Raw genomic sequence first — 225316 nt, 5'->3', positions numbered from 1 at the left:
ACACGTCCTGTTCGTAGACGGCGAGCCCGACCAGGTGGAAGAAGGCACGGATCCGATCCTCGTGCGCAGGGTCCGAGTAGAAGCTCCAGATCGTCCTGCACAGGGCTTCGAACCCGAGCTCGTTCCCGGCCGCGGCAATGACGAGGTTGTCGCGGCGGCGAGCCTCCGACAGCACGGCGCGCAGCAGACCCGGCCGCGAACCGAAGTGATAGGTGAGCAGCGTGTGATGCACGCCGAGCCGTTCGGCGACCTGGCGCATCGACAGGTTCGCGCTCGGGCCGTTCTCACCGAACTCGTCGAACAGGGCCTCCAGCAGGCGCTCCCGACCTTCTCCGACCGGCGCTCTCACGGTACCTCCCGTTGACGAACTCAACACTGTTGAGTAGCGTACCCGACATCGAATTCACCACTGTTTAGGAGACCTGCCCGGCGGGGACAGGGCCGCCCTGGTGGTAAGCACGGTGGCACCATGAAAGGAGAAGCTGGATGGGCGAGATGCTGCACGGCTGCCTGCCGGACACCGAGTACTTCGAGGTCACCGCACGGTCGGGACACAGCTACGGCGTCTGGGTGACCACACCGCCTGGCTATGCGGACTCCACCGATCCCCTCCCGCTGATCTACGTGGTGGACGGCAACTGGACCGTTGGTCTCACCGCACCCCTGATCGTCACCCAGGCAGACCCCTTCCTGACGATCGGCCCCTACATCCAGGTCAGCGTCGGCTACGCCGGCGAGGAGGCCGCGGCCTGGGAGCACCTGCGCAACCGCGACCTGGTCCCGCCGGGGGAACCCGTCAGCGCGGAGATGGTGGCCACCGTCGAGTGGGCGCGCGACACCGGGAAGATGACCCAGGAGCAGATGGAGGCCTATCTCGCGGAGCTGTCGGACACGCACGCGGATGTCTTCCTCGACTTCCTCACCGCCGAGCTCCACCCCCAGCTGCAGCAGAAGCTGCGTGTCAGCGAGTCCGGGCACGGCCTCTTCGGCTACTCCTACGGGGGTCTCTTCGCCCTCTACGCCTGGCTGCGCGAGGCCGCACCGTTCACGACCTTCGGCGCAGGCAGCCCCGGTGTGGTGAGTACGGACAGCCAGGTCTTCGGACTGGTCGGGGCCCTGTCCGAACCGGACGAGGACTCCGCTCCCCCGCGCCTGCACGTCACGCTGAACGAAGCCGAAGTGCTCGGAGACATCCCGATCTACCGAGGGATGGCGCGCAACGTCCTCGCGGTCATGGATCAGCTGCACATCAAGGGCCGGTCGGAACAGGTCTCGAACGCGATGTTGCACGAGACACATGTCACGGGGCTTCAGGCATCGTTCCTCAGCTACCTGAAGGCGTGCCACGCGCGGTAACCGGCCGCCGAAGTTCAACCCTGGGGTGGCATCGCCGGCCACCGGCCTCTTCGTAGCGTCGACCCACGTCGTTCGCAGACCGGAGGTCGCTGATGGGTATTCAGGTGCAGTCGCTGGGCAAGCAGTACGGGAAGACATGGGCGGTGCGCGATCTGTCGTTCGAGGTGCAACCGGGAAAGGTGACCGGGTTCCTCGGACCGAACGGGGCGGGCAAGTCGACGACGATGCGTTCGATCGTCGGGCTCGACCGCCCCACCACGGGTCAGGCGCTGATCGACGGCGTGCGGTACGCCCGGCTGCGCGCGCCGCTGCGAGAGGTCGGCACGGTGCTGGACGCGAGGTCCGCGCACCGGTCCCGGCGCGCCGTCGACCATCTGCGCACCGTCGCGGCGACGCACGGGTTCCGGGCGGCGCGGATCGACGAGGTGATCGGGCTGACGGGTCTGGAGAGCGCGGCCCGTCTCAGGGCGGGGAAGTTCTCCCTCGGGATGAGCCAGCGGCTGGGTATCGCCGTCGCGCTGCTGGGTGACCCGCACACGCTGATCCTGGACGAGCCGGTCAACGGGCTGGACCCGGACGGCGTGGCGTGGATCCGCTCTCTGCTGGGCGCGCTCGCCGCCGAGGGGCGCACGGTGTTCCTGTCGTCGCACCTGCTGAGCGAGCTGGCGCTCGTCGCGGACCACGTGGTGGTGATCGGGCGGGGCGAGCTGATCGCGGACGCCCCGATCGCGGAACTGACCTCCGACGCCGGCCGGACGCTCGAGGAGGCGTACCTCACGCTGACCCGGGACGCCGTCGAGTACCGCGGCGGTCACGCCGGTGGGTCCCGGGCCGGCATCGGGGACGAGGCGTGACCGCCGTGGCCCGGGCAATGCACGCCGAGTGGCTGAAGTTCTGCTCGCTTCCGTCGAACACGGTCGCCGCGAGCGCCGCGTTCGCCCTGATCGTCGGTTTCGCCGCGCTGCTGCTGTCGGCCCAGGACGGCGACGGCCCCGTCCCTGCGCCGACGGCGACCGAGCTGCTGGCCGGGGTCGCGTGGGCGCAGTTCGTGCCGGCGGTGCTCGCCGTCGTGCTGATCTGCTCGGAGTGGGCGTCGGGCACCATCAGGGTCACGTTCCTGGCCGTGCCGGACCGGTGGCCGGTCGTGGCCGGGAAGGTCGCGGTCGTGGGCGCCGTCGGGCTCGCCGCCGGCGCCGCCGGGGGTGGAACGGCCTTCGCCCTGGCCTCCGCCACAGGAACCGACCTGGGCACGGAACCGGCCCTCGTGGTCCGGCTGGTGGCCGGCGCGGGGCTGTACCTGGGCACGATCGCGGTGCTGGCGCTCGGGATCGGGGCGATCGTGCGCGACCTCGCGGGCTCGATCCTCACGGTGGTCGTGGTCCTGTGGGTCACGCCGCTCGCCGCCACGATCGTCCCGGTGGCCGAGGTGCGGGAGCTCGCGCTCTACCTGCCGACGTCAGCGGGCCTGCTGCTCCTCGCACCCGACGGCGCCGCTACCGAGCTCGGGCCCTGGGGCGGATACGCCGTCCTGCTCGCCTGGACGGCTGCCGCGCTCGCGGGTGCCGTCGTCACGCTCCGGGCTCGAGATGTCTGACGGCCGGGAGCGCACCCCCTCGCCCAACAGCGCCAACACCGTGGAGGTAACCCGATGACCCGCCGCATCACCCTGACCCCGGCCCGTCCCTTGCTCGTCGGCGCGGTCGCCGCGGAAGCCGTGAAGCTGTGGACGCTGCTCTCCCACCGCGTGCTCGCCGCCGGCGCGCTGCTCACGATCATCGGCACGGGCGCGCTGCTCTCGGTCAGCCTGCGGTCCCGGCTCGCCGATCCCCGGTTCGCCGGGCAGACGATCACCGCCGAGCCGATGCAGTTCATGGACAGCGTGCTGTGGGCGCAGATCGTCGTCGCCGTGCTGGCCGTCCTCGCGACCACCGGCGAGTACACGTCGGGGCAGGCCCGGCTGTCGCTGCTGGCGCTGCCGGCACGATCACCCTGGCTGGCGGCGAAAGCCCTCGTGCTGGCCACGCTCGGATTCCTGATCGGTGCCGTCGGTGCGGTGTGCGGCCTCGGCCTGTCGGTGCTGATCCTGGCGGGGTCCGACGTCGTGTACGCGCCACGGCTCGGGGAGTCCGTCGGGCTCGCGCTCGGTTCGGGGGTGTACCTCGCGGCGATCGCGGTCCTCGCCACGGGCCTGGCGGCCGCTCTGCGCCACGTCGCCGGCGCGCTCACCGCTGTGCTCGGTCTCCTGGTCGTGGCGCCGCCGCTGGTGTCGTCGATCCCTGGCATCGGGGAAGCCGCCGACTACACCCCGACCTACGCGGGGCGCCGGCTCATCTCCGACTTCCACTCGGTCGCGCAGCTAGATCCGTGGACGGGTTTCAGCGTCCTCGCGCTGTGGGCGGTCGTCGCACTGCTCGTGGCGGGCGTGCTGCTCCACCTGCGTGACGCCTGACATGCGGCCCGACAGCCCGCACCACGCAGAATGGACCCGGACACCCACCGCGAGAAGGGGACCGATGACGACGGAGTACCTGCGGGTCGAGGCAGCGGACCTGACACGTCCGCCGTCGCGCCTCGCCCTCTGGGTACGTGGGCACCCGGGCACCGTGGACGTCGCCGTCGTGGTCGCCGCGGGGCTCCCCCACCTGCTCGCGCTGAGCCTCCGCGCCGAGGGCACCGCGTGGTGGGGCTACCTCCTGCTCGCCGCCTCGGCCGGGATCCTGCTGGCTCGCCGTCGGTGGCCGGTCCCGGTGCTGATCGTGGCCGCCCTGGCGGGCGCGCTCGGCGCGCTCACGCAGCCGGGCTTCGGTCTTCCGATGCTGCCGTTCGCTGCCGCGCTGTACACGGTCGCCTCCCGCCGGACGACGGCCCGCACGATGATCGGCTACGGCGCTGCGGTGGCGGTGGCCATGCTCGCCACCGTCCCGTACTCGCTGAGCGGGGTCCGCCCGCAGCTCGGCTCCCTGATGGACCCCGTCACGCTGATCGCCCTCGCCGCCGGGGTCCTGGTCAGGAGCCGGCGGGACCACACCCGCTGGCTCACCGAGACCATGAACCAGCGGATCGAGAACGCGGCCCTGACCGAGCGCACCCGCATCGCCGCCGAGATGCACGACGTCGTCGCCCACTCACTCACCGTCATCGTCGCCCTCGCCAACGGCGCGACCAGCGCCGCGCAGAAGCATCCCGAACGGTCGCGCAAGGCCGTGGAGCAGATCGCCGCGGTCGGCCGCGACGCGCTCGGCGACATGCACCGCACCCTGGCCCTGCTCCGCGACGCCGACGCCGGGCTCGACGCCAACCTCCATCACTCCGGTGACAACCTCCCCGACCTGGAGGAGCTGGCCGAGGGCTTCCGGGTCGCGGGGCTGCCCGTCACGCTCACCAGTACCGGGCCCGAGCTACCGGCGGACGCCGCTCTCCGGCAGGCCGTCTACCGCATCACGCAGGAGTCCCTGACGAACACGCTCCGGCACGCGCACGCTCCCACGGGGGCGACCGTGACGATCGACCACCGCGACGGCGTCGTCGTCCTCACCATCACCGACGACGGCGGGCCGGTCACCCGGCAGGGCCCGCCGGGGCACGGGCTGGTCGGCATCCGGCAGCGTGCAGCGGCCCACGGCGGTGCGGCCGAGTCCGGGCCGGTGCCGGACGGCGGCTGGCGCACCCGCGCCGTCCTGGCCGCCGCTGGTACGCGCGCTGTCCCGGACCCCGGAGAAACGAGCACCAGGCGGAACGGCGTCGCGAATGACTGAGCCCCGCCCGCCGGTCCGCGTGCTCCTCGTCGACGACCACGCCCTCATCCGCACCGGCAACTCGCTGGTGCTGGACGCGACCGACGACATCGCCGTCGTCGGCGAGGCAGGCACCGGCGAGGAAGCCGTCGCCCTGGCCCGCACCCTCCGGCCGGACGTGGTGCTCATGGACGTGCGGATGCCCGGGATCGGCGGCATCGAGGCCACCCGCCGCATCACCGGGGCCGATCCCGGCGCGAGGGTCGTCGTGCTCACCACGTTCGACCTCGACACCTACGCCTTCGAGAGCCTGCGGGCCGGCGCCAGCGCCTTCCTCCTGAAGAGCGCCACACCCGCCGAGCTCACCGACGCGATCCGGACCGTCGCGGCCGGGGACGCCGTCCTCGGACCCCGTGTCACCGGTCGGCTCATCGAGGCCCACGTGGCGACCCTCGACCGCGCCGACGCCGACCCTCGGGCCGTGCTCTCGCCGCGCGAGCACGACGTCTTCCTCGGTATCGCACGAGGTCTGTCCAACCCCGAGATCGCCGCCGAGCTCACGCTCGCCCTGCCGACGATCAAGACCCACGTCAACCGCATCCTCGCCAAGCTCGGCGCCCGCGACCGGGTGCACCTCGTGATCCTCGCCTACCAGCACGGCATCACCGGGACCGGCTGAGCACCTACCCGTTTCGGCTCCGTTCCGCCGAATTCACCCTGCCATCCGCGAGACCCGCACCACGGGCGCGGCGTAGCGTGGCGAGCTGTGGACGATGACGAGCTCGTGGCGGCCATGATGCAACCTCTGGAGATCGACTTTCAGGTCACCGACCACTTCGACGAGTGGGACACGGAGGGCATCGCGCAGTTCCGCCGGTGCGGACGCCGGGCGATCCGGAAGCTCGGCTACAAGGCACACACGTTCCAGACCGACCCGGCGAAGCGTGACGACCGCCGCGTGATCGTGTACGCCATGATCACGAACCGCAGTGAGGACGACGAGGCGCGCCTCGCCGAACGCAGCTGGTTCCTGATCCAGAACATGCCGTCCCCGTTCGAGGAACGGACGGACCCGTAGCCTCCCGGGCCACGCTCACGACGCCGGAGCGTACGACGGCGTCGTGAGCGCGACCGAGTCAGCCGTCTAGCCGACCGTCCATCGCTGGTTGGCCTGTCCGCTGCCGCAGGCCCAGAGCTGGACCTTCGTGCCGTTGCCGGTACCGAAGCCCGCGGCGTCCAGGCACAGGCCGGACCCCACGCCGGTGATGGTGCCGTTCGCGTTGACGTTCCACTGCTGGTTGGCCTGTCCGTTGCAGTCCCAGACGACCACCCGGGTGCCGTTGCTGGTCCCGTGCCCGTAGGCGTCCAGGCACTTGTTGCCGTACACCTTGAGCTCCTTGCCGGCGGTGCGGGTCCACCGCTGGTTGGAGCCGCCCCCGCAGTCCCACAGCTGCGCGTCGGTGCCGTTGGCGGTACTGCCCCCGGTGACGTCGAGACAGCGGCCGGACTGGGCCCCCACGATCTGGGCGCTGCTGCTCGCGCTGCCGATGCTGCCCGGTACCGATCGCAGCGCGTCGTACCAGACCGCGGCCATCTTGTCGTAGCCGCCGGGCGTCGGGTGGACCCCGTCGTCCAGGTCGGAGGCGGTCAGGGCGCTGTACATGTCGACCAGGTGCACGCTCTTGCCGGCGTTCACCTTGCTCTGCACGATGCCGGGGATCGCCGCGTTGAAGGTGTTGACCGCCGCGTTCCCCTCGCTCCAGCCGATCGGGATGATCTTGGCGACGAAGACCTTGGTGTTCGGCGCCGCGGCGGTGATGCGGTCGATCAGCGCGGACAGCCGGTTCGGGGCGGTGGAGACGTTGTAGTTCTGCAGGATGTCGTTGGTGCCGATGTGCAGCAGCACGGTCTGCGGCTGATAGGTGTTCAGCCAGCCGACGACGTTCGCGTCGATCTGGTCGATACGCCACCCGGGGTGGCCCTCGTGATCGTGGTCGCCGAGACTCGCCGGCCCGTTGAACTGCGAACCGACGAAGTCCACGGTGTACCCGCCGTTGGCCAGGCGCTGCCACAGGCCGATCCGCGACCCGCCCGGTGTCTCGGTGCCCTCGGTGATCGAGTCACCCAGCGGCATGACCCGCACCCCGCCGTTGGACTCCGCGCTGGCGGGTCCGATCGGTATCGTCACCGTGGCCAGGACAACGCCCAGCGCCACGGCTGCTCCGAGCCACCTTGCTCTTGTTCGCATCATCTACTCCTCACGCGGTAGGTCCGTGTGGTCCCGCCCGTCAGGGCGGGACCACACGGGTTGATCGAGCCGAACGTCTTTGTCGCTCAGTCGCGCCGCAGGGTCAGCAGACCCGGCCGGTACGGCAGGATGCCGTAGTCCATGCCGTCGGTGCCGGGGTCGCGGCCCTGGTAGAGGAACTGCAGGTTGCAGGGGTCGACGGTCTTGGTCTGGTCGGGGTTGGTGCGCACCAGGTCGCCGTGGCTGATGTCCCGGGTCCAGGTCGCGCCGCTGTTGACGCTCCCGGCGAAGGGGCTGTTCACGGTCTCGGCCCCGGCCTGCGGGGTCCACGTGCCGCCGAGGCTGGTCGCCGTGAACGAGCGGAAGAAGCGACCGAGCCCCGTGTAGTTCTGGGCCTCGACGATCATGAGGTACTGGTTCTGCCCCTGGACCTTGTAGACCTCGACCGCTTCGAACAGGTTCTGCGGCGTGTCGCTCATGATCTTCGTGAACGAGCCGAAGGTGCCCGGGAAGCCGCCGATGGGCATGCTGGCGCGGTAGATACCGCCGTGGTCGTCGGCGAAGAACATGTACATGTTCGTGTCGTCGCCGATGAGGGTCACGTCGAGGGGGCCTCGTTGTTGCCCGTCGTCCGTGGGGGGAAGGCTCGTGGTGAACAGGTCCTGCTGCGCGGACCAGCCGTTGGGGTTGGTGGGGTCGCTCGAGGTGCGGTAGGAGAAGCTGTACGGCCAGCCCCCGTTGTAGGCGAGCACCCAGACGTTCTTCGGCGCGAAGTAGAACAGCGTCGGTGCGATGGCGTCGAAGGGCAGTGCGTTCTGGCCGGCCGTGGCCATGTCGGACCAGTTCGTGAAGGGGCTGAAGGTCATCAGTCCCCAGTTGCCGTCGGGATACGGCAGCGCGCCGTGCGTCGTGGCGTAGACGATCTTCTGGCCGTTGTGCTCGACGGCGGTGAAGTCCTTGAGCGATGCCCACCCCGCCTTCGGCTGTGCCAGAGGGGCGGTCGAGTTCCAGCGGTACGTCGACGGCAGCGTGCACGGGCTCCCCCCGCCGTCGACCCGGACGAGCTGCCACTGCTGGTTGCTGCCGCCCCAGTCGCCGTACTGCACGACGCCGGCGCCGTCGTTGGTCGCCGCGTTCTGGACCTCGACCGCCTTGTTGCTGTTGCGGTTGATCAGCCGCACGTACCCGCCGTCGGAGTCAGCCAGCCGGAACTGCTGGTTGGTGCCGCCATGGTCCGCCCACTGGTGGATCGCCGCGCCGTCCGCCGTCGACCAGCTGGACACGTCGAGCACCTTGCCCGAGTGCCGCGCCTTGATCTTGTAGTAACCACCGCCCGCGTCCACGAACTGGAACTGCTGGTTGGTGGCGTTCGTACGGGACCACTGGTGCAGCAGGGCACCATCGGCGGTCGACACGCCGCTGACGTCCAGGGCCTTGCCGCTGGTGCGGTTCAGCAGCACGTACCAGGCGGTGGGGTCGACGGTGGCGGCGGCAGCCGTCTCGGTGACCGCGAAGATGCCGCCTCCGGCCACCACTGCCGCCACGGTGGCGGCGAGGAGCCGCTTCAACCACCGACGCGGCCGCGACAGCGGCGCGATGGATCGAGTACTGGAAAGAGCAGACATGGTCCTCCTTGACCAAAGAGCCGGAATGTTTCACCTGGGAGGGGATCCGGGCGGGCGCGGCCTTGCGCCGAGCCCGCCCGGATCACCGTGTCTCGCTCAGTCGCGCTGCAGGGTCAGCACACCGGGCCGGTAGGGCAGGATGCCGTAGTCCATGCCGTCAGAGCTGGGGTCGCGGCCCTGGTAGAGGAACTGCAGGTTGCAGGGGTCGATCGTCTTGGTCTGGTCGGGATTGGTGCGCACCAGGTCGCCGTGGCTGATGTCGTCGGTCCAGGTGACACCGGTGTTGGCCTTGCCGGCGAACGGGCTGCTCTCGGTGGCGGCCTGCGGCGTCCACGCGCCGTCGAGGCTGGTGGCCGTGAACGAGCGGAAGTAGCGACCGTTGCTCCCCATGGCCTCGACGATCATGAGGTACTGGTTCTGGCCCTGGACCTTGTAGACCTCGACCGCCTCGAACAGGTTCTCCTTGGTGTCGGTCATGACCTTGGTGTAGTTCGAGCCGAAGCTGCCCGGGAAGTCCTCGATGGGCATGCCGGCCCGGTAGATGCTGCCGTTGTCATCGGCGAAGAACAGGTACATGTTCTCGTCGTCGGCGATGAGGGTCTGGTCGAGCGGAGCCCCCTCTTCCCCGACGGGAAGGGTTCCGGTGAAGAGCTCCTGGTGCGGGCCCCAGCTGTTGGGGTCGCTGGGGTTGCTCGACGTACGGTAGGAGAAGGTGTACGGCCAGCCCCACTGGTAGGCGAGCACCCAGGTGTTTTTCGGGGCGAAGTAGAGCAGCGTCGGCGCGATGGCAGAGAAGCTCGTCATCTGGGTCTGGCCGGCCGAGGCCATGTCGGACCAGTTGGTGAACGGGCTGAAGACCATCGAGCCCCACTTGCCTTCCGGGCCCGCCACCGCGTCGTGCGTCGACCCGTAGACGAGGTACTGACCGTTGTGCCGGACGGCGGTGAAGTCCTTGAGCGCGACCGACCCGTTCTTCGGCTGTGCCAGGGGGCCCGTCGAGGTCCAGCGGTACGTCGACGGCAGCGTGCACTGGCCGCTGCCGCCGTCGACCCGGACGAGCTGCCACTGCTGGTTGCTGCCGCCCCAGTCGCTGTACTGCACGACGGCGCCGCCGTCGTTCGTGGCCGCACCCTGCACCTCGACCGCCTTGTTGCTGTTGCGGTTGATCAGCCGGACGTACCCGTCGGTGGAGTCGGCCAGCCGGAACTGCTGGTTGGTGCCGCCGTGGTCGGTCCACTGGTGGATGGCGGCGCCGTCGGCCGTCGACCAGCTGGAGACGTCGAGCATCTTGCCGGAGTGCCGCGCCTTGATCTTGTAGTAGCCGCCACCGGCATCCACGAACTGGAACTGCTGGTTGTTCGCGTTGGTACGGGTCCACTGGTGGAGCAGGGCTCCGTCGGCGGTCGACACGCCACTGACGTCCAGGGCCTTGCCGCTGGTGCGGTTCAGCAGCACGTACCAGGCGGTGGGGTCGACAGTGGCGGCAGCGGCCGGGCCGGTGACGGCGACGACGCCGGCGCCTGCCAGCACCGCCGCCACACCGGCGGCGACGGCCCGCACCAACCAGCGACGCAGCCGCGACGGCGGCGCGACCGTTCGAGAACTGGAAACAGCAGACATGATCCTCCTTGACCAAGACCTGACGGCTCACCGGGGAGGAGAACCGCGACGCATGCCAGGGCACATGCGGTGGAATGTTAGCGCTCACAACTGAGATGACACGGCCGTGTGTGATCCAAGCACCGACGAAGGGGGCCACCCAGAAAGCCCAATTTCGTCCGCTTGGACCAAATGTGAGCGATAACACGTCATACGTCAAGTGTCAGATCTCCTTCGCGGCCGAGAGACGGCGGTCCCGCCCGTCCACGACCCGACCCGTCCCCTTCACGTGGTCCGGATGCGAGCCACGGAGTACGCGAGCACCGCAGCGCAGACCGCTGCCGCGAGCGCGACGGCCGACGCGGTGGCGCCCGCGCCGCCGTCCACCCCTGCGATCGAGCCCATGACGGCCACTCCCACCGTGGCGGCGATCATGCGGGTCGCGTTGAAGAAGCCGCCCGCGGCGCCGGCCGTGCCTGCCGGGGCGGCCCCGGTCACGAGGGCGATGAGGGCGGGGATCGCGAACGTGACGCCGACGCCGAGGCAGGCCGACGCGACGAGCGTGAGCGCCAGCGGGGCTGCGGTCGCGGTCGTCGCGGCCAGGCCGGTCGCACCTGTCGCGAGGAGCGCCAGGCCGATGAGGATCGGGCGGCGCGGGCCGGTCCTCGCGACGATCTTGCCCGTGAGGACCGGCAGGAAGCCGAAGGCGGCGGTCATCGGGACGAACGCGAGGCCGGTCCGGAGCGCGTCCAGGTCGAGGGTGCGCTGGAAGTACAGCGGGAGGACGAACAGGGTGCCCGAGAGCGCGAAGTTGACGGCGCCGCCCGCGAGCAGGGCGGGGCCGACGCTGCCGGCGCGGAGCACGGCGGGGTTGAGGACGGGAGACTTGGAGCGCCGTTCCAGGCGGGCGAAGAGGGTGGCGGCGAGCGCGGCGGCGACGGCCGATACAGCGGCGTGGCCGGCGGCTCCGGATCCGAGCGCGATGAGGGCGTCGATGCCCAGGCCGAGCGCGGCGCAGGCCGACAGCTGGGAGGCCCAGTCGATCGGGCGGTCGGTGCGGGAGCCGTGCAGTGCCGGGGAGGCCGTGAGCGCGAGGGTCGCGGCGGCGAGGGGGACGTTGATCCAGAAGATCCCCTGCCAGCCCGCGACGGCGACGACGGCGCCGCCGACCAGGGGTCCGGCGGCCATCGCACCGCCGCTGATCGCCGCCCACGCCCCGATGGCTCCGGCGCGGCGGCGCGGGTCGGTGTAGAGCTGGGTGATCAGGGACATCGAGGCGGGCATGCAGGCGGCGGCCGCGAGGCCCATGAGTGCCCGTACCCCGGTGAGGGCCGCAAGGTTCGGGGCGAGCGCCCCGGCCAGAGAGAGCAGGCCGAACGCGAGCACGCCCGCACGGAAGACCCGGTGCGCGCCGAACCGGTCGACGGCGGCCCCGGCGGTGAGCAGGAACGCCCCGAGCACCACCGTGTAAGCCGCCACCGTCCACTGCAGGGACGAGGTGCTGGCGCCGAGCGTGTCGGTGAGGTCGGCTTCGGCCGCGGCCATGATGGTGCTGTCCAGGATGGTGAGTCCGTAGCCGATCGAGATGCCGAGCAGGATGAGCGGGCGGGTCCTCGGGGGTGCGAGCGTGGCGGTCATGGCCGTAACCCTCGCCCGCACCGGGCGCGGCGCTCGACCGGCCGCCCCGAAGGCGGCGTTCGGAAGATCCGAACGCTGCTGGTGGTTGCCGCCCGTATGGAACTACGCCAGCTGCGCGTCTTCGCGGCAGTCGCCGAGCACCGCACCGTGACCGCCGCCGCCATCGCCCTGGACCTGGCGCCGTCCTCGGTGTCCGAGCAGGTCCGGGTCCTGGAGGCCTCGCTCGGCACCGCCCTGTTCGACCGGAGCCCCCGGGGGATGCGGCCGACCGCTGCCGGGGAGCGGCTGCGCCCCTGGGCCGCGAGCCTCCTCGAGGGCGCCGAGCGGGCCCGGCGCGAGGTGGCCGACACGCAGCCCGAGCTCCGGCTGGGGGCCCTGGAGACCATCGTCGCCACCCATGTCCCCGCGATCCTCGGCAGGCTCGCCGGACGCCGCCCGGGCCTGCGCGTCGAGGTGCGGCCCGAGACCGCCCGGGACCGGCTGCTCGCCCTCGTCGCGGACGGGGACCTCGAGGCGGCCCTGCTGCTCGACACCGGCGGCAGCCTCGGCGACCTCGGCTTCGCCGCCCCCGACGCGCCGCTGCAGTTCTGCGACGTCGACACCGTCCCGCTCGTCCTGATCGCCGCTCCCGGCCACCGGCTCGCCGGGGCCACGCGGGTGGTCCGGGCCGACCTCCGCGGCGAGAAGGTCCTCACCAACTCGCCGGCCTGCACGTTCTGGCTCCGCGGGCAGCAGCTCCTCGGCTCCGACGTGGAGCGGGTGCGGGTCGGCGGCGTCCACGTCATCAAGGCCTGGGTCCAGCAGGGCATGGGCATCTCGCTGGTGCCCGAGTTCGCCGTCACCGAGGAGCTCGCCTCCGGCAGGCTCACCCGGCTCGCCTTCGCCACCGGCGACCTCAGTCTGCGGCTGGTCTGGCACCCCGACCGGGAGGCCCTACCGGACCTGAGGGAGCTCCTGTACGCGGCCAGTGCGGTGACCGGTCAGGCACCGGCGCAGGTGTAGCCCGGGTGTGGCAAGACCTCCGGGCAGCAGCCCGGGGCCAGGTCACGACTCGCGGGCGAACCGCACCGGCTGGACGCTCTCGGCGCTGTGCCGCACGGCCCAGTTCTCCAGCGAGCTGCGGCAGGCATGATCGAGATGATGCAGGCCGGAGAGATCCACCTCGACGGGCCGGTCCTGAGGCAGGGCCTCCAGCTGGTCGAGCAGCTTGGGGAGGCGCAGGAACGTCGCGCTGCCGCTCAGCCGCGCGACGAGCGGGCCGTGGCCGTCGTCGCTCACCTCCATGTGTACGCGGGACGTGTCCCAGGCGGTCTTGACGACCGAGAGGGCGAGCCCGACGAGCACCCCTTCGAACATGCCCACCGAGACGATCGCGAGCGCCGTCGCCACGAGGACGATCGCCTCGCCCCGGTGCGTGCGCCACAGCCGGCGGGTCTCCGCCAGCGGGATCAGCTTGAACCCGGCGTGCACCAGCACCCCGGCCAGGGCCGCGACCGGGATGAGGCCGAGAGCCGCGGGCACCAGGGCGGCGAAGAGCAGCAGCCAGGCTCCGTGCAGCACCCGGGACGCCTTGGTCCGCGCGCCCGCGTGGACGTTGGCGGCGCTGCGGACGATGACCGCCGTGAGCGGCAGGGCACCGAGCAGACCACACACGGCGTTGCCGGCTCCCTGCGCCATGAGCTCCTGGTTGTACCGCGTCCGTGGCCCGTCGTGCAGGCGGTCCACGGCGGCGGCGCTGAACAGGCTCTCGGCCGAGGCGATCAGCGTGAAGGCGAGGACCGTGCCGAGCACTCCGAGCTCGAGGAGCCGGCTGAGGTCGCCGATCCCGGGCGGCTGGATCGAGTCCAGCAGACCGTGCACCTCTATCTTGTCCACCGACGGCCCGAGCAGCGCGCCGGCGACGACCGCGAGCCCCACCGCGGCCAGGGGCCCGGGCACGACCCGCAGCCGCCGTGGCATCTTGTTCCACAGGACGAGCACGACGATCGTGCCCAGGCCGAGCGTGAACGACGTCAGTGCGGTCCCGGAGCCCCAGATGTCGACGAGCATGGCGGGAAGTCCGGCGATCTTCGCCAGGCTCTGGCTGGGCGCGCCGAACCCCGCCATCGAGTAGAGCTGACCGGCGATGAGCACCAGCCCGATCCCCGCGAGCATCCCCTCGACGACCGAGACCGAGATGGCCCGGAACCACCGGCCCAGGCGGAGCGCGCCCATCAGGAGCTGGAGCAACCCGGTGGCGAGCACCAGGATCCCCAGCACCGAGAGGCCGAACTCCTGCACCGCCTGGTAGACGAGCACCGTCAGCCCGGCGGCCGGGCCGCTGACCTGCAGGCTGCTCCCCGGAAGGAAGCCGGTGACCAGGCCGCCGACGATGCCGGTGATCAGGCCCAGCTCGGCCGGCACGCCGGAGGCGACGGCCACCCCCACGCAGAGCGGCACCGCGACCAGGAAGACCACGAACGACGCGGTCAGGTCAGCAAAGAACGTACCGCGTGCCGACGACGGTGTGTGCGCGGCCGCGCTCCGAACGGCGAGAAAATGCTGCATCAGATACCCCCTGTGCGCCGGCTGAGCGCATCGGTCGTCAACGGTGGTGCAGAACGCTGGGTAGGTGAGGTGCACGACGACCCGCGGCGGATCGTCACCGGGAACCGACAAGTCCTGGCTGAGATCAAGTCTCAGGACCGTTTCTCAGAGCAACCTCAGAGCGCGGGTGAGACGATCTGCGCATGGACCTCGACGCCCGCCGCGTGCTGCTGGTCGAGGACGACAGGCGCCTGTCGGAGCTGCTCGTCCGCCTGCTCACCGCGGAGAGCTACGAGGTGGTGGCCGTCTTCGACGGCCAGGCCGGGCTGCACCACGGGCTGACCGGCCGGTGGGACGCGCTGGTCATCGACCGCACGCTTCCCGCGATGGAGGGGGTCGACCTGGTCCGCCGCCTCCGCAGCCGTGGGATCACGACGCCGATCATGCTGCTCACCGCGCGAGGCACCACCGAGGACCGGGTGGAGGGCCTCGACGCCGGTGCCGAGGACTACGTCGTCAAGCCCTTCGACAGCGACGAGCTGCTGGCGCGTCTGCGTGCCCTCCTGCGCCGGCATGCCGACACGTCGAGCATGATCGACCTGGGCGGGCGCCGCCTCGACGTCGCGACACGCCGGGTGCTGTCCCCCGACGCCGAGCCCGTCGAGCTGTCCGCCCAGGAGTGCGCGCTGCTGCGCATCATCGCGGCGAACCCGGGCCGCGTCCGCAGCCGTGAGGAGCTCCATCGGCGGGTCTTCCAGAACGCCGACAGCCCGAACGCCGTCGACACCTACGTCTACTACCTGAGACGCAAGCTCGGCCACGGCATGATCCGCACGGTGCGCGGCCTCGGCTACCGGCTCGGGCCGTCGTGAGCGCCGCGATCAGCGACCGCCGGCTGCTGCGCAGGGCTTCGCTGGCCGTCGCGGTCCAGACCGGCGCGGCGGTCGGGATCGTGCTGTCCGCGGTGATCGCCCTGGTGTACGTGGTCGGCCTCGAGGCCCGGCGCGATGCGTCCGAGGACAAGCTGCAGGCCAAGGTCGCCGAGGCGGGGAGCCACCACGTCACCCTGGACGGCACCGACACCGTGGTCCTGGACGGCATGCCGACGAACTGCCCGGAGCGCCACGTGCGCGAGACCGCGGCGCGTCTGCCCGACGGCCAGTCACGCGTCGATGTCTGCGGCACCCCTTTCCTCGCCTACGTCGGAGAGGCGGCCGACGGCACCCGCGTCACCGCGATCATGAACTTCGTCGAGCAGCAGGAGGAGACCGAGCGGCTCGCCCGGCTCTCCCTCGCGGCCGGCGCCCTCGGTGTCCTGGCGTCCGCGGTGCTCGGCTGGGCATTCGGCCGCCGTGCCGTCCGCTCGCTGGGTGAGGCCCTGGCGTCGCAGCGGCACTTCGTCTCCGACGTCAGCCACGAGCTCCGGACCCCGCTCGCCATCGTGCTGACCCGCGCCCAGCTCCTGCTCCGCGGACCGTCGGTCGACCAGGCGCAGCGGCTGGAGCTCGAACAGCTGGCCCAGGACGCCAAGGTCGCCGCGGAGGTGGTCGACGACCTCCTGCTCACCGCCGAGATCCAGCACCGGCCGCTCCCCCAGGTGCCCGTCGACCTGAACGTTCTCGCGCAGGAGGTGCGGGCCTCGTTCGCCGCCCGGGCCGAGCTCGCGGGCGTGGACCTGGTTGTCGACGCCCGCCCCGGCACCGGCTACGTCGTCAAGGGCACCACCGGCGCCCTGCGCCGCGCGGTGTCGTCCCTCGTCGACAACGCGCTGGCGCACGTCGGCCCCGGCGGTCGGATCGTGATCGCCCTGCAGTCACGCAGCACCGGGACGAGCCTCACCGTGATCGACGACGGCGAGGGCCTCGACCCGGCTCGAGCGCGTGAGCTGATCAAGCGGTTCCGCCGCGGGTCGAAGACCGAGGCGGGCAGGGTGCGCCTCGGACTCGGTCTCGCCCTGGTCAACGAGATCATCAGCGCCCACGGCGGCACGCTGACGATCGACGGCGCTCCCGGGTTCGGCGCGAGCTTCGAGCTGTTGTTCCCGGCATCGGGTGCCCAGGGACGCCGTCGAACCACCATGGCGCCGGAGCCCAAACCTGCGCCGGAGTCAGCGAGGCGCTGAGGCGCGCGAGGCCGGGCGGCCCCGCCGGTGATCGGCGTCACCCCATCCGGGAGCGGGTCGGCGCCGAACCCTCTGTGCAGGACGAGGCACGTGCTGCACGAGACCAGGTGCGCGATGGTCAGGAGGGTGACGAGAACCAGATGACCATCGCACTGTGCGAACCGCCCCCGGCGCTGCCGGCGAGCCTCAGCGTGTTCTTGGGGCAGACTGGGGCGGTGGCCTCACCACCAGTCCGTACATCGTCGCGCGATGCCGTCGACGCGCTGCTCGCGGCGTGCGCCGGAGGAGATCCCGCGGCGTTCACGCCCGTGTACGACGCGCTCGGGCCGGTAGCCTACGGCGCGTCGCTCGGCGTCCTGCGCGACCCCGACCATGCGGCAGAAGTGACCCAGGAGGTGATGGTGGAGGTGTGGCAGACAGCAGCACGTTTCGACGCGACCCGCGGCTCCGCCCGCACCTGGGTCGCGACGCTCGCGCGCCGTCGGGCCGTCGACCGCGTGCGGTCGGAGCAGGCACGCCGCGACCGCGACCAGCGCGACACGGACCTGGACACCGGGCGGGTGGCGCGGGACGTCGTGGTGGAGGACGTCGAGCGGAGCCTGGAGGGCTCCGCCGTGCGGCGCTGCATCGAGGGCCTGACCCCTACCCAGCGTGAGGCGGTCGTCGTCGCGTACTACGGCGGCCTGACCTACCGCGAGGTGGCCGAGCAGCTGAACGCCGCGCTGCCCACCGTCAAGAGCAGGATCCGCGACGGGCTGAACCGGCTCCGTGACTGCCTGGGGGTTCGGCATGGCTGACGAGACGAGCACCGGTGCGCGGAGCTCACGCTCCGAGGTGTGGGACCTGCTGCCCGGCTACGCCCTGGACGCTCTCGACGACTCCGACCGGCACGCCGTGGAGCGTCTGCTGGAGTCGGACGCCGACGCGCGCCGCTCCCTGGACGAGTACCGCGACGTCGTCGCGGCCTTCGCCGTCGAGACCGAGCCCCCGGCCGCCCTGCGTGCGAACGTGCTCGATCTCGTGCGGAACACGCCGCAGCTCCCGGCAGCCCCGGACGTCGCCGCCGAGCCCGGCGCTGCGTCCCCGGGCACTTCGTTCGCGGGCACCGCGGCACCGGAGGCGGGGGACGGCGTCGTCGTCGACCTCGCGTCCCGCCGTCGCCGACGCTGGGGTGCCGCGATCGTGGCCGTCGCCGCGGCGGCAGCGATCGCCGTCCCGACGACGATCGCCGTCCAGGCGACCGCCGAGCGGGACCGGCTGCGCGAGCAGTCCCAGGTGGTCGCCGAGATGCTCGCCGACCCCGAGGCCGCGATCCTGCGCGGGGCCGTCGAGGGCGGTGGCCAGGCATCGGTCCTGGTGGCCGACGACGACATGTTCTTCCGGGCCGAGGACCTGCCCGACCTCGCCGCCGACCGGGCCTACCAGCTCTGGGTGGTCGCGGAGGACGGCAGCGTCTCGTCCGCGGGCGTGCTGTCCGTGCGGGACGGCGAGTCGACGTCGCTCGTCCAGGGTTCCGAGGGCATCGGCATGGCCGTGACGGTCGAACCCGAGGCGGGCTCCGAGCAGCCGACCAGCGACCCGGTCGTCGTCCTTGGTGCGTGACCGCCGGCACGAGGAGCCGTGTGTATCCCGTCCCTGACCAGACCGGCCGCACCGTCGTCGTCACCGGCGCCAACAGCGGGACGGGCCGCGAGGCCGCCAAGCGCCTGACGGCGGCCGGCGCCCACGTGATCCTCGCCGTGCGCAATCCCGAGAAGGGCGCGGAGGCCCTCGTGGAGGTCCTCGGGACACGGCCGGACGCGCGGGCCGAGGTACGCGTCGTCGACCTCGCCGACCTGGCGTCGGTGCGCGCGTTCGCCGCCGGCCTGTGCCGCGACCTCGATCGGCTCGACACGCTCGTCAACAACGCGGGCGTGATGGTGCCGCCGCGACGTCACGAGACCGCCGACGGCCACGAGCTGCAGTGGGGAACCAACTTCCTGGGCCACCTCGCCCTGACCAACCTGCTCCTGCCGCTGCTTCTCGCCGCACCCGCACCGCGCGTGGCCACCATGAGCTCGGGCGCGGCCAACCTGGGCCGGATCGAGTTCGACGACCTCGACTGGGAACGCCGCCGATACGACCCGCGGGCCGCGTACGCACAGTCCAAGCTCGCCGACGTGCACCTCGCGCGGCACCTCGCGCACCTGGCCGAGACACGCGGCTGGGCACTGCTCAGCAACGCCGCCCATCCCGGCTTCACCCAGACGAACCTGCAGACCGCTGGGCCGAGCCTGGGCCTGGAGCAGCGGGTCGCCCGGCCGGTCGGCTGGCCCCTGCCCAACATGGAGGCCCCTGAGGGCACCGGTTCGATCCTGTTCGCCGCGACGGATCCCGCTGCCCTTCCCGGCGCCTACTACGGTCCCCGCTACCTGATCAGGGGCGAGCCTCACCGAGCCGGTCTCACCCGCCGGATGCGCGACGACGCGACGGCGGCCCGCCTGTGGTCGGTCGCCGCGGACACGACGTCCACCGTTCCCCCGGCTCGCTAGCGAGCTGACCGTTCGTCGACGAGCGCGTCACGACAGGTGCCACACCTCCTGCATGTCCCGCCACCGCTCGCCCGGCGCCGCGTCCTGGCCGAACGCCGTCTGGCACGGGTCGGTGTGCCTCCACCACTCCTGGGTCACCGGGTCCTGCGCGATCCGCGCCATGTCGGCCTCGTGGTCCGTGCCGGTGTACTCGTAGTAGGCGAACAGCGTGTTCTCCAGCACGAAGATCGTGTAGTTGTGCACGTTGCACGCCTGGAGGGTCGCCTCGACCTGCGACCAGACGTCGGCGTGCAGGCGCAGGTACTCCTCGCGCCGCTCCGGGACGATGTTCACGACGAGACCGTGTCTCTCCACCATGTTCGTACTCACTCCTTGGCCCCGTGGGCGGGCATGCCCGCCACCGGGAATCGTTGCGAGAAGAGGAAGATCGGCAGCCCAGGGGCCACCGGCAGCAAGGTAGCCAGCGCCGGCCCCCTTGCCTCGCGCAGACTCTACCGGAGATCACATGTATGCCAAGTGTCCTGTGCAGCAGCCGTCTGGGCGGTGGACTAGTCCTTGGGGCGGCGGCGGGCCCAGCTCCGTGAGATGTGCGCGCGCATCAGCTCCGCGGACGCCTCCGTGTCACCGCTCAGGACGGCCTCGAAGATGTGGCGGTGCTCCTCGTGCGTCAGCTCGTTGTGCCCCTTCGGCGGCGCGCCGGTGTACTGGGCGACGAGGCGAGCCTTGCCCTGGATGCTGGAGATGATCGCCCGCGCGAACTCGTTGCCGGAGATCCGGTGCACCAGGGAGTGGAAGGCGATGTCCTCCTCGGCGTACTTCTCCGGGTCGTCGAGCGCGTCGTTCAGCGCGTCGAACTGGCGGGACAGCGCCGCGCGCGTGTCGTCGTCGATCTGCCGCGCCGCCGACGACGCCATCAGGCCCTCCAGCACCGTCCGGATCCCGATGAGCTGGTCCATGAACAGCAGGCTGTCGTCGCGCTGGAAGATCGCCTCCAGGACCATGGTATCGAGCAGCGACCAGGACTCCCTGTCGAGCACCACCGTGCCCCAGCCCTGGCGCGCGGCGACCAGCCCCTTCTCCGCCAGCGCCGTGAGCGCCTCGCGGATCACGGTGCGGCTCACGGTGAACGTCTCGCACAGCACCGCGGCGGACGGCAGCGCGGTTCCCGGCGCGTACTTCTCGGTGACGACGTCCTGCACCAGCGTCCGGATCACCGCCTCGGCGAGTGCCGGCCGGTTTCGGGTCACCCGCGTACTGGTCGGTGCCTGCTGAACCACGTGTGTCTCCTCCTCCGACGCGCGATCTCGGGGGCCGCACGATCGCTCATCGTATCGCCCGGACCTCTCCCTGGTGCGTCCCACCCCGGCCCGTTCGACCATTGCGCACACATCACATGTGTTACTACTCTCGCGGCGGGTAAGGAAGCCCGGTCGCCTCAGCAGAAAGCGATGGAACGATGACACTGAAGTCACGCACACCGGTTCCGAGACTCCGGGACCGATCGAGGAGAGCGGGAGCCATGGCTGCCCTGAGCGCCGTAGCGGTGATCGTCTCGGCGCTGGTTCCCGTCTCGGCGGCGCAGGCCGCACCACAGGCCGCACAGCAGGGCAGAGACCGCACGTACTTCGCCGCGGCGGACGGCCTGGACCGCGGTCGGTGCGACGTACGGCACGCCTGCTCGCTCGAGCACGCGCAGGAGCTGGTCCGGCACGAGGCCCGCAAGGGCAGGGACGTCACCGTCGTGCTCGAGGACGGGACCTACCGGGTCACCGAGCCCCTCGTGTTCGGCCCGCAGGACGGCGGCCGTGACGGCCACACCGTGCGGTGGACGGCGGCACCCGGTGCCCGGCCCGTGATCTCCGGCGCCGCCCCGATCTCCGGGTGGTCGGTCCACGACGAGGAGGCCGGCGTCTACGTCGCGGACACGCCCGTCGGCGTCGACAGCCGCCAGCTCTACGTGAACGGGATCATCGCGCAGCGCGCCTCCCTGCCGCTGGCCAACTCCGACGTTACGCCCACGCCGACCGGCCTGACCATCAACAACCAGCAGCTCGCCTATCTGAGCGACCTGCCGGACCAGGGGCGGATCGAGTTCCAGTCGCTCGGCGACTTCACCAACCGCTACTCCCCCGTCGAGGCCATCGACGGCTCGACGATCGCCATGGCGCAGCCCGCGTGGGACAACAACACCTGGGGCTGGGACACCGTGCAGAACTCGTTCCTGGCCGGGCCCACGTGGTCGCTGGAGAACTCCCTCGCGTTCCTCGACCAGGTCGGCGAGTGGTACCTCGACCCGTCCGCGGGGAAGCTGTACTACAAGCCCGGCGACGGTGTGGACCTCGACGACCTGGACGTCGAGCTCCCGCAGGTGGAGTCGCTGGTGAGCATCAGCGGCACGTACGACGAGCCGGTGACCGGACTAGCCTTCGACGGCATCGAGTTCACCGGTACCTCCTGGCTGGGCCCGTCCACCCACGGCTACGCAACCCAGCAGAACGGCGCGTTCATCAAGGACGCCTACGACTACCGCCCGGACGACGCCTTCACCAGCTGCTCCCGCGGCTGCGAGATGTTCGAACGAGCCCGCTTCGACGCCTGGTACCAGGAGCCGGCGGCGGTGCAGGTCTCCGCGGCCCACGGCATCTCCCTGACGAACAACCGCTTCACGAACCTCGGGCAGACCGCGCTCGGCATCGGGAACGACGCCAACGCGATGCTCTCGGGCGTCGGCCTGGGCGCGAGCGGCGTCGACGTCGTAGGAAACGTTTTCAACGAGGTGGGTGGCCACGGGATCGCCGTCGGCGGCGTGCGGGAGGACGCGCACCACCCGAGCGACCCGCGGATGATCAACAAGGACATCCGCATCGAGAACAACACGGTCAACCGGGTCGCGGTCGAGTACAAGGACAACTCGGGCATCCTCAGCACGTACGCGACGAACGTCCAGATCGTGCACAACGAGGTCGCCAACGTCGCCTACGACGGCATCGACACCGGCTACGGCTGGGGCATCAACGACGCGGGCGGCTCCGCGGAGTACGTCCGCCGCGGCTACTACAACTGGCACCCGCTGTACACGACCCCGACGACGCTCAAGGACAATCTCGTCGCGGGCAACCTCATCCACCACACCAAGGCGCGGTTCGCGGACGGCGGGTCGCTGTACAACCTCTCGGCCAGCCCGGGCACCGTGGTGGAGCGCAACTACCTGTTCAACGTCTCCGGCGTCGGCCTCTACCTCGACGAGGGGACGCGGTACACGACCTACCGGCAGAACGTGCTCCAGGGCACCAACCCGTGGATCTTCACCAACGCCTACAGCGACGGCAACAACACGAGCGACAACCTGATCCGCGAGAACTGGTTCAACTCCGGCGGGGCCCAGATCCCGAACGCCGAGGAGCGGAACAACCAGCTCATCGACAACGTCTCGGTCGCCGGCACGAGCTGGCCGCAGGGGGCGCTGGACGTGATGTGCGAGGCCGGCGTCGCGCCGGAGTACCGCACGACGCTGAACGCCAACCTGTTCGGCCTCGCGCAGTGCCCGGTGGAGGCACCGGTCGGTGCCGGGTACGAGACCACTGCCGCCTCCGCGGGCGGCAGCTACTTCGGACAACAGGTCGGCCAGCAGGTCAGCGGGTCCGGAACAGCCTTCGGCGTCGCGGCCGCGGGCGCTGACGTGTGGGGCGGAGGCGGACAGCGGGACGACGCGTTCGGGGCGCTCTACCGCACGGGCTCCTTCACTGCCGGGTCGAGCGTGTCCGTGCGCGTGGACACGATCAACGACACCAACGCCTGGGCCAAGAGCGGGGTCATGGTCCGCAACGACATGGCCGCGCCCGGGGCGTCGTCCGGGTACGCGATAGCGGCCGTGACGCCGCGCAACGGCGTCGTCTTCCAGTGGGACGCGAACGGCGACGGCTACCTGGACAGCGCGAGCCAGGCCCAGGTCGACACGCACCGCGCGGTGTGGGTCAGGCTGGACCGCGTCGGCGGCCAGGTGTCGGCGTCGTACTCCTACGACGGCGTCAACTACCGGCGGGTCGGGTCGCCGGTGACGCTCCCGGGCGCGGCCGAGGTGCAGGACGGCGGCGTCTTCTCGACGTCGCACGACGCCGCCAGGGCCGCGATCAACGTGTTCAGCGACCTCCGGCCGGCCGAGCCCGCGGGCTCGGACCGATCGTAGGCGCCTGACCGCTCGGTCCGGCGTCGTCGACGCCGGACCGAGCCTTGCTCAGGCCGCGCCTTGCTCAGGCCGCGCCTTGCTCAGGCCGCGCCGAGCGCGTCCGGGTCCAGCGCCCGGGGCGGGCCGGCGAGCGCCGCCTTCGCCTGCACGGCGAACCCCTGCACCACCTCGACCTCCCCCGCCTCCAGGCCGTCCAGGCCCTGCGCGACGACGTACGCCGGATCGTCCAGCGCACCCTCGGGCAGCTCGTAGCCGTGCGCCGCGGCGAACTCCCGCATCGGCTCGGTGTCGATCATCCCCGGGACAAGAGCGGTCACGTGCGTGCCCTGGCCGGCGAGCTCCAGCCGGACGCCGTTGGTCAGGCTCCACTGGGCGGCCTTGGCCGCGGCATAGGCGGTGTTGCCGTCGACCGTCTGCCACGCCGCCCCGGACAGGACGTTCAGCACGGCACCACCACCGTTGCGGCCGAGCACCGGGGCGAACGCCCGGATCATCGCGAGCGTGCCGAAGTAGCTCGACTCCATCGCGAGCCGGATCGACCCGAGGTCACCGGCCACGAGGTTGCCGCCCGTCATGTACGCGGCGTTGTTGATCAGCACGTCCACGTCGCCCGCCGCCGCAGCGGCGGCGTCGACCGACGCCGGGTCGGTGATGTCCAGCCGGAGCACCTCCGCGCCGGGCACGTCGACGAGCTCCGGCCGGCGCGCGGTCGCGTACACCTTCGCCCCGCGCCTGATCAGCTCGACCGCGAAGTGCCGTCCCAGACCTCGGTTGCTCCCTGTGACCAGTGCCGTGGCGCCCTGCAGCTCCATGATTCCTCCTCGTAAGATGACCGCTTGGTCATGTTGGTGAGCCGACCGTAGACACAACATGACCGCTCGGTCAACTTGGTAGGATCGGAGACGTGACCCCCACCGCACCCGCCGACACCGCGGTCGCCGACGCCGCCCGTCCTCTGCGCGCCGACGCCGCCCGCAACCGCGAGGCGCTGCTCACCGCGGCCGAGGAGGAGTTCGCCGCACGGGGTCTCGACGCCTCGATCGCCGACATCGCCAGGCGGGCGGGCGTGGCGAAGGGCACCGTGTTCCGCCACTTCGCGACCAAGGAAGCGCTCGCCACGGCGATCGCCGCGCGCCATGCGGAGGAGCTGACGGCGCTCGCCCGGCGGCTGCGGGCCGCACCCGACCCGGAGGCCGCGCTCCTGGAGTTCCTGACCGAGGCGGCGGGCCGGCTGCAGCGCCGCAGGGTGGCGGTCCTGATGACCGTCCCGGCCCCCGGTTCGGAGCTGGCGCGGCTCCAGCGCCAGGTGCACGACGAGGTGGTCCTGCTGGTCGACAAGGCGCGCGACGCGGGTGTCGTCCGGCCCGACATCACCGGGACGGACGTGTTCCTGCTGATGTGCGCGCCGGTGCACACGGTCGACTACCTCGCAGACCCGCCCCCGGAGCTCTGGCGGCGGTACGTCGGGGTCATCTTCGACGGCCTGCGGCCGGGCAGCGCCCACCCGCTCGCCCACCCGGCACCGAGCTGGCCCTGACCGGCCGTACGGCCGGTCAGGGCCTCTCGTCAGGTCAGCCCTCGACGGCCGGGGAGACCGACAGCACCGCCCACGCCGGCAGCTCCAGATCGATCTCGAGCACCCCGGCCTCGGAGACGACGAGCGTCGACCTGTGCAGCGCGTCGGCGACCGTGCGCAGCTCGGCCGTCTGGGCCGGGGTGAGGTTGAGCGGCTCCCCCATCCGGTGCCAGGCCTCCGCGACGTTGCCGTGCTCCCAGTCGACCCGCTCGACCTGGTACACCGTGCCCGGGACGAGCCCCTGGACGGTATGGCGGATCCTGCGGGCCGGCCCGATCTCGGCGAGCTTGCGCGTGGCCTCGTAGGTCGTCTCGGAGCCGACCGCCCGGGTACCCATGTCGTCGGGGTAGTTGAGGAAGACCGCGGACAGCGCGCCCGTCGTCGTGTCCCGGGTGATCACCCCGTGCGGCGTGGACGCCAGCACCGTGTCGCCGAGCCGGGACAGCATGGAGAAGGCGTGGAACGTCGGCTTGTGCAGGCCCTGCTCGTTGACCAGGCCGAACCCGCCGTGGAACGGGCCGATGCCGGCTCCGCCCTCCTCGAACACATCCGTGAAGGTCCAGTACGCGATCGAGTCGGCGAGGGCGGCGCACCGCAGGTAGGCCCGGGTGATGTAGGTCGCGGCGAACACCGTGTCGTGGATCGTGTCGCGGCTCGACGGCGAGCTCGACCACTCGGTGATGTGCAGCTCGGCCTCGGGGAACGGGCTGCCGGCGATGATCTTGCGGAGCGCGACCAGGTCGTCATAGGTCGCGTCCACGTGGCGCCGGATGTGGCGCGCCTGCCCGGAGGCCCCGAACGCCACGTCGGTCGGGTAGAGGTGGGTGGACAGGAAGTCCAGCGGCACGTCGCGGCGCGCGCACCAGTCGATGAACTCCTCGATCCACACGGGACGCCAGTCGAGCGCGTCGACGTCGTCCGCCTCCGCCGCCACGTGCTCGACGGAGCGGTCCTCCCACTCCCCCTTGTAGCGGTCGTCGGGGACGAACACGCTCGTGGACGGCCCGCCCACCTTGAGCTCCCCGTCGACCGCCTTGACCGCCAGGGCCGTGGCCTCGTAGAGCTCGAAGTACTGCGTCCGGGTGCCGGTCCAGAAGTAGGGCACCAGGTTGGGTTCGTTCCACACCTCGAACCGCCACCGGCGCACCTCGTCCAGGCCGTAGCGCTCGACCCAGTGCGTCACCGTGGACGTGACCAGGTCGACCCAGCGCGCCATGTCCTTGGGCGGGCTGCAGTGGGCCTTCCACCAGAACAGCGTCTCGGTCTCCGTGGCCAGCTCGCGCGGCATGAAGCCGAGCTCCACGAACGGGCGCGCGCCCGTCTCGAGGATGAAGTCGAAGACCTTGTCGACGTAGGAGAAGGTGAGCACCGGCTCGTCGAGGGGGGTCTGCGGGCCGAAGCCCCCGCCGTCGCTGGCGCGGTAGACGAACATGTCGTCGTGGAACAGCCCGTGGAAGCGCACGAACCGCGCCCCGAGCTCCGTGACGGCCTCGCGGAAGTGTCCCTGCCAGTCCGCTCGGAGCGCCTCGTTCGCGCGGCCGGCGCCGACGCACTCGTTCCATACGTGCCGGAGCGGTGCCTCGGTCGGCGCCGCGCCGTCGATCGTCAGTGCCGCCGATCCTGTCAGTTCCGGCAGGGTCATCTCGGTCTCCACCACGCTCTCTGTGTTCTCTCTCATGGATTCGGGTCAGCCCTTGACGGCGCCGAGGCTCAGCCCGGACTGCCAGAAGCGCTGCAGGCAGATGAACGCCACGATCAGCGGGATGATCGTGAGCAGCGACGACGTCAGGACCAGGTTCTGCAGCAGCTCGCCGTTGCCGGCGGTGGAGGCGAGCTTGTTCCACTGGTTGATGCCCACGGTCAGCGGGTACCAGTCGGGGTCCTTGAGCATGATCAGGGGGAGGAAGTAGTTGTTCCAGATCGAGACGAACGAGAAGAGCAGCACCGTCACGGTCGCCGGGACGAGCATCGGCAGGGCGATCTGCCAGAACGTCCGGAACTCGCCCGCGCCGTCGATCTTCGCCGCCTCCAGCAGGCCGGTGGGTACGGCCTCGGCCGCGAACACCCACATGAGGTAGAGCCCGAAGGGGTTGAGGAACGACGGGATCAGCACCGCCCACGGGGTGTTCGTCAGGCCGAGCTGCGCGAAGAGCAGGAACTGCGGGATGGCCAGCGCGATGCCCGGGACCGAGATGGCGCCGAGCACCACGAACAGGAAGACCCGCTTGCCCGTGAACTCCAGCTTGGCGAGCGCGTACCCGCCGAGCGCGGCCAGGAACGTCGAGACCACCGCCCCGGCGACCACGTACAGGAGGGTGTTGAGCAGCCAGCGCCCGAAGATGCCGCCGTCGTAGGTGAAGACCTCGGCGATGTTGTCGAACAGCGCGAACCGCGTGCCGAACGAGAAGCCGAAGCTGGTGACGAAGTCCTCCTGGGACTTCGTGGAGTTGATCGCCAGCCAGACCAGCGGTACCAGGCAGTAGAGGGTGAACAGCCCCGTCAGGAAGGTGAGGGTGCCGCTCTTGCGGGGGTTGGTGAGGGTGTACAGGTGCCGGCGTGCCGTGGGGCCGGGACGCCGGACACCAGCGGTTGTCGTCATGAGGGGTCTCCGGCGGCTACTGGTCGAGGGCATTGCGCATGCCTCGGATCTGGACCACGTACGCGATGGCGATGGTGAACGCGGCCATCACGAGCGCGAGAGCGGCGGCGTAACCCTGCTGCGAGCCCGTGAACGCGAGGTTGAACGCGTAGAGGTTGGGCGTGTAGTAGGTGGTGATGCCGCTGTTGGCGACCATCGACGGGAGGATCTGGGGCTCGTTGAAGATCTGGAAGGTCCCGATGATCGAGAAGATGATCGTGATCACGAGCGAGCCGCGCAGCGCGGGCAGCTTGATCGCGCGGATCACGCGCCACTCCCCCGCGCCGTCGATCGCCGCCGCCTCGTACAGCTCGTGCGGCACCGCCTTGAGCACGCTGTCGAAGATCAGCATGTTGTAGCCGGTGAAGGCCCAGGTGACCATGATCCCGATGGCGATGAGCGTCGTGCTCGGCCGGAACGGGTCGAGGTCGGTACCGAGCCAGCCGTTGATGCTGCCGAACAGCCCGTAGCGGACGCCGAGCATGAAGCCCCACATCAGCGTCGAGACGATCGCCGGCACCGCGTACGGCAGGAAGATCGCCACCCGCATGAACCGCATGCCGCGCAGCCGCATCGAGTCCATCGCCAGCGCCAGCAGGAGGGCGAGCACCAGCATGATCGGCACCTGGATCAGCGTGAACCAGACGACGCGGGTGACGCCGTCCCAGAACTGCGGGTCCACGAACAGCTTGCTGTAGTTGTCCAGGCCGACGAAGGACCTGCCGCCCACCATCTGGTCCTGGAAGAGGCTGAGATATGCGGCATAGGTGATCGGCACGATGAACACCAGGGCGAACAGGATGCCGAACGGAGCGACGAACGCCCAGCCGATCTGCCGCCTGCGCCTAGTCAACGGTGAACCCCTGCTCGTTGCCGTACTCGATGGATCGCTCCTGCCAGGTCTGCAGGACCTCCGCGAGCGAGCCCTCGCCCGAGGTGTAGAACGGCGTGGCGATGTCGGCGTAGGCGCTGCGGGCCCACTCGAAGAACGGCGGGTACTGCCAGCCGACGGCGGCGATGTTCGACGCCTCCGCGAGGACCTCGCCCGTCTTCTGGTCGCCGAAGTAGGGGTTCTTCACGTCCTGGAACTCCGGGCTGTCGAGCACCGACGTGTTCGGCACGAACGCACCGGCGTCGACCCGGGGCTGCAGGCCCTCGCCGTGCGTGAAGTACTCGAGGAACTTGAAGGCCGCCTCCTTGTTGGCCGCGGCCTCGGGGATGCCGAAGGCCGAGCCGCCGTTCTCGGCGCCGACCTTCTCGCCCTCCTCCCACTGGGGCATGAGGGAGACGCGGAAGTCGCCCTTGGCGTCCGGAGCCCGCTCGGGCAGGGTCGAGGTCAGCCAGCCGCCCATGTTCTGCGAGGCGAGCGTGCCGTCGTTGAGCGCGCGGTTCCAGTCGTCGGACCAGGCGCTGATCTTGGTGTTGACCAGGTCCTCGTCGAGCATCTTCTGCCAGAAGGCGACGGCCTTCTGGGTGCCGTCGTCGGAGAAGTCGATGTGCACGGTGGTGCCGTCGACCTCGAACGGGCGCCCGCCGGCCTGCCAGATCAGGGAGAGCAGGAAGAAGAGGTCGTTCGTGTCCTGGGTGATGTAGTAGTCGTCGCCCAGCGCGCGGATCTTCTTGGCGGCCTCGTAGTACTCGTCCCAGGTCGCGGGCGCCTCCTTGATCCCCGCCTTGGCGAACGTCGCCTCGTTCCAGAACATGACGGCGGGGCCGTAGTCCGAGGGCAGGGCGTAGACGCCGTCGTCGATGGTGACGTTGTTCCACGCCGAGGGGACGTAGTCGTCCTCCAGCTCGGCCGCGCCCAGCGGGCCCAGGTCGGCGAGCTTGCCGGGGATCGCGAAGTACGGGACCGCGAAGTACTCGAACATCACCAGGTCGGGCACGCCCGACCCGGCCTGGATCGCGTTGTCGAGCGCCTGGTACTCGTCGGAGGACGAGCCGGCGTTCACGACGTCGACCTTGATGCCGGGGTTGGCCTTCTCGAACTCCGGGACCGCGAGCTCGACCGTGCCGTCCCAGCTCCACACCGTGATCGTCACCGGGTCGTCAGCGGTGCCGACACCGCCGTCGGCGCTGCTCGCCGTGCCTCCCGCGCCCGAGCACGCGGCGAGCGCACCGGCCGTCACGAGCGCGACGCCGACCGTCCATGCCTTGGTGAGAAGCCTCATCAGCCTGTCCCTCCTCGTTGAGAGTGTCGCGAAAGACTTTCGCAACTTTATCGATCAAGCAGGGACTGTAGCGACGACTCCCACGACACGTCAACGGGCAAGAAATACTGTTGGTGGTCAAGATTGACGCCGCGCCCATCGGTCGGTAGGGTTCGAAATAGTTTCGAGGAAGGAACATCATGGTCGGCAGGCCTTCGACCGGGCGTCCGACGCTCGCTGACGTCGCACGAGAGGCGGGCGTCTCCCCCGGCACCGCGTCCAAGGCGCTCAACGGTCGCCTCGACATCGCCGAGGACACCCGCAAGCGGGTGCTGGAGGCGGTCGCCGCGCTCGGTTACCGGCCCACCACCGCGCAGTGGGAACCGACGCGTACCCGCACCATCGCGGCGGTGACCGACGTGGTGACCTCGCCGTACATCTCGAACGTGCTCCAGGGCCTCCTCGCGGCGGCCGCGGGTGCCAGGACCGACGTCCTGGTGCGGCTGGCACCCGACCGCGCGGTGCGTGCCACCAAGGCCGCCGCCCGGGCGTGGGTGGCCGAGCAGAAGGAGTCCGGAGTCGTGGGCATCGTCGGCATCACGCTGGCGGAGCCCAACGCCGTGCTCCAGGCCGCGAAGGAGGTGTACATGCCGTTCGTGATGATCGACCCGGTCAGCCTGGACGACCCTCGGACCATCAGCGTCGGGTCGGCCAACTGGGCCGGCGCGCGCACCGCCACGGAACATCTCCTGGAGCTCGGCCACCGGCGCATCGCATGGATCGGCGGACCCGTCGCCTCTGCCGCCGCCCGCGAACGCTTCCACGGCTACCGGGCGGCGCTGGACTCCGCGGGGATCAGCCTGGACCAGGCCCTGGTACGCAGCGACCCGTTCTCGATCGAGACCGGGCTCGTGCACGGCCGCGAGCTGCTCTCACTGCCCGAGCCACCGACGGCGGTCGTCACCGGTGACGACGAGATCGCCGTCGGCGTGCTCGCGGCGGCGCGCGAGCTGCAGGTCTCCGTGCCCGAACGACTCAGCGTCGTCGGCTTCGACGACACGCCACAGGCCAGCTGGACGACGCCGCAGCTCACCTCGGTGCACCAGCCCCTGGCGGGGATGGGTCAGATGGCCGTCGAGACGGTGCTCGCCATGGCGGACGGCGTCCAGCCCGCGTCGCGCCACATCCAGCTCGCCACCAGCCTCACCGTCCGTGACTCGACCGCACCGCCCCGCGGAGCAACCGAGGAACGGGCGACCAAGGACTAGCGCTCACCCCGGCGTCGGGTCAGTGCTGGGCGAACTGGACCCCGGTCGGCTGCACGACGTCCGCACGCACCGGAAGCGCGCTGACGGTCAGCCGTTCGCCGTAGATGTCCGTGATCCTGATGTCGCCGCCGCACCCGCTGCCGTTCTCGGAGAGGAAGTAGTTGTACCCGGTGCGGGGCAACGCCCGCCAGCCGTCCCCGGCGTCGACCTCCAGCTTCGCTACCGGGTTCCGGTGGTCGATCGCCTGGATGCCGCACCACCACTGGCTCGACCCGTCCTTGTACCGGATGGAGATCGTGTCGCTCGTACCGGGGCTCAGCAGGCTCCAGGTGACCGGGATCCGGCCGAGCATCGGGTCGGCGAGCTCGGCGAACGCCTCCTGGCTGAGGTCGAGCTGCCCGGGTGCGCAGGGCAGGGGGCACACGTTGGTGACGCGCACCGTGACGGAGTTGCCGTTCGCCGCGCGGACGAGCACGGTGGCGCCGCAGGCCCTGGAGGTCTCGTAGTCGGTCTCGTTCATCGCCACGATCATCATGTCGTCGCTCGGGCCGAAGCTGCAGGCGCCGTTGCCGTCCTCGGCCTCGTACACGGTGGCGTCGCCCTCGTACGTGGTCCCGGGGCCGATCCGTCCCGCGGACACGGCGGTGGTCGACGACGGCGGCGGGGTCGCGCTGGGCGACGCCCGCAGCGTCCGGGCGAAGGCCCCGGACCTCGGAGTGGGGCTCGCTGTCGGGGTCGGGCTGCCCGACGGGGTCGGGGTGCCCGATGCGGTGGCGGCCGACGTGTTCACCTGCGAGCCGCCGGCGGCTGCTACGGCCGCGGTCCGCGCGGCGTCGGCCGTGCCGCCCAAGAGCGCCCCGACGACCGGGTAGGCGAGAGCGGCCACGACGGCCAGCGCGAGCGCGGCGCCCCACATGATCCGGTACGTGCGCGCGCTGTGCGGCGCGGAGTGCCTCGCTGTCTTCATGGTTGTCCGTTCGAAGGATCGAGGCAGTGATACGCAGGTCGGTGACCACAAGCCGCGCAAAGGTTACCAACGCCACAACCCTTCCGAAAGGCCCAATGTGAGCGCTAACAGGAACGGACGGGAGCCTGGCAGCCGGCCGGGCTCCCGTCCTCGGTCATCCCGCTAGTTCCGGTAGCGGAAGAGGATCCGGCCGCGGTCGAGGTCGTAGGGGCTCAGCTCGAGCAGGACGCGGTCGAGCGGCATGATCCTGATGTGGTTGCGGCGGATCTTCCCGCTGAGATGAGCGAGCACCAGGTGCCCGCTCGCCAGCTCCACGCGGAAGGTCGCGTTGCGCAGGCACTCCACGACGGTGCCCTCTACCTCTATCCCCGTCTTGCTCATCAGCGCAGCACCAGTTCCAGGTTGCTGCCCACGCGTCGCGCACCAAATCCGTCGAACAACGCCAGGGCGGCGGTGTTCGACTCGTTGAGCTCGGCTGACGCCTGCTCGATGCCACGTTCGTGCAGCGAACCCAGCGTGTGGCCGAGCAATGCACGCCCGACGCCACGTCGCCGCTCGTTGGCGCGTACCGCGATCAGCCCGATCCGAGGCCGGCGCAGCACGTGCGTCACGCGGATCAGGCCGAGGTAGCGGCCGGATCTCGTCGCCACCGCGTACGCCGACAGGTCCAGCGCCGGGCTGAACACCTCGGCGGGCATCTCCTGCCAGCCGACGCCTGCCTCGACCTCCGCGCGGATCGCGCGGTCCAGGTCGGACAGCGGGCCCTCCTCGGGCGAGACCACCGACACGTCGGACGGCCCCGCCGGGCCGGTGGGGATCACGCACTCCCACTCCCGGCGGCGGACGTCGAACCCGGCCGCGCGCCACCGGGACGTCAGCTCGGCCTCCCGCTCGTCGACCACCGTGTAGAGCGGTCTCGGCAGCGCCGACAACATCGCATCGGCCAGGCGTCCGAACGCGTCGTCGTGCCAGACGTCGATGCTCAGGAACTGTCGTCCGTCCGGCCGCCGGAAGACCTCACCGCGGCCGATCACCTGGTGGTCGTAGAGCGCGTGCCAGTGGCTCTGCGACACCCGGTTCACACACAAAGAATCCAAGGTAGTCACCCTTCGGGATACGTACACCGAAGGTGCTCCGGGCGGGGTTCTAGCCGCCCGACCGTGACGACGAGGGGAGCACCCATGTCGAAACAGCGTTCATGGGTCCTCACCTCCTCAAGCTTGATGCCACGGTCTGCGAGAACGCTACCGCCGCTCTGCCGGCGGGCCCACCTATTTTCGGAGGTGTCTCCCGAAGTGAGAATCTGACAGTCGAGTGTCGCCAGCAGCCGCGAGATGCAACAGTGCCAAGATTCGTGAGAAAGGCGGCCGGAGAAATGCCTCAGATCGCTGAGATCAGTGCGCTCTTGATAGCCGACCGTGAACGCACGGCCGACCTGATCTCCTCCCTTTCCGGCAACATCGCCTCGATGGTGGAGGCGTCACGGCTCACCGCAGCCGACGACGAGCACGACCCCGAAGGGTCGACGATCGCCTTCGAGCGCTCCCAGGCGAGCACACTGCTCGCTGCAGCCAGAGACCACCTGACCGACGTGGACGCCGCGCTCGCGAGGATCGCCGCCGGAAGCTATGGCCACTGCGAACGCTGCGGACAGGAGATCGCACGCGACCGCCTGCTGGCCCGGCCTACAGCCCGCACCTGCATCGGCTGCGCGGCCGCCGGCTAGCTCATGGGCAGCACTCGGCGGAGCTACGCCGGAGACGGCTCGGCGCACGCGTCCGGGGTTCCGTCAGGGACACTGGAGACAGCAATGTCTGCCGAGTTGAGGAGTTTTAGGGTGCCCCAGGGAACTGTCCGATGGTTCGACGCCGACCGAGGGTTCGGTTTCATCGACCTCGGGAACGAGGCCGAGGACCTGTTCGTCCACGCGTCCGAGATCGTCGGCGACGACGGACCGAAGCTCCTCCGCGAGGGGCAGGCCGTCGAGTTCGAGGTAGGCGAGGGTGAGCGCGGCCCGCAGGCGCGCCGCGTCCGTGTCACGGGCGACCGGGCCGCGGACGCGCCCGTGGGCGTTCTCGGCACCGTCAGCTGGTACGAGCCGGCCAAGGGGTACGGCTTCGTCACGCCGGACGACGGCCGTGGCGAGATCTTCGTGCACAGCTCGGCCATCGTCGGCGGCGGTGTGATCTCGGAGGGCCAGCGGGTGGCGTTCCTCGTCGTCGACGGGGAGAAGGGGCCACAGGCGGACCACCTGCTACCGCTCGGGGCGCAGGCCGGACAGGCCGCACCGGCCGCACGGCCGACGTCCGACGGCGCGGACGGCACGGTGTCCTGGTACGACGACGCCAAGGGCTTCGGCTTCATCGCTCCCGACTCGGGTGACGAGGACGTCTTCGTCCACGTCCGTGCGCTCGGCCCGGGGCTCACCGAGCTCGCCGAGGGTGCCCGCGTGACGTTCGACGTCGTCGCCGGCGACAAGGGGCCCAACGCCCGCAACGTGCGGCTCGTGCGCGGCTCCGGGAATGCGCGCGCGGCCACGGACCGCGGCCGGCCGAACCGCCCCGCGGCGTCCGGCGGGCCTGTGCGCGGCGGCGAGGGCACCGTCGCCCGCTACGACGCGGACCGCGGTTTCGGCTTCATCACCCCCGATGCCGGGGGCGCGGACCTGTTCGTGCACGTGTCGGTCGTGCGGGGCGACGAGATCCTGGAAGAGGGTGACCGGGTCCGGTTCAAGGTGCGTCAGAGCGACCGGGGGCCGCAGGCCGACGGCGTCGAGCTGCTGTGAGCTGAGGCCGCCCGGCCTGCTCGCTCGCACGGAGCGAGCAGGTCTACCCGGCCGTCCAGAGCGCTGGGCACAGCTCGACGTGGTCGCGAAAGACGATCTCCCTGTGGTCGAGGTACTCCACGGCCCACTCGTCGTCGTCGACGCGCGCGGTGATCATGCCGATGCCCCACTGCCCCGACCGCCAGCGGGCGGCGAACACCGCGGTGCCGACCGGGTAGGGGTCCTCTCTCTGCAGGAAGTCCTGCACGAGCTCCTCCGGGAGCCGCGGACCGCCGGGCGCGGCGTCGACCCAGCGTTGCATGGGCTCGAGCAGGGCCCATGCGCGGGCGAGCTCGCCGACGTAGCTCACGCCGGCACTTTCGGAGGCCGACCAGGGTGGGAGCGTCATGGTGCAACGGTTCCACCGCGCTCACCGGTCTGCCTCTTATCTAGGTCATATGAGCGGGTGAAGAGCGCCGGGCCTTGCCCGCGTCGTCCCTGACCGGCTCGTGCACCACACGCACCCGCTCGGGGCTGCGGGCCGCGCCGAGCCGGCCGGCGGCGAAGGCCCGCAGGTCCTCGCCGCTGATCGGGGCACCGGCCACGTCGGCGACCGCCTGGATGCGCTGACCGAGCTCGGCGTCGGGTACGCCGAAGGCGAGCGCGCTCCGGACCGCCGGGTGCTCCTCGAGCACCCGTTCGACCTCGACGGGGTACACCTTCTCCCCGCCGCGAACTATGACGTCGTCGGCCCGGTCGGCCAGCCACAGCCAGCCGTCGGCGTCCACATGTCCCAGGTCGCCGAGGGTGTCCCAGCCGTCCGGCCGACGACGGCCGGGTGCACCGACGTACCGGTAGGCGGGCTCGGTCCCCCGGCGCAGCCAGACCTGGCCCGTCTCGCCGGGCGCCGCGGTGGAGCCGTCCTCCCGCAGGACCCGGACCTGCGTGCCCGCGATCGGCCGGCCCACGCTGCCCGGCCGGGCCAGCCACTCGTCGCCGCGGATCATGGTGAGCCCGTTGGACTCGCTGCCCGCATAGACCTCGACCACCCGCTCCGGGCCGAGCCAGTCCAGGACCGCCCGCTTGAGCGCCGGCGCGCACGGCGATCCCAGGTGCAGCACCGTCTGCAGCGTGCGCACGCGGGCCGCTTCCCGTTCGGCAGGCGGCAGGCGCAGCAGGCGGTGCAGCATCGTGGGTACGAGCAGCGCCCATGTCACGCCGTACCGCTCGATCGCCGCGAGCACCGCCCGTTCCTCGAACCGCGGCAGGATCACGAGCGCGTGCCCGGTGAGCAGCCCGCGGAACGCGTAGGTGAACGTCGCGGAGTGGGTGAGCGGACCGCTGACGAGCTGGACCGCACGCAACGGGAGGAACTGGGCCACGGGACGCTCCGGGTCCAGGAGCGCGGGTGCGGTGGCCATGACCACCTTGGGCCGGCCCGTGCTGCCGGACGACGTCGGCGCCTTCCAGGACCGGGCGAAGGTGTCGGGCAGCGGTCCGGTGTCGGCGCCGTCGAGCCACGCCGGGTCCTGGGCAACCTCCCCCAGGGCGTCTCCGCCGGCGAGGCTCGGGACGCCGTCCGCCTCGAAGCCGACGACGGCGGCCGGGCGGGCGACGGCGACGACGTCGGCCCGCTCGGCCGGGGTCAGACCGGGCGAGACCGGCTGGGGCGTGGCACCGGCCTTCCAGACGGCGGCGCACACGACGATCATGTCCAGCCCGTTGGGCAGGGAGACGGTGACCAGGTCGTGGCGGCGTACTCCGTGCTCCAGGAGCCGGCGTGCGTAGCGGTCGCTCGCGGCGTCGAGCGCGCGGGCCGTGAGGCGTCGCTCGCCGGCCGCGGTGGGCGCGACCGCGACGACTCGGCCGGGGTCAGCCGCGGCGAGCTCGCTCACGATCCGTGAGATCGATCTCCTGGCCATCGTCACCCCCGGCACGGACGACGTGCTCGTAGAACCGTTCGTGGGCGGCGGCCGCGGCCGCCCAGCTGTGCCGGGCGGCGAGCTCGCGGCCCGCGGCCCCGTCCTGGCCGCCGCCGTCGAGAACGGCGGCGAGCGCCGCGGCGATCTGCGGCACGTCGGAGGCGTAGGCGACGGCGTCGCCGAAGACCTCGCGGGTGACGGGCAGGTCGCGGGCCACGACGGGCACGTCTGCCGCGAGCGCCTCCATGGCGGCGAGCCCGAACCCTTCCTTGGTGGACACGAAGCCGAGGACGGCGGCCGCGGCGACGAGGGCGGGCACGTCGTCCTCGGCGAGGGTGCCCAGCACGACGGGGTCGATGCCGAGCTCGGCGCACCGCTGGTCGAACCGGGTGCGGTAGGGGCGGTAGTCGAACAGGGTCTCGCCGCCGCCCAGGACGAGGCGCAGGTCCGGGCGGTCGGCGTGCAGGAGGGCGAAGGCTTCGAGGAGGTCGATGGTGCCCTTGCGGGGTTCGATGCCGCCGAGGGCGAGCACGTAGTCGCCCAGCTCGGTGCGCCAGCGGGTGCGGGCGGCGGCTCCGCCGGGGCCGGCGGCGCGGGCGAAGCGGGCGGCGTCCACCCCGTTCGGGATGACGGTGGGGCGCAGGCCGTAGCCGTCCGCCACCTCCCGCGCGACGGCGCGCGAGACGCACAGCCGGGCGATCGGTTCGGTGATCGCCCGCTCGTGGCACTCGACCAGGCGGGGCGTGGTGAACTCGTCGAGGTGGTGGACGGTGCGCACGCAGGGGCCGACGGCGTTGGCGGAGATGCAGTCCTGCGCGTGGACCACGTCGTAGCCGGAGGGGTCGAACGCGCCGGTCAGGGTCTGGATCGAGCGCTCGATGCGGTCGCCGACGCTCTCGTCGTCGCGGGCGGCGAACGGTACGACGCGGACCTCGACCGCCGGGTCGACCGGCCGGAAGAACGCGTCGTCGCCGCCCCGGCCCAGCGTCCATACCGTGACCTGGTGGCCGCGGGCGGCGAGCGCCTCGGCGAGGGCGAGGGTGTGCACGACCCCGCCGCGCGGCTTGGTCGAGTAGGTGGTCTGGGCGATGCGCACGGTCTTGACGTACCTCCTGGGTTCGGCCGACCGGGAAGGTCAGCCGGGGCTTCGGCTCGGCGCGGGCCGGGTGCTGAGGGTGTAGGCGCTCTCGACACGGTCACGCAGGTGGTTCATGGTGCGGCGGGCGCGGGCGACGTCGGCCGCCACGTCCGCGGTGGCGATCGCCAGCCCACCCTTGGCCCACGTCTTGGCGACGATCTCGCCGGCCGGGTCGACGACCTTCGCCTGGCCGAGGAACCGCAGGCCGCCGAGCACCCCGGTCTGGTTGGCGGAGACGAGGTAGATCTGGTTCTCTGCGGCCCGGGCGCAGTCGTACAGGTCGAACAGGTGGGCCTGGCGGTCGTTGCGCAGCCGGTCGGAGCGGTCGGTGACGCTCGCGGGCCAGGCGCTGAGGCAGGCGATGACCTCCGCGCCGTCGAGCGCGAGCGAGCGCGCCGACTCGGGGAAGGTCTTGTCGAAGTCGATGAGCATGCCGAGGCGGCCCACGGGGGTGTCGAAGGCGTCGAACCCGGTTCCCGGCCGGTATGCCTCGGACTCGCCGAGCGGCAGGTGCACCTTGCGGTGCACCCCGAGCACCCCGTCGCCGTGGACGCAGACGGCGGTGTTGTACCGCACCTCCGCGCCGTCGGCGTCGGCCCGCTCGGCGATGCCGAAGCAGACGACCATGTCGCCGGCCATCTGCTGGACGGCCGCGACCTCCGGCCCGTCGAGGTCCACGGCCGCCGGCAGGCCCTGGTCGGCAGGGTGGTACATGTCGTGCAGGTACCCGCCGATCGTTGCGTCCGGGAGCACGAGCAGGTCGACGCCGCGTTCGCGGGCCTGGTCGATGATGCCGGGGAGCTTGGCGAGAGTGCGATCGATGTCGCGTCCGAAGTGCGCCGCGACCGCACCCATGGTCGTCGTAGACATGCCTGACAGCGTAGGTCGTCGCTCATCCGGCCGCGGCCGACGAGGGCGTGAGCGTGTGCTCGGCGGGTCCCTCCCACGAACCGCCGGCCCGCCAGTCCCCTACCGCCGCGGCCACGTGCTGCGTGTCCTGCGCGATGCCGAGGAACCGGCCCGATCCCCAGGTGTGCAGCCAGGGCAGGCCGACGAACGACAGCCCGGGCACGGGGCTCAGCCCGCGCACGTGCCGGGGGTGCCCCTCGGGGTCGAGCACGGCGGGCGCGAGGTCGCCGAGCCAGGTCCAGTCGGCCCGGAACCCGACCGACCACACCACCGCGGCGATCCCGGCGAGGTCGAGCCGTTCGGTCTCGGCACCGGGGCGCCACACGGGGACGTACCGGTCCTCGTGCAGCGCCTCGATCCCCTGGGTCGCGATCCACCGGTCGATGTCGTCCTTGATGGACTCGGCCACCGAGTCGGCGTGGTCGAGGTCGCGGGCGAGCGTCGGGTCGAAGGTCAGGGCGGGACCCGACCCGTCGTCGGCCACACCCGTGGCACGGCCGTACAGCCGCATGCCCCGGCGGGCGAAGTCGCGCAGGTCGATGTCCCGTCCGCCGTCGCGCCCGGTGACGTAGTGGTTGGTCGACTCGCGCTTGGCCAGCCCGCGGGCCGCGACGGGCACGTCGTAGACGCCCATCTCGGCCAGCCAGGTCATGCAGTCCTTGCCCCGGTAGCGGCGGGCCACGCGGGGCGCCCGCCCCGCGGCGAGATGCACCTCGCGGCCGGCGAGGAGGAGGTCCTCGGCGATCTGCGTGCCGGACTGGCCGGTACCGACCACGAGCACCGGCCCCGGCGGGAGCTCCTCCGCGCTGCGGTAGTCGTACGACTGCACCTGCACGACGTGGCCGGGCAGGGCGTCCGCCCAGGAGGGCACCACGGGGACGTGGTAGCCGCCGACGGCCGCCGTGACCGCGTCCGCCGTCACGGTCCCCGCCGTCGTGCTGACGACAAAACCACCACCGGGCCGCGGGGCGAGCCCCGTGACCGTGACGCCCTCGGCGACCGGCGCGTCGAAGGTGCCCGCGTACCGGCGCACCCAGGCGTACACCTCGTCACGGCGCATGAAGCCGTCCGGGTCGGGGCCGTCGTACGGGTAACCGGGCAGCCGGCAGTGCCAGTTGGGCGTGACGAGCGTGAACGCGTCCCACCGCCCGTCGCGCCACTCGTGCGCGACGCTGTCGCGCTCGACCACGAGGTGGTCGACGCCGGCGGCGACCAGGTGGTGGCTCAGCGAGAGCCCCGCCTGCCCACCGCCGACGACGAGCACCTCGTGGTGTGCGCCGTCCACGACCTGTGCCGCCCTCATGCCGTACCTCCCGGGCGGGTGTCGCCGTTCGTGACCGGAAGAGGCGGCTCCATGGCGAGCACCTCGACCTCGCCGTCGGCGTCGAAGAACCGCGCCATCTGCCGGATCTCGGCCTCCTGCTGCACGGCCGACGCGCACCCCATGCCGTACCGGGCCCGCACACGGTCGCTCGCCTCCTGGAGCGCGCGGCTGGAACGGTCCACGAACTCGGCCACGCGATAGCGGCGTCCGACCTCGAGGTGGTCGTGCATCACGAGGCTCGGCGAGTAGCAGCTCTCCGTGGAACCGTCGGGCCAGCGCACGTCGAACGTCATCTCAGGCATGTGCGGCCGCCTCCCAGCGCGAGGACTCCGGCGTGCCCTGCGCCGTGACCGCCGCGTAGACGTCCGGTCGACGGTCGCGCAGGTGGAACATGCCGCCTCGCATGGCGCGGAACGTGCCGTCGACGTCGATCTGCGCGACGGCGAGACCGGCGTCCAGCAGGGTCGTGGCCAGCACGTTCCCGCCCGGGTCGACGACCTTGGCGTTGCCGACGTAGCGCAGCGACCCGAAGGTGCCCGCCTGGTTGGACGCGATCCAGAACACCTGGTTGTCGAGCGCGCGAGCGGCGTCGAACAGGTTGAACCGGTAGGTCCACCGGTCCTGCTGCAGGTCCTCGGCGGTCGCGGTGCGAGCCGCCGGCCAGGCCGACAGGCTCACCACGATCTCCGCGCCGTCCAGGGCGAGCGCCCGAGCGGCCTCCGGGAACGCCTTGTCGTAGCAGATCTGCAGGCCGACGCGCCCGACCGGGGTGTCGAACGCCCGGTAGGTGTTCCCGGGGGCGTACGACATGTTCTCGCCCAGCGGCTGGTGCACCTTGCGGTAGGACCCGTAGATCCGCTCGCCGTCCAGGCAGACGGCCGCGTTGTAGCGGGTCTCGCCGTCGTCGTCGAGCTCGCAGAAGCCGATGCACACCACCGTCTCGCCCGCGAGCTCCTGGACCCGCCGGATCTCCGGCCCGTCGAGCTTGACCGCCGGCGGCAGGGAGCGCTGCGTGGTGCGCACCGTGTCCCCGTGGTTGCCCAGCGAGGACAGGTAGCCCCCGATGGACGCCTCGGGGAACACGACGAGCTGCGCGCCGGCGGCGCGGGCCTCGCCCAGGAGCTTCCCGATGAGCGCGTAGTTCTGCTCGAGGTCGCGAGTGAAGTTCGCCGACACGGCGGCGACGGTGATGGTCACGGCTGTTGCTCCTCCCGTTGCTGGTCGGCCGGCTACAGGTTGTAGGTGGAGTTGATGATCGCGCCCTTGCGCGCGTAGTGGATCACCGCGTCCTGCACGTCCAGCGGGTGCGCCGGGATCACCCCGGCGATGAGGTCCTCCTCGCGCGCACCGTGCAGCGACAGGCCGAACCGGCAGCAGAACACGGTGCCGCCCTCGGCGATGAAGGTCTTGAGCGCGTCGTTGATGTTCTGCTCGCCCGGGAACGCGCTGTCGCCCGTGGTCGGGAACCCGCGGGTGTCCAGGGCGTTGATCGCGCCGGGCCCGTAGAAGTAGACGGCGGACTCGAAACCCTTCCGCAGCGCGCGGGTGGCCTGGAGGATCGCGACGAAGCTCACCGACGACTCGTGCGCGATGCCGTGCACCAGCGTGAGGTAGGACTGGCCGGGCTCGGCCTGGTAGTCGGGGAAGATCTTGGTCGAGCCGTACAGGTTGCTGCCCTTGGGCAGCGACGGGTGCGGGATCTCCGCGATCGACGCGTCGATGTTGGCCTGGATCTGCTCGTCGTACGACATGGTCCGTGCTCCTTGGATAGTGGATGGTGCGCTCGTTCGGCACTGCGGTGGTGCGGTCTGGGGGCGCGGGCGCAGGGCCCGCGCGGGTCTTCGGTCAGGCGTGCCCGAGGCCGGTCGCCGCGCCGGGCACCGCGACGGTGGTCACGCCGTCGGGCCAGCGCAGGCGGACGCCGGGCTCGGTCGTCAGCTCGCCGCACTCGGCGGTGGTCGCCAGCGGCGTGGTCATGCGACCGGTCCCGGGTGCGTCGGCGGTGAGCATCGCGAACCCCGGGAAGCAGGTCAGCCACTCCCCCGTCGCCGCGCCGGACGGCGTGGGCACGGCGGCGACGTCGATGGTCGCGCCGGTGCCCGACGCCTCGGCGAGCATCGCCGTCGTGCCGACCATCCCGGCCATGCTCACGTCCTTGGCCGCCTCCGGGCGGGCCGCCCAGACGGTGCCGGCCAGGTGCCGCAGCTCGGCCGCGGACCGGGACGACGTGGAGTCCCACTGCCGGCCCTCGAAGCCGCGGCGCCAGCGCCCCGAGAGGTCGGCGGTCAGGGACAGGGCGTGCCCGGGACGGCCACCGCCACCGGGCACGGGGTGGTTGGTGCGCCCGAGCGCCGTGACGGACAGGGAGGCGGGTACCCCGAGCTGGGTGTGCCCGCCGAGCACCGGCACGCCCCAGGCCTGCGAACCGCTGTGCAGGCCGTTGAGGATCCGGCGCGCGAACGACGCCGTCGGCGCGCCGACCGCGTCGGTCAGCCCGGTCGGCAGGGCGCCCATCGCGGTCAGGTCGTTGACGTTCACCAGCACCGCGCACCAGCCGGCCCACTCGGGGTCACGCTCGATCAGGTCGGGCAGGATGGCGTCGCACGCCGCGACCAGGTCCGTGCCCGGCACGGGAGCGCCGTCGTCGCCCACGAACCCGGCCCCGCCCAGCGCGGCCGGCCCGGTGTGCTCCCGCAGCGGCCCGACGAGGTCGGCCAGCGCGGACTTCGTCGCCGTCACCAGGTCGGTGACCCGGTTCATGGGCCACCGCATGAGCACGTGCGGCTCGCCGTGGACGACCTCGGTACCCCAGGGCTGCCAGCCGAGGCGCTCGAACAGCACCTGGTTGCGGCTCTGGACCGTGGCCTCGAAGCGCAGCACGCCCAGCTCCGCCACCCGGTCGCACGCCGCCCGGACCAGCGCGGCGCCGATCCCGCCCGCCCTGCGGGCCCCGGGGGCGACGACGAGCCGGCTGCCGGTCCACCAGCCGATGTCCCGGCCCACGGCGTCGAGCGCCGCGAGCGCCGGCGCGATACGCACGCCGCCGAGCACGCGGTCCTCGGCGTCGACCGCGACGAGCACCTCCGTGCGCTCCTCGTCGTCGAGCCGGTCGAGGTCCTGACCGCTGAACAGCCCCTGCTCCACGACGAACGCGGCATGGCGCAGCGCTCGGTAGGCGGCCAGATGGCGCCGCCCGGCGGGCCGCACGGTCCAGGGCGCGACGGGCAGCAGCGACCTGCCGGTGAGGGTGGGGACGTCGAGCATGTCAGCCTCCCACCGTCGCGAGCGCGCTGCAGGCGCCGCACGCCGCACAGCCCGCGGCCTGGTCGGACCCTCGCATCCCCGCGGCGGCGAGCAGCCGTCCGACCCGGCGGGTGATGTCCGCGACCACCGCCCGGTGCGGCGCCGGGACGTGGTCGACGTCGGTCGCCAGCGTGCCGGCGAGCGGCCGGAACGGGACGACGAAGGGGTAGACGCCCATCTCGATCAGCTCACCGGCGGACTCGACCATCTCGTCCGGGTCCTCGCCGAGGCCCACGAGCAGGTAGGTGGAGACCTGGTTGCGGCCGAACACGCGTACCGCCTCGCGCCAGGCCGCGCGGTACTCGTCGAGCGAGACGGTCGCCTTGCCCGGCATCCAGCGCCGGCGCACGGCGTCGTCCATCGACTCGACGTGGATGCCGATCGACCGGGCGCCCGCCTCGTACAGGTCGGTGATGGCCCGCAGGTCCGCCGGGGGCTCGCACTGGACCTGGACCTGCAGCTCGGGGACGGCGTCCTTCACGGCGCGGACGCAGCGCGCCAGGTGCTTGGCACCCCGGTCCCAGCCGTTCGAGGTACCGGTGGTCATGACCATCTGGGAGACGCTGTCCAGCTCCCGCGCCGCCCGGGCGACCTCCGCGAGCATGGCCGGCGTCTTGACGGCGATCGTGGTTCCGGAGCGCAGGGACGACTCGATGGAGCAGAACCGGCAGCGTTCGCTCTCGTCGTAGCGGACGCACGTCTGGACCACGGTCGTGGCCAGGACGTCCTTGCCGTGCAGCTTGGCGATCTTGTCGTAGGGAGTACCGTCCGCGGTGGTCAGGTCATAGAATCTCGGGCGGACGACCGGTTCGACATCCATCCCGAGGTCGGCGCCGTCGAGGGTCAGCCGGCCCTGCGAGACGACGTACGGGCTGTCGGGGTTGAGCGGGATCGCGGCGCCCGCACCGCCGATGACGAAGTGTCCGTCGTCGCTCGGCCCGGCACCGCCCGCGCGGCGGACCGGAGCGTCGCTGCGTACCCCGAGCAGCGAGATGCTCACCCGGGTCGAGAGGTTGTCCGTCGGCGTCATGGCCCCAAGTACATGGGCCAGTTTTTACCAATTGGTTTCGTTCGGAATACGAACGCGTGACTTGTTGTTACAACTTTGTGCCATTACGGGCCAGGTGGATTCCCCGTCTTCGCCGCGCTGCTGACGGCCCTCGGCTACGACGTGACCCTGCACACGGCCGGGATACAGGACGAGGTCGAGGATCCCGAGGGTCCGGGCGGCGACCATCTCGCGCTCACCGTCGAGGTCGACGGCGAGCGGTGGCTGGTCGACACAGGGCTCGCCGGCGGCATGTACGAACCGCTGCCCGCTCCAGGCCCAGCTCCGTGACGCCACGGGCGTGGACATGCTGCGCGGCTGCGTGCTGCGCCGGATCGACGCCGCAGGAACGTACGAGCGGACCCTCGACTCGCCCGACGACTGGTACGACGTGCTGGCCCGCGTCTTCCACCTGGACCTGGCAGACGTCGAGGCCCCCGAACGGGCGGCGTTGTGGGACCGCGTCTCCCGCGCACACCACGAGTGGGAAGCCACGGCGAAGCCCGCGACAACGCTCTGAGCACCCGTCGGCTCGGTCTTCCTTCGCCGCACGACTAAACCTCGGTTCGAGGTATCTCGGATCGAGGTACTAGACTGCGGCTGTGATCGAGCTGATGATCCTCGGCTTCCTCGCCGAGGAGCCCCTGCACGGGTACGAGCTGCGCCGCCGCATGGAGCAGCTGCACGGCTATGCCCGCACCATCAGCGACGGCACCCTCTACCCCGCGATCACCCGACTCATCAAGGGCGGACTCGTCACGCGCGAGAGCGAACCCGGCCGCGCCGGCGCTCCCCGTCAGACCCTGCGCCTCACCGAAGCGGGGCGCACCCGCATGCTCGAGCGGCTCCGCGAGGCCGACGGGCACGACATCACGGACGGCAGCCGCTTCTTCGTCGTGCTGTCGTTCCTGTCCCTGCTGCCCGACCGTGCCGAGCGCGACGCCGTCCTGCGCCGCCGCCTCGACTACCTCGAGCAGCCCGCGAGCTTCTTCTACGACGGCGACCGCCCGCTGCGCGCCGCCGACCTCACCGATCCTTACCGCCGCGGCATCCTGCTCTCGGCCCGCGCGACCAGCCGCGCCGAGCGCGCGTGGATCCGCGAGCTGCTCGACCACGACGCCGCGCAGAACGACGGCGCCCCGGACAACAACAGCCAGGACAACAGCAGCAAGAAAGAGACACCATGACCGACACCATGCGCGCCGTCGTGCTCGACGAGCCCGGCCCCGTGACCAACCTGCACGTCCGCGAGCTCCCGGTCCCCGAGCCCGCGGCCGGCTGGCTGCGGATCCGTGTCGAGGCCTTCGGGCTCAACAGGTCCGAGCTGCACACCCGGCTGGGGTTCGCCGGCGACGCCGTCACCTACCCGCGGGTGCTCGGGATCGAGGCGACGGGAGTCGTCGACAGCGACCCCACCGGCACATTCGCGCCGGGCCAGCAGGTCGTGACCATGATGGGCGGGATGGGCCGCTCGTACGACGGCGGCTACGCCCAGTACACCTGTGTCCCGGTCGGCCAGGTCATCCCGTTCCGCTCCGACCTGCCCTGGCAGACGCTCGGCGCCGTCCCCGAGATGCTCCAGACCGCCTACGGCTCCCTGACGGTCGGCCTCGACGCCCGGCCCGGCCAGAGCCTCCTCGTCCGCGGCGGCACCTCCTCGGTCGGCATGGCCGCCGCCGTCCTCGGCAAACGCCTCGGGATGACGGTCCTGTCCACCACCCGCAGCCCGGCCAAGCACGACGCGCTGACCCAGGTCGGCGTCGACCACGTCCTCCTCGACGACGGCGACGTCGCCGCACAGGTGCGCGCCATCCTCCCCGACGGCGTCGACGGTGCCATCGAGCTGGTCGGCACCCCCACGCTGCCGGACACCCTGCGTGCCGTCCGCGTCCACGGCACCGCCTGCTTCACCGGCATGCTCTCCAACGTGTGGACCGTCAAGGACTTCTACCCCATCGGCTACCTGCCCTCGGGAGTGCGCCTGACCGCCTACTCCGGCGAGGCCGACGACCTCCCCGCCGACGTGCTGCAGGGATTCCTCGACGACGTCGCGGCCGACCGCGCGGTGGTACCCGTCGACAGGGCCTTCGACCTCGACCAGATCCGCGACGCGCACACCCTCATGGAGTCCGGCGACGCCCGCGGCAAGCTCGTCGTCCTGCCCTGGAGCCATCAGTGAGCGAGCACCGCACGAGCACCGCCGCCAGCAAGACCCGAGCCGCACCGGGCGAACAGCCCCGACGGAAGGAATCGTTCGATGCCCTGGTTTCCTGAGCTCTTCTCCGCCAAGTACGTCGCCGAGCTGTCCCAGCACCGCCGCTCGCCGCTCGTCGCCGTCCCGTTCTTCGACGGCGTCACGTCGGGCGAGGTGGAGGCCCTGGTGGGGTCCTTCGCGGGCGAGCCGGAGCTCCACCACCCCGTACGCGGCAGGGTCAAGGGGCACGCCGCGTTCCGGCGGTTCATCGAGACGCTGAGCGAGGAGCTGCGCGCCGGAGCCTGCACCGTCGAGGACGTCGACCTCGTCGTCACCCCGCACCGCACGGTGGAGGAGGTGGTGCTGCGGTACGACGCCGGACAGGGTCGGGTCGAGCTCCCCGTCGCGATCGTCACCGAGCGGTCGGACGCCGGCCTGCACGAGCTGCGGATGTACTTCAGCACCTGGCCGATCACCGGTTCGCACGCCAACCGGCCGCCGCTGCTGCAGCCCGACGAGACAGCGACCGAGTCCGGAGTCGTGGGCGACTACCAGCGGGCGCTCGCCGCGGGCGACGTCGAGGCCACGGTCGCGGCCTTCGAGCCGGACGCGACGGTGCGCGAGCCGGCCGGCGGGCAGTACGTGCACCGCGGCGAGCAGGAGCTGCGCGCCCTGTTCACGTCGTTCTTCTCCAACGGCGGCGGCATCCCGCTCGAGCACTGCACCGTGACCGACGACGGGCGGGCCTGCGCGCTGGAGTACAACGTGGTGCGCTGGGGCGTGACGGACCTGCAGCCCGAGGCAGGCGTCGCGGTGTACGTGCGGGGCGAGTCGGGGCTGCTGAGCGCCGCGCGCATCTACGACGACTCGAACCCGCCGCTGTCCGCCTGACCATCGCAGCGTGTCCCGTGTGCGCACGTGCCGCCGGTCCGCTCGGCGGCGCGAGCGCACGCGGGACACGCTAGATCCCGAAGACGCGCTCCGCCGTGCCCGCCATGACAGCCTGCCGCTCGCCGGGCGTCAGGTCCGCCGTCGCGTACCGGAACGCCTCGACCACGTCGGCGTAGCTGGAGTACAGCCGCTCGACGGGCCAGTTCGACCCGAGGAAGACCCGGTCGGCGCCGAACGCCTCGATCGGCGCCAGCACCCACGGGCGCCGGGACTCCGGGGTCCAGCGCGGCTCGACCATGCCGAGCGACGACACCTTGCAGAACGTGTTGGGCTCCGCCGCGAACGCCCGCAGCATGGTCCGCCACGCCTCGAACGTCTCCGGGGTGCGGTCCGGCGGCATGCCGGCCTGGTCCAGCACGAAGCCCGTCCCGGGGTGGGAACGCAGCAGGTCGAGCGCGGCCTCCGTGTTCTCCGGGCCGACGGTGTGGAAGAACAGCCCGCCCATCCGGCCCAGCTCGGCGTACCCGCGCCGGAACGCGGGATCGGCGAACCGGACGGCCGGCCCCATCTCCCGCACGCCCCGGAACACGCGGTAGGTGCGGTGCCGGGCGAGCTGCTCGGCGACGTCGGGTGCGGCGAGGTCGCAGGTGACGACGGCGGCGTCGGGCCAGCCGGTCTCGTCGGCGAGCCGCTGGAGCCAGGCCGTCTCGGCGACGGGGTCCTCCGCTCCGAAGGCGGCGTTCATGTGCACCACCTTGGTCAGCCCCGCGAGCCGGCCCTCCGCCCGCAGCTCAGGTACGGAGAAGCGAGCCGTGCGGACGGCGACGAGGTCCCCGAAGGGGAAGTCGTCGCCGTCCAGCCACCCGTACCCGAGGTCGTGGTCGCGCCGGTCCCACAGGTGCACGTGGGTGTCGACGAACGGGGTGTCGACGACCATCAGGCGTGCGGCTTGATGTTCAGGTTCACGCCGAGCGCCTCCTCGGTGTCCAGGACCGTCCAGGAGCCGCCCGGGTAGTAGGCCTCGACCCGCTTGGCGTAACCCGCGGTCTCCAGGCCTTCGACGACGGCGTCGCGGGCGTCGCCGACCGCGAACCCGAGGTGGTGGACACCCTCGCCGTGCGCCGTGAGGAACTCGCGGAACGTCGACGGGTTGGCGTCGGGCTCGTTGAGCTCGATCACCACCTGGCTGCCGGGGACCGTGATGACGGCGAGCCGCAGCCGGTAGCCGGCCGGCTGCCCGCGGTAGGTCTCGTCGGGGTTGGGCTCCAGCGTCACCACCTCCGGCCGCTCGATGTCGAACAGGGCGCACCAGCGGTCGAGCGAGGCCTCGATGTCCTCGACCGCGAGCGCCACCTGGATCAGCCCGCCGACGGGCACCGGCGCGCTCATGCCCACGGCTCGTCCGCGACGACGACGTCCTGGTGGGTGCGCGCCGACTCCTCGATGGCGAGTCCGAGGGCGTGGTCCTGGCAGGCCGAGGCGAGCGAGTAGGGCCCCTCGGCCTCGCCGCGCGCCCAGGCGCCGACGGCGACCAGGTTGTCGGCCACCGCCAGGTCGTCCTCCGACAGCCGGGTGCCCACCCAGGCGTTGCGCCACACGACCTTGCCGTTGAAGGAGGCGTGGACCACCTCGTTGCCCTCGAGGTTCATGTCGACGCCCGTGCGGCGGTACTCGATCCGGGAGGTGACCGGGTCGTGCCCGTCCCACGAGGTCACGGTGTCGTCGACCAGCTCGCCGAGCGTGCCGCGCACCACGACGCGCCGCGCCAGCAGCGGGTTCCACCACTGCATGTTCATGAAGTCGTAGACGCCGACCCTGCCGTCGCCGAAGTCGAGCGTCGCGTAGGTGGACGTCTGCACCTCGGGCTGCGGGTCGGTGTTCCACCCGTCGAACCCGAGCGGCAGCGCCATCCGGGTCTCGAAGGTGCGCCCGGACACGACCGCCCGGTCCGTGCCGACGTCGAGGAACGCGCGGATGAGCGACGTCGCGTGGTACAGGTGCGTCGAGGCGATCTCTACGGCCTGCGGCGTGCCGATGACGCCGTCGGCGATGACCGCCAGGCGGGCCGCGTGGCCGGGCATGAGCACGTACTGCTCGGCGACCTGGACGAGGGACTCGTCCTTGATGGTGGTCCACAGGTCGCGCAGGCCGGCCAGGTCCGGCGCGGGCGGGGTCTCGGCCAGCACGCGGACGCCGCGGGCGGTCAGCTCCTTGAGGATGCCCGGCATGGCGGGCCAGGAGACGTCGGCGATCACGAACTCCGGCTCGTGGGCGAGGAGCTCGTCGAGCGAGGTGACGCCGGGCACGCCGTACCGGGCCTGGATCGTGTCGGCCTTGGCCTGGTCACGGGCCAGCACGGCGACCGCCTGGAGCCGGGCGGGGTCGGTGGCAGCGACACGCAGGTGGAACTGCGCGCGCCACCCCGTGCCGATGACGGCGAAACGTGCGGGGTTGCTCATGGGTGGTGTCCTCTCGGTCATACGTCAGTACTTTGTGGTTCGGGCGGGGGGCGGGCCGGGGCCGGCGGGGTCAGACCTGGCTCATGCCGCCGTCGACGGTGAGCTCGATCCCGGCGACGTAGCTGGACTCGTCGCTCGCGAGGAAGCACACCGCGGCGGCGACCTCCTCGGGGCGCCCGACCCGGCCCAGCGGGACCTGCGCGACGACGGCCGCCTCGACCTCGTCCGAGCCGCCGGTGAACGCGTCGAACGCGGCGGTGCGGGTGGGGCCGGGGCTCACCGCGTTCGCGCGGATCCCCCGGTGGCCGAGCTCGGCCGTGAGGGTGCGCGCCAGGGAGCGCACCGCGGCCTTGCTCCCGTTGTAGACCGCGTGGCCGGGACCGCCGTTGGTGCCCGCGATCGACGACGTGAGCACGATCGACGCGCCGTCCGCCAGGTGCGCGGCCAGCGCCTGCACCGTCAGGACCGTGCCGCGGAACGTGAGCCCGGCGACGGCGTCGAACTTCTCGGGCGTCAGCTCGCTGACCGGCGTCGGCTCGACGTCGCGGCCCGCGTTGACGTGCAGCACGTCGACCTTGCGGCCCAGCCGGGCGACGGCGTCCGCCAGCCGGGCGAGATCCTCGACGTTGCCCGCGTCGCCGACCACGCCCACCGCGCGCGGCCCGAGCCGGGCCACCGCGGCCTCGACCGCGGCTGCCGAACGCGACGTGATGACGACCGTCGCGCCCTCGGCGACGAAGCGGGTCGCGACCGCCAGGCCGATGCCCGCCGTCCCCGCCGTGACGACGGCGAGCCGTCCTTCGAGCATGCCCACGGGGCTCTCCTTGGTGATCACTTGAGCGCGCCCGCCGCGAGGCCGCGCTCGAAGTACTTCTGCAGCGCGAGGTAGGCGACGAGCATGGGGACGGCGGCGATGACCGCCGCGGCGAGCACCCCGGTCTGGTCGTTCGTGTACTGGCTGACGAAGTACGACGGGAGCAGCGTCAGGACCTGCCGGCCGGGGTCGTTGAGCATGAGCATCGGCAGCAGGTACGCGTTCCACGCCGCGATGAGCGTGAGCACCACGATGGTGGCGGCGATGGGCCGGGTGAGCGGCAGGACGACGCGCCAGAAGACCTGCCAGATGTTGGCGCCGTCGACACGGGCGGCGTCCATGATCTCCGACGGGATGCCGTCGTAGAAGTTGCGGGCCAGCAGCGTCGTGAACGGGATCTGCAGGGCGGCGACGGGCAGGATGACCGCGACGAGCTGGTTGTACATGTCGAAGGTCGAGGCCGTGACGAACAGCGGCGTGAGCAGCACGGACTCGGGCATGGTCAGCGCCAGGAGCAGCGCCCAGAACCAGATCTCCTTGCCCGCGATGCGCAGCTTGGAGAACCCGAACGCCGCGAGCATCGTGCAGGCGTAGACGATCAGGATCGCGAAGACCGAGATGAGCACCGAGTTCAGCAGGTAGGTGGGCAGGACGCCGGTCTCCCACACCTTGACGTAGTTGCCGAGGCCCCTGCCGCCGAGCGACCCCTGGACCATCGCCACCAGCGGCAGCAGGAAGGGCAGCGCCATCAGCGTCACGACGAGCTGGATGACGATCTTCGAGGTGAGCGAACGTGTCACGAGCATGGTCAGGCCTTTCCCTCGTGGCGGTTGCGCAGCGACATGAACACACCGCAGGCGAGTGCGAGCACCAGGAGCGCGACGGAGATCGCGGCGGCGTAGCCGAACCGCTTCTCGGACAGCATCGTGTGGTAGATGTACGTGCCCAGGAACTCGGTCGCGTAGTTGGGGCCGCCCTTGGTGATGAGGTACGGCCAGTCGAAGGTCTTGAGCGCCCCGATCAGGCCCAGGGTCGCGAGCGCCACCGTGGTGCCCTTGCACATGGGCCACACGACCGACCACAGGGTGCGCAGGTTCCCGGCGCCGTCCATGCGGGCCGCCTCGAGGATCTCGGTGTCGATCTGGCTCATGGCGGCGTAGAAGAGGATGAAGGTCAGGCCGGTCCACTGCCAGATCGTGGCGAGCATGACCACGCCCATCGCGGTGGTGCCGCCGGCCAGCCAGGTCTGCGTGAGGCCGTCGAGCCCTACGGCCCGCAGGAGGGTGTTGACCTGGCCGTTCGCGTCGAAGATCTGGCGGAAGACGGGCGCCATGGTGGCGGGTGCCAGGACGGTCGGGACGAAGACGACGACCTTGTAGACCCCGCGCAGGTAGACCTGGGAGTGCATGAACGCCGCGAACGTGAAGCCGAGCGCCGTCTGCACGGTGAAGGTGACGACATAGAAGACGGCGGTGTGCGTCAGCGCCTTCCAGAAGACCGGGTCGCCGAACATCTCCGAGAAGTTCGCGAGCCCCAGGAACGTGGGCTCCGTGAGGATGAAGCCGTTCCAGTCCAGGACGGAGACATATCCGGTGTAGCCGATCGAGAAGTAGATCAGGCCGACCACGACGACGATCGCGGGCAGGATCCACGGCAGGCCGTTCGCCGTCGGCCTCAGCCCCCGGCGGCGTGGCGCCACCGCGGGCGCGCCTCCGGTGGGTGTCGCGGCGTCAGGCAGCGTTGCGCTGATGCTCATTGCTTGTCCTTCGGGTCTCGGGTGGCTCGTGCCTGATGAAGGGGTGGACCGGCCGCAAGGGGTCGGCCGGCCCACCCCGGTCCGTCACTCCGCGGCGGCGACGCCCTGGAGGGTCTCGAGCGCGTCCGGGATGGACACGTCTCCGCCGGCGACGCCCACCAGGGCATCACGGAAGGCGGTGTTGAGCTCGGCGCTGACGGTGGCGAAGCGCGGCTGCGTCGAGGCGGCGGCCGTCTCGGTGTACGCCGACAGGACGTCGGCCTGCGCCTCCGGGTCCACGAGGTCGATCTGGTCCCAGTCGGGCGTGATGCCCGCGAGCGCGGGGATGTTGTTCAGCGTGTCCGCGACCGACTGCTGACCGGCCTGGGACGTCGCGAGCCAGGTGACGAACGTGGTCGCCGCCGCCTGGTTGTCCGAGCGGCCGGAGACGGCGAGGCCGTAGTCCGCGTCGCCGAACATGTTGCCGACGTTGCCGGTGCCGGCGAGGTCGGGGAAGTCGACGGGGACGAGGGTGATCGGCTCCGGGTCCGACACGCCCGCTGCCTCCATGGCCGTGACCATCGAGTCCTTGACGGCGTACTGCGTGTACCAGGAGCCCATCATGATCATGGCGTACTTGCCCTGCATGAACTCGTTGTTCGCGTCGGGGTACTGCTGCAGGCCGACGGCGCCCTCCTGCATGATGCCCTCGTCGAACAGCGACTTCCAGGTCTCCATGGCCTGCGTGAACTTCTGGCCGGAGTCGCCCTCGGTGAACGACGCCTCCCCCACCGTCGCCTTCTGGTAGAGCCCGGGCTCGATGTTCTCGACGATGGCCTCGAACGTGTCCATGTCGAACGCCCACTGGCCGGCGCCCTGCACGAAGCAGCCCTCGCCCGCCGCCTCGAGCGTGTCGCACACCTGCTTCCAGGAGGCGAGGTCCGTCGGGGGCTCGAGGTCGTACTTCTCGAAGATGTCCTGGTTGATCCACAGGTTCCCCGAGTAGACGGCGCCGGCCGAGAGCCCCACCAGCTTGTCGTCGACGGTGAGGCCGCTGACGCCGAGCTCGGAGACCTTGCTGGTCCAGTCCGGCCCGAGCGCCTCCTCGACGGCGGGGGTGAGGTCGATCGCCCCCGGCCCGAAGGTGTCGACGCCGCCGTTCGCCGAACCCGGCGCCACGTTGAACACGTCCGGCCCGTCGGACGACGTGATGGCCGGCGAGAGGACCGAGTCGTAGCTGTCGATCGGCTTGGAGACGAACTCGACCTCGATGTCGGGGTACTCCTCGTTGAACGCCGCGATGAGCTTCTCGGCGTTGATGGCGTCCGGGGTCCAGCCCCACCAGGTGATGCTGCCCGCGGTCGCGTCCCCGGTGGTCGCGCCGCCCTGGCCACCCGGGGTGCACGCCGCCAGGAGGAGGCTCGCCGCGGCCACCGCCGCGACGGCACCGACTCGACGGGCCGACAACGTCTTCTTCGACGTCTGCATCTCTGCGTCCTTTCCTCGTCCTCGCGACCGATGCGGTCCCAGCGAGGTGCGAAAGTTTCTTTAATGCTTTCGCTTGCCGGTACGATAGAGTCCGCATCACGACGGCGTCAACACCCGCCGTCGTCACGGTCGGAGAACGAGGAGAAGCGCGGATGACAGGGACGGCCACGAGGCCCGACGCCGGCGCCGGCGCCGGCAAGAAGGAGCGGCGCGGCGGGGTGACCATCGCCGAGGTCGCCGAGGCCGCCGGGGTCTCGACCCCCACGGTCTCGAAGGTCCTCAACGGCCGGCCGGGCGTCTCCGCGGCCACCCGACGCCAGGTGGAGCAGGTGCTCGCCGAGCGCGGCTACGAGCAGCGCCGCCCGCACCCGGGCGCCGGCAGCGGCCTGGTCGACTTCGTGATCGAGACCCTCGACACCCAGTGGGCCACGACCCTGCTGCGCGGCGCGCAGACCGAGGCCGCCCGGCTCGGCCTGGACCTGGTGCTCACGACCAGCAGCGGTGACTCGTTCGGCACCGCCGCCTGGGTCGACCACCTCGCCGAGCGCGGCTCGGAGGGTGTCGTCCTCGTGGCGGCCCACGTGCAGGAGTCGGTCGAGACGGAGCTGTCCCGACTGCGCATGCCCGTGGTGCTGGTCGACCCGATCGGCGCAGCTGCCCCGTCGCTCCCGACGGTCGCCGCCACCAACTGGGCAGGTGGGCGCGACGCCACGGAGCACCTCATCGCGCTGGGCCACACGCGGATCGCCGTGATCACCGGCCCGATGGACGAGGAGTCGCACCGCGACCGGCTCGACGGCTACCGCAGCGCGCTCCAGCGGCACGGCATCCCCGTGGACGACTCGCTGATCACCCACGGCGACTCGCTGGTCACCGGCGGCCGCGCGCACGGCCGGGAGCTGCTGCGGCGCCCGGACCGCCCGACCGCCGTCGTCTCCGGATCGGACGAGCAGGCCTACGGCGTCTACCTCGCCGCCGAGGAGCTGGGGCTCACGGTCCCGGCGGACCTGTCCGTCGTCGGGTTCGACGACGTCGAGCTGTGCCAGTGGGTCACGCCCAACCTGACCACCGTGCGCCAGCCACTGCTCGAGATGGGCCGCGAGGCGGCCCGGATCGTCATCGAGATGTCCCGCAACGAGCTGCGGCCCGCGCTGCGCACCGAGCTCGCCACCTCGCTGGTGGAGCGCCGCTCGACGGCGGCTCCGTGGCGATGACGCAGCGCGCTACCCGCCGATCTCGATAGAACTCGTCAAGGAAAGTTTCCATGAACCATAGCGTCGCCATCGCCGCCGACCCCCGCTTCACCCACCGGCACACCCGGGCCACCGTCACGGTCCTGGACGCCGCGGGACAGCCGCTGGCCGGCCGCGAGGTCCAGGTCGAGCAGACCCGGCACGCGTTCCTGTTCGGCAACATCGGCTTCGATTTCGTCGGCCTGGCCAACGGCCTGGACACGACGCCGCTCTACTCCCCGTTCGGCGGCGCCTCGGTCGAGACCGCCCGCACGCTGGCGCCGCTGTGGTTCGACCTGTTCAACCAGGTCACTCTGCCGTTCTACTGGCGCGGGTTCGAGCCGGAGCGCGGCGCGCCCGACACCGACCGGCTGCGGCGCACCGCCGCCTGGTTCGCCGAGCGCGGCGTCGCCGTCAAGGGGCATCCCCTCCTCTGGCACACGATGGCGCCCACGTGGCTCCTGGATCTCGGCGACGAGGACGTCGAACGCGAGATCCGCCTCCGGATCGGCCGTGAGGTCTCCGGGCTCGGTGACGCCGTACCCACGTGGGACGCCATCAACGAGACCGTGATCATGCCGGTCTTCGACCGCGAGGAGAACGCGGTCACCCGCCTGGCGCAGTGCCTCGGCCGGGTGGGCATGGTCCGGCTCGCGGTCGACGCCGCCCGCGAGGCCGACCCGTCGGTCACGCTCCTGCTCAACGACTTCAACCTGTCGGCCGACTACGAGCGGCTCGTCGAGGAGGTGCTCGACGCCGGGGTGCGGATCGACGCGCTCGGGCTCCAGTCGCACATGCACCAGGGCTACCGCGGCGAGGAGTACTTCGCCGACGTGCTCGACCGGTTCGCCCGCTTCGGCCTGCCCCTCCACCTCACGGAGAACACGCTGCTGTCTGGCGACCTCATGCCGGCCGAGGTCACCGACCTGAACGACCACGTGGTGGACTCCTGGCCCTCCACGCCGGAGGGCGAGGCCCGGCAGGCCGACGAGATCGTGCGCCACTACGGTCAGCTCGTCGCGCACCCCGCGGTGCAGGCCGTCAACTACTGGGGGCTCACCGACGAGGGCGCGTGGCTGGGCGCGCCGTGCGGGCTGGTGCGCGCCGACGGCACGCCCAAGCCCGCCTACGACGCCCTGCGAGACCTCGTCAAGGGCGCCTGGTGGCTGCCCCCGACGACGACCCGCACCGACGAGCACGGCCGGATCCAGGTGGACGCCTTCGCCGGCGGCTTCCGGCTCACCGCAGGCGGCGACACCGGCGAGCTCACGCTGCCCGCCGGTGCGCAGGCCGGGTCGGTCACCCTCGTCCGGGGTGAGCGCTGACCCGACGGGCATCGGGCTGACCAAGTTCACGGTCCGGGCGGCTCACGGTGCTCGCCGTCGGTACGGTGCGCGGCCAGGTCCAGGCGTACCGCACGATGAGGGCGAGGACGATCAGCTCCAGCACGACGCCGAGGCCGTAGAAGTACAGCCAGAATCCGCCCGCCACGTTGAACACCGTGACGGGAACGTAGAGCGAGGCCACGACGAGGTTCGTGACGCGGTTCGCCCGGGCGGGCAGCGTCGCCGACAGCACGACCATGAAGATCGGGACGGCCATGAGGGTCAGCGCCGTGGTCGAGAAGGTCTGGGAGAGGTCGAACTCGAAGACCTTGCCGTCGAGGATGTCCTCGACGATGCCGGGTGTGAAGAAGCCGAGAATGTCCACGTAGGCGTACAGGAACATGAAGCTTGTCCACGCCGCGGCGAGCTTGACTCTGACCGGGACCGGCTGGTCTTCCAGCATGGTGGTGGGTTGACGCGTTCTCATCGTGGGCTCCGTTGTCGTGGTGAGGATCGGTGCGTCCACGATCGCCGAGCCAGGGCGGCGGGCGCATCGGCCCGGAGGCCGGAGCTCCCCCGGCCGATGTGCTGGTCTCACTCTCGTCCTTTCGGTGGGTACGCCGGAGCGCGCCGATCCCTAGGCTGGAGCCGTGAACACTGTCCGGCGCGCCATCTGGCACGAGCCGCGGCCCGCCGACGCCCCGCCCATCGGTCGTCTCGACTGGCTGCTCGTGGGCGTGTTCGCGGCCGCCGTGCTGATCGAGGGCATCGTTCGGCCGGACCTGGCCTGGCGGCCCCTGGTGACGGCGCTCGCCCTGGCGCTGATACCTGCCCTGCTCTGGCGGCGGGGCCGCCCCCTGGTCGCCACCCTGGCCGGGTGGGGCGTCGCCGGGCTGCTCTCGGTCGTCCAGCTGACCACGCACGCCGGCGACCTCGGCCCCTACTCCATGATGGCTGTCCTGCTCCTGCTCTACTCCTTGGTGCGGTGGGGCTCGGGACGGGAGATGGTCCTGGGGACGGCGTTCGTGGCAGGCGTCGTCGTGCTGGGGATGTACGCCTCCTCCGGAGGCTGGACCGACGTCTTCGGCGGGAGCGTCCTCCTGCTGTCGCTCGTCGCCCTCGCGGCGGTGTTCCGCTACCGCGCGGACCTCTGGCAGCGCCGACAGCACGAGATCCGCAACCAGGAGCGGGCGGCGCTGGCCCGCGAGCTGCACGACACCGTGGCCCACCACGTCTCGGCCATCGCGGTGCAGGCGCAGGCCGGTGGCGTGGTCGCCGGCACCCAGCCCGAGAAGGCTGCCGAGGTCCTGGCCGCGATCGAGTCCGAGGCGTCGCGCACCCTCGCGGAGATGAGATCCATGGTGCGGGTGCTGCGCGAGGAGGAAGCCGTCACCTACTCACCGCAGCCAGGTGCCGCGGACCTGCCAGCTCTGGCGCGCGCCGACACGACGCCCACCGTCGAGGTCTCGCTGGACGGCTCGGTGGCCCGGCTGGCAGGACCCGTGGACACCGCGCTCTACCGGCTCGCGCAGGAGTCGCTGACCAATGCCCTGCGGCACGCCCGGGGCGCTAGCCGCGTCGGGATCGACGTACGCCAGGAGGGCGAAGCCGTCAGGCTCCGCGTCAGCGACGACGGACGGACCGAGCCGGGACCTGCCCCGGAACGTGGGTTCGGCCTGCTGGGCATGGCCGAACGCGTCCATCTCCTCGGCGGATCGCTCTCCGCGGGACCGGGGCCCGCGGGTGGCTGGGTCGTCGAGGCCGTGCTCCCGGTGAAGGCGCTGCCATGAGCATCCGTGTGGTCGTGGCCGACGACCAGGACCTGGTCCGGGCCGGGCTGGTGATGATCCTCGGCGCGCAGCCCGACCTCGAGGTCGTGGGGGAAGCAGCGGACGGGCTCGCAGCGCTCGACCTGGCGACCCGGCTGCGTCCCGATGTCGTCCTCGTCGACATCCGGATGCCCGGTCTCGACGGCGTCGAGGTGACACGGCGCCTGGCCGGGCCGGAGGTGGCAGACCCGTTGGCGGTCGTCGTGATCACCACCTTCGACCTCGATGAGTACGTCCTCGGCGCCCTGCGCGCCGGCGCCCGCGGCTTCCTGCTCAAGGACGCCGGGCCGGAGCTCCTCGTGCAGGCCATCCATGCGGCGGCGAACGGGGACGCACTGATCGCGCCCAACGTCACCCGCCGGCTGCTGGCGACCCTCGCCGACCGGGCACCGGTTCCGGTCCAGCCCACCGACCCGCTCACCGAGCGCGAGGAGGAGGTGCTCGCGCTGGTCGCACGGGGACGGACCAACGCGGAGATCGCCACCGAGCTCTTCGTCGGCCTGAGCACGGTCAAGACCCACGTCGCGTCGTTGCTGGCCAAGCTCGGTGCCCGCAACCGCGTCGAGATCGCGATCTGGGCCTACGACACCCGACGCATGAGGGCCAGCTAGTGGGTGGAGATCCCCGACGCAGGCCCGTGGATCGCTAGGCTGCCCGTCATGGATGCAGAGCCCACGCTCTACGACGCACTGGGCGGCATGCCCGCGCTGCGCCGGCTCAGCGACGTGTTCTACGAACGCGTCCTCGCCGACGAGCTCCTTGCGCCGGTGTTCGCCAACTTCAACCAGCGGCACGTCGAGCACGTCGCCGTCTGGCTGGCCGAGGTGTTCGGCGGACCGGAACAGTTCACGGCGTCGCTCGGCGGCCACCGGTCCTTGCTGCACAGCCATCTCGGTCTCGGCATCCGTGACGAGCACCGCCGCCGCTGGCTCGACCTGATGTCGGCAGCGGTCGGCGAGGCCCTGCCCGACTCGCCAGACCTGCACGCGTCGGTCATGTCCTACTTCGAGTGGGGCACGGCCATCGCGCAAGAGGTCTCCCAGGACCCGGTCGGCACAGACCTCGGTGAACCAGGGCCGACACCGCGCTGGGGTCACCAGGGCCTGGCGACCTGACGCTCACCGACCAGGCACCCCGCCCCCTGCCGGCGTGGCGGTGAGCTCCCCGGCCAGCTGTCGCCTGCGGGCAGCACCACCGAGCCGCAGGACGAACGACCGCACCACCTCCGTCCACCGGCTCGACGGGACGAACATCTGCTGCTTGAGGTGCGCGATGCGCTGATGCCTCAGGATCGACGGACGCAGCGCCGACTCCCAGGCGGTCAGCGCGGCCCGGACGTCGTCCGGCGCATTCCGCAGCGCGTTGCCCAGCTCGGCGCCGCCCCGGAGCGCGCTCGTCGCGCCCATGCCCGAGTAGAGGTTCAGGCACCAGGCCGCGTCGCCCACCAGCACCACCCGGCCTGTGCTCCACCGCGGCATCCTGACCTGGTGGACCGAGTCGAACAGGAACTCGGGCGCTCGTTCGAGCTCGTCCAGGACGTGTCGCACGACCGGATCGTCCATACCGGAGTAGACGGAACGCAGCCGCTCGATCCGGTCCCCCGTGAACTGCTCGGAGACGTCCGCCGTGCGGTAGGTCAGCAGGGCGGTGGGCGCCCGGTCGGCGAAGCCGAACACCCAGGCCGCCCGCCCCGCACGGGCGCTGATGATGCTGTCCTGGTCGTCGTAGCCCGGCACCTGGCCCGGAAGCTGGAACGCGCAGATCATGGCGTCCCAGTCCTGGACGTACCGCGCGTGCGGACCGAAGGCCAGGCGGCGCACGTCGGACCGCAACCCGTCCGCGCCGACGACGAGGTCGTACTCCTCGCGGTACTCCGCTCCGGTCCCGCCGTCCCGGAGCAGCACCCGGACGCCGTCGCCCTCGTCGCTGATCTCGACGGGCCTGGTGGCGAACCGCACGTCGATCGGCGCACCCGTGCCCGCCCGGCCGAGGCCCTGCCAGAGCGCGGCCTCGATGTCGCCGCGCACCACCGCCGCGGGCCGGCCGGGCTGGTGCAGGAACCCCAGCCCGAGCGCGCGGTTCCCGCGTCGGTCCAGCTCCCAGGCCTTTCCGCCGTCGGCGGGGTTCCGGGTGTGCAGGTCGTCGGCGATGCCCAGATCGATCGCCGCCTGCCTGCCGTCAGGCAGGAGACCCACGAAGTACCCGCCCTGCCGCCGTTCGGGTGCCCGTTCGACGACCACCGGCGTCCACCCGGCCGCCCGCAGCCCGATCGCCGCCGACATGCCCGCGATCCCCAGCCCGACGACCAATGCTCGCTTCTCCATCACGCTCTCCTGTTCCTCGGATTCTCTTCGGCCGCGGCTCGCCCGGACCGGGCGGTCCGTCGTCAGTCCGGGACGATGACGGCGCGGGTGCTCCCCTGGTGCGCCCAGGCGTCCGCGACCCGGCTCAGCGGGTACGCGGTGTAGGGCATCTGGAGCGTGCCGTCGGCGAAGCCCGTGAGGACGGCGGGCGCCTCCGCGAGCAACTCCGCCCTGGAGAACGCACCGATGCCGCTGCCCGTGACCCGGATGCGGCGGCTGCGCAGCAGGGCCGCGGGCAGCGCCGCCTCCGCGCCGGCGAGCGAACCGATCTGCACGTAGGCCGTGTCCGGCGCGTCGGCCGCCATGCCGCCTCGACCCAGCGCGGCGAAGGTGGCCTCGGCGACCCGCCCCCACAAGAAGTCGAGCACGAGGGCGGGCGGCGCGTCGTCGACGACACCCGCGAGCGCGTCCGCCAAGGCGTCGGGCCCGTCGTGCGCGAGCGACACGGGCACCGCGCCCAGGCCCCGCAACTTCTCCAGCGCCTCCGGGTCGCGGCCGGCGGCGACCACCCGCTCGGCGCCGAGCGTCAGCGCCAGCCGCACCGCCAGGCTGCCCGACGCGCCGGTGGCCCCCAGCACGAGGACCGTACCGAGCCGGCCGACCTCCTTGCGCCGGGCAGCGAGAACCATCCAGCCGGACATCCCGGGGTTCATGCCGGCCGCCACCTCGAGCGGGTCCGCGCCCGGGGGCAGCTCGAGCTCGAACGGGGTGACCATCCGCTCGGCCATCGTGCCCCACGGTGCGCGGGCGAAGCCGGTGTAGACCAGCCGCCCGTCGACGGTCCGGGCCACGGCGTCGACCCCGGGCACCAGCGGAAAGATGTGGTCGCTGCTGTAGTGGCGGCCGGCGGCCTGCCCACGCACGACGTGGTGCAGGCCCGCCCCGACCAGGTGCAGCGGATCCTGGCCCGGACGGGTCTCCGGCTCGGGGAACTCGGCACAGACGGGCGGTTCCCCGGGGATGTTGACGACGGCAGCACGCATCAGATTCTCCTTAACTAAGTTCAGTTCGTGGTGAGCCCAGGCTGCCTGAACTTTGTTAAGGTGTCAACCATGGCGAAGGGCATCACACGCGAACGGATCGTGGCGACCGCACTCGAGCTGCTCGACGAGAAGGGCATGGACGGCATCACCGTCCGCGCGCTCGCCACCCGGCTCGAGGTCCGGCCACCCGCGCTGTACTGGCACCTGCGCAACAAGCAGGAGCTGCTCGACGAGATGAGCACCACCGTGATGCGGCGGGTCAGCACCGCCCTGTCACAGACCCCGCCCGGCGCCGGCTGGCGGGACGACCTCGCCGCGCACGCCCGCGTCCTGCGCGCGGAGTTCCTGCTCCACCGCGACGGCGCCCGCATCTTCAGCGGCACCCGCATCACCGACCCCGACGTGATCCGGGCTCGCGAACCCTGGTTCGCACGCTGGACGGAGCAGGGCCTGACGCTCGCCGAGGCCGACGACGCCACCGACCTGGTCGTCGCCTTCGTGGTCGGCTTCGTCATCGAGGAACAGGAACGACGGCAGTCGGCCGAGACCGACCCGGATCGCTACTCCGTCAGCGAGCGGGACGCCTGGCTCGGCCCGGACGTGCCGCTGGTCAAGGAGGCCGGCCACCTGCGCGACGACGGCGACGCACGGTTCGAGCGGCACCTCGGGATCGTGCTGGACGGGCTCGCGGCCCGGCTGGTGCGGCCTCAGGTCCCCAGGTAGCGCAGCACGGCGAGCACCCGGCGGTTGTCCGCCGCGTCGTACGGCAGGTCGAGCTTCTGGAAGATCGCGGCGACGTTCTTCTCCACGGCGCCCTGGGAGAGGAACAGCTGCTCCGCGATGCCGCCGTTCGACCGGCCCTGCGCGATGAGGTCGAGCACCTCACGTTCCCTGTCGGTCAGCCGCACCCGGCCGGTGTCCCGGTCGGAGGCGCCCATGAGCTGGGAGACCACCTCCGGGTCCAGCACGGTCTCGCCCCGGGCCACACGCGCGAGCGCCTGGGTGAACTCCCCCGTGTCGACGACACGGTCCTTGAGCAGATACCCCACGCCACGCGCGTCACCCTGGAGCAGCGCACCGGCGTACCGCGTCTCCACGTACTGCGAGAACAGCAGCACGGGCAGCCCGGGAAACTGCTCCCGCAGCGCGACCACGATGCGCAAGCCCTCGTCGGTGAACGTGGGTGGCATGCGGATGTCCGCGACCACGACGTCGGGCAGGGACGACTCGCTCGCGAGGCGAAGGACCTCGCGCTCCAGGCTCTCGCCGTCCGGCACGGCCGTCACCTCGTGCCCCCGGCGCGTCAACAGGGCGACGAGCCCGTCGCGCAGGATCCCGGAGTCCTCGGCGAGCACCACCCGCAGGGCGCCCGACGGCGTCGCGTCCGGCCCGCTCATGCGCGACCACCGGCGCCGGTGCGGCGCGCACCTGCCGCGACGGCCCGCACGGCCGAGAGCGTCATGGTGACGACGGTCGGCCCACCGACCGGGCTCGACAGGTCGAACGTGCCGTCGACCGACCCGACGCGCTCGGCGAGACCCGCGAGGCCCGACCGCAGTCCGGACCCGTCGGGGGCGACGACGGTCGCGCCCCCGCCGCCGTCGTCGCGCACCTGGATGTGCAGGATGCCGCTCCCGCCGTCGGCGACGACCTCGACCCGCACGTGGACCCGCGACGCGCGTGCGTGCTTGGCCGCATTGGTGACCAGCTCGGCGATCGAGAAGTAGACGATCGACTCGATCGCCGGTGCCAGGCGGCCGCCCGCCTCGACCGCCGGGTCGATGTCCGCCGTGACCGGGAGCGGCGCGCGTGCGGCGAGCGTCTCGAGGGCGACCGCGAGGCCGCTGTCCAGGGCCGGCGGGTGGATGCCACGGGCCAGCTCGCGAAGCTCGGCCAGGGCGTCCTTGGTCGACGCGTGCGCCACCTCGAGGAGCTCGCCCACCGCGTCCGTCCCGCCGGAGGCCAGCTGCTCACGCGCCTCGCCGAGCTGCATGCCGACGGCGACCAGGCGCGCCTGGGTACCGTCGTGCAGGTCTCGCTCGATGCGGCGCAGGCGGGCGTCGGCGGCCTCCACCGTGCCCGCGCGGGAGCGCTCCAGCTCGGCGACCCGCAGGCTGGCGGCCGTGGGGCCGAGCAGCACCCTGGTCAGCAGCTTCAACAGGGCGACGAGACCCGACTGGGCCAGCGGCCACAGGACCAGCACCACGAGGCCGCCCAGTGCGACGACGGCGAGGCCGGCCGGGTTGTGCCAGGAGCTGTCCATGGCCAGCTCAGGGGGCAGCGACCAGAACCAGGACCAGTAGGTCACGCCGCCGAGGCCGAGCACGAGGCACGCGGTGCTCACGATGAACCCGGCGAGCGTCACCGGCAGGGCCGCGAGCATGAACAGCAGTGCTCGCCAGCCCACCGGGTCGCCGAGCGCTCCCCCGAGCCGCGGCCAGAAGCCCTGGCGCGCCCGCCGGGGCACGGGCGCCGCGACGTGGGTGTCGAGCAGGTGGCCTGCCAAGCTGCGGTAGGCGGCGCCCCACCATCGCCCGCCCACCACGAGCCCGCCTGCGACGAACAGGCCGACGACCGTCACGGCGGCACCGGCCGTGACCGCCACGGTGACCAGCACGTAGGCGAGTGCGAACGGTCCAAGGAGCAGCATGAGCCACAGGTAGCCGTACGAGCGCCAGGTGACGGAGGACGACGGCGCGCCGAGCAGGTGCGACCAGCCGGGACTCCGCCCGGACCGCCGCGCTCGCGGGTCGAGGGTCATGGTCTTCATACTGCCAGCCTGCCGCGGGGCCGCCCCGCCGGGACAGGGTGCGTTCCCCCGGGCGGGGTAGGGATTTCCTCCGTGTTCCGCACCGGGCTCACGCCGTCGGCGCAGGGGCCGGGAGCACGAGGGCCGAGTGGGCGGGCTGCGGCGTCGTGGCCGGCATGGCGGCCAGCTCACGGAGCATGGCGTTCCGTCGTTCCAGCGCCTCGGCGGTGGTGGGGAACAGCCGGGCGCCGCCCTTGTCGACCAGTGCCTGGTTCATCGTGACGAACTCGCGGGTGTCCCGCTCGTAGGCCGCGAAGGCAGCGACGTGGTCTTCGTGCGTGGCCAGTGACCTCGCGAGCATGTAGGCGCCCACCAGCGCCAGGCTGGAACCCTGTCCGGTCAGGAACGACGGCGCGTAGGCGGCGTCGCCGACGAACGCCACCCGGCCGCTCGACCAGCCCGGCATGCGGATCTGGCCCGCCGTGTCGAAGAACAGGTCGTCCGCCTGGCGCATGGCCTCGACGATGCCCGGGACCTCCCAGCTCGCACCGGCGAAGGTCCTGGCGACCAGGTCCCGCTGGGCGTCCGGGTCCCGCAGGCCCTCTCGCACGACATGGAGCGGCTGTTCCGGCTGGTGGAAGTTGAGGAACGCGTGCAGGTCGTCGCCGGCGCCCCCGGTGGCGTAGAGCGCGGCAGCCCGGCCCGGGGTGTTCCACATCATCAGCTCGCGCGACAGCCCCAGAACATTGGGCATGGTGAACACGGCGAACCCGTAGCCGAGGTACCGGTGGAACTGCTCCTCCGGCCCGAGCAGGACCTTCCGGGTACCCGAGTGCATGCCGTCGGCACCGACCACCACGTCGAACGTGCGCTGCCTGCCGCTGCGGAAGGTGACGTCGACCCCGGTCCCGTGCTGGTCGAGGCGGTCGACGGAGTCGTCGAACACGAGCTCCACGTCGTCCCGGACCGTCTCGTACAGCGCGGCGGTCAGGTCCCCGCGCCCCACCTCGAGGTCCTGCCCCTCGACGCTCCCGGCGACCGCATGGGGGCGGAGGGTGGCCACCTCGGCGCCGTCGACGTCGAGGAACGTGAACCGCCGGGTGTCGATGTGCGCTGCCTGCAGCCGCGGCAGGACTCCCATCCGCCAGACCACCTCGATCGCGGTGCCGCGGACGTCGATCGGGTAGCCGCCCCCGCGAGGCGCGTGCGCCTTCTCGACCACCGTGACGTCGAACCCGTACCGGTGCAGCCAGTACGCCAGCGTGGGGCCGGCGAGGCTGGCTCCGGCGATCAGGACGTTGCGCCGGAACGTGTGGGAGCGGGAGGCGCCGGACCGAGATGTCATGACTGGACTTCCTTCTTCAGATGGCGGACGACGAGCAGGGACAGAGCGGCCACGAGGGCTGCGACGAGGAACCCGGTGACGAAGGCCGACTCGGCGGGCACCCCGGATGCCGGGTCGTTGCCCGCGTCGAGGACCGAGCCGGCGAGCTGGCCGCCCGCGACGGCGCCGATCAGGCGGATCACGACGAGGAGGCTGGTGGCGATGCCGGTGTCCTTGGCGGCCACGGCGGTGGCGGTGCTGGCGAGCAGCGCGGTGGTGATCAGGCCGCCGACGAAGGCGGCGAGCGCCCGGGCGACGACGAGCTGCCACACCGTGTCGTGCAGCGCGGCGACGGCGACGAGGATGCCCGCGGTGGCCACGGCGCCCGTGGTGGCCACGGCCCGTGCGCCGTAGCGCTGCACGGCGAGGCCGCCGACCGAGCCTGCCAGGACGCCGGCGATGGAGGCGGGCATCATGAACAGCCCGATGTCGGTGGTGTCGAGCCCCAGGCCGTAGCCGTCGCCCGATACCTCGAACAGCTTGGGGACGTAGGTCTGCAGCATCGCGGAGACGGCGGCGATGGCGGTGGTGAGCACGGCCGCGCTCCACATGGCGGGCGCCGTCAGCATGCGCAGCTCGACCATCGGCGAGACGGCCCGGCGTTCGACGGCCACCCAGGCCGCGGCGAGCGCGGCGACGACGAGCACGATGCCACCCACGGCGAGCGGCGGGATGCCGCCGCCGGTCACCACGAGGAGTCCCAGCATGAGCGCGACCAGCGTGGCGCTCAGCAAGGCCACGCCGGGCCAGTCGATCCTGGTGCCCTGCTCGCCCGGCGGATCGTTCGGCATCAGCCGCAGCACGACGGCGGTCGCCGCCACGATCACGATCGTCGGCGCCGCGAAGATCCAGTGCCAGGACAGGCCTTCCGCCAGCGGCCCAGCGACGAGCGTCCCGACGATGCCCCCGGCGGTGAACAGCGCGCTGACCACCCCGACGGCCACCTGCGTCTGCCCCTTCGGGAAGTTCTTGCGCACCAGGATGAACGAGAGCGGCAGTGCGCCCACCATCGCGCCCTGCAGCGTCTGACCGACCAGCAGTACCGGCAGGTTCGGCGCGAGGCTCGATATCACGCCGCCTGTCGAGACAAGTGCCATCAGCACGAGCAGCACCCGCTTTCCGCCGTAGCGGTCGCCGAGCTTGCCGGCGATGGGCGCGACGATCGCGCCGGTGATCAGCAGCGTGCTGGCGATCAGCGCGGCCGCGGCCGAGTCGACACCCAGCTCGCGCTCCAGCAGCGGACGCGTCGGGTCCACCACCGTCTGCAGCGTGCCGAGAGCCAGGGCGAGGACGCCCAGTGCCCCGATCGCGGGCCTTCCGATCCGTGCGGGGGCCGGCCTCTCGACGGGGGCCGGAGGATCGAGAGCGATGGTCATCTCAGTCCCTTCCCGGGCTGGTCACGGGTGGGAGCGCGAACGAAGCGGGTCTGATCTCCATGCCTTCGAACCTAGGGTTCGAGCGCTGGGCCCCGACATGGTGGGAACCGCCGTGGGCGCGGGAGATTTCCTCCGCGCCCACGGCGGAGCGCCCGGTCAGATCGAGTTCACGATCCGCTCGTGCTCCAGCTCTCCCTCGCGGGTCTGGATCCCCGCGGCCAGCAGCTCGTGCGCACGCCGTGTGACGTCGGGCCCCATCGTCGCCATCAGCCCGTCGTTCTCCACCGCGTACGCGGCACGCGGGATCGCCGGTGCCATCGCGTTCACCGCGGCCTTGATCGCGGACACGACCTCCGGCCCCAGCCGCGCGATCCGCCCCGCGAGCTCGCTCACGAACCCGTCCAGCTCCGCCGCGGGAAGAGCCCGGTTCACCAGCCCGTACCGCTCGGCCAGCTCCGCGTCCACGAGCTCGCCGCCCAGGATGAGCTCGAGGGCACGGGCCCGACCCGCCAGCCGGGTCATGTGCACGGTCCCGCCACCTCCGGGAAGGATGCCCATCAGGGCCTCCGTCTGCGACTGACCCGACCGGCCGACCGCCGCGAACCTCATGTCGAGGTACATGAGGAACTCGTTGCCGGCGCCGCGCGCGAATCCGGACAGCTTGCCGATGGTGACCTGCGGCAGGTCGTGCACCTCCTCGCTCAGGGCCTGCAGGATGTTCATGCCGTCCGGCACAGGTGTGTCCTCGGCGGCGGCGATCGCGGCTCGGGTCGCCGCCGACAGGGCATCCGGGTCGGTGAGGTAGCCCATGTCCCCGTGCGCACTGAAGAACTCCGGGTCGGCGCTCTCGAACACGATCACGCGGATGCTCTCCTCCCTTCGCACCCGGTTGACGAACCCGCGCAGCGACGGCAGAAGGACGCCGTCCATCAGGTTGAGGGGAGGGTGGTCGAGCGTCACGGTCGCGACGCCGTCCGACGACGTGATCCGGAGGCCTGGCAAGTTGTCGTAGCTCATGGGCGTGACCCTAGGAAGCGACCCGGTTACCGACCGGGAACCTAGACTGCTGCTATGTCCGAGCTGGCTGTCGACATGTTCGACGAGATCTGCCCGTCGCCGATGCAGCCCCTACGGATGAGGGACAAGTGGGCTCCGATGGTCCTGCGCTGCCTGGAGGACGGACCGCGCAGGTTCTCCGAGCTGCGCGTCCCGCTGCACCGCACGAGTGCCAAGGAGCTCACCCGGTCGCTCCGCAACCTCCAGCACGACGGCTTCGTGTGCCGGACGTCGGCGGGCCGCACCGTGACCTACGAGCTCACCGGCCTCGGGCACAGCCTGCTCGACCTGCTCGACACGGTCTACGCGTGGAGCGCCGAGCACGGGGAGGACCTCCTCGACGCCTACGACCCGGACGACGCCGAGGGTGGCCGAGGCAGCGACCGGGCTTCGTGAGCGGACCACGAGGCGCTGGACGGACTACTCCTCGGGCAGCCGCTGGTGCACCCGCTTCTGCGCGCTCTGGAAGACGATCTGGCTCCGGAAGGTGACGACCTCCCGTGGCTGGCTGAGGCGGTCGATGAGGAACGAGTGCAGGTGGTCGAGATCCCGGGCGGCCACGTGGGCGAGCAGGTCCTCGTCGCCGGCGAGGACGTAGACGGCGCTGACCTCGGGCAGCTTGATCAGTGCGGCCTTGAACGAGTCGATCACGTCGCGGTTGAGCGGGCGCAGCCGGATCGACACGAACGCCTCGACCCTGCGGTTGAGCGCCGCGGGGTCGATCTCGGCGTGATACCCGCGGATGACGCCGCGGGCGCGCAGGAGCCGCACCCGTTCCAGGCAGGTGGAGGGTGCGATGCCGAGGTGACGGGCCAGGTCCCGGTTGGTCTGCCGCGCGTCGCGCTGGAGTTCCTGCACGATCGCCGAATCAAGTTCGTCCATGGTCGGGAGCCTAACGATCCCGCCGAATGAAGTTCAGTGTCAGCCCCAGACGTACGTTCCTGTGCCTACCCTCACGCCGGAATCCTGGTCATCCGGCAGAGGACGGTACATGGAAGAGAACGTTCGCCCGGGCACCCGCCCCGCCCGAGGACTCGGCGTCGTGACGGGTTCGGTCATGCTGCTCGGCGCGGTCCTCGGGCCGGGGGCGCTGGCGCTGCCCACGCTGGCCGCCGACGCCGCGGGGCCCGCGTCCTTGCTGGCGTGGGCGCTGCTGCTCCTCGCCAGCGTGCCCGTCGCGGCGACCTTCGCCGCGCTCGGCGGCACCCATCCCGACGGCGGAGGCGTGGCGCACTTCGCGACGATCGCCTTCGAGGGACGAATCGCCGCGGCGGTCAGCTGGTGGTTCCTGGCGGCCGTGCCGCTCGGCGTCACGGCCGCCGCGCTGATGGGCGGGCACTACATCGCGGCCGCTCTGGGTGCGGGTCCCGGGTTCGCCATGGGGGTGGGCTTCGCTCTGCTCGTGGCGTCGTTCGTCCTGAACGCGGTCGGCCTCAACGCGACCGGGCGGATCCAGGTCCTGACCGCCGCCGTGATGGTGACCCTCCTGGTCGTGACCGTCGCGGTCTCGCTCGACGGCGTGCGCTCCGAGGCGTTCACACCGTTCGCGCCCCACGGGTGGGCGGGCGTCGGCACCGCCGCCACCGTGCTGTTCTTCGCGTTCGCCGGCTGGGAGGCCGCCACCCACCTCTCGGCGGACTTCGCGGACCCCGTCCGTGGTCTGCGCCGCGCGACGGCGCTCACCCTCGCTCTCGTGATCGCCCTCTACCTGGGGCTGGCGGTCGTCACGCTCGGCGTCCTGGGCCCGTCCGCCGGACGCGACCCGGCGCCGCTGCTCACCCTCCTCCAGCGGGCGTTCGGCCCCACCGGGACCGTGCTGGCCACCGCTGCCGCCGTGCTGCTGACCTTCGGGGCCATCAACGCCTACCTGGCCAGCGGCGCCCGGCTGGGCGCGGCACTCGGACGGGACGGGGCCCTGCCGCGCCGGCTCGTCGGCCGGACGACGCCGGGTCGTGAGCCCCGCCGGAGCCTGGCGTTCCTCGCCGCCTGCTGCCTGGTCGTCGCCGCCCCGGTCCTCGGCGGCGTCGTCACGCTCGACGGACTGGTCCGGGCGACGTCCGCGCTGCTCGCGGCGGTGACGCTCACCGGCACCCTGGCCGGCGTCCGGCTGCTGCGCGGACGGGAGCGCGGCAACGCCGTCGCGGCGTCGCTGTTCCTCGCCGTGGTGCTGGTGTTCTGCGGTGCGCTGCTCGTGGTCCCCGCGGTCATCGGTGCCGCCGCCCAGGTCGGGCCGTCGACGACCGGTCGCGCGAAGCGACGACTTTACCAGTAAACAAGGAACTTCATCGGGCACACCCACGGGATTTCGCCGACCGATCTCACCCGCACCATCGGACCGGCGAGCGTTGACACCCTCCGAGATGCCCTCTACTTTATCGATAAACGTCACGCCAGTGACGGGCTACTCGAGGAAGAGAAGCTGTGACCGATCCGCGTCTACCTGGATACGTGAGCGAGCGTCGACTCGCGGACCACGATCCGAGCCGACATCACCGACTCCACCACGTCCTCCGTCTCCCCCGCGTCCGACGCAGCGGCCTCGACACGGCGCAGGAGCAGCTCCATCACGCGCTCGGCCATCGAGTCGTTGCCGGGGTCCATGGTCGTCAGCCGAGGGACGAGGTACTCGCCCTCCGCGTCGTTGTCGAAGCCGACGACCTGGACGTCGTCCGGGACGCGCAGCCCGATGTCGGCCAGCGCGCGCAGGACCCCCATCGCCGCGGCGTCGGTCAGCGCGAAGGCGCCGTCGAACGAGACGCCGTCGCGATGGAGCCGCATGACTGCCTCGTAGCCGTCCTTCGTGGTGAACGACGCGCCGTCGACGACGAGCCGTTCGTCGACCGGCACGCCCGCCCTGGCGTGCGCGCCGCGGTAGCCACGGCTGCGCAGGGTCGGCATGCTGTCGACGCCGGTCTCCGGCCGGCCACCGATCAGGGCGATGCGCCGCGCGCCGCGCTCGAGCATGTACGACGTGGCGAGCTCGGCGCCACCCACGTTGTCCATCATCACGTGGTCGAACTCGCCGCCGATCCGGCGCTCGCCGAGCAGGACCACGGGGACCTCGATGCCGGCACGGCGCACGTCCGCCGTGTCGATCTGGACCGGGCTGAACACGATGCCGCTGTAGGGCCGCACACGCTCCGCGGAGAGGGCCGCGAGCTCTCCTTCCCTGCTCGCGCCGGTGCGCTCGATGATGACGTGGTAGCCCCGCAGCTGCGCGAGGGTGTCCAGGCGCGCCGCGAGGTGAGGGTAGTAGGGCCCGTCGAGGTGCGGAACCAGCAGGCCGATCGCACCGCTGCGACCGGCCCTCAGCTGGCGCGCCGTCGCGTTCACCCGGTAGCCCAGCCGGGCCACCGCCTCGAGCACGCGGGCACGGGTGTCCTCGCTCGCTCCGGGTCGGCCGTTGATGACGTTCGAGACCGTCATCTTCGAGACACCGGCTTCGAGTGCCACATCGCTCATCTTCACCACGTTGCCCATCATGACACCCCGCGATGCACGGCCTGGTCCCGTCGCGCAGGTATCACCCAAGGCTCTGATCAAGGAGGATCCAGAACGCCGTGAAGCAGCTCCTGTACTCCAAGAAACTCGCGCCCTACCTGTTCATCCTGCCTTTCCTCGTGACCCTCGCGGTCTTCTGGGTCATTCCGCTGGGCCGGTCGTTCGTGATGAGCACCCAGGAGGTGCTCTACGGGCAGGCGACATTCATCGGGCTCGACAACTACGACCGGCTCTGGCGGGACCGCATCTTCTGGCAGGCGCTGTTCAACAGCCTGCGCTACATGGTGCTGACCCTGGTGCTCCTCATCCCGATCCCGCTGGCCCTGGCCGCCCTGATCAACTCGAACATCGGCAGCACGCGCATCAAGGCGTTCTTCAAGGCCTCGATGTTCGTTCCCGCGCTGACCTCCGTCGTGGTGGCCGGCATCGTGTTCCGGCTCATCTTCGCGGAGTCGGACGCCGCGATCATGAACCAGGTCGCCGACTTCTTCGGGTTCGGCCCGGTCCGCTGGCTGCGCGGTGACGTCACCGGTCTGGTGGCCCTGCTGGCCATCGCGCTGTGGCGGTGGACCGGCGTCAACATGATGTATTTCCTCGCCGGGATGCAGGCGATCCCGACCGAGTACTACGAGGCGGCCTCGATCGACGGCGCGAGCAAGCTCCGCCAGTTCATCCACATCACCATCCCGAACATCCGGCCGACCATCGTCTACGTCGTCACGATCAGCGTCTACGGCGGCCTGTCGATGTTCCTCGAGAGCTTCATGCTCTACGCCGGCAACAACTCCCCCAACAACCAGGGCCTCACGGTCGTGGGCTACCTCTACCGCAAGGGCATCGAGGAGAACGACCTCGGCTTCGCGTCCGCCGTCGGCGTGGTGCTGCTCGTCGTGATCATGGCGATCAACATCTCCTACCTCGTCGCGAGCGGCACCTTCAAGAAGGAGGCCGTCTGATGGCCGTGCAGCCGACCACCCTCAGCCCGTCGACGGACACGCGTCGGCGGACCCCCGCCCGCCGGTCCTCCGCGCCGTCCGCGGCCGCCTGGATCCAGAGCGCCTTCCTCATCGTGATGGCGCTCATCTCGCTGGTGCCGCTCCTGGCGATCTTCGTCGGCACGTTCCAGGACGGCAACGAGGTGATCCGGCGCGGCATGACGTTCGACGTCGACCTCGGCTCGCTCAGCCTGGACAACTACGTCCTGCTGTTCACGGACTCCGGGCCGTACTTCCGGTGGTTCGCCAACACCCTGCTCCTGACGGTCGGGCAGGTGGCGGGCACGCTCCTGGTGAGCTCGTTCGTGGCCTACGGCTTCGCGATGTACGAGTTCCGGACCAAGACGCTGTGGTTCATCATGGTGCTGCTCGTCATGACCGTGCCGTTCGAGATGCTCATGCTCCCCCTGTACGTCCAGGTCAACGACATGGGCCTGGCCGACACGTACACGGTGATCGCGCTCCCCTTCCTGGCCGCGGCCGTGACCATCTTCTTCTTCCGCCAGTACTTCCTGGGGATACCGAAGGAGATCATCGAGGCCGGCCGGATGGACGGCGTCAGCGAGTTCGGCATCTTCTTCCGCCTGGTGCTGCCCATCACCAAGCCGGCGATGGCCGCCATGGCGATCCTCAACGGGATGCTCTGCTGGAACAACTTCCTCTGGCCGCTGCTGGTGCTGCGCAGCCCCGAGAAGTTCACGCTCCCGATCGGCCTCAACACGCTGCTGACGCCGTACGGCAACAACTACGAGCTGCTCATCATCGGTGCCTTCTTCTCGCTGATCCCGATCCTCATTCTTTTCCTCGCATTCCAGCGGTTCTTCATCGAAGGAATCACCGCGGGAGCGGTCAAAGGCTGACCCTCCCCCGACCGACAGAACAAACGAACGGAGCAATCATGACAAGGCTCAGGACGATGGTGTCCACGATGGTCGCCGCGGTGGCGGTGACGGCGCTCACCGCATGCGGTGGCGGCCAGCCGGAGGCACCCGTGAAGAACGCCGACGGTTCGACCACGTTGAACATGTGGACCTTCGCCGACGTGCACGCCACGTACTACGAGGAGATGGCCGAGAAGTGGAACGAGGCCAACCCCGACAAGGAGATCCAGCTCGAGGTCACCGTCTACCCCTACGACGACATGCACAACAAGCTGCAGCTCGCCGTGAACTCCGGTGAGGGCCTGCCGGACGTGGTCGACATCGAGGTCAACAAGTTCGCCAACTTCGTCAAGGGCGAGAACCCCCCGCTGCTCGACCTGACCGAGGCCGCGGCCCCGTACAAGGACGACGTCGTCCAGGCACGCCTCGACCTGTACAGCAAGGACGGCACGATCTACGGGTTCCCGACCCACGTGGGCGCGTTCACCACGTTCTACAACACGGAGGCGCTCGAGGGCGCCGGCATCGACTACACCAAGATCAAGACCTGGGACGACTTCAAGGAGGCCGGGGTCAAGTACAACGAGGAGACCGGCAAGGCGTTCGGCGTCGCCAGCACGAGCGTCATGTTCCTCGAGCCGCTCATCACGGCGCAGCTCGGCGGGCAGTTCTTCGACGACGCCGGCAACGTGCAGGTGAACAGCCCCGAGGTCGTCGAGACCCTCTCGATGATGAAGGACATGCAGGACGCCGGCGCGATCTCCACGATCCCCGGTGGGAGCCCCGACTCCGAGGAGGCGTACGGCGCCATCAACGACGGCGACTACGCCGCGATCGTCTACCCGGCCTGGTACACGTCCCGGTTCGTCGACTACATGCCCGACCTCGCGGGCAAGGTGGCCATCGCCCCGGCGCCGGTCACGGACGACGCCGTCGTGCAGACCATCGGTGGTGGCGGCACCGGCGCGGCGGTCCCCGCCGTCTCGCCGAACAAGGACCTGGCCGCCGAGTGGCTGGCGTTCGCCAAGCTCTCTCCCGAGGCGAACGTCGCCGTCTGGGAGGTGCTCGGCTTCGACCCCGTGAACATGGCGGTCTGGGAGGACGAGGAAGTCACCAAGAACCCGGACAACAAGTTCAACAAGTATTTCCAGACGAACCTGTTCGACGTCCTCAACGAGGTGAAGGACGGCATCGGGCACTTCCAGTCGTTCAGCGACCCGAACTGGCCCACCGTCGACGACACGTTCCGCACGGTCACGCTCAACGAGATCTACGAGAACGGCACGTCGGCCCAGGAGGCGCTGGACCAGACGCAGGCCGACCTGCAGAACCAGCTCGGGCAGTAGGGCTCTGCCCCACTGGGCTTGACCCACTGAGCCTGACCCACTGAGCCCGACCCACTGAACGCACAGGCGGGGCGGTCGCGGCATCCACTGCCACGGCGGCCGCCCCGCCTGCGCGCGCCGTGCCCGCACGGCTACCCACGAACCGACCGCCGCACGAACCATCGAGGAGTACATCGCTCATGCTGTCCGCTTCCGTCACCATCGACCCGGCGTTCGTCGTCGGACCGGTGCGCCCCCGTACGTTCGGCTCGTTCGTCGAGCACCTGGGCCGCAGCGTGTACACGGGTCTGCACGACCCCGGCCACCCGACCGCCGACGCCGACGGCTTCCGGGGCGACGTCGTCGAGCTCACCCGCGAGCTGGGCGTCTCGACGGTGCGCTACCCCGGCGGGAACTTCGTCTCGGGGTACCGCTGGGAGGACGGCATCGGCCCGGTCGAGCAGCGCCCCCGCCGCCTGGACCTCGCGTGGCACTCGACCGACCCGAACCTCGTGGGCGTGGACGAGTTCATGCGCTGGTGCGCCCGGACCGGCGTCGAGCCCATGATGGCCGTCAACCTCGGTACGCGCGGCGTGCAGGAGGCCCTCGATCTCCTGGAGTACTGCAACGTGCCCGCCGGCACGAGGTGGAGCGACCTCCGCAGGGCGAACGGCGCGGAGGAGCCGTACCGCATCAAGATGTGGTGTCTGGGCAACGAGATGGACGGCCCGTGGCAGATCGGCCACAAGACCGCCCACGAGTACGGGCGGCTCGCGGCCGAGACCGCCCGCGCCATGCGGATGATCGACCCGGACATCGAGCTCGTGGCGTGCGGCTCGTCGGGTTCCCAGATGCCCACGTTCGGCGAGTGGGAGCACACGGTCCTGACCGAGTCGTACGAGCACGTCGACCACATCTCGGCGCACGCCTACTACTGGGAGGAGGACGGCGACCTCGCGTCCTTCCTGGCCTCCGCGGTGAACATGGACCACTTCGTCGACTCGGTGGCCGCCACGGCGGACGCGGTGCGCGCGGCGGGCAAGCACACCAAGCGGATCCACGTCTCGTTCGACGAGTGGAACGTCTGGTACCAGAAGCGCGCCGAGTCACGGCCGCCGTCGGGCGACGACTGGCCGGTGGCGCCCGTGCTGCTGGAGGACCGCTACAACGTGGCCGACGCCGTCGTGGTCGGCAACCTGCTCATCTCCCTGCTGCGGCACACCGACCGCGTGCACGCGGCCTCGCTCGCGCAGCTCGTCAACGTCATCGCGCCGATCATGACCGAGCCGGGCGGGCGGTCCTGGCGGCAGACGACGTTCCACCCCTTCGCGCTCACCGCCGGGCACGCCGCCGGCGAGGTGCTGCGCCTCGCGGTGGACGCGCCCGTGCAGGAGACGGCCAAGTTCGGTCCGGTCCCGGTGATCGACGCCGTCGCGACGCACGACCCCGAGACGGGTGGCGTCGTGGTGTTCGCGGTGAACCGGTCGCTCACCGACGACGTGGCGCTCGGGGTGGACCTGCGCGGCTTCCCGGGGCTCCGGGTGGCGGACGCCGTCACGCTCTCCAACCCCGACCACACCTGGTCGGCTACGGCCGACGACGCGACCTCGGTGCTGCCGCGCACCAACACGAGCGCGAAGGTCGCCGACGACCACGCGCACGTGGACCTGCCGCCCGTGTCCTGGTCGATGCTGCGGCTCGAACGCGTCTGACCCCACTACGTGACAGCGGCACCCGCACGGGTGCCGGTCATGCGCGAGGCACGGCCTGGAGCCGTTCCTCGTGTGCCGATATCGATTTCGAACGAGAGGCAAGTCAATGACGATGGAATCTCAGCCAAGACCCACCCACCCGGTCCGACGAGGACGACAGACGCTCGCGGCTGCCGCCGCGAGCGCGGTGGCGGCCGGGGCGCTGCTCGTGGCGCCGTCCGCCGCCGCGCAGGCGGAGAGCGCCGACCCGTGGGTGAGCGAGGTGCCGAACAACCCGATCTCGGACGTCTACCGCTTCACGGTCCCCCGCGCGGCGGTGACCGAGGCGACCGGCATCGGGGAAGGCCCCGTCGCGGTGCAGGGAAACTTCGGCCCGGGCAAGGCGTGGACCGACCTCAACATGGGAGCCAGCGGGTCGAACCTGACCGCCACGCTCGGCCCCCTCGAGCCCGGCCTGTACTACTACCAGTACGCCGCGCGCCCCGCCGCGGACCAGGACGCGGTCGCGTTCCGCAACCCCGGCGCGCCCCAGGAGGTGACGTCGAAGCCCACCTACAGCACCATGTTCGTCCCCGGACCGGGCGCGGAGTGGCTCGACGACGTGGACGGCGGCGACGAGCTCGAGACGCTCGAGTACGGCAAGGGGCCGAAGCGCGACAAGGAAGCGCTCGTGTGGACGCCCCCGGGCTACGACGCGGACCGCAGGAAGGAGTACCCCGTGCTGTACCTGCTGCAGGACGAGGGACAGAGCTACCGCGAGTGGGTGGAGCTGGGCCGGCTCGGCCAGATCATGGACAACCTCACGCTCGACGGCGACGCCGAGCCGATGGTGGTCGTCATGGGCGACGCCGGCACGCCCGGTCCCGCCGGCGTGACGAAGGAGCTGCTGCCCGCCGTCGAGCGTGCGTTCAACGTCTCCCACAAGGGGTCGGACCGCGCGATCGCCGGGATCGGCCGCGGCGGAGAGGCTGCCCTGAGCGCCGTGGTGGACAAGCCGCGGGAGTTCGCGAACGTCGGCTCGTTCTCGGCCGGTTACGACAAGCCGATCTCGCGGGGCAAGGCCAAGCAGATCAACCACTCGACCGACGTCGTCCGCGTGTACGCGGGCAACGTCACCGACCCCGCGTACAACGACACGGTCGCACTGGCCGACAGGCTGACGAAGGCGGGCGTGGAGTTCCAGTCGGACGGTTCGGACCCTGAGACCGGCGGCACGTGGGACACGTGGCAGAAGAACCTGCACGACTTCGCCGGGCGCCTCTTCCAGGAGGTCGACGACGAGGGCCCGAGCGAGGGCCACCTGCCGTTCGTGAAGCACGAGCTGCCGGCGACGGGCACGACGCCGACGCCGTGGATCGACGAGAACAGCGTCGTCACCTTCGAGCTCGGCCCCGAGTTCGCCGACGCGAACAACATCACCGTCTGGGGCAACTTCGGTCCGGCCGGAAGCTGGCCGCGCACCCACATGGTCCAGCAGGACGACGGTTCGTGGCGGCTCTCGCTGGCCGTCGAGGGCGGCTCGTACTACTACAAGTTCGTGGTCGACGGCGTGGACCTCAAGGACGCCGGCAACCCCACGAAGGTCTCCTCGGAACCGACGTGGAGCACCTTCACCGCCGAGGGCGACACGATCCGCGCTCAGTACACCGCCCAGGTGCCGGCCGAGGCACGCGGCGAGGTCAGCGTCATGAGCTACCCGAGCACCGCGGGCGGCGGCACGGAGCGCTCGGCGTACGTGTGGACGCCCCCGGGCTACGACGCGGACCGCGCCGAGGAGTACCCGGTCTTCTACCTGCAGCACGGTGGCGGGCAGACGTGGACCGACTGGGTAGAGGTGGGCCACGTCCAGCGCATCCTCGACAACCACTACCTGCGGGGCACCATCGTGCCGATGGTGGTCGTCATGGCCAACGGCAACGGCGTGGACTTCCCCACGGAGGTCACGACGCGCATCGTGCCGGCCGCCGAGGAGCAGTTCAACATCAGCTCCGAGGGCGACCAGCGCGCTCTGGCGGGTCTCTCGATGGGCTCGGGCCACACGCTCAGCACGCTCTGGGCGCACCCGGGCGAGTTCGGTTACATCGGCGCCATGTCGGCGTTCGGTGCGCCGCCGGCCACCGCCGACGTCGAGGCCATCAACGAGGGCACCAAGCTGCTCCGCGTGTACTCGGGTGACGTGCAGGACTTCACCTACGGCGCGACGCTGCAGCTGATCGCCGCCATGGAGAGCCGCGGGGTGAACCACGAGTTCGCGCCCATCGTCCCGGGCCCGCACAGCTGGGACGTCTGGCAGAAGTCGCTCATCGACTTCCTCCCCCGGCTGTTCACGGAGGGTGACGGCGCCTAGTAACGCAGGGCTCCGAATACGGCGCGGTCGGCGGGTTCGTCCCGTCGGCCGCGCCGTGCGTCACACCGTCGAGATCCTCGTCAGCGGGCAGGCACGAGCATCGCCGCCCCGGCCAGCTCTTCGACCTGGCCCCAGACCCGGGCGGCGAGGTCACCGGAAGGCGCCGCCGTCCGGGCCGTGGGCTCCACCCGGACCGGTGCGCCCGCGATCCCCCGGGACGGCGCGTAGTACTCACCGTTGCGCGCGTCCGGGTCCGCCATGGCGCGAACGGCTGACCAGGCCGCCGTGTCCTTGCCCTGGGCCCACGGCGTGTAGGGGTTGCGCTGATAGGGCGTGGTCGCGTCGCGGATCCCAGGACGCTCGGGCGTCCTGGCGTCCGCACCGACTCCCGGGCGCGTGACCAGCGAGGCGACTGGCATCTCAGCCGCGTCGAGTCGGCGCGCCATCTCGAAGGCGAGCACCTCGGTCACCGTCTTGGCCTTCGTGTAGGCGACCACGGTGGGCCACGGCACTCGACGCACGTCGTGGACGGCGACCGGGAACTGGTGGACGAATCCGGTGGACGTGTGCACCACCCTCGCGGAGCGGAAGCGCCCTTCTCGCCGACGCCGTTCCCCGGTTGCCGCGAGCGCCGGGAGCACGCCCGCCAGGAGCGCGGCGTTGGCGACGACATGGGTGCCGAGCATCATGGGCAGCCCGTCCGCGGTCCGGGTGCCGCGTCCCATCGCCATGGATCCGCCGTTGAGCAGCAGCCCGTCGACGTCAGGGAGGTCGGCGATCTGGTCGGCGGCGCGTGCCACGGAGGAGAGCGATGCCAGGTCGATGACGACGGTGTCGAGCCGGGCCCCCGGAACCTGGTGCTCGATCGCGGCGACGGCAGTGGCGAGCTTGCCGGCCGAGCGGGATGCGAGCACCACGTGGGCGCCGGCGGCGGCGAGCTGTTCGGCGGCGAAGTAGCCGATGCCGGCAGTGGCGCCGGTGACGACGAGCGTACGGCCGGTCTGGTCAGGTAGGTGTGCGGGGTCCCACGTCATGGCGATCCTCTGTCTTCCATTCGGATGAAGTATCCGTTTGAGCGTAGCATGCTAACCGGATCTTCCATCCGATTGAGCGGGTACCATGGTCCCCATGCCCGCCCTCCGGTCCGACGCCGTGCGCAGCCGCGCTCGAATCCTCGAGGTAGCCCGGCGACACGACCCTGGCGATCTCCGGCTCAACGAGCTGGCCCGGGAGGCCGGCGTGGGGGTCGGCACCGTGTACCGGCACTTCCCCACCACGCACGCGCTTGTCGAGGCGCTCGCTCAAGACACCCTGGAACGGCTGCGGGCCCTGGCTCGCGAGGCCGTCGCCGAGCCCGACCCCGGCAGGGCGATGGCGGGCCTCCTCCGCTCGGCGCTCGACCTCCAGCTCGAAGAGGGCGGCCTGCAGCCGGTGCTCCTGTCCACCGAGGACGAGGCCGAAGACGTGCGCGCGGCCAAGCGAGAGATCGTCGCCGGCTTCGAAGAGGTCCTCGAACGCGCCCGAGCCGCGGGCCTCGTCCGCGCGGATCTCACCGCGGCGCAGGTCGAGCACCTGATCTGCGGTCTGGAGCACGCGGTGCGGCTCGGCACGACGACCGACCGCGGCCCGTACCTCGAGATCCTGCTGGCCGGCCTGCGACCAGCTCAAGCAGCAGGGGTCCCGCCTCGCGCCACTCGCACCGACTGATCTCGGGCACAGGCTGTCATCCAGGACGGCTTCTCGGCACTAGCCACGAAGGCCGAGCGTATGGGTGAAGTAGTCGCGCACGGGCTCGAGGTCGAGGCTGTCGCGGCGGTAGGCGACGTAGTTGTCCGGCCGGATCAGGTACAGGCTCGGGCGACGGACGCCGTAGCGTCGGTGCGCCTCGCCGAGCGGGTCCGCCAGCGCACCCCGCGGCGCGCCTGGCGGCACATGGACCCGCGTGAGCAGGTGGGCCGAGCCGCGTCCCGCCATCGCCGCGTCCGCGTCGGCCTTCCAGGTAGCCAGCGTCGTCGGGTCGGTGACGTCGGCGGCGAAGAGGACCAGGTGGTGTCCGAGGCCACGGTAGAGGTGCCGCAACGCGACAGGACCTGAGCCGTTCTCCGCGTAGGCGTCGGGCGCGAGCTCCCCGGCAGCGGGTCCGGTGTGGTCGTGACCGCCCCACCTCGTGGGGAGGGACTCGTCCCAGTGTTCCGAGACAAGGGGGCTGTCCCGGTAGCTGAACTCGTGGTCACCGATCGCACTCGCGAACCGCCGCTGGACGGCGTCGAGCTTCCCGAGCAGGTACAGCGCGTGGCGCCGTGCACGGCGCGAGAGGAACGTGCGGGCGGTCGCCACGCGGGTGCTGGTCGAGGTGCTGTCCAGGACGCTGCGTGCGATCGGGCGCCGCTCGGTCGCGTAGCTGTCCAGCAGGGCCGGAGCGACCTGCCCCCGGGCTACCAGGGCAAGCTTCCAGCCGAGGTTGTAGGCGTCCTGCATGCCGGTGTTCATGCCCTGACCGCCGATGGGGCTGTGGTGGTGTGCCGCGTCGCCGGCCAGGAGCACCCGGCCGCTGCGGTACTCGTCGGCCAGGCCCTCGCGCGCGGTGAACGCCGAGCTCCACTCCAGGTTCGAGACGGCGGCGTCCAGCGGCGTCCGCTCCGCGACGTACTCCGCGAAGTGCTTCAGCTCGGGCGGTCGGGGCGGGTTGGCGTCGGGGGTGCTGGCCAGGACGCGCCAGAGGTCGTCCTGGACGGGCGGCATCGGGAACAGGGCCAGCACACCGGTGGGGCTGAAGTAGACGTGAAAACGGTCCCGGGGCAGGTCCCAGCCGGTGTGGACGTCGCCGAGGACGAAGCCCCGGTCCAGGTCCTTGGTCTGCACGCCGATCCCCGTCGACCTGCGTACGACGCCGTGCGCGCCGTCGCACCCGACCAGCCACCCGACCTGGTGGCGAGCGGTGCGACCGTCCGGGGCCTCGATCTCGGCGGTGACGCTCTCCTCGCCCGGCTCGCAGGACGTCAGCCGGGTGTTCCACTCGATCGTGACGCCGAGCTCCTCGGCGCGACGCCGCAGCAGGTCGACGGTCCGCCACTGGGGAAGGCACAGGCTCATCGGGTACGGCGAGTCCACGGTGGTGAGGTCGAACTCGGTCAGGAACGAGTCGCCCTGGTTGAACTTGATGGTGCGCAGCGGGATGCCCTGCTCGATCAGGTCCTCGGCGATCCCGTTGTCGTCCAGGGCCTCCAGGGTCTTCGCCGCGACAGCCACGGCCCGGCTCTCCTTGTGGTCGGACGGCGAGGCGTCGATCAGCCGGGGAACCACACCGCGGCGGGCGAGCTCGATGGCGAGCATCAGGCCGGTGGGGCCCGCACCCACGATGAGGACGTTCGAGGTATGCATGGCTGCCTCTCGTAGAACGAACATTCGTTCTCTCAGAAAAGCACGGGCACCTCGCGGCCGTCAACAGTGAACGTTCGCGCCTAGCGCGCTGCCGCGCTGGCCGGGCTCAGCAGGGCGTGCAGCCCACTGCGGAACGTCGCTGCGTCGACCCGGTCGTCGAGCGCGCGCTGCACCATGAACCCGTGCACGAACCCGATCAGGACCCGTGCCACATGTGCGGCCGGCACGTCCGCGGACACGAGCCCTTGCTCCTGGTACTGCTCGACGAAGCGGCTGAACACGTGCTCCGCACGATCCAGCACCTCCCGGTAACGCTCGGCGAGCGACGGGGACCGGAGCGCCTCCGACCACACCTGGAGCAGCAGCTGCGCCGACTCCGGAGTGTCGTCGAGCGGTGGCTTTCCCGGTTCCAGCACGAGGTCCACGATCCGCTCCAGCGGCGGGAGGGGCTCCGCGCCCTGCCGCTCGAACGCGGCCTCGATGTCGTCGAGCGCCTGCGCGGTGATCGCCGCGATGATGGCGTCCTTACCCTTGAAGTACCGGTAGACCGCGCCCGCGGAGAGCCCGGCCTCGGCCAGCACCTCCTGCATGGAGGTGGCGTGGAAGCCGCTGCGGACGAAGCAGCGCCTGGCCGCATCGAGGATCTGCTGCCGCCGCGCGTCCAGATGTTCCTGTGAGACCCGAGTCATGACCAGATCGTAGAACGAACATTCCTTCAGGGCGTCGGCGCAGAACTCGCGAGATAGAGCACGCCGGCCCGGTCCGGAAAAAGCTCTATCCACTCGACGGAGCAGGTCGCCCGGCTGTCACAGCTCGCACCAATTCCCGACCCGGGTCGCATCACCGGTACGGATGAACTCCTCGATATCGCGCCACGCCTGATCCAGGTCCAACACGAAGTCGGTCGTGAACTTGACAGGATCGTCCATTACCGGCACCTCGACGTCCTTGAGGCCCGGCGTGTCCGCCAAGAGCAACAACATCGTGCCGTCGTCAGAAATGACTGAATAACGGCCGTAGAACCCTTGAAGCCCAGGGTGAGCGTGGAGGGTTGGTCGACGGCGCGCACCTCCAGGTACCCCTGACCTTGGGCACGCAGTTCCTCGAACCGAGCGGCCAGGCCGCCTACCCCGGACCGCTCGGCCGGAACGAACCGTCCAGACTCTGGTGACGTGGCAGCCCACGAGATGGTCACGTTGCTTCCTCCTCACCGATCCTCGGGGCCACGGCTTTGAAGCCCCGGACTCGCTGTCGGCGACGCCCGTGCTCCACGGCGCCAGCAAGTGCGGGGGCCGGAACGGGGCAACTTCCGTCGTCGAGTCCGGCCACTACACCGCTCGCGGCGGAACGAAAAACGCCCCTCACCTGCGTGAGCAGGTGAGGGGCGATCTGTCGGGCTGACAGGATTTGAACCTGCGACCCCTTGACCCCCAGGTGGTCTTGCCGGGCCGCAGCCGCGATTCTTCGCGCTTCTGCTTGCTGGGAACGTGCCTCATCGCGCATAGCGTGCAGGGCGTTGGCCACAGATTGGCCACACATCTTGGCGGCCGTTGGTGGGCATCGCCCGGCTCCCTGCCACGTCTTGTCGACGTCGGATCGGGTCAAGGGTGGACGTAGTCCATCACGTAGTGACGCGCAGCGCCCTTGATGCGGTTCGACGTTGATAAGAGACTCCGAGAGCCGGTCGCTGCCTGTCTCGTGAGAAGTATTGGACCACTGATCAGGCCAGCATGGAGGAGCGCGGGCGGGCGGTTGTTAGGCGGATGGTCAAGTAGCCGGCTACGGGTGCCGGCCGCCGTGACCGTCCGCGATCTACGGGAAGCACGACGACGGACGCGAGCTGCACGACGAGAGACGGTTTCGGTCACCTGGCCGGAGCCGTCTTCGTCATGAGTGGGGGCGCGCCGTGCCGGCGCGACCAGGGTGCGATGGGGGTGCGCGGAGCGAGCGCAGCGAGCCCGCGCGGGGCCGGCTCCCCTGTCGCGGGCCCCTGGGCGCGCCGGCACGGCGCGCCCCGCGCGGCGAAGCCGCGCCTTGAGCCAGTAAAGAAAGTCCTCACGGCAGCATGTGGCGTCTATACGCCGAGCCTCCCTTATACGTGGCTAATCTGGGGGCACGGGACTGGAGCCGGACGCGAGCCCATCGAACCTAAACGCCCTTGGCACGTCCCTCACACCGTGGATGTCAGTAAGCTCTCGAGATCGGACTACTGAGAACCGGCGGATGTGCCCGGGTGTGTCTGACCGCGCAACATACGCGAGGACAATCTGAAACAGAGTCCCACTTGCTGGCACTCGGCTCGTGTCTGCCAGCTCCTCTTCAACAGCAGCGATCACGCGCTCTACTTCAGCGACTAAGTCGGTTGGGCGGTAAGACTTGATTAGTGAGACGAAGTTTTCCGCGAACCGTTTCCAGCTGTCCGGAATTAGTGCCTCCGGAACTGCGCCTTGCTTGCTGAGTTCGTGAAATCTTCGGGCAACGAGTCCTGCGCTATCCGTTAAGGGATCGGGTGACGGATTCACAACCTCTGAAGTCGAATCGTAGGCAAGAACTAGAAGTTCAGCCTGTTCGATTGTCGCCTTAAGATGCGCAGCCATGCGTTGATGCTTCCAATCGGCATGCTCGCCTTTGTAGACAAGATTGTGGGTCACCTGTGTCCAAGCCCATTCGAGAGCGGTGATAACTTGCACCTCGAACGTCACTTGGTCTAGGCCCGGCTGCCGGAATTCGGTCACATCCTCGCGCATTCGGCCGTACCAGCGAAGCCCGTCAAATCGGAATACGTCCGGCGCTTTCTGGGTGGTCGATCGAGATTTCAGGTCGAGTCTCGTGAAAACTGAGTCGAGATGCTCAACGACCGTCAACTCATGCTCTGAAATCGGGACTACAATGGTGCATGCATACAGGTCGTTAACTTCGGACCATGCATCAAATCGACCGCTCTCGAGCTTTTCTGCCAGAGACTCCACAGACTTGATTCGGTCGGTGAAGAGAAACCCGCGCTCAGTGGCGAATGGTCGAATCGAGGCTTCAACATAACGCTGAAGCTCTGCCAGGAGTGGTGCGACTCGAGAATGCGCAGCTCGAACCGACTCAGGAACTGCCATCGCGCCATTCGCCCAAAAGGACGCTCGTGAGAATCTTGATTCGATCGCGACGTTGCGCAACGTCATTGGAAGCGGAGCGGGCAGCGTCGAAGTATCGTTGTGCGTTCTTGTCCTGGATGCGAGCTTCCTCATTTGCGACCAACGACATGAACTCTTCCAGTCGCGCAGTTGCGGTAGCGCTGTCTGGCAACGTTCTTACCCGGAGAAGGTCCAGGACCGCGCCGTATAGGGAGTAGAAGTCAGCCTGATTTCCGAGGCGTTTGGCGTTGCCGGCAAGAAGTGACTCCTTCCATCCTTGGATGACGTCAATTACTCTTCGGAACTCTCCTTCAACTTCCTCCTGGTTCTCCCATTCCTGGTCCCTCTTGCTATACTCTGCGTCTAATTCGAGCTGTGTTTGGCTGGCTACGCCACCCTCTGTGAGCAGCAGCAACTGGGCGACGAATTCGACGTCTTTCATTTGCCGACGCGATTGGGCGGTTATGCGAGGGAAATCGCGCTGCAACTGCGCTTCCATGTACTCCGCCAGAGACTCCGTCCCCTTGATGAACATGCCTGAGTAGCGGGCGTGACGAAGTTCCTGATGGGTCAGCCTGGCGACGTTTTTGTTAATGCGATCGAATATGTTATTAAGCGTTCCTTCGTCGGAAGAGGGTAAGAACTCGATGTTGAACTGGTAGGTATAGAAAGCGCGCTTCACCTCTGGCGGTAGGTCCCCGAAGTAGCTTCCCCGGAAGCGTTCGATCGAGGCGGTATCGCTGACTGGGTATTCTCCTTCCAGGAACTCAAATACCGCTGTGAGCCGCTGCTTTCCGTCAACAACTGAGTAGTTTGTCGTGCCATCTTCGGCAATGTCCTCATACAGGAACACGGCTGGTGACGGATATGCCAAGAGGATGGTGTCGATGAAGTAGTCTTTGTAGACTTGCGACCATACGCTGCGGCGCTGATAGGGCGGATCGAGTTCAAGTAAGCGGCGGCGATACAGATCCCAAAACCAGGCTATTGCCTGGGGTGATTGACGTCTTTCTGTCGACACGTGTGGCCTTTCTTAATTGGTGTGAGCACTTTGATGGTAGTCGATGTTGACCACCAGGCGCCAGAGCGCCAGAGGCCCAGGGGTGGATGATTATTTGAGGGTCAGGAGTGGGAGCGGTTCACGAGTTTAGGCGCTCCTCGAGCACGTACACGGCAGCGGGTTCGGTGAGCGAACTCCCGTAGCGGTGCTCGAGAACCTGGATTCGCTCTGCGCCAAGTCGCTCGTAAAGGCGGATCGCTGCATGGTCCTTGAGCATCACGTCGAAGGCAACTGGATTGCCTTCTGCATGCGCGAAGTCGACGGCGGCCTTCATGAGCGATCGGCCTGCGCCGCTACCTCGGTGGTCAGGGTCCACGAAGAGTCGGGCGGGGATCACCAACCTGCCAACCTCACCACCTGTGTGCGTGTGCCAGGCCTGAGCCGCCGTATCGTCGGGACGGGCGCGAGTGAGAGTGATCTGTCCGATCGGCTGGTCGCCTTCGACGGCCGTCCAGCTCTGTAATTCCTGGTTGTGACGCAGCCAGCCGTTAGGGTCTGCCACGCCCTCGACGGGGTAGCCGTCCAGCTCGTGCACGCGGACGAGAACGGCCGCCAGGGCAGGGATGTCTTCTTCGCGGCGCGGTCGGATCGTGACGGTCATGGGCTTAGTACTCCACGGGCATGTCGTAGTCGAGCGCTGAGTAGTCGGCGCGCATACGGAAGTTCGTCACTTCGAACGGCTTCTTCTCAACGGTCATGCCCGTGTGCCACAGATCGATGATGGGCACGCCGGCCGGCATGTCCAGCCCTTCGGCTTCCTCGCGGGTAGCCGGCCTCGCGGTGACCTCTTCGCGGATGTTCGCGATGGTGTACCCAAGATCTTCGAGCCGGCCGTAGAGGGCGCGCTTTCCCAGGTTCTCGGCCTTCGTAAGTGCAGTGCCCTTGGCGATGGACCACGGGATGAACGTGATACCGATCTGCATCGGGATCTCGTCGGCGTAGTACCAGTTTTCGCGCCGCACGACGTCGGTACCTGCCTCGATGCCGAGGCGCTCCGCCACGTCGACGGGGGAGGGGATGCGCTCCACGCTGCGGACATCGACTCGCGGGGTCTTGCCCTGCGCTCGCGCCTCTGCGCCGAATGGGCCATGCGTCGTGACGGCGCGCATCGGCGTCGTGTAGCGCAGCCTGCCGAACCGCATCCAGCGAGGGCGCTCACGGACGAAGTAGCCGCGACCGTGCTCGGGCCGTACCAGGCCTTCCTGGATGAGCTCCTGGATCGCCGCTCGGGCCGTGTTCCGGGCACCGTGGTAGGTCGCCGCGAGGACTCGCTCAGACGGGAGCCTGTCGCCGGCGTTGTACTCGCCGGAGTGGATCGCGTCCCGTAGTGCCGCCGCGATCGCGCGGGCTTCGGCGTTGTCGCCGTGGGGTCGCTGATCTGCCATGCGCCCAACTCTAGCGAACTGGTTCAAGCCACTCTCTTGCGCAACTGGCTCAAGCCAGTCTATGGTGTGGATCACTGGCTTAAGCCAGTTGGACCAGTCGAACAGAAGGGCAAGACCATGGCGATGCAGCGACGGTTTGCAGTGGCTCATGAGGACGTCTTCCCGAAGGGGGCGTTCCTGAAGGGTGAGGTCGAGCCGGTGGCCGACTTCAATGGTCCGAAGCGTGAGGACGGGTCCCGCCCGCAGCAGCTCGACAAGGACACGGGGCTGCCGCTGTGGCAGGTCGTGGTCCTCGACGCGGACGAGGACGCAGGGAAGAAGGACACCGCTGTGACGGTCAAGATCGCGGCGAAGTTCCAGCCCGTGCCCCCGGAGAACAAGACGCCGTTCCCGTGGACGCCCATCGAGTTCGTGGGCCTCACGGCACTGCCGTACGTGGACGACAACGGCAACCGGCCGCGCCTCGCGTGGTCGTACAAGGCCGACGACGTGTGCGAGCCGGGCAAGGCCGACGTGGCCACGCCTGCCCGCCCGGACGCCGGCAAGGCGGCCTGACCCATGAGCATCAACGCCAAGTCGTCGAGGGTGGCGGGGGCTTCGGTTTCCGCCCCCTCGACGGGGGACGCACTCCGGTTCGCCGCGTACGTGGCCGAACTGATCGGGGATGACCGAGTCGAGGGCATCGCCTGGCATGACGACAGCTCGACCAAGGCGAAGCGCCTGTTCGTGACCGTCACGGACACCACCCACGGTGAGACAGTCGCGCACCTGCTCGGCCTGTCGGCACGCTCCGACCACGGCTACGAGGACCGTGAGGGCTTCTCGGTCTGGACGGGCACGTCCGGCGATGTGCCGGTGTTCCTGTCCGCGCCGCTGGCGCTGGGCGGTCTGCCGCACCGCCGCCCCTACGACTGGTCCGACACTCCGGCCAATGCCCTGGCGGCGGCCTGATGTCCCGCGCCGAATCCCTCGCGAACGCCGCGACCTACCTGTCCGAGGCCGTGACGGCGCTGAACGGCGCGTCTCGAACTCTCGACCGTGCCGGTGTGCTCGGTGCGGCTGACCAGGCCCAGGGCCTGCACGACCGGGCGTCGAGCCTGCACACCGAAATCAGCCTCGCGGCCACGAACGCGCACCGCGCCGAGCGACCCGAGTTCTACGACGAGTCCGGCCGTTGGGTCGGCCGCTTCGGAATGGAGAAGGATCGATGAACCCGGAACGCATCTCGCAGCTCCGGCGCGTGCTGCGCCCCGTCGAGCGGTACATGCGGGCCTGCTCATGGTGGATCTGGCATCACCGCGCGCTTGTGCTGACCTTCGGCCTGATCGGTCTGGTCTGGTGGGGCTTCGGCACCCTGACCGGTCGCCCGGACGCTCGCACCGAGGGCCTGTGCTTCCTCGTCGTCGGTCTCGCGCCCGGCGTGGTCTGCGGCATCTGGTTCGGCGTCGCTCCGGTCGGCTACGAACGCCATGTAGCCGGCCCGTCCCGGCGTCGGGCCTGGAAGAAGTGGGCCCGGCGTGAGTGGGTCGACGTCGCATCCTCGTGCGGGCTGGCCACCAAGAAGGCTGACGGCACCCTCGTCGTGCCTCGGGTGCTCAAGCGTTCGGCAAGGGGTGAAACGCTGACGCTCAAGGTCCGAGTTCAGCGCGGCCTGACCCCTGACGCAATCACTCGTGCGCTGCCAGCTATCGCGACCACGGCCAACGCCCTGGCGTGGTCCGCTCGCACGGTCGCCCCGGGAACGGTCGTCATCGCTTTGACGATGCGTGACGCCCTCGCGCTGCCGATCACCGCGGGCTTCCCCGAGCTGGTGCTCGTGGATGATCTGCCGATCGGGCGGAAGGTGGACGGGGCGGTCTGGCGGCTCGGCCTGCTGGGCCGGCACACCCTTGTCGTGGGGGCGTCCGGCTCGGGCAAGGGCTCGATCTTCTGGGGCATCGCCGCGAACCTCGGCCCGGCTGTGAACGCCGGCCTCGTCAAGCTGTGGGGGATCGACCTCAAGCGGGGTCTTGAGGTGCGTGTCGGGGAGGGGCTGTTCCACGCGGTGGCCGACAACCCGAGCGCCGCCATCGCTGCCCTCAAGGCTGTGCTCCGCGTGATTGATGAGCGCGGTGCCGCGATGGCCGGCAAGTCTCGTCTGCACAAGCCCTCCAAGGGTGCGCCGCTGCACGTGGTCATGGTGGATGAGGTCGCCGTGCTGACGGCCTACGCGGAGAAGGAGACCAAGAACGAAGCCTCCCGGCTGCTGTCCGAGATCCTGACCCAGGGTCGCGCCTTCGGTGTCCTGGTCGTGGCCTGCGTGCAGGACCCGCGCAAGGAAACCATTGGGATGCGCGGCCTGTTCACCCAGACCGTGGCGCTCCGGCTCCGCTCGGCCGAAGAGGTCCGGATGGTCCTCGGTGACGGCATGCACGACGTCGCGCCGGCCCATGACATCAGCATCGATGCGCCCGGCACGGCCTACGTGGTCAACGACGACGGCACCTCGGACAAGATCCGGGCCGCGTACTGGCCGGACAACCTCATCCGGCAAGTCGCCGCGACGTACCCGAACCACAACGCCGGCCCTGGTGCGCTGTCCCGGTCTGACGCCGATCAGGCTGCCGCATGGCGCGTTGCTGGTGGGCACCTGCACGCCGTGAACCCGACTACCGAAACGGGCACGGAGTCGCCGCCGGACGATGACAACGCCGCCCCGAGCTCGACCACGCCGGCCGCTCGTGCTCCCCGCAAGCCTCGTGCCCCGCGCAAGCCCCGTGCACCGCGTGCCTCTCGTACGCCTCGCGTCCGCGAGACCGGTGCGCCCTCGACTCCCAGAGGTGACTCATGAACCGCCCCGCCCGACCTGCCGGTCCCGTCGCCCGCATCGCTGCCGACTCCCGGCCCGTGCTCGTCTTCACTGTCGTCCTGACCGCCGCCGTCGCTCTGGCCTCCTTCGCGCTGTCGTTCGCCTCGCTGAGGGACGCCGCTCTCTGGGGTCGTGTCCCTGAGGCCCTGGCGTTCCTCGTGCCCGTCGTCATTGACGCCTCGGTGCTCGTGTACGGCTTGGTCGCGCTCGTGCTTCGTGCCCGAGGCCGTTCCTCGGCGTGGGCCTGGACCCTGATGCTCGGATTCACCGTCGTGTCCATCGGTGCGAACGCCGCTCACGCCTACGACGTCGGTCCCGAGCTGCGCACCGTCGTCGGCGTCGTCCTGGTCGCGCTCGCCCCGCTCTCGGTGCTCACCTCGACTCACGCCCTGGCTTCGCTCGTTGTCTCCGCCGCGCCAGTGCCGGTGCCTGTTGTCGCCGCTGTGCCTGCGGCAGAGCCGCCCCATGTGGAGTCCGTCCCGGTGTCGGTCGCCATCGAGCCGGCTGCACCTGCCGAGTCCGCCCCTGCCCACACGCAGGCACCCGTGCCCGCCGTCGCTCCGACGCCTCGTCGCCCGCGCCTGGGCCGCGTCCGTCCGGTCACCCAGGATGCCCTGGACCTGCCCGGCTTCGCCGTGAGGGCCGAAGCATGACCACGCTTCGCCCCCAGGACGTTCCGCGCGGCTGGATGCTCGGTGCCTCGTGCGCCCAGGAGGACAAGCGAGACCTGCCGTGGACCGTGGATACCTGGCGGCTCGGAGCTTCGGACGTCGCCGCTATGTCCCGTGTCTGCGCCGGCTGCCCCCTGCGTGACGCCTGCCGTGTCTACGTGGCGGAGGCGCGGATCACTGGTGGGTTCTGGGCCGGTCACGACCGGGACCGCTCTGCCATCCGTCGCCAGGCTCGCCTGGCTGAGCCGAATTCCGAAGCCTGGGACGTCGCATGACTGTCCTTGAGTTCCCAGGGTTTGGGGAACATGCACCGCTGGAGGTCGGTCCGGGTGCCCTGGGTTTCGCCACCCAGAGCGCCCGGGGCCGGTCCCTGCGAGCCCGGCTGGAAGCCTTCTCCGAGGTCGCTGCGGGCGTCGGGTACTGCTCGCACCCGGTCAAGCTCTCCGGGTCCTCGATGACCGTGGACACCACCACGGGCGAGGTCGTCAGCGAGTACCACTCCGTCGACGCCCCGATGGGGGTGCTGTACCGCCCGTGTGGCAACCGGCGCGAGGACGTCTGCCCCGCCTGCTCCCGCGTCTACGCCCGCGACACGTTCGCGATGATCCGGTCCGGCCTCCTGGGCGGTAAGACCGTGCCCGAGACCGTGGCCGACAACCCGCTCGTGTTCGCCACGCTGACCGCGCCCTCGTTCGGGCACGTCCACGGGGTTCGGCCCAAGAACGGGCACAAGGCCGGCGGGACCTGCCGCCCCTACGACCGGACCAAGACCTGCCCCCACGGCCGGTCCAAGTCGTGCATGCGGGTCCACACCGACACCGACCAGGCCGTGGGCTCGCCGCTGTGCTGGGACTGCTACGACTGGACCTCTGCCGTGGTGTGGCAGTGGCACGCCCCGGAACTCTGGCGACGCTTCACGATCGCCCTCCGCCGCGCCCTGGCCGCTCACCTTGGGCTGACGGACGCCGAGCTGCGCCAGGCCGCGTCGGTGCAGTACGCCAAGGTCGCCGAGTACCAGGCCCGCGGCCTCGTCCACTTCCACGCCCTGGTCCGCCTCGACGGCTCCGACGGTCCCGGGTCTCCTGCCCCTATCGACGGTGGCACGCTGGCCGGGCTGATCGAACAGGCTGCTCGTGGGGTGCGGGTAGAGGCTCCTGCGGTCGACGGTGCAGACGTGCCGCGTGTGCTGGCCTTCGGGTCCCAGCTCGACGCGCGGACCGTGCGCACTGGCCTGCCGGGAAGCGCTGCCGACGACGCCCGCACCTCCGACACCCTGGTGCCGGAACAGGTAGCCGGCTATCTCGCGAAGTACGCCACCAAGAGCACGAACGTCGACCCGGGCTCGCCTCGTCCGCACCTGTCCAGGCTCACCCGTGAGTGCCGTCGCCTGGCCGACCGTGCCGCCACTGCCTGCCGACCTGCCGGCTACGAACCCGAAGAGGACGAGGACGGGTGCGTGTGCGGGACCTGCATTGAGTCGCCGTACCGGCTGCTGGCGAAGTGGGCGCACATGCTCGGCTTCCGTGGCCACTTCTCCACCAAGAGCCGGCGCTACTCCGTCACGCTCGGCCGGCTGCGCGCAGCTCGAGCACGATTCGCCCGCCTGACCGCCGAGGCCCAGCGCGCCGGCGAACCGCTCGACGTGACCGACCTGGAACGCCGGCTACTGGCCGACGACGAAGAAACAACCCTCGTGGTCGACGGCTCGTGGACGTACGCCGGCACCGGCTGGTCGACCAACGGCGAGAAGGAACTCGCTGAGGCCGCTGCCGCTCGTGCTCGCGAGTACGCGAAGTGGAAGGCGGCTCGGAAGTACTCGGCCCGTACGGCCTGACGACAACACGGTGTGGTGGATGTGGAAGGGGAATGACCATGGATGCCTCAGACATCTCTGACCTGCTGACCACGGAAGAGGTCGCAGAGCGGTTCCGGGTGAACCCGTCGACGGTGCGTCGGTGGCGGCTCGACGGCGTGGGACCGCGTCACGTGCGGATCGGGAGCGTCTACCGCTACCCGCTCGCACTGCTCAACGAGTGGGTCCGGAAGAACCTCGCTGAGACCGGCCGGTCGCGTGCCGAGGTCGCATCATGACCACGGCGAAGAAGCAGCCCGTACCGCCGCTCGGTGCTGTCGTTCACGGGACTGTGGAAGCCCGCCAGGGCGCACGGCTCGGCACCCGATACCTGGCGCGTGCGCGTTGGACTCACCCCGCCACGCACAAGCGCGAGACCGCATCGGCCACCTTCGGGAGCGACGTAGAGGCGCAAGCGTGGCTGGACGCGCAACGGTCGATCGCGCGGACCGGTCAGAACCCGGGCCAGACGTTGGAGGATTACATTTCCGGCCTCGGGGAGCGCTGGGCACGCTCGATCGACCGGACCTCGACATATGACCCGTACGCGGCCGGCCTCAAACTGCGTGTGATCCCGGAGCTCGGGCACCTTCCGGTCGGGATGATCACGGCCGGCCTGATCGATCGCGCCATCGATCGATGGGAGAAGACTTCCGGTCACTCGACGGTGAAGAACACGGTTGCGGCGCTGGTCCACGTCCTGGATGACGCGGTGCGGGATGGTCTGCTGCCGAGGAATCCGGCCAAGGATCGTGCTCGGCGCAAGCAACCGGGCCAGGTCAAGGACGGGTCCGACGTCAACCCTCGTGAGCTGGCGCTGCCGGACGTGGCGACGCTGGACAAGCTCGTGGCCGCCGTCGTGGAAGCGGGCGGGGATCAGTGCTGGGGAGACATGGTGCTGCTGCTCGCGACGACGAGCATGCGGATCAGTGAGGTGTCCGGGCTCGTCGTCGGTGACGTCGACCTCAAAGCCGGCTTGATCTACGTGCGCCGACAGAAGTACCCGGGTCGGGGCGGTCTGATCGTGAAGTCCACCAAGGGCCGGCGCAACCGTGTCGTGCCGATCATCGAGCCGGCTCGCGAGACGCTCGAACGCCTGACGGCTGTTGGCCGGCCTGACGACTCGCCCCTGATCAAGGGACCGCGCGGCGGCACGATCACCACTGCCACGCTCCGTGACGCCACGAACTGGGACCAGCTCGTGAAGGACCTCGGCATCGCCGGCCTCGTCCGGCACGGGCTCCGGCACACGGCCCTTACCTGGATGGCTGACAGCGGTGTGCAGCTCCACGTGCTCCAGCGGGTAGCGGGCCACCAGGACCCGGCGATGACCGCTCGTTACCTGCACCCGGATCACCGAGCGCTGACCGACGCCGGCGCCAGGTTCGGGGCTTGGTGGTCACAAAGTGGCCATAAGAAGGGGCCGGGAGAGGGCGACGAGGATGCCGAAGAGACGGCATGAAAAACGCCCCTCACCTGCGTGAACAGGTGAGGGGCGATCTGTCGGGCTGACAGGATTTGAACCTGCGACCCCTTGACCCCCAGTCAAGTGCGCTACCAAGCTGCGCCACAGCCCGCGGTCGTTTCGAGCATGCTCGACACTACCGGTTTTGGCCCTTTGGGGCCGACGGAAATACTACCCCAACTCCAGCCCTGCGCCCGACCAGAAGGGGGGTGTCACCGCCCACTCCGCAGATCACAGCCCACGACGGGCGGCACGGTCCAGCGGCACCGTGCTCGACGTGGTCTGCTCGACGGCCTCCTACTCCGACGGCGAATACCGTTCCTCCGGCTCGAAGACGTGCTCGACGTCAGGATCGAGCTCGACATGGACAGCACCCCGAAGATCGGTGAGGACGATCACCTTGCTCCCGTCCTTCGGCACCCGCTCGGTAGAGCTGCGCATGCGAGCCGCCACCTCGTGCCGCCCCGCCGGCGAGTCGTAGGTGACGGTGACGTCGAGCTCCGGATCGTTGTGCAACCAGAAGCTGACCTCGCCGAGCCGCACGGTGCCCGCGTACCGGTGCCCGTCTCGTCGAAGACGTTCGATGGTCTCCTGACGCTGCCGCGCATGGCGCAGCGCCGCAGGAAGCTGGGCCGCGACGACCAGGCCCCAGACGGCGGCAAGCACCGTCACGACCGCCGAGACGAGCACCGCCTCCGTGCCGGGCACGCCATCGAGCGCCCGTCGCGCCCCCTCCGACCACGACGGGCCGAGCGCCAACGCCACCCCGGCGCCCGAGCCCACGGCGATGCCCGCGAGCAGCGGCGTCAGGTAGAAGAGCGATGCCGCGCGCCGCTGCCCGAAGCGCTCACGCGCTCGTTCGGCGAGGCCGACCGTGGCCAGCAGGGCCAGGTAGCCGAGGACGACGACGCCGCCGATCAGCCAGCCCTGGCCGACGTCGGTGAGGCACTCCCCGGACGTCCCGCCGCAGAGCACCGACGAACCGAGCAGCGCCACGGCCGCCCACACCGCGAAGCACAGCAGGGCCGCGCCCAACAGGTGCGGGGCGGGATGCCAAGCAGGGCGACCCGGCACCAGCCCGGTGATCCGCGACCCCTTGTCGGACACGGAGAACGCCGGCCGGTGGTCCCACCAGTCGGTCGAGACATCGTCTTGGGGTTCCGTCGGGTTCATCCGAGCCCCCGGACGCCGGTGCCGCTGACCTCGAGCACGTGCCCGTCCACCGCGACCAGCACCAGGACGGGCATCTGCTCGTCGTCGAGTCCGCTCCTGACGGCTTCGATCCTGCTCGCGGCAGCCTCGTCGCTCTCCCGCCAGAGCAGCTCGCCGGTCGCCGCGTCGAGCGACACCATCCGGCGGACACCGGAATCGGCCTCGATCAGGTGCAGCAGCACCGCCCGGCCGTCGGTGAAGGTCTCGAGCGCCTCATCGCCGTCCGCGGAGACGTCCCACCGCCACCGTTCCGCGCCCGTGTCGATGTCGAGCCCGCGCACGTCGGTGTCGCCGAGCGAGGCGACCACCGCCGTCCGGCCCACCTGTGCGAGGAACCGTTGTTCGAGAGCCTGCATCTCGACCTCCCATCGTGGTACACCGTCCGCGGCGTAGGCGATCAGGCGCTGCCCCGTCTCGTCGGTTCCGAGCAACGTGTCCGGCCCGGCTCCGTCCGCGGCCCTCGGGCCGCGCACGTAACCGGCAAGGTCGACGACGACGGCGCCGTCGTCACCGTAGACGACGGTGCGTCCCGGACCGCGGTAGTCCAGCCATGCGTAACCACCCGGTGCAAGACTCTCCACGTGGCCCGTCCCCGGTTCGGGCTCAGGATCCAGCAGCACTCCGCCCGGGGTGACTGCGGCCTCGACGCCGCACCCGTACAGCTGCACGAGGTCGACGGTGACCCGCGCCCCGAACGCGTCCGGGTGAAGCTTCCCGTCGAAGGCCGGCCCGTCGTTCGGTTCCTCCCAGGAAGCGTCCGTGCACTCCCAGGCGTCCGCCTCCTCGAACGGAACGGTAACGGTCCAGAGCTCCTGCCCCGTGACGGCGCCCTCGGCCCGCAGCTCGATATCCCGCCCGGCGGTCACGGTCCCGCTGCACCCCCCTGTCTCCATGCAATCGGCGTCGCCCAGGTCCACCCGTGACTCCGGCCCGATCCGCGTGGCCCGCAGGACGGTTCCGTCGGGTCCCGGCCGGGCCGGGCCGTGTCGGCGCGTGTCCGAGGGGTCGAGCGTCCGCGGTGCGGAGACGGTGCCGTCGGGCCGCACGGTCACGACCACACGGTCCGCGGCCGCACCGGACACGCACACCATCATCGATACCGACGGCGCCGACGTGCCCTCGTAGGGCGAGACACCTCTCGGCCCGCACGCCGGATCGTCGCCGAGCGGGACGACCCAGGCGCCCTCGCCCGTCGCTGGATCGAGCGCGACCAGATCACGGCCGGACTGAAACGCGAGGACGTCACCGAGAACCGCCGCGTCGGCCCCGTCCCAGCCCGGGCCCGTGCCGACGGCCCCGTCCCACACCCACTGCTCCGTGAGCGGCGTCGACACGTCCTCGACGAAGCCGCCGAAGTCGCGCATCCGCTCGATCCGCGCGGCGTCCCGCACGCCGTCCGAGGCGATGCCCGTCCCGAGCACGATCGCCAGGACCGCCGCGACCGTCGGGACGGTTCGCCACCAGGCGCCCGCCCCACGTGCCGGCGGTACGTCCGGCTCGCCGTCGGCGTCGTCCGGGACAGCGAAGGCCACCACCTGGACCGTTCCGTCCGCACCGGGGGCCGCGGACGTCCCTTGCGGACCAGGCTCGTCGTGCTCGACCAGGTCGAAGACGAGTGCGGAGCCATCGTCCGGATCGCGCGGCATGGAGAGAGCATAGATGCGGATAGAGCACCGTAGGGGACGAATCCCCCGCTCCTCGATCCATCGACGGCTACGCGGTCACCGCGGCCGCGTACGCCTCCAGCCTGTCCGCCAGCTCCACGGGCCGGCCCAGCGCGACGCAGTGGCTGCCGGCGATCTCGTCGGGCACGATGCCCAGGCGGTCGGCAACCAGCCGACGGAAGAAGTCCGGCGGGAAGAAGCGGTCCTCGCTGCAGAGCAGGAACCGGGTGGGCACGTCGGGCCACCCGGCCAAGGGCCAGGGGGCCGCCGACGCGGCGCTCGACGGATGCGCACGTTCCTTGCTCATCGCCTCGTCCGCGATCTCCCGCGGCACGTCGTGATAGAAGCTCACGTACGGGTCCGCGCTGCCGGTCAGGCCACCGTCCCGCTCGGCCGCCTCCGCCACCGCGCTCCCGTAGCCGGTGTTCGCCCACCAGTCGTCCGGCGACTCCCCCGGCGCCGGGATCATCCCGGCCAGCAGGACCAGCGCGTCCGCACGCAGACGTTCGGCCACGAGCGGCGCGGTGAACGCGCCGAACGAGTGGCCGACGACGACGAGGTCCCGCCTCGATCCGACGGCCTCCACGACGACGTCCGCGTAGTCCACGAGGGTCTTCGAGTCGTCGTCGGCGGGAAGGTCGGGGGCTACGACGTCGTGCCCGCGCGCCCGCAGCTCGGCCTCCACCCGGTGGAAGTGCCAGCCGACGTCTCCGCCGCCGTGGATCAGCACGAAGGTGCTCATCGTGCTACCGCCTCACTGCGCGAAGTGGTGGGAGGTCCGTCCCGCAGGACTCCCCGTACGTGGTCGAGCGTCATCTCGTCCGGGTCGAGCTCCGTCAGGCACCAGGTGGCGCCTGCGGCGGCGTACTCGGTGGGGTCCGCGCCCGGCGCGACCGGCACCACGAGGTCGTAGGGCGCCGAGGGGTCCGGCCGGCGGCCGCTGATCGTCTCACGCAGCTCCGCTATCTGGTCGGGGTGCCGGAAACCGATCGGGAAGTAGCCGTCGAACCTCGCCGCGCGGCGCATCGGGTTGACGCGGCCCGCGTAGCCCGCGACCCAGACCGGCACCCGCCGCTCCTGCACGGGCGTGGGCAGGAAGGTGATGTCGTCGACCACGTAGTGCTTGCCGCGATGCCGCACGGGCAGACCCGACCAGGCAGCGGTGAGGATGTCCAGCGTCTCGTCCAGCAGCTCCGCCCGGACCCGCGCGTCGACCGCCTCCCCGGTGCTGACGAACTCCGCGCCGTAGACGTCGCTGCCCAGCCCGACGCCGAGAGTCAGCCTGCCGCCGGAGAGCTGGTCCAACGAGGCCGTCTCCCGGGCCAGCTTCACGGGCCGACGGCGCGCCACCGGCGTGACCATCGGCCCCAGCCGGATCGACTCGGTAGCGGTCGCCGCCGCCGCGAGCGAGATCCACGGGTCGCCGACCTGCTGCACGGGCGCGGCCCACGCGATGTGGTCCCAGAGGAAGAACCCGTCCCAGCCGACCTCCTCGGCCTCTGCCGCGAGCCGTGCCACCACCCGCGGGTCCGCCAGCTCGTCGAAGACCGGGAGCCAGAACGCCGATCGAATGTGTGTGGTCATGGCAGCAACGCTAAGACCGCGCCGTCATCGTGAAAAGCGATGAAATCCGATGGTGACGATCGGCTCTGGCGATATACCCTCGCTGCCATGACCGACGTCGAGCTCCGGCATCTCGCGACCTTCGCCTTCGTCATCGGCGAGGGTTCGTTCGGCCGGGCGGCCGCCCGGCTCGGGTACACCCAGTCGACGGTCAGCCAGCACATCGCCGGCCTCGAGCGCGCCGTCGGCGGCCGCGTCTTCGACCGGCCGGGCGGCCCGCGCCCCGTCCAGCTCACTCCGCTCGGCAGCGTGGTGCAGGTGCACGCCGCCGAGCTCCTCGCCAGGGCCGACGCGCTGGACGCCGCCGTCGAAGGGTTCAAGGCCGGCGAGGGCCGCCTCACGATCGGCACCTTCCAGAGCGTGTCCAACACCCTGCTCCCGGTCCTGGTCCGCAGGCTCCTCGACGAGTTCCCCGGCTGCGAGATCCGGCTCTCCGAGGACGAGTCCGACTCCCCGGACCTCGCCCGGGTCGACCTGCTCTTCTACGACGTCCACAAGGACGACGCCGCCGTCGAGTACGTCAAGCTGCTCGACGACCCGTACTTCCTCGTGGCCGCCCGCGGACGTTTTCCCGACGGCCCGGTGGACCTCGCCGCGCTCGACGGCGCGCCGATGGTCGCCTGGCCGCCGGACTGCGCGCAGCCGGCCCTCGAGGAGGCGCTCGCCGCGAGCGGCGTCCGGCCCGAGTACATGTTCCGGGCGGGCGGCAACGAGGCGGTGCTCTCGATGACCCGCGCCGGTCTCGGCTCGGCGATCCTCCCCTGGCTGGCCATCCACGGCGCCGGGGCGACGACCGACGAGACGCTGAGCATCCACGAGCTGCGCCCCGCGGTGGCGCACCGCGAGCTCTACCTGCTCCGCCGGGCGCACCGGACGCTCTCCCCGCTCGCCGCCCGGGCCGTGGAGCTGACCGTCGAGATCGCGCAGGACCTCCGACGCCTCCAGTGAGCGGGCTCAGGCCGGGGTGCTCGCCCCGTCCGCGCTGCCGCCCACACCGACTCCGGCGACCAGGGCATCGCCCAGCTCGGAACGCAGGTACAGGACCGAACGCCCGTGCCGCGCACTGGTGAGCAGGCCTGCGTCGCGCAGCGCCCGCAGGTGCTGGTTGACGGCGGACGTCGTCACCCCGAGCCGGCCCGCCAGCTCGGTCGACGACGCCGGCGCCGCCAGGACCGTGAGCAGGCCGGCGCGGGGCGCACCCACCAGGCCCGCGAGCGCCGCGGGCGCGCGCCGGGGCTCGGCCTGCCAGAGCGTCCCGACGCCGCGGGCGCCGTACATCACGACGGGCGGTTCCTCCGGTGAGATCGGGGCTGTGGCCCCGCGGGTGAACAGCGTCGGCACGAGGGTGAGGCCTTCGCCGGTGGTGGGCCGCCGGAACCGGGCGTCGGTGCCCAGGCGCACGCGTACGACGCCGTCGACCAGCCGCACGCGGTCGCTGAGGTCGGCGAACATGGCCGCCGTCCCGTAGGCGGAGATGACCTGCCCGCGGTGGACGACGTCGGCCTGGAGGACCGCGCGCATGCGCGGCCACCAGGGCTCGAAGCAGGTGTCCCAGTACGTGCGCAGGGCCGTCGCGATGCGTTCGCGGACCGTCCCGGGGGCGCCGCGCAGCGGCGCGGGCAGCACGTCGGGGTGGACGGCGCGCAGGTCGTCGACCATCCGCGGGAGGTGGATGTTCTCGACGGCGGCGAGCTCGTCCCCGATGCGGGTGAGCGGGCTGTACGGGCGGGGCGTGAGGTAGTCGGGCGTCCACAGCACGGAGTTGGTCAGCGCCCGCAGCAGCGGCAGGTCCAGCGCGGAGCGGGCCTGCTCGGTGCGCTGGAGCCAGGGCAGGTGCACCGGGTAGCGGCCGGGGTCGCGGAACGTGCGCAGGGACAGGGTGAGCTCGGTGAGCGGCGACACCGCGAAGCGCACGTCGGCGACGTCCATCCCGGCGAGCTCGTACTCGATCAGCCCGCCGGTCCGTTGGCGTTCCATGAAGCCGCACGCTACATCAGTTGAACTGGATGCCCTCCGCGGCGGACAAAGGGGCGTGCAGCAGACCTTCTTCCCCAGCGACCGTGTCGCCCGCTCCCTGACTCTCAGCACCATGGCGTTCGCCCTGTCCAGCGGCGTCTTCTACACCGTCAGCGCCCTGTACTTCACGCGCGTCATCGGGCTCGGCGCCACGACGGTGGGCCTCGGCCTGGGCATCGCGGGCGGTGTGGGAGTGCTGGCCGCCTACGGGGCCGGGTGGCTGTCGGACCGGGTGGGCGCCCATCACGTCCAGGCCTGGGCCACGGGCCTGAACGGGCTGGCGATGCTCGCGTACACCCTCGCGTCGGACGCCGTGGTGTTCACCCTGGTCGCGAGCCTCGCCATCGGCCTGCGCTCGGCGAGCGGCTCGTCCAAGCAGGCGATGCTCGCGCGGTGGTACACCGGGCCCGAGCGCGTAGAGGTCCGCGCCCGCATGCGCGTCGTCACCAACGTGTTCATCGGCCTGGGCACGATGGCCGCCGCGGCGGCCCTGCTGGTGGACACCCCCGCCGCGTACCGGACGGCGATGATCTCGGTCGGTGTCCTGCTCCTGCTGGCCGCCCTGCCGCTCGCGCGGCTCGGCCGCCAGGTCCCCGAGCTCGCCGCCAGGATGGTCCAGCAGGTCGCCACGGAGCAGGCCGACGACGAGCAGGCTGCCGGCGCACGGCGCGGGTCCTCGCCGTGGCGGGACCGCCGGTACGTCGCCGCCGTGGCCTGCAACGCGGTGGTGGCCATGCACTTCGGCCTCCAGACCGTCGGCGTCCCGCTCTGGGTGGCCACCACCGAGGCCCCGACCGCGATGGTCGCGGTGCTGCTCGTCCTCAACACCGTGGTCGTGGCCCTGCTCCAGGTGCGTGCGTCGCGCGGCACGCACGACGTCCGCCACGCGGGAGTCACCGTCCGGCGCGCGTCGTGGCTGCTCGCGGCGGCCTGCGTCCTGTACGCGCTGGCCGGGTACGGGAACCTCGCGGCCGCCTGCGCGCTGCTGGTGGTCGCCGCCCTCGCCCACTCCCTGGGCGAGATCCTCGGCGAGGCGGGCGGCTGGGGCATGGCCTTCGAGCTGGCCGACCCCCAGCACGCCGGCGCGTACCAGGGCCTGAGCCAGACCGGCTACGCCGTCGCGTCGATGGTCGCCCCCGCGCTCGTGACGGCCACCGCCATCGAGCACGGGACGGTGGGCTGGCTGGGTCTGGCCGTCCTGTTCGTCGCCGCCGGGACGGCCGCCGCTGTGGTGGCCCGCGGCCGGGCAGAACCAGGCGCGGCGCCGCTGCGGTACGGCGCGGTGGGCAAGGTGGACTCGGTGAGAGGGTGCCAGGTCCGCTGAATTTCGTTCAGCCCACCCGGCACCTACCGAAACAGCACTACGCGCACGAGAGCCCGGGCTCGAGGCGCCGGAATCGCAGCCTTGCCCTCGCGCGGCTGACCGGGCACTCAGACAGAAGGCGCGGCACCCTCACCCGTCAGCGACCAGCTCGCGAGAAGGCTCAGCGCTCGCTGCGACGGGGAGCTCGCCTCGGTCGAGTAGACGTACAGCGTCGTGTGCGGGTCGCCGGGGAGCATCAGCGTCTCGTACTCGACCGTGAGGTCTCCGACCAGCGGGTGCCGCAGCCGCTTGGACCCGTGCGTGCGCTGGTTGACCCGGTGCTCGTCCCACCACCTGTCGAACTCGGCGCTGGACTCCCGGAGCTCCGCGACGAGCTCGGCCGTCGCCCGGTCCGCCGGGTCGTTCCCCGCCTCCAGGCGCAGGTTCTCCGCGGCGACACGGGCCTGCTCCTCCCAGTCGACGAACAGCGACCGCGCGTCCTCGTCGAGGAACATCCAGCGCGCGTAGTTGCGCTGCGGGGCGGGGAACCGCTCGAAGTCGGTGAAGAGCGCCCTGCCCAGCCGGTTCTGCGCGAGCACGTCGGCGCGGCGTCCCAGCACCAGCACCGGCACGTCGGCCAGGGCGTCGAGCAGCTGGTACAGCCCCGGGCGGACCCGCTGGACGGGACGCGTGCGCGGCGACGGCGTCGCGGTGCCGAGGCCGATCAGGTCCGCGAGGTGGGCGCGTCCCGCCTCGTCCAGAGCGAGCGCCCGGCCGATGGCGTCGACCACCGACGGCGACGGCACGATGCGCCGGCCCTGTTCCAGCCGTGCGTAGTAGTCGGTCGAGACGCCCGCCAGGAACGCGACCTCCTCGCGGCGCAGGCCCGGCACCCGGCGCACCCTGCCGTCCGCGGGCAGACCCGCCCGGGACGCGTCGACCTGACCCCGCGCCCGGCGCAGGAAGTCCGCCAGCTCCGTGTTCTTCTCCGACATGCCTTCATTGTGGCCACCCCGGTCCACGCCCGGCGTCCCCAACCAGGACCTCTGCGTCCTAGTCACGGCCGGTCCAGGACGAGGGGGGCCAGCTATGAGCGCCTGGAGCGGGTCTCCCGGACGGAGTCTTGATGTGCCGGCAAACGAGCCGGACAGCCACTCAGCACTCCCCACCCCGCACTCCAAGGAGACCACCATGACCTACCCCACCGACCGCCCCGCCACCTGGTTCGTCACCGGCGCCTCACGCGGCCTCGGGCTCGAGCTCGTCCGGCAGCTGCTCCAGCGCGGCGACAACGTCGCGGCGACCACCCGCTCCACCGAGCGCCTGACCGGCGCCCTCGACGGCACCGACACGACCCGCCTGCTCCCCCTCGCGGTCGACCTCGCCGACGAGAGCCAGGTGGCGCAGGCGGTCGCCGCCACCACGGAGCGCTTCGGCACCCTGGACGTCGTCGTGAACAACGCCGGGTACGGCTACCTCGCCGCCGTCGAGGAGGTCTCCGACGCCGACGCCCGCACGATGTTCGACGTCCAGGTCTTCGGCGTCTGGAACGTGCTGCGCGCGGTGCTGCCGGGCTTCCGGGCGAACCGCAGCGGCCACGTCATCAACGTGTCCTCGATCGTCGGGCTGGTGCCCTTCCCCGGCTGGGGCCTGTACGGCGCCGGCAAGTTCGCCCTGGAGGCGATCTCGGAGTCCCTGGCCGCCGAGGTCGCTGACCACGGCATCCGGGTGAGCACCGTCGAGCCGGGCTACATGCGCACCGACTTCCTGCGCCCGGTCTCGCTCGGCCTGCCCTCGTCGACCAGCGACGCCTACCCCGCCGTCCGCGAGATGGTCGAGCAGCACCTGGACATGCCGGGGACGCAGCTCGGCGACCCCGCGAAGGCCGCAGCGGCGATCATCGCCGTCGCGACCACCGGCGACGCGCCGCTGCACCAGCTGCTCGGCTCGGACTCCGTGTCCCTGGCGGACGCGCGCCTCCAGGCCCTGGCCGCCGACTTTGCGGCCGGCCGTCAGCTCGCCGTGACCACCGACGTCACTACCGAAGTCGCCACCGACGTCGCCACGGCCTGACCGGCTGCCGTCGGCCACGGCCCGGGTGGTGTCCGCACCCGCGGACACCGCCCGGGCCGTGGCCGGAGGGGATCTCGTCAGCCCTCCGCGGCGCCCGTCATGATCGCCACCGCCTCGGTCATGGTGTGCGACTGCGGCGTGATCGTCGCGGCGCGCCTGCCGAGCCGCTGGATGTGGATCCGGTCCGCGACCTCGAAGACCTGCGGCATGTTGTGGCTGATGATGATCACCGGCACGCCCTTGTCGCGCAGGGTGCGCACCAGCTCCAGCACCTGGCCCGACTCGCGGACGCCGAGGGCCGCCGTCGGCTCGTCGAGGACGACGACCTTCGAGCCGAAGGCCGCGGCCCGAGCGACGGCGACCGCCTGACGCTGCCCGCCGGACAGGTTCTCGACGGGAACCGTCACGTCCTGCAGCGTCGAGATGCCGAGCTCGCGCAGCTCACGACGAGCCCGTTCGCGCATCCCCGCGCGGTCGGTCATGCGCAGCACCGAGCCGAGCGGGCCCTTGCGGCGCACCTCGCGGCCGAGGAACAGGTTCGCGGCGACGTCGAGCGACGGGGCGACGGCGAGCGTCTGGTAGACGGTCTCGATCCCGGCCGCCCGCGCGTCCTGCGGCCGCTTGAAGTGGACCGGCCGGCCGTCGAGGAGGACCTCGCCCCGGTCCGGGACCTCGGCGCCGGTCAGGCACTTGACGAGCGTCGACTTGCCGGCGCCGTTGTCGCCGATGATCGCGAGCACCTCGCCGCGGTAGAGCTCGATGTCCACGCCGTCGAGCCCGACCACGTGGCCGAAGGTCTTGACGAGCCCGCGTGCCTGGAGGACGGGCTTCCGCTCGTCGGCGGCCGGCCCGCCGGCCGCTGCGCTCGTCGCGTCGGGGGCCGTGCCGGTGTCGGTGGTAGTCACTTGCGCACCTTCCGGATCCACTGGTCGAGGGAGACCGCGACGATCACGAGGACGCCGACGGCGAGGGTCTGGTAGAGCACGTCGAGCCCGGCGAGCGACAGCCCGTTCCGGAACACCCCGACGATCAGCGCGCCGAGCAGGGTGCCCCAGACCGTGCCCCGGCCGCCGAACAGGCTCGTCCCGCCGATGACGACGGCGGTGATCGAGTCGAGGTTCATGTCGATGCCGACGTTGGGGCTCGCGGCGTTGGCCCGCCCGATCTGGATCCAGGCGGCGAGCGCGAGCATCGCCCCGGCGGCGAGGTACACGCTGATCAGCACGCGGTGGACGCTGATGCCCGACAGCCGCGCGGCGTCGCGGTCGTCGCCGACGGCGTACACGTGCGTACCCCAGGCGGTGCGCCCCAGCACGAACGCCACCACGAGGTAGGCGGCGAGCATGAGGATCACGCCCGTGGAGACCCGCACGCCGAACACCGGGAACGTGGTGCCCGTCCACGTCATGGCCGCCGGCATGTCCCCGCCGCGCACGGTGGCCCCGTGCGAGTACAGGAGCGTGACCGCGAGGTAGATGTTGAGCGTGCCCAGCGTCGCGATGAACGGTGGCAGCTTGAAGCGGGTCACGAGCAGCCCGTTGACGCCGCCCGCCGCGAGGCCGACGACCAGCCCGAGCAGCAGCGCCACCACGGGCGACGCCCCGGCGGCGGTCGTGATCTGGGCCATGACCATCGAGGCGAGGACCATCGTCGCGCCGACCGACAGGTCGATGCCCGCGGTGAGGATCACGAGCGTCTGGGCCACGGCGAGGGTGCCCACCACCGCGACCTGCTGCGTGATCAGGGAGAGGTTCGCGGGCGCCCAGAACCGGTCGTTGAGGAGGCCGAAGACGATCACGGACACGACGAGCACGATCGCCGGGCTCAGCGCCGGGTAGCGGTGCAGCACGCCGCGTGCGCGTTCGAGCGGGGTCCGGCGGTCGAGGAACTCGGCGGCCGCGTCGTGCGCCGGTTCGTGAGCGGCGGCGGGCAGGGTGGATGTGCTCATCGTCAGCCCCAGCAGAGGTCGGTCGCGGCGGCCGAGTCGATGGACTCGACGCCGTCGGCGGGCGTGTCCGTCACGAGCGCGACGCCGGTGTCGAAGAAGTCGAGCCCCTCGGTGGTCTCGGGCTTGGTACCCGACTCGGCCAGCTCGGCGATCGCCTCGACGCCCAGCTCGGCCATCTTCACCGGGTACTGCTGGCTCGTGGCGCCGATGACGCCTTCCTTCACGTTGTCGACGCCCGCGCAGCCGCCGTCGACCGAGACCAGGACGACGTCCTTCTCCCGGCCCGCGGCCTCCAGCGCCTGGTACGCGCCGTACGCGGCCGGCTCGTTGATCGTGTAGACGACGTTGACGTCCGGGTTCTTGGTGAGCAGGTTCTCCATCGCGGTGCGCCCGCCGTCCTCGGCGCCCTGGCTCGCCTCGTTGCCCACGATCTCGTAGTCCCCGCCGCTGTACGTGCCGGTCGGGGCCTCGTCGCCGTTGACAGCGGGATCGGCGACGTCGATGCCCATGCCCTCGAGGAAGCCCTGGTCGCGGTCGTAGTCGACCGAGACGACCTTGTCGTCGAAGAGGTCGAGCAGCGCGATGGTGGCCTTCTCGCCGTCCAGCTGGGCGGCCGCCCACTCCCCGATCAGCACGCCGGCCTGCCGGTTGTCGGTGGCGAACGTGATGTCGACGGCGTCGGCGGGGTCCGGCGGCGTGTCCAGCGCGATGACGTACAGGCCCGCGTCGCGCGCCTTCTTCAGCGCGTCCACGACGGACGGGCCGTTCGGCGTGATGAGGATGCCCGCGTCGCCCCGGGCGATCGCGTTCTCGATCGCCTGGATCTGCGTCTCCTCGTCGCCGTCCGCCTTGCCGGCGGCCATGGTCAGGTTGACGCCCTGGTCGACGGCGGCCGCCTCCGCGCCGTCCTGCATCGCGACGAAGAACGGGTTGGTCGTCGTCTTGACGATCAGCGAGACGCCGACACCGTTGTCACCGCTGTCACTGTCGCCGCACGCGGTGAGGCCGAGCGCCCCGAGTGCGATCGCGCCGGTCAGCGCGATTCCGCGCCGCAGCGCGGGTCGGTCATTGGTCAGTGTGTTCACCGTCGAACTCCTTCGTGGGGCCGGTTGCCCGACAACGTTGTCAGGTCCATGTTTAACCGAAAGTGCCGGTAGGGTCAAGGCAACAACGCAAAGGAGCGGTCCAGATATGACATCGGTGTCAGACGATTCCTCGCCGGCGGTGCGCCAGCGGCGGCCGACGATGCGCGACGTGGCGCGTGTCGCCGGCGTCGGCATCAAGACCGTCTCGCGGGTCATCAACGGCGAGCCCAACGTCTCCCCCGCGACCGCCGAGCGCGTCAACCGCGCCGCGGCGGACCTGCACTACGAGCCGGACCTGCAGGCCGGCAACCTGCGCCGGTCCGACGGCCGCTCCCGCACCCTCGGCCTCCTGGTCTCCAGCGTCGCGAACCCGTTCGCCGCGCAGGTGCACCGGGCGATCGAGCGGGTCGCCACCGAGTACGGGTACGCGGTGCTCGCGGCGAGCCTGGAGGACGACCCGGCCGCGGAGCTGCGGGCGGTCACCGCGCTCGCCCGGCGCCGGGTGGACGGGTTCATCGTCACGCCGGTCCGGGACGACCAGTCGTACCTGCGGGTGCACGTCGACCGCGGGACGCCGCTGGTGTGCGTCGACCGGACGCCGCACGGCATAGAGACCGACTGCGTCGTGACGGGGAACGTCGACGGCGCACGCGACGCCGTCCGCCACCTGGTCTCGTACGGGCACCGGCGGATCGCGTTCCTCGGCGACCTCGAACGCATAGAGACGGCGCGCCTGCGCCGGGAGGGCTACCTGACCGAGCTCGCCGCGGCCGGGATCGACGCCGACCCCGCCCTGATGGTGCTCGGCCTGCACGACGACGCGAGCGCCACCGCCGTCGTCCGCACGCTCCTCGCGCTCCCCGACCCGCCGACCGCGATCTTCTCGAGCCAGAACCTGATCACGATCGGCACCATCCGGGCCCTGCAGCAGCTCGGCCGGGAGAACGACATCGCCCTGGTCGGGTTCGACGACGTCGAGACGGGCGACCTCATGAAGCCCGCGGTGACGACCATCGCGCAGGACCCGGACCGCATCGGCCGCCTCGCGGCGGAGCGGCTCTTCGCGCACCTGGAGGGCGACACCAGCGCCGCGCGGCAGGTCGTGGTGCCCACCCGCCTCGTCGTGCGCGGCTCGGGCGAGATCCCTGGGCCGGCTTGATCTGTCTCCATCCACACGTTCACGACCGCCGCGGGCGGAAGTTTGGGTCTGCGAGCGCTTGTGTTCGGGTGTCCGAACTTTTAGGGTCGTGCCATGCCCCGCACTCGCCGCGCCGTCGCCGCCGCCCGCCTCGCACTGCCCATGGTCATGGCCATGGTCGCGGGGGCCATGTCCGGATGCGCGGCCTCGGCGCAGGGTTCGGGGGCCGACGACCGGCCCGTGGTGCTGACCACGTTCACCGTGCTCGCGGACGTCGCGCAGAACGTGGCCGGCGACCATCTACGCGTCGAGTCGATCACCAAGGTCGGCGCGGAGATCCACGGGTACGAGCCGACGCCGCGCGATATCGCCAAGGCGTCCGAGGCCGACCTGATCCTGGACAACGGGCTCAACCTCGAGTCGTGGTTCGGGCAGTTCGTCGAGTCGGTGGACGTGCCGCACGTCGTCGTGTCCGACGGCGTGGAGCCGCTGGACATCACGGAGGACGCCTACGCGGGCAAGCCGAACCCGCACGCGTGGATGAGCCCGGTGAACGTCCAGCTCTACGTCGACAACATGGTCGACGCGTTCGCCGAGCTCGACCCGGCGCACGCCGCCGACTACGAGGCCAACGGCGCCGCGTACCAGGCGAAGCTGCAGAAGGTGCAGGACGAGCTCGTCACGGGGCTGTCGGCCCTGCCGGGGAACCAGCGCGCGCTGGTGACCTGCGAGGGCGCGTTCTCCTACCTCGCGCGTGACGCCGGGCTGACCGAGCAGTACATCTGGCCCGTGAACGCCGAGCAGCAGGCCACCCCGCAGCAGATCACCTCGGCCATCGAGTTCGTCGAGACCAATCACGTCCCCGCGGTGTTCTGCGAGTCGACGGTCTCCGACAAGCCCATGCAGCAGGTGGTCGAGGCGACCGGCGCGGCGTTCGGCGGCACCCTCTACGTCGACTCGCTCTCCGCGGCCGACGGGCCGGTGCCAACCTACCTCGACCTGATCCGGTACGACGCCACGACGATCGTCGACGCCCTCACCGGGAGCGAGTCATGATCCCCGCGAACCAGGCTCCAGCAAGCCGGACCCCGGCCATCGAGGTGTCCGACGTCGTCGTCCGCTACGGCGAGGTGGTGGCCCTGGACGGCGTGACCCTTCGCGTCGCCCCCGGCCGGGTGACCGGGCTCGTCGGGATGAACGGGTCGGGCAAGTCGACGCTGTTCAAGGCGATCATGGGGACGGTCCGCCCCGACACCGGAACGGTCCTGATCGACGGCGCCGCCCCGGTCGCGGCCCGCAAGCAGGGCGCGGTCGGGTACGTGCCGCAGAGCGAGGACGTCGACTGGGCCTTCCCCGTCTCCGTCCGGGACGTGGTCATGATGGGTCGCTACGGCCGTCAGGGCCTGACCCGGCGGGCCCGGCACACCGACCACGCCGCCGTCGCCGAGGCCCTTGAGCGGGTCGAGCTCACCGGCTATGCCGACCGGCAGATCGGGCAGCTCTCGGGCGGGCAGCGGAAGCGCGCGTTCGTCGCCCGCGGCATCGCTCAGGACGCGCGGATCCTCCTGCTGGACGAACCCTTCGCCGGCGTCGACAAACGCTCGGAGGCCACGATCGTGCGGCTGCTCAGGGAGCTCGCCGACGACGGCCGGACCGTCCTGGTCTCGACCCACGACCTGCACGCCCTCCCCCGGCTCGCGGACGAGGCGGTGCTCCTGCTGCACCGGGTCCTGTTCCACGGCGGGGTCGCGGAGGCGCTGCGGCCGGACAACCTGGCCCGCGCGTTCGGGCTGGACGTGCTCGACCGAGACTCCGACAGAGACCGCGACAGGAACTTCGACAGGGAGGGATCCGCATGAGCCTCCTCGACCTCCTGCTGGAGCCGCTGCAGTTCGACTTCATGGTCCGCGCTCTCGCGACGACGGTCATCGCCGCCGTCGTCTGCGCGCTGCTCTCGTGCTGGCTCGTGCTGGTCGGCTGGTCGCTGATGGGCGACGCCGTCTCCCACGCCGTCCTGCCCGGGGTGGTGATCGCCTACGTGCTCGGCGCGCCGTTCGCGCTCGGGGCCCTCGTGTTCGGGTTCCTCGCCGTCGCCCTCATCGGCGCGATCCGCGGCACGAGCCGGATCAAGGAGGACGCCGCGATCGGGATCGTGTTCACGACCCTCTTCGCGCTCGGCCTCGTCCTCATCTCCGTCACGCCGAGCAACACGGACCTGAACCACATCATCTTCGGCAACATCCTCGGCGTCTCCAACCCCGACCTGATCCAGATCGCCGTCCTGGCCACGATCGCCTTCGTGATCCTGGTCCTCAAGCGCCGCGACCTGACGCTGTACGCGTTCGACCCCATGCACGCCCACGCGATAGGGCTCTCGCCCCGGTTCCTCGGGGCTCTGCTGCTCGGGCTGCTCGCGCTGACCGCCGTCGTCGCCCTCCAGGTGGTCGGTGTGATCCTGGTCGTGGCGATGCTGATCATCCCCGGCGCCACCGCGCACCTGCTCACCGACCGGTTCGGGCGCATGCTCGTGATCGCGCCCGTGCTGTCGGCGGCCTGCTCGGTGGTGGGCATCTACCTCAGCTACTGGCTCGACGCCGCCTCGGGCGGGCTCGTCGTCCTCGTGCAGGGCGCCGCGTTCCTGCTCGTCTACCTGTTCAGCCCGCGGCACGGTCTGATCAGCAAGCTGCCCGCGGCCCGACGGCGGATCGCCGTCGCGAGCTGAGCCAGCGCCGCGGACCTCCCGCGCAGCCGCCGCGCGGCTCGTGACTTCGGTCCCTTGCACGGTTTGGCTCGTGACTTCGGTCCGTTGCCCTGAGATCGGTCGGTTGATTGACCGATCTCAGGGCAACGGACCGAAGTCACGCAGCGTGCGCAGCAACCGCCCGCTCACCGGCCCGTGAAGACCGGCACCTCGCGGTTCAGGAACGAGGCGACGGCGTCCGCGTGATCGCGCGTCGCGCCGCACGCGATCTGGCCGAGCGCCTCTGCCTCGAGCGCCTCGTCGAGGCTGAGGCCCGGCGCGTGCCCGATCAGGCGCTTGCTCTGCGCGAACGCGGCGGTCGGCCCGGCGGCGAGCTGCCTGGCGAGGTCGACGGCCCTGGGCAGGACGTCCTCGGCGATCACCGTCTCGCCCGAGATGCCCCAGGCGATGGCCTCCTCCGCCGTGAAGGTGCGCCCGAACAGCATCAGCTCCTTCGCCCGGGCGTCCCCCACCGCGCGCGGCAGCGTGACCGACAGGCCCGTGTCGAAGGTCAGCCCGATCCCGGCGAACGCGGTCGCCAGCTTGACTCCCTCCGCGAAGACCCGGTGGTCGCAGGCCAGCGCGAGGCCGAGCCCCGCGCCGACGCAGGTGCCGCCCACCGCGGCGATCACCGGTTTGGGCATGGTCAGCAGGTTCCGGACGATGGGCGTGTAGTGCTCGCGGACCGTCGCGAACGCCGACTCCGCGCCGTCCTCCAGGGCCTTCGCGTGCTCACCGAGGTCCTGCCCCAGGCAGAACGCCCTGGCCGACCCCGTGAGCACCACCGCGCGCACCTGCTCGTCGGCCGCGATGTCCGCGACGGCGTCGCGCAGCATCACCTTGGCCGCGGCGGTCAGCGCGTTGCGGTGCTCGGGGTCGTCCAGCGTGATCGTCGCCACCGCGTCCCTGCGGTCGACGACGACGGGGGTCTCGGTCATAACAACTCCTCCAGAGTCAAACCTGTGCGGATCTGTCAGACACAGGGGTCACCCCTGTGACCTGTGGGTCTGACAGTCGGTCGGTCACCACGTGTAGAAACCCTTGCCGGTCTTGCGTCCCAGGTCACCGGCCGCGACCTTGTCCCGGAGCACCTGCGGGGGCGCGAACCGTGGCCCCAGCTCGCGTTCGAGGTGCTCGGCGATGTTCAGCCGCACGTCGAGCCCGACGATATCGGTGGTGCGCAGCGGGCCCACCGGATGCCGGTAGCCCAGCGTCATCGCCGTGTCGATGTCGGCGGCGTCGGCCACGCCCTCCTCCAGCATGCGCATCGCCTCCAGCGCGATCGCGACCCCGAGGCGGCTGCTGGCGAAGCCCGGCGAGTCCCGGACCGTGATCGCGGTCTTGCCCAGGCCGGCGACCCAGCCGCGGGCCGACTCGACCAGACCGGGCGCGGTCCGCCGTCCGACCACCACCTCGACCAGGCCGCTCACCGGGACGGGATTGAAGAAGTGCAGGCCGACCAGCCGGGACGGGTCGGGCAGCGCCTCGGCCAGGACATCGATCGACAGCGAGCTCGTGTTGCTGCCGACCATCGCGTCCGGGGCGACGGCGGCGATCCGCCGCAGCACGTCGTGCTTGAGATCCACGAGCTCGGGCACTGCCTCGACGACGAGCGCGCACCCGGCCAGGGCCGCGGCGTCGGTCACCACCTCGAACGTGCCGGCGGGCCGTGCGCCCTTGGCTTCCCTGGCACCCTTGGCCGCCGCCTTGGCGAGGCTCGCCTCGATCCGCTCGCGGGCCGCCCGGGCCGAGGTCGCGTCGTTCTCGACCACGGTGACGGCCGCCCCGGCGATGGCGAAGGCGTGGGCGATCCCGCCGCCCATCCGGCCGCCGCCGTACACGCCGACGGTCCGCGGGACGACGTCGGTGCTGGGCGCGCCCGGGGTACTCGAGGTCTCCGTGGTCATCGCTTCCCCTTCCTGCGCTCGAGGAACGCCGTCATCCGGTCCGTCTTCTCCTGGGTCTCGAACAGCACCGCCTGCGCGATGTCGTCGACGAGCGGGTGCGCGTCGCGCGGCGCGTCCAGGACGGACTTGGTGAGCCGCACGGCGAGCGGCGCCTGGGCGGCGATGCGGTCGGCGAGCCGGTGCCCGGCGGGTTCGAGGTCGCCGGCGTCGACCACCTCGTTGAGCAGGCGCACCGCGAGCGCCTCCTGGGCGTCGAGCACCCGGCCGGCCAGCAGGACCTCCTTGGCCAGGGGTTCGCCCACGAGCTCCTTGAGCCGCCAGGCGGCGCCGGCCGCGGCCAGGATCCCGAGGCCTGGTTCGGGGTTGCCGATCTTCGTCGCGGGGGTGCCGATCCGGAAGTCGCAGGCGTAGGCGAGCTCCGCGCCGCCCCCGAGCGCGTACCCGTCGACCAGCGCGATCACGGGCATCGGCAGCTTCCGGACCCGTTCGAAGACGCCGGAGTTGATCCCGGCGAGCGCGTCGTCCCGCCGTCGTTCCCGGAGCTGGGCGATGTCCGCCCCCGCGGCGAAGGTGCCGCCGGCGCCGATCAGGAGCGCCACCCGCGGCGCGGCCTCCAGCGCGGCGCACGCTGCGTGCAGGGCCTCGACCATCGCCCGGTCGATCGCGTTGCGGACGTCCGGCCGGTTCAGCCGCAGGACCACCCGGTCGTCGTGCTCCTCGACCAGCAACGGCGCGGTCATGCGTCGAAGCCGTTCATGCGTCGCAGCCCGGTCATGCGTCGAAGTCCACGGTGACCTCGTCGCTGACCGGGTACGTCTGGCAGGTCAGCACGAACCCGGCGGCGACCTCCTCCGGTTCGAGCGCGTAGTTGCGCACCATGTCGACCTCGCCCGCGCAGACCTTCGCGCGGCACGTGCCGCAGACCCCGCCCTTGCACGCGAAGGGCAGGTCGGCGCGGACCTCCTGCGCGGCGTCGAGGAGCCGCTTGTCCTGCGACATCGCGCTGGTCGTCGACCGGCCGTCGAGGATCACGGTCACCTCGCTCGTCGCGCCGTCCACCACCCGGTCCGGATGCCGCAGCTCGGGCGGGGGCTCGTCGACCCAGAAGAGCTCGAAGTGCACCCGCTCGGCGGGCACGCCGAGCTCCGCCAGCACCGCGCGGGCCTCGGTGAGCATGCCGAACGGCCCGCAGAGCCAGACGTGGTCCATGTCGCCGACGGGCACGACGAGGGTGAGCAGGTCGCGCAGCCGGTCGCCGTCGAGCCGGCCCGAGAACAGCTCGACGTCGCGCGGCTCCCGGGACAGGACGTGGACCAGGTCCAGCCGGTCGTGGTGGGCGTCCTTGAGGTCCGCGAGCTCCTCCGCGAACATCACGGAGCTGGTGGTGCGGTTGCCGTAGAGCAGCGTCACCCGCGCGTCGGGGTTGCCGAGCACGGTGGCCATGATCGAGAGCATCGGCGTGATGCCCGAACCCGCCGCGATGCACAGGTGCCGCCCGCCCTGCGCCGGGTCGGCCCGGAAGCTACCGCTCGGCGGCAGCACCTCCACCCGGTCGCCGGGCCGCACCTCCCGCACCAGCCAGGTCGAGAACAGGCCGTCGGGAACCTCGCGGACGCCGATCCGCGGCGCGCTGCCCGCGGGCGCGCAGATGGAGTAGCTGCGGCGCTGCTCGACGCCGGCGACGGTGCGCCGCAGCGTCAGCGACTGGCCGGCGGCGAAGTCGAAGACGTCCCGCAGCTCGTCGGGCAGGTCGAACGTGACGGCGGCCGCGTCGTCGGTGAGCTGCTCGACGTCGGTCACGGTGAGCGTGTGGAACGTGGCGGTCACGTCAGATCTCCTTCACGTGCTCGAAGGGCTCGAGGCAGGCCTGGCAGCGGTACAGCGCCTTGCAGGCGGTGGAGCCGAACTCCGAGCCGACCACGACGTCGTCCGACCCGCACCGCGGGCAGCGGACGGCGCGCCGCGTGGGCGTGAGCCGCAGCGGCACCGGGCCGGACCGGCGCGGCGCGGGCCCGGGCGGCGAGATCCCGGCGGCCGCGAGCGCCGCCCGCCCGGCGGGCGTGATCCAGTCGGTGGTCCAGGCGGGTTCGAGCACCACCCGCACGCGCGCGTCGGTGAAGCCCGCGGCGCGCAGCTCGCGCACGAGGTCGTCCCGCATCGCGGCCATGGCGGGGCAGCCGGAGTAGGTGGGCGTGATCGCGGCGACGACTGCTCCGTCCTCGCCGACGCTGACTTCGCGCAGGACGCCGAGGTCGGCCAGTGTGAGCATCGGCAGCTCCGGGTCGACGACGGCGGAGGCGGCTTCGCGTGCGCGTGCGAGGGCGCGGTCCCGGTCGAGAACAGTGATCACCACTGCCCCCTGGGGTGCGCGCGGGCGACCACCTGCAGCTCGGCGAGCAGCTCGGCGAGCGCCTCGGTGTGGTCGCCGTCGCGGCCCTGGTGCACCGGGTGCGCATCGTGCCCCTGGGCCCCGGCGGACGGCAGCGGGGTCGGCGGCAGCGTGGGCCGGTCGACGCCGCTCGCCGTGAGCACCTGGTCGAGCACCGCCTCGACGTCGGCGGCGACCTCCGCCGGGTCGACGCCGACGCCGGACAGCGCGGCGGCCCGTTCGACGTCGTGCGTCTCGAAGAGCTCGGACCAGTACGGCCAGAGCTCGTCGAGCCCGGCGAGCAGCCGGCGTCGCGACTCCTCGGTGCCGCGGGCCAGGGTCAGGAACCAGCGCCCGGCGAAGTCGCGGTGGTAGGTCAGCTCCTTGACGCCCTTGGCGGCCACGGCGGCGAGCACGGCGTCGCGGCTCTGGGTCAGCCGGTCAGACAGCCGGTCGAGGAGCGCCAGGCGCCACGAGGAGAACAGCAGGATCCGGACGACGGTCTGCGCGAAGTCGCCGTTGGGGACCTCCGCGAGCCGCACGTTGCGGAACTGGTGGGCGTCGCGGAAGAACGCCAGCCGGTCCTCGTCCGGGACCGGCGAGCCGTCGGGCAGGGCGGGTACCTGCGAAGGATCAGCGGCCGCCGCCCGGGCGAGCAGCAGCCGCGCCTGGCCGAGCAGGTCGAGCGCGATGTTGGAGAGCGCGATGTCCTCCTCGAGGTCCGGCGCGTTGCTGCACCACTCCCCGAGCCGCTGGGACAGCACCAGGGCGTCGTCGCCGAGCATCAGGCAGTAGGTCGCCAGCGTCACCGGGTCCACGCCGTCGGGCACCGTGGTGTCCACACCGGCGAGCGGGTCCTCGAAGTCGGTCCCGAAGGCCCAGTGTGCGTCGTTGACGAGCAGCCCCGAGTAGGCGCTGTCGTGGTCGTCGGGCTCGTGCGTCCGGACGTCAGGCATGTCGTGCTCTCCCTACAGGTACTGAGGGGTACAGGTGCGAGGCCCTACATGTGCGGGACGTCGGCGGGGATCTCGTAGAACGTCGGGTGCCGGTAGACCTTGTCCCCGCTGGGCGCGAAGAGCGGGTCCTTCTCGTCCGGGCTGGACGCCGTGATGGCGGACGAGCGGACCACCCAGATGCTCACGCCCTCGTTGCGGCGCGTGTAGACGTCGCGGGCGTGGCGCAGCGCGAGCTGGTCGTCCGGCGCGTGCAGCGAACCGACGTGCACGTGGTTGAGGCCGCGCTTGCCGCGCACGAACACCTCGTAGAGCGGCCACTCGCCGCGGATCTGGCTGCTCGTGCCTGAACTGGTCATGCTCGCTCCGTCTCTTCGGTGGTGACGCCCGCCTCGGGGACCGGGCCGCCCGCGCCGCCGTCGTGCACCGCAAAAACGAGCGCCGCCTCGCGGACCCAGGCGCCGTCGTCCCAGGCCTTCTTGCGGTGCGCCACGCGCTGGGCGTTGCACGGGCCGTTCCCCTTGACGACCTCCCAGAACTCGGCCCAGTCCGGCTGCCCGAAGTCGTGCGCGCCGCGCTCCTCGTTCCAGACCAGGTCGGGGTCGGGCAGGGTCACCCCGAGCGCCTTCGCCTGCGGCACGCTCATGTCGACGAAGCGCTGGCGCAGCTCGTCGTTGGTGTGCGTCTTGACGCCCCACGCCATGGACTGCGCGGTGTTGGGCGACTCGTCGTCCGGCGGGCCGAACATCATCAGCGAGGGCCACCAGAACCGGTCCACCGACTCCTGGACCATGGCGCGCTGCTCGTCGGTGCCGCGCATCATCGTCGTCAGCAGCTCGTAGCCCTGCCGCTGGTGGAAGGACTCCTCCTTGCAGATGCGGATCATGGCCCGCCCGTAGGGACCGAACGAGGTGCGGCACAGGGGCACCTGGTTGCAGATGGCGGCGCCGTCGACCAGCCAGCCGATGGTGCCCATGTCCGCGTACGAGAGCGTCGGGTAGTTGAAGATCGAGGAGTACTTCTGCCGGCCGCTGATCAGCATCTCGGTGAGCTCCTGGCGCGAGACGCCGAGCGTCTCCGCCGCGGAGTAGAGGTAGAGGCCGTGCCCCGCCTCGTCCTGCACCTTGGCCAGCAGGATCGCCTTGCGCCGCAGCGACGGTGCGCGGCCGATCCAACCGCCCTCCGGCTGCATGCCGATGATCTCGGAGTGGGCGTGCTGGGCGACCTGCCGCACGAGCGTCCGGCGGTAGGCGTCGGGCATCCAGTCGCGGGGCTCGATGCGGTCCTTGCGGTCGATCACGGCCTGAAAGCGCGCCTCGAGCTCGGGCTCGGCGACTATCGACATGGCACCTCCAGGGCATGGCTGCGACTATTTACTGACCGATCGTTCTGTACTAGATTGACACAGCCGCACCGGGTTGCACAACGGCCCGGGCTGGCCGACACCGATCACTGCCGATCGGTCGTTCCGAGGGGATGCGTACAGTGAGCACACAGCTGGAGAGCTACGTCGCGGGCCGCTGGTTCCGCGGGACGGACGACGGCGAACCGGTGCTGGACGCCGTCACCGGCCAGGAGGTCACCCGCGTCTCGAGCCGCGGCCTCGACTTCGCGGCGCTGGTCGCCCACGCCCGCGACGTCGGCGGCCCCGCCGTCCGGCGGCTGACGTTCCACGAGCGGGCGACGCTGCTCAAGGAGCTCGCCCTGCACCTGAGCGGGTTCAAGGACGACTTCTACGCGCTCTCGCTCCGCACGGGCGCCACCCGGCGCGACTCGATGGTCGACATCGACGGCGGCATCGGCACGATGTTCAGCTTCGCGAGCAAGGGCAAGCGCGAGCTCCCGAACGACACCGTGGTGCTCGACGGCGCGCTCGAACCGCTCGGCAAGGGCGGCACCTTCGTGGGCCAGCACCTGTACACCTCGCGCCCCGGCGTCGCCGTGCAGATCAACGCCTTCAACTTCCCCGTCTGGGGCATGCTCGAGAAGCTCGCCCCCGCGTTCCTCGCGGGCCTGCCCAGCATCGTCAAGCCCGGCAGCCAGACGGCGTACGTCACCGAGGCGGTGGTCCGGCAGATCATCGCCTCCGGCATCCTGCCCGAGGGCAGCCTGCAGCTCGTCTGCGGCAGCGCGGGCACGCTGCTGGACGAGCTCGGCGAGGAGGACGCCGTCGCGTTCACCGGCTCGGCGCACACCGCCGCGATCCTGCGCGAGCACCCGACCGTGCTGCACCGCGGCGTCCGCCTCGGCGTCGAGGCCGACTCGCTGAACTGCTCGATCCTCGGCCCCGACGTGACGGCCGAGGACCCCGAGTTCGACCTGTTCGTCAAGGGCGTCGTCACCGAGATGACCGTCAAGGCCGGCCAGAAGTGCACGGCCATCCGGCGCGTCATCGTCCCGGAGCCGGTTGCCGACGCGGTGGTCGAGGCGATCAGCGCCCGCCTGGCCAGGATCACCGTCGGCGACCCCGCCGACGAGAGCGTCCGGATGGGCGCGCTCGCGAGCCTCGGCCAGCGCGACGAGGTACGTAAGGCCATCGAGGCGCTGCGCACCTCGGCCGACATCGTGTACGGCGACCCGGCGCACGTCGACGTCGTGGGCGCCGACGCCGAACGCGGGGCCTTCCTCTCCCCCGTCCTGCTCCGGGCCCGCCCCGGCGCGGCCGAGCCGCACGACGTGGAGCCGTTCGGACCAGTTGCCACGGTGCTCACCTTCGGGTCGGTCTCCGAGGCGGTCGAGCTCGCCGCTCGCGGCCGGGGCAGCCTCGTTGCCTCGCTCGCCACCCACGACCCGCAGGTCGCGCGCGAGGTGGCCCGCGGGCTCGCCCCCTGGCACGGCCGGCTGCTGATCCTCGACCGCGACGACGCCGCCGAGTCGACTGGCCACGGCAGCCCGCTGCCGATGCTCGTGCACGGCGGCCCGGGCCGCGCCGGCGGCGGCGAGGAGCTGGGCGGGGTGCGCGCCGTCCTGCACCACATGCAGCGCACCGCGATCCAGGGCTCCCCCGACATGCTCACCGCGGTCACGGGCCGGTGGACCACGGGCTCGCGCCGCGTGCTCGACGGCGTGCACCCGTTCCGCAAGTCGCTCGCGGAGCTGCGCATCGGCGACACCATCGAGACGGCGACGCGGACCGTCACGCTCGACGACATCAACCACTTCGCGGAGTTCACCGGGGACACGTTCTACGCGCACACGGACCCGGAGGCCGCCGCTGCGAACCCGTTCTTCGGCGGCATCGTGGCGCACGGTTACCTGGTGGTGTCCCTGGCCGCCGGCCTGTTCGTGGACCCGGATCCGGGCCCGGTGCTGGCCAACTTCGGCGTCGACGGCCTGCGGTTCCTCACCCCTGTCAAGGTGGACGACACCATCCGGGTGAGCCTGACCGTCAAGCAGATCACGCCCCGATCTTCCGCCGACTACGGCGAGGTGCGCTGGGACGCGACGGTCACCAACCAGGACGACGAGCTGGTGGCGACGTACGACGTGCTGACGCTGGTCGCCAAGACTGCCAGCGGGACCGACGGCTGACGACCCGGAACCGCCCCGACACACTGCACGCCTCCGTCGGCGTGTCGCGTGCAGTGTGTTGGGGTCGCTTCCACGGCCAGACCTCCCTCGTCTGGGACGATGACGCCATGACCACAGATGCGACGGCGGCAGACTCGATGTCGGCGGGCGCGCCCGTCCGCCGTCCGCGCGGGCGCCCCGGTCACGACCGCGAGGCGGTGCTCCGGACGGCGATCGCGCTCTTCAACCAGCGCGGGTACGACGCGACGTCGATCAGCGACCTGGCCGCCGAGCTGGGCGTCACCAAGTCGGCGGTCTACCACCACTTCGTCAGCAAGGAGGCGCTGCTCGCGGCCGCCCTCGACGAGGCGCTGGAGGGACTGAGCGAGGCGGTCGAGGCGGCGTCGGTCGCGACGGACGGCGAGCCCAGCTCCGTCCGCCTGCGGACCACCGTCGAGGCGGCCGTGCGCATCCTCGCCGACAACCTGCCCGCCGTCACGCTCCTGCTGCGCGTCCGCGGCAACAGCGACCTGGAGCGTTCGGCGATGGAACGACGCAGGCACATCGACGAACGCCTGGCCGTGCTGGTCCGGCAGTCCGCCGCGGAGGGCGACCTGCGCGACGACGTCGACCCCGAGGTCATCAGCCGGCTCATCTTCGGCATGGTCAACTCTCTCGCCGACTGGTACCGGCCCGGCGGGCCGCTGCCCGCCGACGCGCTGGCCAGCACGATCTCCAGCGTTCTCTTCGAGGGCCTGGGGCCGGTGCGGGACGGCGTCGTACGGTGACGGCATGACCAGCGACCGCATGACCGGCGATCCGACGACCGGTGGCGAGGCGACGAAGCCGTGGACGATCACGCTGGGCACCCTCGACGAGAAGCTGGGTATCCGCGTGCTGGAGCAGTCGGCGCAGCGGGTGGTGGCCACCATGCCGGTGGCGGGCAACACCCAGTCGCTGGGCCGCCTGCACGGCGGCGCGACGGCGGCGTTCGCCGAGGCGCTGGGATCATGGTGCGCGCTGATCCACGCCAGCACGCTGGGCAAGGTGTGCGCGGGCGTGGACCTGAACATCACGCATCACCGAGGCGCGACGGACGGGACCCTCACCGGCACGGCGTCGCCGGTCCACCTCGGCCGGACGATCACGTCCCACGAGATAGTCGTCACGGACGAGCAGGGCCGCCGCATCTGCACGGCCCGCATCACCAACCAGCTGATCGAGCCGCGCTGACACGCTTCGGGTCGTACTGCCGACGGACCTGAATACGTCGCCAGTTGCCCGCCCTTCCGACGGGGCTCCCCGGCTGGGCGGAGCCGCCGGGTCCGCCCGTTGGGTCAGGCAGTCGGTCGGTCAGTCGGTCGGTCAGTCGGTCAGTCGGTCAGTCGGTCAGTCGGTCAGTCGGTCCGACAGTCGGTCAGACAGTCGGTCGCTCAGTCAGGCGGCATCGGCTGGTGGTGTGGCTTCGATGGACTCGGGTAGACGGATGCGGTGCCCGCGGGCGTCGGTGAAGGCCCACCCGGTCTCCAGCAGAGCACCGGCCGTGGTGTCGGTGGTGGCCTTGCCGGTCCAGTGCATGGTGATGCCCTTGGTGTCGACAAGCTGGTGGTGGTACCAGCACAGCAACGCACTGTTGGTCACTGAGGTGTCGCCGCCGTCGGCCCAGTGGGTGATCGCGTGGTGGACCTCGCACCGTGACGGCGGCTGATCGCAACCTGGGTAGACACAGTGCTGGTCGCGGGCGATGACGGCACGGCGCATCTGTCCCGACACGGTGCGTTGGGCGCGTCCGACGTCCAGGACGGCGCCGTCGGGTCCGAACACGATCCGGGTGATCGCGCTGTGGCACGCCAGGCGGCGCACGAGTGCTCGTGGTGCGCGACCGCCGGTCTCGGTGAACACCGGACCACCGGAGGACAAGAACCCGGACACGGTCGTAGCCGCGGCGCTCCAGCCACCCAAGCCTCCACCCGGGCTTCCGGTGAGGCTCCCGCCCGGGTTTCCACTCGGGCTTCCCGCCGGGCTACCGGTCGAGCTTCCGGCCGTTGGGCCGGTGTTCACCGGCCCTGCACCGACATCCGCACCCGCACCCGTGCCGGTGCCGCTGTTGGTGCCGGTGCTCGTGCCGGTGCTGGTGCTGGTGCTGGTGCCCGGCATGCTCGGACCCACGCCCGGGCGGTTGCCGCGTGCTGGCGTGGCCTGGCCGCAGGTCAGGCACAGGCCGTCCCGGGTCCTGGTGACCTGGGTGACGAACTCGTTCCAGGACACCGTGACGTTCAGGTGCGGCGCGATCGCCGCACCCGGGGAGGCCTGGTTGGTGTCCAGCACCACCCGGGCGACGTCAGCCAGGCCTTGTGCCCGGCGCTGCGTCGTGGTGCGGGTGTCTTCCGCTGACGGTGCGCCCAGGACCGCGTTGATCGCGGTCGTGAGCTGCAGGCCGTGCTCGTCGGTGAGGAACCCGGCGACGTGGTACCCGCCGAACGTCTTGGCCAGGTCCAGGAACTCGCCCTGGGCGGCTTTGTCGTCGTCGAGGTCGTCGGTGTCGGGGTCGATGATGGTCGCGAACCGGCGGGCCACCTTCCGGAACTGGTCCGCATTGAGCACACCAGCCTCACGCAGGACGACGCCCTCACCCGTGACCAAGGTCCCCTCCGTGATCGCGGTCTCCAGGACCTGGGTGACCAGCTCACGGGTACGTGACCCGTCGGGGTCGTCTACTGGGTCGGGGAAGTCGACCGCGACGGACTGGACGAACTGTTCCGGTGTGGTGGTGTGACCCGTGCGGTTATCGATCAACCACGCCAGTGCGTCGGTACGGGTCTCACTGGTGGGTGCGACCTCGGTCATTACGCGGGCGTGGTCGACACCCAGGGTTCCGGCGACCAGCCGCTCCCGCGTCACGGGCAGCGCAGTGGCGAGACGGCGGGCGATCGTCATGTCCTTACCCGCGGTCGACGCGGAGATCCCCTCGCGCAGCCGGAGCCAGGTCGTGAACGTGCGGGCCGCGCCACCCGAGCGCCACGAGCCCTCGTTCTCGATCCGGGGCAGCAGGGTGTAGCGGACCCCGTCCAACCGGCCAGTCAGCTGGCGGATCCGGGTATGCGCCTCGGCCAGCCGGGTGACCGTCGGGGCGTCCCACCCGGTCAGGGTCTCGGGGTCCGTCAGGGCGGTGAGGTGGTCTATCTCGTTCTCGATCCGGGCCAGCACGTCCTCGATCGAGGCCGCTGCAGGCAGGCCACCGGCGGGTCCGTTGTTCGTCGTCTGCTCCACCGTTCCCACCCCCGCCCGACTCGATCACTTGCCTCTAGTTCTGACTTCCTCGCTGTACCTATTATCTCGAACATTCGTACGATCCGCTTGCCAGATATCAAATCTGTGGATAACTCTTCACCGCAGCAGGTGGACGGCTCTCGGACCTCGCGGACCGCGCCGCTGGGCGCCACAGCTCAGCGACACACAGGCAGAGACCCCGTCAAAGACGGACGATCGCCGCCGCAGGGTTCTCGATGGCGTCGGCGACGGAGCGCATGAAGCCCGCCGCCGTCCCGCCGTCGCAGACGCGGTGGTCGAAGACGAAGGACATCTGCGTGATCTTGCGCGGCACGATCTCGCCGTCGACCACCCACGGGCGGTCGATGATGCGGCCGAGGCCCAGCATCGCGACCTGCGGGTGGTTGATGATCGCCGCGCTGCCGTCGACCCGGAACCCGCCGTAGTTGTTCAGCGTGAACGTCCCTGCGGTGAGCTCCTCGGTGGTCGCCTTGCCCGTGCGGGCGCGGGCGACGAGGTCGCGGAGGGCCACGTCGAGCTCGGTGGTGATCATCGAGCCGGCGTCGAGCACCGCCGGCACGACCAGCCCGTGCTGGCCCTGGACGGCGACGCCAAGGTTGATGACGCCGGGCATGACGATCTCGTCGCGCTCCACGTCGAGCCTGGAGTTGAGCACCGGGTACTCCTTGAGTCCGGCGACGACGAACCGCGCGACGTAGGCGAGCAGGCCCGGTCCCGGATCGTCGGGAGTCCGGGCGGCCTCGCGCAGGCTCCAGAGCGCTGTCGCGTCGACGTCGACCCAGACCGTCGCCTCGGGGATCTCCGCGCGGCTCCGCGACAGCACCTTGGCAGCCGTCTTCTGGAAGCCGCTGAGCGGGATGCGCCGCTCGCCGTGGGCTGCGACGGCGGCGGGAGCGGTCGGCACGACGGCGGCCGGAGCCTGTGCCTTCGCCGGAACCGGCGACGATGCCTGCCGCGCCCGCTCGATGGCGGTCCACACGTCGGACCTGGTGACGACCCCGCCGGACCCGGTCGGCGCGATCGCGTGCAGGTCCAGTCCCGCCTCGCGGGCGAGCCGCCGGACGATCGGCGAGATGACCTTCACCGGGCCGACACCCGAGGGCGCAGCGACGACCGGAGCTGCAGCGACGGCAGGCGCCACAACGGCAGGGGCCGCCGTCGACCGGCCAGCGCGCGGCCGCCGCCGTCGGCCCGAACCGGGGTGCGCAGAGGTCCCGTACCCGATGAGCACGTTGCCGGAGCCTGCCCGCTCCTCCTCGCGATAGGTCTCGGCGGCCACCCCGGCCGCCAGCACAGCGGCGGCCCCAGCAGCCTCCACCCCGACAGCGATAGTGATCAGCGGCCTGCCCACCTCGACGAGCTCCCCCTCGGCGGCATGCAGCACGCCGACCCGGCCCGCGTACGGGCTCGGCACCTCGACGACGGACTTGGCCGTCTCGACCTCCACCACGGGCTGGTCCACCGTGACGACGTCCCCCTCCGCGACCAGCCACTGCACCACCGAGGCCTCGGTCAGCCCCTCGCCGAGGTCGGGCAGCAGGAAGGTCTGCTCGGTCGCGGTGGTGGTCATGCGTCCTCCCACTGGAGGTCGTCGACGGCGTCGAGGATCCGGTCGACCGACGGCAGCTGGAGGTGCTCGAGCTTGGGCGGCGGGTACGGGATGTCGAACCCGGTCACGCGCCGCACCGGCGCAGACAGCGAGTGGAAGCAGCGTTCGCTCACCCGGGCCGCGATCTCGGACGCGACGCTCGCGAAGCCCGCGGCCTCCGCGACGACGACGGCGCGCCCCGTGGACTCGACGGCCGCGCAGACCGTGGCGTCGTCGAACGGCACGATCGAGCGCAGGTCGACGACCTGCAAGCTGCGGCCCTCGCGCGCGGCCTCCTCGGCGGCCTCCAGGGCGACCGGCACGGCGGGCCCATAGGCGATGAGGGTCGCGTCGGTGCCCTGGCGCCGGACCACGGCCGTGCCGATGCCCGGCTCGCGGTCGCCGCCCAGGGCGACGTCACCCTTCGCCCAGTAGAGCTTCTTCGGCTCGAGGAAGACCACCGGGTCCGGCGAGGCGATCGCCTCGCGCAGCAGCGAGTAGGCGTCCGAGGGGTTCGACGGCGCGACGACGTGCAGGCCGGGTGTGTGCGCGTAGTACGCCTCGGACGAGTCGCAGTGGTGCTCGACCCCGCCGATGCCACCCGCGTACGGGACCCGGATGACGAGCGGCAGCTCGACGCGGCCCCTCGTGCGGTTCCGCATCTTGGCGATGTGGCTGACCACCTGCTCGAAGGCGGGATAGGCGAAGGCGTCGAACTGCATCTCGATCACGGGACGCATGCCGTTCATGGCCAGGCCTACGGCGAAACCCGCGATCCCGGCCTCCGCCAGCGGGGTGTCGAAGCAGCGGTCCTCGCCGAACTTCGCGGTGAGGCCGTCGGTGACCCGGAAGACGCCGCCGAGCGGGCCGACGTCCTCCCCGAGCACCAGCACCGACGGATCCTCGGTCATCGCGTCGTGCAGCGCCCGGTTGATCGCCTGCGCGGTGCTGAGCGTCTCGTGCGCGACGGCGGTGGCGGTCATGGGCGGGCCTCCAGTTCGGTTCGGCTCAGCTCGTCGTGCACGACGGCGAGCTGCTCCATGAGCTGCGGCGTCGGCCGCGAGTACACGAAGCGGAACAGGTCGTCGGGGTCCGGCTCGACGTCCCGGTTCATGCCGTCCCGCGTGCGCCGGGCGACCTCCTCGGCGGCCTCGGTGAGGGCTGCGGCGCGGGCGTCGTCGAGGATGCCCTCGGCGCGGAGGTAGGCCTCCAGCCGGACAAGCGGGTCCTTGGCCGCCCAGGCGGTGACCTCGTCGTCGGCACGGTAGCGGGTGGCGTCGTCGGCGTTGGTGTGGGCCTGGATCCGGTAGGTGCGCCCCTCGACGAGCTGGGGCCCCTCCCCTGCCCGCGCCCGTGCGACCGCCCCGGACAGGACGTCGAGGAGGGCAGCGAGATCGTTGCCGTCCACCTGCTCCCCCGGGATGCCGTAGCCCACGCCCTTGTGCGCCAGCGACGGGGCGACCGACTGCCTGGCCAGCGGCACCGAGATCGCGTACTGGTTGTTCTGGACGAAGAACACGACGGGCGCGTGGAAGACGGCGGCGAAGTTCAGGGCCTCGTGGAAGTCGCCCTCGCTCGTGGCGCCGTCGCCGCACATCGCCAGCACGACCGTGCGCTCCCCGCGCAGCCGGGCCGCGTGCGCCACCCCGACGGCATGCGGGAGCTGCGTGGCGAGAGGCGTCGTCAGGGGACCGATGCGCAGCTCGTAGGGGTCGTACCCCGAGTGCCAGTCGCCCTTGAGCAGGCCGAGCACCTCGACCGGGTCGCCCCCGCGCGCGACGACGGCGGCGGTGTCGCGGTAGGTCGGGAAGAGCCAGTCCTCGGCGTCGAGCACCTGCGCGGCGGCGACCTGGCAGGCCTCCTGGCCGTGGGAGGAGGGGTAGACCGCGAGGCGCCCCTGGCGGACGAGCGCGCTGGCCTGGTCGTTGAAGCGGCGGGCGGCGACCATGCCCGCGAACCCTCGGAGCAGCTCGTCGTCCGCGGGCAGGTGCGCGGCGCCGGCGGCCGTCGGACGGCCGTCCGGACCGAGCAGCATGACCGGCGTCCTCGACGGCAACATGCGATCCACGTCACTTGTCATAGAGATATACTCGTCAAGGTTCTATTCGGAATCCATCAACGGCGAGGATCCGAGAAACCGTCCAGCAATGGGCAGGTCATGCGATCCAAATGTCCAGCGGCGAAGGGGCTGAGGGCGTGGCTGCGAGACAAGTGGCACCGGGCCTCGACGACGTCGACCAACGCATCGTCGACGAGCTCCGCCATGACGGCCGGATGTCCATGCGATCGCTGGCCGAGAAGCTGCACATCTCACGGGCCAACGCCTACGCGCGGGTGCAGCGGCTCGAGTCCAGCGGCGTCATCCGCGGGTACAGCGCGGACATCGACCCGGTGCTCGCCGGGCTCGGCACGTCGGCCTACGTCACGGTCAACCTGGAGCAGGCGGAGTGGCGTTCGGTCCGTGAGGAGCTGCGCACCCTGCGCGGCGTCGACCACATCGGGCTGGTCGGCGGGGAGTTCGACCTCGTCCTGCTCGTCCGCGCGCGGGACAACGCCGACCTGCGGCACCTGATCCTGGACCAGATCCAGGGCATGAAGGGCATCCTCAACACGCACACGCTGCTGGTGTTCGAGGAGCCGATCCCGGCAGGCCCGTCCCCGCGACACCGTTGAGTGCTGGGTATTCGCCCCCTCAGGTCCTTCTTGAGGGCGAATAGCCAGCACTCAACGGCAACGGGGCTTACTGGTCCGGGGTCTCCTGGAGGGCGCGGACCTCGATGCGGGACTGCAGGGCCGCGGAGGCCTTCTCGGCCCAGCCGAGCGCGGTCTCCTCGTCGGCGACGTCGATGATCCAGAAGCCGCCCACGTACTCGGGCGCTTCCACGAACGGACCAGGAACGCGTTCGATATCGCCGCCCGAGGCGTTGACGGTGATCGCCGTCGACGGCGGTTGCAGGCCGCCCGCGGTGACGAGCGCCCCGGACTCGGTCAGCGCGGTGTTGAAGGCGCCGACAGCGGCGAACACCGCCTCCAGCTCGGCCGGATCCATCTCCTGCATCGACTCCATCGTCGGCTCCTCGGCGCTGTCGTGCGGGAGGGTCAGGAAGTACTGGGTCATGGGACTGCTCCGTTCTGCTCGGTCTGGCTGTCGGTCCGACTATTCGTGTTGTTGACGAGACGAGGCAAGGAAACTCATCAGGCCTCGGACGCGTTCTCCTGGATCATCACGGCGGAGGCGTGGATGCAGACGATCCGGAGCGTCCCGGTGCCGGTGTTGGTGAAGCGGTGCCAGGTGTCGGCGGGGGCGACGGCGGTGTCGCCGGCCCGGGCCACGAACGTCCTGTCGCCGACGACGATGGTCGCCTCGCCCTCCAGCACCGACCAGGTCTCGTCGTAGGGGTGCCGGTGCAGGCCCGGACCCTGGCCGGGGTCCGACGTGACGAGGAAGAACGACACGTTCGACCCGTACCGGGCGCCCTCGAACCGGAGGGTGCGGCTCTCTCCGATGCGGATCTCGTCGGCCGGGATCGCTGCGGTGCCTGGGGTGGTAGCGGCTGCGGAGCTGTTCATGATGGGTACTTCCTCTCGGGTGAAGACTGCGTCCTGATGAGCCCTACTCTCCGCCGCCCGCGCACCCACTGACTACGCTTTCGACGTGGATCGAAAGTTCGTCGAGTTCCGGCTCGGCTCCAGCGACATCTCAGCGGTGCGGTTCGGCATCTCCCCTGGTCACGAGCTCGTGCACGCCGTGCGCACCGTCCTTCGCCCGCAGAGTGCGCCCCTGCACTGGGGCTGGTTCCGCAGCGTCCAGTCCGGCGTCCAGGCCGGCGCCCACGCCGGCGTCGAGAGCAGCGGCAAGCCACCCACCGAGGCCTTCCGCCTGATGGCGGTCATCAGCGGCGTCGACGGCTACATGCCCGACTTCCTCACCGCGACGCCGTCGGGCGACATGACTCCCGAGGAGGAGGCCCAACGGCTGCGCGAGGTCCCCGACGAACGGCTCCGGTTCGACCTGGAGAAGATGGTGCTCCGCTCGACCGGCGCCCGGCAGCAGGAGATCCGCGACCTGATCGCGGCACCGGACCACGCCCGGAAGGTCATCGTCGAGGCCTGGCAGGAGGTCTGGGACACGCTGCTCGCGCCCGTCTGGCCGCAGATGCTCCGCCTGCTGCGGGCCGACATCGGTGTCCGCGCACGCCGCAGCAGCGACGCCGGGCTCGCGGAGATGGCGAGCACCCTGCACTCCACGGTGACCTGGGCCGACGAGATTGTGCGCGTCCAGATGCGCAAGCACGAGGAGATCGTCGACTGCGGCGGCACCGGCCTGGTGCTCGTCCCCTCGGTGATGATGGCGACGCGCGGCTGCGCCGTGCTGACCGAGCGCCCCGCGCAACCGACGATCTTCTACCCGGCCCACGGGGTGTCCGAGACCTGGCACCGCGACGGCGCGGACGCCCTCGCCGCCCTCTCCGCCCTGCTCGGGCCGACCCGCGCCCGCCTCGTACTCGAGCTCCAGCAGCCCCTGTCGACCTCCGAGTGCGCGGCGCTGACCGACCTGGCGGTGTCGACGGCGTCCCACCACCTCACGGTCCTGCGCGACGCCGGCCTGATCGACAGCCGCCGCAACGGCGTCCGCGTCCTGCACACCCGCACCCCGCTGGGCGAGGCGCTCGCGGGCGTGAACTGACGCCGACATGAATGCGCGCGTCATCGCCGGTAACGTCGCACGGACAGCGCAACAGACCGAGCGGACCAAGGGGCGCACGTCATGACCAATGTCGCTGACACGATCGTCGAGATCATCAAGGATGCGGGCGTGGAACGGGTCTACGGCCTGCCCGGCGACTCGCTGAACGGCTTCACCGACGCCATCCGGACCAGCGACGGCGTCGCGTGGCAGCACGTGCGGCACGAGGAGGCGGCGGCCTTCGCGGCGGCCGCCGAGGCCGCGCTGACCGGAGAGCTGGCCGTCTGCGCGGGCAGCTGCGGGCCGGGCAACCTGCATCTGATCAACGGGCTCTTCGACGCCAACCGCAGCCGGGTGCCGGTGCTCGCGATCGCGGCGCAGATCCCGGGAGCCGAGATCGGCAGCAACTACTTCCAGGAGACGCACCCGCAGGACCTGTTCCGCGAGTGCAGCGTCTACACCGAGCTGGTGAGCATGCCCGAGCAGCTGCCGCGCGTGCTCGAGATCGCCATGCGCACCGCCGTCGAGAAGCGCGGTGTCGCCGTCGTCGTCATCCCCGGCGAGATCTTCCTCGCCGAGAGCGCGGGCCGCAGGAAGTCGGCGCCGATCCGGGCGGCGCAGAGCGTCGTCCGCCCGCGCGACACCGAGCTGCGGCAGGCCGCCGAGATCCTGAACGCGGCGAAGAAGGTGACGATCCTGGGCGGCGCCGGTACCGAGGGCGCGCACGAGCGGGTGCTCGCGATCGCGGAACGGCTCAAGGCCCCGGTGGTGCACGCGCTGCGCGGCAAGGAGTTCCTCGAGTACGACAACCCGTACGACGTCGGCATGACCGGCCTGCTGGGCTTCTCCTCGGGCTACCGCGCCATGGAGAGCTGCGACGCGCTGCTCATGCTCGGCACCGACTTCCCCTACCAGCAGTTCTACCCGTCCAAGGCGAAGATCGTGCAGGTCGACGTCCGGGGCGAGCAGCTCGGGCGGCGCACGCCGATCGACCTCGGGCTGGTGGGCGACGTCGGCGACACCGTCGACGCGCTGCTGCCCCTGCTCGACGAGCACACCAACCGCAAGCACCTCGACTCCGCGCTCAAGCACTACGCGAGGACGCGCAAGGACCTCGACGACCTCGCCGACAACGACCGCAACCGCGAGCCGATCCACCCGCAGTACGTCGCGCGCCTGGTGAGCGAGCTGGCGAGCGAGGACGCGGTGTTCATCCCGGACGTCGGCTCCCCCGTCGTCTGGGCGGCCCGGTACCTGACGATGAACGGCAGGCGCCGCCTGATCGGCTCGTTCAGCCACGGCACGATGGCGAACGCCGTGCCGCACGCCATCGGCGCCCAGTCCACGTTCCCGGGGCGGCAGGTGATCGCCCTGTCCGGGGACGGCGGCCTCGGCATGCTGCTGGGCGAGCTGCTGACCGTCCGGCAGAACAAGCTGCCCGTGAAGATCGTGGTGTTCAACAACTCGTCCCTCAACTTCGTCGAGGTGGAGATGAAGGCCGCGGGCTTCGTGAACTTCGGCACCCAGCTCGACAACCCGAGCTTCGCGGACGTCGCCAATGCGATGGGCATCCACGGTCAGCGGGTAGAGCGGCCGGACGATCTGGAGGGCGCGCTGCGCGCGGCGTTCGAGCACGACGGGCCCGCACTGGTCGACGTCGTCACGGCCCAGCAGGAGCTGTCGATCCCGCCCGCGATCACCGCCCAGCAGGTCAAGGGCTTCACGCTGTACGCGATCCGCACGATCCTGTCGGGACGCGGCGACGAGCTCGTCGACCTGGCCGACACCAACGTGTTCCGGCGGCTGTTCGACTGATCGCCGCGCCCGTCTCACTCCCGCGCGGACGGTTCAGTGGTCGCCGTGCGACATCTCCGCCTCGCCCTCGGCGCTCATGCCCGAGTGCAGCGGCAGGAACGCGTGCAGGTGACCGCGGTCCGCCTCGATGTGCTGCAGGTCGAGCTGGACCGCGGCCACCGCCCAGGCGTCCACCGCCCGCGTGCGCAGGTCGCCGGCGACGTCGTACAGCCGCGCCGAGCCGTCCGCCGAGTCGTTCGCCGAGCCGTCCGCCGCAGCCAGCTCCAGGACGTCGAGCGTGTCGCCCAGCAGCCGGGTCGAGAGCACCAGCCCGTTGCGGACGATGTTGTGCTCGGACGATCCGGTCGGCAGCGCCTCCGTCTCCGCGGCTACCTCGTCGACGACGGCGCGCCACTCGTCCAGCTCGGCCGACGTCGGTGGCGTCACGCCGTCCTCCGAGTCGCCGTCCGCAGACCCGCCCTCCCCCGTCGGCAGCGTCCCGTACAGCCCGTCCATCACGGGCAGGAGCCGCTCCTGGGCGGAGACCGCGAGCTCCCCCGCCGCCGCCAGGTTCTCGACCGCCCGCTCCGCCTCCGCGGCCTCCAGCTCGGCCACGCGGGCGGGGTCGACGTCGAACCCGCCCGCCGCCGGCGCCTCGCCCTCCCACGGGCGCAGCACCAGCAGCACCACCAGCAGGGCGACGGCGGCAGCCCCCAGAACGGCTGCCACCGCGGCCCCCCGCCCCAGCCGCCGGCGCCTCGTGGGCACCGGCGACCGGGTTCCGGGGCGGCCGGCACCGCCCCGGCTCGACGGACGTGCCGCGGCGTTCGGCCCGCGGTGCGGCGCGTTCCGCGGCCTGCTCCTCGTCTTCGGCACGTCCTTGCTCCTTCCTGTCGGCGACCCAGCCAGCGGCTCAGTCGGTGACTCAGTCGGTGACTCAGCCAGCGGCCCTGTCAGAACCTGGCTACGAGCCGCAGCTCGCGGCGTCGTACCCCTCGTCGACCACCACCTCGTGCGGCCCGTTGACCGCGGTCACCGTGATCGTCCCCGACTGGATCGCCCGCACGCCGGAGCTGAACTGGCGGGAGACGGTCTCCCCGGGCAGCACGTTCCGGTACGTCTTGCTCCCGTACGGGGTGCTGAGCTCGACCACCACCGGGTCGGCGCCCGCGTTGGTGGCGCTCACCGTCACGCGGGCCTGCGGGCCGGTGCACCGGCTCGCCGCCGCGACCTCTATCTGCGGCGGGTCCGGCTGGTCGTCGAACGTGAGGTCCTGGAACTCCACGGCGCTCCTGTTCGACGCGTGGTGCGCGGTGACGAACAGCCCGACGTCCTGCACGTCGGCGGCGCCCGCGAGCGCCTCCGGCTCCCCGATCTGCGTGAACGTCTCGCCGTCGGAGCTCCAGTAGGCCGAGTACAGGTCGCCGTCGCGCACGAGCCGCACCCAGGCCGGGTACGCCGTCGAGCCACCGCTCGACGACGTGACGAGCTGGCCCGCGTCGTTGCCACGCAGCCACTCGAACCCGCCGCTCGGCCGGATGCCGAGCGCCGCGTAGCCCGGCGAGGACCCCGGCTGGGTCACGTCGTTGCGGACGATGATCCCGGCCTTGGCGGACCCGTGGGAGTTGCCCTGGCTGTTGATCCGTACCGTGGCGGTCCAGTGCCGGTCGGTGCCCTCGCGGTAGATCGCCGAGTACTGGTCGACGCCCTGCCACATGTTGGCGCCGCCCGACTCGATGACGTACCGCCCGGTGGCGAGCTGCTCGAACTCGCCGTCCGCGTTGCTGAAGGTCCGCATCCCGGCGAACACGTCGCCGACCTGTGCGACGACGATCCGTGAGGTGGTGGTGAGCTCCCGGTCGTTGGTCGCCACGGCCGTCAGCTCGTAGTAGCCGTCCGCGGCGACGTCCCACGTCGTCGCGTAGGGCGCCGTCTCGTCGACGCCGATCGAGGTCCCGTCGGCGAAGAACTCCACCTGGCTGACGGCGTTCTCGGCGTCCGTCGCGTCGGCGGTGACCTCGACCTGGCCGGGTTCGAGCTCGACCCCGCCCGCGGGTGCCGTGACGGCCACCTCCGGCCGGGTGGTCTCCGCCGCGCCCTTGCCGTCGGCCTCCACGAAGTTGAGCCGCCGCTCGCCGGGACCGGGGAAGACGACGAAGAGCTCGAAGCTCTCCCCCGGGTCGTCGACGGCTACCCGCACGTCGCGGAAGTCGCTGATGCCGGTGGCGGCGACCTGCGCGGTGCCGAGCAGGTCGCCGTCGGGAGCACCCCGCCGCAGCTCGATGGTGCCGGCGGACGCCGAGGCCAGGCGCAGCGTCAGGGCGTCGACCTCGTGGAGGTTCACCGGGTCGTAGGAGGCCCAGGCGCCGTCCGCGCCGACGAGGACGGACCCGCCGCCCTCGACGTCCCGGCTCGGCACCGTCGTCGTGCCCTCCTGGGTCGTGTGGAACTCCGCCTGCCGCTCCCTGGGGAACAGCAGGGTGGTGTCCGAGCCGGTGAGGGACGGGATGTCGCCCGCGCCGCCGTCGTCCTCGTAGCGTGCGTCGAGCACGTAGAAGACGTTGTTGTCCGCCCCGTGCCCGCCGCCGAGCGACGTCGTGACGGAGCCCGTGCGGCCGTGCAGCGGGTCCGCCGGGTGCGGGTGGTCGTCGTGCCCCAGGGCCGGCTGGATGACGACGCGCTCGTCGTCGATCGCCGAGCCGTCCGGCGAGTCCTCGGTATCGGTCACGGAGACGTCCCACGGGATGGTGTCGCCGAACTCGAAGAACGAGCCCGTCGGCGGGAGCCCGAAGTCGACCTCCGGCCGGGTGTTGCCGACGGTGATCGGCACCGTGGCGGTCCCGTCCTTGCCCGCCGGGTCGGTGACGGTGAGCCGGGCGTCGTAGACGCCGTCCGCGGTGTACGTGTGCGACGCCGTCGGCTCGGTCGAGTCGGTGGTGCCGTCGCCGTCGAAGTCCCACGCGTAGGTGAGGTTCTCGCCCTCCGGGTCGGTGCTGCCCGTCCCGTCGAACTCGACCTCCAGCGGCGCGGTCCCGGAGTCCGGCGACGCCTCGGGCAGCGCCTCGGGCGAGCGGGAACCCGTCACGTAGTCGACCCGGTGCAGGCCGGAGTCCGGGTTGTCCCGGCCGAAGCCGCCGCCCCAGTCGAGGACGTACATCGCGCCGTCAGGCCCGAACTTCGCGTCGATCGGCGCCAGGAAGTCCTCGTCCGGCAGGAACCGGTTGACCTTCTCGACGTCCGTCTGACCCGGGGCCGCCGCGGGGTCCTTGGTCTCGACGGTGAAGACCTGGTTGCGTGCCCACTCGTAGAAGAACGCCTTGCCCTCGTAGTACTCGGGGAACTTGGTGTCCGAGTCGAGCTCCGGGTCGAAGTCGTAGAACGGGCCACCCATCGGCGCCAGTCCGCCGCCCTGGTTGATCCCGCCCGGCACCGAGGACCGCTGGTAGCCGTACCAGAGGTCCGCCGGCTCGGCCGGGGGCAGCTCGGTCAGGCCCGTGTTGCGCACCGAGTCGTTGACCGGCGCGTCGCAGTCGAAGAACCCGCCCACGGTGACGGGGCTGGTCCGGTAGTCGACGTCACGGAACGGCTCGTTGTTGCCCATGCACAGCGGCCAGCCGAAGAAGCCTGGCTCCTTGATGAGGTTCCACTCGGCGATGCCCGCGGGGCCGCGCTGCGCCAGGTTGTCGGTGTTGTTGTCCGGCGAGTAGTCGGCGACGCCGAGGTTGCCCGTGGCCGGGTCGATGGCGAACCGGAACGGGTTGCGGAAGCCCATCGCGTAGATCTCGGGCAGCGTCTTGTCCTGCGTGTCCTCCGACTCCGGGAACAGGTTGCCCTCCGGGACCGAGTAGGTGCCGTCGTCCTCGGGACGGATCCGCAGCACCTTGCCGCGCAGGTCGTTGGTGTTGGCGGACGTCGCCCGCGCGTCGTGGAAGGTGCCGTCCCGCTCGGAGAGCGGCGCGTACCCGCCCGACGGCTCCGAGTGCGGGTTCACGTCGTCGCCGACGCCGAGGTACAGGTCGCCGCTGGTGTGGTCGACGACGACCCCGCCGCCCGTGTGCCCTGGCTCGTCCGGCAGGCGCCTGGCCGGGACCTCCAGCAGGACCTTCTCGGACGCCGGGTCGATGGTCGTCGCCCCCGAGGCGCCCGTCGTGACGGTGAACCGGGACAGCCGGTTGTGGAAGTTCGCTGGGTCGGTGTCGTCCTCGCTCGCGGGCGACCAGTACTGGTAGAGGTAGCCGTTCTCGGCGAAGTCCTCGTCGAGCGCTATCCCCAGCAGGCCGTCCTCGCCGCCCGAGTACACCGGCAGCGTCACGGCGGTGGTCGTGGTCCGGGTCTCCGGGTCGAACACCCGGATCTGCCCGCGGACCAGCTCGGTGAAGAAGACCCGCCCGTCGGGCGCGACGTCGATCCCGAACGGCGCGCTCGTGTTCGTGTCCAGCGCCACCTTCTCGAACTGGCCCCAGTCGGTGCCGCCGCAGTCGCCCGCGGCCAGCCCGGCCGCCCACTGCACGCCGCCGACGATGTGCCGCACGAAGTCCGGCTCGCCCGTGTAGTGCGCGCCGAAGTGGCCCATGCCGGTCATCCACGCGCGGCCGCCGTCGTAGTACTTGCACCACGAGATCGGGTGGTCGTAGCCCATGGCGTTGCCGCCCGGGTCGTAGGTCGACTCGTCCATGGTGGCCAGCACGTGCGCGTCACCGCGCACGTTGGTCGAGAAGTTGTACCACTCGTCGGCGCGGTCCCAGCGCTGCGGCAGGTGCTGCGTGGACGGGTGCGTGCGGTCCTCGACGCGAACCGTGCCGGGCAGGCCGGGGCTCGACCCGGTGGCGGCGTGGCCGGGCATCAGCGACCCGATCATCTCGTCCCACCAGGCGTAGCTGCCGCGCATGTCCGTCGCGTTGTGGATGGCGACGATGCCGCCGCCCGCCTGCTGGTACCGCTCCATCGCGGCCTTCTGCTCGGCGTTCCACGGGTCGCCGGACGCCTGGAACATGACCAGCGCGTCGTACTGCGCCAGGTCGGCGTCGTTGAAGACCGTCGGGTCCTCGGTGTGGTCGGACTCGATGCCCGCCTCGGCGAACGCCGCCTCGAGCACCGGGGTGCCCTGCGTGATCGCCTCCTCGTGCCGGTACTGGGTGGTGGCCGTGAAGATGAGGACGCGGCCCAGTTCTAGAGCTTCGGCCTTCTCGTCGGCGTTGGCCGCCGGGACGGACGCGAGCGTCAGCGCCAGCGCTCCGGCGGCGAGCGCCGCGATGGATCTCCCCCAGCGGGGACGTCGTGGTGCGGTCATCGTGGTGCCTCCTGGGCAGATCGACGTGCGGGCCCCACCGGGGTCTCCGGTGGAGCGTGGTGCGTTGACCAGCCCGGCGTGCCGGCGCCGAGCGCGCTGTGCTCGTTCGGACGCAGGTGCGTCCGCTCTCAGGCGCGTGCAATTCAGACCTGTGTCAGGGCATCAGTCCTCTCAGGTAGGCGAGGCCGTCGGTCGCGAGCGTGTCCTGGCTCGCGGCCAGCGGCCGCCAGATCGACGCGGCGGTGGCGATGGTGGCGTTCTCGGCGGTGAACGACTCGATGACGAGCGGCCCGGCGTACCCGGCCTGCTCCAGCGCGGCGAGCAGCGCCGGCCAGTCGACGCCGTCGCCGCCGGGTGCGCCCCGGTCGTTGCCGCAGACCTGCACCGCGGCGATCCGCGCACCGGCGCGTTCGACCGCGGCGGGCAGGTCCCGCTCCTCGATGTTCATGTGGTAGACGTCGAGCATCAGCCCGATGCCCTCGGCGGGCAGCGCGCCGACGATCTCGAGCGCCTGGTCCACCGTGTTGACCAGGCTCGTCTCGTAGCGGTTCAGGGGTTCCAGGCCGATCACGACGCCCGCCGCGATCGCGTGCTCGACCACCGGCGCGAGGTTCTCGACGAGCTCGGCGTACGCGTCGGCCCGCTCCTGCGGCGTCGTCCGCCAGGTGCGGCCCACCGAGGCGTACGCCGGGCCGCCGATCACCCGCGCGCCCACCGTGTGCGCGGCGTCGACCACCGCGCGCAGGTAGTCCTGCGTCGCCCGCACCGTGCCGGCGTCGGCCGCGACGAGCTCGCGGCCCTCGCCCATGACGAGGGACACGCTCGCGCCGAGGCCGCTGTCCGCCAGGACCTGCGCCGCGCGGGGCGGGTCCCAGTCGCCGAGGCGCTCGACGGGCAGCTCGAGGACGTCGAACCCCCAGTCCGCCACGCGGGGCGCGAGGTCGGCGAGCGAACGGTCGGTGAGCGGCGACGTCCACACCCAGGTGTTGACGCCGACCGGCCAGGTGGTCGCGGGCCCGTCCGGGACCGTCCATGGCTGTATACCCATCTAGCGGTCCGTCCAGGCTTCGGGGTAGCCGGGCAGGTCCTCGCCGCCGAACTTCGCGTAGTGCAGGGACGGCATGTCCGCGTTGGCCTCGAGGAACCCCGCGAGGTCCGCGTCGGTGACCGGCTCCTGGGGCAGCACCCACTCCGCCGGCACCTCCTCGCCGGCCCAGATCTTCTGCGCGGCGAGGATCGGGGTGCGCCACTGGAAGTTCGAGTAGACGTTGCCGATCGCCGTCATCCCCGTCTCGTCCCACTTGCGCAGGAAGCTCATCTCGTCCTCGCCGACGAAGACCGGGTACGGCTGGCCGGCGTCCTCGAAGGCCTCGACCGCCGCGACGGCGCCGTCGCCCGCGTCCATCCAGATGCCGTCGACCTCGCCGCGCTGCAGGTACTGGGTGACGAGGTCCTTGATCTTGGCGCCGTCGCCGCCGGTGAACTCGATGCCCACCACCTCGAGGTCGCTCTCCGAGAAGATCTTGTCGGCAGCGGCCCACCGGTGCTCCAGCACGTCGACGCCGGGCAGGATGCGCAGCGCCAGGACCGTCGAGCCGGGGTCCAGGTTCTCGGCCAGGAACTCCGCGCCCACCGCGCCGTAGGCGTAGCCGCCGATCGGGTGGATGAACGTGACCATGCAGTCGGTGTTCACGCCGCGGTCGAACACGATGACGGGCTTGCCGCTCTCGCAGGCGGCCTCGACTGCCGGGGTGAGCGTCGCCGTCGTCGACGGGGAGATGACTATCGCGTCGCAGTCGCCGGCCTCGACGAACGCCTGGATGTCGGAGATCTGCTTGTTGTCGTCGTCGGCGGCGTCCGAGACCCGGAACTCGCCGATCACGCCCTCCTCCTGGAGCACCTCCACCTGCTGCTGCATGGTGATCCAGCCGGTGACGCGCCACGGGTTGGAGACCGAGGCGTTGGAGAAGCAGAGGGTCTTGTCCCCGCCCTCGCTGGCCCCGTCGTCGCCGGCGAGGTCCGCGGTGTCGACCCACTCCGGCTCGATGGCCTGGAGCCAGGGCTCGTCGGCAGGGCCCTCCGGCTCGACGTCGCGCTGGGCCAGCTCCCGGTCGTAGTCCGCCTGGACGAACCACTCGCTCTCGGCGCCGGAGTCGGCGGGCGTCTCCTCGGCCGCGCTCGGCTCGGCGCCCGGCGGTTCGTCGGTCGGGGTGTCGGTGGTGCAGGCCGTCAGCAGGAGCAGCCCGGCCGCAGCCGTGCCCGCCAGCAGTGTTCGGAACCGTCGCATGTCCATCCCCTTTGATGAGTGCGGATCGTTCTGAGTGCGGTTCGTTCGATGAGCAAGGCTCAGGTGCGGCGCCTGCGTGCCGCGTACGCGACGGCGGCGATGAGGATCACGCCCTGCACGGCGGGCCGGATGGTCGACGGCAGGGCGAGCTGGTTGAACAGCGTGAACAGGGCCTCGAGCGTGAGCGCGCCGACCATCGCGGCGACGACGGTCCCGCGGCCGCCCCCGAGGGCGACACCCCCCAGCACGACGGCGGTGATCGCCATGAACTCCAGCCCCTGCCCCACCTGGGCGGTGACCCCGGCGAACCCGCCGATGAGTACCGCCGCGACGGTCGCGAGGAACGAGGAGAGCAGGAACGCCCGGGTGCGCAGCCACCACACCGAGGCGCCGCTGTACGCGGCGGCGACGGCGTTGTCGCCGACGGCGACCAGGGACCTGCCGAACGGACGCCGCATCAACAGCACCGCGATCCCGACGACGACCAACGCCACCAGCAGCGCGTACGGGACCTGGAACTGTCCCGGCACGTCCGGGAAGCCCTTGCGGCCCAGCACCCGGAAGCTCTCGCTCAGGGCACCGGTCGGCGCGCCGCCGGTCCACAGCCGGATGGCGCCGAACAGCACGAGCATCATGCCGAGCGTGGTGATGAAGGACGGGACCCGCAGCAGCGTCGTCACCAGGCCGTTGACGAGCCCGACCAGCAGCCCGAAGACCAGCATCAGCCCCACGACCGGCCAGGTCAGCGCCTCGTCGCCGTCCATCAGCCGGGCCGCGATCACGACCTGGGCGCCGACGAGCGAGCCCACCGACAGGTCGAACTCGCCCGAGACGATGACGAAGTACTGGCCGATCGCGAGGACCACCAGCGGCGCGGCCTTCTTGGCGAACGCCATGAGCGACACCGGCTCCGCGAAGGACGGGTTGATCACGACGATCACGGCAAGGACCAGCACGAGCAGCGCGAGCACGGTCCAGCTGCCGCCGGACAGGAGCTGCTCGCGCCATCGGCGTGCGGTGCCGCGTGGGGCGTCTGCGGTCAGGGTCATGCGACGTCACCTCCTCGGGCTGCCGAGACCTTGGTGCCGAACCGGACCCGCCGGCTCGCCGGGTCGATCTGGCGCCGCGCGTACAGGGCCACCGCGGCGATGATGATCACGCCGCGCAGCACGTCCTTGAAGAACGGGTTCACGTCGAGCACGTTGAACGCGGTGTCGAGCACCGCGAGGATCGCCACCCCGCCGACCGTGCCGACCACCGAGCCCCGGCCGCCGAACAGGAGCGTGCCGCCCAGCACCACCGCGGCGATCGAGTCGAGGTCGAGGCCGTAGGTGTACACCAGCGCGTTCCCCGTGCCGAACCGGGCGGCGATGAGCAGCCCCGCGATACCGGCGCACAGGGAGCACAGGACGTGCGCCAGGACGAGGGTGCGGCTCGTGCGCACGCCCGAGAGCCGGGCGACGTCGAGATTCCCGCCCACCGCGAACATGTGGTAGCCCGCCCGCGTTTGCGTGAGCAGCACGAACGCCGCCGCGGCGACGACCAGCATGACGATCGTCGAGACGGGCACCGGGCCGACGCGGGTGTACCCGAACGTCTGGAAGGCGAACGGCACCTCGCCCTCCGGACCCTTGAACCGCGTGTCGAGGAAGCCCTTGACGATCAGGCCCGTGCCGAGCGTCGCGATGAACGGGTTGACGTTCAGCGCCGAGATGACCAGGCCGTTCACGAGCCCGACGCCGGCCGCGACCACGAGCGCGGCCACCACCCCGAGCCAGACGCGTGACGGGTCACCCGCCATCGTCGTCGCCCCGACCAGCGAGCACAGCGCGACGACATACCCCACAGACAGGTCGAGCGAGCGGCACAGGATCACCAGCGTCTGCCCGACGGCGACGAACCCGAGCAGGCTCGTCTGCGTGAGCATGTAGCTGACGTTGCCCTGCGCGAAGAGGTTGCCGCCGCGGACCGCCACGAGCACGCCCGCGACCAGTAGGATGCCGACCAGGGCCAGGTAGACGATCTCGGTGGAGCCGAGGTGGCGGCGACTCGCGGTGCCGGTCGTCATCCCGCCCCCGTCGCCAGCGCCATGATGGTCTCCTCGTCGCTGCCGCCCGGCAGCTCCCCGGCGATCCGGCCGTCGCGCAGCACGAGGATGCGGTCGGCCATCGCCACCACCTCCGGCAGCTCGGACGAGATGAGCAGGACGGCGGTCCCGTCGGCGGTCAGCGTGCGCATGAGGTCGTAGACGGCGCGCTTCGCGCCGACGTCGATCCCGCGCGTCGGCTCGTCGAGCACGATCACCCGCGGCTCGGTCACCAGCCACTTCGCGAGCACGACCTTCTGCTGGTTGCCGCCGGACAGGTACTGCACCTCGGTGTCCTGGGCGGCCGCGACGGTGCTCGCCGGCACGGCGAGCGACCGCAGCACCTCGGTGATGCGCCGCGCCCGGCGGTCCGACGCCCCGGGCAGGACGGCGTCGAGCACGAGCCGCGCGTTCGCGAGCACCGACTGGCCGAGGGCGAGGCCTTCGGCCTTGCGGTCCTCGCTGACCAGCGCGAGGCGGTGCCGTACGGCCTGCCGCGGCGTGCGCACGTGGGCGGGCTGCCCGTCGACAGTCACGCTGCCGCGCGTGAACGGCGCGATGCCGAACACCCCGTGCGCGACCTCGGTGCGGCCCGACCCCTGCAGACCGGCCAGCGCGACGATCTCACCGGCCCGCACCTCGAGGTGCACGCCGTCCACCATCGTGTTGCCGGCGCCCGCGAGCGCCAGCCGCACCTCGCCGGGCGTGACGTCGGCGGGTTTGTCCGGGAAGAAGCCGGCGAAGTCGCGACCCACCATGGTGCGCACGAGCCGGTCGGGGCCGACCTCGGCGGCCGGTGCGGTGAGCACGTGGTTGCCGTCCTTGAGGACGGTGATCGTGTCGGCCAGGTCGTAGATCTCCTGGAGCCGGTGGGAGACGTACAGGATGGCGACGCCGCGGTCACGCAGCCGCCGGACCAGGTCGTAGAGCAGCGCGACCTCCTGGTCGGCGAGGGCCGCCGTCGGCTCGTCCATGGAGATGATCCGGGCGTCGTACGAGACCGCCTTGACGATCTCGACCACCTGCTGCTGCGCCACGGACAGGGAGCCGACCCGGTTCCAGGACGCGATGCCCGTCAGCCCCAGGTCGTCGAGGAGGCGGGTGGTGTCGGCGTGGAGCCGACGGCGGTCGACCGTGCCGCCGAACATGCCGCGCCGAACCGGCTCGCGGCCGAGGTAGACGTTCTCCGCGACCGACCGGTCCGGCAGCAGGTTGAACTCCTGGAAGACCGTCGCGACACCGGCGCGCTGCGCGTCGAGCGGCGTCGGGAAGGAGACGGGCGAGCCGTCGAGCTCGATGGTTCCGGCATCCGGGTGGTGGACGCCGGCGACGATCTTCATCACCGTCGACTTGCCGGCGCCGTTCTCGCCCACCAGGGCGTGGACCTGCCCGGGATACAGGGTCAGATCGATCTCTCGCAGCACCGAGGTGCCGAAGAACTCCTTGCCGACGCCGTGCAGGCGCAGCACCGGGCCGAGTACTTCCGGCTCTGGTTCCGAACTCGATGCGGAGGGTATTTCCGGGTCGGGTACTGGAGTGTGCGCGTCGTCATCGGCTCGCATATCCACCAATGTAGGGATCTTTTGGTTCATGTCAAGCAAAAGATGCTTGTCGTTTACGCGGCTTCTGTGACCGGCGGCGCATATGGGCTATCTTTTGCCGATACGCAGCCATAAGTTCACCCGGGAGGCGGTTGCCCATGCTCATCGACGACCCTCCGAGGGGCATGCCCCTGTCCCTGGGCACCGGCGAGTTCTTCCAGCTCCTGCGCGACCGTGAACCGCGCACGCGCGCCGATCTGGTGGCCATCACCGGCCAGGCCCGGTCGACCATCGCCTCGCGGATCGACGCGCTCATGAGCACCGGGCTCATCGCCCCGGCGGGCATGGCGGGCTCCACCGGCGGCAGGCGGCCCGCGACGTTCGCCTTCCAGCCGGGCGCCCGGGTGGTCCTCGCGGTCGACCTCGGCGCGACGCACGCCCGGCTCGCCGTCACCGACCTCGCCTCCACAGTGCTCGCGGCGAGCGACGAACCCCTCTCGATCGCCGCGGGGCCCGGCGTCGTCCTGCCCTGGGTGGTCCGGGCCGGACGCGACCTGCTCGCCGCCGCCGGCCGCGACACCGCCGACCTGGCCGCCATCGGCATCGGGCTGCCGGGCCCCGTGCAGCATTCGACGGGACGGCCGATCAACCCGCCGATCATGCCCGGCTGGGACGACGTCGACGTCCCCGGCATCCTCGGCGCCGAGCTGGGGGTCGCCGTGCTGGTCGACAACGACGTCAACATCATGGCCCTCGGCGAGTACCGGACCGCCTGGTCCGACGTCTCCGACCTGCTGCTCGTCAAGGTCTCCACCGGTATCGGCGCGGGCATCATCGCCGACGGCGCCCTCCGCCGCGGCGCCCAGGGCGCGGCGGGCGACGTCGGGCACATGTCCGTCCCGGGCGCCGACCACGTGCCCTGCCGGTGCGGCAACACCGGCTGCCTCGAGGCCGTGGCGAGCGGCCAGGCGGTCGCGACGGCGCTCGCCGCCCAAGGGCTGGAAGCCGCTGACAGCGCTGACGTCGTCGCGCTCGTCCGGTCCCGGGGCGCCGCGGCGAGCCAGGCGGTACGGCAGGCCGGCCGCGACATCGGCGGCGTCCTGGCCTCGTGCGTGAGCGTGCTCAACCCGTCGGTCATCGTGATCGGCGGGGTGGTGGCCGACGCCGGCGAGCACCTCATCGCCGGCATCCGTGAGGCCGTCTACCGCAGGTCCCTCCCGCTGGCCACGCAGCACCTGCGCATCGTCACCTCCCGCGCGCGCGAGGGCGCCGGCGTCCTGGGCGCGAGCGCCATGGCGGTGGACCACGCCCTGTCCCCCGCGGTGATCGACGCCCTGACCGCCTGACCGGCCGGTTTCTGACCGGCCAGCCCGGCCGGATCCTGGCCGGGCTGCCACGCCGCGCCCTCACCCATACGCTGGTGGACGCGGCATTCCTGCGCACGAGTGACCGGCAACCAGTCCCCCCACCGCAAAGGATCCAGCACCAGTGACCAGCAACATCGACACCCAGCAGCCCCTCGCGGCCGACCCCACCTGGTGGCGGCAGGCAACCGTCTACCAGATCTACCCGCGCAGCTTCGCCGATGCGAACGGCGACGGCATCGGCGACCTGCGCGGCATCATCTCGCGTGTGCCGTACCTCCAGGGGCTCGGCATCGACGCGGTCTGGCTCAGCCCGTTCTACCCCTCCGAGCTGGCCGACGGCGGGTACGACGTCGCCGACTACCGCGACGTCGACCCCAGGATCGGCACGCTCGCCGAGTTCGACGAGATGGTCACCGCCCTGCACTCGGCGGGCATCCGCGTGATCGTCGACATCGTGCCGAACCACTCCTCGGACCAGCACGTCTGGTTCCAGGAGGCGCTCGCCGCCGGTCCCGGCAGTCCGGAGCGGGCGCGCTACATCTTCCGGGACGGACTCGGCGCGGACGGTTCCGAGCCCCCGGCCGACTGGGAGAGCATGTTCGGCGGGCTCGCGTGGACGCGCGTGCCCGACGGCCAGTGGTACCTGCACCTCTTCGCCAAGGAGCAGCCCGACTTCAACTGGGACAACGAGGAGGTCCGCGCGGACTTCCGCAAGACCCTGCGGTTCTGGTCGGACCGCGGCGTCGACGGGTTCCGCATCGACGTCGCGCACGCGCTCACCAAGGAGCTCGGCGACTCGCTGCCCTCGCAGGCCGAGATCGACGCCATCACGGAGCCCGGCGCGCACCCGCTCTGGGACCGCGACGAGGTCCACGAGATCTACGCCGACTGGCGCAAGGTGTTCGACGAGTACACGCCGCCGCGCATCGCCGTGGCGGAGGCCTGGGTCTCGACCCCCCGGCGTCCCCGGTACGCGAGCGCCGAAGGGCTCGGCCAGGCGTTCAACTTCGACCTGCTGGAGGCCGACTTCGACGCCGAGCAGTTCCGGACGATCATCGCCGACAACCTCGCGCTGTCCGCGGCGTCCGGGTCCTCGACGACGTGGGTCTTCTCGAACCACGACGTCGTACGCCACGCCACCCGCTACGCGCTGCCCGCGCGCAACGGCAGCCCGAAGAAGCAGGGCCGCGACTGGCTGCTCTCGGGCGGTACGGAACCCGCCGCCGACGTCGCCCTGGGCCTGCGCCGCGCACGCGCCGCGACACTGCTCATGCTCGGCCTGTCCGGCAGCGCCTACCTCTACCAGGGCGAGGAGCTCGGCCTGCCGGAGGTCGCCGACATCCCCGCGGCGGAGCGCCAGGACCCGGCGTTCTTCCGCAACCCCGGCGTCGACGTCGGACGGGACGGCTGCCGCGTGCCGCTGCCGTGGACCCGGGAGGGCAAGTCGTTCGGCTTCGGCGACAGCGGCGCGCACCTGCCGCAGCCCGCGACCTTCGGCGAGCTGTCGGTAGAGGCCCAGGACGGCGCCCCCGGATCGACGCTGGAGCTCTACCGGGCGGCGCTCGCGCTGCGCCACGAGCTGCAGACCGACGAGACGCTCGAGTGGGTGCCCGGGCGCGCCGACGTCCTGCACTTCACGCGCCCGAACGGCTGGCACGTCGTGACCAACTTCGGCCCGGACGCGGTGCCGCTGCCGGACGGCGAGGTGCTGCTCGCGAGCGAGCCGCTGCCCGGCGGCCTCCTGCCCGGCTCGACGACGGCGTGGGTGCGCGCCGCGGTGTGACGTTCGGCCGGCCGGTCAGCCGCCGGTGTTCGGGGACACCGGGGCGCCGGTCGGCGTCGAGGTGGGCGACACGGAGGGGCTCGGCGACGGTTCGGGGCTCGGCTCGTCGGACGCCGTGGGCGTGGGCTTCGGGGTCGGCTCCTCCGTTGGATCGGTGGTCGGGTCCGACGTCGGAGGCGGCGGGCCGGTGGTCGGCGTCGTCGTCCCCCCGCCGCCCGTGCCGGTGCCGCCTCCGGCGCCGGTGCCCGGGTCGGACCCTGAGCCGCCGGAGCCGCCGGAGCCGCCGGAACCACCGGTGCCCGTGCCTTCGCCCGGTACGCCTTCGCCGCCCTGGTCGGGCTGGCCGCCCGACGGCACCGTCCCGTCCCCCAGCAGGTTCGCGTCCGCGCCGTCCTCGCGAGGTTCGCCCGCCTCGGCGTCGTCCGCATCGCGGGGATCTGTCTCTGGACGCTCGCCGGTACCTGCGTCGTGGGTGTCGTCGGCGGGGATGAGCGGCAGATCGAGGGCCGTGCGCTCGACCGGACCGGTGGTCTCGGCCTCCGGGCGGTCCGCCCACAGCATCGTCAGGCCGCCGATGCCCAGCGCGAAGGCCGCGAGCACCCCGCAGCCGACCGCGACCATGGTCAACCTGCGTACGGCGGTGCCGGGCGCTGAAGGCGATGTGACTGGCTCGGCGGGCGCGGCGGCCGGTGGAGCCGGTACGACTGGTGCGGCCGGGACTGCTGGCGGGACCGGTTGGGCTGGTGCAACTGGTACGGCTGGCGCGACTGGTACGGCTGCTGCGAAGCGGGGCGCGACGACCTCGGCCTCCGATGCGTCCGGCACACCGCCGTCCGGCGGGACGGGCAGCGCAACCAGGTCCCAGGCCGGGCCACTCACCGAACCTGGGGCGAGCTTGCCGAGCTGCGCTGTCTCGAGCTGCTCGAGGTGCCGTGTCGGCCGCGGGTTCTCCCTCACGCGGGAACGATAGCGCCCAAGGGTGAAATGCCGGAATCTCGATGGGGCCGCCGTGGGACGATCCGCCGGTGACGACGACATGGCGGTCCGGACCGGAGCTGTGGCTGGACGACCCGGAGGGCGACGAAGGCCCCGCACCGGAGACGAGCCATCCGGCATTCGCCAGGGTGGCGCCGCCCGAGTTCTACGACAAGGGTGACGAGTTCGCGCCGTTCGGCAACGACTCGGGGTCCGACATGCTGGGCAACGTGCAGGAGTGGTATCTCGACGGAGTGACGGACGACGAGCTGCCGCGGATCGTGATGGGCTCGCTCGGTGACTGGGACACCGAGGGAATCACTGACGGGCTGTGGGCAGGCGACTCGGACTTCATCGACGACTGGTTCGCCGCCTGGGGTGACTCGATTGCCGCTCATCACGTGTATCACGAGACGAACGGGGTGATCGCGGCGGCTGTCGGGCAGTTCAAGGTTCGTGGCCTGCTGCACCCGCTCATGCGGAGGGCTGGTCTCTTCGCGCTGGCCGTCAAGCAGGGCAGTCTCGACGACGGCGAGGCGCGGTATCCAGGCTGGAAACACGCTGCCCGAGCCCGAGCCGGTGCCGAGGCCGTGCGAAGGGTGCTGAGCGCCGCGCCCGTGGTGGGCTCGCCCCTGCACGAGGGTGAGCCCCTGACCGCCGTCCTCGATCGGAAGGTGCCGGACACCCTCGGCGGCGGCCCAGCCGCATGAGCGCGCAACAGGAGCAGAGCGGCATTCCCCCGGCCCTGCGACGCGCGAGACGCAGGGCGATGGTGTCGATGGTGACCGGCGTCGCCACGACACTTGTCGGCGCCGCCGTCTGGCACGCCGGCAGCAAGGGCCAGCTCCTTCTGGTCGCGGGGATCATGAACGGCCAGACCCTCGCCATTCTGCTGTGGCTCGTCGCCGGACTGTCCGTCATCGTGCTGGGCGTGGTCGGGTTTCGGCTGTTCGTCATCGGGTACGAGGCGTTCACCGCGACCATGGCGGCGCTCTTTCTCTGCGCGGTGATCCTGGCCGCCGCCGTCGGCGTCCTCATCACGGGCCTCCTCGCGCTGCTGAGCGCGGAGCGCACGTACAAGACACTGCACGAGCTCGACCGCCCCGCCGGGAGGCAGGTAGTCATCGAGGAATCCGTGTCGTTGCGCGGCAGCACCTCGTGGCGTTTCTACGTGGGCGGGCCGTTCCTCTACGACGAGATCACGGCGCCGACGACCACCGCCGAGTGCGCGGAGCTCAGCAACGCGGGGCAGACCACGTTCGAGTACGGCGAGTACCTGCTGCGGACCGGCAGGGAGGGGAGGGACGTCATCACGTACGCCCCCGAGGGGCGGCTGAGCTGCAACCACGGCGACGCGTCGGAGATGGTTCTCCCGGACTGACTGCCAGGACGAGAACCTGGCGCCCGATCCGGTCGGGTGGGCGGCCTGACCGCTGACGCTTCTCAAGCAGGCCGTAGCGACGCCTGCATGGCGCACTGAAGAGTTATCCACAGATTTCAGATTCGCCCTGCGATGCGTACGCATGTTCGAGATAATGAATGCAGTGATGGTTGGAGAACTAGAGGCAAGCATCGAGACGGCGAGGGGGTGCGCACAGTGGAGCAGACGACGAACAACGGGCCTACCGGTGGCCTGCCCGCTGCCGCCTCGATCGAGGACGTACTGGCCCTGCTCGAGACTGCGACCGCGCAACTGACTACCCTGACCGACCCCGAGACCCTGACCGGGTGGGACGCGCCGAGCATCAGCCGCCTGGTTGAAGCGCACACGAGGATCCGTCGGCTGACCGGCCGCCTGGACGGTGTCCGCTACACCCTGCTGCCCCGCATCGAGAACGAGGGCTCGTGGCGCTCGGGTGGCGCGGCCCGGACGTTCACGACCTGGCTCCGGCTGCAAGAGGGCATCTCCGCGTCCACCGCGGGTAAGGACATGACGATCGCCCGGCGTCTCGCCACTGCGCTGCCCGTGACGCGGGAGCGGCTGGTCGCCGGAACCCTGGGCGCGGATCACGCCCAGGTGATGACCGAGGTTGCACCCACCAGCGAGACCCGTACCGACGCACTGGCGTGGTTGATCGACACCCGTACCGGGCACACCACGACACCGGAGCAGTTCGTCCAGAGCGTGCCGGTCGACTTCCCCGACCCGTCCGAGGACCCCGACGGTGCCCGTACCCGTGAGCTGGTTACCCAGGTCCTGGAGACCGCGGTCGCCGAGGGGACCCTGGTCACCGGTGAGGGCGTGGTGCTGCGGGAGGCCACTGTGTTGAACGCGGACCAGTTCCGGAAGGTGGCGCGCCGGTTCGCGACCATCATCGACCCCGACACCGACGACATCGACGACGACAAAGCCGCCCAGGGCGAGTTCTTCGACCTGGCCAAGACGTTCGGTGGGTACCACGTTGCAGGGTTCCTCACCGATGAGCACGGCCTGCAGCTCACGACCGCGATCAACGCGGTCCTGGGTGCCCCGTCAGCGGAAGACACCCGCACCACGACCCAGCGTCGGGCACAAGGCCTCGCGGATGTGGCGCGGGTGGTGCTGGACACCAACCAGGCTTCCCCGGGCGCGGCGATCGCACCGCACCTGAACGTCACGGTGTCCTGGAACGAGTTCGTCACCCAGGTCACCCGCACCCGGGATGGTCTGTGCCTGACCTGCGGCCAGACCGCACCAGGGCGCGGCAACCGCCCGGGCGCGGGTCCAAGCATCCCGGGCACCAGCACCAGCACCAGCACCAGCACAGGTGCGGGTGCGGACGCAGGTGCGGTGAACGCTGGCCCAACGGCTGGAAGCCCGACCGGAAGCCCGACGGGAAGTGCGACCGGCAGTCCGGGTAACTGGAGTACCGCGGGAACAGTGTCCGGGTTCTTGTCCTCCGGTGGTCCGGTGTTCACCGAGACCGGGGGTCGCGCCCCACGAGCGTTGGTCCGCCGCCTGGCGTGTCACAGCGCGGTCACCCGGATCGTGTTCGGACCCGACGGCGCAGTGCTGGACGTCGGACGCGCCCAACGCACCGTGTCAGGCCAGATGCGCCGCGCCGTCATCGCCCGAGACCAACACTGCGTCTACCCGGGATGTGACCAGCCACCGTCACGATGCGAGGTCCACCACGCCCTCACCCACTGGGCCGACGGCGGCGACACCTCCGTCACGAACAGTGCGTTGCTGTGCTGGTTCCACCACCAGCTCGTCGATACCAAGGGCATCACCATGCACTGGACCGGCAAGCCCACCACGAACACCACGGCCGGTGCCCTGCTGGAGACCGGGTGGGCCTTCACCGACGCCCGCGGCCACCGCATCCGCCTCCCCGAAGCCATCGAAGCCACACCACCACCCACCACCGAAGTCGCCTGACCCGCCAGCCGGACCCGGCAACCCGCCGAAGCCGCCTGACCCACGGATCACGGAGACGGGCCGGCAGACCAGGCGCTCAGCACTGGACTGCCGATTCAGGCACCTACGGAGAGCTTCTAGGCATGCCCGCCGGCCGGGGGGACCGCTTCGTACTCGGACCTGGTAGTCGCAGGACCACATGGCACTTCACGTGCAATCCCGACCTGAACGTCTGCCACCGGAGTCAACAGCCCAGCTTGATCGCCTTCAGGCCCTAACGCCGAAGCGGGTCCGGGAGCGCCGTCCGCGAGGAGATCGCCACGATCGTCAGGCACAGCGCGACGGCGACCGTGCCGAAGCCGAACATCTCGCCGTAGGACCAGGTGTCGCGCAGCCAGGCGAGCGCCATCGGGACGAAGAACCCGATGTAGGTCAGCGAGTAGAACACGGCGGTCAGCCCGGCGAGCCGGCCCGGCCCGGCGATCCGTGCGACCTCGCTCAGCCCGGCCACCAGTGCGAGACCGTAGCCGGTTCCGAGGACCACTGCCGCCACCACGCCGATCGGCAGCGACAGCGCGGTGGACGCCCAGCCGGCGAGCGCCATTCCCGCACCGATGATGGTCAGCGCGACGATGGAGGCACGGGCCGACGATGGCGTGTCGATCCGGCGGGCCACGGTCTGGATGCCAATGGCGCAGCCCAGCGCGAGGATGGCCATGACGCCCGCGAAGGCGATCGGGAAGCCGCCGACCTGGTCGGTGAGCAGACTCGGCAGCACCGCGAACGCGCAGCCGGCGCAGCCGAACACCCAGGGCGCGAGGGGCACGACCACGCGCAGGAACCTGGGGTGCCGGACGGCGGTGATGCGCAGGTCGTCGAGCAGCGGGGCCCGCTCGCCGCGTGGGAGGCGCTGGCGGGTCTCCGGGACGCGGAGCAGCAGCAGGCCGGCGAGCAGGGACCCGGCCGCGTGCAGCACGTACGACAGGAGCGTGGGCCAGGGCGCGAACTGCGCGAGCATGGCCGCGACGCCCGCCCCGGAGAGGAATCCCGCGGTCAGGGAGAGCGATCCGCGACGAGGGCCGGCGGCACGCTCGCCGGTGGCGGCGCTGAGCTCCGTGAGCCAGGTGGATCCCACCGCCATCGCCAGCCCGAGCGCGACGCCGCAGAGCAGACGGCCGATGGATAGCACCACGGGGCTCGCCGGGTCCAGCGCGAGGACGAGCGACCCGAGCGCCGAGAGCGGCGCCGCGGGCAGCAGCAGCGGGCGGCGGCCGAACCTGTCCGACAGCGGCCCGCCCAGCAGCAGCGCGGGAACGAGGCCGAACACGTAGACGGCGAGGAGCGCGTCGACGGTGACAGGGCCCATGTCGCCCTGCTCGCGGTACATCACGAGCAGCGGGGTGAACTCGTTGCCGCCCCAGGCCACGGCCAGGAGCACGGCGGCGACCGGCCACCAGGTGCGCCGCCCCACGGAGAGCAGGAACGAGGCAGAGGTGTCCCCGGGGCGCGAAGGTGGCATGACCTCATCCTCCGTAATGCGCACCCGGTGGAACAACCCGTGGGGCTGTGAGCGTGCGCACAGGCACGTCACAGCCCCACGGGGTCACGGCAGGAGAATGCTGCGGGCTACTTGCTGTCGGCGGAGCCGTTCGCCTCGGCACGCTCGGCTGTGGCTGAACCCTCGGAGGCGGTGCTCGCGGAACCGTCGTCGTCGGCCGAACCTGCGGGCTCGGCGCCGTCCCCGGCGTCAGACCCGGACTCGGTCTCGGCGTCCTCGTCCTCCGGCTCACGCCCCGGCTGGTACACCGAAGGCTCGGGCTCCGGATGACGCCGGCCCTGCACCACGACGATCGCGATACCCAGGAGGATCGCGATACCCGACGTCCAGACGTTCGCCGGGACGCCCAGCGGCGCGTCGCTCGTCGGGTCGATCCGGATGGTCTCGAGCCAGCTGCGGCCGAGGCCGTACCAGATCAGGTAGAGGCCGAACATGCGGCCCCAGCGCAGGCCGGCACCGGGCGTGCCGCCGTCGGCCAGCAGTGCCTCGTTTCGGCGGACCACCCGCCGCTCGATGGCGAGCAGCAGCGCGATGCCGATGACGTTCCAGATCATCTCGTACAGGAACAACGGGTGGAACAGCGTGCCCTCAGGGGTCCCGACCGGGAACATCGGCGCGTCCGAGCGGATCTCCAGGCCCCAGGGCAGCGTGGTCGGCAGGCCGAACAGCTCCTGGTTCACATAGTTGCCCAGCCGTCCGATCGCCTGGGCGGCGAGCAGGCCCGGCGCCAGGGCGTCGGCGAACGACCAGAACCGCAGACCCGTCAGGCGGCAGCCGATCCAGACGCCGACGGCGCCACCGAGGAGCGACCCGAACAGGGCGTTGCCGCCCTCCCAGATCCGGACCCAGGCCCAGGGGTCGACACCGGGGCCGGTGAAGTCCCCGAGGTGGGTGAGCACGTGGTAGATCCGGGCGCCGACGATGCCGATGGGCACCGCCCACATCGCGATGTCGAGGGCGAGCCCGGGGGCGGCTCCGCGTGCGCGGAGACGCCGGTCCGTGATGTACGCGGCGGCAGCGATGCCGGCCAGCAGACACAGGGCGTAGGTATGGATGGTGAGCGGACCCAAGGGGATCTGGGACCACACCGGATCGGGGCTGGGGATACTGGCCGGAAGCACGAACCGAAGGTACCGCGACTGACCGACATCGTGGGCATCGAGCTCGGCGCGCGCGAAAACTCCGCCGCGACCCAGCGATTCGGCCCGGAAGTCGCGTGACTTCCGGGCCGAATCGCTGGGTCGCGGCGGAGCTGGCTCGCTAGCCGAGCCGGCGGGCTCAGCGCTTGCGCTTCTCCCGGACCCGCACCGAGATCTCGATCGGCGTGCCCTCGAAACCGAATGTCTCGCGCAGGCGGCGCTCGATGAAGCGGCGGTAGCCCGCCTCGATGAACCCGGTGGCGAAGATGACGAACCGCGGCGGACGGGTCGAGGCCTGCGTCGCGAACAGGATGCGCGATTGCTTGCCGCCGCGCAGCGGGTGCGGGTGCGCGGCCACGAGCTCGCCCAGGAACGCGTTGAGCTTGCCCGTCGGGACGCGCCGGTCCCAGGACGCGAGCGATCGCTCGATCGCCGGGACCAGCCGCTCGCTGTGCCAGCCGGTCCGGGCCGACAGGTTGACGCGCGGCGCCCAGGTGATCTGCACCAGCTCCTTCTCGATCTCACGTTCGAGGAAGGGGCGCCGGTCCTCGTCCATGAGGTCCCACTTGTTGTACGCGATGACGAGCGCCCGGCCCGCGTCCACGACCTGCTGGATCACGCGGATGTCCTGCTCGGTCAGCGGGGCGGACGCGTCCACCAGGACGACGCCGATCTCCGCCTTCTCGATGGCTGCCTGCGTGCGCAGCGAGGCGTAGAAGTCGGCGCCCTTGGTCTGGTGCACGCGGCGGCGGATGCCGGCGGTGTCCACGAACCAGTACGGGATGCCGCGCAGCTCGATGAGCTCGTCGACCGGGTCGCGCGTGGTGCCGGCGACCTCGTCGACCACCACCCGCTCGGCGCCGGCGATCTTGTTCAGCAGCGAGGACTTGCCGACGTTCGGCCGCCCGACGAGCGCCACGCGGCGCGGGCCGGCGGGACGCACGGTGCCGTGCTCCGACGTCGTCGGCAGGGCCTTGACGGCGGCGTCGAGCAGGTCGCCCGTACCGCGGCCGTGCAGGGCGGAGACCGGGTGCGGCTCCCCCAGGCCCAGCGCCCACAGGTACGTGGCGTCCGCCTCGCCCGAGGCGCCGTCGACCTTGTTGGCGCACAGCACCACGGGCTTGCCGGAACGGCGCAGCAGCTCGACCACGCGCTCGTCGGTGGCGGTGGCGCCCACCGTGGCGTCGACGACGAACACCACGGCGTCGGCGAGGGAGATCGCCACCTCGGCCTGCTCGGCGACCTTGGACTCGATGCCGGCGACGTCGACCTCCCAGCCGCCCGTGTCGACGAGCATGAACGGGCGACCGGCCCACTCGGCCGGGTAGGACACGCGGTCGCGCGTCACGCCCGGCTTGTCGGCCACCACTGCCTCGCGGCGGCCGAGGATGCGGTTGACCAGCGTCGACTTGCCGACGTTCGGACGCCCGACGACGGCCAGCACGGGCAGCGCCCGCTCCGCCTCGGCCTGCTCGTCGCTCCACTCGGAGTCGAGCAGCGCCTGGTCCGCCTCGTCGAGCTCGAACTCCTCGAGGCCGACGCGCAGCGCACGCTCGCGCGCGACGTCGTCCTCGGTCTCGGCGAGGGCGTCGGCGAGATCGAGGTCGGGTGCGGCCGGGCCCCCGGCGTCCAGCGCAGTGGCGTCCAGGGCAGCATCATCTCGGGCCGTCGCGTCCAGCGCAGCAGCCTCCGATGCAGAGGGGTCGTGGGTCATACCCACATTGTCGCAGGCCTGACGCGCTCCGGCCGACTCGCGGCCATATGACCTGCGTCGCTCCCGCCGGGCCCGAACAGTCAGGCCCTGCTGGTCAGGCCCGGCTGGTCAAGCCCTGCTCGTCGCCGACTCAGCCTGCGCGACGACGGCGAGCACCGCGTCGACCGTCTGCTCGAAGTCGAGGTCGCTGGAGTCGACGGTCGCCACGCCGTCGGCGGCGACGTGGAACTGCGTGACCTTCGCGTCGTCCTGGTCGCGGCGCAGCACCTGGTCGCGCGTGGCGTCGACCGCTGTGGCGTCGGCCGCGCCGTGCACCTCCAGCGACCGGCGGCGCAGGCGCGCCTCCTCGGAGGCGGTGAGCAGCACGCGGACGTCGGCGTCGGGCGCCACGACCGTGGTGATGTCGCGGCCCTCGGCCACGATCCCCCGGCCACCCGAGAACACCGCCCGGGCGCTCGACTCCTGGTCGATGATCGCGCGCTGGAGCCGCTTGAGCTCGGCCCGCACGTCGAGGTTGGACGCCACCTTCGAAACGTTGGTCGTGACCTCGGTGGTGCGGATGGTCACGGCGACGTCCCGCCCGTCCAGCTCGACGCCCGGCGCGGCCGGGTCCAGGCCCATGACCAGCGGCATCGCGCGGACCGCCGTCGCGACCGCCGCGGCGTCGTCCAGGTCCGCCGTCTCCATGCTCCACACCGTGGCCGCCCGGTACATGGCCCCCGTGTCGAGATAGGCCAGACCGAGCCGTGCGGCGACCGCCTTCGACACGCTCGACTTGCCGGACCCGGACGGTCCGTCGATCGCCACAACAACAGGGCTGGTCACAGTCCCGCTCGCTTTCCGTTGAGTGCTGGGTATTTGCTGCCGGAGTGCGTCCCAGGGCACAGATACCCAGCACTCAGCGGTCGAGGTTACAGGTCGACCGCACCCATGAGGGTGCCCAGTTCCGTGCGGCCCAGAACGCGGGTGCGGCCGGACTTCAGGTCGCCGAGGGGGATCGGGCCGATCCGGGTGCGCACGAGGCGCGTCACCGGGTGCCCGACGGCCTGGAACATCCGGCGCACGATCCGGTTGCGTCCCTCGTGCAGCACGACCTCCAGCATCGCGAAGCCGTCGATCTGCTGGATCACCTGCACCGCGTCCATCTTGGCGATGCCGTCGTCGAGCTCGATGCCCTTCAGGAGCTCACGCCCGACGCGCGGGTAGATCTCGCCCTCGACGGTCACGAGGTACGTCTTCGCGATCTTGTACTTCGGGTGGGACAGCCGGTTGGCGAGCTCGCCGTCGTTCGTCAGGAGCAGCAGGCCCTCGCTGTCGGCGTCGAGCCGGCCGACGTGGAAGAGCCGTTCCTCGCGGTTCTTGATGAGGTCCGCGACGGTCGGCCGGCCCTTGGGGTCGTCCATCGTGGAGACCACGCCCAGCGGCTTGTTCAGCGCGATGGTCACCTTGGTCTGGTCGAGCTGGATCCGGAGCCCGTCCACGTGGATGACGGCGGTGGCGGGGTCGACCCGCACGCCGAGCTCGGTGACGATCTGGCCGTCCACCTCGACGCGGCCGTTCGCGATGAGCTCCTCGCTCGCCCGGCGGGACCCGAGCCCGGCCTGGGCGAGCACCTTCTGCAGCCGGACGCCGCCGTCGACGTGGACGTCGCGGCCCTGCTCGGCGGGCTGCGCGGGCCTGCGGCGCGGCGCGTTCGCCTGGGCGCGGCTCTTGGCCGAGCTGCCGCCCCGGAAGTTCTTGCCGGACTGGCCGGAGTGGTCGGGTCGGCGCGGCTGCTGGCCACCACTGGATTCGCGGCGGCTCCCGCCGCGGCGTTCGTTGCTCATGATTCAAGTCTCTCGGTGAGTCGGGAAGGGCACCGCGACCTGCCTGCGGTCGGACCAGTAGTCCAGCCGAGAATTCAGCTAGGAGTCCAGCCCGTCGAGGCCCTCGAACGTGTCGAGGTCTGGCAGGTGCGGAGCCAGCGGAGGCAGCTCGTCGAGCGACGAGAAGTCCATCCGCTCCAAGAAGTATCCCGTGGTTCCGAACAGAACAGCACCCGAGCTCGGATCCTGACCGATCTCGGCGATCAGCCCGCGCGTCAGCAGCGTCCGCACGACGCCGTCCACGTTGACCCCGCGCACCGCGCTGACCTGGCCACGCGTCACCGGCTGACGGTAGGCGACCACCGCCAGCGTCTCCAGCGCGGCCTGGCTCAGCTTGGACGACTGGCCGTCCAGCACGAAGCGTCCGACAGGGTCCGCGTGCGCCGCCGACGAGTAGATCCGCCAGCCGTCCACGGTCCGGCGCAGCTCGAAACCGCGCGGACGGGAGCCGAGGTGGCCCGCGTACTCGTCGGCCAGCTCGTGCAGGATGTCGTCGGTCTCGTGCTGCGGCAGGTTCAGCGCGGCGGCGATGCGGTCCGCCCCGATCGGCGCGTCGGCCACCATGAGCACCGCCTCGACCGCCGCGTGCGCACCGCCCGGGAGCGTGTGCACGTCGACGAAGGCCAGCTCGTCCTGCGTCGGGCCCTCGGCCGGGGCGTCCACCTGCACGGCCTCCGGGGCCTGCTCTTCGACGGTCATGCTGTTGTCGCCTCCGTTCCGGGCTCCGCGGTCTCTGCATCTTCAGGGTTGGCTTGTTCGGGGCTGGCTTGTTCGAGGTTGGCTTGTTCGGGGTCGGCCGACTCCCCCACCACCAGGTCACCCTCGTCGAACTCGCTCGGCCCCGCCTGCGGATCGAGGTACTTCTCGCCGTCGTCCGGCCCGGCGGTCCAGCGCACCGTGAGCTCCCCCAGCGGGCTGACCTGCTCGAACGAGACCAGGGAGTCGCGGAACAGCTCCAGCAGCGCCAGGAACCGGGCGACCGTCACGAGGCGCTCCGTACCCGCCGTCAGCGACCGGAACGTCAGCGAGTGCTCGCTGCGCAGGCGCTGCACGATGACGCCCGCCTCCTCGCGCACGCTCACCGCGGAGCCGTGCAGGTGGGCCAGGCCCACCACGGGCGGCGGCTTCGGGGCGAGCACCCGGGCGGCCAGCTCGGCGAGCTGCTCCCCCGTCGTGTCCCAGACCAGCTCCGGCAGGATCGCCGCGAGGTGCGGCTCGAGCGGCGCCAGGCGCGGCACGCGGCGTCCGGCCGACGCCATCTGCTCCGCGATGACCTTCGAGACCTCCTTGTACGCCCGGTACTGCAGGAGCCTCGCGAACAGCAGGTCGCGGGCCTCGAGCAGCTCGAGGTCCTCGGCGTCCTCGTCGACGACGCCGGGCAGCAGGCGGGCGGCCTTGAGGTCGAGCAGCGTCGCCGCGATCACGAGGAACTCGCTGGCCACGCCGAGGTCCCAGGACGCGTGCTCCTCGCCGCGCGCGGCGGCCTCGCGGGAGGCCCGCTCCGCCTCGCGGATGTGCGCGACGAACTCGTCGGTCACGACGGCGAGCGCCACCTCGGTGACGTCCATCTTGTGCTTCGCGATCAGCGAGAGCAGCAGGTCGAACGGGCCCTCGAAGTTGTGCAGGTGGACCTGGAAGGTCCGAGAGCCGCGGCGCTCGTCGACGGGAGCCTGGTCCGGTTCTGCGACGACGGCGTCCGGTTCTGCGCCGACGGCGTCCGGCCCGGCGGCGACGTCAGCCTCCGCCTCCAGGACGTCGGACTCCAGCACGTCGGACCGTTCCACCGCCGCCTCAGGCAGCATCGCCACGGGCCACGAGCTCCCGGGCGAGCTGACGGTACGCGGCAGCGCCCGGGTGTCCCGGGGCGTAGTCGGTGATCGGCTCGGCGGCGACCGTGGCGTCCGGGAACTTCACGGTGCGCCCGATGATCGAGTGGAGCAGCGTGTCGCCGAAGGCCTCGTACACGCGCGCCACGACCTCGCGGGAGTGCAGGGTGCGCGAGTCGTACATGGTCGGGAGGATACCGTCGATCTCCAGGGCGGGGTTGAGCCGGTCCCGCACCTTCTCGATGGTCTCCACCAGCAGCGCGACGCCGCGCAGCGCGAAGAACTCGCACTCCAGCGGGATCAGCACGCCGTGCGCCGCGGTCAGCGCGTTCACGGTGAGCAGGCCGAGGCTCGGCTGGCAGTCGATGAGGATCACGTCGTAGTCGTCGAGCACCGGACGCAGCGCGCGGGACAGCACGGACTCACGGGCGACCTCACCCACGAGCTGCACCTCCGCGGCGGACAGGTCGATGTTCGCCGGCAGCACGTCGAGGTTCTCGATCCCCGACGAGATGATCACGTCGTTGATGTCCACGTCCCGCTCCATGAGCAGGTTGTAGACGGTCAGGTCGAGCTCGTGCGGGTTGACGCCGATGCCTACGGACGCGGCCCCCTGCGGGTCGAAGTCCACCAGGAGCACCTTGCGGCCGTACTCCGCGAGACACGCGCCGAGGTTGATGGTGGTGGTCGTCTTGCCGACCCCGCCCTTCTGGTTGCACATCGCGATGATGCGCGCCGGACCGTGGCTCGTCAGCGGTGCCGGCTCCGGGAGCTCCGGCATGACGCGTCCGACGACGTCGCGCACGATGTCCGAGTCCGTGGGTGCGCCGACGACCGTCTTGCCGAGAAGCATGTCGGTCATCGTGTTCGCTCCCTCCTGGCTGGGTGCCTCGCTCACGCCCGCCACGCTATACCAGAGTGTGGGCGCCGCTCCGCGAAAGCCTCGGCGTGGCGTCGTTCGGCCGTCGGGCCGCTACCTCGCGCGGGGGTGTGCCGCCGCGTAGACCTCGCGCAGCGCGTCGGGAGTGACCATCGTGTAGATCTGCGTCGTCGTGACCGACGCGTGCCCCAGCAGCTCCTGGACCACCCGGACGTCCGCCCCGCCCGACAGGAGGTGGGTGGCGAACGAGTGCCGCAGCGTGTGCGGCGACACGTGCTCCTTGAGGCCCGCCCGCGCCGCGGCGGCCTGCAGCGCGGCCCAGGCGGTCTGCCGCGACATGCGGGCGCCGCGCGTGTTGAGGAACAGCGCGGGCGTGCCCCGGCCCGCGGCGGCCAGCGCCGGGCGCGACCGGACCAGGTAGCCCTCGAGCGCGTCCCGCGCGAACGAGCCGACGGGCACCGCGCGCTCCTTCGCGCCCTTGCCGAGCAGCCGGACGGCGGTCCGGTCGCTGACGCCGTCGACGTCGAGCCCCACGATCTCGGAGATCCGGGCGCCCGTCGCGTACAGCAGCTCCAGCAGCGCCCGGTCGCGCAGGGGCAGCGGCCCCTCGCCGGCGCCCGCGGCGTCGAGCAGGGCGGCGACGTCGTCGACGGACAGCGCGTGCGGCAGCCGGCGCAGCTGGGTGGGGGCCCGCACCTCGGCGGACGGGTCGACCACCGCCATGCCCTCGGCCTGCGCGAACCGGTGCCAGCCGCGCACGGCGGCCAGGGCACGCGCGGTGGACGACGCCGACAGCGGGCGGCCGCCGTCGGTCCCCTGGCGCACCGCCTCGACGAAGCTGGTGACGTCGGCCTCCGTGACGTCGCCGAGGCCGGGCCGGCCGGACGTCGCGAGGAACGCCAGGTAGCGCACGAGGTCACGGCGGTACGCGGCGACGGTGTTGGCCGAGAGGCCGCGCTCCACGCTCAGGTGCGCGAGGTAGTCCTGCAGGGCGCGGTCGAGCCGGGCGCTGACGTCCGGACCCGGTGCGGGCTCACGGAGGGTCTGCAGGTGGGCCTGGGCGGTTGACACCGCCCCATCATGCCGAGCGTGGCCTGCCGTTCGGGCAGGCCACGCCGGGTGACCGCTGTGCGAGGTTGCTCCCGCGTCAGGAGGGGTTGATCCCGAACAGCTCGGCGCGCGAGCGGATCACCTGTGCGCGGGCGAGGCGCGGCTTGTCGCTCCCGTCGCGGATGACGGAGCCCGCGGCCTCGAACTCGGCGAAGAAGTCGACGGCCCAGGCCACGTCCGACGACGTCGGCGCGAAGGACTCGTTGATGACCGCCGGCTGCTCGAAGTCCAGGCAGAGCTTGCCGGTCATGCCCAGGATGACGGCGTCGGCGGACTGCTCGCGGAGCAGCGCGTGCGACGAGCCGACCGTGGGGCCGTCGACGGGGCCGGGCAGGCCGCCGATGCGGCTGGCGACCACGAGGCGCGTGCGCGGGTACGCCATGGCCATGGGCTCGTTGGCGGTGCCGGTGTCGCGGCGGTAGTCGCCGGAGCCGAACGCGAGGCGGAAGGCGCCGCGGGCCCGGGCGATGTTGACGGCCTCCTCGATGCCGAGCGCCGACTCGACGAGCGGGATGACCGGCACGTCGCCGCCGAGGCGCTGCGCGGTGTCGATGACGTCGTCGGCGCTCTCCGTCTTGGCGAGCATGACGCCGTTGAGCCCCTTGAGGCCACGCAGGTGCGCGACGTCGTCGGCCCACGACGACGCCTGACGGTCGTTGATCCGGACCCAGGCGCTGCCACCGTTCTTGATCCACCGGATGACGTTCTCGCGCGCCTCGTCCTTCAACGAGTCGTCGATGGCGTCCTCGCAGTCGAGGATCACCTGGTCCGCCCGGGAGAGCTGCGCCTTGTCGAAGAGCTCGGTCCGCATCGCGGACAGCAGGAGCCAGGCACGCGCGTAGTCGGGGGCCACGCGGGACTTCTCGCGGGCCGCCCGGCGGGGAGCCAGGTCTACCTCGGGAACGGCGGACGACGACGTCGGCAGGCCCGCGGAGTAGCTCCCGGACTGCTGGGAAGCCTGATCGGCAAGGGTGGTGGTTCGGTCGGCTGGGGTCTCGGTCACACCCTCAGCCTAGGCGCGGACACCGACACGGGCCGAATCATGAACCACTACATGGGCGCGAACAATATGAACAGAAGACCGCCTTGACACAGCAGCGGACAAAGCGCGTCAGAACGGCAGGAAGACGTCCACCGCGACGGCCACGAAGAGCAGCGACAGGTACGTGATCGACGCGTGGAACACCTTCATGGCGCCGAGCTTGCCGCTCGCCTTGCCCTGCGCCCTGCGCAGCATGGCGATGGTCGCCCAGAGGAACCACGCGCCGAGCCCCGCTGCCACCACGGTGTACACCCACGACATGCCCGCGAGCGGCGTCAGCAGGAGCGAGCAGGCGATCATCGCGAGCGTGTAGCCCACCATCTCGGCGGCCACGCGCTTGTCGTCGCTGACGACCGGCAGCATCGGGACGTTCGCGTTCGCGTAGTCCTTCTTGAACTTGATCGACAGCGGCCAGTAGTGCGGCGGCGTCCAGAAGAAGATGATGCCGAACAGCGCCAGCGCGGCCCAGCTCAGCTCGCCGGTCACCGACGCCCAGCCGATGAAGACGGGCATGCAGCCGGCGATGCCGCCCCACACGATGTTCTGCGGGGTGCGGCGCTTGAGGATCATCGTGTAGCCGACGACGTAGATGGCGATCGCGGCCAGCGTGAGCCACATCGCCGCCCAGTTGATGACCAGCGCGAACCACGTCAGCGACAGCAGACCGAGGATCGAGGCGAACACCAGACCAGCACGCGGCGTGATCTCACCGGTGGCCATCGGACGCTTCTTGGTCCGGTTCATGACCTGGTCGATGTCCCGGTCCCACCACATGTTGAACGCGTTGGCGCTCCCGGCGGCGCCGGCGCCGCCGATGAGGGTGGTGAGGATCAGCCAGAAGCTCGGCATGCCGTCGTTCGCCAGGATCATGGTCGGCACCGTCGTCACGAGCAGCAGCTCGATGACGCGCGGCTTCGTCAGCGCCACGTAGGCGCCGGCCCGGCTCAGGAACCATCCCCCGGGGCGCGGCCCGACGTCGGCGGCGGACTCCTCGATCTCGGGCTGCTCGGTGCCGGAGTTCTGGGGACGCGCGGTCTGGCCGGTCGTCGTGTGGCTCGTTCTCACGCGCGTCGCAGTTCCGTTCGGGAGTGTCTTCGGGAAGAGTCCTGGATCGATGACGCACCTGGTGGCGGTGCTGGTGGCAGTGCTGCCGGCAGCGTCGCCTCACGGGTGCGTGCCCATCGTACGTCGCGGCCTGACGTGGCCGCGCACCGCATTCCCGCACGGCCGTGTGACATTTGTCCCCGGTCCTGTGATCCACAGGACGTGGACAGGCCTGCGCGGGTGCTGGGGTGCGCGTATAGGGTTGATTTCGCAATCGAACGAAGGGCGGCCGGCATCCCGCCGCCGCCGCACGCACGCTGCGCGGCTCTCCGGCCCGTCCGCTCTCCGGGCAGGGCCAGGGTCGGCGGCGGAGAGAAAGAGGACTCGTGAACGCTTTCGACCCCGTGCTGAAGCCCTTGGAGTGGTCGGAGCTCGACGAGCGAGCGGTCAAGGCCATCAAGGCACTGGCTGCGGACGCCGTCGAGAAGGTGGGCAACGGACATCCCGGAACCGCGATCTCGCTCGCACCGGCCGCCTACCTCCTGTTCCAGAAGGCCATGCGCCACGACCCGTCCGACCCCGAGTGGCTGGGCCGCGACCGGTTCGTGCTGAGCGCCGGCCACTCGTCGCTGACGATCTACCTCCAGCTCTTCCTCGCCGGCTACGGCCTCGAGATGGACGACATCGCCGCACTGCGCACCTGGGGCTCCAAGACCCCCGGCCACCCGGAGTACCGCCACACCGCCGGCGTCGAGATCACGACCGGCCCGCTGGGCCAGGGCCTCGCGTCCGCCGTCGGCATGGCGATGGCCTCCCGCCGCGAGCGCGGTCTGCTCGACCCCGCCGCCGCGCCCGGTGAGTCGCCGTTCGACCACCACGTGTACGTCATCGCGTCCGACGGCGACCTGCAGGAGGGTGTGACCTCGGAGGCCTCGTCGCTCGCGGGCCACCAGCAGCTCGGCAACCTGATCCTGATCTGGGACGACAACAAGATCTCGATCGAGGACGACACGAACATCGCGTTCACCGAGGACGTCCTGAAGCGTTACGAGGCCTACGGCTGGCACACCCAGCGCGTGGACTGGACCTCGGGCGGCGAGGGCTACGCGGAGGACACCGACGCGCTGTCCGCCGCGCTCGACGCCGCCAAGGCGGAGACCGGCAAGCCCTCGATCATCGCGCTGCGCACGATCATCGGCTGGCCCGCGCCGACCAAGCAGAACACGGGTGGCATCCACGGCTCGGCCATGGGCGCCGACGAGGTCAAGGGCCTCAAGTCCGTGCTCGGTCTCGACCCCGAGGCGACGTTCGCCATCGACGACGAGGTCCTGTCCTACACGCGCTCCGTCGCGCAGCGCCAGGCGACCCAGCGCGAGGCGTGGGAGTCCGCGTTCGCCGCCTGGAAGGAAGCCAACCCGGAGCAGGCGGCCCTGCTGGCGCGTCTGCGCGCCCACGAGCTGCCCGAGGGCTGGACGGCCTCGCTGCCCGAGTTCGAGGCGAGCGAGAAGGGCGTCGCGACCCGTGCGGCGTCGGGCAAGGTGCTCTCCGCCCTGGCGGACGTGCTGCCCGAGCTGTGGGGCGGCTCCGCCGACCTCGCGGGCTCCAACAACACGACGATGGACGGCGTGCCGTCCTTCGTGCCCGCCGAGCACGCGACCAAGAAGTTCCCGGGCAACGAGTTCGGCCGCACGCTGCACTTCGGCATCCGCGAGCACGGCATGGGCTCGATCCTCAACGGCATCGTGCTGCACGGCCTGACCCGCCCGTACGGCGGGACGTTCCTGCAGTTCGCCGACTACATGCGTGCCTCGGTGCGCCTTGCGGCGCTGATGGGCATCCCCACCACGTTCGTCTGGACGCACGACTCGATCGGCCTCGGCGAGGACGGCCCGACCCACCAGCCGGTCGAGCACCTCGCGGCGCTGCGGGCCATCCCGAACCTCGACGTCGTCCGCCCCGCGGACGCGAACGAGACCGCCTGGGCCTGGCGCGGCATCCTCGAGAACCGCGACAACCCGGCAGGCATCGTCCTGACCCGTCAGAACGTGCCCACCTACCCGCGCGGCACCGAGGGCTTCGCCCCGGCCGAGGGCACCCTCAAGGGCGGCTACACCCTCCTGGACACCGACGGCACGCCCGACGTCGTCCTCGTGGGCACCGGCTCCGAGGTGCAGCTCGCCGTCGAGGCGCGCGCGATCCTCGCCGCCGAGGGCGTACAGGCCCGCGTCGTCTCCATGCCCTCGCGCGAGTGGTTCGACAAGCAGGACGACTCCTACCGCGAGTCGGTCATCCCGTCCGGTGTGAAGGCACGTGTCTCCGTCGAGGCAGGCGTGGCGCAGGGCTGGCGCGAGGTGGTCGGCGACGCCGGCCGCATCGTCTCGCTCGAGCACTACGGCGCCTCGGCCGACTACAAGAAGCTCTACGCCGAGTACGGCATCACGGCCGAGGCTGTCGCCCAGGCCGCCAAGGAGTCGATCGCAGCGGCTTCCTGAACCGCTGACGGATCACACGGACACGAGAGGAAGGGCATGATGACCGACAGCACGACCGACAGCTCAGGCGAGAACGTCAGTCCCACCCAACGGCTGTCCGAGGCGGGTGTCGCCATCTGGCTGGACGACCTGTCCCGTGAGCGCCTGCGGACCGGCAACCTCGCCGAGCTCATCAGCACCAAGAACGTCGTCGGGGTCACGACCAACCCGACGATCTTCGCCGCCGCCCTCGCGCAGGGCGACGCGTACGACGGCATCCTGGCCGAGCTGGCCGGGCCGCCCAACAACGGCGACGTCGAGGCGGCGGTGGAGCGCATCACCACCGACGACGTCCGCGACGCGGCAGACCTGCTGCGTCCGGTCTACGACGCCACCGGTGCCGTGGACGGCCGCGTGTCCATCGAGGTGGACCCGCGGCTGGCCCGCGACACGGCGGCGACGGAGGCCACCGCCGTCCGCCTGTGGGAGACCGTCGACCGGCCGAACGTGATGATCAAGATCCCGGCCACGGTCGAGGGTCTGCCCGCGATCACGTCCACCCTGGCCAAGGGGATCAGCGTGAACGTGACGCTGATCTTCTCGATCGAACGCTACCGGGCGGTGATGGACGCGTTCCTGGCCGGTCTCGAGCAGGCCAAGGAGGCGGGCCACGACCTGTCCGTCATCGGTTCGGTCGCGTCGTTCTTCGTGTCCCGCGTGGACGCCGAGATCGACAAGCGCCTGAACGCGATCGGCACGGAGGAGGCGCTCGCGCTGCGCGGCCAGGCCGCCATCGCGAACGCCCGCCTGGCCTTCGCCGCCTATGAAGACGTCTTCTCCGCTGACAGCACAGGGCGGTGGGCCGCCCTGGCGGCCGCCGGTGCCCAGCCGCAGCGTCCGCTGTGGGCGTCCACCGGCGTGAAGGACCCGAGCTACCGCGACACGATGTACGTGGACGAGCTCGTCGTGGCGGGCGTGGTCAACACCATGCCCGAGAAGACGCTCGACGCGTTCGCCGACCACGGCATCGTGCTCGCCGACACCGTCACCGGTTCCGGCGAGCAGGCCGCCGCGGTCATCGCGGCGATCGAGGCGCAGGGCATCTCCGTCGACGAGGTAACCGCACAGCTGGAGGACGAGGGCGTGACGAAGTTCGAGGTCAGCTGGGACGAGCTCCTGACGACCACCAAGACCGGCCTCGCCGGTGCAGGGGCCGGCGACCGGTGAGGCCGGCGAAGATCGCGCAGGGGATCAACCCCCTGCGCGACCCCCTCGACCTGCGGCTGCCGCGCATCGCGGGGCCGAGCGGCCTCGTGATCTTCGGCGTGACGGGTGACCTGGCGCGCAAGAAGCTCATGCCCGCCGTCTACGACCTCGCCAACCGTGGCCTCCTGCCGCCGGGCTTCGCCCTCACGGGCTTCGCCCGGCGCGAGTGGGAGGACCAGGACTTCGCACAGGTGGTGCACGACGCCGTGAAGGAGCACGCCCGCACCCCGTTCCGGGAGGCGACGTGGCGCCAGCTGGCCGAGGGCATCCGGTTCGTGCAGGGCTCCTTCGACGACGACGCCGCGTTCGAGCGTCTTCGCGAGACCGTCGAGACGCTCGACCGGGAGCGCGGCACGGGCGGCAACCACGCGTTCTACCTGTCGGTCCCGCCCTCGGCGTTCCCGGTGGTGTGCGAGCAGCTCTCGAAGCACGGTCTGTCGCACCCCGACAACGACGCCGACGGCGACGGGGTGGACGCCTGGCGCCGGGTGGTGATCGAGAAGCCGTTCGGTCACGACCTGGCCAGCGCGCGGGAGCTCGACGCCGTGGTCTCGAAGGTCTTCGACCCGGAGTCGGTGTTCCGCATCGACCACTACCTGGGCAAGGAGACCGTCCAGAACCTGCTGGCGCTGCGCTTCGCGAACACGATGTTCGAGCCCATCTGGAACTCGAACTACGTGGACCACGTGCAGATCACCATGGCCGAGGACATCGGCATCGGTGGCCGCGCGGGTTACTACGACGGGATCGGCGCCGCGCGCGACGTCATCCAGAACCACCTGATCCAGCTCCTGGCCCTGGTGGCCATGGAGGAGCCCGTGAACTTCGACGCCGCCGAGCTGCGCGCCGAGAAGATCAAGGTGCTCTCGTCCGTGCGCCTGCCGCGTGACCTCGGCAAGCACACCGCCCGCGGCCAGTACGAGGCCGGCTGGCAGGGCGGCGACCAGGTGCCCGGCTTCCTCGAGGAGGACGGCATCGCGAAGGACTCCACCACGGAGACCTTCGCCGCCGTCCGGGTCGACGTCGACAACCGCCGCTGGGCGGGCGTCCCGTTCTACCTGCGCCACGGCAAGCGTCTCGGCCGCCGCGTCACCGAGGTGGCGGTGGTGTTCAAGAAGGCTCCGCACCTGCCGTTCGAGTCGTCGCTGACGTCCGAGCTCGGCAACAACGCCCTGGTCATCCGCGTGCAGCCCGACGAGGGCGTCACCATGCGGTTCGGCGCCAAGGTGCCGGGTACCGCCATGCAGGTGCGCGACGTGACCATGGACTTCGGGTACGGGCACTCGTTCACTGAGTCCTCCCCCGAGGCCTACGAGCGGCTCATCCTGGACGTGCTGCTCGGCGACCCGCCGCTCTTCCCGACACGCGAGGAGGTCGAGCTCTCCTGGAAGATCCTCGACCCGATCACGTCGTACTGGGCGCGCAAGGGCACGCCCGAGCCGTACGCGTCGGGCACCTGGGGCCCGGCGTCGGCCGACGCCATGATGGAGCGCGACGGCAGGACCTGGAGGCGTCCCTGATGATCATCGACATGCCGGATACCACGACCAACCTGATCAACAAGCGTCTGGTCCGCCTGCGCGACGAGGGCGGCGCGGTGGCCCTCGGCCGCGTGCTCACCCTCGTGGTGCTGGCCGACGAGCAGGACGTCGAGGAGTCGGTGGCGGCAGCGAACGACGCGAGCCGGGAGCACCCGTGCCGGGTCATCGTCGTCGCGCCGTCGAAGCCTGGTTCCGACGCCCAGCTCGACGCCCAGATCCGGGTGGGCGGTGACGCGGGCGCCTCCGAGGTGGTGGTGCTGCACGCCTTCGGCCCGCTCCTGGAGCGGACCGACACCCTCGTGATGCCGCTCCTGCTGCCGGACGCGCCGATCGTGGCCTGGTGGCCCCGTGAGGCGCCCGCGGTGCCGTCGCAGGACCCGGTGGGCGCCATGGCGGCCCGCCGGATCATCGACAGCACCACGGCGGAGAATCCCGCGGACCTGCTCAAGTCGCTCTCCGGGGCGTACGCACCCGGTGACACCGACCTCGCCTGGGCGCGGGTCACGCTGTGGCGGGCGCTCATCGCGGCCGCCGTGGAGCAGCCGCCGTTCGAGCCCGTGCTCTCCGTGACGGTCGAGGGGCAGAAGCGGCACACGTCGCTCGACCTGCTCGCCGCCTGGCTCGGGACCCGGCTGAACTGCCCGGCCGAGGTGGTGCGCACCGGCAGCGACGACGCGATCACGCGCGTGACCCTGGAGCGCAGGAGCGGGCCGATCGTGCTGGACCGGCCCGACGGCCGTACCGTCACGATCACGCAGCCGGGCAAGCCCGCGCGGCGGATCGCGCTGCCGATCCGGGCGCTGAACGAGGCCCTCATCGAGGAGCTGCGCCGGCTCGACCCGGACGAGATCTTCGAGGAGACCCTCATCCGCGGCCTGAAGCAGGTCACCACGCGGACGGCGGCCTGATGACCGGGTCGACGTCCAGGCAGGCGCCGGGGGTGCGGCTCGTCGTCGTGCACCCCGACAAGGAGGTGCTCGCACAGGCCGCGGCCGCTCGGCTGCTCACGCGGGTGCTCGACGTGCAGTCGGTCCGCTCCCCCGTGCACGTCGTGCTCACGGGTGGTTCGGTGGGCATCGCGACGCTCGCGGCTGTGGCCGCGAGCCCGCTCGTGCCGGCCGTCGACTGGTCGGGCGTCCACCTCTGGTGGGGCGACGAGCGGTTCCTGCCGGACGGCGACCCGGACCGCAACGAGACCCAGGCGCGGGGGGCCCTGCTCGACGGCCTGGTCGCCGAGCACGGGCTCCCCGCCGCCAACGTCCACCCCATGCCGGGGCCGACGTCGGTGGCGACGCCCGAGGAGGGCGCGGCGGCGTACGCCGAGCTCCTGCGCGAGCACGCGGGCGAGGGGACCGTCGCGGTCCCCGCGTTCGACGTCCTGCTGCTCGGCATGGGGCCCGACGGGCACGTCGCCTCCCTGTTCCCCGGTCACGAGGTCCTGGCCGCGCAGGGGACGACGACGGGCGTGCACGCCTCGCCCAAGCCGCCGCCGGAGCGTGTCTCGCTCACGTTCGACGCGATCCGGTCCGCCCGCGAGGTGTGGATCGTCGCGGCGGGGGCCGAGAAGGCGGAGCAGGTGGCCGCCGCACTGGCCGACGGCCCGGTGACCGAGGTGCCGGCGGCGGGCGCCGTCGGCCAGGCCCGCACGCTGTGGCTCCTGGACGCGGAAGCAGCCGCCACCACCCCGCCGAAGTAGAACCGTGGCGAAGTAGAACTACAGCCAGATAGAACTGTGGCGAGACAGAGCTGGAGCGGGACGACCTCGATGGGTTGTCCCGCTCCAGTTCTATCTCGCCACAGTTCTACTTCGCCAGATGTTCGTCTGCTGAAAAGCCTTAGCGCGCTACACGGCCGCCACGGCGGGTCCGCAGCGCCTCCAGCGCCTCCTCCAGGAGGGCCGCGCCGTCCTCTTCGGACCGGCGCTCCTTCACGTAGGCGAGGTGCGTCTTGTACGGCTCGTTCCGCACGGGCGACGGCGGGTTGACCGGGTCCATCCCCGCGGGGAAACCACAACGCGGGCAGTCCCACTGGGCGGGGGCCTCTACGTCCTCGCCCACCGAGAAGCTCGGTGCCGTCTCGTGCCCGTTGGCACACCAGTAAGAAACTCGGATACGTGGCGCAGTGTCGCCCCGCTCCGTCTCCCCGAGAGGGCCGGCGCCTACCCGGCTCCCCCGAATCGCATGACCGCCTGATGCCACGTCTGTCGTCCCCTCTGTGTGTGGCCGTCAGCTGCTAGGCGCTTGGCGACCGGTTCAGCTGACCTTCTGGATGAGCCCGAGCAGGACGATCACCACTGCCCACACGAGGGCGAAGGCGATGGTGATGCGATTGAGGTTCCGCTCGGCGACACCGGAGGAACCGGCGCCCATCGAGATACCGCCACCGAACATGTCGGACAGTCCGCCACCCTTGCCCTTGTGGAGCAGGATGAGCATGGTGAGGAAGCCACTGGTCAGGACCAGCAGGACTTCCAGGATGATGCGGAGCGCGTCCACGGGTTCACGTCCTCGGTTGTAGGTGGTGCCGGGGCGTTTTCCCGGCGGCGGATCGGTCAAGAGTAAGCGAGACGCACCTCACAGTGCGAACCCCCTGTTCAGAACCTCTTTGAGGTCTCATAGAACCCTGAGCAGAGCCCTGAGCAGGAGTCACACCCGGAACATCACGCCCGAGCGAGAGTACATCAGCGAGGTTGCGGGAGTGTCTCGGAACGGCACGTGTCATTCGCTCTGGCGCTGGTGTGCGGCGCGGTTGCTGGTCGAGCCTGCCGAGAGAGGTCTCGACAGGCTCGACCAGCGGTGGTCAGCTCGACCAGCGGGGTCAGGCTCGACCAGCGGAGTCGTCTCAGGCGGTGACGTGGGACTGGTAGCGGGCGATGCGCGCGAACTCCTCGGGGTCGAGGCTCGCCCCGCCCACGAGCGCGCCGTCGACGTCGGGCTGCGCCATGATCTGCGCGACGTTGCCGGACTTCACCGAGCCGCCGTAGAGCACGCGGACGCCGGCGGCGATGTCGGGGTCGCACAGCTCGCCGAGCACGCGGCGGATCGCGCCGCAGACCTCCTGCGCGTCCTCCGGCGTGGCGACCTCGCCCGTGCCGATGGCCCACACGGGCTCGTAGGCGATGACGATCTTCGCGATCTGCTCGGCGGGCACGTCGACGAGCGCGGCCTCGACCTGCGCGAGCGTGTACGAGACCTGGTCGCCGGCCTTGCGGACGTCGAGGCCCTCGCCCACGCACAGGATCGGCGTCAGGCCGTGCGCGAAGGCGGCACGCACCTTGGCGTTGATCAGGTCGTCGGACTCGCCGTGGTGCTCGCGGCGCTCGGAGTGCCCGATCGCCACGTAGGTGCAGCCGAGCTTCGCGAGCATCGCGCCGGAGATCTCACCGGTGAACGCGCCCGACTCGTGCTTGGAGATGTCCTGGGCGCCGTAGACGAGCTCGAGCTTGTCGCCGTCCACGAGCGTCTGCACCGACCGCAGGTCGGTGAACGGCGGGAGCACCGCCACCTCGACCGCGTTGTAGTCGTGCTTGGCGTCCTTCAGGGACCAGGAGAGCTTCTGGACCGTGCTGATCGCCTGCTGGTGGTCCAGGTTCATCTTCCAGTTGCCCGCCATCAGCGGCGTGCGGGTGGTAGCCACGTGTTTTCTTCCTTCGTTCTGAGTTCTGTGGGGGTACGGCAGGTCGGTGGGCGCGTCAGTCGGCGAGAACCGTGAGGCCCGGGAGCTCCTTGCCCTCCAGCAGCTCGAGGCTCGCGCCGCCGCCGGTCGAGATGTGGCTGAAGCCGGCCTCGTCGAAGCCGAGCGCGCGCACGGCCGCTGCCGAGTCGCCGCCACCCACGATGGAGAACGCGCCATCGGACGTCGCGTCGATGATGCCCTGCGCCACCGCGCTGGTGCCCGCGGCGAACGCCTCGAACTCGAAGACGCCCATGGGACCGTTCCACGCGATGGTCTTCGCGTCGGCGAGCTTCGCGGCGAACAGCTTGCCGGACTCCGGGCCGATGTCGAGGCCCATGGTGCCGTCCGGGATCGCGTCCGCGGAGACGACCTGGTGCGGCGCGTCGGCGGCGAACGAGTCCGCCGCGACGATGTCGACGGGCAGCACGATCTCGACGCCGTTCTTCTCGGCGGTCTCGATGTACCCCTTGACGGCGTCGATCTGGTCATCCTCCAGCAGGCTGTTGCCCACCGAAAGGCCCTTGGCCGCGAGGAAGGTGAAGACCATGCCGCCGCCGATGAGCAGGCGGTCCGCCTTGGTCAGCAGGTTCGCGATGACGCCCAGCTTGTCCGACACCTTGGACCCGCCCAGCACGACGGCGTAGGGCCGCTCCGGGTCGCCGGTCGCCTTCGACAGCGACTCGACCTCGTTCAGGACCAGGTCGCCGGCCGCGGCGGGCAGCACCTGCGCGACGTCGTACACGGAGGCCTGCTTGCGGTGCACGACGCCGAAGCCGTCGGAGACGAACGCGTCCGCGAGCTGCGCGAGCTCACCGGCGAGCTCGGCGCGCTCGGCGTCGACCTTGGAGGTCTCGCGGGCGTCGAAGCGGACGTTCTCCAGCAGGGCCACCTGGCCGTCGGCCAGGGCGTCGACCGTGGCCTTCGCCGACGCACCGACGAGGTCCTCGGCGAGCGCGACGTCCTGGCCCAGCAGCTCGCCCAGGCGGGCGGCGACGGGCGCGAGGGAGTACTGGGGGTCCGGCGTGCCCTTGGGGCGGCCGAGGTGGGCCAGCACGACGACGCGGGCGCCGGCGTCCGTCAGCCGCTTCAGCGTCGGCAGGGCGGCGCGGATACGGCCGTCGTCCGTGATGGTGGTCCCGTCGAGCGGCACGTTGAAGTCGGAGCGGACCAGGACGCGCTTGCCGCGCAGGTCGCCGAGGGAGTCGATGGTCTTCATGAGCACTCCAGATTGAGGTTCCGGCGGTCAAGGGTCCGTGACACGACGACGTCCGCGTGCGTCGGCAGGCCGATGCGCACGCGGACGTCGTAGTTCACGCTGGGGCGAGGAAGGTCAGAGCTTCTCGCCGACGAACACGGTGAGGTTGACGAGGCTGTTCGAGTAGCCCCACTCGTTGTCGTACCAGGCGACGACCTTGACCTGGTTGCCGATCACCTTGGTGAGCTTCGAGTCGTAGATGCTCTGGTGCGGGTTGGTGACGATGTCCGAGGAGACGATCTCGTCCTCGACGTACTCCAGGACACCCTTGAGCGGGCCCTCGGCGGCAGCCTTGACGGCGGCGTTGACCTCGTCGATCGTGACCTCGCGCGAGGCCTCGAAGGTCAGGTCCGTGGCCGAGCCGGTGATGACCGGCACGCGCAGGGCGTAGCCGTCCAGCTTGCCCTTGAGCTCCGGCAGCACCAGGGCGACGGCCTTGGCCGCACCCGTCGTCGTCGGGACGATGTTCTGCGCGGCCGCACGGGCACGACGCAGGTCGCCGTGCGGGCCGTCCTGCAGGTTCTGGTCACCCGTGTAGGCGTGGATCGTGGTCATGAGGCCACGCTCGATACCGATCGAGTCGTTCAGCGCCTTCGCCAGCGGGGCGAGGCAGTTCGTGGTGCACGACGCGTTCGAGATGATGTGGTGCGCGGCCGGGTCGTACAGCTCGTTGTTGACGCCCATGACGAACGTGGCGTCCTCGTTCTTGGCCGGGGCCGAGATGATGACCTTCTTGGCGCCGGCGTCGATGTGCGCCTTCGCCTTGGTGGCGTCCGTGAAGAAGCCCGTGGACTCGATGACGATGTCCGCACCCAGCTCGCCCCAGGGGAGGTCGGCGGGGTTGCGCTCGGCGAGGGCGCGGATCTTCTTGCCGTCCACGATGATGTTCTCGTCGTCGAAGTCGACAGACTTGCCGAAGCGGCCCAGGACGGTGTCGTACTTGAGCAGGTGCGCGAGCGTCTTGTTGTCGGTCAGGTCGTTGACCCCGACAACCTCGATGTCTGCACCCGACTCGACGAGAGCCCGGTAGAAGTTCCTGCCGATACGGCCGAAGCCGTTGATGCCGACGCGGATGGTCACAATGCCCTCCTCAGGGGGCGCCGGCCGTCCCGGCGCACACGTTTCCTTGTATCTGTCGCCACTGCCGTCGATGCCCGACGGAGCGTGCGTTGCAGGGTGATCCGGGCGCCGCGACCCCGCGACGACCCGAACGGGAAACGCGATGGTCACGGCGTCGTCACCTGACGATTTCGAGCCTATACCCGAACCCGGCCGAACCGTGACCCGAGCCCAGACAGTGTGGAACTCAGGGTTCTGTTAGTTCTCACAAGACGGATCGGGCAGTCAAGGCCCAAGACCCGGGTATCTCGTCAGACACCGCCGGACGTGTCAGACGTACAGATCACCCGGGTGACCTGTACGTCTGACACGTCCGGCGGTGTCTGACAGTCAGAGGTCCAGCAGGTCAGCGGGCAGCCCGGCCTCGGTGTCCGGGATGCCCAGCTCGAGCGCGCGCTTGTCCGCGGTCGACAGCAGACGGCGGATCCGGCCCGCCACCGCGTCCTTGGACAGCTGCGGCTCGGCCAGCCTGCCCAGTTCCTCGAGCGACGCCTGCTTGTGCGCGAGCCGCAGCTCACCGGCCTGGCGCAGGTGCTCCGGCAGCTCGTCGCCCAGGATCTCGAACGCCCGCTGGACCCGCGCGCCCGCCGCGACGGCAGCCCGCGCGGAGCGGCGCAGGTTCGCGTCGTCGAAGTTCGCCAGGCGGTTGGCCGTGCCGCGCACCTCGCGGCGCTCGCGGCGCTCCTCCCAGACCTTGAGGGTCTCGGGCGCGCCGATGCGCTCCAGCATGCGGCCGATGGAGTCGCCGTCGCGGATGACCACGCGGTCGATGCCGCGCACCTCGCGGGACTTGGCCGCGACGCCCAGCCGGCGGGCCGCGCCGACGAGCGCGAGCGCCGCCTCCGGCCCGGGACTGGTGATCTCGAGCGCCATGGACCGGCCGGGTTCCGTCAGCGAGCCGTGCGCCAGGAAGGCGCCGCGCCACACGGCCTCGGCCTCCTGCACGCCCGCGGAGACGACCTCGGGCGCCAGTCCGCGCACGGGCCGGCCTCGGGCGTCGAGGAGCCCCGTCTGCCGGGCGAGCGACTCCCCCTCGCGCACCACGCGCACCACGAACCGCGAGCTCTTCCGCAGGCCGCCCGCCTGGACCACGATCAGCTCGCTCGTGTGCCCGTACAGGTCGTGGATGGCATGCCGCAGCCGGGTCGCGGCATGCTCCGTGTCGAGCTCTGCCTCGATCACCACGCGACCTGAGATGATGTGGAGGCCGCCGGAGAACCGCAGCGTCGCGGAGACCTCTGCCTTACGGCAGGATGTCTTCGCCACCCTCACCCGCGCGAGCTCCTCCTTGACCTGTGCCGTGAGCGCCATGGCGTCATCCTGCCATGGTCGGGCGCGAGGGGACCCGGTGGAATCGCGGATACTCGGGCGAATTGTCCCGGCGTGTCGCCTGCACGGTTGTCCCTCCGGCGGTTATCCGCTGTGCGGCAGCGGCGCGAGGACGGCCCGGCCGAGCGTCGCGGCCCAGCGCTCGAGCCAGGCGTCGAGCAGCGGGCCGACGTCGGCGAGCTGGCCCTCGGTCACCGCGAACGTCCGCGCGGGCACCACGGCGCCGAGCTCGACGAGCACCGGCCGCAGGTGCACCTCGCCCGCCAGCGCGTGCGCGGGGCTCGCGGAGACCACGACGGGCACGACGACGACGTCGGCGAGCGCGTCCGGGCCGTAACCGTCGAGGAACGCCTTGAGCAGGCCCGTGTACGACGCCTTGTAGACCGGCGTCGCGACGACGACGACGCGCGCCGTCGCCACCCGGTCCCGTGCGGCGGCCACCGCCGTCGACCCGGTGAGGACCTCCGGGGCGAGCAGCGCCAGGTCGACCGGGTCGGTCGCGGTCAGGCCCAGCTCGACCGCGATCCGGCGGCCCACCTCCTCGGCCAGCCCGAGCGTGCGGGAGCCGGACCGCGGGTTGCCGCTGACGACCACCAGGGCGTCCGCGTGCGCGTTCGTGTACTCATCCGTGTGCGTGGTCATACCCTCGCCTCCGTCTTCGTCGTGGTCGTGGTCGTGCGCGGTTCCCGGAGGTCGACGGCGGTGAAGCCCGCGGCCCGCCGCTCGTCGCGCGGACCCCACAGGTCGGTCCTGACCTCTGCCCGCACCTGCGGGATCACCTCGGCCGCGAACCGGCGCAGCACGTCCTCCTGGTGCGCGGGAGCGAGCAGGTGGTTCACGGAGACCGCCTGGAGCACGTGCCCGAACGAGGAGTGGTAGTCGAGGATCTTCTCGGCCACCCGTTCCGGGGAACCCACCAGCGCCGGGCCGCGTTCCACCGCCTCCTCGAGCGTGCGAAAGCTGGTCACCTTGCCGATCGCGCCGGGTGCGTGCCTGCGCGCGTCCTGCTGCCGTACCTGCCCTTCGTAGATCGGCCGGTACTGCTCGACCGCCTCCTCGGTGGTGTCGGCCAGGAACAGGCCGCCCGACCCCGCGCCCACGAACCCGTAGGCCGGGTCGTGCCCCGCGGCCGCGTACTGCTCGCGGTACCGGTCGATGAGCACGCCGTAGTTCTCCCGGGGCTGGAGCGCGTTGGCGCTGACTATCGGGTCGCCGTGCTCCGCGGCCAAGCCGACGGCGAACTGCGACGTCGCCGAGCCGTGCCAGATGCGGAACGGGCCGGCGAACGGCCGCGGCAGCGTGGTCGCATGCTCCAGCCGGTGGCGGTGCCTGCCCTCCCACGTGACGTCCTCCGAGGAGAGCAGGAGCCGCAGCAGCTCGTAGTTCTCTCGCAGGTACTCGTACTGCTTCGCGATGTCGAGGCCGAGCAACGGGTACTGCAGGTCCTCGTTGCCCTTGCCGATGACGATCTCCAGCCGGCCGCGGCTGAGCTGGTCGACGGTCGACAGGTCCTCCGCGAGCCGGATCGGGTCGTGCAGGGAGAGCACCGTGACGCCCGTCGACAGCAGGATGCGGGACGTGCGGGCCGCGATGGCCCCGAGGATGACGGTGGGCGCCGACGAGAGCACCGGGCCCGCGTGCCGCTCCCCCACCGCGAACGAGTCGAACCCGAGCTCCTCGGCGAGGACCGCGGTGTCGACGATCCGGTTCAGCCGGTCGGCGGGCGGGACCTGCTCGCCGGTGACGGGGTGCGGCGGGTTGAACGCGATGTCCAGGACCTGGAAGCGCATCAGGCCGCCACAGTCTCGGCGGCGTTCCCGGCGGAGTCCCCGGCAGCGGTCCCGGCAGCCCGGTCGCGCTCGGCCACCCCCTCCTTGACCAGCGGGATGACGTACCGGCCGAAGTCGATCGCGTCGTCGAGCAGGTCGTAGCCGCGGGCCGAGATGACGCGCACGCCCAGGTCGTAGTACGCCAGCAGAGCCTCGGCGACCTGCTCGGGCGTGCCGACCAGCGCGTTGGAGTTCCCCGCACCGCCGGTCGCCTTCGCGGTGGCGGTCCAGAGCGCCGTGTCGAACCGCTCGCCCTGCGCGGCGATCTCCAGCAGGCGCTGCGATCCCGCGTTCTCGGGCTTGTCGATCGGGTGCCGCCGGCTCAGGATGCCGCCCTGCGCGGCCTTGCGCGCCTCGATCCGGCCCAGGACGTCGTGCGCCTTCGCCCAGGCGAGCTCCTCGGTCGGCGCGATGATCGGCCGGAACGCCGCGTGGATCCGCGGCGGCGTGGTGCGGCCCGCCGCTCGCGCCTCGGCGTGCACGCGGGCGATCTGCTCCGCGGTGCGGTCCAGGGGTTCGCCCCAGACGGCGTAGATGTCGGCCTCGGCCGCGCCGACCGGATACGCGGCATCGGACGAGCCGCCGAACGAGATCGTGGGCACGTGGCCGGGATGCGGCTTGGCGTCCAGCACGAAGTCGTCAAAGTCGTAGAACTCGCCGTGGTGGTCGAACGGCTCGGCGCTGGTCCACGCCCGCTTCACGATCTGGATGTACTCGCGGGTGCGGGCGTACCGCTGGTCCTTGGTCAGGGTGTCGCCCTCGCGGCCCTGCTCGTGGTCGTTGCCGCCCGAGATGAAGTGCACGGAGAGCCGGCCGCCCGAGAGCTGGTCCAGGGTCGCGAACGTCTTGGCCGCGTACGTCGGGTAGGAGACGTTGGGCCGGTGCGCGAGCAGCAGCTCGAGGTCCGGCACGTGCGCCGCGACGTGCGCGGCGAGCACCGCCGGCTCCGGGCCGGACGAGCCGTAGGCGAACAGGACGCGGGTCCAGCCGTTGTCCCGGTGGGCGCGCGCGATGCGGACCAGGTAGTCGTGGTCGACGGCGGCGGTGGTGCGCTCGTTCGTCTCGGAGGCGTCGCTGGTGGTGGCGATGCCGAGGAACTCGACGGGCATGGTGGTGCTCCTTCGGTGCGGGGATCCAGTACGGGGTTTCGGGTCGGCGTTCGGGGGTCGGGTCGCTCGGTCAGGCCGCGCTGACGGCCGCGTCGTCGCGCTCGGCGTCGGGCTGGTCAGCGTCGTCGCGCTCGACGTCGGCCCGGCCGGTGATGCCCCAGGCCTCGGCCAGCAGCTCGAACGAACGGCGGGTCTCGGCGGGGTCGTGGGTGGCGGTGGTGACGAGCAGCTCGTCGGCGCCGGTGACGCGCGCGAGCGTGTCGAGGCGTTCGACGACCGTGGCCGGGTCGCCGACGATCCGGGTGTCGACGCGGTCGGCGACCAGCGCGCGCTCGGCGTCGGGCCGGTCGGTCCACGCGATGGCGGCCGACGGCGACGGGTAGGCCATGGCGCCGCGCTCGCCACGGCGGATGGACAGCACCCAGTCGGCGAACGGCTCGGCGAGCACGCGCGCCCGTTCGAGGGTCTGGGCGACGAGGACGTCGGCCGAGACCACGACGTACGGCTCGGCCAGGACGCCCGGCCGGAACGCGGCCCGGTAGGCCGCCACGGTGTCCAGGACGGTCGCGGGGCTGACGTGGAAGTTGGCCGCGAGCGGCAGGCCCAGCTCGCCCGCCACGACGGCGCTCTCGCCGCCGCTCGACGCGAGCAGCCACAGGTCGAACGCGGCGCCCTCGACGGGCGGGCTCCCGTACGCGTTGCCGGCCCCGTCGCGATAGGTGCCCTGCCGCAGCGCGAGCACCTGTTCCACCTCGTCCCGGAACCCGGCGGGCTTCCGGTGGGCGCCGATCACCTCCTGCTGGGCCAGGAGCCGCTCCCGCAGCGCGGGGTCGTTGAGCCCGTTCGGCGGCGCGGGCGGCACGTAGAGCCCGTCGACCAGGCGCGGGACGGCGGGGGCGGGCGGACGCGGCGGCTGGGCCGAAGCGGCCGGCGCACCCTGGCCCGACGGCGGGACGGTGAACGCCCTGCCGAGCCCCAGGTCGACCCGGCCGGGGTGCAGCGCGGCGATCGTGCCGAACTGCTCGGCGGCGACCAGCGGCGACGTCGTCGACAGCAGGACCGCGCCGGACCCGACCCGGATCCGCGAGGTGCGGGCGGCGACCGCCGCCGCGAGGACTGCCGGCGCGGCCGAGGCGACGCCTGGCGCCAGGTGGTGCTCGGCGTACCAGACGCGCTGGTAGCCGAGCGCGTCGAGGTCGATCGCGAGTGATACCGCGCGCTGGATCGCCTGGACGCCGGTGGAGCCCTCGGCGACCAGGGCCAGGTCGAGGACGGACAGCGGGACTCTCGGGTTGCTCATGTTTTTCACTCCTCGGTCTTGGGCAGGCCTGGCGGGTTGGTCTCGGAGCTCTCCACTGCCTCGGACTCCAGTCCCCAGCGGTCCAGCACCTGCTGGTAGGACCCGTCCTCGATGGCGTGGTCGAGGGCCGCGGTGACCGCCTCGGCGGCGTCGGCGCCCTTCTTGGTGGCGACGGCGATCTGCGCCGTGTCGGGCCAGCCGCCGTTCAGCGTGCCGACCACCTTGAAGTCGTCCGGGGACACCGCCGCCTGGTACGCGAGCGAGGCGTTGGGGCCCACGTAGGCGTCGAGCCGCCCGGACTGGAGGGCCAGCAGCACGTCGGAGAGCTGCTCGTAGTAGTCGGGACCCTTGACGGGCTCCAGCCCGTCGGCCTGGTTGAGGCGGTCCCACTCGAGCAGGATCTTCTCCTGGTTCGTCCCGGAGCCGACGCCCACCGTCAGCCCGGCGATGTCCTCGCGGGAGTCGATGGTCAGGTCCGAGTCGGCGGCCGTGAGCCAGCCCAGCTCGTCGATGCGGTAGCTGGAGAAGTCGATGGTCTCCTTGCGCTCCTCGGTCACCGTGATGTTGGAGATGACCGCGTCGACGTCGCCCGACTGGAGGGCGAGCGGCCAGTCGGCCCAGGCCTTCACCTCCAGCCGCAGGTCCTTGCCGAGGGCGTCGGCCACGAGCTGCGCGATGTCGGTCTCGTGGCCGATCGGGGTCTTGTCGTCGTCGGCGAGGAAGGCGAGCGGCGGGGAAGCGCTCGCGCTCACGGCGACGGTGATCTCGTCCTTGTCCGCCCACTCGGCGGGCAGCAGGTCGACCGCCTCCGCGGACTCCGTGGTGCGCACGCGCTCCTGGTCGGGGGCGGTGCTGACCTGCAGGCCCGCCGACTCGGGCGCGTTCTCGGCGAGGCCTGCCGCGCCGTCCGCCTCCTCGGGCCGCTCGGTGCTGGCGGCCGAGCAGGCCGCGGTGAGCGCGAGCAGCGGCACGGTGGCCAGGGCGAGCAGTCGGTTCCGGGCGGCTCGTCGGGTGACGGTCACGGTGGTTCCCTTCGGGTTCGGGGCAGGCTTGGGGGCTGGTTCGGGGGTCACGGTCACAGGACCTTCTCCAGGAAGGCCCTGGTCCGCGGGTTGGCGGGGCTGTCGAGCACCTGGTCGGGCGGCCCCTGCTCGATCACGACGCCCTCGTCCATGAAGACGACGGTGTCCGCGACCTCGCGGGCGAAGGCGACCTCGTGGGTGACGACGACGAGCGTGGTGCCGGTGCCCGCGAGCTCCTTGATGACCTGGAGCACCTCGTCGACGAGCTCGGGGTCGAGCGCGGAGGTCGGCTCGTCGAAGAGCACCACCGCGGGCCGCAGGGCGAGCGCCCGGGCGATGGCCACGCGCTGCTGCTGGCCGCCCGAGAGCTGCCGGGGCCGGGTGTCCGCGCGGTCGGCGAGCCCGACGCGGGCCAGCAGCTCGCGCGCCTCCGCCTCGGCCTCGGCGCGGGGCCGGCCCTGCGCGTGGACCGGCGCCTCCACGACGTTCTCCAGCACGGTGAGGTGCGGGAACAGGTTGAAGTTCTGGAACACGAACCCGATCCGGGTGCGGCGGCGCAGGATCTCGCGCTCGGTCAGCTCCCGCAGCGTGCTGCCGCGCCGGGCGTAGCCGATGAGCTCGCCGTCCAGGGAGACGAACCCGCGGTCCACCTTCTCCAGGTGGTTGATCGCGCGCAGCAGCGTGGACTTGCCCGACCCGGACGGGCCGATGATCGCGGCCACCTCGCCGGGCCGGACGGTGAGGTCCACCCCGCGCAGCGCCTCGAGCAGGCCGAACGACTTGTGCACGCCCCTGATCTCGAGCAGGCCCCCGCTCATGCGGCACCCCGGTCCGTGCGCGGGGCACCAGCGCGCGGGGCGACCCAGCGCCCTACCCGGACGCGTGCGGCGAAGGCGGGCGGGACGCCGTCGGGCACCGGAGCGCCGGTGAGGCGCGCCCAGCCGACCTGGGCCTCCCACCGCGCCCGCTGCAGCGGCGTCGGCGGAAGGGTGCGCAGAGCGCCCTTCGCGTAGTGCCGCTCCACGTAGTACTGGACCACCGTGATGAGCGTCGTGAGCGCCAGGTACCAGATCGCCGCGACGATGAGCAGCGGCACCACGCGGCCGTTGCGGCCGTAGATGACGCTCACTATGTAGAACAGCTCGCCGTACGCGAGCACGTAGACGATCGAGGTGCCCTTGAGCAGGCCGATCACCTCGTTCACGGCGGTGGGAACGATGGAGCGCATCGCCTGCGGCAGGATGATGCGCCGCACCTGACGGTGCCGCGGCAGGCCCAGCGACGCCGCGGCCTCGTGCTGGCCCTGGTCGACGCCGAGGATCCCGGCCCGCACGATCTCCGCGCTGTACGCCGCCTGCGACAGGCCCAGGCCGAGGATCGCCGCCCAGAACTTGTCGATCAGGTCGAGCGTGTCGAAGAACAGGAACTCCGGCCCGAACGGGATGCCGAGGCTGAGGACCGGGTACAGGTAGGCGAGGTTGTACCAGAGCAGCAGCTGCAGCAGCAGGGGCACCGAGCGGAACACCCAGGTGTAGGCCCACGAGACCCCCTGCAGCAGCGGCGAGCGCGACAGCCGCATGAGCGCCAGCACGGTGCCCAGCGCGAAGCCCACTATCGAGGCCGTCACCGTGAGCCGGATGGTGGCCCAGGCGCCCTCCAGGATCGACGGCCACGTGAGGTAGCGCGCCACGACGTCCCACTCCCAGCGGTCGTTCGTGACCAGGGAGGAGACCACCATGGCGAGCAGCACGGCGACGACGCCGGTCGCGAGCCAACGCCCGGGGTGCCGGGCCGCGACGACCCGCAGGTCCTCGTCGGCCGGCCCGGCGGACGCCGTGCCGTTCCCGCCCGGCGGCAGGCCGGGCGGCGGGTACAGGAGCCGGGACTCACCCTCGGCGAGGTCGGCGCTCATGTCGCCAGCCATTTCTCGAAGGGGAACGGTTCGAAGGGAACCGGCTCTCCCGTGCCCGACGACGCGGCGCCCTGACCGGCCGCTGCCGCCGAGAGCGGCGTGTAGCCGGTGGTCCGGTACAGCGCCGCCGCCTCCGGCTGGCGGGGGCCCGTGGTCAGGTAGAGGCGCGGGTAGCCGAGCTGCCGCGCCCGTGCCTCGAGCTCGGTCAGGACCCGCCGCGCGAGGCCACGACGGCGGTGCGCCGTGTCCGTCCAGATGCGCTTGAGCTCCGCCGTCGGCACGGCGGGCGCGCCGTCCGCGTCCCGGGCATCGGCCCGCGCCAGGCGTGCGGCCTCCCCGAGCTCCGGTTCGAGCCGACGGCGGAACGCGCCGCCCGCCACCGGCACGCCGTCCTGCAGCAGGAGGATCAGGGAGCCGACCGGCGGGGCGAACTCGTCGGCGCCGTAGTGCGCCATCTCGGCCCGGTGCTGCTCCTCCGTCAGGACGTCGTGGTACCGGGACCGATACTCGACGGAGAGTCCGGCCAGCAGCGGCTCGACCAGCGGGTCCGACAGGTGTGCCTCCCGGACCTCGAGCGCCGGGGACGTCCCGGCGGAGAGGGCGGTCATCGTGGCGCCCTCTCGGGCTCGCGGCCGGCCCGGCCAGAGCCGGTCTGGCCAGAGCCGGTCTGGCCAGAGCCGGTCGCAGTGCGCTGCAGTGCCTCGGTCATGTCAGGTCCTCCGGGTAGTGGTGCGTGGTGGTGCGGGCACCTGGGATCGCCGCGATCAGCTCGGCGGTGTACGGGTGGGTGGGGTGGTCGAAGACCTGCCCGACGGGGCCGGTCTCCACGAGCCGGCCGTCGCTCATCACGCCGACGTGGTCGGCGACCTGCCGCACCACCGCGAGGTCGTGCGAGATGAACAGGTAGGTGAGGTCCCGCTCCGCGCGCAGGCGGGCCAGCAGGTCCAGCACGCGGGCCTGCACGGACACGTCGAGCGCCGAGGTGGGCTCGTCGAGCACGAGCAGCTCCGGGTCGAGCGCGAGCGCCCGCGCGATCGCCACCCGCTGGCGCTGGCCGCCCGACAGCTCGGCGGGCCGGCGTCGGGCCAGGTCCGGCGAGAGGTGCACCTGGTCGAGGAGGTGCGCCACCCGGTCGCGCCGCTCCGCACGGTCTCCCACGCGGTGCGCGCGCAGGGGCTCCTCCACGACGGCGGCGACGGTGAACCGGGGGTCCAGGGACGAGTAGGGGTCCTGGTGCACCAGCTGCGTGCGGCGCCGGGTGGTCCGGTCGTCGCCCACCAGCGCGCCGTCCAGCTCGACGACGCCGGCGTCCGGCCGCTCCAGACCGAGCACCAGGCGGGCGGTGATCGACTTGCCCGAACCCGACTCCCCCACCAGCGCGAACGCGGAGCCGCGCGGCACGGTGAACGAGACGTCGTCGACGGCCCGCAGCCGGTCGCGGCGGCCCAGCCGGAACTCCTTGACCAGGCCGCGCGCGTTCAGGAGGACGGGCTGCGGCGTGCGGTCGCCGGCCGCCGCGTCGGGGGCCGGAGCCCGGTCCGTCGTCGTGGCCGGTCCGGAGGTCGCCGCGGTGGTGACGGCTGTTTCGGCGAGCGCGCTTGGCACAGTATTTCTGCCGAGCGTCGCTCTGCCGGGCGTCGCCGCGACCAGCTCGCGGGTGTACGGGTGCTCCGGGCTGCCCAGCACGCGGGCCGCGGGCCCCTCCTCGACCACCAGGCCGTCCTTGAGGACCACCACGCGGTCGGCACGGTCGGCGGCCACCGCGAGGTCGTGGGTGATGAGCAGCACCGTGGTCCCCGCGCGCGACGTGAGGTCGCCGAGCAGGTCGAGCACGCGGCGCTGCACCGTGACGTCCAGGGCGGACGTCGGCTCGTCGGCGATCACCAGCTCCGGCTCGCACGCCATCGCGATACCGACGAGCACCCGCTGCCGCATGCCGCCCGAGAGCTGGTGCGGGTACTGCCGCGCCCGCTCCGCCGGCCGGTCGAGCCCGACCTCGCGGAGGATCTCGACGGCCCGTTCGCGTGCGGCCCGGCGCGGCGTCCCGTGCACCACGAGCGCCTCGGCGACCTGCTCCCCCACGCGCACCACCGGGTCGAGCGCCGTGCCCGGGTCCTGCGGCACGAACCCCACGCGGACGCCGCGCACGCGCCGCCAGGCGTCGGGCAGGAGGCCGGTGAGCGGCGTCGGGCGTGGCCCGGCGCCCAGTGCGACCTCCCCGGCGGTCACGCGGCCGCCGTCGGGCAGCAGGCCGATCAGGGCGTGCGCCGTCGTGGACTTGCCGCTCCCCGACTCGCCCACGAGCGCGACCACCTCGCCCGGGCGTACGTCGAGGTCCACGCCGTGCACCACCTCGTGGTCGCCGTAGGCGACGCGCAGGCCGCGCACGCGCAGCAGGCTGTCCGACGGCGCGGGCGGTACCGCCGTCGGCTGCGTGGACTTCCGAGGTGCGGACGCCCGGGGTACGGACGCCGCCTGCGTCCTCGTCGTGACTGTCATCGGTCGGTCCTTCCATCGCGGGTGAGCGCCCGCCCGAGCACGCCCACCGCGAGCACGAACAGGGCGATGACCAGGCCGGGCAGCGTCGAGTACCACCAGGCGACGGCCAGGTAGTCGCGGCCCTCCGCCACCAGCGAGCCCCACTCCGGGGTGGGTGGCGTGGCGCCGTAGCCGAGGAAGCTCAGGGCCGAGACCGCGAGGATCACGGCCCCCAGCTCGACGGCCGCGAGCGCCAGCACCGGGCCCGCCGCGTTCGGCAGCACGTGCCGCAGCAGGACGGTGGTGCGGCCGGAGCCGGCCAGCCGGGCCGCCTCGACGTAGGTGGCGTGCCGCACGCGCAGCACCTGGCTGCGCATGACGCGGGCGAACGTTGCCACCGAGGCGATGCCGACGGCTATCGCGACCTTGACCGTCCCGAAGCCGAGCGCGGTGACGACCGCGAGCGAGAGGAGCAGGCCGGGGATGGCGAGCAGCACGTCGGTGGCGCGCATGAGCGCGTCGTCCACGGGTCCGCCGACGAAGCCCGCGACCAGGCCGATGCCGGAGCCGGCCACCAGCGCGACGCCGATAGCGAGCAGCGCGGCCCGCACCGACAGGCTGGTGCCGTGCACGGTGCGCGCGAACAGGTCGCGGCCGAGGTGGTCGGTGCCGAACCAGTGGGCGCCGTCCGGCGGGAGGAGCTTGTCGGCGGGGACGCCGGTGATCGGGTCGTGGCCGCTGAACAGGCCGGGGACGAGCGCCCAGACCAGCACGAGGGCGACCACCGCGAGCGCCACCAACGAGGCGGGCCGGGTGAGGGTGCGGATCATCGGGCACCTCCCCGGCCGCGGTGGGCTCCGGAGAGCACGCGCGGGTCGAGCAGCGGGTGGGCGAGGTCGACGAGGAGGCTGGTGACGACGAACACGGCCGCTGCGACCACCACCAGCCCTTGGACGACCGGGATGTCCTGGGTGGTCACGGCGTTCTCGACGAGCCTGCCGAAGCCCTGCCGGGAGAACACCGTCTCGACCACGACCGTGCCGCCGAGCAGGTTGCCCACGAGCACGCCGAGCACCGTGACGGTCGGCAGGGAGCCGTTGCGGGCGACGTGGGCGCCGAGCACGCGGGCGCGGCCGGCGCCCTTGGCGAACGCCGTCTCGACGTAGGGCGCCCGCCAGGCCTCGCGCAGCCCCTGGGACAGCACCTGCGCGACGACAGCGGCGAGCCCCACCGCGAGCGTCACGGCGGGCAGCACCAGCGAGGCGAACCCCTCGTTGCCCACCGCGGGGAAGACGAACCAGGTGAACGAGAACAGGTGCAGCAGCACGAGGCCTACCCAGAACCCGGGCACCGCGACGCCGAGCGGGGGCAGCGCGAGCAGCAGGTCCCGCAGCCAGGCGGTCCTGGTCCAGGACGCGAGGGTCGCGATCCCGACACCGGCGGCCACACCGAGCACGAGCGCCAGGCCGGCGAGCTTCGCCGTCTCGGGGAAGGCGTCGGCGATGAGGCGGGTCACGGGGGCACCGCTGCTGATGGAGGTGCCGAGGTCGCCCGTGAGGGTGCGGCCGAGCACCGTGAGGTACTGCTGGAGCGGACCCTGGTCGAACCCGTAGCGCTCGCGCAGCTCGGCGACGCGCGCGGGGTCGACCCGCTCTCCCCCGGCGCCCTGGTCGAGCATGATCGCGACGGGGTCGCTGGGCAGCAGGTACAGGATGACGAACGACACGGTGAACGCCGCCCAGAGGACCGCGGCGGCGCCGCCGACGCGGCGCACGACGTGGGCGAGCATCACTCCTGCTCGATCCAGGCGTCGTGGAACAGCAGGCGCGAGGAGGCGTCGAAGGTCACGCCGTGGACGTCGCCGCGCACCCCGATGGACTGGGCGAGCTCGAACAGCGGGATCGCGAGCCCCTGGTCGAGGATCTCGTGCTGCGCGTCCGCGACGAGGGCCTCGCGGGCGGCCGGGTCGGCCTCGCCGAGCTGCTCGTCGAGCAGCGGGTCGACGGCGTCGTCGGGCTCGCGCAGGCTGAGGTTGCGCTGGGCGGTGGAGAACTGGGTGCGCAGGATGTCGGCGTCGGCCCGCGTGACGTTGTAGTAGTACAGGTCGTAGTCGCCGGACTCCTGGGCGGTGGTCTGCTCGGCCGCGGTGAGCTGCCGCAGCCTCAGGTCGATCCCCACCGCGCGCAGCTGCTGGGCGGCCAGCTCCAGCACCGCGCCGCTACCCGTGAACACCGGGGTGTAGGTCACCTCGATCTCGAGCGGCTCGCCGTCCTTGGTGCGAATGCCGTCCGGGCCCTGCTTCCAGCCGGCGTCGTCGAGGATGCGGCCCGCCTCGTCCGGGTCGGAGGCGAGCAGGTCGGACTGGTCGGCGTACCCGGGCGTGGTGGAGGCCAGCACGCTGGTCGCGGGCTCGAACGCGTCGGAGAGGACGGTGTCGACCAGCTCCTGGCGGTCGACCGCGACGAGGAGCGCCCGCCGCACGTCCGGGTCGTCCAGCGGCGGCCGGGTCACGTTGGGCTGGAGCACGAACGGCACGCCGGGGTTGGCGCGGGTCAGCACCTCGCCGCCCGATCCTTCGACCTGCGGCACGTCCTGCGGCAGCACGTCGCCGACGGCGTCGAACTGGTCGGACGCGAGCCCGCCGGCGCGCACCCCGGACTCCGGGACCACGGTGAACTCGATGCTGTCGAGGTAGGCGTCGCCGTCGTGCTCCGACGACTCGGGCGCCCAGTCGTAGCCCTCGCGCCGGGTGACCACGGCGCCCTGGTCCTGGGTGTAGCTGTCCAGCACGAACGGCCCCGAGCCGACGACGTCGCCCTGCAGCCGCTCGGCGGGATCCACCGCGGCGGTCTCCTCCGACAGGATCGCCAGCGAGACTGTGGAGGTGGCCTGCAGGAACTGCGCGTTGGCCTCGTCGAAGACCACGGTCGCGGTGTGCTCGTCGGAGACCTCGGTCTTGGTGTAACCCGCGAGATAGCTGGCCGCGAGCGGCGCTGTCGCCCCGAGGTCGCCAGCGACGGCGTCGAAGCTGGCCCGGACGTCGTCGGCGGTGAGCGGGCTGCCGTCGGAGAACGTCACGCCGTCGCGCAGGTGGAAGGTGAAGCGGGTCAGGTCGTCGCTGACGTCCCAGCTCTCGGCGAGCCAGGGACCGATCTCGCCCGTCTCCGGGTCCTGGTCGGTGAGCGAGTCCGCGAGCTGGCGGGCCACGTAGATGCTGACGTTCGTGCCGACCTGCTGCGGGTCGACCCCCTGGGGCGCCGCCCCGAGCGCGAACCGGAGCGTGCCGCCCGGCGTGGGGTCGGTGGGCACGCCGCCGGAGGCGGCATCGGGTCCAGCGCCGGAGGCGGCATCGGGTCCGGCGCAGCCGGCGAGAGTGAGCGCGGCGACCAGGGCGGTCGTGATCACGGCGGTGGCGTTCACGGCGGGGGTGTTCACAGCCGTGGCGTTCGTGCGGCGGGGGCGGGTCGGGACCATGAGGTGTCCTCTCGGGGCACGGCGAAGCGGACCCGCGCGAGGGTGCGCGCAGGTCCGTCACCGACGGTGACGTGGGGGGAGGTGGGTGCGGCGGGCTGATCTGTCTGCCGCGGGTCGGTCCGCGGCGGTGCGGGCGGTCAGCGGCGTGCGGGACAACACTCCTGGGCCCGACACATGGGGCGGGCGGGGGCGGTCTGCGCCGTGCCGTTCATCGCTCGTGCCATGCCGGTCTCCCTCCGATTCAAATTCCCTATCAGATTGATAGGGATTCGGTATGCGGGAAAGTACGTCGACCCCCGGAGCATGTCAACGGTGGTCGGGAACGGTCTCGCATCTCGGACGGAACGCCCACCGGGCGCCGGGCCGGCGCGCGGCACCGGGCCCGCGCGAACGGCCTGGCACGTCAGACGTCGCCGTAGACGCCCTCGAACACGTCGCGGTAGGCGGCGGCCAGGCGCAGCCCGTCGTGCTTGGTCGTGTCGTCGCCGCGCCGGACCTGGCGCATGATCACGCGTGCGCCCATGGACGCGGCGGCGGCCTCCAGGGCCGTGACGTCCTCGACCGCCGACGGGTCGGCCAGCACCGCGTCGATCCTGAGGCCTGGCGCGTGCTTGTGCAGGGCCTCCAGGTGGTCGACGGCGGTGAGGCCCTCCGTCTCGCCGTTCTCCGCGGACAGGTTGAGCGTCACGCAGCGGCGCGCCTTCGTGACGTGCAGGGCCTCGGCGATCGCGGGCACCAGCAGGTGCACCAGCACCGAGGAGTACCAGGATCCGGGGCCCAGGACCACCCAGTCGGCGTCGAGCACCGCCTGGACCGCCTCCGGGGGCGCGGGCGGGTCCGCCGGGAGCAGGCGCAGCTGCTCGATCCGGCCCTCGGTGACGGCCACGCGGCTCTGCCCGACCACGGTCTCCAGCGCGGGCTCGGGCTCCCCCGGCGCGGCGGCGTGCCGTACGTCGGCCTCGACCACCAGCGGCACCGATGCCATCGGCAGCACGCGACCCCGGGCACCGAGCAGCCGGCCGACCCAGTCCAGGCCCTCGACCTCGTCGCCGAGCAGCTCCCACAGCGCCACGATCAGCAGGTTGCCCATGGCGTGGTTGTCCAGCTCGCCCGACGACGCGAAACGGTGCTGCAGCATCGCGCTCCAGGTGCGGCCCCACTCGGAGTCGTCGCACAGGGCGGCGAGCGCCATCCGGAGGTCGCCGGGCGGCAGCACGTCGAGCTCGTCACGCAGGCGCCCGGAGGAGCCGCCGTCGTCGGCGACCGTCACGACCGCCGTGAGACGGTCGGACATGAGGCGCAGGGCCGAGAGGCTCGCAGACAGGCCGTGCCCGCCGCCCAGCGCGACCACGGACGGGTTCTTGCTCCACTCCGGTGCGGGGACGTCCGGCACCCCCGGCGCGTGCGGGATCATTCGCGGCCCAGATCACGTGCCGAGACGGTGACGAGCTGGCCTCGGGCACGGAGTCGTTCGGCGATGGCTTCGGAGATGGCGACGGAACGGTGCTTGCCTCCCGTGCATCCCACGGCGATGGTCACGTAGCGCTTCTCCTCGTTGAGGTAGCCGGCGAGCACCGGAGCCAGGGCGTCGACGTAGCGGTCGATGAACTCGACGGCGCCCGGCCGGGCGAGCACGTAGTCGCGTACCGGCTGGTCACGCCCCGTCAGGTGCCGGAGCTCGGTGATCCAGTAGGGGTTGGCCAGGAACCGTACGTCCACCACGTGGTCGGCGTCCAGGGGTATGCCGTACTTGAACCCGAACGAGATGACGTTGACGCGCAGCACCTCGTTGATGTCGTGCGCCAGCCACCCGCGGATCTCCCTCGCGAGGTCGTGCACCGACAGGTCCGAGGTGTCGATCCGCAGGTCGGCCCGTGCGGCCAGGTTCGCGACGACGGACCGCTCCTCCGCGATGCCGTCGAGGATGCGGCCCTCGCCCTGCAGCGGGTGCGGCCTGCGGACCTGCTCGAACCGGCGCACGAGCACCTCGTCGCTCGCGTCCAGGAACAGGATCCGGTAGGCGACCCCCGCCTCCGTCATGTGCACGAGCACCTTGTCCAGCTCGGAGAAGAACTGCCTGCCGCGGACGTCCACGACCACCGCGACGCGTTCGATGCTCGACCCCTTGGCCATGAGATCGACCAGCGGCACGAGCATCATGGGCGGCAGGTTGTCGACGACGTACCAGTCCAGGTCCTCCAGGACGGCCGCCGCTCGCGACCGGCCGGCGCCGGACATCCCGGTGATCACCAGTACCTGCGGCTCGCTGTGCTCCGGGCTGTGCGTGGCGGCCTCGACCTCGGCGATGCCGTCCGGTGCGGTGATGGGTGACGGCTCGGTGTTGCTCATGGAGCCAAGCATGCCAGCGTCAGGCCTTGAGGGCGGCGACGACCGCCTCCGCCGTCTTGTCCCCCATGCCGCGCACGCTGGCGATCTCCTCGACGCTCGCGGCCTTGAGCCGCTTGAGCGAGCCGAAGTGGGTGAGCAGCACCTTCTTGCGCGCCGGGCCGAGCCCGGGGACGTCGTCGAGCACGGAGGCGGTCATGCCCTTGCTGCGCCGCCTGCGGTGCTGCGTGATCGCGAACCGGTGCGCCTCGTCCCGGACACGCTGCAGCAGGTACAGGCCCTCGCTGGAGCGCTGCAGGATGACGGGGTAGTCCTCCCCCGGCACCCACACCTCCTCCAGGCGCTTGGCCAGGCCGCAGAGCGCGACGTCGGTGATGCCGAGCTCGTCCAGGGCCCGCTGCGCGGCGGCGACCTGGGGCGGTCCGCCGTCGACCACGACGAGGCTCGGCGGGTAGGCGAACCGCGCCTTCTCCTCCGGCGCGTCGGCGGGCACCTCGCCGCCGGGCACCTCGCCGCTGGGCAGCTCGCCGCCGGACAGCTCAGCGGCCATCTCGACGTCGTTGGACCTCAGGCGGTCGGCCAGGTAGCGCTTGAAGCGGCGCGTGATGACCTCGTGCATGGCTTCCGTGTCGTCGCGGGCGCCGTCGCCGTCCGACCCCCGGATGCTGAACGAGCGGTACTCGCTCTTGCGGGCCAGGCCGTCCTCGAACACGACCATGGACGCCGACTGGTAGGTGCCCTGCGTGTGCGAGATGTCGTAGCACTCGATCCGCAGGGGCGCCGAGTCCAGGTCGAGCGCCTCCTGGATCTCCGCGAGGGCCTGGCTGCGGGTCGTGAGGTCACCAGCGCGGCGCGTGCGGTGCACCATGAGCGCGTGCTCGGCGTTCTTGCGGACGGTGGCCGCGAGCTCCTTCTTGTCGCCGCGCTGCGGAACCCGCACGTCGACGCGTGCGCCGCGCAGCCCGCTGAGCCAGGTGCCGACCTGCTCCAGGTCGGGCGGCAGCACCGGCACGAGGACCTCGCGCGGCACCGCGTCTCGGGCCTCGACCCCGTCCACCTCGTCGGCGGCGCCGTAGACCTGCTGCAGCAGGTGCTCCACGAGCTCGCCGTCGGTGATGTCCTCGACCTTCTCGACGATCCAGCCGCGCTGACCGCGGATGCGGCCCCCGCGGACGTGGAACACCTGGACGGCGGCCTCGAGCTCGTCACCCACGAGGGCGAACACGTCGGCGTCCGTGGCGTCGCCGAGGACCACCGCGTTCTTCTCCGTGGCCCGCCGCAGGGCCTCGATGTCGTCGCGCAGGCGGGCCGCCTGCTCGTACTCCATCTCGGCGGCCGCCTCCTGCATGCGCTTGGTGAGGCGGCGCTCGAACTTGGCGGTGTCGCCCGCCATGAAGTCGCAGAAGTCCAGGACGAGCGCCCGGTGGTCGTCGACGCTGATGCGGCCGACGCAGGGCGCCGAGCACTTGTCGATGTACCCGAGCAGGCACGGCCGGCCCGACTGGCCCGCCCGCTTGTAGACGCCGGCCGAGCACGTCCGGATCGGGAAGACCCGCAGCAGCAGGTCGAGCGTCTCCCGGATGGCCCAGGCGTGCCCGTACGGGCCGAAGTAGCGGGTGCCCTTGCGCTTCGCCCCGCGCATGACCTGGGCGCGCGGCACCTCCTCCCCCAGGGTCACCGCGAGGTAGGGGTACGACTTGTCGTCCCGGTACTTCACGTTGAACCGCGGGTCGTACTGCTGGATCCAGGTGAACTCCAGCGCGAGCGCCTCGACCTCGGTGCCCACCACCGTCCACTCGACGGACGCCGCCGTCGTCACCATCCGCCGGGTGCGCTCGTGCAGGTTCGCGACGTCCTGGAAGTAGTTCGCCAGACGCTGGCGCAGGTTCTTCGCCTTGCCCACGTAGACGACCCGGCCGTGCTCGTCACGGAACCGGTAGACACCGGGCGAGGTCGGGATCTCTCCCGCCTTGGGTCGATAGGTAGCTGGATCCGCCATGCCCCAAACCTATGCGGTGCCACTGACAGTGACGCACGCGGGGCAGCGTCGGGGTGGGGTCAGACGGTGACGTGGACCGGCGTCGGCTCCACGCGGACCGGGAAGTTCACCGACCGGGCGATGAAGCACATCGCGTGCGCCTTGTGGTGCAGGGCCGCGAGGTGCTCGTCCGTCGCGAGCTCACCCGGGTCCACGACGACCTTCGGGTGCAGCGTCACGTCGGTGAACGCGCCCTCACCCCGTGCCTCGACCCGCATGGTGCCGGTCGCCGAGTCCCGGTACTCGCGCACGATCAGGCCCGACTCCGCGGCCAGGTGCAGGAACCACAGCATGTGGCACTGGCTCAGGCTCGCGACGAAGAGCTCCTCCGGGCTGTTCCGCCCCGGGTCGCCCCGAAAGGCCGGGTCGGCCGAGCCGAGCAGCGGCGGCTTGTGCGGCAGATCGATCTCGTGGTCGCGCGAGTACGACGTGTACGACGACGTCCCCGTGTCCCCCGCACCTGTCCACCGGACGGTGACGGCATAGTCATGGGTGGCTCCGCTCATGCTCCACACCCTAACCGGAGGGTGTGACGGGAGCCACGTTGCATGCTTCTGGAATTCCCGCCCCGGCCTGTCAACCAAATTCGACGGTTGCCGAAAGTTTGACCTTTTGCCGAAACGCTCGTGACTATCGGTCAGAGCTCTCCTACGTTGGTGGCGACAATTCACCCGATGGGAAGGATCTGCCATGAGATCTGCCACGAAGCTTCGGATGTTCGCCGCGATGACCGCCGCGCTGACGCTGGGCGGAGGGGCCCTCGGCCTCGCACCAGCCGCGCTGGCCGCGACGGGACAAACCGCAGCGGCAGAGAAGCACTGCGTCATCGTCCTCGCGCCCCTCGAAGAGGGCGAGAAGGTCTCCGAGGTGCTCAAGGAGAGCTGCGCCCCGACCAAGGCACAGGCGATGCGACAGGCGGACGTGGCCCCCGCCGCCTGGTACGAGCTGTTCATGATGGCCGAGCATGCCGACTGGGGCGGCGCCTACACCTGGATAGGCGGCAGCGCGAAGTGCGACGGCGACGGATACGGCATCACCCCGACCTCGTGGTGGCGGGACAACGTGTCCTCGACCTCGCACAGCCGCAACGAGGACACCTACTGCGACAAGATGAACATCCGGAACGACAACCACGGCTGGCGGAACGGGCTCAACTCTCATGCCTCCGGCCTGCCCTCCGGGTTCAACGACGACGTCGACTACATCCAGTTCTACAACGGATGACCCGTCGCTGAGCAGCCCTGAGCACTCATCCCCGGTGACCCTGCAGGGTCACCGGGGATGAGTGCTTCGCCATGACCACCGTGACGCACGAGGACGAACCTCAGGCGGAGGCGCCCGCCTTCGCCTTGGCCGCGCTCTTCGCCGCAGGCTTGCGCTTCGGCTTGCCGTTCGCCGGCGGCAGCACCGGGACCTCGCCGGCCTGGGCGTGCGCCTCGAGGATCTCCGCGAGGTACGTGCCCGTGTGGCTCTCCGGGACCGCCGCGACGACCTCGGGCGTGCCTTGCGCGACGACGAGGCCGCCCCCGCTACCGCCCTCGGGGCCCATGTCGATGACCCAGTCGGCACTCTTGATGACGTCCAGGTTGTGCTCGATCACGATCACCGTGTTGCCCTTGTCGGCGAGCGACTGCAGCACACCGAGCAGGCGTCGCGTGTCCTCGAAGTGCAGGCCGGTGGTCGGCTCGTCCAGCACGTAGGCCGAACGGCCCGACGACCGCTTCTGCAGCTCGGCCGCCAGCTTGACGCGCTGCGCCTCGCCACCGGACAGCGTGGGCGCCGGCTGACCGAGCCGCACGTACCCCAGGCCGACGTCGACCAGCGTGGACAGGTGCCGGGAGATCGCCGGGAACGCCTTGAAGAACTCCGCGGCCTCCTCGATCGGCATGTCGAGCACGTCGGCGACCGTCTTGCCCTTGAAGTGCACCTCGAGCGTCTCGCGGTTGTACCGCGCGCCGTGGCAGACCTCGCACGGCACGTAGACGTCCGGCAGGAAGTTCATCTCGATCTTGATGGTGCCGTCGCCCGCGCACGCCTCGCAGCGGCCGCCCTTGACGTTGAACGAGAACCGGCCCGGACCGTAACCACGGACCTTGGCCTCCTCGGTCTCCGCGAAGATCTTGCGGATCCGGTCCCAGACACCCGTGTACGTGGCGGGGTTCGACCGCGGCGTACGCCCGATCGGCCCCTGGTCCACGTGCACCACCTTGTCGAGCTGGTCCAGACCCGTCACGCGCCGGTGCCGCCCGGCCACCCGTCGCGCACCGTTGAGCTGGTTCGCCATGACGGTGTACAGGATCGAGTTGACCAGCGTGGACTTGCCGGAGCCGGACACGCCCGACACGACGGTCAGCACCCCGAGCGGGAACGACACGTCGACGTTGCGCAGGTTGTTCTCGTGCGCGCCGATCACCGTGACCTGCCGGTCGTGGTCGATCGGCCGCCGCACGGCCGGCACCGGGATGGAGCGCCGCCCGGCGAGGTACGCGCCGGTCATCGACTCCTTCTTCTCGAGCAGGCCCGCGTAGTCGCCCGAGTGGATGACCTCGCCGCCGTGCTCGCCGGCGCCCGGGCCGATGTCGACGATCCAGTCGGCCGCGCGGATCGTGTCCTCGTCGTGCTCGACGACGATCAGCGTGTTGCCGAGGTCGCGCAGGCGGGTGAGCGTGTCGATCAGGCGGCGGTTGTCCCGCTGGTGCAGCCCGATGGACGGCTCGTCCAGCACGTACAGCACGCCGACCAGCCCGGAGCCGATCTGGGTGGCCAGGCGGATGCGCTGGGCCTCGCCGCCGGACAGGGTGCCGGCCGGGCGCTCCAGCGTGAGGTAGTGCAGACCGACGTCGAGCAGGAAGCCGAGCCGCGCGTGGATCTCCTTGAGGACCTCGGTCGCGATCTGCGCCTCGCGCACCCCGAGCACGATGCCCTTGAGGAACTCGGCGGCCTCGCCCACCGGCAGACGGCTGACGTCGGCGATGGACAGCCCGTCGATCTTGACCGCGAGCACCTCCGGCTTGAGCCGCGCGCCGCCGCACGTGGGGCACGGCACCTCGCGCATGTAGGCCTCGTACTTGTCCTTGGACAGGTCGGAGTCCGTCTCGCGGTGGCGGCGCTCCAGGAACGTCACGGCGCCCTCGAAACCGGTCGAGTACTGCCGCTCGCGGCCCCACCGGTTCTTGTACTTGACGTGCACCTTGTGATCGCGTCCGTGCAGGATCGCCTCGCGGGCGCGGGCGGGCAGGGCCCGCCACGGCACGTCCATGGAGAACTTCATCTCCTCCGCGAGCGCCGTCAGCACGCGCTCGAAGTACTCCGAGGACGTCTGCGCCCACGGGGCGACGGCGCCGCCGCGCAGCGTCTGCTCGTCGTCCGGCACGATGAGGTCGGGGTCGACCTCCAGCCGGAAGCCGATGCCCGTGCACTCCGGGCACGCGCCGTAGGGCGCGTTGAACGAGAACGTCCGCGGCTCGATCTCGTCGAGCGCCAGCGTGTGCTCATTCGGGCAGGCCCGCTTCTCGGAGAACTTGCGGGTGCGCGCCAGGTCGTCGACGTCGGCGTCCACGAGCTCGATCATCACGAGGCCGTTCGCCAGGGTCAGCGCGGTCTCGACGGAGTCCGTCAGCCGGCGCTGCACGCCGTCGCGCGCCACGAGCCGGTCCACGACCACCTCGATGTCGTGCTTCAGCTTCTTCTCCAGCGTGGGCGGGTCGGTCAGCTGCACGACCTCGCCGTCGACCCGGGCCCGGGAGAAGCCCTTGGCCTGCAGCTCCTTGAACAGGTCCGCGTACTCGCCCTTGCGGCCGCGCACCACGGGAGCCAGCACCTGGTACCGCGTGTTCTCGGGCAGCTCGAGGATCTGGTCCACGATCTGCTGCGGCGTCTGCGACTGGACCTTCTCGCCGCACACCGGGCAGTACTGGGTGCCCGCGCGCGCGTACAGCAGGCGCAGGTAGTCGTAGACCTCGGTGATGGTGCCGACCGTGGAGCGCGGGTTGCGGTTGGTCGACTTCTGGTCGATCGACACCGCGGGCGACAGCCCCTCGATGAAGTCGACGTCGGGCTTGTCCATCTGGCCCAGGAACTGACGCGCGTACGCGGACAGCGACTCGACGTACCGGCGCTGCCCCTCGGCGAAGATCGTGTCGAACGCGAGCGACGACTTGCCGGAGCCCGACAGCCCGGTGAACACGATGAGCTGGTCCCTGGGCAGGTCCAGGGATACGTTCTTCAGGTTGTGCTCTCGGGCACCCGAGACGACGAGACGATTGCTCACACAGGCATCCTAGGGCGACCCACTGACATTCGCACGCCTGTTCTAGAAATCACGCCGAGATCACACTGCCAGACTCGTCACACCCGCACGGGACCCGCAGGGTCTCAGCGAACCGGGCGACCGTCGGCGACGCCCGACCGGCGCACGCGGGCCTGCAGGTCGAGGGCCCGCAGGAGGTCCTGCTCGTGGGCGTAGGACCCGTCGACGAGCCGGCGCCGTACGTCCACGACCTCCTGGGCGTACTCCGCCGCGGAGTCGAACATCTTCAGGTCGAGGTGCACCGAGACCATGTTCGAGAGCGCGGAGGCGAGACCCGGCAGGTGGAGGTCGGGGCTCCGGCGCGCGAGCTCGCGGCGCACGCGCACGGCCTCCGCCGTCGGCTCGACGCCTTCCTCGGGGCGCCCCGCGTCGATGAGCGCGGCACCGAGGTTGAGCAGCGCGTCGGCGAGGTCCGGCTCGAAGCGTTCGGGGTCGCCCACGGCGAGCAGCCGCAGCTGGGCCACCGCCTCCTCGGTCGGCGCGACGGCGTCGTCGGCCCGGCCGAGCTCCGAGTAGAGCACCCCCAGGTTGGACAGCGAGCGCGCCAGGTACTCCTCGCCCGGGTGCCCCTCCGCCGCCAGGCCGCGCCGGATCGCCACGGCCTCCTGCTCCAGGGGCAGCGCCTCGTCCGGCTCGCCGGCCCGCGAGTGCGTGACCGCGAGGTTCGACAGCGAGGCGGCGAGCATCCTGCGGAACCGGGCGGGGTTCTCGCGCGCGAGCCGCCGGCGCAGCAGGACGGCCTCGCGTTCGAGAGATATCGCCTCGTCCAGGTCGCCGAGCCGGGACCGCACCGCGCCCAGCGACGCGAGCGTGTAGGCGAGCGTCCAGGTGTGCGCGGCGGGATTCTCGCGGGCGAGCTGACGGCGCAGGGCCGCGGCCTCGCCGAGCGGCTCGATCGCCTCCCGGTCACGGCCGAGCGCCGCGTACGAGTTGGCGAGGTTCGTCAGCGCGAACCCGAGCTCCTGCCGGTACCGCTCGGGCGCCTGCAGCACCATCCTGCGGCTGAGCTCGACGGCCTCCAGCGCGAACGCCGGGGCCTCCTCCGGGCGGCTCTCCGTGAGCGTCACCGCGCGGTTGGACAGGGCGGTCGTCAGGAAGACACCCCACTGCCGCGGGTCGCGCCTGACCAGGTTCCGGAGGATCGGGAGCAGCTCCATGAACCGCGCGTCCTCCTCCTGGGGAGGACCCGTGTCGTTCAGGACGACGGTCAGGCTCATCAGGACGCGGGCCAGCTCCGCCTCGATCCAGCCGGTGTCCCGCTCCTCGGCCGTCCGGGCCAGCTCGACCGCCTCGAGCTGCGCGGCCAGCGCGTCCTTCGTCATCCCGGCCCGCCAGTGCGCGACGCCGAGGGCGTTGATCGCCCCCACCAGGGCCGTGCGGTACCGGTCGGGGTCGCCCGCCGCGAGGCGGCGCCACGCGGCGACGGCCGCCTCCAGCGCGTCCAGCGACTCGGCCAGGCGCGCGTCGTCCCTGAGCGCCATGCCCAGGTCGGTGAGCGCCTCTGCCCTGCCCGCCGCGTCCCGGGCCGCTGCCACCGCCCGCTCGGCCCTGTCCACGTCGTCGGTCGACACGTCCATGACGCCGCGGGGCTTGAGCAGGAACGCCGTCCGCAGGGCGCGCGGGTCGTCGCCGTAGGAGTCACCCGCGCGGCGCAGGAGCTCTGCCGCCAGCGCGCCCACCCCCGGCGTCTCCGACAGCTCGATCTCCAGCCTGCGGGCGACGTGGACCACGCGCAGCGCCGCCTTCCGGGACAGGCCCCACGTGCACGAGCCGACCAGGGCGACCGACCGGCCGAACCGGTCGGCGATGAGCACGTCGCCGACGCGGCCGTGCCCGACGGCGTTCGCCTCGAGGCCCACCACCGGACGCTGCAGGTCGAGCAGCCACTGCGTGCCGGCGCGGCCGGACACCCCGGGGACCACCCTGCGCAGCACGTCGCGGAAGCTCGCCGCGTCGTCGGCGCCCAGCAGGCACACGGCGGCCACGACGTCCTTGACCTCGTCGACGGTCAGGTCCAGACCGGCCTCACGGGCCGACCGGGTCCACGAGCTCGCGGCCACCTCCAGGAGCCCGCGCACCGGGTTCAGCTCCGTGGCCGGCACCTGGACCCCTGCCGCCCCGAGGACGGCGAGGGCCGCGGCGGCGTGCAGGTCGATCACGCGGGTCCCGCCGACGGGTTCCGGCATGCGTACGGCGGACGCGCCGGGGTTCTCGACGCCCAGGAACTCGGCGAACGCGGCGGTCGCGGCCTCCAGCACCACGTGGTCCGGCAGGCCGGGCGCCAGCGCGAGGTCCAGCGGGGTCTGCGTCGCGCCGTCCCGCTCGAGCAGCGGCCACAGCATCGAGCCCCAGCGCAGCCGGCGCAGCCACTCCCCCGCGACCCGGGCGAGCAGGAGGACACGGACGCGGCCACGGGCGGGGCGCGCCAGGGCGTCGAGCATCGCGCCGAGGCCCAGCCGGGTCGCCGCGTTGTCCACGACGAAGAGCACGTCGCCCTGCGGCCGTGCGCGCACCGTGGCGGCCTCCCTGCCGCGGGGCACGGGCACGACGGTCCACCCGGACCCGCCCATGCGGCTGCCGAACTCGTTCGCGAGGCGGGTCTTGCCGAAGCCGACGGGACCGACGATGAGCCGCAGGCTGATCGTCGCCGGGCTGTCGGCCCACGTGCGGAGCTCGTCGAGCTCCTGCTCACGGCCCATGAAGGGGACCACTGCCCGGGCCGGGTCGAGCAGCGCGGTCGGCCGCCGGAAGCCGTCCAGCGGCTCGTCCGCAGCAGCCGTGAGCGGGCCGCGGCGGACCACCGTGCGGGCGGCCCGGACCGCGGCGGCCAACCGGGTCGACACCTCCGAGACCACCACGATGAGCAAGTCAACCGGACGAACGTCCAAGACTGCAAGGGGAACGGGAAGACTCGTTCAACCCGTGATCAGAACCGCGCACGGACGAACACGGCGTAACGGTCGCCCGGCCGCTCGTGAACGGCGTCACAGCGCCGAAAGTCACGCACCAGCGTCTCGGTCGATCCGGCATTTCGGACGAAAGTTGCATACCCACCTCGACCACGACATCCTTCCCTCGGCCGGGTGAAAGCCCGGCCGCTCCACGACCGCACTGACGAAAGGCAGGCATGTGAGCCTGAACCTGAACAAGCTCGTCGACAAGGCCTACAAGGACCAGAGCATCGCCGCGATCCTGGCGGCTCCGCCGTCGGCGCTGCTCGGCCTCACGCCGAAGCACGACGAGATGCTCGCCGAGCTCAAGATCAAGACGATCGAGGACCTCGGCAAGTGGCAGCACGCGGTCCACGCGCAGGCGCTCGTGACACTGGCCGATGCCGAGGTCCTCTCGGTGGCCGGCGACAAGTGAGCCTGGCTCACCTGTCGCGATAGACGCACGAAGGCGCCCGTCCACCTCGCGGTGGGCGGGCGCCCCGGCCGTGCCCAGGTCCGCGGCCCCCAGGGGCCGGACCGCTGGACGCCGAACCGCTAGAACCCGAACCGCTCGACGTCCCGCATCTTGTTCGTCGCGTCGAGGGCGGCGACCTTGTAGGCCTCCGAGAGCGTCGGGTAGTTGAACACCGTGTCGACCAGATGGTCCACGGTGCCGCCGGTCGTCATGATCGCCTGTCCGATATGGATGATCTCGGTCGCCCCGGTCCCGAACACGTGCACGCCGAGGATCTTGCGGTCCTCGGTCGAGACGAGCAGCTTGAGCATCCCGTAGGAGTCACCGACGATCTGCCCGCGCGCCAGCTCGCGGTAGCGCGCGACCCCCACCTCGTACGGCACGCCAGCGGTGGTGAGCTGGTCCTCGGTGTCCCCGCAGTAGGAGATCTCCGGGATCGTGTAGATCCCGATCGGCTGCAGCTCCAGCAGCGACGAGATCGGCTCGCCGAACGCGTGGTACGCCGCGAGCCGCCCCTGCTCCTGGGAGGTGGCCGCGAGCGCCGGGAAGCCGATCACGTCGCCGACGGCGTAGATGTGCTCGACGCCGGTCCGGAACTGCTTGTCGACCGGCAGGCGGCCGCGCCTGTCCGCCTCGAGCCCGGCCGCGGCGAGGTCGAGGCCGTCGGTGGCGCCCTGTCGTCCGGCGGAGTAGAGCACGCAGTCGGCGGGGATCCGCTTGCCGGAGGCCAGGGCGGTGACCGTGCCGCCGGTGCCGGCCGTCACGGACTCGACGGTCTCCCCCAGCCGGAAGGTCACCGACAGGTCGCGGAGCTGGAACTTGAGCGCCTCGACGACCTCGGAGTCGCAGAAGTCGAGGATCCTGTCGCGCGCCTCGACGACGGTGACGCGCGTGCCGAGCGCGGCGAACAGCGACGCGTACTCGATGCCGATCACGCCCGCGCCGACCACGACCATGGTCCGCGGCACCTCCGTCATGTCGAGGATGCCGTCGGAGTCGACCACGCGGACGCCGTCGAACGCGATGTTCGCGGGCCGCGCGGGCCTGGTGCCGACGGCCACGACTATCTTGTCGGCGGTCAGCCGCCGGACGACGTCGCCCTCGCCGTCCGTCACCTCGACGTCGTGCGGGCCGGTGAACCGGGCGCTGCCCACCACCGTCTCGACCTGGTTGCGCGCGAGCTGGTTGCGCACCACCTCGACCTCCCGGCCGATGACGTGCTGGAGCCGCGCGAGCAGGTCCTGGACGGTGATGCGTTCCTTGAGCCGGTAGCTGGACCCGTACACGTCCCGCATGTGCAGGCCGGTCAGGTACAGGACCGCCTCGCGCAGGGTCTTGGACGGGATGGTGCCCGTGTGCAGGCTGACGCCGCCGACGTGGTCGCGCCGCTCGACCACTGCCGCCCGCCTGCCGAGCTTGGCGGCGCCGATGGCGGCCTTCTGGCCGCCGGGGCCGGAGCCGATCACGACGAGGTCGAAATGGTTCTCACGTGCGTCCATCGTCCGAGTGTGGCGGTGCGGCGGCCTCGTGACGAGGGACTTCGTCGAGCAACGTGCAACTTCATCAAGAATTAACCGGGCCCGCCCTCGATTAACCCGCCCCGCCCTCGTGATGGCAGGCTGGCGCCATGAGCATCTACGCCGTGAGCTACACCTACTCCGACGACGTGGCGACCCGTGACGAGGTACGCCCCAGCCACCGCGACTTCCTGCGCGGGCTCAACGCGGAGGGCGTCGTCCGCGCCTCGGGTCCGGTCGACGGCGGGATCGGCGCGCTGGTCGTCGTCGAGGCGGAGTCCGCCGAGGACGCGCTGCAGATCCTGGACGCCGACCCGTTCCAGGTCCGGGGAGTCATCGCAGAGCGCAGCGTGCGCCAGTGGGACGTGGTGATCGGCGGCCTCGCGGAGTAGGGCGCCAATACTTCACCATGTGGAAAATTTGACTAAAGAGTCCTGACCGGGCAATGGTCTTGAGCGACCTCTGATGCACATGATGCCAGTTGGAGCACTGCTGGCTATGTTCGGGAGGCACCCGCATGACCTCTGTCGACAGCACCACGGTGGCCTACGCGGACATCAGTCCGCATATCTGCGTAACGCCGCCGTACTACGCGCTCGGCGAGCTGGTCAGTCCCGCCCCTGGGCTGGCCACCGCCACGGTCCCGGTCCAGACGTCCACCGGACGCCAGGCGACCCTCATCAACATCGCGGAGGCAGGGCGGCACCTCGCCATCCTCGGTCTCTCCGCCACCGCCACCATCAACCCGGGTAACGGCCGGCACTACTACCTCGCGCACCGCGGGGTGGGCCGGATGTACCCGCCGGTCGGGACGCTGACCACGCTCCACGGGACCGCGGTCGCCCGCATGACCGGCCGCAACCGCGCGGTCGCCGAGACCGAGCTGCGCGACGCCGACGGAAACCTCGTGGCGCGGCTCGATCTCGAGTACCTCGTCATGTCGGCGCCCGTGTTCCGGCGCCTGATGGGCCCGGCCACGGCCCCGGACGCGACGGAGCCCGCCAACCCGTACAGCGCCCCGGCACCGCTCGTCGACGTCGCGGCAGACGCCCGCAGCGCCACGGCCAAGCTGGCAGTGGAGGCCGCGATGTGCCGGGGCCACTTCGACGGGTTCCCAGCCCTGCCCGTCTCCGTGGCGGGCTACGTGACGTTCGCGCTGTTCGACCACGTCCTGGAGGCCGCGGCCGGACCGGACGCCCGGTGGCAGGCGGGCCGCTTCCGGCTGCAGGCCGATCATCTCGCCGCGGCGGGCCAGACCTGCACGGTCGACGTCGAGCCGTCGGCACCCACCGAGCCCGAGGCGCACGAGAGCGGGTTCACCGGGACGCTCCGGTCCGGCGACCACGACATCTTCTCGATCCAGGTCGACTACACGACCGTCTGAACCGACGGCCCGCACAGACCGACGGCCGCGCCACCGTGGTGGACGCGGCCGTCGGCCTGCTGTACGGCTACCGAGCTGTGCGGGTCGGTGGCGGGTCGGTGGCGGGTCGGTGGCGAGCCGCCTCAGAGACCTACTTCGAGGACTCCTCCGACGGCTCGGGCTCCTTCGCCGCCTCGACCCGCTCGTCGTGCGCGGACTTGATGAGGCTCGCGACGGTGCCGACCACCAGTGACACGACGATCACCGTGAGCGACAGCCAGATCGGGATCTCCGGGGCCCAGTGGAAGCCGTGGCCGCCGTTGATCCAGGAGATCGAGTTGGTGTGCAGCGCCTCGAGGATCAGCTTGATACCGATGAAGCCGAGGATCGCCGAGAGCGCGTAGGGCAGGTACACCAGCCTGTCGAGCAGGCCACCCAGCAGGAAGTAGAGCTGCCGCAGACCCATCAGGGCGAACAGGTTGGTGGCGAACACGATGAACGGGTCCCTGGTGATGCCGAAGATGGCCGGGATCGAGTCGACCGCGAACAGGACGTCCGTGGAGCCGATGGCCAGGAACACGATGATCAGCGGCGTGAAGAGCCTGCGGCCGTCGACGGTGGTCCGCAGCTTCGCGCCGTCGTACTGGTGGTGCAGCGGGAGGACCTTCCTCATCTGGCGGATGAGGACGTTCTCCTTGTAGTCGTCGTGCTCCTCCGGCGTCTCGGGCATCGCCTGCTGGATCGCCGTGTAGATGAGGAACGCGCCGAAGATGTAGAAGAGCCAGGTGAACTGCTCGATCAGGGCCGCACCCGCGAGGATGAAGGCGGCCCGGAAGATCAGCGCCATGATGATGCCGATCATCAGCACGCGCTGCTGCTGGTCACGCGGCACCGCGAACCGGGCCATGATGATGACGAACACGAAGAGGTTGTCGACGCTCAGGGAATACTCCATGAGCCAGCCGGCGTAGAACTCCGCGGCCGGAGTGATGCCGCCGACGCCCCAGACGATCCCACCGAAGATCACGGCGAGCCCCACGTAGAAGCTCACCCAGATGGCGCTCTCCTTCATGGACGGCACGTGCGGACGACGGCCGACGATGAGGAGGTCGGCGATCAGCAGGACGAGCATCGCCCCGAGCGAGATCACCTCGAACGTCACGGGTAGTTCGTGGACCATTGTTTCCTTCCGGAACAGGGAGGAACGCGCGACAGCCTCGAGCCTCCGGTGTGTACAGCAGGGCACCGGAGGTCTTCCTCGCTCGCCCGTGCACCAGCCTGACCGAGATCAGACGCTGTCGCACCACGAGCCGGCCAGGCCGAGCTGACGTCATCGGCAGCTGTGATGACGACCAAGCCGTTATGAGGTACTCCCCTCCAACGGAGGGAAGCATACGGGACACCACGTTTGTTCCCGAACGTGACGTACGTCGCCGCCTACGAGAAGAGCGTGACCACGAGCTTCCCGCGCGCGTGCCCGGCGCCCGCCACCTGCCGGATCGCCTCCACCGCGCGGTCGAGCGGGTACGTCGCGCTCACGATCGGGAGCAGCACGCCGCCGTCCACCATCCGGGCGAGCACCGCGAGGTCCTCGGCGTTCTCGGACGCCGAGACGCTCATCGCGCGGTACGGGCGGAACCGCGACACGAGCGGCGCCGCCAGCAGGTCGGGCATGGAGCCGAACAGACCCGCCTTGCTCCCGTCGTTGGTGAGGATCAGCCCGCCCGGCACAACGACGCGGCCGAGCGCGCGCAGCGGGTACCGGCCGGCATTCGTGAAGACGACGTCGAAGCGCGGCTCGCCCGCCGTGACGTCCTCGCGCGTGTAGTCGATGACGTCGGAGGCGCCGAGCTCGCGCACCATCGCCACGTTGCGCGTGCTGCACACGCCCGTCACGTGCGCGCCCCACGCGGCGGCGATCTGCACGGCGAAGTGGCCGATGCCGCCGCCCGCGCCGGTGATCATCACGCGCTGCCCGGCAGTGAGCCCCGCCGCGCGCAGGAACTGGAGCGCCGTGACGGCCGCCATCGGCAGCGCGGCGGCCTCGACATGGGTGAGGTCGACCGGACGGTGCGCTATCCGGGTGGCGTTCGCCACCGCGCGCTCCGCGAACGTTCCCGCGGCCCCGAACCCGAACACCTCGTCGCCCGGCGCGAACGCGGTGACGCCGGGGCCTACCGCCACGACGACTCCCGACAGGTCGGCGCCCCGGACCTGCGGACGGGGACCGCCGAGCCCGCCCATCATGGGGCGGGCGATCATCGGCTGCCCCGCCGCGAAGTGCCAGTCGTACGGGTTGACCCCCGCCGCGCTCACCCGGACCAGCACCTGCCCCTTCGCGGGGAGCGGCTCGGGGACCTCTCGCACCGCGAGGGCGTCCAAGCCATAGCTGTCCTGTGTGAGTGCTCGCATCAGGGCCTCCTGGCCTGTCCTGCTCCCGGACGTGCGCTGCACCCCTGCGGGATCAGGGTCCTCCGGGCCTGTGACCAGGTCAAGGGTGAACTCGGAACCCGCTCTACGCCGTCGCCGCCTGCATCTGCCGCAGCTCCTTCTTGAGCCCCGAGATCTCGTCACGCAACCGCGCGGCTACCTCGAACTGCAGCTCCGCGGCCGCCGCGTGCATCTGGTCGGTGAGCTCCTGGATGAGCTCGGCCAGCTCGCTCGCGGCGGCTCCGGAGAGCCGGTTGCCGGTCGTCGAGCCCTCCTTCGGGCTGCCGGGGACCCGCGCGCCCCTGCCCTCACCCTTGCCTTTGCGGCTGTTCCGGAACCCGCCGGCCAGCAGCTCCTGGGTGTCCAGGTCCTCGCGGGCGAGCATGTCGGTGACGTCCGCGATCTTCTTGCGCAGCGGCTGGGGGTCCAGGCCGCGCTCGGTGTTGTAGGCCACCTGCTTCTCGCGGCGGCGCGAGGTCTCGTCGATGGCCATGCGCATCGCGGGCGTGATCTTGTCCGCGTACATGTGGACCTGACCGGAGACGTTACGGGCCGCACGGCCGATGGTCTGGATGAGGGACCGCCCCGACCTCAGGAAGCCCTCCTTGTCGGCGTCGAGGATCGCGACGAGCGACACCTCCGGCAGGTCCAGGCCCTCCCGCAGCAGGTTGATGCCCACCAGCACGTCGTACTCGCCGAGCCGCAGCTCGCGCAGCAGCTCGACGCGGCGCAGGGTGTCCACGTCGGAGTGCAGGTAGCGCACCCGCACGTTGCGTTCCAGGAAGTAGTCCGTGAGGTCCTCGGCCATCTTCTTGGTCAGGGTGGTCACCAGGACACGCTCGTTGCGGTCCACGCGGTCCCTGATCTCGCCCAGCAGATCGTCGATCTGGCCGGTCGTCGGCTTCACGATCACCTCGGGGTCCACCAGGCCGGTGGGGCGGATGACCTGCTCCACCACGCCGTCCGACAGCGAGCGCTCGTAGTCGCCGGGCGTGGCCGACAGGTAGACCGTCTGCCCGATGCGCTCGGTGAACTCCTCCCACTTCAGCGGGCGGTTGTCCATGGCGCTCGGCAGGCGGAAGCCGTGGTCGACGAGCGCGCGCTTGCGAGAGGCGTCGCCCTCGTACATGGCGCCGATCTGAGGCACCGTCTGGTGGGACTCGTCGATGACGAGGAGGAAGTCCTCGGGGAAGTAGTCGAGCAGCGTGTTGGGTGCCGTACCCGGTTCGCGGCCGTCGATGTGCATCGAGTAGTTCTCGATGCCGGCGCAGGTGCCGATCGAGCGCATCATCTCGATGTCGTACGTGGTGCGCATGCGCAGGCGCTGCGCCTCCAGCAGCTTGCCCTGCTTCTCCAGCTCGGCCAGCCGGCCCTCGAGCTCCTTCTCGATGCCGCCGATGGCCCGCTCCATCCGCTCCGGGCCCGCCACGTAGTGCGTGGCCGGGAACACGTAGATCGACTGCTCGTTGCGGACGACGTCACCCGTGAGCGGGTGCAGCGTCTGGATCGACTCGATCTCGTCGCCGAACATCTCGATCCGGATCGCGAGCTCCTCGTACACCGGGATGATCTCCACGGTGTCGCCGCGCACCCGGAACGTCCCGCGCGTGAACGCCACGTCGTTGCGCGTGTACTGCATGGTCACGAACTGGCGCAGCAGCTGGTCGCGGTCCACGACGTCGCCCACGTCGAGGCGGACCATGCGGTCGACGTACTCCTGCGGCGTGCCCAGGCCGTAGATGCACGAGACCGATGCGACCACGATCACGTCCCGCCGGGTCAGCAGCGAGGAGGTCGCCGAGTGCCGGAGGCGCTCGACCTCGTCGTTGACCGACGAGTCCTTCTCGATATAGGTGTCCGACTGCGCGATGTACGCCTCGGGCTGGTAGTAGTCGTAGTACGAGACGAAGTACTCGACGGCGTTGTTCGGCAACAGCTCCCGGAACTCGGTGGCGAGCTGCGCGGCGAGCGTCTTGTTGGGCGCCATCACCAGGGTGGGCCGCTGCAGCTTCTCGACGAGCCAGGCCGTCGTCGCCGACTTGCCGGTACCCGTGGCACCGAGCAGCACCACGTCCTTCTCGCCGGCCTGGACGCGTTCGGTCAGGTCGGCGATCGCCGTCGGCTGGTCGCCTGCCGGCTGATATTCGGAGATGACCTCGAACGGGGCCACCGTGCGCTGCAGATCGGTCACGGGTCGCATGTGACTACGGTACGACCGACCACTGACACTCCCGCGCGAGTCACCTCACGGCCGGGGCTCACTTCCGGATCTCACAGCCGGAGCGGCGGTGCGGCGTCGGCGGGTGCGACCTTCTCGAAGAGCACCGACCGGAGGACCGCGGGCCGGAACAGCCTGGTGGGCGGGGCCACGAGCGCCAGCACCTCGCGGAAGGTGTCCTGGACGTCGGGATCGACCCCGCAGCGTTCCTGCACCCTGGCCAGGTACCAGCCCGTGAACCGGTCGCGGAGGGACTGGTGCGCGGCGTTGCCCGTGACTCCGGGGCGCGCCTTGTCCGCGCCCGTCGAGATGGCCCACGCATCCCCCGAGGCCGCGAGCAGCGCCGTCTGCGTCCTGCGGTTCGAGGATCCGGCGGCAAGGCTCTCGTCGAGCGCGACGGCCGCGAGCGCCGCCGTCGACATGCCCTGCCCGAACACCGGGTTCAGCGCGCACAGCGCGTCGCCCGTCACGAGCAAGCCGTCCGGGACCGTCCGGTCGTACGCCCGGCGCACGTTCTCCGTCCTGAGGTACCCGTACACCGGCGAGACCGGCTCCGCCTCGTCGATCCACTGCCGTACCAGGGGGTGCGGCTGCCGGTCGGCGAGCGCCTCGAACGCCCCCGGCGCGGTGGGCAGGGCCTCGCCCCGCGGGGTGACGAAGGTGATCATGTGGGTGCCCGCGGGCTCGACCGGCACGATCACGGCGCCCGTCGTGTCCCCTACCAGGTACACGAGGCGGGCGTCGGTGAGGGCGCCGTCCGAGCCGTCGCGGTAGACGCGCGTGGCGTAGCCGATGCCCGACTCCACACGGTCCTCGGCGGGCCGGGCCACGCCGAGACGCTCCAGCCACTCGGGCGTGTGCGAGGACCGCCCGGAGGCGTCGACCACGAGGTCGGCGGCGAGCTCGGTGGGCAGCTCGGTCGGATCAGAGCCGGCCCGCTCCCCGCCGCGCTCGCGCAGCCGTACACCGGTGACCCGCTGGGCCGTCCCGGTCAGGCCGACGACGTCGGTGCCCTGTACCGCCGTGATCCTCGGGTGGGCCAGGACCCTGGTCCGCACCCCGTGCTCCAGCAGCGGCCGGGTGAGGCACAGCGTCGTGGAGGTCGCGGGCCCCCTCCCGAACCAGCGGCCACGCATGTTCTGCAGGAACTCGGTGGGCGACCGGACCTGGAGCGCCCCGGCGGCCACCAGCTCGGCCTCGAGGCCGGGCAGGAACCGCTCGACGGCCAGCAGCCCGCTCTCCAGCAGGAGGTGCGTGTGCCTGCTCTGCGGCACTCCCTTGCGCGGCTCCGGCCGGTCCGGGTAGCGGTCGCGCTCGACGATCGTCACGCGCCCGGCGTGCCGAGCGAGCGCTGCCGCCGCGAGCAGCCCGGCGATGCTGCCCCCGACGACCACCGCATGCCCTCTGCCGCCGCCGATACCATCACCGATACCGTCACCGGCACCGTCGCTGCCGCCCTGCCGAGCCTCGTCCAGCCGCCCGTCACCCACGCGGCACCACCCCTCCCGGTCAGCCAGCCCCGCCAGTCAGTGCAGCGTGCCGGCGACCCCGGCGGTCTCCACCGCCTCGCCGCGGGCCGTGGCGAGCGCCGTGCGCACCACGATCTCCAGGGCGGTGACGAGCGACTCGAGCGGCAGGTGCGGCTCGCCGCCGTCCGACAGCGCGGACGCCGCGGCGTCTCCCCCTACCTCCTCGGTGGTGCGCGGCACGTGGACGAAGCCGGACAGCACGCCCGGCCGCTCGGCCAGCGCGTGCTGCAGCGCGTAGAACGCGGCGTTGCAGACGTACGTCCCGGCGCTGTAGGTGACGCCGGCGGGGATGCCCGCCGCGCGGACGGCGGCGACGGCGGCCTTGGCCGGGAGGGTCGTGAACCGGGCGTCGGGGCCGCCGTCGGCCACGGGGGCGTCGACGGGCTGGGTACCGCCGTTGTCGGGGATCCGGGCGTCCATGAGGTTGATCGCCACCTGCTCGACCCGCACCTGGGTGACACCGGCGGCCAGGCCCACGGCGAGGACGACGTCGGGCGCGTGCTCGTCGAGCAGCCGCAGCAACAAGCCGTCGGCCGAGCGGACCTGGTCGAACTCGACCGGCAGGACGGCAGTGACCAGCTCGTCCGGACCCGTCCAGCGCGCCGCGAGGGCCGTTACCGCTTCCCCTGACGAGTTGACGGCGTCACCGCCGAACGGCTCGAAACCTGTGACCAGTACCTTCATCGCGCACGCTCCTCACCGGGCCGTGCGGATCACGCCGGCCGGATCACGCGGAGTCTGCCTCCGCCTCCTGCGCGACCTCTTCGGCCACGCGCTGCCACAGGGTATCCACCTGTGCGCGTAGATCGTCCTCGCGCCCCGAACCGTCCAGGGTGAAGTCCGCGAGGGCGAGCCGCTCGTCGTCGGCGGCCTGCGACGCGAGCCGGGAGCGCGCGGCCTCCTCGCTCAGCCCGCGCCCCTCGACGAGCCGGCGCACCCGCTGCTCGGCGGGCGTGTGCACCACGACCAGCAGGTGGAAGTGCTCGGCCTGCCCGGTCTCCACCAGCAGCGGGATGTCGTGCACGATGACGGCGGTCGGGTCCGCGGCGGCCGACATGGCCTCCCGTTCCGCCGAGAGCCGTCGCACCTCCGGATGCACTATGTCGTTCAGGCGGCTGCGGGCGGCCGCGTCGGCGAAGACCAGGGCGCCGAGCCCCGGCCGGTCGAGGCCGCCGTCCGGCGTCAGGACGCCGTCGCCGAACGCCTCGACGATCGCGGCGAGGCCGACCGATCCTGGCGCGACCGCCTCCCGTGCCAGCAGGTCGTGGTCGATGACGACGGCGCCGAGCTCGGCCAGGCGTGCCGTCGCGACCGACTTTCCGGCCGCGATTCCTCCGGTGAGTCCGATTCGAAACATGTGCTCCATCCTGCCCCCTCCGGCCCGGCCCTGTCGGACGAGGTGTCGGACAGGGCCGGATCCAGGGGGCGGGAGGGACGCGCCAGAGCGTCAGACCCGGGCAGGCGTACGCGCGGACTGCCGCTCGGGCGTGAACGCCACGGGCAGCACCGCCGGGTACCGCGACCACGGCGACGGCGCCCACGTCACCTCGGGATCGGTGAGGCGCAGGTCGAGCCGCTCCATGAGGCTCTCCACGGCGATCTTCACCACCAGCCGCCCCGGACGCCTGGCCGGGCACGCGTGCGGCCCGACGCCGAACGACAGGTGCGACCGGTTGTTCGCCTCGAACAGGTCGTCGGTGGTGCGCACCCGCGGGTCGTTGTTCGCGGCGGCCAGGCCCATGACTATCGCGTCCCCGGCCTGGATCCGTACCCGGCCGAGCGTGCAGTCGGTCACCGCGTACCGGGCCGGCAGGTTGGCGACGGGCGGCTCGCTCCACAGCGTCTCGTCCATCGCGTCGTCCAGGCCGCGGCGCACGCCGGTGACGCGGCCGGTGTACCGGGGGTCGGTGAGCATCCGGCGCAGCGTGGCCGCGATCCACGTCACGAGCATCTCGTTGGCCGCGCAGATCGCCACCACCATCGAGTGCACGATCTCCGTGTCGTCCTCGAAGCTCGGGTGCTCGACGAAGCGGGCGGTCAGGTTGTTCCCCGGGTCCTCCCGCGTCGCGAGGACGTGGTCGAGAACGATCTGGTCCATGGTGGCCAGCGCCGTCACGGAGTCGCCCCCGTGCCCGAAGATGCCGTGCGCGCACCGCAGCAGGGCGATGCCCTGCCGCTCGTCGAACCCGAACATGCCCGACACCGACAGGAACGAGACCGCCGCGGCGTACCCGCCGATCAGGTCGGCGTGGCCCTGGGCCGCGAAGGAGTCGATCAGCCGGCTGCACACACCTCGCACCATCGCGGCGGTCTGCGCCTCGTCGATGCCCGCGAACGCCTCGTCCACCGGGAGCCGCAGCCGCCGGTGGTCCGCGCCGTCCGCGTAGTACAGCGCGCGCCGTCCGGCCGGGGAAAGGATCGCGTGCAGGGTCGAGTCCAGCGGCAGGCGCTCGTTCCAGTGCCGCGGGTTGCGCGCGAAGACGCTCTCGGTGCGCATCACCTCCATGACCTCTGCGTGCCCCAGCACGAGCCAGCCGGGCACTCCGGGCTCCAGGTCGACCGGGGCCACCGGCCCCCACCGGTCCTGCAGCTTGCGCAGTTCCGCGGTCATGTCCTTCGCGCCGGTCAGGTCCACCAGCGCCACGCGACCTCCGCTCCGCTGCGGTTCCAGGTCAGACATGGCCCTCCACCCGTCGATATTCATCGAGTCATCCATCGAAGTATGGGGCGACCTGCGTAGACGCCCGATCGTGGGTTTCTATCACGGCCTGCGGAGAACACGTAACACCCGTGTGGTCCAGGTCACCCTCGGTTAACCCGCTACCGTCGGGTCACCTGTGCGCGCGGGGGCGGAGCAGCACCCGATTCCGGACGCAGAGGTCGGACCAGTAGCGGGCCGCGTGCGACGATGCAGTCGTGAGCATGCACGGTGGCGGCGGAAGCATGGGCGGGGGCCGCGCGATGCGGTCGTTCACGCAGGACGGCTCGGTCGCCCACGAGCGTCTCGGCCGGGGCACGCTGCGGCGCATAGTCGGTTTCGCCCGCCCCTACCGGGGCCGGCTGACCCTGTTCGTGCTGATCCTGGCCCTGGAGGCCGCCGCGGGCGCCGCCACGCCGTTGCTCTTCCAGCGGATCATCGACCACGGCATCACGGGCGGTGACACCCGGCTCGTCGTCCTGCTGGCCGGCGCCGCGGCGGTGCTCGCGATCCTCGCCGCCGGGCTGTCCGTCGCGGACCGGCTCGTGTCGTCCCAGGTCGGCGAGGGGCTCATCCTCGACCTGCGCGTCGCCGTGTTCGACCACGTCCAGCGCATGCCGCTGGCCTTCTTCTCCCGGGCCCGTACGGGTGCGCTCGTGCAGCGCCTCAACGGCGACGTGCTCGGCGCGCAGCGCGCCTTCACGTCGACCCTGCAGACGGTGGTCTCCAACACCCTGACCATCGCCTTCACGCTCGCGGCGATGCTCACCATGTCCTGGGAGCTCACTCTCGGCGCCCTCGTGCTGGTGCCGCTGTTCGTGTTCCCGGCGCGCTGGTTCGGCCGCCGGCTCGCCGCCCTCACCCGCCGCGGCATGGAGGTCGACGCCGACCTGGGCCAGGTCATGAACGAGCGGTTCAACGTGTCCGGCGCCCACCTCGTCAAGGTGTTCGGCGATCCAGCGACCGAGTCCGAGCGGTTCGCCGAACCCGCCCGCGAGCGCCGCGACCTGGGCGTCCGGACGGCGCTCCTGGGCACCTGGTTCCGCGTGGGGCTGTCGACCATCGCGTCCCTGGCCGTGGCGGGCGTGTACGGGCTGGGCGGGCTGCAGGCCATCGCGGGCGAGCTCACGGTCGGCACGGTCGTCGCGCTCGCCACGTACCTCACGCGGCTGTACGGGCCGCTGACGGCGATGGCGAACGTCCAGGTCGACGTGATGACGGCGCTCGTGTCGTTCGAGCGGGTGCTGGAGGTGCTGGACCTGGAGCCGTCGGTGGCCGAGAAGCCGGACGCCGTCGACCTGCGGGCCGCCGTCGCCGCGCGGGGCGCCTCGATCTCGCTGACGGACGTGACGTTCCGGTACCCCCGGGCCGAGGAGGTGTCCCTCGCCTCCCTGGAGTCGGTGGCGGGGCAGCGCAAGGATCCGACGGCGGACACGCTGGTCGACGTCTCGTTCGAGGTCCCGGCGGGCTCGATGGTGGCGCTCGTCGGTCCGTCCGGCGCGGGCAAGACGACGATCTCGCAGCTGGTCAGCCGCATGTACGACCCGACGTCGGGCGCGGTGCGCATCGCCGGGACCGACCTGCGGGACGTGACGTTCGCGTCGCTGCGGGCCACGGTCGGCGTCGTCTCCCAGGACGCGCACCTGTTCCACGACACGATGGCGGCGAACCTGCGGTTCGTGCGCCCGGAGGCGACCGACGCCGGCCTGGAGCGGGTGCTGCGCCAGGCCCGCATCTGGGACCTCGTCGACCGGCTGCCCGAGGGCCTGGAGACCGTGGTGGGCGACCGCGGCTACCGGCTGTCCGGCGGCGAGCGGCAGCGCCTCGCCATCGCACGGCTGCTGCTCAAGGCGCCCGACGTCGTGGTGCTCGACGAGGCCACCGCGCACCTCGACTCGGAGTCCGAGGCCGCCGTGCAGGTCGCGCTCGACCAGGCCCTCGCCGGGCGGACGTCGCTGGTCATCGCGCACCGCCTGTCCACGGTGCGCGCCGCGGACCGCATAGTGGTGCTCGCCGACGGGCGGGTGGCCCAGTCGGGCACGCACGTGGAGCTCATCGCCGCCGGGGGCCTGTACGCCGACCTGTACCGGACCCAGTTCTCGGCAACCGCCTGACCGGAGGTCCGCGGCGGCTGCGCGCGACGGGGGTTGGGGCTAGAGCGACGTCGGGTTCCGGATCGCCGCGTCGATCCGCGCCAGCACCGCCCGGGACCGCTCCAGCTCGGACCGGTACCGCTCGGGCAGGTCGGCAGCGAGCCGCCGGCGCATGTCGACCGCCTCCCGTGCGAGCCCCAGCGCGGCGACGTTGTCGCCGACCGCGCTCATCGCGCTGGCCAGGTTGGAGAGCGCGAGCGCCAGGTCGGGCCGGTGCTTGTCCGGGTTCTCCAGGACGAGCTGGCGGCGCATCATCACCGCCTCCCGCATCGGCGGCAGCGCGGCCGCCGCCCGGTCGAGGTCGAGCAGGGTGGCCCCCAGGTTCGCGAGCGCCTCCGCGAGACCCGTGCGGTACTTCTCCGGCTGCTCCCGCACGAGCCGGCGCAGCATGTCGACCGCCTCCTGCGTGGGCGGCAGCGCCTCGTCGAACCGGCCCAGGTCGGCGTACCGCACGCCCAGGTTGGACAGGGACTGCGCGAGATACTTCAGGGAGCGGGCGTTCTCGCCCGCCAGGCCGCGGCGGATGACCACCGCCTCCTCCTCCAGCAGCACCGCCTCGTCGTACCTGCCGCGCCGGGCCAGGGTGACGCCGAGGTTCGACAGCGAGTGCGCGAGGTAGTGCAGGTACCGGTCGGGGTGCTCGCCGGCGAGGTCGCGCCGGATCTCCAGCGCCTCCCGCTCCAGCCGGAGGGACTCGTCGGCGCGGCCGGTGGTCGAGTACAGCGCACCGAGCGCCGAGAGCGCGCCGGCGAGGTCGGGGCGGGTACCGCGCGCGTTCTCCTTGGCGAGGCCGCGCTGGAGCTCCAGCGCCTCCACGAGCACCACGCCCGCCTCCTCGTACCGCCCGAGGGCCTCCAGGGTGGTGCCGAGCTGGCCGAGCGACCAGGCCAGCTCCCCGAGGTGCTCGGGGCGGGCGGCGGCGAGCCTGCGGCGGATCGCGACCGCCTCGGCGTTCGCGGGCAGCGCGTCCTCCGGCCGCCCGCTCTCGGTGAGGGCCTCGAAGTTGCCCAGCACAGCGGCGACCTGCGGCTCGTACTGGACGGGGTCGCCCTCCGCGAGGCGGCGGTAGATCTCGAGCGACGCGCGCTGCGCCACCTCGATCTCGCCGACCCGGCCGAGCTCCGTGTAGGACACGCCCGCGTTCTGCAGGGCGTGCGCGTGCTCGGCGTCCGCCCACAGCCCGTCGCCCGGCGGGAACTGGCGGCACAGGTCGATCACCTCCTCCTGCACGGCGAGGGCGTCACCGTGCCTGCCCACCGCCCGGTACCCCATCCCGAGGCTGTTCAGGGCCGTGCACAGCGCGGGCCGGTACCGGTTCTCGTCTCCCCAGGCGAGGCCGCGCCACAGGCCCACCGCCTCCTGCAGCGCGCCGATCGCGGCGTCGGGCTCGCCCTCGGCGATCAGCACCATGCCGAGGTCGGTGAGCGCCTCGCCATGTTCGGCGTCGCTGCCCGTCGCCCGGGCGAGGTCAGCCACGCGGTGCGTGAGGCGGTCGAGCACCGGCACGGCCAGCGGGCCCGACGAGCGGGGCAGCCGGCGGGAGGCCCGCATCAGCGCGGGCAGGTCCGCCGGCCGTCCGGCGGGCAGGGCGGACGCCGCGGCCTCGATCAGCTCGCGGGTGACGTCGCGCTCGGCGACCGGCCGGTCGAGCCCCATCTCGGTCGCGAACGCCAGCATCGCGAACGCCTCCCCCGGCGCCAGGTCGCGTGTGCAGGCGGCGGTGAGCTCCTCGGACGCCGCCAGGGTGCGCAGGACGAGCAGCTCCGCCAGCCGCGGGACCGCCGGCAGGTGCGCGCGGACCCACGCCACGGCGTCCGCCGTCGGGCCCGTGACGGGCTCCGCGCCGGCCCGGCGCAGCGCGGCGTGGATGCCCTCGTCCGTAGGGTCGCCGAGCAGCGTCGTCATGGCCAGCGCCGCCTCGGCGGCGCCCGGCGCGAACCCCGCGTCCACGTCCGAGCCCGCCCACCGGGCGCGCTCGTGGTCGAGCACCCGGTCGAGGGCGCCCACCGGGTCGACGACGTCGGTGCCGCCGTCGAGCACCGTCGCCAGCGCTGCCGCGTACAGGTCCAGCGCGCGCACCTGCTGGTCGGGCTCCGCCTGGAACCGCAGCCGCGGGACCGGGCGGCCCAGCGCCCTGGCGAAGCGCGTGGCCGCTGCCTCGACGAGCGCGCGCCGGTCCCCCGAGCGCTCGATCTCCAGCCCGAGGGCGGGGTCGAAGGCGACGTCGAGGGTCCGGTCGAGGGCCGGCTCCAGCGCCATCTGGGTGACGGGCGGCGTGCGGCCGGCCCACAGCTGGCTGGTCCACCGCTCCCTGCGCCACCACTGCCCGCCGCTGCGGGCGGTGCACAGGACGCGCAGGCGCCCCCGGGACCGGGTGGACCCGATGGCGTCGAGCATCGCGGACAGGCCGGGGCGGGACGCCGCGTCGTCGACGACCAGCAGGACACGGCGCATGTCCGAGGCAGCGGAGACCGCGGCGACCTCCGCACCCGGCGGCACGTGAACCACCGTCCATCCGGTGCGCCGAAGGCTCTTGCCGAGCTCGAGCGCCAGGCGCGTCTTGCCCACCCCGCCGAGCCCGCACAGCAGCCGTAGCGCCACCGGTTCCCGCGACCGCACCCACGACCGCAGCTCCGCCAGCTCCCGCCCGCGGCCCATGAACGGCACCACCGCGCGCTCGGGCTCGAGGAGAGCGCCTGGGCTCGTGCCCCGCGTCTCGTCGGGTCCGGGTCGGCTCATGGGGAGACATCCAACAACAACTCGGCCCCTCTGACCAGCACGCCTGTGATACACCAGGAAGCCGTACAGAACGGTGTCGTCGCAGGTCAGCGGCCTGGATGCGGTCGCGCGGCCGGGCACCGCACCGCATCATGAAAACACCGGCGGCCCGCCCGGGGAACGGCGACGGCCCGCCACCCCCGAAGGGGTGACGGGCCGTCGATCAGCTCGGGTCAGTTACCCGTGAGCTTCTCACGGAGCGCGGCGAGCGCCTCGTCCGAAGCCAGCGTGCCGCCGACCTCCTCGACCGGAGCCGAGGAGTAGGTGGTGCTGCTGCTGCTACCGCTACCGCCGGCCGAGGCCGCGGCCGCGGGGGCCTCGGTCGCCTCGGTGTCAGCGGTGAGCGCCTCGGCGACCTGCTTGCGGTGCGCGGTCCAGCGCTCGTGCGCCTTGGCGTACTCCGCCTCCCACGCCTCGCGCTGGGTCTCGAAGCCCTCGAGCCACTCGTTGGTCTCCGGGTCGAAGCCGTCCGGGTACTTGTAGTTCCCGGCGTCGTCGTACTCGGCGGCCATGCCGTACAGCGCGGGGTCGAAGTCCTCGGACTCCGGGTCCACACCCTCGTTGGCCTGCTTGAGCGACAGCGAGATGCGGCGACGCTCCAGGTCGATGTCGATGACCTTGACGAACACCTCGGCACCGACGGTGACGACCTGCTCGGGCAGCTCGACGTGACGCACGGCCAGCTCCGAGATGTGGACCAGGCCCTCGATGCCGTCCTCGACGCGGACGAACGCACCGAACGGGACGAGCTTGGTGACCTTACCCGGCACGACCTGACCGATGGCGTGCGTACGGGCGAAGGTCTGCCACGGGTCCTCCTGCGTCGCCTTTAGCGACAGGGAGACACGCTCGCGGTCGAAGTCGACGTCGAGCACCTCGACCGTGACCTCCTGGCCGACCTCGACGACCTCGGACGGGTGGTCGATGTGCTTCCAGGACAGCTCCGAGACGTGCACCAGACCGTCGACGCCGCCGAGGTCCACGAACGCACCGAAGTTGACGATCGAGGAGACGACACCCGGGCGCACCTGGCCCTTCTGCAGCGTCTGCAGGAAGGTGGAGCGAACCTCGGACTGCGTCTGCTCGAGCCAGGCACGGCGCGACAGCACGACGTTGTTCCGGTTCTTGTCGAGCTCGATGATCTTGGCCTCGATCTCCTTGCCGACGTACGGCTGGAGGTCGCGGACGCGACGCATCTCCACGAGGGAGGCGGGGAGGAAGCCGCGCAGGCCGATGTCGAGGATGAGGCCGCCCTTGACGACCTCGATGACGGTGCCGGTGACGACGCCGTCCTCTTCCTTGATCTTCTCGATCGTGCCCCAGGCGCGCTCGTACTGTGCGCGCTTCTTGGACAGGATCAGACGGCCTTCCTTGTCCTCCTTCTGGAGGACCAGGGCCTCGACGGCGTCGCCGACGGAGACAACCTCGCCAGGGTCGACGTCGTGCTTGATCGAGAGCTCCCGGGACGGGATCACACCCTCGGTCTTGTAGCCGATGTCAAGAAGGACCTCGTCGCGGTCCACCTTGACGATCGTGCCTTCGACGATGTCCCCATCGTTGAAGTACTTGATGGTGGCGTCGATGGCAGCAAGGAAGTCCTCCTCGGTGCCGATGTCATTGATGGCAACCTGGGGTGCGGACTTCGCGGGGGTGGAGATGGTCATTGAGTTCGATGCTCCGATGCGGACATGGTGTAGTAAGGACAGGGTCTGTTCGAGCTCTGCTTGTGCGGTGCTCGTGAGGTGCTGACGATCGCCGGAAGGCGCACGGCACCGCCAGCCATCCTAGTGGCGTCGCAGCGCCCCGGTCAACGCGAGCCAGGGCACCGCGAGGCGTCAGAGCGCGAGCTCCAGGTCCTTGCCGGGGATGGCGTCGAGCAGGGCCCGCGTGTAGGCCGTGGCGGGCGAGTCGAAGACCGAGTCGACGGTCCCCTCCTCGACCACTCGCCCCTCCTGCATCACCAGCACCCGGTCGGCGATCTGCCGCACGACGGCGAGGTCGTGCGTGATGAAGAGGTAGGTCAGCCCCAGCTCCTCCTGGAGGCCGGCGAGGAGCTGCAGGATCTGCGCCTGCACCACCACGTCGAGCGCCGAGACCGCCTCGTCGCAGACCACGAGCTCGGGCGACAGCGCGAGGGCGCGCGCGATCGCCACGCGCTGGCGCTGGCCGCCGGACAGCTCGGAGGGGAACCGCTGCAGCTGGCCCTTGCTGAGCGCCACCTGGTCGGCGAGCTCCTCCACCCGGGCCCGGCGGGCCGCCGCGTCGCCGTAGGAGTGCGCGCGCAGCGGCTCCTCGATCGCGCGGTACACCGAGTAGAGCGGGTCGAGCGACGAGTAGGGGTCCTGGAACACGGGCTGGACCCGACGCCGGTAGGCGATCTGGTCCCGGTGGTTGCCCGCGCCCACGAGGCCGCCGTCGAACGTGATCGAACCGGTGGTCGGCTTCTCGATGTCCAGGATCATCCGGGCGAGCGTGGACTTGCCCGAACCTGACTCCCCCACCACGGCGACCGTGGAGCCGCGCGGGATGTCGAGGCTCACGCCGTCGACCGCCGTGAAGTCCTTGGCCCGCGAGAACAGCCCGTTGCCCCGAATAGAGAACACCTTGGAAACGTCCCGAACGGACACGAGGATCGCCGAGTCTGCCGAGGTAGAGCGTGTGTCCACCTCTCCCGTCGGTGCGCCTTCCGCGTTCTCGGACACGCGCTCTACTTCGGCGCCCGGGGAACCGTGGGCCAGGAGTGCGTCCTCGAGGACGTCGTCCAGGCCGCGCTCGCGCGCGATCTCGATGCGTCGCGAGGCGAGCGACGGCGCTGCCGCCATGAGGCGCTTGGTGTACTCGTGCTGCGGGTCGGTGAGGACCTGGCGCGCGGGACCCTGCTCGACGATGTCGCCGCGGTACATGACCACGACGACGTCGGCGCGCTCGGCCGCGAGGCCGAGGTCGTGCGTGATGAGCAGCACCGCGGTGCCGAGCTCCTCGGTCAGCCCGGAGAGCTGGTCGAGGATGCCCCGCTGCACGGTCACGTCGAGGGCCGACGTCGGCTCGTCCGCCACCAGCAGCGCCGGACGGCCCGACAGGCCCATGGCGATGAGCGCACGCTGGCGCATGCCGCCGGAGAACTCGTGCGGGTACTGGCTCGCCCGGCGCCGCGCGTCGGGCAGGCCTACCTCGTCGAGCAGCTCGACCGTGCGGGTGCGTGCGTCCCGGCGGGTGCGCAGGCCGTTGTCGATCAGGCCCTCGTCGATCTGCTGCCCGATCCGCATGATCGGGTCGAGGTTGGTCATCGGGTCCTGCGGCACGAGGCCGAGCTCGGTGCCGCGCAGCTGCGCCATGCGCTGCGGGCTGACCTTGCCCAGGTCCTCGTCCTTGAACCAGATGTGCCCCTCGGCCACCGAGCCGTTGCTGGCCAGCAGGCCGAGGACGGCCATGGCGAGCGTGGTCTTGCCGGAGCCCGACTCCCCCACGATCGCCACGGTCTGCCCGCGCCGGACGGTCAGGTTCGCGTTCGCCACGGCGCGTGCCGCGCCGTTCTCGGTGCGGAAGTCGACGCACAGGTCCTCGACGCGCAGGACGACGTCGGCGTCCTGCGGACCGGCCGTACCACCCACCGCGGCGTCGGAGGTCTTCTGCTCAGGGGTGTCGCTCATTTTCGGGTCCTGTTCCGGGGGTCGAGGGCCTCGCGCAGGCTCTCGCCCACGAGGGTGAAGCCGAGGGCCGTCACGGCGATGCAGATACCGGGCAGGATCGCCAGGCGCGGCGCGACCGCCAGCTCCTGCTGCGCGGCCGTCAGCATGCGGCCCCACTCGGCGGTGGAGGGCTCGCCGCCACCCAGGCCGAGGAAGGACAGCGCAGCCGCCTCGATCACTGCCGTGGCCAGGGTCAGCGTCGCCTGCACGATGACCGGCCCGACGCTGTTGGGGAGCACGTGGCTCATGGTCACCGAGCGCCGGCTCAGGCCCAGCGCGGACGCGGCCAGCACGTAGTCCTGGCCGCGCTGCGCGAGCATCGAGCCGCGCAGCAGGCGGGCGAAGATCGGGATCTGCACCACACCGATGGCGACGATGACCGACATCGAGGACTGGCCCGCGATCGCGGCGATCGAGACGGCGAGCAGCAGCGACGGCACGGACAGCATCAGGTCCACCAGGCGCATGGCGCCGAAGTCGACCCACTTGCCGAACCAGCCCGCGAGCAGGCCGAGCGCCATGCCGCCGGCCAGGCCGAACAGCGTGGACAGGACGCCCACCAGGAGCGACGCGCGGGCGCCCCAGATCAGCTTGCTGAGCACGTCGCCGCCGTAGCGGTCCAGGCCCAGCGGGTACTCGGCCGACGGCCCGGGGATCATCGTCGGGCGCACCTCGGCACGGCCCGGCAGCTCGTGGGGCCCGTACGGGGCGATCAGCGGGGCGAGCAGCGCGATGAGCACGAACGCCGCGACGATCACGAACCCGGCGATCGCCACGGGGTTCTTGCGCAGGGTGCGCCAGGCGCGCGCCCAGACACCCTCGCCGCCGTGGTCGGCACCGCCCGGCCCGTCGCCGTGGATGCTGGTGTGGAGCGGCTGGGCAGCCGCGCCGTCGGTCAGGGGGAGCTCGTTGGCACTCACTGCTGCCTCCTCAGCCTGGGGTCGATCAGCCCGTACGACACGTCGACGAACAGGTTCACGAGGGCGTACACGATCGCGATCATCAGGACGAAGCCCTGCATCACCGGGTAGTCGGCGTTGAACACGGCTTCCGCGAGGAACGAGCCGATGCCGCTGAACGCGAAGACCGTCTCGGTGAGCACGGCGCCCGACAGCAGCAGGCCGACCTGCAGGCCGATGGTCGTCAGCACCGGGAGCATCGCGTTCTTCAGGATGTGCTCGCCGCGCAGCCGCGCGGGCTTGATGCCCTTCGCGCGGGCAGTGCGGACGTAGTCGGCGTTCTGCACCTCGGACACCGCGGCGCGGGTCATCCGCGCGACGATCGCCAGCGGGATCGTGCCGAGCGCGATGCCGGGCAGGATCAGGTGCACCAACGCGTCCCATGCGGCGTCCCACTCACCGGTGAGCAGTCCGTCCAGCACGTAGAAGTTCGTCGGATGCGTCGCGATCATCGTCGGGTCCTGCCGCCCCGTGGAGGGGAACCAGCCCAGCTCCACGGCGAACAGGTACTTCAGGATGAAGGCGAGGAAGAACACCGGCACGGTGACGCCGATCAGCGACACGACGACCGATGAGTGGTCGATGATCGAGCCGGCCCGGCGAGCGGCGACGTAGCCGAGCGGGATGCCGATGCCGATCGCGATGACCAGCGCGACCACGGTCAGCTCGATCGTCGCGGGGAAGCGCGTGATGAACTCGTCCAGCACGGGACGGCCGGTCCGCGTGGAGACGCCGAAGTCCCCCGTCAGCAGGCGGCCCAGGTACTTGAAGTACTGGATGTGCAACGGCTGGTCGAACCCGTACAGGGTGTTGATGCGAGCGATGGCCTCGGGTGTGGCCCGCTCGCCCAGCAGGGCGGTCGCGGGGCCGCCGGGCAGCGCCCGGACCCACGCGAACAACAGCACCGACAGCCCTAGGAGCAGCGGTATCAGGAGCAGCAACCGCTGCACGATGAGGCGGAGCATACCTATCCTCAGGAAGATCCTTGAAAGTCACGGACAGCGGTCGGGGCGCGGCAGGTGCCGCGCCCCGACCTGAGCACTTCACCCTAAGGCGCGATGCGCCCTAGGTGTGTCATCGGGTTCTCTTACTCCGAGAACGTGATGACGCTGTAGACCTCGTCCTGCACCGGCGACACCGGGTAGTCCTGCACCTGTGCGGTGAAGGCGAGCGAGGGCACCGGGCTGGCGAGCGGCACGCCCGGCAGGAACTCCATCACGGCCTCGTTCGCGGCCTGGTACTGGGCCTCCTGCTGGTCGACGTCGGCGTACCGCGCGTCGCTCAGGCTCTTGAAGAGGTCCGGGTCGTCGAAGCCCCACTCGGACGACTCGGCGCCGAAGAAGGTGCCGATGAAGTTGTAGGTGTCGTTGTAGTCACCCGTCCAGCCGAGCAGGTGCAGCCCGTGGTTCTCGCTGCCCTGGATGGTGTCGAGGTAGGTGGGGCTCCACGGCTCCGGCGTCGCCTTCACCGTGATGCCGACCTCCTCGAGGTCTGCCGAGATGGCCTCGTAGATCGCCGCGGCGTCCGGCATGTACGGACGCGAGACGTCGGTCGGGTAGTTGAACTCGAGCTCGAGGTTCTCCTGCCCGGCCTCCGCCAGGAGGCTCTTGGCCTTGTCCTGGTCGAACTCGTACTGCGCGACGTCCTCGCTGAAGCCGGAGACGATCGAGGGCACGAACTGCGTGGCGACCTCGGTGCCCTCGGGCAGCGCGGCAGCGACCAGCGCCTCCTTGTCGATCGCGTGGGCGATCGCCTGGCGGACGCGGATGTCGTCCAGCGGCTTCTGCTTCTGGTTCATGCCCAGGTACAGGATGTTGAACGGCTCGCGGTTGAGGATCTGGTAGCCCGACTCCGCGAGGGCGTCGACGTCGGCCGGGGCGACCAGGTCGTAGCCGTCGATGTCGCCGGCCTCGAGCGCCTGGCGGCGCGCGGTGCCATCGGCGATCACCGTGAAGACGATGTTCTTGACGTCCAGGATCTCGCCCCAGTAGCCGTCGAACGCCTTGAGCGTGACCGACTCGCCGGTCTTCCACTCGCCGAACGTGTACGGGCCGGTGCCGACCGGGTGCGCCTTGGCGTACTCGGAGAGCTCGGGCGCGTCCTCGGCGCCACCGATCTCGTCAGCGCTGAACTCCTCGAGCGCCTTGGGCGACTGCATGGAGAACGACGGCAGCGAGAGCGCGGGGACGAGCTCGGGCAGCGGGCTCTTCAGCTTCACGACCGCGGTCGCGGCGTCCGAGGCCTCGCACGAGTCGTACTTGCCGTTCTCGCCCTGACCACCGAACACGTGCGTGTAGTAGTACGACAGCGACTCGGACGCGGCCAGGCCGGTCCAGTTCGCCCAGCGGTCGAAGTTGAAGCACACGGCCTCGGCGTCGAAGTCCGTGTCGTCGTGGAACTTGACACCCTCCTTGAGGTGGAAGGTGTACTCCAGGCCGTCCTCGCTGATGTCCCAGCTCTCGGCGAGCAGGGGCGCGGGGTCGGCGGTGCCGGGCTCGACTCCGACGAGGCCCTCGAAGATCTGGCGTGCGACCCGGAACGACTCGCCGTCACTGGCGAACGCGGGGTCGAGCGATCCGGGGTCTGCGGACGCGGCGAACACGAAGGTGTCCTTGCCGCTGCCCTCGCCGCTGCCCTCGGGGTCCCGCTCGCTGGCGACACATCCACTCAGAGCCACTGCGAGCGCAGTCACCAGGGTGACGCCGCCCGCAAGGCGCGTAGCGCGTCGACGCATGGCACTCTCCTTCCTCGAGCGCATCGGCGAGCCCGGGTTCGGGACACGACGACACGCAGACGTTTGCGCCTGACCTTAGGAGCCTTCTCGTTGCCTGCGTATTTCGCTTCCCTGACCGGAATCCAATCGTGACCCTTTTGTTATGGCCGCTCCTGTGGTATTCGCCCGTGACTCATAGACACAGCCGTACGAAACCATAGGAAGCAGACAGGGGCGATGATTGCCTCGTGAGCGACGACCAGCCCGTGTCCTTCGGCTACCGCGACCTGCCTGACGACGCCGGGGCCGCCCGGGCGTGGTGGGACGCCAACGCCGACGAGTACCTCGACGAGCACCGCGACTTCCTCGGCGACGCCGGGTTCCGCTGGGGTCCCGAGGGCCTGACCGAGGCGGAGGCCGGCCTGCTGGGCGACGTCGACGGGCGCGACGTGCTGGAGGTGGGGGCTGGAGCGGCGCACTGCTCGCGCTGGCTCGCCTCCCGCGGGGCCCGGGCCGTCGCCACCGACTACTCGGCGGGCATGCTGGCGGGTGCGGCGCGCCTCGACGCCGCCACGGGCGTCGTCGTGCCGCGGGTCCAGGCGGACGCCCGGGCGCTGCCGTTCGCGGACGGCTCGTTCGACATCGT

Annotated in this window: 206 protein-coding genes and 1 tRNA gene (2 of these 207 running past the window's edge); 75 read left to right on the top strand and 132 right to left on the bottom strand. The window is 71.3% G+C overall.

Translation table 11 applies throughout. The annotated features are described in order from the left end of the window. Positions 1-349, bottom strand: partial view of a TetR/AcrR family transcriptional regulator gene (locus ACNYC2_RS10460; RefSeq protein ID WP_419706942.1) — the 5' portion only. 230 nt of this gene lie to the left of the window's left edge; only the first 349 of its 579 coding nucleotides appear in the window; the start codon lies at positions 347-349; the stop codon falls past the left edge of the window. A 137-nt stretch (positions 350-486) separates the two neighbouring features. On the opposite strand from ACNYC2_RS10460, the gene ACNYC2_RS10455 reads away from it, so the two are divergent. The 7 genes from ACNYC2_RS10455 to ACNYC2_RS10425 all read left to right on the top strand — a co-directional run bounded on the left by ACNYC2_RS10455 (position 487) and on the right by ACNYC2_RS10425 (position 6168). Then, a complete protein-coding gene (locus tag ACNYC2_RS10455) occupies positions 487-1356 on the top strand; it encodes an alpha/beta hydrolase (RefSeq protein ID WP_419706941.1) in 870 nt (289 codons plus the stop codon). A 92-nt stretch (positions 1357-1448) separates the two neighbouring features. Beyond that, positions 1449-2210: an ABC transporter ATP-binding protein gene (locus tag ACNYC2_RS10450; RefSeq protein ID WP_419706940.1), complete on the top strand. Its 762-nt coding sequence runs from the start codon at positions 1449-1451 to the stop codon at positions 2208-2210. After that, positions 2207-2950, top strand: a complete 744-nt coding sequence (locus tag ACNYC2_RS10445; RefSeq protein ID WP_419706939.1) for a hypothetical protein — start codon at positions 2207-2209, stop codon at positions 2948-2950. The genes ACNYC2_RS10450 and ACNYC2_RS10445 overlap by 4 nt, the downstream gene beginning before the upstream one ends. 54 nt (positions 2951-3004) lie before the next feature. Continuing rightward, the gene (locus ACNYC2_RS10440) at positions 3005-3805 is read left to right on the top strand and encodes a hypothetical protein (RefSeq protein WP_419706938.1); all 801 of its coding nucleotides are present in this window, start codon (positions 3005-3007) and stop codon (positions 3803-3805) included. A gap of 64 nt (positions 3806-3869) precedes the next feature. Then, on the top strand, positions 3870-5111 hold the full coding sequence (locus ACNYC2_RS10435) for a sensor histidine kinase (RefSeq protein ID WP_419706937.1): 1242 nt from the start codon (positions 3870-3872) through the stop codon (positions 5109-5111). After that, positions 5104-5769, top strand: coding sequence for a response regulator (locus ACNYC2_RS10430; RefSeq protein WP_419706936.1), 666 nt, complete (start codon positions 5104-5106; stop codon positions 5767-5769). The genes ACNYC2_RS10435 and ACNYC2_RS10430 overlap by 8 nt, the downstream gene beginning before the upstream one ends. 87 nt (positions 5770-5856) lie before the next feature. Continuing rightward, positions 5857-6168, top strand: coding sequence for a hypothetical protein (locus ACNYC2_RS10425; protein ID WP_419706935.1), 312 nt, complete (start codon positions 5857-5859; stop codon positions 6166-6168). Between the two features lie 66 nt (positions 6169-6234). Here the strand turns inward: ACNYC2_RS10425 and ACNYC2_RS10420 are convergent, their stop codons facing one another. From ACNYC2_RS10420 to ACNYC2_RS10405, 4 genes are all read right to left on the bottom strand, one after another. Beyond that, positions 6235-7278 carry an RICIN domain-containing protein gene (locus ACNYC2_RS10420; RefSeq protein WP_419706934.1) on the bottom strand — a complete coding sequence of 348 codons (1044 nt, stop codon included), beginning with the start codon at positions 7276-7278 and terminating at the stop codon, positions 6235-6237. 146 nt (positions 7279-7424) lie between these two features. Then, positions 7425-8963, bottom strand: a complete 1539-nt coding sequence (locus ACNYC2_RS10415) for a non-reducing end alpha-L-arabinofuranosidase family hydrolase (RefSeq protein ID WP_419706933.1) — start codon at positions 8961-8963, stop codon at positions 7425-7427. A gap of 96 nt (positions 8964-9059) precedes the next feature. Continuing rightward, complete coding sequence (locus ACNYC2_RS10410; protein ID WP_419706932.1) at positions 9060-10583, bottom strand: non-reducing end alpha-L-arabinofuranosidase family hydrolase; 1524 nt, start codon at positions 10581-10583, stop codon at positions 9060-9062. A 264-nt stretch (positions 10584-10847) separates the two neighbouring features. Then, positions 10848-12200, bottom strand: a complete 1353-nt coding sequence (locus ACNYC2_RS10405) for an MFS transporter (protein ID WP_419706931.1) — start codon at positions 12198-12200, stop codon at positions 10848-10850. Positions 12201-12296: 96 nt separating this feature from the next. Here ACNYC2_RS10405 and ACNYC2_RS10400 point away from each other — a divergent pair, with 96 nt between their 5' ends. Then, positions 12297-13202, top strand: coding sequence for a LysR family transcriptional regulator (locus ACNYC2_RS10400; RefSeq protein WP_419706930.1), 906 nt, complete (start codon positions 12297-12299; stop codon positions 13200-13202). Between the two features lie 42 nt (positions 13203-13244). Here the strand turns inward: ACNYC2_RS10400 and ACNYC2_RS10395 are convergent, their stop codons facing one another. After that, positions 13245-14747 carry a SulP family inorganic anion transporter gene (locus tag ACNYC2_RS10395; RefSeq protein ID WP_419706929.1) on the bottom strand — a complete coding sequence of 501 codons (1503 nt, stop codon included), beginning with the start codon at positions 14745-14747 and terminating at the stop codon, positions 13245-13247. A 182-nt stretch (positions 14748-14929) separates the two neighbouring features. On the opposite strand from ACNYC2_RS10395, the gene ACNYC2_RS10390 reads away from it, so the two are divergent. From ACNYC2_RS10390 to ACNYC2_RS10370, 5 genes are all read left to right on the top strand, one after another. Continuing rightward, on the top strand, positions 14930-15598 hold the full coding sequence (locus ACNYC2_RS10390) for a response regulator transcription factor (RefSeq protein WP_419706928.1): 669 nt from the start codon (positions 14930-14932) through the stop codon (positions 15596-15598). After that, positions 15595-16848 carry a sensor histidine kinase gene (locus tag ACNYC2_RS10385; protein WP_419706927.1) on the top strand — a complete coding sequence of 418 codons (1254 nt, stop codon included), beginning with the start codon at positions 15595-15597 and terminating at the stop codon, positions 16846-16848. The genes ACNYC2_RS10390 and ACNYC2_RS10385 overlap by 4 nt, the downstream gene beginning before the upstream one ends. A gap of 215 nt (positions 16849-17063) precedes the next feature. Further along, positions 17064-17645, top strand: coding sequence for an ECF RNA polymerase sigma factor SigK (gene sigK / locus ACNYC2_RS10380; protein WP_419706926.1), 582 nt, complete (start codon positions 17064-17066; stop codon positions 17643-17645). Further along, positions 17638-18450: an anti-sigma factor domain-containing protein gene (locus tag ACNYC2_RS10375; protein WP_419706925.1), complete on the top strand. Its 813-nt coding sequence runs from the start codon at positions 17638-17640 to the stop codon at positions 18448-18450. Before sigK ends, ACNYC2_RS10375 begins: the two co-directional genes overlap by 8 nt. 20 nt (positions 18451-18470) lie before the next feature. Continuing rightward, complete coding sequence (locus ACNYC2_RS10370) at positions 18471-19379, top strand: SDR family oxidoreductase (RefSeq protein WP_419706924.1); 909 nt, start codon at positions 18471-18473, stop codon at positions 19377-19379. A gap of 27 nt (positions 19380-19406) precedes the next feature. On the opposite strand, the gene ACNYC2_RS10365 is transcribed toward ACNYC2_RS10370, so the two are convergent. Together ACNYC2_RS10365 and ACNYC2_RS10360 are read right to left on the bottom strand one after the other, a co-directional pair. Continuing rightward, positions 19407-19736 carry an L-rhamnose mutarotase gene (locus ACNYC2_RS10365; protein ID WP_419706923.1) on the bottom strand — a complete coding sequence of 110 codons (330 nt, stop codon included), beginning with the start codon at positions 19734-19736 and terminating at the stop codon, positions 19407-19409. 191 nt (positions 19737-19927) lie between these two features. Beyond that, on the bottom strand, positions 19928-20656 hold the full coding sequence (locus ACNYC2_RS10360) for a FadR/GntR family transcriptional regulator (protein ID WP_419706922.1): 729 nt from the start codon (positions 20654-20656) through the stop codon (positions 19928-19930). Between the two features lie 242 nt (positions 20657-20898). Between ACNYC2_RS10360 and ACNYC2_RS10355 the strand changes: the two genes are divergently transcribed. After that, positions 20899-23565, top strand: coding sequence for a right-handed parallel beta-helix repeat-containing protein (locus tag ACNYC2_RS10355; RefSeq protein WP_419706921.1), 2667 nt, complete (start codon positions 20899-20901; stop codon positions 23563-23565). Positions 23566-23645: 80 nt separating this feature from the next. Here ACNYC2_RS10355 and ACNYC2_RS10350 read toward each other — a convergent pair whose 3' ends face one another. Further along, positions 23646-24377 carry an SDR family NAD(P)-dependent oxidoreductase gene (locus tag ACNYC2_RS10350; RefSeq protein WP_419706920.1) on the bottom strand — a complete coding sequence of 244 codons (732 nt, stop codon included), beginning with the start codon at positions 24375-24377 and terminating at the stop codon, positions 23646-23648. A 92-nt stretch (positions 24378-24469) separates the two neighbouring features. Here ACNYC2_RS10350 and ACNYC2_RS10345 point away from each other — a divergent pair, with 92 nt between their 5' ends. Beyond that, positions 24470-25102 carry a TetR/AcrR family transcriptional regulator gene (locus ACNYC2_RS10345; protein WP_419706919.1) on the top strand — a complete coding sequence of 211 codons (633 nt, stop codon included), beginning with the start codon at positions 24470-24472 and terminating at the stop codon, positions 25100-25102. Between the two features lie 34 nt (positions 25103-25136). Here ACNYC2_RS10345 and ACNYC2_RS10340 read toward each other — a convergent pair whose 3' ends face one another. The 4 genes from ACNYC2_RS10340 to ACNYC2_RS10325 are packed head-to-tail and all read right to left on the bottom strand — an operon-like array spanning position 25137 to position 29950. Further along, positions 25137-26819: a GH39 family glycosyl hydrolase gene (locus ACNYC2_RS10340; RefSeq protein ID WP_419706918.1), complete on the bottom strand. Its 1683-nt coding sequence runs from the start codon at positions 26817-26819 to the stop codon at positions 25137-25139. A gap of 9 nt (positions 26820-26828) precedes the next feature. Then, positions 26829-27740 (bottom strand): carbohydrate ABC transporter permease, encoded by a 912-nt coding sequence (locus ACNYC2_RS10335; RefSeq protein ID WP_419706917.1) that lies wholly within the window; start codon positions 27738-27740, stop codon positions 26829-26831. A 16-nt stretch (positions 27741-27756) separates the two neighbouring features. Further along, the gene (locus ACNYC2_RS10330; RefSeq protein ID WP_419706916.1) at positions 27757-28632 is read right to left on the bottom strand and encodes a carbohydrate ABC transporter permease; all 876 of its coding nucleotides are present in this window, start codon (positions 28630-28632) and stop codon (positions 27757-27759) included. Then, the gene (locus ACNYC2_RS10325) at positions 28625-29950 is read right to left on the bottom strand and encodes an ABC transporter substrate-binding protein (protein WP_419706915.1); all 1326 of its coding nucleotides are present in this window, start codon (positions 29948-29950) and stop codon (positions 28625-28627) included. The genes ACNYC2_RS10330 and ACNYC2_RS10325 overlap by 8 nt, the downstream gene beginning before the upstream one ends. Positions 29951-30129: 179 nt before the next feature. Between ACNYC2_RS10325 and ACNYC2_RS10320 the strand changes: the two genes are divergently transcribed. Next, on the top strand, positions 30130-31197 hold the full coding sequence (locus tag ACNYC2_RS10320; RefSeq protein WP_419706914.1) for a LacI family DNA-binding transcriptional regulator: 1068 nt from the start codon (positions 30130-30132) through the stop codon (positions 31195-31197). A gap of 19 nt (positions 31198-31216) precedes the next feature. On the opposite strand, the gene ACNYC2_RS10315 is transcribed toward ACNYC2_RS10320, so the two are convergent. The 3 genes from ACNYC2_RS10315 to ACNYC2_RS10305 all read right to left on the bottom strand — a co-directional run bounded on the left by ACNYC2_RS10315 (position 31217) and on the right by ACNYC2_RS10305 (position 33246). After that, positions 31217-32164, bottom strand: a complete 948-nt coding sequence (locus tag ACNYC2_RS10315) for an expansin EXLX1 family cellulose-binding protein (RefSeq protein WP_419706913.1) — start codon at positions 32162-32164, stop codon at positions 31217-31219. 162 nt (positions 32165-32326) lie between these two features. Further along, the gene (gene infA / locus ACNYC2_RS10310) at positions 32327-32545 is read right to left on the bottom strand and encodes a translation initiation factor IF-1 (RefSeq protein WP_419706912.1); all 219 of its coding nucleotides are present in this window, start codon (positions 32543-32545) and stop codon (positions 32327-32329) included. Next, positions 32545-33246, bottom strand: coding sequence for a GNAT family N-acetyltransferase (locus ACNYC2_RS10305; protein WP_419706911.1), 702 nt, complete (start codon positions 33244-33246; stop codon positions 32545-32547). Before ACNYC2_RS10305 ends, infA begins: the two co-directional genes overlap by 1 nt. A 293-nt stretch (positions 33247-33539) precedes the next feature. Here ACNYC2_RS10305 and ACNYC2_RS10300 point away from each other — a divergent pair, with 293 nt between their 5' ends. Beyond that, positions 33540-33890 carry a TraR/DksA family transcriptional regulator gene (locus ACNYC2_RS10300; RefSeq protein ID WP_419706910.1) on the top strand — a complete coding sequence of 117 codons (351 nt, stop codon included), beginning with the start codon at positions 33540-33542 and terminating at the stop codon, positions 33888-33890. Positions 33891-34001: 111 nt separating this feature from the next. Next, positions 34002-34949, top strand: a complete 948-nt coding sequence (locus tag ACNYC2_RS10295; protein WP_419706909.1) for a cold-shock protein — start codon at positions 34002-34004, stop codon at positions 34947-34949. Between the two features lie 43 nt (positions 34950-34992). Here ACNYC2_RS10295 and ACNYC2_RS10290 read toward each other — a convergent pair whose 3' ends face one another. The 10 genes from ACNYC2_RS10290 to ACNYC2_RS10245 form a co-directional block, all read right to left on the bottom strand. Beyond that, positions 34993-35337: a hypothetical protein gene (locus tag ACNYC2_RS10290; RefSeq protein ID WP_419706908.1), complete on the bottom strand. Its 345-nt coding sequence runs from the start codon at positions 35335-35337 to the stop codon at positions 34993-34995. Between the two features lie 40 nt (positions 35338-35377). After that, a complete protein-coding gene (locus tag ACNYC2_RS10285; RefSeq protein ID WP_419706907.1) occupies positions 35378-36823 on the bottom strand; it encodes an AMP-binding protein in 1446 nt (481 codons plus the stop codon). Beyond that, positions 36801-37946, bottom strand: coding sequence for an MSMEG_0565 family glycosyltransferase (locus ACNYC2_RS10280; protein WP_419706906.1), 1146 nt, complete (start codon positions 37944-37946; stop codon positions 36801-36803). Before ACNYC2_RS10280 ends, ACNYC2_RS10285 begins: the two co-directional genes overlap by 23 nt. Before the next feature lie 39 nt (positions 37947-37985). Continuing rightward, entirely contained in the window at positions 37986-38858 is an 873-nt protein-coding gene (locus tag ACNYC2_RS10275) for a carbon-nitrogen hydrolase family protein (protein WP_419706905.1), read from the bottom strand. A 22-nt stretch (positions 38859-38880) separates the two neighbouring features. Continuing rightward, a complete protein-coding gene (locus tag ACNYC2_RS10270) occupies positions 38881-40200 on the bottom strand; it encodes an MSMEG_0569 family flavin-dependent oxidoreductase (RefSeq protein WP_419706904.1) in 1320 nt (439 codons plus the stop codon). Beyond that, the gene (locus tag ACNYC2_RS10265; RefSeq protein WP_419706903.1) at positions 40197-40523 is read right to left on the bottom strand and encodes an MSMEG_0570 family nitrogen starvation response protein; all 327 of its coding nucleotides are present in this window, start codon (positions 40521-40523) and stop codon (positions 40197-40199) included. The genes ACNYC2_RS10270 and ACNYC2_RS10265 overlap by 4 nt, the downstream gene beginning before the upstream one ends. Further along, positions 40516-41418 carry a carbon-nitrogen hydrolase family protein gene (locus ACNYC2_RS10260; protein ID WP_419706902.1) on the bottom strand — a complete coding sequence of 301 codons (903 nt, stop codon included), beginning with the start codon at positions 41416-41418 and terminating at the stop codon, positions 40516-40518. The genes ACNYC2_RS10265 and ACNYC2_RS10260 overlap by 8 nt, the downstream gene beginning before the upstream one ends. 32 nt (positions 41419-41450) lie before the next feature. Next, positions 41451-41972: an MSMEG_0572/Sll0783 family nitrogen starvation response protein gene (locus ACNYC2_RS10255; protein ID WP_419706901.1), complete on the bottom strand. Its 522-nt coding sequence runs from the start codon at positions 41970-41972 to the stop codon at positions 41451-41453. Between the two features lie 94 nt (positions 41973-42066). Next, a complete protein-coding gene (locus ACNYC2_RS10250) occupies positions 42067-43485 on the bottom strand; it encodes an MSMEG_0567/sll0787 family protein (protein WP_419706900.1) in 1419 nt (472 codons plus the stop codon). Between the two features lies 1 nt (position 43486). After that, positions 43487-44554, bottom strand: coding sequence for an MSMEG_0568 family radical SAM protein (locus ACNYC2_RS10245; protein WP_419706899.1), 1068 nt, complete (start codon positions 44552-44554; stop codon positions 43487-43489). A gap of 75 nt (positions 44555-44629) precedes the next feature. Between ACNYC2_RS10245 and ACNYC2_RS10240 the strand changes: the two genes are divergently transcribed. The 5 genes from ACNYC2_RS10240 to ACNYC2_RS10220 all read left to right on the top strand — a co-directional run bounded on the left by ACNYC2_RS10240 (position 44630) and on the right by ACNYC2_RS10220 (position 47657). Then, complete coding sequence (locus ACNYC2_RS10240) at positions 44630-44863, top strand: arylamine N-acetyltransferase (protein WP_419706898.1); 234 nt, start codon at positions 44630-44632, stop codon at positions 44861-44863. A gap of 10 nt (positions 44864-44873) precedes the next feature. Continuing rightward, entirely contained in the window at positions 44874-45092 is a 219-nt protein-coding gene (locus ACNYC2_RS10235; protein ID WP_419706897.1) for a hypothetical protein, read from the top strand. A gap of 82 nt (positions 45093-45174) precedes the next feature. Beyond that, positions 45175-45759 (top strand): PadR family transcriptional regulator, encoded by a 585-nt coding sequence (locus ACNYC2_RS10230; RefSeq protein ID WP_419706896.1) that lies wholly within the window; start codon positions 45175-45177, stop codon positions 45757-45759. Then, the gene (locus ACNYC2_RS10225) at positions 45756-46751 is read left to right on the top strand and encodes a zinc-binding alcohol dehydrogenase family protein (protein ID WP_419706895.1); all 996 of its coding nucleotides are present in this window, start codon (positions 45756-45758) and stop codon (positions 46749-46751) included. Before ACNYC2_RS10230 ends, ACNYC2_RS10225 begins: the two co-directional genes overlap by 4 nt. A gap of 78 nt (positions 46752-46829) precedes the next feature. Beyond that, positions 46830-47657 (top strand): nuclear transport factor 2 family protein, encoded by an 828-nt coding sequence (locus tag ACNYC2_RS10220; protein WP_419706894.1) that lies wholly within the window; start codon positions 46830-46832, stop codon positions 47655-47657. A gap of 70 nt (positions 47658-47727) precedes the next feature. On the opposite strand, the gene ACNYC2_RS10215 is transcribed toward ACNYC2_RS10220, so the two are convergent. From ACNYC2_RS10215 to ACNYC2_RS10185, 7 genes are all read right to left on the bottom strand, one after another. Then, positions 47728-48594, bottom strand: a complete 867-nt coding sequence (locus tag ACNYC2_RS10215; protein WP_419706893.1) for an amidohydrolase family protein — start codon at positions 48592-48594, stop codon at positions 47728-47730. Beyond that, positions 48594-49046 (bottom strand): VOC family protein, encoded by a 453-nt coding sequence (locus ACNYC2_RS10210; RefSeq protein ID WP_419706892.1) that lies wholly within the window; start codon positions 49044-49046, stop codon positions 48594-48596. Before ACNYC2_RS10210 ends, ACNYC2_RS10215 begins: the two co-directional genes overlap by 1 nt. After that, positions 49043-50116, bottom strand: a complete 1074-nt coding sequence (locus tag ACNYC2_RS10205) for a Gfo/Idh/MocA family protein (protein ID WP_419706891.1) — start codon at positions 50114-50116, stop codon at positions 49043-49045. Before ACNYC2_RS10205 ends, ACNYC2_RS10210 begins: the two co-directional genes overlap by 4 nt. A gap of 70 nt (positions 50117-50186) precedes the next feature. Further along, entirely contained in the window at positions 50187-50924 is a 738-nt protein-coding gene (locus ACNYC2_RS10200) for an SDR family oxidoreductase (RefSeq protein WP_419707816.1), read from the bottom strand. A gap of 23 nt (positions 50925-50947) precedes the next feature. After that, positions 50948-51736 (bottom strand): carbohydrate ABC transporter permease, encoded by a 789-nt coding sequence (locus tag ACNYC2_RS10195; protein WP_419706890.1) that lies wholly within the window; start codon positions 51734-51736, stop codon positions 50948-50950. Positions 51737-51738: 2 nt separating this feature from the next. Further along, the gene (locus ACNYC2_RS10190) at positions 51739-52686 is read right to left on the bottom strand and encodes a carbohydrate ABC transporter permease (RefSeq protein ID WP_419706889.1); all 948 of its coding nucleotides are present in this window, start codon (positions 52684-52686) and stop codon (positions 51739-51741) included. A gap of 84 nt (positions 52687-52770) precedes the next feature. Further along, the gene (locus ACNYC2_RS10185; RefSeq protein ID WP_419706888.1) at positions 52771-54153 is read right to left on the bottom strand and encodes an ABC transporter substrate-binding protein; all 1383 of its coding nucleotides are present in this window, start codon (positions 54151-54153) and stop codon (positions 52771-52773) included. Between the two features lie 152 nt (positions 54154-54305). Between ACNYC2_RS10185 and ACNYC2_RS10180 the strand changes: the two genes are divergently transcribed. Together ACNYC2_RS10180 and ACNYC2_RS10175 are read left to right on the top strand one after the other, a co-directional pair. Then, a complete protein-coding gene (locus ACNYC2_RS10180) occupies positions 54306-55367 on the top strand; it encodes a LacI family DNA-binding transcriptional regulator (RefSeq protein WP_419706887.1) in 1062 nt (353 codons plus the stop codon). A gap of 50 nt (positions 55368-55417) precedes the next feature. Continuing rightward, the gene (locus ACNYC2_RS10175; RefSeq protein WP_419706886.1) at positions 55418-56710 is read left to right on the top strand and encodes an endo-1,4-beta-xylanase; all 1293 of its coding nucleotides are present in this window, start codon (positions 55418-55420) and stop codon (positions 56708-56710) included. On the opposite strand, the gene ACNYC2_RS10170 is transcribed toward ACNYC2_RS10175, so the two are convergent. Then, positions 56685-57197: a DUF6326 family protein gene (locus ACNYC2_RS10170; protein WP_419706885.1), complete on the bottom strand. Its 513-nt coding sequence runs from the start codon at positions 57195-57197 to the stop codon at positions 56685-56687. The genes ACNYC2_RS10175 and ACNYC2_RS10170 overlap by 26 nt on opposite strands. A gap of 163 nt (positions 57198-57360) precedes the next feature. On the opposite strand from ACNYC2_RS10170, the gene ACNYC2_RS10165 reads away from it, so the two are divergent. From ACNYC2_RS10165 to ACNYC2_RS10155, 3 genes are read left to right on the top strand one after another with little or no spacing between them, the layout of a single operon-like run. Continuing rightward, positions 57361-58500, top strand: coding sequence for a sensor histidine kinase (locus ACNYC2_RS10165; protein WP_419706884.1), 1140 nt, complete (start codon positions 57361-57363; stop codon positions 58498-58500). Further along, on the top strand, positions 58497-59150 hold the full coding sequence (locus ACNYC2_RS10160) for a response regulator (RefSeq protein ID WP_419706883.1): 654 nt from the start codon (positions 58497-58499) through the stop codon (positions 59148-59150). The genes ACNYC2_RS10165 and ACNYC2_RS10160 overlap by 4 nt, the downstream gene beginning before the upstream one ends. A 48-nt stretch (positions 59151-59198) precedes the next feature. Beyond that, positions 59199-59654: a group II truncated hemoglobin gene (locus ACNYC2_RS10155; RefSeq protein WP_419706882.1), complete on the top strand. Its 456-nt coding sequence runs from the start codon at positions 59199-59201 to the stop codon at positions 59652-59654. Positions 59655-59657: 3 nt separating this feature from the next. Here the strand turns inward: ACNYC2_RS10155 and ACNYC2_RS10150 are convergent, their stop codons facing one another. Then, positions 59658-60863 (bottom strand): FAD-dependent monooxygenase, encoded by a 1206-nt coding sequence (locus ACNYC2_RS10150; protein ID WP_419706881.1) that lies wholly within the window; start codon positions 60861-60863, stop codon positions 59658-59660. A 62-nt stretch (positions 60864-60925) separates the two neighbouring features. After that, entirely contained in the window at positions 60926-61885 is a 960-nt protein-coding gene (locus tag ACNYC2_RS10145) for a zinc-binding alcohol dehydrogenase family protein (RefSeq protein ID WP_419706880.1), read from the bottom strand. 69 nt (positions 61886-61954) lie between these two features. Here ACNYC2_RS10145 and ACNYC2_RS10140 point away from each other — a divergent pair, with 69 nt between their 5' ends. Beyond that, positions 61955-62608, top strand: a complete 654-nt coding sequence (locus ACNYC2_RS10140; protein WP_419706879.1) for a TetR/AcrR family transcriptional regulator C-terminal domain-containing protein — start codon at positions 61955-61957, stop codon at positions 62606-62608. On the opposite strand, the gene ACNYC2_RS10135 is transcribed toward ACNYC2_RS10140, so the two are convergent. The 5 genes from ACNYC2_RS10135 to ACNYC2_RS10115 all read right to left on the bottom strand — a co-directional run bounded on the left by ACNYC2_RS10135 (position 62593) and on the right by ACNYC2_RS10115 (position 68411). After that, a complete protein-coding gene (locus tag ACNYC2_RS10135; protein WP_419706878.1) occupies positions 62593-63282 on the bottom strand; it encodes a LuxR C-terminal-related transcriptional regulator in 690 nt (229 codons plus the stop codon). The two genes, ACNYC2_RS10140 and ACNYC2_RS10135, sit on opposite strands and share 16 nt — an antisense overlap. Then, positions 63279-64655: a sensor histidine kinase gene (locus tag ACNYC2_RS10130; RefSeq protein ID WP_419706877.1), complete on the bottom strand. Its 1377-nt coding sequence runs from the start codon at positions 64653-64655 to the stop codon at positions 63279-63281. Before ACNYC2_RS10130 ends, ACNYC2_RS10135 begins: the two co-directional genes overlap by 4 nt. Before the next feature lie 88 nt (positions 64656-64743). Next, positions 64744-65979: an FAD-dependent monooxygenase gene (locus tag ACNYC2_RS10125; protein ID WP_419706876.1), complete on the bottom strand. Its 1236-nt coding sequence runs from the start codon at positions 65977-65979 to the stop codon at positions 64744-64746. Further along, a complete protein-coding gene (locus ACNYC2_RS10120; RefSeq protein WP_419706875.1) occupies positions 65976-67394 on the bottom strand; it encodes an MFS transporter in 1419 nt (472 codons plus the stop codon). The genes ACNYC2_RS10125 and ACNYC2_RS10120 overlap by 4 nt, the downstream gene beginning before the upstream one ends. A 156-nt stretch (positions 67395-67550) precedes the next feature. Beyond that, entirely contained in the window at positions 67551-68411 is an 861-nt protein-coding gene (locus ACNYC2_RS10115) for an enoyl-CoA hydratase/isomerase family protein (RefSeq protein ID WP_419706874.1), read from the bottom strand. Positions 68412-68465: 54 nt separating this feature from the next. On the opposite strand from ACNYC2_RS10115, the gene ACNYC2_RS10110 reads away from it, so the two are divergent. Next, complete coding sequence (locus tag ACNYC2_RS10110) at positions 68466-68846, top strand: winged helix-turn-helix transcriptional regulator (protein WP_419706873.1); 381 nt, start codon at positions 68466-68468, stop codon at positions 68844-68846. A gap of 24 nt (positions 68847-68870) precedes the next feature. On the opposite strand, the gene ACNYC2_RS10105 is transcribed toward ACNYC2_RS10110, so the two are convergent. Further along, positions 68871-69332 carry an Lrp/AsnC family transcriptional regulator gene (locus ACNYC2_RS10105; protein ID WP_419706872.1) on the bottom strand — a complete coding sequence of 154 codons (462 nt, stop codon included), beginning with the start codon at positions 69330-69332 and terminating at the stop codon, positions 68871-68873. 109 nt (positions 69333-69441) lie between these two features. Between ACNYC2_RS10105 and ACNYC2_RS10100 the strand changes: the two genes are divergently transcribed. Continuing rightward, positions 69442-70722 carry an APC family permease gene (locus tag ACNYC2_RS10100; protein ID WP_419706871.1) on the top strand — a complete coding sequence of 427 codons (1281 nt, stop codon included), beginning with the start codon at positions 69442-69444 and terminating at the stop codon, positions 70720-70722. A 164-nt stretch (positions 70723-70886) separates the two neighbouring features. On the opposite strand, the gene ACNYC2_RS10095 is transcribed toward ACNYC2_RS10100, so the two are convergent. Then, complete coding sequence (locus ACNYC2_RS10095) at positions 70887-71912, bottom strand: LacI family DNA-binding transcriptional regulator (RefSeq protein ID WP_419706870.1); 1026 nt, start codon at positions 71910-71912, stop codon at positions 70887-70889. A gap of 98 nt (positions 71913-72010) precedes the next feature. On the opposite strand from ACNYC2_RS10095, the gene ACNYC2_RS10090 reads away from it, so the two are divergent. The 5 genes from ACNYC2_RS10090 (at position 72011) to ACNYC2_RS10070 (ending at position 79211) form a co-directional block, all read left to right on the top strand. Further along, positions 72011-72907, top strand: a complete 897-nt coding sequence (locus ACNYC2_RS10090; RefSeq protein ID WP_419706869.1) for a carbohydrate ABC transporter permease — start codon at positions 72011-72013, stop codon at positions 72905-72907. Beyond that, positions 72907-73806, top strand: a complete 900-nt coding sequence (locus ACNYC2_RS10085) for a carbohydrate ABC transporter permease (RefSeq protein ID WP_419706868.1) — start codon at positions 72907-72909, stop codon at positions 73804-73806. Before ACNYC2_RS10090 ends, ACNYC2_RS10085 begins: the two co-directional genes overlap by 1 nt. Before the next feature lie 38 nt (positions 73807-73844). After that, positions 73845-75173 (top strand): ABC transporter substrate-binding protein, encoded by a 1329-nt coding sequence (locus tag ACNYC2_RS10080; protein WP_419706867.1) that lies wholly within the window; start codon positions 73845-73847, stop codon positions 75171-75173. 179 nt (positions 75174-75352) lie between these two features. After that, positions 75353-76864 carry an alpha-N-arabinofuranosidase gene (locus tag ACNYC2_RS10075; protein ID WP_419706866.1) on the top strand — a complete coding sequence of 504 codons (1512 nt, stop codon included), beginning with the start codon at positions 75353-75355 and terminating at the stop codon, positions 76862-76864. Between the two features lie 106 nt (positions 76865-76970). Next, on the top strand, positions 76971-79211 hold the full coding sequence (locus ACNYC2_RS10070; RefSeq protein ID WP_419706865.1) for an alpha/beta hydrolase-fold protein: 2241 nt from the start codon (positions 76971-76973) through the stop codon (positions 79209-79211). A gap of 80 nt (positions 79212-79291) precedes the next feature. Here the strand turns inward: ACNYC2_RS10070 and ACNYC2_RS10065 are convergent, their stop codons facing one another. After that, a complete protein-coding gene (locus tag ACNYC2_RS10065) occupies positions 79292-80245 on the bottom strand; it encodes an SDR family NAD(P)-dependent oxidoreductase (RefSeq protein ID WP_419706864.1) in 954 nt (317 codons plus the stop codon). Positions 80246-80339: 94 nt separating this feature from the next. On the opposite strand from ACNYC2_RS10065, the gene ACNYC2_RS10060 reads away from it, so the two are divergent. Further along, the gene (locus tag ACNYC2_RS10060) at positions 80340-80918 is read left to right on the top strand and encodes a TetR/AcrR family transcriptional regulator (protein WP_419706863.1); all 579 of its coding nucleotides are present in this window, start codon (positions 80340-80342) and stop codon (positions 80916-80918) included. Between the two features lie 39 nt (positions 80919-80957). On the opposite strand, the gene ACNYC2_RS10055 is transcribed toward ACNYC2_RS10060, so the two are convergent. From ACNYC2_RS10055 to ACNYC2_RS10025, 7 genes are all read right to left on the bottom strand, one after another. Continuing rightward, positions 80958-82592: an FAD-dependent monooxygenase gene (locus tag ACNYC2_RS10055; RefSeq protein WP_419706862.1), complete on the bottom strand. Its 1635-nt coding sequence runs from the start codon at positions 82590-82592 to the stop codon at positions 80958-80960. 80 nt (positions 82593-82672) lie between these two features. After that, positions 82673-83281, bottom strand: coding sequence for a TetR/AcrR family transcriptional regulator (locus ACNYC2_RS10050; RefSeq protein ID WP_419706861.1), 609 nt, complete (start codon positions 83279-83281; stop codon positions 82673-82675). A 117-nt stretch (positions 83282-83398) separates the two neighbouring features. Beyond that, complete coding sequence (locus ACNYC2_RS10045; protein WP_419706860.1) at positions 83399-83575, bottom strand: hypothetical protein; 177 nt, start codon at positions 83573-83575, stop codon at positions 83399-83401. Between the two features lie 1119 nt (positions 83576-84694). Further along, positions 84695-85699 (bottom strand): hypothetical protein, encoded by a 1005-nt coding sequence (locus ACNYC2_RS10040; RefSeq protein WP_419706859.1) that lies wholly within the window; start codon positions 85697-85699, stop codon positions 84695-84697. Continuing rightward, on the bottom strand, positions 85686-86738 hold the full coding sequence (locus tag ACNYC2_RS10035) for a DUF262 domain-containing protein (RefSeq protein WP_419706858.1): 1053 nt from the start codon (positions 86736-86738) through the stop codon (positions 85686-85688). Before ACNYC2_RS10035 ends, ACNYC2_RS10040 begins: the two co-directional genes overlap by 14 nt. A 118-nt stretch (positions 86739-86856) precedes the next feature. Then, complete coding sequence (locus tag ACNYC2_RS10030) at positions 86857-87378, bottom strand: N-acetyltransferase family protein (RefSeq protein ID WP_419706857.1); 522 nt, start codon at positions 87376-87378, stop codon at positions 86857-86859. Positions 87379-87382: 4 nt separating this feature from the next. Then, a complete protein-coding gene (locus ACNYC2_RS10025; protein ID WP_419706856.1) occupies positions 87383-88162 on the bottom strand; it encodes a GntR family transcriptional regulator in 780 nt (259 codons plus the stop codon). Between the two features lie 141 nt (positions 88163-88303). On the opposite strand from ACNYC2_RS10025, the gene ACNYC2_RS10020 reads away from it, so the two are divergent. Genes ACNYC2_RS10020 through ACNYC2_RS09980 form a run of 9 tightly spaced genes read left to right on the top strand, consistent with a single transcriptional unit; the run spans position 88304 to position 94995 of the window. Then, positions 88304-88717, top strand: coding sequence for a plasmid replication, integration and excision activator (locus ACNYC2_RS10020; protein ID WP_357033512.1), 414 nt, complete (start codon positions 88304-88306; stop codon positions 88715-88717). 3 nt (positions 88718-88720) lie between these two features. Next, positions 88721-89113 carry a hypothetical protein gene (locus ACNYC2_RS10015; RefSeq protein ID WP_419706855.1) on the top strand — a complete coding sequence of 131 codons (393 nt, stop codon included), beginning with the start codon at positions 88721-88723 and terminating at the stop codon, positions 89111-89113. Beyond that, positions 89113-89373, top strand: coding sequence for a hypothetical protein (locus ACNYC2_RS10010; protein WP_419706854.1), 261 nt, complete (start codon positions 89113-89115; stop codon positions 89371-89373). Before ACNYC2_RS10015 ends, ACNYC2_RS10010 begins: the two co-directional genes overlap by 1 nt. Beyond that, positions 89370-90992 carry an FtsK/SpoIIIE domain-containing protein gene (locus ACNYC2_RS10005; protein WP_419706853.1) on the top strand — a complete coding sequence of 541 codons (1623 nt, stop codon included), beginning with the start codon at positions 89370-89372 and terminating at the stop codon, positions 90990-90992. Before ACNYC2_RS10010 ends, ACNYC2_RS10005 begins: the two co-directional genes overlap by 4 nt. Continuing rightward, the gene (locus ACNYC2_RS10000; RefSeq protein WP_419706852.1) at positions 90989-91663 is read left to right on the top strand and encodes a DUF2637 domain-containing protein; all 675 of its coding nucleotides are present in this window, start codon (positions 90989-90991) and stop codon (positions 91661-91663) included. Before ACNYC2_RS10005 ends, ACNYC2_RS10000 begins: the two co-directional genes overlap by 4 nt. Continuing rightward, on the top strand, positions 91660-91956 hold the full coding sequence (locus ACNYC2_RS09995; RefSeq protein WP_419706851.1) for a WhiB family transcriptional regulator: 297 nt from the start codon (positions 91660-91662) through the stop codon (positions 91954-91956). The genes ACNYC2_RS10000 and ACNYC2_RS09995 overlap by 4 nt, the downstream gene beginning before the upstream one ends. Next, the gene (locus ACNYC2_RS09990; protein ID WP_419706850.1) at positions 91953-93515 is read left to right on the top strand and encodes a replication initiator; all 1563 of its coding nucleotides are present in this window, start codon (positions 91953-91955) and stop codon (positions 93513-93515) included. Before ACNYC2_RS09995 ends, ACNYC2_RS09990 begins: the two co-directional genes overlap by 4 nt. Before the next feature lie 38 nt (positions 93516-93553). Beyond that, on the top strand, positions 93554-93772 hold the full coding sequence (locus ACNYC2_RS09985; RefSeq protein WP_419706849.1) for a helix-turn-helix domain-containing protein: 219 nt from the start codon (positions 93554-93556) through the stop codon (positions 93770-93772). Further along, entirely contained in the window at positions 93769-94995 is a 1227-nt protein-coding gene (locus tag ACNYC2_RS09980; protein WP_419706848.1) for a site-specific integrase, read from the top strand. The genes ACNYC2_RS09985 and ACNYC2_RS09980 overlap by 4 nt, the downstream gene beginning before the upstream one ends. A gap of 41 nt (positions 94996-95036) precedes the next feature. Here the strand turns inward: ACNYC2_RS09980 and ACNYC2_RS09975 are convergent. The 5 genes from ACNYC2_RS09975 to ACNYC2_RS09955 all read right to left on the bottom strand — a co-directional run bounded on the left by ACNYC2_RS09975 (position 95037) and on the right by ACNYC2_RS09955 (position 99458). Continuing rightward, positions 95037-95110 (bottom strand) — tRNA-Pro (locus ACNYC2_RS09975). Positions 95111-95295: 185 nt separating this feature from the next. Next, a complete protein-coding gene (locus ACNYC2_RS09970) occupies positions 95296-96171 on the bottom strand; it encodes a hypothetical protein (RefSeq protein ID WP_419706847.1) in 876 nt (291 codons plus the stop codon). Further along, entirely contained in the window at positions 96168-97856 is a 1689-nt protein-coding gene (locus ACNYC2_RS09965) for a PQQ-binding-like beta-propeller repeat protein (protein WP_419706846.1), read from the bottom strand. The genes ACNYC2_RS09970 and ACNYC2_RS09965 overlap by 4 nt, the downstream gene beginning before the upstream one ends. A 67-nt stretch (positions 97857-97923) precedes the next feature. Beyond that, the gene (locus tag ACNYC2_RS09960; RefSeq protein WP_419706845.1) at positions 97924-98616 is read right to left on the bottom strand and encodes an alpha/beta fold hydrolase; all 693 of its coding nucleotides are present in this window, start codon (positions 98614-98616) and stop codon (positions 97924-97926) included. Then, a complete protein-coding gene (locus ACNYC2_RS09955) occupies positions 98613-99458 on the bottom strand; it encodes an LLM class flavin-dependent oxidoreductase (protein WP_419706844.1) in 846 nt (281 codons plus the stop codon). The genes ACNYC2_RS09960 and ACNYC2_RS09955 overlap by 4 nt, the downstream gene beginning before the upstream one ends. Before the next feature lie 87 nt (positions 99459-99545). Here ACNYC2_RS09955 and ACNYC2_RS09950 point away from each other — a divergent pair, with 87 nt between their 5' ends. Then, positions 99546-100445, top strand: coding sequence for a LysR family transcriptional regulator (locus tag ACNYC2_RS09950; protein ID WP_419706843.1), 900 nt, complete (start codon positions 99546-99548; stop codon positions 100443-100445). A gap of 6 nt (positions 100446-100451) precedes the next feature. On the opposite strand, the gene ACNYC2_RS09945 is transcribed toward ACNYC2_RS09950, so the two are convergent. Further along, positions 100452-101474 carry a DUF5937 family protein gene (locus ACNYC2_RS09945; RefSeq protein WP_419706842.1) on the bottom strand — a complete coding sequence of 341 codons (1023 nt, stop codon included), beginning with the start codon at positions 101472-101474 and terminating at the stop codon, positions 100452-100454. Positions 101475-101529: 55 nt separating this feature from the next. On the opposite strand from ACNYC2_RS09945, the gene ACNYC2_RS09940 reads away from it, so the two are divergent. Next, positions 101530-102837, top strand: a complete 1308-nt coding sequence (locus ACNYC2_RS09940; protein ID WP_419706841.1) for an MFS transporter — start codon at positions 101530-101532, stop codon at positions 102835-102837. 107 nt (positions 102838-102944) lie between these two features. Here the strand turns inward: ACNYC2_RS09940 and ACNYC2_RS09935 are convergent, their stop codons facing one another. Next, positions 102945-103811, bottom strand: a complete 867-nt coding sequence (locus ACNYC2_RS09935; protein ID WP_419706840.1) for a helix-turn-helix transcriptional regulator — start codon at positions 103809-103811, stop codon at positions 102945-102947. Positions 103812-104007: 196 nt separating this feature from the next. On the opposite strand from ACNYC2_RS09935, the gene ACNYC2_RS09930 reads away from it, so the two are divergent. Then, complete coding sequence (locus ACNYC2_RS09930; protein WP_419706839.1) at positions 104008-104889, top strand: SDR family NAD(P)-dependent oxidoreductase; 882 nt, start codon at positions 104008-104010, stop codon at positions 104887-104889. Between the two features lie 77 nt (positions 104890-104966). Here ACNYC2_RS09930 and ACNYC2_RS09925 read toward each other — a convergent pair whose 3' ends face one another. The 3 genes from ACNYC2_RS09925 to ACNYC2_RS09915 form a co-directional block, all read right to left on the bottom strand. Next, a complete protein-coding gene (locus tag ACNYC2_RS09925; protein ID WP_419707815.1) occupies positions 104967-105674 on the bottom strand; it encodes an ATP-binding cassette domain-containing protein in 708 nt (235 codons plus the stop codon). 116 nt (positions 105675-105790) lie between these two features. Continuing rightward, complete coding sequence (locus ACNYC2_RS09920; protein WP_419706838.1) at positions 105791-106837, bottom strand: ABC transporter permease; 1047 nt, start codon at positions 106835-106837, stop codon at positions 105791-105793. A gap of 2 nt (positions 106838-106839) precedes the next feature. Next, complete coding sequence (locus ACNYC2_RS09915; protein ID WP_419707814.1) at positions 106840-107913, bottom strand: substrate-binding domain-containing protein; 1074 nt, start codon at positions 107911-107913, stop codon at positions 106840-106842. Positions 107914-108028: 115 nt separating this feature from the next. Between ACNYC2_RS09915 and ACNYC2_RS09910 the strand changes: the two genes are divergently transcribed. From ACNYC2_RS09910 to ACNYC2_RS09895, 4 genes are all read left to right on the top strand, one after another. Then, complete coding sequence (locus ACNYC2_RS09910) at positions 108029-109081, top strand: LacI family DNA-binding transcriptional regulator (protein WP_419706837.1); 1053 nt, start codon at positions 108029-108031, stop codon at positions 109079-109081. Positions 109082-109249: 168 nt separating this feature from the next. Continuing rightward, positions 109250-110116, top strand: a complete 867-nt coding sequence (locus ACNYC2_RS09905; protein WP_419707813.1) for a metal ABC transporter substrate-binding protein — start codon at positions 109250-109252, stop codon at positions 110114-110116. Then, the gene (locus tag ACNYC2_RS09900; RefSeq protein WP_419706836.1) at positions 110113-110919 is read left to right on the top strand and encodes a metal ABC transporter ATP-binding protein; all 807 of its coding nucleotides are present in this window, start codon (positions 110113-110115) and stop codon (positions 110917-110919) included. Before ACNYC2_RS09905 ends, ACNYC2_RS09900 begins: the two co-directional genes overlap by 4 nt. Then, entirely contained in the window at positions 110916-111782 is an 867-nt protein-coding gene (locus ACNYC2_RS09895) for a metal ABC transporter permease (protein WP_419706835.1), read from the top strand. Before ACNYC2_RS09900 ends, ACNYC2_RS09895 begins: the two co-directional genes overlap by 4 nt. Before the next feature lie 164 nt (positions 111783-111946). Here the strand turns inward: ACNYC2_RS09895 and ACNYC2_RS09890 are convergent, their stop codons facing one another. The 8 genes from ACNYC2_RS09890 to paaA all read right to left on the bottom strand — a co-directional run bounded on the left by ACNYC2_RS09890 (position 111947) and on the right by paaA (position 118373). After that, on the bottom strand, positions 111947-112738 hold the full coding sequence (locus ACNYC2_RS09890; protein WP_419706834.1) for an enoyl-CoA hydratase/isomerase family protein: 792 nt from the start codon (positions 112736-112738) through the stop codon (positions 111947-111949). An 84-nt stretch (positions 112739-112822) separates the two neighbouring features. After that, positions 112823-113707, bottom strand: a complete 885-nt coding sequence (locus ACNYC2_RS09885; protein ID WP_419706833.1) for a 3-hydroxyacyl-CoA dehydrogenase family protein — start codon at positions 113705-113707, stop codon at positions 112823-112825. After that, entirely contained in the window at positions 113704-114447 is a 744-nt protein-coding gene (locus ACNYC2_RS09880) for an enoyl-CoA hydratase/isomerase family protein (protein WP_419706832.1), read from the bottom strand. The genes ACNYC2_RS09885 and ACNYC2_RS09880 overlap by 4 nt, the downstream gene beginning before the upstream one ends. A gap of 31 nt (positions 114448-114478) precedes the next feature. Further along, on the bottom strand, positions 114479-115534 hold the full coding sequence (gene paaE, locus ACNYC2_RS09875) for a 1,2-phenylacetyl-CoA epoxidase subunit PaaE (RefSeq protein ID WP_419706831.1): 1056 nt from the start codon (positions 115532-115534) through the stop codon (positions 114479-114481). 1 nt (position 115535) lies between these two features. Further along, positions 115536-116054 (bottom strand): 1,2-phenylacetyl-CoA epoxidase subunit PaaD, encoded by a 519-nt coding sequence (gene paaD / locus ACNYC2_RS09870; protein ID WP_419707812.1) that lies wholly within the window; start codon positions 116052-116054, stop codon positions 115536-115538. Beyond that, positions 116054-117031: a 1,2-phenylacetyl-CoA epoxidase subunit PaaC gene (paaC, locus tag ACNYC2_RS09865; RefSeq protein WP_419706830.1), complete on the bottom strand. Its 978-nt coding sequence runs from the start codon at positions 117029-117031 to the stop codon at positions 116054-116056. Before paaC ends, paaD begins: the two co-directional genes overlap by 1 nt. A gap of 44 nt (positions 117032-117075) precedes the next feature. Then, the gene (paaB, locus tag ACNYC2_RS09860; protein ID WP_419706829.1) at positions 117076-117387 is read right to left on the bottom strand and encodes a 1,2-phenylacetyl-CoA epoxidase subunit PaaB; all 312 of its coding nucleotides are present in this window, start codon (positions 117385-117387) and stop codon (positions 117076-117078) included. Next, complete coding sequence (paaA, locus tag ACNYC2_RS09855; RefSeq protein WP_419706828.1) at positions 117384-118373, bottom strand: 1,2-phenylacetyl-CoA epoxidase subunit PaaA; 990 nt, start codon at positions 118371-118373, stop codon at positions 117384-117386. Before paaA ends, paaB begins: the two co-directional genes overlap by 4 nt. 131 nt (positions 118374-118504) lie before the next feature. Here paaA and paaZ point away from each other — a divergent pair, with 131 nt between their 5' ends. From paaZ to ACNYC2_RS09840, 3 genes are all read left to right on the top strand, one after another. Then, on the top strand, positions 118505-120559 hold the full coding sequence (paaZ, locus tag ACNYC2_RS09850) for a phenylacetic acid degradation bifunctional protein PaaZ (protein WP_419706827.1): 2055 nt from the start codon (positions 118505-118507) through the stop codon (positions 120557-120559). A 107-nt stretch (positions 120560-120666) separates the two neighbouring features. Beyond that, positions 120667-121326, top strand: a complete 660-nt coding sequence (locus tag ACNYC2_RS09845; protein ID WP_419706826.1) for a TetR/AcrR family transcriptional regulator — start codon at positions 120667-120669, stop codon at positions 121324-121326. 4 nt (positions 121327-121330) lie between these two features. Next, positions 121331-121771, top strand: a complete 441-nt coding sequence (locus ACNYC2_RS09840; RefSeq protein WP_419706825.1) for a PaaI family thioesterase — start codon at positions 121331-121333, stop codon at positions 121769-121771. 204 nt (positions 121772-121975) lie between these two features. Here ACNYC2_RS09840 and ACNYC2_RS09835 read toward each other — a convergent pair whose 3' ends face one another. The 4 genes from ACNYC2_RS09835 to pdhA form a co-directional block, all read right to left on the bottom strand. After that, positions 121976-123808 (bottom strand): DUF222 domain-containing protein, encoded by a 1833-nt coding sequence (locus ACNYC2_RS09835; RefSeq protein WP_419706824.1) that lies wholly within the window; start codon positions 123806-123808, stop codon positions 121976-121978. 202 nt (positions 123809-124010) lie between these two features. After that, entirely contained in the window at positions 124011-125399 is a 1389-nt protein-coding gene (locus tag ACNYC2_RS09830; RefSeq protein WP_419706823.1) for a dihydrolipoamide acetyltransferase family protein, read from the bottom strand. After that, the gene (locus tag ACNYC2_RS09825) at positions 125396-126400 is read right to left on the bottom strand and encodes an alpha-ketoacid dehydrogenase subunit beta (protein WP_419706822.1); all 1005 of its coding nucleotides are present in this window, start codon (positions 126398-126400) and stop codon (positions 125396-125398) included. The genes ACNYC2_RS09830 and ACNYC2_RS09825 overlap by 4 nt, the downstream gene beginning before the upstream one ends. Beyond that, entirely contained in the window at positions 126397-127476 is a 1080-nt protein-coding gene (gene pdhA / locus ACNYC2_RS09820) for a pyruvate dehydrogenase (acetyl-transferring) E1 component subunit alpha (RefSeq protein WP_419707811.1), read from the bottom strand. The genes ACNYC2_RS09825 and pdhA overlap by 4 nt, the downstream gene beginning before the upstream one ends. Before the next feature lie 137 nt (positions 127477-127613). Here pdhA and ACNYC2_RS09815 point away from each other — a divergent pair, with 137 nt between their 5' ends. Beyond that, positions 127614-128090, top strand: coding sequence for an Lrp/AsnC family transcriptional regulator (locus tag ACNYC2_RS09815; protein ID WP_419706821.1), 477 nt, complete (start codon positions 127614-127616; stop codon positions 128088-128090). A 67-nt stretch (positions 128091-128157) separates the two neighbouring features. Here ACNYC2_RS09815 and ACNYC2_RS09810 read toward each other — a convergent pair whose 3' ends face one another. Next, positions 128158-128535, bottom strand: coding sequence for a YciI family protein (locus ACNYC2_RS09810; RefSeq protein WP_419706820.1), 378 nt, complete (start codon positions 128533-128535; stop codon positions 128158-128160). A gap of 77 nt (positions 128536-128612) precedes the next feature. Next, complete coding sequence (locus ACNYC2_RS09805) at positions 128613-128987, bottom strand: cupin domain-containing protein (protein ID WP_419706819.1); 375 nt, start codon at positions 128985-128987, stop codon at positions 128613-128615. Positions 128988-129072: 85 nt separating this feature from the next. On the opposite strand from ACNYC2_RS09805, the gene ACNYC2_RS09800 reads away from it, so the two are divergent. Beyond that, positions 129073-130104: an ArsR/SmtB family transcription factor gene (locus ACNYC2_RS09800; RefSeq protein WP_419706818.1), complete on the top strand. Its 1032-nt coding sequence runs from the start codon at positions 129073-129075 to the stop codon at positions 130102-130104. An 81-nt stretch (positions 130105-130185) separates the two neighbouring features. Next, positions 130186-131919: a ubiquinone-dependent pyruvate dehydrogenase gene (poxB, locus tag ACNYC2_RS09795; protein WP_419706817.1), complete on the top strand. Its 1734-nt coding sequence runs from the start codon at positions 130186-130188 to the stop codon at positions 131917-131919. Between the two features lie 33 nt (positions 131920-131952). Here poxB and ACNYC2_RS09790 read toward each other — a convergent pair whose 3' ends face one another. The 7 genes from ACNYC2_RS09790 to ACNYC2_RS09760 all read right to left on the bottom strand — a co-directional run bounded on the left by ACNYC2_RS09790 (position 131953) and on the right by ACNYC2_RS09760 (position 143030). Continuing rightward, entirely contained in the window at positions 131953-132627 is a 675-nt protein-coding gene (locus ACNYC2_RS09790) for a hypothetical protein (protein WP_419706816.1), read from the bottom strand. A gap of 235 nt (positions 132628-132862) precedes the next feature. Further along, complete coding sequence (locus tag ACNYC2_RS09785; protein ID WP_419706815.1) at positions 132863-137188, bottom strand: ThuA domain-containing protein; 4326 nt, start codon at positions 137186-137188, stop codon at positions 132863-132865. Positions 137189-137342: 154 nt separating this feature from the next. Further along, entirely contained in the window at positions 137343-138236 is an 894-nt protein-coding gene (locus ACNYC2_RS09780; protein ID WP_419706814.1) for a sugar phosphate isomerase/epimerase family protein, read from the bottom strand. Continuing rightward, entirely contained in the window at positions 138237-139475 is a 1239-nt protein-coding gene (locus ACNYC2_RS09775) for a substrate-binding domain-containing protein (RefSeq protein WP_419706813.1), read from the bottom strand. It abuts the gene before it with no gap. Between the two features lie 59 nt (positions 139476-139534). Then, positions 139535-140524 carry an ABC transporter permease gene (locus tag ACNYC2_RS09770; RefSeq protein WP_419706812.1) on the bottom strand — a complete coding sequence of 330 codons (990 nt, stop codon included), beginning with the start codon at positions 140522-140524 and terminating at the stop codon, positions 139535-139537. Further along, complete coding sequence (locus tag ACNYC2_RS09765) at positions 140521-141543, bottom strand: ABC transporter permease (protein WP_419706811.1); 1023 nt, start codon at positions 141541-141543, stop codon at positions 140521-140523. The genes ACNYC2_RS09770 and ACNYC2_RS09765 overlap by 4 nt, the downstream gene beginning before the upstream one ends. Beyond that, entirely contained in the window at positions 141540-143030 is a 1491-nt protein-coding gene (locus tag ACNYC2_RS09760) for a sugar ABC transporter ATP-binding protein (protein WP_419706810.1), read from the bottom strand. Before ACNYC2_RS09760 ends, ACNYC2_RS09765 begins: the two co-directional genes overlap by 4 nt. A 230-nt stretch (positions 143031-143260) precedes the next feature. Between ACNYC2_RS09760 and ACNYC2_RS09755 the strand changes: the two genes are divergently transcribed. Further along, the gene (locus ACNYC2_RS09755) at positions 143261-144448 is read left to right on the top strand and encodes an ROK family protein (protein ID WP_419706809.1); all 1188 of its coding nucleotides are present in this window, start codon (positions 143261-143263) and stop codon (positions 144446-144448) included. A gap of 142 nt (positions 144449-144590) precedes the next feature. Next, positions 144591-146252, top strand: coding sequence for an alpha-amylase family glycosyl hydrolase (locus ACNYC2_RS09750; protein WP_419706808.1), 1662 nt, complete (start codon positions 144591-144593; stop codon positions 146250-146252). A 15-nt stretch (positions 146253-146267) separates the two neighbouring features. On the opposite strand, the gene ACNYC2_RS09745 is transcribed toward ACNYC2_RS09750, so the two are convergent. Then, positions 146268-146873, bottom strand: a complete 606-nt coding sequence (locus tag ACNYC2_RS09745; RefSeq protein ID WP_419706807.1) for a hypothetical protein — start codon at positions 146871-146873, stop codon at positions 146268-146270. Between the two features lie 404 nt (positions 146874-147277). Here ACNYC2_RS09745 and ACNYC2_RS09740 point away from each other — a divergent pair, with 404 nt between their 5' ends. From ACNYC2_RS09740 to ACNYC2_RS09730, 3 genes are all read left to right on the top strand, one after another. Continuing rightward, positions 147278-147937 (top strand): hypothetical protein, encoded by a 660-nt coding sequence (locus ACNYC2_RS09740; protein ID WP_419706806.1) that lies wholly within the window; start codon positions 147278-147280, stop codon positions 147935-147937. After that, positions 147934-148608 (top strand): hypothetical protein, encoded by a 675-nt coding sequence (locus ACNYC2_RS09735; protein ID WP_419706805.1) that lies wholly within the window; start codon positions 147934-147936, stop codon positions 148606-148608. The genes ACNYC2_RS09740 and ACNYC2_RS09735 overlap by 4 nt, the downstream gene beginning before the upstream one ends. A 216-nt stretch (positions 148609-148824) precedes the next feature. Then, positions 148825-150588: a DUF222 domain-containing protein gene (locus ACNYC2_RS09730; protein WP_419706804.1), complete on the top strand. Its 1764-nt coding sequence runs from the start codon at positions 148825-148827 to the stop codon at positions 150586-150588. A gap of 253 nt (positions 150589-150841) precedes the next feature. Here the strand turns inward: ACNYC2_RS09730 and ACNYC2_RS09725 are convergent, their stop codons facing one another. From ACNYC2_RS09725 to ACNYC2_RS09675, 11 genes are all read right to left on the bottom strand, one after another. Then, positions 150842-152086, bottom strand: a complete 1245-nt coding sequence (locus tag ACNYC2_RS09725) for an MFS transporter (RefSeq protein WP_419706803.1) — start codon at positions 152084-152086, stop codon at positions 150842-150844. 107 nt (positions 152087-152193) lie between these two features. Next, positions 152194-153246: a prolipoprotein diacylglyceryl transferase gene (lgt, locus tag ACNYC2_RS09720; protein ID WP_419706802.1), complete on the bottom strand. Its 1053-nt coding sequence runs from the start codon at positions 153244-153246 to the stop codon at positions 152194-152196. A 157-nt stretch (positions 153247-153403) separates the two neighbouring features. Next, positions 153404-154978 (bottom strand): ribosome biogenesis GTPase Der, encoded by a 1575-nt coding sequence (gene der / locus ACNYC2_RS09715; RefSeq protein ID WP_419706801.1) that lies wholly within the window; start codon positions 154976-154978, stop codon positions 153404-153406. A 108-nt stretch (positions 154979-155086) separates the two neighbouring features. Continuing rightward, positions 155087-155785 (bottom strand): (d)CMP kinase, encoded by a 699-nt coding sequence (cmk, locus tag ACNYC2_RS09710; protein ID WP_419706800.1) that lies wholly within the window; start codon positions 155783-155785, stop codon positions 155087-155089. Positions 155786-155889: 104 nt separating this feature from the next. Next, positions 155890-156804: a pseudouridine synthase gene (locus tag ACNYC2_RS09705; protein WP_419706799.1), complete on the bottom strand. Its 915-nt coding sequence runs from the start codon at positions 156802-156804 to the stop codon at positions 155890-155892. A gap of 78 nt (positions 156805-156882) precedes the next feature. Then, entirely contained in the window at positions 156883-157542 is a 660-nt protein-coding gene (gene scpB, locus ACNYC2_RS09700; protein WP_419706798.1) for an SMC-Scp complex subunit ScpB, read from the bottom strand. After that, positions 157539-158651: a segregation and condensation protein A gene (locus ACNYC2_RS09695; RefSeq protein WP_419706797.1), complete on the bottom strand. Its 1113-nt coding sequence runs from the start codon at positions 158649-158651 to the stop codon at positions 157539-157541. The genes scpB and ACNYC2_RS09695 overlap by 4 nt, the downstream gene beginning before the upstream one ends. Continuing rightward, positions 158635-159522 carry a ParA family protein gene (locus tag ACNYC2_RS09690; protein ID WP_419707810.1) on the bottom strand — a complete coding sequence of 296 codons (888 nt, stop codon included), beginning with the start codon at positions 159520-159522 and terminating at the stop codon, positions 158635-158637. Before ACNYC2_RS09690 ends, ACNYC2_RS09695 begins: the two co-directional genes overlap by 17 nt. A gap of 120 nt (positions 159523-159642) precedes the next feature. After that, positions 159643-160599, bottom strand: a complete 957-nt coding sequence (gene xerD, locus ACNYC2_RS09685; protein ID WP_419707809.1) for a site-specific tyrosine recombinase XerD — start codon at positions 160597-160599, stop codon at positions 159643-159645. A gap of 97 nt (positions 160600-160696) precedes the next feature. Further along, positions 160697-161548, bottom strand: a complete 852-nt coding sequence (locus ACNYC2_RS09680; protein WP_357510340.1) for an HpcH/HpaI aldolase/citrate lyase family protein — start codon at positions 161546-161548, stop codon at positions 160697-160699. A 222-nt stretch (positions 161549-161770) separates the two neighbouring features. Further along, positions 161771-162766, bottom strand: a complete 996-nt coding sequence (locus ACNYC2_RS09675; RefSeq protein WP_419706796.1) for a heme o synthase — start codon at positions 162764-162766, stop codon at positions 161771-161773. A gap of 365 nt (positions 162767-163131) precedes the next feature. Here ACNYC2_RS09675 and tkt point away from each other — a divergent pair, with 365 nt between their 5' ends. Genes tkt through pgl form a run of 5 tightly spaced genes read left to right on the top strand, consistent with a single transcriptional unit; the run spans position 163132 to position 169719 of the window. Continuing rightward, complete coding sequence (gene tkt / locus ACNYC2_RS09670; RefSeq protein ID WP_419706795.1) at positions 163132-165237, top strand: transketolase; 2106 nt, start codon at positions 163132-163134, stop codon at positions 165235-165237. 39 nt (positions 165238-165276) lie between these two features. Then, positions 165277-166443 (top strand): transaldolase, encoded by a 1167-nt coding sequence (gene tal, locus ACNYC2_RS09665; RefSeq protein WP_419707808.1) that lies wholly within the window; start codon positions 165277-165279, stop codon positions 166441-166443. After that, entirely contained in the window at positions 166440-168002 is a 1563-nt protein-coding gene (zwf, locus tag ACNYC2_RS09660) for a glucose-6-phosphate dehydrogenase (protein ID WP_419706794.1), read from the top strand. The genes tal and zwf overlap by 4 nt, the downstream gene beginning before the upstream one ends. Continuing rightward, positions 168002-168931: a glucose-6-phosphate dehydrogenase assembly protein OpcA gene (gene opcA / locus ACNYC2_RS09655; protein ID WP_419706793.1), complete on the top strand. Its 930-nt coding sequence runs from the start codon at positions 168002-168004 to the stop codon at positions 168929-168931. Before zwf ends, opcA begins: the two co-directional genes overlap by 1 nt. Beyond that, the gene (pgl, locus tag ACNYC2_RS09650) at positions 168931-169719 is read left to right on the top strand and encodes a 6-phosphogluconolactonase (RefSeq protein WP_419706792.1); all 789 of its coding nucleotides are present in this window, start codon (positions 168931-168933) and stop codon (positions 169717-169719) included. The genes opcA and pgl overlap by 1 nt, the downstream gene beginning before the upstream one ends. Before the next feature lie 139 nt (positions 169720-169858). Here pgl and ACNYC2_RS09645 read toward each other — a convergent pair whose 3' ends face one another. The 22 genes from ACNYC2_RS09645 to ACNYC2_RS09540 form a co-directional block, all read right to left on the bottom strand. Further along, positions 169859-170221: an RNA polymerase-binding protein RbpA gene (locus tag ACNYC2_RS09645; protein WP_116675600.1), complete on the bottom strand. Its 363-nt coding sequence runs from the start codon at positions 170219-170221 to the stop codon at positions 169859-169861. A gap of 54 nt (positions 170222-170275) precedes the next feature. Then, positions 170276-170518, bottom strand: coding sequence for a preprotein translocase subunit SecG (secG, locus tag ACNYC2_RS09640; RefSeq protein WP_020014806.1), 243 nt, complete (start codon positions 170516-170518; stop codon positions 170276-170278). Positions 170519-170864: 346 nt separating this feature from the next. After that, a complete protein-coding gene (gene tpiA, locus ACNYC2_RS09635) occupies positions 170865-171635 on the bottom strand; it encodes a triose-phosphate isomerase (protein WP_419707807.1) in 771 nt (256 codons plus the stop codon). A 79-nt stretch (positions 171636-171714) separates the two neighbouring features. After that, on the bottom strand, positions 171715-172914 hold the full coding sequence (locus ACNYC2_RS09630) for a phosphoglycerate kinase (protein WP_419706791.1): 1200 nt from the start codon (positions 172912-172914) through the stop codon (positions 171715-171717). Positions 172915-173028: 114 nt separating this feature from the next. After that, positions 173029-174033 carry a type I glyceraldehyde-3-phosphate dehydrogenase gene (gap, locus tag ACNYC2_RS09625; RefSeq protein ID WP_357510309.1) on the bottom strand — a complete coding sequence of 335 codons (1005 nt, stop codon included), beginning with the start codon at positions 174031-174033 and terminating at the stop codon, positions 173029-173031. Positions 174034-174402: 369 nt separating this feature from the next. Beyond that, positions 174403-175383 (bottom strand): DNA-binding protein WhiA, encoded by a 981-nt coding sequence (gene whiA / locus ACNYC2_RS09620; RefSeq protein WP_116675604.1) that lies wholly within the window; start codon positions 175381-175383, stop codon positions 174403-174405. A gap of 102 nt (positions 175384-175485) precedes the next feature. After that, positions 175486-176043 carry an NADPH-dependent FMN reductase gene (locus ACNYC2_RS09615; RefSeq protein WP_419706790.1) on the bottom strand — a complete coding sequence of 186 codons (558 nt, stop codon included), beginning with the start codon at positions 176041-176043 and terminating at the stop codon, positions 175486-175488. Further along, positions 176040-177191 carry an LLM class flavin-dependent oxidoreductase gene (locus ACNYC2_RS09610; protein WP_419706789.1) on the bottom strand — a complete coding sequence of 384 codons (1152 nt, stop codon included), beginning with the start codon at positions 177189-177191 and terminating at the stop codon, positions 176040-176042. Before ACNYC2_RS09610 ends, ACNYC2_RS09615 begins: the two co-directional genes overlap by 4 nt. After that, positions 177191-178339 (bottom strand): LLM class flavin-dependent oxidoreductase, encoded by a 1149-nt coding sequence (locus ACNYC2_RS09605; RefSeq protein WP_419706788.1) that lies wholly within the window; start codon positions 178337-178339, stop codon positions 177191-177193. Before ACNYC2_RS09605 ends, ACNYC2_RS09610 begins: the two co-directional genes overlap by 1 nt. Before the next feature lie 70 nt (positions 178340-178409). After that, a complete protein-coding gene (locus ACNYC2_RS09600) occupies positions 178410-179639 on the bottom strand; it encodes an LLM class flavin-dependent oxidoreductase (RefSeq protein WP_419706787.1) in 1230 nt (409 codons plus the stop codon). Between the two features lie 5 nt (positions 179640-179644). Beyond that, positions 179645-180712 (bottom strand): ABC transporter substrate-binding protein, encoded by a 1068-nt coding sequence (locus ACNYC2_RS09595; RefSeq protein WP_419706786.1) that lies wholly within the window; start codon positions 180710-180712, stop codon positions 179645-179647. Positions 180713-180714: 2 nt separating this feature from the next. Further along, positions 180715-181479, bottom strand: coding sequence for an amino acid ABC transporter ATP-binding protein (locus tag ACNYC2_RS09590; protein ID WP_419706785.1), 765 nt, complete (start codon positions 181477-181479; stop codon positions 180715-180717). Further along, complete coding sequence (locus ACNYC2_RS09585; protein ID WP_419706784.1) at positions 181476-182573, bottom strand: amino acid ABC transporter permease; 1098 nt, start codon at positions 182571-182573, stop codon at positions 181476-181478. The genes ACNYC2_RS09590 and ACNYC2_RS09585 overlap by 4 nt, the downstream gene beginning before the upstream one ends. Beyond that, on the bottom strand, positions 182570-183181 hold the full coding sequence (locus ACNYC2_RS09580; protein WP_419706783.1) for a GNAT family N-acetyltransferase: 612 nt from the start codon (positions 183179-183181) through the stop codon (positions 182570-182572). The genes ACNYC2_RS09585 and ACNYC2_RS09580 overlap by 4 nt, the downstream gene beginning before the upstream one ends. Before the next feature lie 97 nt (positions 183182-183278). Then, entirely contained in the window at positions 183279-185072 is a 1794-nt protein-coding gene (locus ACNYC2_RS09575) for a dipeptide ABC transporter ATP-binding protein (protein WP_419706782.1), read from the bottom strand. Continuing rightward, complete coding sequence (locus ACNYC2_RS09570) at positions 185069-185881, bottom strand: ABC transporter permease (RefSeq protein WP_419706781.1); 813 nt, start codon at positions 185879-185881, stop codon at positions 185069-185071. The genes ACNYC2_RS09575 and ACNYC2_RS09570 overlap by 4 nt, the downstream gene beginning before the upstream one ends. Continuing rightward, a complete protein-coding gene (locus ACNYC2_RS09565; protein ID WP_419706780.1) occupies positions 185878-186840 on the bottom strand; it encodes an ABC transporter permease in 963 nt (320 codons plus the stop codon). The genes ACNYC2_RS09570 and ACNYC2_RS09565 overlap by 4 nt, the downstream gene beginning before the upstream one ends. Continuing rightward, positions 186840-188525: an ABC transporter substrate-binding protein gene (locus ACNYC2_RS09560; protein WP_419706779.1), complete on the bottom strand. Its 1686-nt coding sequence runs from the start codon at positions 188523-188525 to the stop codon at positions 186840-186842. Before ACNYC2_RS09560 ends, ACNYC2_RS09565 begins: the two co-directional genes overlap by 1 nt. 403 nt (positions 188526-188928) lie before the next feature. Continuing rightward, entirely contained in the window at positions 188929-189939 is a 1011-nt protein-coding gene (locus ACNYC2_RS09555; RefSeq protein ID WP_419706778.1) for a gluconeogenesis factor YvcK family protein, read from the bottom strand. Beyond that, the gene (rapZ, locus tag ACNYC2_RS09550; RefSeq protein ID WP_419706777.1) at positions 189936-190874 is read right to left on the bottom strand and encodes an RNase adapter RapZ; all 939 of its coding nucleotides are present in this window, start codon (positions 190872-190874) and stop codon (positions 189936-189938) included. Before rapZ ends, ACNYC2_RS09555 begins: the two co-directional genes overlap by 4 nt. 19 nt (positions 190875-190893) lie before the next feature. After that, positions 190894-192870 carry an excinuclease ABC subunit UvrC gene (uvrC, locus tag ACNYC2_RS09545; RefSeq protein ID WP_419706776.1) on the bottom strand — a complete coding sequence of 659 codons (1977 nt, stop codon included), beginning with the start codon at positions 192868-192870 and terminating at the stop codon, positions 190894-190896. A 59-nt stretch (positions 192871-192929) separates the two neighbouring features. After that, entirely contained in the window at positions 192930-193415 is a 486-nt protein-coding gene (locus ACNYC2_RS09540; protein WP_419706775.1) for an OsmC family protein, read from the bottom strand. A 184-nt stretch (positions 193416-193599) separates the two neighbouring features. Here ACNYC2_RS09540 and ACNYC2_RS09535 point away from each other — a divergent pair, with 184 nt between their 5' ends. Next, a complete protein-coding gene (locus tag ACNYC2_RS09535) occupies positions 193600-194133 on the top strand; it encodes a hypothetical protein (protein WP_419706774.1) in 534 nt (177 codons plus the stop codon). A gap of 100 nt (positions 194134-194233) precedes the next feature. Here the strand turns inward: ACNYC2_RS09535 and uvrA are convergent, their stop codons facing one another. Together uvrA and ACNYC2_RS09525 are read right to left on the bottom strand one after the other, a co-directional pair. Continuing rightward, positions 194234-197179: an excinuclease ABC subunit UvrA gene (gene uvrA / locus ACNYC2_RS09530; protein WP_419706773.1), complete on the bottom strand. Its 2946-nt coding sequence runs from the start codon at positions 197177-197179 to the stop codon at positions 194234-194236. A 104-nt stretch (positions 197180-197283) separates the two neighbouring features. Further along, the gene (locus ACNYC2_RS09525; protein WP_419706772.1) at positions 197284-200061 is read right to left on the bottom strand and encodes a tetratricopeptide repeat protein; all 2778 of its coding nucleotides are present in this window, start codon (positions 200059-200061) and stop codon (positions 197284-197286) included. A gap of 286 nt (positions 200062-200347) precedes the next feature. On the opposite strand from ACNYC2_RS09525, the gene ACNYC2_RS09520 reads away from it, so the two are divergent. After that, positions 200348-200584: a hypothetical protein gene (locus tag ACNYC2_RS09520; RefSeq protein ID WP_357510267.1), complete on the top strand. Its 237-nt coding sequence runs from the start codon at positions 200348-200350 to the stop codon at positions 200582-200584. Positions 200585-200703: 119 nt separating this feature from the next. Here ACNYC2_RS09520 and sthA read toward each other — a convergent pair whose 3' ends face one another. Continuing rightward, positions 200704-202122, bottom strand: a complete 1419-nt coding sequence (gene sthA, locus ACNYC2_RS09515) for a Si-specific NAD(P)(+) transhydrogenase (RefSeq protein ID WP_419706771.1) — start codon at positions 202120-202122, stop codon at positions 200704-200706. Positions 202123-202250: 128 nt separating this feature from the next. Between sthA and ACNYC2_RS09510 the strand changes: the two genes are divergently transcribed. Both ACNYC2_RS09510 and ACNYC2_RS09505 read left to right on the top strand, forming a co-directional pair. Then, a complete protein-coding gene (locus ACNYC2_RS09510; RefSeq protein ID WP_419706770.1) occupies positions 202251-202532 on the top strand; it encodes a YciI family protein in 282 nt (93 codons plus the stop codon). A 125-nt stretch (positions 202533-202657) separates the two neighbouring features. Next, positions 202658-203524 (top strand): hypothetical protein, encoded by an 867-nt coding sequence (locus ACNYC2_RS09505; protein WP_419706769.1) that lies wholly within the window; start codon positions 202658-202660, stop codon positions 203522-203524. A gap of 130 nt (positions 203525-203654) precedes the next feature. Here ACNYC2_RS09505 and ACNYC2_RS09500 read toward each other — a convergent pair whose 3' ends face one another. The 7 genes from ACNYC2_RS09500 to ACNYC2_RS09470 form a co-directional block, all read right to left on the bottom strand. Beyond that, positions 203655-204683, bottom strand: a complete 1029-nt coding sequence (locus tag ACNYC2_RS09500) for a TerC family protein (RefSeq protein WP_419706768.1) — start codon at positions 204681-204683, stop codon at positions 203655-203657. 257 nt (positions 204684-204940) lie between these two features. Then, a complete protein-coding gene (locus tag ACNYC2_RS09495; RefSeq protein ID WP_419706767.1) occupies positions 204941-205915 on the bottom strand; it encodes an NAD(P)-dependent alcohol dehydrogenase in 975 nt (324 codons plus the stop codon). 103 nt (positions 205916-206018) lie between these two features. Continuing rightward, positions 206019-208133 (bottom strand): excinuclease ABC subunit UvrB, encoded by a 2115-nt coding sequence (gene uvrB / locus ACNYC2_RS09490; RefSeq protein ID WP_377133037.1) that lies wholly within the window; start codon positions 208131-208133, stop codon positions 206019-206021. A 71-nt stretch (positions 208134-208204) separates the two neighbouring features. After that, positions 208205-209641 (bottom strand): NAD(P)/FAD-dependent oxidoreductase, encoded by a 1437-nt coding sequence (locus ACNYC2_RS09485; RefSeq protein WP_419706766.1) that lies wholly within the window; start codon positions 209639-209641, stop codon positions 208205-208207. 36 nt (positions 209642-209677) lie between these two features. Then, on the bottom strand, positions 209678-210364 hold the full coding sequence (locus tag ACNYC2_RS09480; RefSeq protein ID WP_419706765.1) for a pyroglutamyl-peptidase I: 687 nt from the start codon (positions 210362-210364) through the stop codon (positions 209678-209680). Between the two features lie 43 nt (positions 210365-210407). Continuing rightward, positions 210408-211037 (bottom strand): dephospho-CoA kinase, encoded by a 630-nt coding sequence (gene coaE / locus ACNYC2_RS09475; protein ID WP_419706764.1) that lies wholly within the window; start codon positions 211035-211037, stop codon positions 210408-210410. A 90-nt stretch (positions 211038-211127) separates the two neighbouring features. Beyond that, on the bottom strand, positions 211128-212360 hold the full coding sequence (locus ACNYC2_RS09470) for a cytochrome P450 (protein WP_419706763.1): 1233 nt from the start codon (positions 212358-212360) through the stop codon (positions 211128-211130). 242 nt (positions 212361-212602) lie between these two features. Between ACNYC2_RS09470 and ACNYC2_RS09465 the strand changes: the two genes are divergently transcribed. Continuing rightward, on the top strand, positions 212603-214492 hold the full coding sequence (locus ACNYC2_RS09465; RefSeq protein ID WP_419707806.1) for an ABC transporter ATP-binding protein: 1890 nt from the start codon (positions 212603-212605) through the stop codon (positions 214490-214492). Positions 214493-214531: 39 nt separating this feature from the next. Here ACNYC2_RS09465 and ACNYC2_RS09460 read toward each other — a convergent pair whose 3' ends face one another. The 6 genes from ACNYC2_RS09460 to ACNYC2_RS09435 form a co-directional block, all read right to left on the bottom strand. After that, entirely contained in the window at positions 214532-217270 is a 2739-nt protein-coding gene (locus tag ACNYC2_RS09460; protein ID WP_419706762.1) for a tetratricopeptide repeat protein, read from the bottom strand. 212 nt (positions 217271-217482) lie between these two features. Then, a complete protein-coding gene (gene rpsA / locus ACNYC2_RS09455) occupies positions 217483-218973 on the bottom strand; it encodes a 30S ribosomal protein S1 (protein WP_419706761.1) in 1491 nt (496 codons plus the stop codon). Positions 218974-219144: 171 nt separating this feature from the next. Further along, positions 219145-220959 carry a dipeptide ABC transporter ATP-binding protein gene (locus tag ACNYC2_RS09450; RefSeq protein WP_419706760.1) on the bottom strand — a complete coding sequence of 605 codons (1815 nt, stop codon included), beginning with the start codon at positions 220957-220959 and terminating at the stop codon, positions 219145-219147. Next, entirely contained in the window at positions 220956-221858 is a 903-nt protein-coding gene (locus tag ACNYC2_RS09445; protein ID WP_419707805.1) for an ABC transporter permease, read from the bottom strand. The genes ACNYC2_RS09450 and ACNYC2_RS09445 overlap by 4 nt, the downstream gene beginning before the upstream one ends. A gap of 56 nt (positions 221859-221914) precedes the next feature. Beyond that, entirely contained in the window at positions 221915-222922 is a 1008-nt protein-coding gene (locus ACNYC2_RS09440) for an ABC transporter permease (protein WP_419706759.1), read from the bottom strand. 122 nt (positions 222923-223044) lie between these two features. Continuing rightward, a complete protein-coding gene (locus tag ACNYC2_RS09435) occupies positions 223045-224691 on the bottom strand; it encodes an ABC transporter substrate-binding protein (protein ID WP_419706758.1) in 1647 nt (548 codons plus the stop codon). 227 nt (positions 224692-224918) lie between these two features. Here ACNYC2_RS09435 and ACNYC2_RS09430 point away from each other — a divergent pair, with 227 nt between their 5' ends. After that, positions 224919-225316 carry the 5' portion of a class I SAM-dependent methyltransferase gene (locus ACNYC2_RS09430; protein WP_419706757.1) on the top strand. 406 nt of this gene lie beyond the right edge of the window, so 398 of the gene's 804 nt are visible here — the first part of the coding sequence; its start codon is at positions 224919-224921; the stop codon falls past the right edge of the window.

Source organism: Promicromonospora sp. NFX87 (assembly GCF_048564965.1).
Lineage (GTDB): Bacteria > Actinomycetota > Actinomycetes > Actinomycetales > Cellulomonadaceae > Promicromonospora.
This window is presented reverse-complemented; position numbering and strand designations above follow the sequence as displayed.

Coding starts and splice junctions, on each gene's coding strand:
- ACNYC2_RS10455 (WP_419706941.1), top strand. CDS start 487: ATGGGCGAGATGCTGCACGGCTGCCTGCCGGACACCGAGTACTTCGAG.
- ACNYC2_RS10450 (WP_419706940.1), top strand. CDS start 1,449: ATGGGTATTCAGGTGCAGTCGCTGGGCAAGCAGTACGGGAAGACATGG.
- ACNYC2_RS10440 (WP_419706938.1), top strand. CDS start 3,005: ATGACCCGCCGCATCACCCTGACCCCGGCCCGTCCCTTGCTCGTCGGC.
- ACNYC2_RS10435 (WP_419706937.1), top strand. CDS start 3,870: ATGACGACGGAGTACCTGCGGGTCGAGGCAGCGGACCTGACACGTCCG.
- ACNYC2_RS10430 (WP_419706936.1), top strand. CDS start 5,104: ATGACTGAGCCCCGCCCGCCGGTCCGCGTGCTCCTCGTCGACGACCAC.
- ACNYC2_RS10415 (WP_419706933.1), bottom strand. CDS start 8,963: ATGTCTGCTCTTTCCAGTACTCGATCCATCGCGCCGCTGTCGCGGCCG.
- ACNYC2_RS10410 (WP_419706932.1), bottom strand. CDS start 10,583: ATGTCTGCTGTTTCCAGTTCTCGAACGGTCGCGCCGCCGTCGCGGCTG.
- ACNYC2_RS10405 (WP_419706931.1), bottom strand. CDS start 12,200: ATGACCGCCACGCTCGCACCCCCGAGGACCCGCCCGCTCATCCTGCTC.
- ACNYC2_RS10400 (WP_419706930.1), top strand. CDS start 12,297: ATGGAACTACGCCAGCTGCGCGTCTTCGCGGCAGTCGCCGAGCACCGC.
- ACNYC2_RS10395 (WP_419706929.1), bottom strand. CDS start 14,747: ATGCAGCATTTTCTCGCCGTTCGGAGCGCGGCCGCGCACACACCGTCG.
- ACNYC2_RS10390 (WP_419706928.1), top strand. CDS start 14,930: ATGGACCTCGACGCCCGCCGCGTGCTGCTGGTCGAGGACGACAGGCGC.
- ACNYC2_RS10375 (WP_419706925.1), top strand. CDS start 17,638: ATGGCTGACGAGACGAGCACCGGTGCGCGGAGCTCACGCTCCGAGGTG.
- ACNYC2_RS10365 (WP_419706923.1), bottom strand. CDS start 19,736: ATGGTGGAGAGACACGGTCTCGTCGTGAACATCGTCCCGGAGCGGCGC.
- ACNYC2_RS10355 (WP_419706921.1), top strand. CDS start 20,899: ATGGCTGCCCTGAGCGCCGTAGCGGTGATCGTCTCGGCGCTGGTTCCC.
- ACNYC2_RS10350 (WP_419706920.1), bottom strand. CDS start 24,377: ATGGAGCTGCAGGGCGCCACGGCACTGGTCACAGGGAGCAACCGAGGT.
- ACNYC2_RS10340 (WP_419706918.1), bottom strand. CDS start 26,819: ATGAGAGAGAACACAGAGAGCGTGGTGGAGACCGAGATGACCCTGCCG.
- ACNYC2_RS10335 (WP_419706917.1), bottom strand. CDS start 27,740: ATGACGACAACCGCTGGTGTCCGGCGTCCCGGCCCCACGGCACGCCGG.
- ACNYC2_RS10325 (WP_419706915.1), bottom strand. CDS start 29,950: ATGAGGCTTCTCACCAAGGCATGGACGGTCGGCGTCGCGCTCGTGACG.
- ACNYC2_RS10320 (WP_419706914.1), top strand. CDS start 30,130: ATGGTCGGCAGGCCTTCGACCGGGCGTCCGACGCTCGCTGACGTCGCA.
- ACNYC2_RS10315 (WP_419706913.1), bottom strand. CDS start 32,164: ATGAAGACAGCGAGGCACTCCGCGCCGCACAGCGCGCGCACGTACCGG.
- infA (WP_419706912.1), bottom strand. CDS start 32,545: ATGAGCAAGACGGGGATAGAGGTAGAGGGCACCGTCGTGGAGTGCCTG.
- ACNYC2_RS10300 (WP_419706910.1), top strand. CDS start 33,540: ATGCCTCAGATCGCTGAGATCAGTGCGCTCTTGATAGCCGACCGTGAA.
- ACNYC2_RS10290 (WP_419706908.1), bottom strand. CDS start 35,337: ATGACGCTCCCACCCTGGTCGGCCTCCGAAAGTGCCGGCGTGAGCTAC.
- ACNYC2_RS10275 (WP_419706905.1), bottom strand. CDS start 38,858: ATGTCTACGACGACCATGGGTGCGGTCGCGGCGCACTTCGGACGCGAC.
- ACNYC2_RS10270 (WP_419706904.1), bottom strand. CDS start 40,200: ATGAGGGCGGCACAGGTCGTGGACGGCGCACACCACGAGGTGCTCGTC.
- ACNYC2_RS10265 (WP_419706903.1), bottom strand. CDS start 40,523: ATGCCTGAGATGACGTTCGACGTGCGCTGGCCCGACGGTTCCACGGAG.
- ACNYC2_RS10255 (WP_419706901.1), bottom strand. CDS start 41,972: ATGTCGTACGACGAGCAGATCCAGGCCAACATCGACGCGTCGATCGCG.
- ACNYC2_RS10250 (WP_419706900.1), bottom strand. CDS start 43,485: ATGCTCGACGTCCCCACCCTCACCGGCAGGTCGCTGCTGCCCGTCGCG.
- ACNYC2_RS10245 (WP_419706899.1), bottom strand. CDS start 44,554: ATGACGCCGACGGACAACCTCTCGACCCGGGTGAGCATCTCGCTGCTC.
- ACNYC2_RS10225 (WP_419706895.1), top strand. CDS start 45,756: ATGACCGACACCATGCGCGCCGTCGTGCTCGACGAGCCCGGCCCCGTG.
- ACNYC2_RS10220 (WP_419706894.1), top strand. CDS start 46,830: ATGCCCTGGTTTCCTGAGCTCTTCTCCGCCAAGTACGTCGCCGAGCTG.
- ACNYC2_RS10215 (WP_419706893.1), bottom strand. CDS start 48,594: ATGGTCGTCGACACCCCGTTCGTCGACACCCACGTGCACCTGTGGGAC.
- ACNYC2_RS10210 (WP_419706892.1), bottom strand. CDS start 49,046: ATGAGCGCGCCGGTGCCCGTCGGCGGGCTGATCCAGGTGGCGCTCGCG.
- ACNYC2_RS10205 (WP_419706891.1), bottom strand. CDS start 50,116: ATGAGCAACCCCGCACGTTTCGCCGTCATCGGCACGGGGTGGCGCGCG.
- ACNYC2_RS10200 (WP_419707816.1), bottom strand. CDS start 50,924: ATGCTCGAAGGACGGCTCGCCGTCGTCACGGCGGGGACGGCGGGCATC.
- ACNYC2_RS10195 (WP_419706890.1), bottom strand. CDS start 51,736: ATGCTCGTGACACGTTCGCTCACCTCGAAGATCGTCATCCAGCTCGTC.
- ACNYC2_RS10190 (WP_419706889.1), bottom strand. CDS start 52,686: ATGAGCATCAGCGCAACGCTGCCTGACGCCGCGACACCCACCGGAGGC.
- ACNYC2_RS10185 (WP_419706888.1), bottom strand. CDS start 54,153: ATGCAGACGTCGAAGAAGACGTTGTCGGCCCGTCGAGTCGGTGCCGTC.
- ACNYC2_RS10180 (WP_419706887.1), top strand. CDS start 54,306: ATGACAGGGACGGCCACGAGGCCCGACGCCGGCGCCGGCGCCGGCAAG.
- ACNYC2_RS10175 (WP_419706886.1), top strand. CDS start 55,418: ATGAACCATAGCGTCGCCATCGCCGCCGACCCCCGCTTCACCCACCGG.
- ACNYC2_RS10170 (WP_419706885.1), bottom strand. CDS start 57,197: ATGAGAACGCGTCAACCCACCACCATGCTGGAAGACCAGCCGGTCCCG.
- ACNYC2_RS10160 (WP_419706883.1), top strand. CDS start 58,497: ATGAGCATCCGTGTGGTCGTGGCCGACGACCAGGACCTGGTCCGGGCC.
- ACNYC2_RS10155 (WP_419706882.1), top strand. CDS start 59,199: ATGGATGCAGAGCCCACGCTCTACGACGCACTGGGCGGCATGCCCGCG.
- ACNYC2_RS10150 (WP_419706881.1), bottom strand. CDS start 60,863: ATGGAGAAGCGAGCATTGGTCGTCGGGCTGGGGATCGCGGGCATGTCG.
- ACNYC2_RS10145 (WP_419706880.1), bottom strand. CDS start 61,885: ATGCGTGCTGCCGTCGTCAACATCCCCGGGGAACCGCCCGTCTGTGCC.
- ACNYC2_RS10140 (WP_419706879.1), top strand. CDS start 61,955: ATGGCGAAGGGCATCACACGCGAACGGATCGTGGCGACCGCACTCGAG.
- ACNYC2_RS10135 (WP_419706878.1), bottom strand. CDS start 63,282: ATGAGCGGGCCGGACGCGACGCCGTCGGGCGCCCTGCGGGTGGTGCTC.
- ACNYC2_RS10130 (WP_419706877.1), bottom strand. CDS start 64,655: ATGAAGACCATGACCCTCGACCCGCGAGCGCGGCGGTCCGGGCGGAGT.
- ACNYC2_RS10125 (WP_419706876.1), bottom strand. CDS start 65,979: ATGACATCTCGGTCCGGCGCCTCCCGCTCCCACACGTTCCGGCGCAAC.
- ACNYC2_RS10120 (WP_419706875.1), bottom strand. CDS start 67,394: ATGACCATCGCTCTCGATCCTCCGGCCCCCGTCGAGAGGCCGGCCCCC.
- ACNYC2_RS10115 (WP_419706874.1), bottom strand. CDS start 68,411: ATGAGCTACGACAACTTGCCAGGCCTCCGGATCACGTCGTCGGACGGC.
- ACNYC2_RS10110 (WP_419706873.1), top strand. CDS start 68,466: ATGTCCGAGCTGGCTGTCGACATGTTCGACGAGATCTGCCCGTCGCCG.
- ACNYC2_RS10105 (WP_419706872.1), bottom strand. CDS start 69,332: ATGGACGAACTTGATTCGGCGATCGTGCAGGAACTCCAGCGCGACGCG.
- ACNYC2_RS10100 (WP_419706871.1), top strand. CDS start 69,442: ATGGAAGAGAACGTTCGCCCGGGCACCCGCCCCGCCCGAGGACTCGGC.
- ACNYC2_RS10095 (WP_419706870.1), bottom strand. CDS start 71,912: ATGAGCGATGTGGCACTCGAAGCCGGTGTCTCGAAGATGACGGTCTCG.
- ACNYC2_RS10085 (WP_419706868.1), top strand. CDS start 72,907: ATGGCCGTGCAGCCGACCACCCTCAGCCCGTCGACGGACACGCGTCGG.
- ACNYC2_RS10080 (WP_419706867.1), top strand. CDS start 73,845: ATGACAAGGCTCAGGACGATGGTGTCCACGATGGTCGCCGCGGTGGCG.
- ACNYC2_RS10075 (WP_419706866.1), top strand. CDS start 75,353: ATGCTGTCCGCTTCCGTCACCATCGACCCGGCGTTCGTCGTCGGACCG.
- ACNYC2_RS10070 (WP_419706865.1), top strand. CDS start 76,971: ATGACGATGGAATCTCAGCCAAGACCCACCCACCCGGTCCGACGAGGA.
- ACNYC2_RS10065 (WP_419706864.1), bottom strand. CDS start 80,245: ATGACGTGGGACCCCGCACACCTACCTGACCAGACCGGCCGTACGCTC.
- ACNYC2_RS10060 (WP_419706863.1), top strand. CDS start 80,340: ATGCCCGCCCTCCGGTCCGACGCCGTGCGCAGCCGCGCTCGAATCCTC.
- ACNYC2_RS10055 (WP_419706862.1), bottom strand. CDS start 82,592: ATGCATACCTCGAACGTCCTCATCGTGGGTGCGGGCCCCACCGGCCTG.
- ACNYC2_RS10050 (WP_419706861.1), bottom strand. CDS start 83,281: ATGACTCGGGTCTCACAGGAACATCTGGACGCGCGGCGGCAGCAGATC.
- ACNYC2_RS10045 (WP_419706860.1), bottom strand. CDS start 83,575: ATGTTGTTGCTCTTGGCGGACACGCCGGGCCTCAAGGACGTCGAGGTG.
- ACNYC2_RS10040 (WP_419706859.1), bottom strand. CDS start 85,699: ATGGCAGTTCCTGAGTCGGTTCGAGCTGCGCATTCTCGAGTCGCACCA.
- ACNYC2_RS10030 (WP_419706857.1), bottom strand. CDS start 87,378: ATGACCGTCACGATCCGACCGCGCCGCGAAGAAGACATCCCTGCCCTG.
- ACNYC2_RS10025 (WP_419706856.1), bottom strand. CDS start 88,162: ATGGCAGATCAGCGACCCCACGGCGACAACGCCGAAGCCCGCGCGATC.
- ACNYC2_RS10015 (WP_419706855.1), top strand. CDS start 88,721: ATGAGCATCAACGCCAAGTCGTCGAGGGTGGCGGGGGCTTCGGTTTCC.
- ACNYC2_RS10010 (WP_419706854.1), top strand. CDS start 89,113: ATGTCCCGCGCCGAATCCCTCGCGAACGCCGCGACCTACCTGTCCGAG.
- ACNYC2_RS10005 (WP_419706853.1), top strand. CDS start 89,370: ATGAACCCGGAACGCATCTCGCAGCTCCGGCGCGTGCTGCGCCCCGTC.
- ACNYC2_RS10000 (WP_419706852.1), top strand. CDS start 90,989: ATGAACCGCCCCGCCCGACCTGCCGGTCCCGTCGCCCGCATCGCTGCC.
- ACNYC2_RS09995 (WP_419706851.1), top strand. CDS start 91,660: ATGACCACGCTTCGCCCCCAGGACGTTCCGCGCGGCTGGATGCTCGGT.
- ACNYC2_RS09990 (WP_419706850.1), top strand. CDS start 91,953: ATGACTGTCCTTGAGTTCCCAGGGTTTGGGGAACATGCACCGCTGGAG.
- ACNYC2_RS09985 (WP_419706849.1), top strand. CDS start 93,554: ATGGATGCCTCAGACATCTCTGACCTGCTGACCACGGAAGAGGTCGCA.
- ACNYC2_RS09980 (WP_419706848.1), top strand. CDS start 93,769: ATGACCACGGCGAAGAAGCAGCCCGTACCGCCGCTCGGTGCTGTCGTT.
- ACNYC2_RS09970 (WP_419706847.1), bottom strand. CDS start 96,171: ATGAACCCGACGGAACCCCAAGACGATGTCTCGACCGACTGGTGGGAC.
- ACNYC2_RS09965 (WP_419706846.1), bottom strand. CDS start 97,856: ATGCCGCGCGATCCGGACGATGGCTCCGCACTCGTCTTCGACCTGGTC.
- ACNYC2_RS09960 (WP_419706845.1), bottom strand. CDS start 98,616: ATGAGCACCTTCGTGCTGATCCACGGCGGCGGAGACGTCGGCTGGCAC.
- ACNYC2_RS09955 (WP_419706844.1), bottom strand. CDS start 99,458: ATGACCACACACATTCGATCGGCGTTCTGGCTCCCGGTCTTCGACGAG.
- ACNYC2_RS09950 (WP_419706843.1), top strand. CDS start 99,546: ATGACCGACGTCGAGCTCCGGCATCTCGCGACCTTCGCCTTCGTCATC.
- ACNYC2_RS09945 (WP_419706842.1), bottom strand. CDS start 101,474: ATGGAACGCCAACGGACCGGCGGGCTGATCGAGTACGAGCTCGCCGGG.
- ACNYC2_RS09935 (WP_419706840.1), bottom strand. CDS start 103,811: ATGTCGGAGAAGAACACGGAGCTGGCGGACTTCCTGCGCCGGGCGCGG.
- ACNYC2_RS09930 (WP_419706839.1), top strand. CDS start 104,008: ATGACCTACCCCACCGACCGCCCCGCCACCTGGTTCGTCACCGGCGCC.
- ACNYC2_RS09920 (WP_419706838.1), bottom strand. CDS start 106,837: ATGAGCACATCCACCCTGCCCGCCGCCGCTCACGAACCGGCGCACGAC.
- ACNYC2_RS09910 (WP_419706837.1), top strand. CDS start 108,029: ATGACATCGGTGTCAGACGATTCCTCGCCGGCGGTGCGCCAGCGGCGG.
- ACNYC2_RS09905 (WP_419707813.1), top strand. CDS start 109,250: ATGTCCGGATGCGCGGCCTCGGCGCAGGGTTCGGGGGCCGACGACCGG.
- ACNYC2_RS09900 (WP_419706836.1), top strand. CDS start 110,113: ATGATCCCCGCGAACCAGGCTCCAGCAAGCCGGACCCCGGCCATCGAG.
- ACNYC2_RS09895 (WP_419706835.1), top strand. CDS start 110,916: ATGAGCCTCCTCGACCTCCTGCTGGAGCCGCTGCAGTTCGACTTCATG.
- ACNYC2_RS09890 (WP_419706834.1), bottom strand. CDS start 112,738: ATGACCGAGACCCCCGTCGTCGTCGACCGCAGGGACGCGGTGGCGACG.
- ACNYC2_RS09885 (WP_419706833.1), bottom strand. CDS start 113,707: ATGACCACGGAGACCTCGAGTACCCCGGGCGCGCCCAGCACCGACGTC.
- ACNYC2_RS09880 (WP_419706832.1), bottom strand. CDS start 114,447: ATGACCGCGCCGTTGCTGGTCGAGGAGCACGACGACCGGGTGGTCCTG.
- paaC (WP_419706830.1), bottom strand. CDS start 117,031: ATGCCTGACGTCCGGACGCACGAGCCCGACGACCACGACAGCGCCTAC.
- paaB (WP_419706829.1), bottom strand. CDS start 117,387: ATGACCAGTTCAGGCACGAGCAGCCAGATCCGCGGCGAGTGGCCGCTC.
- paaA (WP_419706828.1), bottom strand. CDS start 118,373: ATGTCGATAGTCGCCGAGCCCGAGCTCGAGGCGCGCTTTCAGGCCGTG.
- paaZ (WP_419706827.1), top strand. CDS start 118,505: ATGCGTACAGTGAGCACACAGCTGGAGAGCTACGTCGCGGGCCGCTGG.
- ACNYC2_RS09845 (WP_419706826.1), top strand. CDS start 120,667: ATGACCACAGATGCGACGGCGGCAGACTCGATGTCGGCGGGCGCGCCC.
- ACNYC2_RS09840 (WP_419706825.1), top strand. CDS start 121,331: ATGACCAGCGACCGCATGACCGGCGATCCGACGACCGGTGGCGAGGCG.
- ACNYC2_RS09830 (WP_419706823.1), bottom strand. CDS start 125,399: ATGACCACCACCGCGACCGAGCAGACCTTCCTGCTGCCCGACCTCGGC.
- ACNYC2_RS09825 (WP_419706822.1), bottom strand. CDS start 126,400: ATGACCGCCACCGCCGTCGCGCACGAGACGCTCAGCACCGCGCAGGCG.
- pdhA (WP_419707811.1), bottom strand. CDS start 127,476: ATGTTGCCGTCGAGGACGCCGGTCATGCTGCTCGGTCCGGACGGCCGT.
- ACNYC2_RS09810 (WP_419706820.1), bottom strand. CDS start 128,535: ATGACCCAGTACTTCCTGACCCTCCCGCACGACAGCGCCGAGGAGCCG.
- ACNYC2_RS09805 (WP_419706819.1), bottom strand. CDS start 128,987: ATGAACAGCTCCGCAGCCGCTACCACCCCAGGCACCGCAGCGATCCCG.
- poxB (WP_419706817.1), top strand. CDS start 130,186: ATGACCAATGTCGCTGACACGATCGTCGAGATCATCAAGGATGCGGGC.
- ACNYC2_RS09785 (WP_419706815.1), bottom strand. CDS start 137,188: ATGACCGCACCACGACGTCCCCGCTGGGGGAGATCCATCGCGGCGCTC.
- ACNYC2_RS09780 (WP_419706814.1), bottom strand. CDS start 138,236: ATGGGTATACAGCCATGGACGGTCCCGGACGGGCCCGCGACCACCTGG.
- ACNYC2_RS09775 (WP_419706813.1), bottom strand. CDS start 139,475: ATGCGACGGTTCCGAACACTGCTGGCGGGCACGGCTGCGGCCGGGCTG.
- ACNYC2_RS09770 (WP_419706812.1), bottom strand. CDS start 140,524: ATGACCCTGACCGCAGACGCCCCACGCGGCACCGCACGCCGATGGCGC.
- ACNYC2_RS09765 (WP_419706811.1), bottom strand. CDS start 141,543: ATGACGACCGGCACCGCGAGTCGCCGCCACCTCGGCTCCACCGAGATC.
- ACNYC2_RS09755 (WP_419706809.1), top strand. CDS start 143,261: ATGCTCATCGACGACCCTCCGAGGGGCATGCCCCTGTCCCTGGGCACC.
- ACNYC2_RS09745 (WP_419706807.1), bottom strand. CDS start 146,873: ATGGTCGCGGTCGGCTGCGGGGTGCTCGCGGCCTTCGCGCTGGGCATC.
- ACNYC2_RS09735 (WP_419706805.1), top strand. CDS start 147,934: ATGAGCGCGCAACAGGAGCAGAGCGGCATTCCCCCGGCCCTGCGACGC.
- ACNYC2_RS09725 (WP_419706803.1), bottom strand. CDS start 152,086: ATGCCACCTTCGCGCCCCGGGGACACCTCTGCCTCGTTCCTGCTCTCC.
- der (WP_419706801.1), bottom strand. CDS start 154,978: ATGACCCACGACCCCTCTGCATCGGAGGCTGCTGCGCTGGACGCGACG.
- ACNYC2_RS09705 (WP_419706799.1), bottom strand. CDS start 156,804: ATGAGCAACGAACGCCGCGGCGGGAGCCGCCGCGAATCCAGTGGTGGC.
- scpB (WP_419706798.1), bottom strand. CDS start 157,542: ATGACCGTCGAAGAGCAGGCCCCGGAGGCCGTGCAGGTGGACGCCCCG.
- ACNYC2_RS09690 (WP_419707810.1), bottom strand. CDS start 159,522: ATGCTTCTCGGCAAGACGGTCGTCGGCGCACCCACGGACTCGGACATC.
- tal (WP_419707808.1), top strand. CDS start 165,277: ATGACCGACAGCACGACCGACAGCTCAGGCGAGAACGTCAGTCCCACC.
- opcA (WP_419706793.1), top strand. CDS start 168,002: ATGATCATCGACATGCCGGATACCACGACCAACCTGATCAACAAGCGT.
- pgl (WP_419706792.1), top strand. CDS start 168,931: ATGACCGGGTCGACGTCCAGGCAGGCGCCGGGGGTGCGGCTCGTCGTC.
- tpiA (WP_419707807.1), bottom strand. CDS start 171,635: ATGGCGGGCAACTGGAAGATGAACCTGGACCACCAGCAGGCGATCAGC.
- ACNYC2_RS09630 (WP_419706791.1), bottom strand. CDS start 172,914: ATGAAGACCATCGACTCCCTCGGCGACCTGCGCGGCAAGCGCGTCCTG.
- whiA (WP_116675604.1), bottom strand. CDS start 175,383: ATGGCGCTCACGGCACAGGTCAAGGAGGAGCTCGCGCGGGTGAGGGTG.
- ACNYC2_RS09615 (WP_419706790.1), bottom strand. CDS start 176,043: ATGACCACGCACACGGATGAGTACACGAACGCGCACGCGGACGCCCTG.
- ACNYC2_RS09610 (WP_419706789.1), bottom strand. CDS start 177,191: ATGCGCTTCCAGGTCCTGGACATCGCGTTCAACCCGCCGCACCCCGTC.
- ACNYC2_RS09605 (WP_419706788.1), bottom strand. CDS start 178,339: ATGCCCGTCGAGTTCCTCGGCATCGCCACCACCAGCGACGCCTCCGAG.
- ACNYC2_RS09600 (WP_419706787.1), bottom strand. CDS start 179,639: ATGAGCAACCCGAGAGTCCCGCTGTCCGTCCTCGACCTGGCCCTGGTC.
- ACNYC2_RS09590 (WP_419706785.1), bottom strand. CDS start 181,479: ATGAGCGGGGGCCTGCTCGAGATCAGGGGCGTGCACAAGTCGTTCGGC.
- ACNYC2_RS09585 (WP_419706784.1), bottom strand. CDS start 182,573: ATGAGCGCCGACCTCGCCGAGGGTGAGTCCCGGCTCCTGTACCCGCCG.
- ACNYC2_RS09580 (WP_419706783.1), bottom strand. CDS start 183,181: ATGACCGCCCTCTCCGCCGGGACGTCCCCGGCGCTCGAGGTCCGGGAG.
- ACNYC2_RS09575 (WP_419706782.1), bottom strand. CDS start 185,072: ATGACAGTCACGACGAGGACGCAGGCGGCGTCCGTACCCCGGGCGTCC.
- ACNYC2_RS09570 (WP_419706781.1), bottom strand. CDS start 185,881: ATGATCCGCACCCTCACCCGGCCCGCCTCGTTGGTGGCGCTCGCGGTG.
- ACNYC2_RS09565 (WP_419706780.1), bottom strand. CDS start 186,840: ATGCTCGCCCACGTCGTGCGCCGCGTCGGCGGCGCCGCCGCGGTCCTC.
- ACNYC2_RS09560 (WP_419706779.1), bottom strand. CDS start 188,525: ATGGTCCCGACCCGCCCCCGCCGCACGAACGCCACGGCTGTGAACACC.
- ACNYC2_RS09555 (WP_419706778.1), bottom strand. CDS start 189,939: ATGATCCCGCACGCGCCGGGGGTGCCGGACGTCCCCGCACCGGAGTGG.
- rapZ (WP_419706777.1), bottom strand. CDS start 190,874: ATGAGCAACACCGAGCCGTCACCCATCACCGCACCGGACGGCATCGCC.
- uvrC (WP_419706776.1), bottom strand. CDS start 192,870: ATGGCGGATCCAGCTACCTATCGACCCAAGGCGGGAGAGATCCCGACC.
- ACNYC2_RS09540 (WP_419706775.1), bottom strand. CDS start 193,415: ATGAGCGGAGCCACCCATGACTATGCCGTCACCGTCCGGTGGACAGGT.
- ACNYC2_RS09535 (WP_419706774.1), top strand. CDS start 193,600: ATGAGATCTGCCACGAAGCTTCGGATGTTCGCCGCGATGACCGCCGCG.
- sthA (WP_419706771.1), bottom strand. CDS start 202,122: ATGGACGCACGTGAGAACCATTTCGACCTCGTCGTGATCGGCTCCGGC.
- ACNYC2_RS09510 (WP_419706770.1), top strand. CDS start 202,251: ATGAGCATCTACGCCGTGAGCTACACCTACTCCGACGACGTGGCGACC.
- ACNYC2_RS09505 (WP_419706769.1), top strand. CDS start 202,658: ATGACCTCTGTCGACAGCACCACGGTGGCCTACGCGGACATCAGTCCG.
- ACNYC2_RS09500 (WP_419706768.1), bottom strand. CDS start 204,683: ATGGTCCACGAACTACCCGTGACGTTCGAGGTGATCTCGCTCGGGGCG.
- ACNYC2_RS09495 (WP_419706767.1), bottom strand. CDS start 205,915: ATGCGAGCACTCACACAGGACAGCTATGGCTTGGACGCCCTCGCGGTG.
- uvrB (WP_377133037.1), bottom strand. CDS start 208,133: ATGCGACCCGTGACCGATCTGCAGCGCACGGTGGCCCCGTTCGAGGTC.
- ACNYC2_RS09480 (WP_419706765.1), bottom strand. CDS start 210,364: ATGAAGGTACTGGTCACAGGTTTCGAGCCGTTCGGCGGTGACGCCGTC.
- coaE (WP_419706764.1), bottom strand. CDS start 211,037: ATGTTTCGAATCGGACTCACCGGAGGAATCGCGGCCGGAAAGTCGGTC.
- ACNYC2_RS09470 (WP_419706763.1), bottom strand. CDS start 212,360: ATGTCTGACCTGGAACCGCAGCGGAGCGGAGGTCGCGTGGCGCTGGTG.
- ACNYC2_RS09465 (WP_419707806.1), top strand. CDS start 212,603: ATGCACGGTGGCGGCGGAAGCATGGGCGGGGGCCGCGCGATGCGGTCG.
- ACNYC2_RS09460 (WP_419706762.1), bottom strand. CDS start 217,270: ATGAGCCGACCCGGACCCGACGAGACGCGGGGCACGAGCCCAGGCGCT.
- rpsA (WP_419706761.1), bottom strand. CDS start 218,973: ATGACCATCTCCACCCCCGCGAAGTCCGCACCCCAGGTTGCCATCAAT.
- ACNYC2_RS09450 (WP_419706760.1), bottom strand. CDS start 220,959: ATGAGCGACACCCCTGAGCAGAAGACCTCCGACGCCGCGGTGGGTGGT.
- ACNYC2_RS09440 (WP_419706759.1), bottom strand. CDS start 222,922: ATGCTCCGCCTCATCGTGCAGCGGTTGCTGCTCCTGATACCGCTGCTC.
- ACNYC2_RS09435 (WP_419706758.1), bottom strand. CDS start 224,691: ATGCGTCGACGCGCTACGCGCCTTGCGGGCGGCGTCACCCTGGTGACT.